This is a genomic window from Shewanella sp. SM55 (genome assembly GCF_025654025.1).
GTDB classification, from domain to species: domain Bacteria; phylum Pseudomonadota; class Gammaproteobacteria; order Enterobacterales; family Shewanellaceae; genus Shewanella; species Shewanella oncorhynchi.
Window position 1 is genome coordinate 403,699 of the sequence record NZ_JAKKRS010000001.1, and the last position, 230,686, is coordinate 634,384.

186 protein-coding genes and 3 pseudogenes (2 of these 189 running past the window's edge) are annotated in these 230,686 nt (G+C 46.2%); 85 read left to right on the forward strand and 104 right to left on the reverse strand.

Annotation, left to right across the window (positions count from 1 at the left end):
- The 12 genes from L5L91_RS01815 to L5L91_RS01870 all read left to right on the forward strand — a co-directional run.
- Window positions 1-1,683, forward strand: the 3' portion of a protein-coding gene (locus L5L91_RS01815; RefSeq protein ID WP_173245650.1) for an OmcA/MtrC family decaheme c-type cytochrome. The gene continues 849 nt to the left of window position 1, outside the view; only the last 1,683 of its 2,532 coding nucleotides appear in the window; the start codon falls outside the window, past its left edge; it ends in the stop codon at window positions 1,681-1,683.
- A 402-nt stretch (window positions 1,684-2,085) separates the two neighbouring features.
- Window positions 2,086-4,038, forward strand: coding sequence for an OmcA/MtrC family decaheme c-type cytochrome (locus L5L91_RS01820; protein ID WP_173245653.1), 1,953 nt, complete (start codon window positions 2,086-2,088; stop codon window positions 4,036-4,038).
- A 68-nt stretch (window positions 4,039-4,106) separates the two neighbouring features.
- Window positions 4,107-5,108 carry a decaheme c-type cytochrome MtrA gene (gene mtrA, locus L5L91_RS01825; protein ID WP_028760483.1) on the forward strand — a complete coding sequence of 334 codons (1,002 nt, stop codon included), beginning with the start codon at window positions 4,107-4,109 and terminating at the stop codon, window positions 5,106-5,108.
- A gap of 12 nt (window positions 5,109-5,120) precedes the next feature.
- Window positions 5,121-7,208 (forward strand): MtrB/PioB family decaheme-associated outer membrane protein, encoded by a 2,088-nt coding sequence (locus L5L91_RS01830; protein WP_263172157.1) that lies wholly within the window; start codon window positions 5,121-5,123, stop codon window positions 7,206-7,208.
- A gap of 215 nt (window positions 7,209-7,423) precedes the next feature.
- The gene (locus tag L5L91_RS01835) at window positions 7,424-8,029 is read left to right on the forward strand and encodes a hypothetical protein (RefSeq protein WP_263192833.1); all 606 of its coding nucleotides are present in this window, start codon (window positions 7,424-7,426) and stop codon (window positions 8,027-8,029) included.
- A gap of 110 nt (window positions 8,030-8,139) precedes the next feature.
- Complete coding sequence (locus L5L91_RS01840; protein ID WP_263235658.1) at window positions 8,140-8,838, forward strand: uracil-DNA glycosylase family protein; 699 nt, start codon at window positions 8,140-8,142, stop codon at window positions 8,836-8,838.
- A gap of 8 nt (window positions 8,839-8,846) precedes the next feature.
- On the forward strand, window positions 8,847-10,085 hold the full coding sequence (locus tag L5L91_RS01845) for a sugar diacid recognition domain-containing protein (protein WP_028760487.1): 1,239 nt from the start codon (window positions 8,847-8,849) through the stop codon (window positions 10,083-10,085).
- Window positions 10,086-10,293: 208 nt separating this feature from the next.
- A complete protein-coding gene (locus L5L91_RS01850; RefSeq protein ID WP_263235548.1) occupies window positions 10,294-11,301 on the forward strand; it encodes a catalase family peroxidase in 1,008 nt (335 codons plus the stop codon).
- Window positions 11,302-11,626: 325 nt separating this feature from the next.
- Window positions 11,627-12,985, forward strand: a complete 1,359-nt coding sequence (locus L5L91_RS01855; protein WP_263144375.1) for a GntP family permease — start codon at window positions 11,627-11,629, stop codon at window positions 12,983-12,985.
- A 232-nt stretch (window positions 12,986-13,217) separates the two neighbouring features.
- Window positions 13,218-14,438: a glycerate kinase gene (locus L5L91_RS01860; RefSeq protein WP_263144372.1), complete on the forward strand. Its 1,221-nt coding sequence runs from the start codon at window positions 13,218-13,220 to the stop codon at window positions 14,436-14,438.
- A 281-nt stretch (window positions 14,439-14,719) separates the two neighbouring features.
- Window positions 14,720-16,369, forward strand: a complete 1,650-nt coding sequence (panP, locus tag L5L91_RS01865; RefSeq protein WP_028760491.1) for a pyridoxal-dependent aspartate 1-decarboxylase PanP — start codon at window positions 14,720-14,722, stop codon at window positions 16,367-16,369.
- 637 nt (window positions 16,370-17,006) lie between these two features.
- Window positions 17,007-17,210, forward strand: coding sequence for a hypothetical protein (locus tag L5L91_RS01870; RefSeq protein WP_028760492.1), 204 nt, complete (start codon window positions 17,007-17,009; stop codon window positions 17,208-17,210).
- A 433-nt stretch (window positions 17,211-17,643) separates the two neighbouring features.
- Here L5L91_RS01870 and L5L91_RS01875 read toward each other — a convergent pair whose 3' ends face one another.
- On the reverse strand, window positions 17,644-17,967 hold the full coding sequence (locus L5L91_RS01875; protein WP_081729048.1) for a helix-turn-helix domain-containing protein: 324 nt from the start codon (window positions 17,965-17,967) through the stop codon (window positions 17,644-17,646).
- 90 nt (window positions 17,968-18,057) lie between these two features.
- On the opposite strand from L5L91_RS01875, the gene L5L91_RS01880 reads away from it, so the two are divergent.
- The 9 genes from L5L91_RS01880 (at window position 18,058) to L5L91_RS01920 (ending at window position 25,383) form a co-directional block, all read left to right on the forward strand.
- The gene (locus L5L91_RS01880; protein ID WP_249195589.1) at window positions 18,058-18,549 is read left to right on the forward strand and encodes a DUF2938 domain-containing protein; all 492 of its coding nucleotides are present in this window, start codon (window positions 18,058-18,060) and stop codon (window positions 18,547-18,549) included.
- 137 nt (window positions 18,550-18,686) lie between these two features.
- Window positions 18,687-19,139 (forward strand): hypothetical protein, encoded by a 453-nt coding sequence (locus L5L91_RS01885; RefSeq protein ID WP_263138165.1) that lies wholly within the window; start codon window positions 18,687-18,689, stop codon window positions 19,137-19,139.
- A 354-nt stretch (window positions 19,140-19,493) separates the two neighbouring features.
- A complete protein-coding gene (locus tag L5L91_RS01890; RefSeq protein WP_263235553.1) occupies window positions 19,494-19,802 on the forward strand; it encodes a hypothetical protein in 309 nt (102 codons plus the stop codon).
- 57 nt (window positions 19,803-19,859) lie between these two features.
- Window positions 19,860-20,375 (forward strand): ClbS/DfsB family four-helix bundle protein, encoded by a 516-nt coding sequence (locus L5L91_RS01895; RefSeq protein ID WP_263235554.1) that lies wholly within the window; start codon window positions 19,860-19,862, stop codon window positions 20,373-20,375.
- Window positions 20,376-20,405: 30 nt separating this feature from the next.
- Window positions 20,406-21,062, forward strand: a complete 657-nt coding sequence (locus L5L91_RS01900) for a Vat family streptogramin A O-acetyltransferase (protein ID WP_263235556.1) — start codon at window positions 20,406-20,408, stop codon at window positions 21,060-21,062.
- 189 nt (window positions 21,063-21,251) lie between these two features.
- On the forward strand, window positions 21,252-22,088 hold the full coding sequence (locus tag L5L91_RS01905) for an AraC family transcriptional regulator (protein ID WP_263235557.1): 837 nt from the start codon (window positions 21,252-21,254) through the stop codon (window positions 22,086-22,088).
- Between the two features lie 125 nt (window positions 22,089-22,213).
- On the forward strand, window positions 22,214-23,053 hold the full coding sequence (locus L5L91_RS01910; RefSeq protein ID WP_263138161.1) for an AzlC family ABC transporter permease: 840 nt from the start codon (window positions 22,214-22,216) through the stop codon (window positions 23,051-23,053).
- Complete coding sequence (locus L5L91_RS01915) at window positions 23,050-23,352, forward strand: AzlD domain-containing protein (protein ID WP_131525746.1); 303 nt, start codon at window positions 23,050-23,052, stop codon at window positions 23,350-23,352. The genes L5L91_RS01910 and L5L91_RS01915 overlap by 4 nt, the downstream gene beginning before the upstream one ends.
- Before the next feature lie 738 nt (window positions 23,353-24,090).
- Entirely contained in the window at window positions 24,091-25,383 is a 1,293-nt protein-coding gene (locus L5L91_RS01920; RefSeq protein ID WP_263235558.1) for an aerolysin family beta-barrel pore-forming toxin, read from the forward strand.
- A 105-nt stretch (window positions 25,384-25,488) separates the two neighbouring features.
- Here L5L91_RS01920 and L5L91_RS01925 read toward each other — a convergent pair whose 3' ends face one another.
- The 6 genes from L5L91_RS01925 to L5L91_RS01950 all read right to left on the reverse strand — a co-directional run bounded on the left by L5L91_RS01925 (window position 25,489) and on the right by L5L91_RS01950 (window position 32,035).
- Complete coding sequence (locus L5L91_RS01925; RefSeq protein WP_263204208.1) at window positions 25,489-26,202, reverse strand: helix-turn-helix transcriptional regulator; 714 nt, start codon at window positions 26,200-26,202, stop codon at window positions 25,489-25,491.
- Window positions 26,203-26,311: 109 nt separating this feature from the next.
- Window positions 26,312-26,761: a GyrI-like domain-containing protein gene (locus L5L91_RS01930; protein WP_131525748.1), complete on the reverse strand. Its 450-nt coding sequence runs from the start codon at window positions 26,759-26,761 to the stop codon at window positions 26,312-26,314.
- 88 nt (window positions 26,762-26,849) lie between these two features.
- A complete protein-coding gene (locus L5L91_RS01935; protein WP_212599862.1) occupies window positions 26,850-27,233 on the reverse strand; it encodes a VOC family protein in 384 nt (127 codons plus the stop codon).
- A gap of 173 nt (window positions 27,234-27,406) precedes the next feature.
- The gene (locus L5L91_RS01940; RefSeq protein WP_263163285.1) at window positions 27,407-29,128 is read right to left on the reverse strand and encodes a phospho-sugar mutase; all 1,722 of its coding nucleotides are present in this window, start codon (window positions 29,126-29,128) and stop codon (window positions 27,407-27,409) included.
- A 170-nt stretch (window positions 29,129-29,298) separates the two neighbouring features.
- Window positions 29,299-30,837, reverse strand: a complete 1,539-nt coding sequence (locus L5L91_RS01945) for a hypothetical protein (protein ID WP_263235559.1) — start codon at window positions 30,835-30,837, stop codon at window positions 29,299-29,301.
- A 211-nt stretch (window positions 30,838-31,048) separates the two neighbouring features.
- Entirely contained in the window at window positions 31,049-32,035 is a 987-nt protein-coding gene (locus tag L5L91_RS01950; protein ID WP_263235561.1) for a TerC family protein, read from the reverse strand.
- Between the two features lie 689 nt (window positions 32,036-32,724).
- Here L5L91_RS01950 and L5L91_RS01955 point away from each other — a divergent pair.
- Window positions 32,725-34,350 (forward strand): peptide MFS transporter, encoded by a 1,626-nt coding sequence (locus L5L91_RS01955; RefSeq protein WP_263163289.1) that lies wholly within the window; start codon window positions 32,725-32,727, stop codon window positions 34,348-34,350.
- Between the two features lie 25 nt (window positions 34,351-34,375).
- Here L5L91_RS01955 and L5L91_RS01960 read toward each other — a convergent pair whose 3' ends face one another.
- The 6 genes from L5L91_RS01960 to L5L91_RS01985 all read right to left on the reverse strand — a co-directional run bounded on the left by L5L91_RS01960 (window position 34,376) and on the right by L5L91_RS01985 (window position 41,517).
- Window positions 34,376-34,615: a DUF3624 domain-containing protein gene (locus L5L91_RS01960; protein ID WP_105249662.1), complete on the reverse strand. Its 240-nt coding sequence runs from the start codon at window positions 34,613-34,615 to the stop codon at window positions 34,376-34,378.
- A gap of 35 nt (window positions 34,616-34,650) precedes the next feature.
- Window positions 34,651-35,796 carry a 2-alkyl-3-oxoalkanoate reductase gene (gene oleD / locus L5L91_RS01965; protein ID WP_263163292.1) on the reverse strand — a complete coding sequence of 382 codons (1,146 nt, stop codon included), beginning with the start codon at window positions 35,794-35,796 and terminating at the stop codon, window positions 34,651-34,653.
- Between the two features lie 150 nt (window positions 35,797-35,946).
- The gene (gene oleC, locus L5L91_RS01970; protein WP_263163293.1) at window positions 35,947-37,785 is read right to left on the reverse strand and encodes an olefin beta-lactone synthetase; all 1,839 of its coding nucleotides are present in this window, start codon (window positions 37,783-37,785) and stop codon (window positions 35,947-35,949) included.
- The gene (locus L5L91_RS01975; RefSeq protein ID WP_263163295.1) at window positions 37,785-38,696 is read right to left on the reverse strand and encodes an alpha/beta fold hydrolase; all 912 of its coding nucleotides are present in this window, start codon (window positions 38,694-38,696) and stop codon (window positions 37,785-37,787) included. The genes oleC and L5L91_RS01975 overlap by 1 nt, the downstream gene beginning before the upstream one ends.
- 168 nt (window positions 38,697-38,864) lie before the next feature.
- Window positions 38,865-39,914, reverse strand: a complete 1,050-nt coding sequence (locus L5L91_RS01980; protein WP_028760522.1) for a 3-oxoacyl-ACP synthase III — start codon at window positions 39,912-39,914, stop codon at window positions 38,865-38,867.
- Between the two features lie 253 nt (window positions 39,915-40,167).
- The gene (locus L5L91_RS01985) at window positions 40,168-41,517 is read right to left on the reverse strand and encodes an SAM-dependent methyltransferase (RefSeq protein ID WP_263138149.1); all 1,350 of its coding nucleotides are present in this window, start codon (window positions 41,515-41,517) and stop codon (window positions 40,168-40,170) included.
- 177 nt (window positions 41,518-41,694) lie between these two features.
- Here L5L91_RS01985 and L5L91_RS01990 point away from each other — a divergent pair, with 177 nt between their 5' ends.
- Window positions 41,695-41,928, forward strand: coding sequence for a DUF1289 domain-containing protein (locus L5L91_RS01990; RefSeq protein ID WP_263138148.1), 234 nt, complete (start codon window positions 41,695-41,697; stop codon window positions 41,926-41,928).
- A gap of 44 nt (window positions 41,929-41,972) precedes the next feature.
- Here L5L91_RS01990 and L5L91_RS01995 read toward each other — a convergent pair whose 3' ends face one another.
- The 3 genes from L5L91_RS01995 to L5L91_RS02005 form a co-directional block, all read right to left on the reverse strand.
- Window positions 41,973-42,335: a YajD family HNH nuclease gene (locus L5L91_RS01995; protein ID WP_028760525.1), complete on the reverse strand. Its 363-nt coding sequence runs from the start codon at window positions 42,333-42,335 to the stop codon at window positions 41,973-41,975.
- Window positions 42,336-42,495: 160 nt separating this feature from the next.
- On the reverse strand, window positions 42,496-44,472 hold the full coding sequence (locus L5L91_RS02000) for a BCCT family transporter (protein ID WP_263235563.1): 1,977 nt from the start codon (window positions 44,470-44,472) through the stop codon (window positions 42,496-42,498).
- A gap of 398 nt (window positions 44,473-44,870) precedes the next feature.
- Window positions 44,871-45,452, reverse strand: coding sequence for a DUF502 domain-containing protein (locus L5L91_RS02005; RefSeq protein ID WP_028760527.1), 582 nt, complete (start codon window positions 45,450-45,452; stop codon window positions 44,871-44,873).
- Window positions 45,453-45,637: 185 nt separating this feature from the next.
- On the opposite strand from L5L91_RS02005, the gene L5L91_RS02010 reads away from it, so the two are divergent.
- From L5L91_RS02010 to L5L91_RS02020, 3 genes are all read left to right on the forward strand, one after another.
- A complete protein-coding gene (locus L5L91_RS02010; protein WP_006085321.1) occupies window positions 45,638-46,033 on the forward strand; it encodes a VOC family protein in 396 nt (131 codons plus the stop codon).
- 537 nt (window positions 46,034-46,570) lie between these two features.
- Window positions 46,571-46,897 carry a hypothetical protein gene (locus L5L91_RS02015; RefSeq protein WP_263209266.1) on the forward strand — a complete coding sequence of 109 codons (327 nt, stop codon included), beginning with the start codon at window positions 46,571-46,573 and terminating at the stop codon, window positions 46,895-46,897.
- Window positions 46,898-47,014: 117 nt separating this feature from the next.
- Window positions 47,015-47,455, forward strand: coding sequence for a hypothetical protein (locus tag L5L91_RS02020; RefSeq protein WP_263163301.1), 441 nt, complete (start codon window positions 47,015-47,017; stop codon window positions 47,453-47,455).
- 634 nt (window positions 47,456-48,089) lie between these two features.
- Here L5L91_RS02020 and phoU read toward each other — a convergent pair.
- From phoU to L5L91_RS02040, 4 genes are all read right to left on the reverse strand, one after another.
- Entirely contained in the window at window positions 48,090-48,800 is a 711-nt protein-coding gene (gene phoU, locus L5L91_RS02025; RefSeq protein WP_028760530.1) for a phosphate signaling complex protein PhoU, read from the reverse strand.
- Window positions 48,801-48,870: 70 nt separating this feature from the next.
- Window positions 48,871-49,689: a phosphate ABC transporter ATP-binding protein PstB gene (gene pstB, locus L5L91_RS02030; protein ID WP_028760531.1), complete on the reverse strand. Its 819-nt coding sequence runs from the start codon at window positions 49,687-49,689 to the stop codon at window positions 48,871-48,873.
- A 33-nt stretch (window positions 49,690-49,722) separates the two neighbouring features.
- Complete coding sequence (gene pstA / locus L5L91_RS02035; protein WP_028760532.1) at window positions 49,723-51,381, reverse strand: phosphate ABC transporter permease PstA; 1,659 nt, start codon at window positions 51,379-51,381, stop codon at window positions 49,723-49,725.
- A 59-nt stretch (window positions 51,382-51,440) separates the two neighbouring features.
- Complete coding sequence (locus L5L91_RS02040; protein ID WP_263235564.1) at window positions 51,441-53,699, reverse strand: ABC transporter permease subunit; 2,259 nt, start codon at window positions 53,697-53,699, stop codon at window positions 51,441-51,443.
- 200 nt (window positions 53,700-53,899) lie between these two features.
- Here L5L91_RS02040 and L5L91_RS02045 point away from each other — a divergent pair, with 200 nt between their 5' ends.
- The 3 genes from L5L91_RS02045 to L5L91_RS02055 all read left to right on the forward strand — a co-directional run bounded on the left by L5L91_RS02045 (window position 53,900) and on the right by L5L91_RS02055 (window position 56,509).
- The gene (locus L5L91_RS02045; protein WP_028760534.1) at window positions 53,900-54,400 is read left to right on the forward strand and encodes a glycine cleavage system protein R; all 501 of its coding nucleotides are present in this window, start codon (window positions 53,900-53,902) and stop codon (window positions 54,398-54,400) included.
- 460 nt (window positions 54,401-54,860) lie between these two features.
- Complete coding sequence (locus L5L91_RS02050) at window positions 54,861-55,514, forward strand: DedA family protein (protein WP_263235565.1); 654 nt, start codon at window positions 54,861-54,863, stop codon at window positions 55,512-55,514.
- Window positions 55,515-55,687: 173 nt separating this feature from the next.
- The gene (locus L5L91_RS02055) at window positions 55,688-56,509 is read left to right on the forward strand and encodes a DUF2797 domain-containing protein (protein ID WP_105249677.1); all 822 of its coding nucleotides are present in this window, start codon (window positions 55,688-55,690) and stop codon (window positions 56,507-56,509) included.
- Window positions 56,510-56,757: 248 nt separating this feature from the next.
- Here L5L91_RS02055 and L5L91_RS02060 read toward each other — a convergent pair whose 3' ends face one another.
- The gene (locus tag L5L91_RS02060) at window positions 56,758-57,441 is read right to left on the reverse strand and encodes a DUF4136 domain-containing protein (protein WP_131525695.1); all 684 of its coding nucleotides are present in this window, start codon (window positions 57,439-57,441) and stop codon (window positions 56,758-56,760) included.
- 401 nt (window positions 57,442-57,842) lie between these two features.
- Here L5L91_RS02060 and L5L91_RS02065 point away from each other — a divergent pair, with 401 nt between their 5' ends.
- Together L5L91_RS02065 and L5L91_RS02070 are read left to right on the forward strand one after the other, a co-directional pair.
- Window positions 57,843-58,436 carry a LysE family translocator gene (locus tag L5L91_RS02065; protein ID WP_173497129.1) on the forward strand — a complete coding sequence of 198 codons (594 nt, stop codon included), beginning with the start codon at window positions 57,843-57,845 and terminating at the stop codon, window positions 58,434-58,436.
- Window positions 58,437-58,462: 26 nt separating this feature from the next.
- Complete coding sequence (locus L5L91_RS02070) at window positions 58,463-59,017, forward strand: DUF1415 domain-containing protein (RefSeq protein WP_028760539.1); 555 nt, start codon at window positions 58,463-58,465, stop codon at window positions 59,015-59,017.
- Window positions 59,018-59,246: 229 nt separating this feature from the next.
- Here the strand turns inward: L5L91_RS02070 and L5L91_RS02075 are convergent, their stop codons facing one another.
- The 8 genes from L5L91_RS02075 to L5L91_RS02110 all read right to left on the reverse strand — a co-directional run bounded on the left by L5L91_RS02075 (window position 59,247) and on the right by L5L91_RS02110 (window position 66,335).
- On the reverse strand, window positions 59,247-59,774 hold the full coding sequence (locus tag L5L91_RS02075) for a DUF4303 domain-containing protein (RefSeq protein WP_263235567.1): 528 nt from the start codon (window positions 59,772-59,774) through the stop codon (window positions 59,247-59,249).
- A 122-nt stretch (window positions 59,775-59,896) separates the two neighbouring features.
- The gene (locus L5L91_RS02080; RefSeq protein WP_168823102.1) at window positions 59,897-60,370 is read right to left on the reverse strand and encodes an NTF2 fold immunity protein; all 474 of its coding nucleotides are present in this window, start codon (window positions 60,368-60,370) and stop codon (window positions 59,897-59,899) included.
- 185 nt (window positions 60,371-60,555) lie between these two features.
- Complete coding sequence (locus tag L5L91_RS02085) at window positions 60,556-61,842, reverse strand: acetyl-CoA hydrolase/transferase family protein (protein ID WP_263191415.1); 1,287 nt, start codon at window positions 61,840-61,842, stop codon at window positions 60,556-60,558.
- Window positions 61,843-62,011: 169 nt separating this feature from the next.
- Window positions 62,012-63,148 (reverse strand): ABC transporter permease, encoded by a 1,137-nt coding sequence (locus tag L5L91_RS02090; protein ID WP_263191413.1) that lies wholly within the window; start codon window positions 63,146-63,148, stop codon window positions 62,012-62,014.
- Window positions 63,138-64,094 (reverse strand): ATP-binding cassette domain-containing protein, encoded by a 957-nt coding sequence (locus tag L5L91_RS02095; protein ID WP_263191411.1) that lies wholly within the window; start codon window positions 64,092-64,094, stop codon window positions 63,138-63,140. The genes L5L91_RS02090 and L5L91_RS02095 overlap by 11 nt, the downstream gene beginning before the upstream one ends.
- The gene (locus tag L5L91_RS02100) at window positions 64,091-65,101 is read right to left on the reverse strand and encodes an HlyD family secretion protein (protein WP_263235569.1); all 1,011 of its coding nucleotides are present in this window, start codon (window positions 65,099-65,101) and stop codon (window positions 64,091-64,093) included. Before L5L91_RS02100 ends, L5L91_RS02095 begins: the two co-directional genes overlap by 4 nt.
- On the reverse strand, window positions 65,101-65,802 hold the full coding sequence (locus tag L5L91_RS02105) for a TetR/AcrR family transcriptional regulator (RefSeq protein ID WP_131525685.1): 702 nt from the start codon (window positions 65,800-65,802) through the stop codon (window positions 65,101-65,103). The genes L5L91_RS02100 and L5L91_RS02105 overlap by 1 nt, the downstream gene beginning before the upstream one ends.
- A gap of 185 nt (window positions 65,803-65,987) precedes the next feature.
- Window positions 65,988-66,335 (reverse strand): hypothetical protein, encoded by a 348-nt coding sequence (locus L5L91_RS02110; protein WP_113938914.1) that lies wholly within the window; start codon window positions 66,333-66,335, stop codon window positions 65,988-65,990.
- A gap of 795 nt (window positions 66,336-67,130) precedes the next feature.
- On the opposite strand from L5L91_RS02110, the gene L5L91_RS02115 reads away from it, so the two are divergent.
- The 9 genes and pseudogenes from L5L91_RS02115 to L5L91_RS02160 all read left to right on the forward strand — a co-directional run bounded on the left by L5L91_RS02115 (window position 67,131) and on the right by L5L91_RS02160 (window position 79,660).
- Window positions 67,131-67,988, forward strand: coding sequence for a hypothetical protein (locus L5L91_RS02115; protein WP_028760548.1), 858 nt, complete (start codon window positions 67,131-67,133; stop codon window positions 67,986-67,988).
- A gap of 11 nt (window positions 67,989-67,999) precedes the next feature.
- The gene (locus L5L91_RS02120) at window positions 68,000-69,328 is read left to right on the forward strand and encodes a DUF4785 domain-containing protein (RefSeq protein ID WP_263235570.1); all 1,329 of its coding nucleotides are present in this window, start codon (window positions 68,000-68,002) and stop codon (window positions 69,326-69,328) included.
- A 433-nt stretch (window positions 69,329-69,761) separates the two neighbouring features.
- The gene (locus tag L5L91_RS02125; protein ID WP_263144878.1) at window positions 69,762-72,989 is read left to right on the forward strand and encodes a winged helix-turn-helix domain-containing protein; all 3,228 of its coding nucleotides are present in this window, start codon (window positions 69,762-69,764) and stop codon (window positions 72,987-72,989) included.
- A gap of 20 nt (window positions 72,990-73,009) precedes the next feature.
- Window positions 73,010-73,387 carry a DP-EP family protein gene (locus tag L5L91_RS02130; protein WP_219250208.1) on the forward strand — a complete coding sequence of 126 codons (378 nt, stop codon included), beginning with the start codon at window positions 73,010-73,012 and terminating at the stop codon, window positions 73,385-73,387.
- Window positions 73,388-73,970: 583 nt separating this feature from the next.
- Window positions 73,971-74,999: a diguanylate cyclase gene (locus L5L91_RS02140; RefSeq protein ID WP_105249692.1), complete on the forward strand. Its 1,029-nt coding sequence runs from the start codon at window positions 73,971-73,973 to the stop codon at window positions 74,997-74,999.
- Between the two features lie 177 nt (window positions 75,000-75,176).
- Window positions 75,177-77,771 carry an FAD-binding protein gene (locus L5L91_RS02145; RefSeq protein WP_263235571.1) on the forward strand — a complete coding sequence of 865 codons (2,595 nt, stop codon included), beginning with the start codon at window positions 75,177-75,179 and terminating at the stop codon, window positions 77,769-77,771.
- 106 nt (window positions 77,772-77,877) lie between these two features.
- Window positions 77,878-78,084, forward strand: a pseudogene (locus tag L5L91_RS02150) (EamA family transporter); the annotation flags it as partial.
- Between the two features lie 264 nt (window positions 78,085-78,348).
- A pseudogene (locus L5L91_RS02155) lies at window positions 78,349-79,017 on the forward strand (DMT family transporter); the annotation flags it as partial.
- Window positions 79,018-79,135: 118 nt separating this feature from the next.
- Window positions 79,136-79,660, forward strand: coding sequence for a lipocalin family protein (locus tag L5L91_RS02160; protein ID WP_263235574.1), 525 nt, complete (start codon window positions 79,136-79,138; stop codon window positions 79,658-79,660).
- A gap of 174 nt (window positions 79,661-79,834) precedes the next feature.
- On the opposite strand, the gene L5L91_RS02165 is transcribed toward L5L91_RS02160, so the two are convergent.
- Together L5L91_RS02165 and L5L91_RS02170 are read right to left on the reverse strand one after the other, a co-directional pair.
- Window positions 79,835-81,427: an ABC-F family ATPase gene (locus L5L91_RS02165; protein ID WP_081729050.1), complete on the reverse strand. Its 1,593-nt coding sequence runs from the start codon at window positions 81,425-81,427 to the stop codon at window positions 79,835-79,837.
- A 412-nt stretch (window positions 81,428-81,839) separates the two neighbouring features.
- Window positions 81,840-84,074: a heavy metal translocating P-type ATPase gene (locus L5L91_RS02170; protein WP_263235576.1), complete on the reverse strand. Its 2,235-nt coding sequence runs from the start codon at window positions 84,072-84,074 to the stop codon at window positions 81,840-81,842.
- Between the two features lie 155 nt (window positions 84,075-84,229).
- Here L5L91_RS02170 and L5L91_RS02175 point away from each other — a divergent pair, with 155 nt between their 5' ends.
- Window positions 84,230-84,691 (forward strand): Cu(I)-responsive transcriptional regulator, encoded by a 462-nt coding sequence (locus tag L5L91_RS02175; protein ID WP_212600051.1) that lies wholly within the window; start codon window positions 84,230-84,232, stop codon window positions 84,689-84,691.
- 33 nt (window positions 84,692-84,724) lie between these two features.
- On the opposite strand, the gene L5L91_RS02180 is transcribed toward L5L91_RS02175, so the two are convergent.
- The 11 genes from L5L91_RS02180 to L5L91_RS02230 all read right to left on the reverse strand — a co-directional run bounded on the left by L5L91_RS02180 (window position 84,725) and on the right by L5L91_RS02230 (window position 96,928).
- Window positions 84,725-86,773: an alpha/beta hydrolase family protein gene (locus L5L91_RS02180; RefSeq protein ID WP_028760559.1), complete on the reverse strand. Its 2,049-nt coding sequence runs from the start codon at window positions 86,771-86,773 to the stop codon at window positions 84,725-84,727.
- A 78-nt stretch (window positions 86,774-86,851) separates the two neighbouring features.
- Window positions 86,852-87,094, reverse strand: coding sequence for a hypothetical protein (locus tag L5L91_RS02185; protein ID WP_263202141.1), 243 nt, complete (start codon window positions 87,092-87,094; stop codon window positions 86,852-86,854).
- A gap of 215 nt (window positions 87,095-87,309) precedes the next feature.
- Window positions 87,310-88,068, reverse strand: a complete 759-nt coding sequence (locus tag L5L91_RS02190) for an SDR family oxidoreductase (RefSeq protein WP_006081032.1) — start codon at window positions 88,066-88,068, stop codon at window positions 87,310-87,312.
- 24 nt (window positions 88,069-88,092) lie between these two features.
- A complete protein-coding gene (mmsB, locus tag L5L91_RS02195) occupies window positions 88,093-88,995 on the reverse strand; it encodes a 3-hydroxyisobutyrate dehydrogenase (protein WP_263235577.1) in 903 nt (300 codons plus the stop codon).
- Window positions 88,996-89,129: 134 nt separating this feature from the next.
- Entirely contained in the window at window positions 89,130-90,299 is a 1,170-nt protein-coding gene (locus tag L5L91_RS02200) for an enoyl-CoA hydratase/isomerase family protein (RefSeq protein ID WP_028760562.1), read from the reverse strand.
- A complete protein-coding gene (locus tag L5L91_RS02205; protein WP_011789976.1) occupies window positions 90,299-91,072 on the reverse strand; it encodes an enoyl-CoA hydratase in 774 nt (257 codons plus the stop codon). The genes L5L91_RS02200 and L5L91_RS02205 overlap by 1 nt, the downstream gene beginning before the upstream one ends.
- 59 nt (window positions 91,073-91,131) lie before the next feature.
- Window positions 91,132-92,289: an acyl-CoA dehydrogenase family protein gene (locus L5L91_RS02210; protein ID WP_113938930.1), complete on the reverse strand. Its 1,158-nt coding sequence runs from the start codon at window positions 92,287-92,289 to the stop codon at window positions 91,132-91,134.
- 88 nt (window positions 92,290-92,377) lie between these two features.
- A complete protein-coding gene (locus tag L5L91_RS02215) occupies window positions 92,378-93,877 on the reverse strand; it encodes a CoA-acylating methylmalonate-semialdehyde dehydrogenase (protein WP_105249702.1) in 1,500 nt (499 codons plus the stop codon).
- A gap of 138 nt (window positions 93,878-94,015) precedes the next feature.
- A complete protein-coding gene (locus tag L5L91_RS02220; protein ID WP_263235578.1) occupies window positions 94,016-95,206 on the reverse strand; it encodes a thiolase family protein in 1,191 nt (396 codons plus the stop codon).
- A 290-nt stretch (window positions 95,207-95,496) separates the two neighbouring features.
- The gene (gene metA / locus L5L91_RS02225; protein WP_028760567.1) at window positions 95,497-96,438 is read right to left on the reverse strand and encodes a homoserine O-acetyltransferase MetA; all 942 of its coding nucleotides are present in this window, start codon (window positions 96,436-96,438) and stop codon (window positions 95,497-95,499) included.
- Between the two features lie 70 nt (window positions 96,439-96,508).
- Window positions 96,509-96,928: a YbaY family lipoprotein gene (locus L5L91_RS02230; protein WP_173245790.1), complete on the reverse strand. Its 420-nt coding sequence runs from the start codon at window positions 96,926-96,928 to the stop codon at window positions 96,509-96,511.
- Window positions 96,929-97,045: 117 nt separating this feature from the next.
- Here L5L91_RS02230 and L5L91_RS02235 point away from each other — a divergent pair, with 117 nt between their 5' ends.
- Window positions 97,046-97,789: an SDR family NAD(P)-dependent oxidoreductase gene (locus L5L91_RS02235; RefSeq protein ID WP_028760569.1), complete on the forward strand. Its 744-nt coding sequence runs from the start codon at window positions 97,046-97,048 to the stop codon at window positions 97,787-97,789.
- Window positions 97,790-97,888: 99 nt separating this feature from the next.
- Here L5L91_RS02235 and ompW read toward each other — a convergent pair whose 3' ends face one another.
- From ompW to phhA, 8 genes are all read right to left on the reverse strand, one after another.
- Entirely contained in the window at window positions 97,889-98,536 is a 648-nt protein-coding gene (gene ompW / locus L5L91_RS02240; protein ID WP_028760570.1) for an outer membrane protein OmpW, read from the reverse strand.
- 756 nt (window positions 98,537-99,292) lie between these two features.
- On the reverse strand, window positions 99,293-99,949 hold the full coding sequence (locus L5L91_RS02245; protein ID WP_263235660.1) for a nucleotidyltransferase family protein: 657 nt from the start codon (window positions 99,947-99,949) through the stop codon (window positions 99,293-99,295).
- Between the two features lie 52 nt (window positions 99,950-100,001).
- Complete coding sequence (locus L5L91_RS02250) at window positions 100,002-100,292, reverse strand: hypothetical protein (protein ID WP_028760572.1); 291 nt, start codon at window positions 100,290-100,292, stop codon at window positions 100,002-100,004.
- 86 nt (window positions 100,293-100,378) lie between these two features.
- Entirely contained in the window at window positions 100,379-101,029 is a 651-nt protein-coding gene (gene maiA, locus L5L91_RS02255) for a maleylacetoacetate isomerase (RefSeq protein WP_028760573.1), read from the reverse strand.
- Window positions 101,030-101,116: 87 nt separating this feature from the next.
- The gene (locus L5L91_RS02260) at window positions 101,117-102,103 is read right to left on the reverse strand and encodes a fumarylacetoacetate hydrolase family protein (protein ID WP_263160641.1); all 987 of its coding nucleotides are present in this window, start codon (window positions 102,101-102,103) and stop codon (window positions 101,117-101,119) included.
- A gap of 384 nt (window positions 102,104-102,487) precedes the next feature.
- Entirely contained in the window at window positions 102,488-104,026 is a 1,539-nt protein-coding gene (gene tyrR, locus L5L91_RS02265) for a transcriptional regulator TyrR (RefSeq protein ID WP_113938940.1), read from the reverse strand.
- A 268-nt stretch (window positions 104,027-104,294) separates the two neighbouring features.
- Window positions 104,295-104,633 (reverse strand): 4a-hydroxytetrahydrobiopterin dehydratase, encoded by a 339-nt coding sequence (locus L5L91_RS02270; protein ID WP_263196492.1) that lies wholly within the window; start codon window positions 104,631-104,633, stop codon window positions 104,295-104,297.
- A gap of 133 nt (window positions 104,634-104,766) precedes the next feature.
- Window positions 104,767-105,567 carry a phenylalanine 4-monooxygenase gene (gene phhA / locus L5L91_RS02275; RefSeq protein ID WP_113938941.1) on the reverse strand — a complete coding sequence of 267 codons (801 nt, stop codon included), beginning with the start codon at window positions 105,565-105,567 and terminating at the stop codon, window positions 104,767-104,769.
- A 321-nt stretch (window positions 105,568-105,888) separates the two neighbouring features.
- Here phhA and galU point away from each other — a divergent pair, with 321 nt between their 5' ends.
- From galU to L5L91_RS02305, 6 genes are all read left to right on the forward strand, one after another.
- Entirely contained in the window at window positions 105,889-106,797 is a 909-nt protein-coding gene (galU, locus tag L5L91_RS02280; protein ID WP_263179498.1) for a UTP--glucose-1-phosphate uridylyltransferase GalU, read from the forward strand.
- Window positions 106,797-107,810: a UDP-glucose 4-epimerase GalE gene (gene galE, locus L5L91_RS02285; protein ID WP_263138117.1), complete on the forward strand. Its 1,014-nt coding sequence runs from the start codon at window positions 106,797-106,799 to the stop codon at window positions 107,808-107,810. The genes galU and galE overlap by 1 nt, the downstream gene beginning before the upstream one ends.
- Before the next feature lie 92 nt (window positions 107,811-107,902).
- Complete coding sequence (gene napF / locus L5L91_RS02290; RefSeq protein WP_263138116.1) at window positions 107,903-108,385, forward strand: ferredoxin-type protein NapF; 483 nt, start codon at window positions 107,903-107,905, stop codon at window positions 108,383-108,385.
- 112 nt (window positions 108,386-108,497) lie between these two features.
- Complete coding sequence (locus tag L5L91_RS02295; RefSeq protein WP_263160646.1) at window positions 108,498-108,947, forward strand: polymer-forming cytoskeletal protein; 450 nt, start codon at window positions 108,498-108,500, stop codon at window positions 108,945-108,947.
- A 318-nt stretch (window positions 108,948-109,265) separates the two neighbouring features.
- Window positions 109,266-110,240 (forward strand): LysR family transcriptional regulator, encoded by a 975-nt coding sequence (locus L5L91_RS02300; protein WP_113938944.1) that lies wholly within the window; start codon window positions 109,266-109,268, stop codon window positions 110,238-110,240.
- A gap of 486 nt (window positions 110,241-110,726) precedes the next feature.
- Complete coding sequence (locus L5L91_RS02305; protein ID WP_168823156.1) at window positions 110,727-113,024, forward strand: OmcA/MtrC family decaheme c-type cytochrome; 2,298 nt, start codon at window positions 110,727-110,729, stop codon at window positions 113,022-113,024.
- 106 nt (window positions 113,025-113,130) lie between these two features.
- Here L5L91_RS02305 and L5L91_RS02310 read toward each other — a convergent pair whose 3' ends face one another.
- The 8 genes from L5L91_RS02310 to L5L91_RS02345 form a co-directional block, all read right to left on the reverse strand.
- Window positions 113,131-113,814: a DUF2982 domain-containing protein gene (locus L5L91_RS02310; protein ID WP_263235581.1), complete on the reverse strand. Its 684-nt coding sequence runs from the start codon at window positions 113,812-113,814 to the stop codon at window positions 113,131-113,133.
- Between the two features lie 57 nt (window positions 113,815-113,871).
- Complete coding sequence (locus L5L91_RS02315; protein ID WP_263235662.1) at window positions 113,872-114,573, reverse strand: YdcF family protein; 702 nt, start codon at window positions 114,571-114,573, stop codon at window positions 113,872-113,874.
- Between the two features lie 218 nt (window positions 114,574-114,791).
- Window positions 114,792-115,709, reverse strand: a complete 918-nt coding sequence (mak, locus tag L5L91_RS02320; protein WP_212600040.1) for a fructokinase — start codon at window positions 115,707-115,709, stop codon at window positions 114,792-114,794.
- A 61-nt stretch (window positions 115,710-115,770) separates the two neighbouring features.
- The gene (cysQ, locus tag L5L91_RS02325) at window positions 115,771-116,577 is read right to left on the reverse strand and encodes a 3'(2'),5'-bisphosphate nucleotidase CysQ (protein WP_263160647.1); all 807 of its coding nucleotides are present in this window, start codon (window positions 116,575-116,577) and stop codon (window positions 115,771-115,773) included.
- A 357-nt stretch (window positions 116,578-116,934) separates the two neighbouring features.
- On the reverse strand, window positions 116,935-118,044 hold the full coding sequence (gene rfbD / locus L5L91_RS02330) for a dTDP-4-dehydrorhamnose reductase (RefSeq protein ID WP_263235583.1): 1,110 nt from the start codon (window positions 118,042-118,044) through the stop codon (window positions 116,935-116,937).
- Window positions 118,045-118,050: 6 nt separating this feature from the next.
- On the reverse strand, window positions 118,051-118,815 hold the full coding sequence (locus L5L91_RS02335; protein ID WP_028760589.1) for a phosphatase: 765 nt from the start codon (window positions 118,813-118,815) through the stop codon (window positions 118,051-118,053).
- A gap of 50 nt (window positions 118,816-118,865) precedes the next feature.
- On the reverse strand, window positions 118,866-122,087 hold the full coding sequence (locus L5L91_RS02340) for a DEAD/DEAH box helicase (RefSeq protein ID WP_263235584.1): 3,222 nt from the start codon (window positions 122,085-122,087) through the stop codon (window positions 118,866-118,868).
- A 263-nt stretch (window positions 122,088-122,350) separates the two neighbouring features.
- Window positions 122,351-124,225, reverse strand: coding sequence for a DUF885 domain-containing protein (locus L5L91_RS02345; RefSeq protein ID WP_263235586.1), 1,875 nt, complete (start codon window positions 124,223-124,225; stop codon window positions 122,351-122,353).
- Between the two features lie 567 nt (window positions 124,226-124,792).
- Here L5L91_RS02345 and L5L91_RS02350 point away from each other — a divergent pair.
- Window positions 124,793-125,002, forward strand: a complete 210-nt coding sequence (locus L5L91_RS02350) for a cold-shock protein (RefSeq protein ID WP_006080998.1) — start codon at window positions 124,793-124,795, stop codon at window positions 125,000-125,002.
- A 110-nt stretch (window positions 125,003-125,112) separates the two neighbouring features.
- Here L5L91_RS02350 and L5L91_RS02355 read toward each other — a convergent pair.
- Window positions 125,113-127,059: pseudogene (locus L5L91_RS02355) on the reverse strand (monovalent cation:proton antiporter-2 (CPA2) family protein).
- A 170-nt stretch (window positions 127,060-127,229) separates the two neighbouring features.
- Between L5L91_RS02355 and L5L91_RS02360 the strand changes: the two are divergent.
- Entirely contained in the window at window positions 127,230-128,120 is an 891-nt protein-coding gene (locus tag L5L91_RS02360; RefSeq protein ID WP_105249714.1) for a GGDEF domain-containing protein, read from the forward strand.
- 140 nt (window positions 128,121-128,260) lie between these two features.
- Here L5L91_RS02360 and tilS read toward each other — a convergent pair whose 3' ends face one another.
- The 17 genes from tilS to rpsB form a co-directional block, all read right to left on the reverse strand.
- Window positions 128,261-129,700 carry a tRNA lysidine(34) synthetase TilS gene (tilS, locus tag L5L91_RS02365; protein WP_263235587.1) on the reverse strand — a complete coding sequence of 480 codons (1,440 nt, stop codon included), beginning with the start codon at window positions 129,698-129,700 and terminating at the stop codon, window positions 128,261-128,263.
- Window positions 129,701-129,741: 41 nt separating this feature from the next.
- Complete coding sequence (gene dnaE / locus L5L91_RS02370; RefSeq protein WP_263144935.1) at window positions 129,742-133,215, reverse strand: DNA polymerase III subunit alpha; 3,474 nt, start codon at window positions 133,213-133,215, stop codon at window positions 129,742-129,744.
- A gap of 150 nt (window positions 133,216-133,365) precedes the next feature.
- Window positions 133,366-133,998: a ribonuclease HII gene (gene rnhB / locus L5L91_RS02375; protein WP_263180974.1), complete on the reverse strand. Its 633-nt coding sequence runs from the start codon at window positions 133,996-133,998 to the stop codon at window positions 133,366-133,368.
- Complete coding sequence (gene lpxB, locus L5L91_RS02380) at window positions 133,998-135,176, reverse strand: lipid-A-disaccharide synthase (RefSeq protein ID WP_113938987.1); 1,179 nt, start codon at window positions 135,174-135,176, stop codon at window positions 133,998-134,000. The genes rnhB and lpxB overlap by 1 nt, the downstream gene beginning before the upstream one ends.
- 241 nt (window positions 135,177-135,417) lie before the next feature.
- Window positions 135,418-136,188, reverse strand: coding sequence for an acyl-ACP--UDP-N-acetylglucosamine O-acyltransferase (gene lpxA, locus L5L91_RS02385; RefSeq protein ID WP_263160663.1), 771 nt, complete (start codon window positions 136,186-136,188; stop codon window positions 135,418-135,420).
- Window positions 136,185-136,649, reverse strand: coding sequence for a 3-hydroxyacyl-ACP dehydratase FabZ (gene fabZ, locus L5L91_RS02390; RefSeq protein ID WP_006080990.1), 465 nt, complete (start codon window positions 136,647-136,649; stop codon window positions 136,185-136,187). Before fabZ ends, lpxA begins: the two co-directional genes overlap by 4 nt.
- A gap of 31 nt (window positions 136,650-136,680) precedes the next feature.
- The gene (gene lpxD / locus L5L91_RS02395) at window positions 136,681-137,706 is read right to left on the reverse strand and encodes a UDP-3-O-(3-hydroxymyristoyl)glucosamine N-acyltransferase (RefSeq protein WP_105249717.1); all 1,026 of its coding nucleotides are present in this window, start codon (window positions 137,704-137,706) and stop codon (window positions 136,681-136,683) included.
- A 3-nt stretch (window positions 137,707-137,709) separates the two neighbouring features.
- The gene (locus L5L91_RS02400; protein WP_028760600.1) at window positions 137,710-138,207 is read right to left on the reverse strand and encodes an OmpH family outer membrane protein; all 498 of its coding nucleotides are present in this window, start codon (window positions 138,205-138,207) and stop codon (window positions 137,710-137,712) included.
- 64 nt (window positions 138,208-138,271) lie between these two features.
- On the reverse strand, window positions 138,272-140,752 hold the full coding sequence (gene bamA, locus L5L91_RS02405) for an outer membrane protein assembly factor BamA (RefSeq protein ID WP_028760601.1): 2,481 nt from the start codon (window positions 140,750-140,752) through the stop codon (window positions 138,272-138,274).
- Between the two features lie 31 nt (window positions 140,753-140,783).
- Window positions 140,784-142,154, reverse strand: a complete 1,371-nt coding sequence (rseP, locus tag L5L91_RS02410; protein WP_028760602.1) for a sigma E protease regulator RseP — start codon at window positions 142,152-142,154, stop codon at window positions 140,784-140,786.
- Window positions 142,155-142,193: 39 nt separating this feature from the next.
- Window positions 142,194-143,384 carry a 1-deoxy-D-xylulose-5-phosphate reductoisomerase gene (gene ispC / locus L5L91_RS02415; protein WP_263222035.1) on the reverse strand — a complete coding sequence of 397 codons (1,191 nt, stop codon included), beginning with the start codon at window positions 143,382-143,384 and terminating at the stop codon, window positions 142,194-142,196.
- Window positions 143,385-143,388: 4 nt separating this feature from the next.
- Window positions 143,389-144,246: a phosphatidate cytidylyltransferase gene (locus tag L5L91_RS02420; RefSeq protein WP_131523803.1), complete on the reverse strand. Its 858-nt coding sequence runs from the start codon at window positions 144,244-144,246 to the stop codon at window positions 143,389-143,391.
- A gap of 20 nt (window positions 144,247-144,266) precedes the next feature.
- Complete coding sequence (locus L5L91_RS02425; RefSeq protein ID WP_028760605.1) at window positions 144,267-145,094, reverse strand: isoprenyl transferase; 828 nt, start codon at window positions 145,092-145,094, stop codon at window positions 144,267-144,269.
- An 81-nt stretch (window positions 145,095-145,175) separates the two neighbouring features.
- On the reverse strand, window positions 145,176-145,733 hold the full coding sequence (frr, locus tag L5L91_RS02430) for a ribosome recycling factor (RefSeq protein WP_012088724.1): 558 nt from the start codon (window positions 145,731-145,733) through the stop codon (window positions 145,176-145,178).
- A 21-nt stretch (window positions 145,734-145,754) separates the two neighbouring features.
- Window positions 145,755-146,492 (reverse strand): UMP kinase, encoded by a 738-nt coding sequence (gene pyrH, locus L5L91_RS02435; protein ID WP_006080981.1) that lies wholly within the window; start codon window positions 146,490-146,492, stop codon window positions 145,755-145,757.
- Between the two features lie 68 nt (window positions 146,493-146,560).
- Window positions 146,561-147,412, reverse strand: coding sequence for a translation elongation factor Ts (gene tsf / locus L5L91_RS02440; RefSeq protein ID WP_028760606.1), 852 nt, complete (start codon window positions 147,410-147,412; stop codon window positions 146,561-146,563).
- Window positions 147,413-147,532: 120 nt separating this feature from the next.
- Window positions 147,533-148,261 (reverse strand): 30S ribosomal protein S2, encoded by a 729-nt coding sequence (gene rpsB / locus L5L91_RS02445; protein ID WP_028760607.1) that lies wholly within the window; start codon window positions 148,259-148,261, stop codon window positions 147,533-147,535.
- A 283-nt stretch (window positions 148,262-148,544) separates the two neighbouring features.
- Between rpsB and map the strand changes: the two genes are divergently transcribed.
- From map to dapD, 3 genes are read left to right on the forward strand one after another with little or no spacing between them, the layout of a single operon-like run.
- Complete coding sequence (gene map / locus L5L91_RS02450; RefSeq protein WP_226058787.1) at window positions 148,545-149,375, forward strand: type I methionyl aminopeptidase; 831 nt, start codon at window positions 148,545-148,547, stop codon at window positions 149,373-149,375.
- Window positions 149,376-149,408: 33 nt separating this feature from the next.
- Window positions 149,409-151,994 (forward strand): bifunctional uridylyltransferase/uridylyl-removing protein GlnD, encoded by a 2,586-nt coding sequence (gene glnD, locus L5L91_RS02455; protein WP_263235588.1) that lies wholly within the window; start codon window positions 149,409-149,411, stop codon window positions 151,992-151,994.
- 21 nt (window positions 151,995-152,015) lie between these two features.
- Entirely contained in the window at window positions 152,016-152,840 is an 825-nt protein-coding gene (gene dapD / locus L5L91_RS02460) for a 2,3,4,5-tetrahydropyridine-2,6-dicarboxylate N-succinyltransferase (RefSeq protein ID WP_028760609.1), read from the forward strand.
- Window positions 152,841-152,974: 134 nt separating this feature from the next.
- Here dapD and L5L91_RS02465 read toward each other — a convergent pair whose 3' ends face one another.
- The 4 genes from L5L91_RS02465 to L5L91_RS02480 all read right to left on the reverse strand — a co-directional run bounded on the left by L5L91_RS02465 (window position 152,975) and on the right by L5L91_RS02480 (window position 158,027).
- Window positions 152,975-154,906, reverse strand: coding sequence for an HD domain-containing phosphohydrolase (locus L5L91_RS02465; RefSeq protein WP_263235590.1), 1,932 nt, complete (start codon window positions 154,904-154,906; stop codon window positions 152,975-152,977).
- Window positions 154,907-155,097: 191 nt separating this feature from the next.
- Window positions 155,098-155,964, reverse strand: coding sequence for a formyltetrahydrofolate deformylase (gene purU / locus L5L91_RS02470; RefSeq protein WP_012088721.1), 867 nt, complete (start codon window positions 155,962-155,964; stop codon window positions 155,098-155,100).
- A gap of 165 nt (window positions 155,965-156,129) precedes the next feature.
- On the reverse strand, window positions 156,130-157,611 hold the full coding sequence (locus L5L91_RS02475; RefSeq protein WP_263235591.1) for a PTS transporter subunit EIIC: 1,482 nt from the start codon (window positions 157,609-157,611) through the stop codon (window positions 156,130-156,132).
- Window positions 157,563-158,027, reverse strand: a complete 465-nt coding sequence (locus tag L5L91_RS02480) for a flavodoxin (protein WP_113938961.1) — start codon at window positions 158,025-158,027, stop codon at window positions 157,563-157,565. Before L5L91_RS02480 ends, L5L91_RS02475 begins: the two co-directional genes overlap by 49 nt.
- 121 nt (window positions 158,028-158,148) lie before the next feature.
- On the opposite strand from L5L91_RS02480, the gene L5L91_RS02485 reads away from it, so the two are divergent.
- Entirely contained in the window at window positions 158,149-158,334 is a 186-nt protein-coding gene (locus L5L91_RS02485; RefSeq protein WP_263235592.1) for a hypothetical protein, read from the forward strand.
- A gap of 121 nt (window positions 158,335-158,455) precedes the next feature.
- On the opposite strand, the gene truC is transcribed toward L5L91_RS02485, so the two are convergent.
- Together truC and L5L91_RS02495 are read right to left on the reverse strand one after the other, a co-directional pair.
- Window positions 158,456-159,301, reverse strand: coding sequence for a tRNA pseudouridine(65) synthase TruC (gene truC / locus L5L91_RS02490; protein WP_263235593.1), 846 nt, complete (start codon window positions 159,299-159,301; stop codon window positions 158,456-158,458).
- Window positions 159,288-159,608 carry a YqcC family protein gene (locus L5L91_RS02495; RefSeq protein WP_028760615.1) on the reverse strand — a complete coding sequence of 107 codons (321 nt, stop codon included), beginning with the start codon at window positions 159,606-159,608 and terminating at the stop codon, window positions 159,288-159,290. Before L5L91_RS02495 ends, truC begins: the two co-directional genes overlap by 14 nt.
- A gap of 163 nt (window positions 159,609-159,771) precedes the next feature.
- Here L5L91_RS02495 and L5L91_RS02500 point away from each other — a divergent pair, with 163 nt between their 5' ends.
- Entirely contained in the window at window positions 159,772-160,785 is a 1,014-nt protein-coding gene (locus tag L5L91_RS02500) for a DUF3549 family protein (protein WP_263235594.1), read from the forward strand.
- Window positions 160,782-161,168 carry a DUF3301 domain-containing protein gene (locus tag L5L91_RS02505; protein ID WP_105249728.1) on the forward strand — a complete coding sequence of 129 codons (387 nt, stop codon included), beginning with the start codon at window positions 160,782-160,784 and terminating at the stop codon, window positions 161,166-161,168. Before L5L91_RS02500 ends, L5L91_RS02505 begins: the two co-directional genes overlap by 4 nt.
- Before the next feature lie 1,776 nt (window positions 161,169-162,944).
- On the opposite strand, the gene L5L91_RS02510 is transcribed toward L5L91_RS02505, so the two are convergent.
- Together L5L91_RS02510 and L5L91_RS02515 are read right to left on the reverse strand one after the other, a co-directional pair.
- Entirely contained in the window at window positions 162,945-163,250 is a 306-nt protein-coding gene (locus L5L91_RS02510) for a DUF962 domain-containing protein (RefSeq protein WP_105249730.1), read from the reverse strand.
- On the reverse strand, window positions 163,243-163,881 hold the full coding sequence (locus L5L91_RS02515) for a GNAT family N-acetyltransferase (protein WP_263160672.1): 639 nt from the start codon (window positions 163,879-163,881) through the stop codon (window positions 163,243-163,245). The genes L5L91_RS02510 and L5L91_RS02515 overlap by 8 nt, the downstream gene beginning before the upstream one ends.
- Before the next feature lie 150 nt (window positions 163,882-164,031).
- Between L5L91_RS02515 and L5L91_RS02520 the strand changes: the two genes are divergently transcribed.
- Complete coding sequence (locus L5L91_RS02520) at window positions 164,032-164,265, forward strand: DUF2789 domain-containing protein (protein ID WP_028760620.1); 234 nt, start codon at window positions 164,032-164,034, stop codon at window positions 164,263-164,265.
- A gap of 11 nt (window positions 164,266-164,276) precedes the next feature.
- Here the strand turns inward: L5L91_RS02520 and L5L91_RS02525 are convergent, their stop codons facing one another.
- The gene (locus L5L91_RS02525) at window positions 164,277-164,684 is read right to left on the reverse strand and encodes a DUF3192 domain-containing protein (protein ID WP_028760621.1); all 408 of its coding nucleotides are present in this window, start codon (window positions 164,682-164,684) and stop codon (window positions 164,277-164,279) included.
- A gap of 163 nt (window positions 164,685-164,847) precedes the next feature.
- Here L5L91_RS02525 and L5L91_RS02530 point away from each other — a divergent pair, with 163 nt between their 5' ends.
- Both L5L91_RS02530 and L5L91_RS02535 read left to right on the forward strand, forming a co-directional pair.
- Complete coding sequence (locus L5L91_RS02530; protein ID WP_263160673.1) at window positions 164,848-165,231, forward strand: ELKS/Rab6-interacting/CAST family protein; 384 nt, start codon at window positions 164,848-164,850, stop codon at window positions 165,229-165,231.
- Window positions 165,231-166,004, forward strand: coding sequence for a Zn-ribbon-containing protein (locus tag L5L91_RS02535; RefSeq protein ID WP_263160674.1), 774 nt, complete (start codon window positions 165,231-165,233; stop codon window positions 166,002-166,004). The genes L5L91_RS02530 and L5L91_RS02535 overlap by 1 nt, the downstream gene beginning before the upstream one ends.
- Window positions 166,005-166,099: 95 nt before the next feature.
- Here L5L91_RS02535 and syd read toward each other — a convergent pair whose 3' ends face one another.
- On the reverse strand, window positions 166,100-166,750 hold the full coding sequence (gene syd / locus L5L91_RS02540) for a SecY-interacting protein (RefSeq protein ID WP_263160676.1): 651 nt from the start codon (window positions 166,748-166,750) through the stop codon (window positions 166,100-166,102).
- A gap of 59 nt (window positions 166,751-166,809) precedes the next feature.
- On the opposite strand from syd, the gene queF reads away from it, so the two are divergent.
- Window positions 166,810-167,667, forward strand: a complete 858-nt coding sequence (gene queF, locus L5L91_RS02545; protein ID WP_105249734.1) for an NADPH-dependent 7-cyano-7-deazaguanine reductase QueF — start codon at window positions 166,810-166,812, stop codon at window positions 167,665-167,667.
- Window positions 167,668-167,749: 82 nt separating this feature from the next.
- Here queF and L5L91_RS02550 read toward each other — a convergent pair whose 3' ends face one another.
- Window positions 167,750-168,691 carry a LysR family transcriptional regulator gene (locus tag L5L91_RS02550; RefSeq protein ID WP_263235595.1) on the reverse strand — a complete coding sequence of 314 codons (942 nt, stop codon included), beginning with the start codon at window positions 168,689-168,691 and terminating at the stop codon, window positions 167,750-167,752.
- Window positions 168,692-168,814: 123 nt separating this feature from the next.
- Here L5L91_RS02550 and L5L91_RS02555 point away from each other — a divergent pair, with 123 nt between their 5' ends.
- Window positions 168,815-170,803 (forward strand): alkyl/aryl-sulfatase, encoded by a 1,989-nt coding sequence (locus L5L91_RS02555; protein ID WP_263235596.1) that lies wholly within the window; start codon window positions 168,815-168,817, stop codon window positions 170,801-170,803.
- A 138-nt stretch (window positions 170,804-170,941) separates the two neighbouring features.
- Here L5L91_RS02555 and L5L91_RS02560 read toward each other — a convergent pair whose 3' ends face one another.
- Together L5L91_RS02560 and L5L91_RS02565 are read right to left on the reverse strand one after the other, a co-directional pair.
- Window positions 170,942-171,487, reverse strand: coding sequence for a hypothetical protein (locus L5L91_RS02560; protein WP_263235598.1), 546 nt, complete (start codon window positions 171,485-171,487; stop codon window positions 170,942-170,944).
- A gap of 100 nt (window positions 171,488-171,587) precedes the next feature.
- Window positions 171,588-172,457, reverse strand: coding sequence for a 4'-phosphopantetheinyl transferase family protein (locus tag L5L91_RS02565; protein WP_317630157.1), 870 nt, complete (start codon window positions 172,455-172,457; stop codon window positions 171,588-171,590).
- A 663-nt stretch (window positions 172,458-173,120) separates the two neighbouring features.
- Here L5L91_RS02565 and L5L91_RS02570 point away from each other — a divergent pair.
- The 8 genes from L5L91_RS02570 to L5L91_RS02605 all read left to right on the forward strand — a co-directional run bounded on the left by L5L91_RS02570 (window position 173,121) and on the right by L5L91_RS02605 (window position 194,363).
- On the forward strand, window positions 173,121-173,990 hold the full coding sequence (locus L5L91_RS02570; RefSeq protein WP_263235600.1) for a transcriptional regulator: 870 nt from the start codon (window positions 173,121-173,123) through the stop codon (window positions 173,988-173,990).
- Complete coding sequence (locus tag L5L91_RS02575; RefSeq protein ID WP_263235601.1) at window positions 173,987-181,852, forward strand: type I polyketide synthase; 7,866 nt, start codon at window positions 173,987-173,989, stop codon at window positions 181,850-181,852. Before L5L91_RS02570 ends, L5L91_RS02575 begins: the two co-directional genes overlap by 4 nt.
- Window positions 181,849-184,050: a PfaB family protein gene (locus tag L5L91_RS02580; protein WP_263235602.1), complete on the forward strand. Its 2,202-nt coding sequence runs from the start codon at window positions 181,849-181,851 to the stop codon at window positions 184,048-184,050. Before L5L91_RS02575 ends, L5L91_RS02580 begins: the two co-directional genes overlap by 4 nt.
- Window positions 184,047-190,022 (forward strand): beta-ketoacyl synthase N-terminal-like domain-containing protein, encoded by a 5,976-nt coding sequence (locus tag L5L91_RS02585; protein WP_263235603.1) that lies wholly within the window; start codon window positions 184,047-184,049, stop codon window positions 190,020-190,022. The genes L5L91_RS02580 and L5L91_RS02585 overlap by 4 nt, the downstream gene beginning before the upstream one ends.
- Window positions 190,023-190,140: 118 nt before the next feature.
- Window positions 190,141-191,787 carry an eicosapentaenoate synthase subunit PfaD gene (gene pfaD, locus L5L91_RS02590; protein WP_263235604.1) on the forward strand — a complete coding sequence of 549 codons (1,647 nt, stop codon included), beginning with the start codon at window positions 190,141-190,143 and terminating at the stop codon, window positions 191,785-191,787.
- A gap of 355 nt (window positions 191,788-192,142) precedes the next feature.
- A complete protein-coding gene (locus tag L5L91_RS02595) occupies window positions 192,143-192,319 on the forward strand; it encodes a DUF1328 family protein (RefSeq protein ID WP_028760636.1) in 177 nt (58 codons plus the stop codon).
- Between the two features lie 25 nt (window positions 192,320-192,344).
- The gene (locus tag L5L91_RS02600; protein WP_028760637.1) at window positions 192,345-192,539 is read left to right on the forward strand and encodes a hypothetical protein; all 195 of its coding nucleotides are present in this window, start codon (window positions 192,345-192,347) and stop codon (window positions 192,537-192,539) included.
- A 144-nt stretch (window positions 192,540-192,683) separates the two neighbouring features.
- Window positions 192,684-194,363, forward strand: coding sequence for a diacylglycerol kinase family protein (locus L5L91_RS02605; protein ID WP_263235605.1), 1,680 nt, complete (start codon window positions 192,684-192,686; stop codon window positions 194,361-194,363).
- Between the two features lie 50 nt (window positions 194,364-194,413).
- Here L5L91_RS02605 and L5L91_RS02610 read toward each other — a convergent pair whose 3' ends face one another.
- The 3 genes from L5L91_RS02610 to L5L91_RS02620 all read right to left on the reverse strand — a co-directional run bounded on the left by L5L91_RS02610 (window position 194,414) and on the right by L5L91_RS02620 (window position 197,849).
- Window positions 194,414-195,073 (reverse strand): hypothetical protein, encoded by a 660-nt coding sequence (locus tag L5L91_RS02610; RefSeq protein ID WP_173245898.1) that lies wholly within the window; start codon window positions 195,071-195,073, stop codon window positions 194,414-194,416.
- Between the two features lie 219 nt (window positions 195,074-195,292).
- A complete protein-coding gene (locus L5L91_RS02615; protein WP_263160693.1) occupies window positions 195,293-196,369 on the reverse strand; it encodes a major royal jelly family protein in 1,077 nt (358 codons plus the stop codon).
- A 109-nt stretch (window positions 196,370-196,478) separates the two neighbouring features.
- Window positions 196,479-197,849 (reverse strand): sigma-54 interaction domain-containing protein, encoded by a 1,371-nt coding sequence (locus L5L91_RS02620; protein ID WP_263191362.1) that lies wholly within the window; start codon window positions 197,847-197,849, stop codon window positions 196,479-196,481.
- A 246-nt stretch (window positions 197,850-198,095) separates the two neighbouring features.
- Here L5L91_RS02620 and L5L91_RS02625 point away from each other — a divergent pair, with 246 nt between their 5' ends.
- Both L5L91_RS02625 and L5L91_RS02630 read left to right on the forward strand, forming a co-directional pair.
- The gene (locus L5L91_RS02625; protein ID WP_028760642.1) at window positions 198,096-198,551 is read left to right on the forward strand and encodes a hypothetical protein; all 456 of its coding nucleotides are present in this window, start codon (window positions 198,096-198,098) and stop codon (window positions 198,549-198,551) included.
- Between the two features lie 276 nt (window positions 198,552-198,827).
- Complete coding sequence (locus tag L5L91_RS02630; protein ID WP_105249747.1) at window positions 198,828-199,382, forward strand: BON domain-containing protein; 555 nt, start codon at window positions 198,828-198,830, stop codon at window positions 199,380-199,382.
- A 267-nt stretch (window positions 199,383-199,649) separates the two neighbouring features.
- Here L5L91_RS02630 and L5L91_RS02635 read toward each other — a convergent pair whose 3' ends face one another.
- The 3 genes from L5L91_RS02635 to L5L91_RS02645 all read right to left on the reverse strand — a co-directional run bounded on the left by L5L91_RS02635 (window position 199,650) and on the right by L5L91_RS02645 (window position 202,313).
- Window positions 199,650-200,054: a DUF3224 domain-containing protein gene (locus L5L91_RS02635; RefSeq protein ID WP_131525327.1), complete on the reverse strand. Its 405-nt coding sequence runs from the start codon at window positions 200,052-200,054 to the stop codon at window positions 199,650-199,652.
- A gap of 129 nt (window positions 200,055-200,183) precedes the next feature.
- Window positions 200,184-200,960, reverse strand: a complete 777-nt coding sequence (locus tag L5L91_RS02640; RefSeq protein WP_263235607.1) for a hypothetical protein — start codon at window positions 200,958-200,960, stop codon at window positions 200,184-200,186.
- Between the two features lie 213 nt (window positions 200,961-201,173).
- A complete protein-coding gene (locus L5L91_RS02645; protein WP_263235608.1) occupies window positions 201,174-202,313 on the reverse strand; it encodes a polysaccharide deacetylase family protein in 1,140 nt (379 codons plus the stop codon).
- 623 nt (window positions 202,314-202,936) lie between these two features.
- On the opposite strand from L5L91_RS02645, the gene L5L91_RS02650 reads away from it, so the two are divergent.
- Both L5L91_RS02650 and L5L91_RS02655 read left to right on the forward strand, forming a co-directional pair.
- A complete protein-coding gene (locus tag L5L91_RS02650) occupies window positions 202,937-205,573 on the forward strand; it encodes a TonB-dependent receptor (RefSeq protein WP_263235609.1) in 2,637 nt (878 codons plus the stop codon).
- Window positions 205,574-205,640: 67 nt separating this feature from the next.
- Window positions 205,641-207,203, forward strand: a complete 1,563-nt coding sequence (locus tag L5L91_RS02655) for a tryptophan halogenase family protein (RefSeq protein ID WP_263235610.1) — start codon at window positions 205,641-205,643, stop codon at window positions 207,201-207,203.
- Between the two features lie 9 nt (window positions 207,204-207,212).
- Here the strand turns inward: L5L91_RS02655 and L5L91_RS02660 are convergent, their stop codons facing one another.
- Entirely contained in the window at window positions 207,213-208,142 is a 930-nt protein-coding gene (locus L5L91_RS02660; RefSeq protein WP_263235611.1) for an AraC family transcriptional regulator, read from the reverse strand.
- A 522-nt stretch (window positions 208,143-208,664) separates the two neighbouring features.
- Between L5L91_RS02660 and L5L91_RS02665 the strand changes: the two genes are divergently transcribed.
- The 4 genes from L5L91_RS02665 (at window position 208,665) to L5L91_RS02680 (ending at window position 214,118) form a co-directional block, all read left to right on the forward strand.
- The gene (locus L5L91_RS02665) at window positions 208,665-209,957 is read left to right on the forward strand and encodes an MFS transporter (RefSeq protein ID WP_263235613.1); all 1,293 of its coding nucleotides are present in this window, start codon (window positions 208,665-208,667) and stop codon (window positions 209,955-209,957) included.
- On the forward strand, window positions 209,954-210,829 hold the full coding sequence (locus tag L5L91_RS02670; RefSeq protein WP_263235615.1) for an ROK family protein: 876 nt from the start codon (window positions 209,954-209,956) through the stop codon (window positions 210,827-210,829). The genes L5L91_RS02665 and L5L91_RS02670 overlap by 4 nt, the downstream gene beginning before the upstream one ends.
- Window positions 210,830-210,945: 116 nt before the next feature.
- Window positions 210,946-213,681, forward strand: a complete 2,736-nt coding sequence (locus tag L5L91_RS02675; protein WP_263235617.1) for a family 20 glycosylhydrolase — start codon at window positions 210,946-210,948, stop codon at window positions 213,679-213,681.
- A 194-nt stretch (window positions 213,682-213,875) separates the two neighbouring features.
- Window positions 213,876-214,118 carry a hypothetical protein gene (locus L5L91_RS02680; protein ID WP_219250154.1) on the forward strand — a complete coding sequence of 81 codons (243 nt, stop codon included), beginning with the start codon at window positions 213,876-213,878 and terminating at the stop codon, window positions 214,116-214,118.
- Between the two features lie 130 nt (window positions 214,119-214,248).
- Here the strand turns inward: L5L91_RS02680 and L5L91_RS02685 are convergent, their stop codons facing one another.
- The 3 genes from L5L91_RS02685 to L5L91_RS02695 form a co-directional block, all read right to left on the reverse strand.
- Complete coding sequence (locus tag L5L91_RS02685; RefSeq protein ID WP_028760654.1) at window positions 214,249-214,758, reverse strand: YgjV family protein; 510 nt, start codon at window positions 214,756-214,758, stop codon at window positions 214,249-214,251.
- Window positions 214,759-214,897: 139 nt separating this feature from the next.
- On the reverse strand, window positions 214,898-215,509 hold the full coding sequence (locus tag L5L91_RS02690; protein WP_219250153.1) for a Crp/Fnr family transcriptional regulator: 612 nt from the start codon (window positions 215,507-215,509) through the stop codon (window positions 214,898-214,900).
- Window positions 215,510-215,532: 23 nt separating this feature from the next.
- Window positions 215,533-216,159 (reverse strand): fumarylacetoacetate hydrolase family protein, encoded by a 627-nt coding sequence (locus L5L91_RS02695; RefSeq protein ID WP_263235618.1) that lies wholly within the window; start codon window positions 216,157-216,159, stop codon window positions 215,533-215,535.
- A gap of 207 nt (window positions 216,160-216,366) precedes the next feature.
- On the opposite strand from L5L91_RS02695, the gene L5L91_RS02700 reads away from it, so the two are divergent.
- Window positions 216,367-218,394 (forward strand): methyl-accepting chemotaxis protein, encoded by a 2,028-nt coding sequence (locus tag L5L91_RS02700; protein ID WP_263235619.1) that lies wholly within the window; start codon window positions 216,367-216,369, stop codon window positions 218,392-218,394.
- A gap of 33 nt (window positions 218,395-218,427) precedes the next feature.
- On the opposite strand, the gene L5L91_RS02705 is transcribed toward L5L91_RS02700, so the two are convergent.
- Window positions 218,428-219,441 (reverse strand): succinylglutamate desuccinylase/aspartoacylase family protein, encoded by a 1,014-nt coding sequence (locus L5L91_RS02705; protein ID WP_263235620.1) that lies wholly within the window; start codon window positions 219,439-219,441, stop codon window positions 218,428-218,430.
- 125 nt (window positions 219,442-219,566) lie between these two features.
- Entirely contained in the window at window positions 219,567-220,145 is a 579-nt protein-coding gene (locus L5L91_RS02710; RefSeq protein ID WP_263235622.1) for a MarR family winged helix-turn-helix transcriptional regulator, read from the reverse strand.
- A 230-nt stretch (window positions 220,146-220,375) separates the two neighbouring features.
- Between L5L91_RS02710 and L5L91_RS02715 the strand changes: the two genes are divergently transcribed.
- Window positions 220,376-221,581 carry an MFS transporter gene (locus L5L91_RS02715; protein WP_263235623.1) on the forward strand — a complete coding sequence of 402 codons (1,206 nt, stop codon included), beginning with the start codon at window positions 220,376-220,378 and terminating at the stop codon, window positions 221,579-221,581.
- 98 nt (window positions 221,582-221,679) lie between these two features.
- Here L5L91_RS02715 and L5L91_RS02720 read toward each other — a convergent pair whose 3' ends face one another.
- Complete coding sequence (locus tag L5L91_RS02720) at window positions 221,680-222,243, reverse strand: PhnA domain-containing protein (RefSeq protein ID WP_011790067.1); 564 nt, start codon at window positions 222,241-222,243, stop codon at window positions 221,680-221,682.
- Between the two features lie 134 nt (window positions 222,244-222,377).
- Window positions 222,378-224,597 (reverse strand): TonB-dependent receptor, encoded by a 2,220-nt coding sequence (locus tag L5L91_RS02725; RefSeq protein WP_263235624.1) that lies wholly within the window; start codon window positions 224,595-224,597, stop codon window positions 222,378-222,380.
- Between the two features lie 378 nt (window positions 224,598-224,975).
- On the opposite strand from L5L91_RS02725, the gene L5L91_RS02730 reads away from it, so the two are divergent.
- Entirely contained in the window at window positions 224,976-225,689 is a 714-nt protein-coding gene (locus L5L91_RS02730) for a DUF2461 domain-containing protein (protein WP_028760663.1), read from the forward strand.
- 92 nt (window positions 225,690-225,781) lie between these two features.
- Here L5L91_RS02730 and L5L91_RS02735 read toward each other — a convergent pair whose 3' ends face one another.
- A complete protein-coding gene (locus tag L5L91_RS02735) occupies window positions 225,782-226,378 on the reverse strand; it encodes a TetR/AcrR family transcriptional regulator (protein ID WP_263160715.1) in 597 nt (198 codons plus the stop codon).
- 196 nt (window positions 226,379-226,574) lie between these two features.
- Here L5L91_RS02735 and L5L91_RS02740 point away from each other — a divergent pair, with 196 nt between their 5' ends.
- The 5 genes from L5L91_RS02740 to L5L91_RS02760 all read left to right on the forward strand — a co-directional run.
- The gene (locus L5L91_RS02740; protein ID WP_263235625.1) at window positions 226,575-227,201 is read left to right on the forward strand and encodes a glutathione S-transferase family protein; all 627 of its coding nucleotides are present in this window, start codon (window positions 226,575-226,577) and stop codon (window positions 227,199-227,201) included.
- Window positions 227,202-227,279: 78 nt separating this feature from the next.
- Window positions 227,280-227,948 (forward strand): glutathione S-transferase family protein, encoded by a 669-nt coding sequence (locus tag L5L91_RS02745; RefSeq protein WP_173245951.1) that lies wholly within the window; start codon window positions 227,280-227,282, stop codon window positions 227,946-227,948.
- 235 nt (window positions 227,949-228,183) lie between these two features.
- Entirely contained in the window at window positions 228,184-229,575 is a 1,392-nt protein-coding gene (locus L5L91_RS02750; RefSeq protein ID WP_263235626.1) for an RsmB/NOP family class I SAM-dependent RNA methyltransferase, read from the forward strand.
- A 288-nt stretch (window positions 229,576-229,863) separates the two neighbouring features.
- Window positions 229,864-230,025: a hypothetical protein gene (locus L5L91_RS02755; protein ID WP_006080915.1), complete on the forward strand. Its 162-nt coding sequence runs from the start codon at window positions 229,864-229,866 to the stop codon at window positions 230,023-230,025.
- Between the two features lie 237 nt (window positions 230,026-230,262).
- A protein-coding gene (locus tag L5L91_RS02760) for an NAD(P)-binding protein (protein ID WP_263235627.1) crosses the window boundary here: on the forward strand, window positions 230,263-230,686 show its 5' portion. 2,699 nt of this gene lie beyond the right edge of the window; only the first 424 of its 3,123 coding nucleotides appear in the window; the start codon lies at window positions 230,263-230,265; the stop codon falls past the right edge of the window.

Sequence of the window (230,686 nt, forward strand, 5' to 3'; positions counted from 1 at the left end):
CAAGTTTGTCATACCAGCTACAGTAAAGATCCAGAAACAGGATCACCTTTGGATATGGGCGCCATGGTTCATGCCATTCACAAAGGTACTTACGCTATGGTGGGTTACAGCGGAACGGCTTATGACTTTAGCGGTACTATGGCTAAAGCTGCGGCTGAAAGTGGCTACCCACAATACCGTGAAGGTAAAGACGTTTCTGAACGAGTCACTCTGCCTGTCTCTATCGGGAACTGCCAGTCTTGCCATAGCACAGATGACAAAGGACCCGTTGATGCCGCGAGCTTTAAACATCACAAAGGTTTAGCCTGCGCATCTTGTCACATGTCAGGTTTTAATCCAGTAGATAACAGTGAATGGTTAACGCCACCTGAAGGTCAAAAAGACCGTGGTTTCGTTGGTAACTATTTCCATTACTATGCAACACCTGAAATTGACGGTATTCCAGGTGCAAACCTAGTCAATGTATTCCAAAATGGAGGCTGCGCTTCTTGTCACGCCGAACAAGGTGAAGAAGGCAGCGCTAAATATCACTTAGCAAAAGCTAATGCCACTAAGTTACTGCGAACTGAATATGCCTATAAGTTAGAAAATGGCACATTTGATGTGGCTAAAGGAGAGTTAACATTCACAGTCGATTGGCACAGTGATGTTGCTCCACATCAAGATCCTAAAGTGAAAGAGTTTTGGGTCAGCTTAACGGCATTCAATGGCACTGAATACACCATGGGCCCACGTCCATCTAATGGTACTTTAGGTCGTAGCGAAAACCGTATTTCTGTAAATTTGGCCAAAGTTGAGACTAACGCTAACTTAACAGCGGTACCAAATGGCTCAAAAGTAACATACACATTAACAGGCATTAAAGCTGTTATTGGCACAAGTTCTGTTCCATACAAACAAATTGTTAGTATTGGTAAAGGCTTCATGGACGGCAAATTGCTGATCTGTGCAAACTCTGCAGAACTCGATCCAACGATGGATGCTGCGATTGATTGTAGTAACACTGAAGCACCAATCTACGAAGTGATTGTTGGCAGTAATAAAGCTTCATTCTCTGCCGATGCAAGTAATGTTACCGCACGTAGCATAGTCATCTCTGAAGCAAAATGTGCTAACTGTCATGGTGAGAAAGCTGACTTTTCAGCCTCTCATGCGCTGACCCATGCGGCAGACAAGCCTGATAACAGCTGTGGTACTTGTCACTCTGCTGTACCTAATACCGCGGTAGCTTTAGCCGATGGTAGTTGTGTGGCTTGTCACAATGGCGCTCCTGCTCACAGTAAAAAGCCATTTGAACGTGGTTTTGACTTTAAAGTCATGATCCACCAAATTCACGCTGATACTCGCAGTGTTCGCCGTTTAACAACAGATGCAGCAACCTTCCCTGAAAACCCAGCGAACTGCGCGGCTTGTCATGATAAAGGTCAACTTAGCTTAGCTACACTAGGCGATAAACCTGCGTTCTTAGCAAGTACTGGTGAATACTCACCAACCGTTGCAGCTTGTGCATCTTGCCATGCAACGACCGCAACTGACAGCGCAGTGATAGGTCACTTCGAAACCAATGGTGGTGTATATAACGCTGCTGCTGGCACTTATACTCCTGGTAGCGAAACCTGTGCGACCTGCCATGGTGAAGGTAAATCATTTGGTGTGGATAAAGTTCACCCAGTGAAATACTAATATGGAACCGAGTAACGAATCGCAAATCAGTCGTTACTCACATTAAATTCAGCAAAATCCCTCGCACTGCGGGGGATTTTATTTACATAACAGCAATCCCATTCAAACCTTGCTTTTATAGTATAAAGTCAACGCACATTACCCAGATAAAATCCGCTGTTTTTTTGTTCTAGAATCATTTTTACCTCTCGCTTTAAATACCTCTTTAGAAATAGAAAGATCCAAGTCACACATTAGCAAAGGCCTTGGAGATTTTAAGGTCATGTTAGGTTAGCCTTTCCTTGGGGAATTCTATTTCCAGCATCCACTTAAGTCGCTTCTAGTGACCAAAAACACAGACATAGAATCTGTTGGCTCTAGAACATAGCGTTTAAGCAATGCCAAACCTATGCAGGGAAAAAAATGATGAACGCACAAACAACTAAAATCGCACTGCTGTTAGCAGCAAGTGCAGTCACTATGGCCTTAGCGGGCTGTGGTGGCAGCGATGGTAATGATGGTAATCCCGGTGAACCTGGTGGCGAACCTGCTCCAGCGATTCAAACCCTTAATTTCGCCTTTGACAAATCTGTCGTCACTAACGGTATTCCGAGTGTTGAGTTTACCGTCACTAACGAAAATGATTTACCCGTTGTTGGCCTACAAAAAATGCGTTTTGCCGCAGCACAATTAATCCCACAAGGCGCAACTGGTGCAGGTAATGCGTCACAATGGCAATACTTTGGTGATGAAACCTGTGATGTCGCTGCAACATGCCCAGGGACTTTCGTTGACAAGAAAAACGGTCACTACAGTTATACTTTTAGTATGAACCTGACCGCTAACACTAAAGTCACTTATAACGAACAGTTAGCTCAACGAGTATTAATCCGCGCTTATAACACTCCGCTTCCCGATGGTACTCAAGTACCAAACAGTAACGCCTTTGTCGACTTCACTGCCGATACTGGTGCACTGCCAACATACAGTCGCAAAATTGTCGCCACAGAAAGCTGTAATACTTGTCACCAAGATTTAGCCAATGTTAAACATGGCGGCGCGTATTCCGACGTTAATTACTGTGCAACTTGCCACACGGCCGGAAAAGTCGGTGTAGGTAAAGAGTTCAATGTTCTCGTTCACGCTAAACACAAAGACCTCACCTTAGGCTCATTAGAAAGCTGTCAAAGCTGTCACGCAGCAAATGAGGCTACGCCTGATTGGAGTAATTGGTCACGTATCCCAACTGCTGCCTCATGTGGAAGCTGCCATAGCGCAGTGGACTTTGCTGCTGGTAAAGGCCACTCACAACAACTAGATAACTCCAACTGTATCGCCTGTCATAACAGCGATTGGACTGCAGAACTGCACACAGGTAAGACTGCAGACAAAAAAGCCGTTATCGCTCAGTTAGGTATGTCAGCAGCACTTGCTGGTCAAGCTGATGATACTGCAGTATTAACCGTGTCTATCTTAGACAAAGATGGTAACGCAATTGATGCGGCAACCGTTCAAGATAAGATTAAACGTTTAGAGTCTGTTACCAACGTTGGCCCTAACTTCCCGATCATGGGCTACAATCCAAGTCCAGGTAGCGGTAAAGCGAAAATAGCGAAAGACTTAGTCAAAGATGGCGCACTGCAAGAAGGTGTAACCTTAGTTGACGGTAAATTGGTCTTTACAACACCCGCTCTACCTTTCGGTGCAGGCGATACTGATACCGCCTTTACCATTATCGGTTTAGAAGTGTGTAGCACTGGTACAAGCTTAACCGCATGTACCGCAGACAGCGCAACAACGAGCATGAAAGCTGAACTAGCTTTTGGCACTAAGTCTGGTAAAGCACCGAGCATGCGTCATGTTAACTCAGTTGAGTTTGGTACCTGTCAAGGTTGTCACGGTGATAGCTTCGAAATTCACAAAGGCCACCATGCGGGTTTTGTGATGACAGAACAGCTATCACATGCAAAAGATGCCAGCGGTAAGCCAATCGTCGGTGTGGATGCGTGTGTCGCTTGTCATACCCCTGATGGTACCTATGCAAGTGGTGCTAACAAAGGTGCGTTGGAGATGAAATTACACGTTGTTCATGGTAAACAAGGTGTCATCAAAGAATGTACCCAATGTCATAACGACTTCAACCTAGATGCATTCAAGGTCAAAGGCGCTCTGGCAACAACTGCGGGTAAATACACCACGCCAATCACTGCCACTTGTACTTCATGCCACGCGCCAGAATCTATTGGCCACGGCTTAGAAAATATGGGCGCGATTGTGAACGGTGATTATGTTCAAGCCAATCAAGCGGCGCAGTCAGAAACCTGTTTCTACTGTCACAAACCCACACCAACAGATCACACTCAGGTGAAGATGTAATTTGCCCAAGCAGGGGGAGTTCGCTCCCCCTTTCTTGAATTTTGTTGGGACAAATTGGGAAGCCTATTATGAAGAACAGCCTAAAAATGAAAAACCTACTGCCGGCACTTGTCATCTCCATGGCAATGTCTGCAGTGATGTCTTTATGCATCACACCGAGTGCACACGCCTCAAAGTGGGATGACAAAATGACTCCAGAACAAGTCGAAGCCACCTTAGATAAGAAGTTTGCCGAAGGCAGCTACTCCCCTAAAGGTGCCGATTCTTGTTTGATGTGCCACAAAAAATCTGAAAAAGTGATGGACCTCTTCAAAGGTGTTCATGGCGCCATTGATTCATCAAAGAGCCCAATGGCTGGCCTGCAATGTGAAGCCTGTCATGGTCCTATGGGTCAACACAATAAAGGCGGCAACGAGCCGATGATCACTTTTGGTAAGCAATCGACCTTAAGTGCAGAAAAACAAAACAGTGTCTGTATGAGCTGTCACCAAGATGATAAACGCGTATCTTGGAACGGTAGTCACCATGACAATGCCGATGTTGCTTGTGCCTCATGCCACCAAGTGCATGTCGCAAAAGATCCTGTGTTATCAAAAAACACCGAAATGGAAGTCTGTACTAGCTGCCACACTAAGCAAAAAGCAGATATGAATAAACGCTCGAGTCACCCACTAAAATGGGCTCAAATGACCTGTAGCGATTGTCATAATCCCCATGGGAGCATGACAGATTCCGATCTAAACAAGCCTAGCATTAACGAAACCTGTTACTCCTGCCACGCCGAGAAACGCGGCCCAAAACTGTGGGAACATGCACCCGTTACTGAGAACTGTGTGACTTGCCACAATCCTCACGGCAGTGTGAATGATGCCATGTTGAAAACCCGCGCACCGCAGCTGTGTCAGCAATGTCACGCCAGCGATGGACACGCCAGCAATGCTTACTTAGGTAACACTGGTTTAGGTTCAAACGTCGGCGACAATGCCTTTACGGGTGGAAGAAGCTGTTTAAATTGCCACAGTCAGGTCCATGGTTCAAACCATCCATCTGGCAAGCTATTACAGCGCTAAGGAGACGAGAAAATGAAATTTAAACTCAATTTGATCACTCTGGCGTTACTCGCAAACACAGGTTTTGCAATAGCGGCCGACGGGTATGGCTTAGCCAATGCCAATACAGAAAAAGTCAAAATGTCCGCTTGGAGCTGTAAAGGCTGCGTTGTTGAAACGGGTACGTCTGGCACTGTGGGTGTTGGCGTGGGTTACAACAGCGAAGAGGATATTCGCTCGGCGAATGCCTTTGGGACTTCAAACGAAGTTGCGGGTAAATTTGATGCCGATGTCACCTTCCGTGGTGAGAAAGGCTATCAAGCCAGCGTTGAAGCTTATCAACTGGGCATGGATGGTGGCCGTTTAGATGTCAATGCGGGTAAACAAGGTCAGTATAATGTCAATGTAAACTATCGCCAAATCGCCACTTACAACAGTAATAGCGCCTTAACGCCCTACTCTGGTGTCGGCAGCGATAATTTAACCTTGCCAGACAACTGGGTAACTGCGGGTTCAAGCAACCAGATGCCGTTACTGATGGACAACCTAAATGCCTTAGAACTGTCGCTCAAACGTGAGCGCACAGGGTTAGGTTTTGACTATCAAGGTGAATCGCTGTGGAGTACGCATGTGAGCTACATGCGTGAAGAAAAAACCGGCTTGAAAAAAACATCAGGTGGATTCTTTAACCAATCCATGATGTTAGCTGAGCCAGTTGATTACACCACTGACTCCATTGAAGCTGGCATTAAACTAAAAGGCGATCGTTGGTTCACTGCACTTAACTACAATGGCTCAATTTTTAAGAACGAGTACAACCAGTTAAACTTCGACAGTGCCTTCAATCCGACCTTTGGTGCTCAAACCTCTGGCACACTCGCCCTTGACCCTGACAACCAGTCACACACAGTGTCGCTCATGGGTCAATACAACGACAATACCAATGTGTTAACAGGTCGTGTGCTTGCGGGACAAATGAGTCAAGACCAAGCATTAGTCACTTCAGGCTATGGCTATCAAGTGCCGACAGAGGCCGTTGATGCCAAAGTTGACCTCACAGGGTTGAACTTAAAAGTCGTCAGTAAAGTGACTAACTCACTGCGCTTAAGTGGTAGCTACGACTATAGCGACCGTGATAACAATACTCAAATTGAAGAGTGGACCCAAGTCAGCATCAACAATGTCAATGGTAAGGTGGCCTATAACACCCCTTACGATAACACTAGCCAACGCTTCAAAGTGGCGGCGGATTATCGTATTACCCATGGACTGAAGCTTGATGGCGGCTATGACTTCAAACGTGATGACCGTAATTATCAAGACCGTGAAACCACGGATGAAAATACCGTTTGGGCACGTTTGCGCGTTAACAGCTTTGAAACTTGGGATATGTGGGTTAAGGGCAGTTACGGTCAGCGTGATGGCTCGCAATATCAAGCTTCTGAATGGACATCTTCTGAAACCAACAGCCTGTTACGTAAGTACAATCTGGCTAACCGCGACAGAACCCAGATTGAAGCTCGAGTCACCCACTCGCCAATCGACAGCTTGACCATAGATTTCGGTGCCCGTTACGCATTAGATGACTACTCTGACACAGTTATTGGCTTAACAGAGTCAAAAGACACCAGTTATGATGCCAACATCAGCTACATGATCACCGATGATTTACTGGCGACAGCATTCTACAACTACCAAATCATTGAGTCTGAACAAGCGGGAAGCAGTAATTACAGCACCCCAACATGGACAGGATTCATTGAAGACAATGTAGATGTGGTCGGGGCGGGCCTGAGCTACAACAACTTGCTTGAGAACAAGTTACGCATGGGATTGGATTACACTTATTCAAACTCCGACAGTAACACTCAAGTCAGACAAGGTATCACAGGCGACTATGGCGATTATTTTGCCAAAGTGCACAACATTAACTTATATGCTCAATATCAAGCCACCGAGAAAATGGCTCTGCGCTTGGATTATAAAATTGAGAATTATAAAGACAATGATGCCGCCAATGATATCGCCGTCGATGGGATCTGGAACGTCGTAGGCTTTGGCAGCAATAGCCATGACTACACAGCGCAAATGATCATGCTGAGCATGAGTTACAAACTCTAATCGATACTGTTCATAACACGAAAGCCCGCATGTTGCGGGCTTTTGTTTAAGCGCAGCAAGATCTTTTAAAGCGATTACATCATGGCAGATAACAGTAAAAATCTTGAATAAGATCAGACTCTGGCGCAAAAGTCCGCCCATAAAAAGCTTAATCCTTGAGTTTTGGCTCACTTTAGCGGATCTTAATTCAATCTTTTAGTTAATCCTCTGAGCCCATGCGTATTTATTCTTCACTCTCCCAATCTCAGTGGTTGTTATCAATTCCCGCACTAGTGGGGCTAAGCCTATTACCCTTACCCGCCATGGCGTTCGACCCATCGGGTGGCGCAGCGAGCCTATTTATCATTTTAGGCCTAGGTGGTTTTACCTTAATCAATCTGTTTCTACAGGGCTTATTCTTTTTTGCGGGTCAGTATCGCAGCGCCACTTTTGCTAGACGCCATGTATTAAGCGCACTAATAGTGCCATTAATTGCCATTGCGTTAGCCATTTATGATCATAGAGGTTGGAGTGATTTCGCCCTTAACTTAGGTATTATCTGTGTCGGTATTGGACTGATTTTATTGCCACTACAGCTTTGCCAAATCGATAAACCCACCAATCGCAATGCAGATTGGATCATCAGCCTAGGGGCATTATTCATCTTAGCTCTGAGCTATGTGATTGCCCCCTTAGCCTTCTTTACGATTGTACTGGCCCACATCTGTTTAGCTTCAAGCCCAAATCAAATTCCTAAGATATTAAGTTATATCGGTTTAATCCTTGGCTATTCTCTTTTTGGCTACTGGGTATATCAAACAGTGATGATGCTCCAATCCTGATTGAAAATGAATGAGCAACGATAAAATTAGCGATTAAATTGACTAAGACGAATCTCACTAAAGCGCCATCGCCACTTTGCGTAACTGTACCGCCATCATGCTCGGCATCAATGGCTAAACTGCTGGCAAAAATCAGCGCCTGTACTTTATGTCAGGCCCATTTACCCTTAGCGCCCAAACCAATATTGCAGGCCAGTACCCAAGCGCGGATTTTGATTGCAGGCCAAGCTCCGGGCGTAAAAACCCACCATAAAGGCAGACCTTTTGACGATGCCAGCGGTGAACGGCTGCGCACTTGGTTAAATGTCACGCGGGAGCAATTCTACGACCCCAATCTTTTTGCCATTATCCCTATGGGATTTTGTTTTCCGGGCAGTATCGAAAAAAACGGTAAAAAGCAGGGTGATAAACCACCGCGCCCCGAATGTGCTGCCACTTGGCATCAGGCCTTGCTCGCCCTAATGCCGCAAATAGAGCTAATTGTGATCCTCGGCCAATATGCCATCGACTATCATCTACCGCGCGAATCGTCCGAGGCCGTAAACCCCACTTCACCGATCACTGAGCCTCAAACAACCAGCAGTAAAATTTCGACCAGCGCTAAAGTAACAGTCATCCCCAAACTGAAACCAATAACAGTGACCCAAGCATGCGCGCAATGGCAGCAATATTGGCCTAAGTATCTTGTCTTGCCGCACCCAAGCCCGCGTAATAATCTTTGGCTTAAGCAGCATCCTGAGTTTGAACGCGATATGCTACCCAGATTAAGAATGCGTATTGCATCCCTGTTAAACCTTCAACCCCACTAGGCGCCTGTATGTATCTGCTTGATTCTGCCATTGCTAAGCAAATTGTGAGTCGTACAATGAAAATCATTGGCCACAATATCAATGTGATGAACGGCCAAGGGGTGATTTTAGGCTCAGGCGACCCTAAGCGCATTGGCTCAACCCACGAAGGCGCGCTGCTGGCGATTGCCCAAAATCGCAATGTTGAGATCAGTCAAGAAGTCGCATCAGGGCTGCATGGCGTTAAGCCAGGCATCAATTTACCCTTACATTATCAAGGACAAATTATCGGCGTCGTCGGTATTACCGGTGATCCACGTGAGCTCACCCATTATGGTGAGTTACTTAAAATGACCGCCGAAATGATTGTTGAACAAGCCAACTTGCAGGATAAATTGCAATGGGAGAATCGCCAGCGTGAAGAGTTTATTCTGCAACTGATCAAAGCTGAAACCGATGATGCACAGTTGCACCGCTGGGCAAAACAGCTAGACATTGATATCAGCCTGCCAAGAGTCGCGGCCATTATTGAGATCAGCGAGAAAAACATCCAGAAACACCATTTAAAAACCGACACCACCCCAGCGGCCTTGTACTTAGCTGAGGCATCCACTCAGCCCGCCGATGAACGCAGCCCCAGAGTCAGTGAAACCCTCAAGCAAGTGCTGCATCTATTGCAATATCCTGACCGTGGTAATTTGATTGCCATGACCTCAATGTCGCAGTTGGTGATCCTAAAGCCTGCTTTTTTAGATGGAAAACAATGGGATCCTGAGCTTGAAAATCAGCGTATCGATAAGCTGTTGCAGCGCTTACCCGCCCAAATGGATTTAAACTTTAAAATTGCCCTAGGCCATTTCTTCCCCGAAAAAGGCGGGATAGCGCGCTCCTATCACACGGCTCAAGAAACCTTAGCACTCGGTAAGCAGCTCAATGCAGAAGGGAATAAATACCTGTTTGAAGATTATTCCCTACAAGTGTTACTTGCAGGGCTAAAACATGACTGGCGCGGTCAGGCGCTGGCAACGCCCTACCAGCAACTCGCCAAGGCGGACAAAAACGGCCAATTACGCAAAACCTTAGCGGCATACATCACCCACTTTGGCGATGCACAGCAATGCGCGAATGCCCTGTTTATTCATCGCAATACACTCAGATATCGCCTTGATAAAATTCAGCAAATCACCCAAGCCGACATTCAATCCCTGCATGGATTATTAAGCCTGTATCTTGGGCAATTAATTGATACTTCGACTCGCTTAACTTAATACTCAAATAACTTAGCAACTCAACAGATTCGCCAGAAAAAGCCCGCAGATGACGGCGCAAACCTTATAACCAGATCAATTGAGTAAAACTTGGCCTGTACTAAAAAATTAATTGAAAGATTTATACCGTATCCCCTTTCCTATCCTTTCATATAGTATCGCGTCGATATTCTAGCGCTCTCTACTTAGTCCATTGAAAGGAATGATAATGACCTCAATCAAACTGACTTTACTCGCCAAAGCTTGCCTCATTAGCGGCTTAGCGCTGACTTCACCTTCGTTAATCGCGGCCGAGAAAACCATTCCCGAACTGGTCGATGCCGTCAACGGCACACCCGATGCGGCAAGTCGCGAGGCGGGTAAAAATGTCAAACTGCGTAATCACACTAAGGGATTTTGTACCTCAGGCAGTTTTAAACCGAATCCACAATTACAACAAACGTTGGCAATTCCATTTTTTAATCAAGATAGTATCAAGGTCACAGCCCGCTTTTCCCTCGGCGGTACAAATCCGCAGATCTCAGATAAAACCGCTGGGCGCTTTATGTCACTCAAAATTGACGGCGATAAAGAAAACCTTAACTTTGTCACCACTAACGTTCCCGTTTTCTTTGCCAAAAATCTCGAAGAATTTTTTAACTTTCAGACCAAAGTGAAACAAGGCCCTGAAGGTAAACAGTGGCTTATTGATAATCAACCCAGCGCTAAAGCTTTTTTCGACTACGTTAAACAGTTGCCTCCCAGCCCAAGTTTTGCCAACAGCCGCTACTTCGGTGTAAATAGTTTCCTGTTCAGCACGCAAAAAAACAGTGTTCAACAAGGTGAAACGGTCGCGGGTAAATGGATTTTTGAACCTGTCACTGGTACTGCCGGGCTGTCAGCCAGTGAACTTGCCAATCTCAGTGATGATTTTTTAAAGGCAGAATTACTCGAGCGCATTAAAACCCAGCCAGCACAATGGAACCTCTATATTCAACTCGCCGAAATGGGGGATGAGATTAATGACCCAACCGTGATCTGGCCTGAAACTCGCCAGCGTTTACTGGTAGGCCAAGTGAGGATTAACGGTGAACGAGACAGCGATCCCCAAGTGCAACAGTGTGATAAAGGCATATTTAACCCACTGTTATTGCCTAAGGGCATTACTGCATCTGCCGATCCGATACTCAATGCCCGCACCGCAGCCTATGTAGAATCCTTTATTCGTCGTCAATAAAGAGTCGAGTTAAGTCCCTCCTGTTTAGGATTGGCAAATAGCCCTATTTGCCAATCCTTATCGACAAGCGCCTCCCTTACCGACAAAACGCCTCCTCCTGCATTCGAATTCACCTAAGCATTTTTGTGCATGAGCACAAAAATGGCGAAACATAACGCGGTAATTCCGTGGATTTAGCCAAAGCTATTCAAACATACCTGCACAATAATAGGATGACCTTAAAGCAGCCCTCATTTGGACTCAGGCCCAAATAAGCACTGCGCCCTACACTATAAGTCAAAAAACTTACTCAAAAACTTCAGCCAAGAACTGAACGGGACAAACTATGAACTTAGTGCTTATTCTCATCGGCGTGATTGCATTTATTGTTATCGCGACCTCAAAATTTAAACTCCACCCCTTTTTAACCTTAATTCTGGCCGCCTTTATCGCAGCCTTCGCCTATGGCTTGCCGAGCGGGGAAATCGCTAAAACCATTACCACAGGGTTTGGCAATATTTTAGGCTATATCGGCTTAGTGATCGTCTTAGGCACTATCATAGGGATTATTCTGGAAAAAAGCGGCGCCGCCATCACCATGGCCGATGTGGTGATCAAGATATTAGGTAAACGCTTCCCGACACTCACTATGTCAATTATCGGTTATCTCGTGTCTATTCCGGTCTTTTGTGACTCGGGTTTTGTGATCTTAAACTCACTGAAACAATCGATGGCGAACCGCATGAAGGTCTCTAGTGTCTCCATGAGCGTTGCCTTAGCCACAGGTCTGTACGCCACTCACACCTTTGTACCGCCAACGCCTGGCCCTATCGCCGCCGCAGGCAACTTAGGCTTAGAGTCCAACTTAGGTTTAGTGATCGGTGTGGGTCTCTTTGTGGCCGCTGTTGCGGCACTCGCGGGTATGTTATGGGCAAACCGCTTTGCCGATGTTGAGCCCGATGGTGAAGGCGCAGAAGAACTTAAAGCGCAGGCCAGTGACTATGAAACGCTGAAAAAAAGCTATGGTACGTTACCAAGCCCATTAAAAGCTTTCGCACCAATTTTTGTGCCTATCGTATTAATTTGTTTAGGTTCTATCGCTAACTTCCCTTCTGCGCCTTTGGGTAAAGAAGGTGTGTTTGATGTGCTCGTGTTCCTTGGTCAGCCTGTTAATGCCCTGATGATTGGCCTGTTTTTATCCCTGCTGCTGTTAAAGGGTGAGAATAAGATCAGCGAATTTAGCGAACGCATCAGCCAAGGGCTCGTCACTGCCGCGCCGATTATTTTAATCACAGGTGCAGGTGGTGCCTTTGGTGCGGTATTAAAAGCCACGCCTATCGGTGACTTTTTGGGCACATCACTGTCGGCACTGGGTATCGGTATCTTTATGCCATTTATCGTCGCTGCCGCGCTTAAGTCAGCGCAGGGTTCATCGACAGTCGCATTAGTCGCAACCTCTGCACTGGTTGCGCCTATGCTTGGCGATATTGGTCTTGGTAGCGATATGGGCCGAGTGTTAACAGTAATGGCCATTGGCGCAGGTGCAATGACAGTTTCCCACGCCAATGACAGCTTCTTTTGGGTCGTCACCCAGTTTAGCCGCATGAGCGTCAAACAAGCCTATAAAGCCCAAACTATGGCGACCCTAATCCAAGGTGTAACATCCATGGTAACTGTGTATGTGCTAAGCCTAGTGTTGCTCTAATATTAATGAGTTCTTGATTCAATATTGTCCCTTGGGCACATGCCGTGCCCAAGATATATCTCTGTTATACGCCCTAATAATTGCAACAGATTAATGTGCCAGTGATGGATATAAATGCCTTTATATCACCTCAGTTTTAGCACAGGGATGTTGTTGCGCCCAACGTAAGTGGCCTTGGGTTTAGTGTTCAACATTGAGCCCTGTTTTATCCCATTTAGCTGTAGGATTTTTAATGAAAATAGTTATCGCCCCCGACTCATTTAAAGAAAGCTTAAGCGCGCTCGAAGTGGCCAACGCCATCGAACAAGGCTTAAAACAAGTGATACCCGACTGCGACATAATCAAAATACCCGTTGCCGATGGTGGCGAAGGCACAGTGCAATCTATGGTGGACGCCACGGGCGGCAGTATTGTCAGCTTAGAGGTCATGGGGCCACTGGGGCATAGAGTGCAAGCGCACTATGGCATCCTTGGGGAAGGCATTCTGGGCGCGGCTATGAATACAAGTTCTGCTTCAGTTTCACGTGCAGATCCAACGAGCAAATCGCCACATCAAGGCGCGATTGCCGTGATTGAAATGGCCTCAGCCTCAGGTTTGCACCATGTGCCGAGGGAGCAACGTAATCCGCTGCTTACCACAAGTTATGGCACGGGCGAGCTGATTTGTGATGCGCTTAATCGGGGGATAAAGCACATCATTTTGGGGCTGGGCGGCAGTGCCACCAACGATGGCGGCGCGGGTATGGCCCAAGCGCTGGATATTTTATTGCTCGATGGCCAAGGTAAAACCTTGCCTTCTGGCGGCGCAGCGCTGGCGAACCTTGCTCAAATCGATGTATCAAACGCTCATCCACTTTTACGTGAGTGCAGCTTCGAAGTTGCCTGCGATGTTGATAATCCACTGTGCGGTGAACGCGGTGCATCGGCAATTTTTGGTCCGCAAAAAGGTGCGACGCCTGAGATGGTTAAGCAGCTAGATGCCGCTCTTGCCCATTATGCCGATGTGATTGCCCGCAATGGCATTAGTGATCACCGCGATCATGCCGGGGCTGGCGCTGCTGGCGGTATGGGTCTTGGCGTGATGGCTTTTTTAAATGCCGAGCTTAAACCTGGGGTTGAGATTGTAATGCAAACCGTTGGCCTTGCGGACAAAATCCGTGGCGCCGATGTAGTGATCACAGGTGAAGGCCGTATCGATGGTCAAACCGTGTTTGGTAAAACCCCAATGGGCGTGTTAAAGCAAGCCAAACTGCAGGGCATTCCCACTATCGGTATCGCGGGCTGCCTCGGTGAAAACGCCAATGCCATATTGGATCACGGTATGGCGGCTATCTTCCCTATCATCCCGCACTTAAGTCCGCTTGATGATGTGCTGGCCAATGCCAAGCTAAACCTTTGCAATACCGCCCGAAATATCGGCGCGGTACTCATGTTGGGCCAACGCAAATTTTAGGGCTAACATGAATTTTAGGGCTAATGCTCAGGCTTGATGAGTGGCTCGTCGAGTTAAACATAAAGGCGCCATAACGGCGCCTTTGCTTATTTAGGCCGCAACGCTTTGGTAATACCAAATTTTAGTGCTTGATGCCTAAAAGGCCTTGCAGTAAAGTGAGCTCCCTTTTTGGTATTCCGCTGATTGAACATTTGAGAGTCACAGATCGCGCATCACTGGTCCGTTATACTCTTCGAGCCAATTTGCGGTTTCACTATAAAAATTAATAGACGGCAAGCCCCATGACCCAGAAACTCCCTCGCCAAGCCACCGCATCCGAAGCAAGTTTGCTCCGCATTTTTACTGCACCGGAAGATGCAAGCTCAACGCTGAGTATTATTGAGCAAAAGCTCTCCGAGGACTTAGCAGGCTTTTTGGGTGACAGTATCGCCGCGCTCGAAAAACCCTTGTCTGAAATCGAAACCGATTTTCAAGCTTTTGAGATCCCAACTCAGCCGCGTTTTGTCTCCGATTACACCGACGAAATTATGCAAAATTTGGTGGCGCATTCGGTACACACAGCGGCGCCAAGTTTTATCGGCCACATGACTTCGGCACTGCCCTACTTTGTGTTGCCGCTGTCAAAAATGATGGTGGGACTCAATCAAAATCTGGTCAAAATAGAAACCTCTAAGGCATTTACGCCGCTTGAACGCCAAGTGCTCGGCATGATGCACCATTTGATTTATGCCCAAGATACAGATTTTTATCAAAGCTGGATGCACAGCGCCAATCATTCCCTCGGGGCATTTTGCTCCGGCGGCACGGTTGCCAACATCACGGCGCTGTGGATTGCCCGTAACCAATTATTAAAAGCCGATGGCGAGTTTAAAGGCGTCAGCCGCGAAGGCTTACTCAAGGCGCTGCGCCACTATGGCTATGACGATTTAGCGATTTTGGTCTCGGAGCGCGGTCACTATTCGCTAGGCAAAGCCGTCGATCTGCTTGGTATCGGCCGCGACAATATCATCAGCATTCCCACTGGCAGCAATAACAAGGTCGATGTCGCGAAAATGCGTCAAGCCGCCCTTGAACTTGCTAGCAAGAACATCAAAGTATTAGCGATTGTTGGCGTGGCTGGCACCACAGAAACCGGTAATGTTGACCCGTTGACAGAATTAGCTGCGCTGGCAAAAGAGTTAAACTGCCATTTCCATGTGGATGCAGCGTGGGGCGGCGCAAGTTTATTATCCAATAAATACCGCCACTTACTCGCAGGTATCGAACTTGCGGACTCAGTCACTATCGATGCCCACAAACAAATGTACGTGCCTATGGGCGCAGGCATGGTGTTATTTAAAGACCCAGAGTTTGCCCACGCCATTGCCCACCACGCCGAATATATTCTGCGCCGTGGTTCAAAGGACTTAGGCAGCCAAACGCTAGAAGGTTCACGCCCCGGCATGGCGATGTTAGTGCACGCTTGCTTACAGATCATCGGCCGCGATGGTTATGAAATCTTAATCAATAACAGCCTTGAAAAAGCCCGCTATTTTGCCGAACAAATCAAAACCCATGAGGATTTTGAGCTAATCACTGAGCCAGAACTTTGTCTGCTGACTTACCGTTATGTGCCCGCCAGCATCCAAGCCGCCATGCAACTTGCCTGTGAGCAAGCAGACACAGTAAAACTCGCCCGCTTTAACGAGCTGCTCGATGGCCTCACCCAGTTTATTCAAAAGCACCAACGCGAACAGGGTAAATCCTTCGTCTCCCGTACCCGCATTCAGCCCGCCCGCTATTTTAGACAAGCAACCGTAGTGTTTCGCGTAGTACTCGCCAACCCCCTCACCAGCCATGACATTCTCAATCAAGTGCTGGTTGAGCAAAGCGAAATCGCCGCATTAGATAACGAGTTTTTACCCGCACTCATGGCGATGATTGCTGATTAGCAAGTTTGGGATGATGAGTTTCAAATAGCGGCTTTCAGATAAAAAGTTTCTAATAGCAAAACAGCCGCAAAGATTTTTGCGGCTGTTTTGCTATTAGACAATGAATTAGCTGCACGTTAAAGAGACAAAATTAAGCGCTTATTCATTGTCATTTATACGCCGAATTCAACTGCTTCCGTGACACGCCATGAAGCCATCCATGGCGGCTCTGCGATGACATCCATGTCATCGAAGGTCACGTCAACAGCTGAATTCGCCTTGGCTAATTTCTGCGTAATCTGCTGCATATGGAAAAATACATACCACTATCACATAGGCAGTCATGCTCCACACATAAGAGTGAAAACTAGCTTGAAAAACACCAAGGGTGTAGGTGTCTCACTCTTTAGTGAGATTAGCTTACGCGCCACTAAGGCTAAGTGTCTATGGTCTTTCCCTTTGAACAAATTAAACCAAAGTTTGTTAGTTTTATTTTATTTTTATATATGTTACGTTGCTCCAGTGCTGGTGTGCGGCTTGACGGGAAGTTCAGACTTTAGTTTAACTAATCCACAAAAAAAAACGAAGGCAGGCATTTGCACCGAGAATAGTAATGTCTATGTACCAGTAAATTTTTACCAAAAAAGGATTTTATAAAATGAACATAGGAACTAAGGTTGGTCTTTTACTTTCTGTAACTGGTTGTGTGATTGGGGGATACTTCGGTCTTTCACCTGTCTATTCACTGCTACAATCAGGTGCTATATATGGACAAGAAGCTGGCTTATTTTTTGGAATTACAGGTATTGTAATTGGGAGCATGATAGCTGTGATGACTTATCTTTCTTCGAGAAAGAATTAACAATCTAATACTATATATGATGGACTAAGGCTAAAATTAATTAGCTTAGACCTAATATGAAACTTATCCATTTATTGGGCAGTATCTGGTTGAATTTGGGTTAAATATTTTTCAGAATAAATTTGTTTTCCATCACACAAGGTAGGCATGGTGGGTGTTCGACGATAAGCACATCAGATCTTGTAGCACCCATTGTTTTAAAGCACCATCTATTTTAAATAAGTTTGATTAGCACAAAATAAGTTAAACGCTATTGCCAAGATTAAGTACTGATCATTCACTCCTTTGTGTGTCGAATTCAATTGCTAAATTTAAGTAACCACAATATTTCTTATACGCATAGCGAGTGATTGATTTCTATCACTGATTAAGATTCAAAAGACTTTACCGATTTCATTAGTTTTTGGAATGATGGACATTCTAAGTGATCTGATTATGGGCAACTTGCTACATGGTTAAGACTATCTCGTATTGCTTTTAGCCGCTTAATGTTGAGATCAATATCAGATGCTTTTTTCGCCAGTAAATTACGATCAATGGTCAATTGATTCGATTCATTAAACATCGTAGTGATTTCGTTTAATGATAAACCTGCAATACGTCCAAGTGAGATAATATTCAATTTATTAATGATTTTAGGGGCATATTGGCGTCTAAGTCCTTTTCTGCCAATGGACTGGATAAGTCCAATTTTTTCATAAAATCTCAATGTTGAAGGAGCTAATCCTGATTCGCGTGATACCTCTGCAATATCCATAACATTCACTCTTGACTTAAAGTTGACTTCAAGTTGTACCATGCCTGAACTATATCAATATCAGGAAAGAATACCAAGAGGGAAAACTGAATGGAGATTTCTATTTGGCTACAGTCAATATTAGTGGGTATTGGTGCCACATTAATAATGGATTCATGGTCATGGTGGCAAAAAAACGTACTTCATAATCCAACTCTTGACTATGCATTTGTGGGACGTTGGTTTATTTACAGAGGTCAGCTGGTTCATCGGCCTATTATGGCAACCCCATCTGTTAAAGGAGAAACCTTTCTGGGTTGGTTTCTGCATTATTTTATCGGTATTATTATTGCTTTAATTCATGTATTAATCTTTGGGGAGATGTGGTTATTTGAGCCAACGTTGATACCTGCACTAATGACTGGTTTTGTTACCATAGTGTTTCCTTTCTATGTCATTCAACCTTGTCTTGGATTTGGGATTGCAGCAAATAAAACACCTTCACCATGGAAAGCTCGGTGGCTAAGTTTACTGACACATAGCGTCTATGGCCTAGGGCTATTTTTTGCTGCTTTAAGCCTGAAATATTTAGTTCATGTTTAAACTTAGCTATCCATTAAAAACTTTTGTCACAATAATTTAGTTTAGCCAAAGCAATCGCCACTTGTAAAAAACAATGCTAATGTAATGATTCGTATAAAAAGTATAGCTTTCTAAGCAGAATCTGTCGGAGAAAAAGGATGTTTATCAGATATATTTTAATGCTCACTGCCGTGCTGCTATGCCTTTACCCTGTTTGGGGATTAGTGAGCCCAGCAAGCTACTTGCAGGAGATATTAGAGGTTTATCCCGATGCGGAACAAGCCAGTCATACTCAAGTACGAATTACGGCGGCTATTTTATGGATAAGCAATCTGACGCTATCATTTGCGTTACTATTTATTGCAAAATTCATTAAACAACCTCAAACGTACAAATTCGCGAAAATATCGTCTATCGCATTAATTAGCTATCCATTTATTCTGACGATAACAGAGGCAATTTCTCACAGTATTCTATACCGCCACCTAGAACATACTACGTTGACAATCGAGTTTTCAGCGCAAAAAATGTTCTATTTCGTATTTGGCCTGATCATTCTGGGAATTTATCAATCCCAACAAGAGTACAAACGCGCCAAAGAGAATGGTTAATTTATCAACATATTTTAGGGAAAAACCATTGAAGTTCTTTATCTCTTTTATCTTTGCTTTTATTGGCTCAAAATTATTATTCAAATACTTCGATTTTCACTACGATATTTTTAGCGATCCTTTTGATCCATTGAAATTTATTATTGATACGGGGGTGTTCGTTGTTATTTTTATATCAACACAGATACTGTATGAAAAATATTGGGAAAAACGAATAAACAAGAACAGCCATAATTCCCCCAACTAATGCACATAAGGATAATGCGCAGAGGGACTATGAATAATATATGCTGTTAACACGCTCACAAGCGCTAAGCGACCAATCGAAACCACATAGGAACTAGAAAGCTTTATATGCGAAAAATCATTCTCCCACTGATCATGCTAAGTCTTGGCGCATTGCCTCTATATGCTCCAGCACAGGACAGCAGCGCGTTATGGGGTAAAAAATACGCTGAGGTGAAATCGAGTTTATTGGCTGCTGGCTGGGTATTAGCGCCTGTAGCAGAAGATGAAACGCCAATAACAGCAGATTACCCCGAAATAACCTGTGGTAACGGCGCGATGGCAATTTGCTCTGTCGGCTTTAAGCGAGACAATAGTACGCTTGCCTTAGTAGTTGAATCTATTGAACAAGAGCTTATTGTGACAGGTGAATACTAAACAGCCCAATGGACGATGTGAAACTCAGCCTAAGCATCTAATGTAAACGAGGTAGTGATGTCATCTGTACCCCGATCAAAACAAGAACTTGAATTGGCTATTTACTCAGTTTTCCCCAAATTGATGGCAGACTATCGTTCAATCCCAGCCCAAATGTCCCGTGTGTGCAGCATAGAAGGAAACATCAAAGGTACACAAATTAGTGTAAGTGATACCGTCGCTTACCTTATTGGTTGGAGTAAATTAGTGCTCAAATGGTACGAGTTAACATCGCAAGCACTCCCCGTTGATTTTCCCGATACGGGTTATAAATGGAATCAACTGGGATTATTAGCAGAGCGATTTCATCATGAATATAGCCAATGGCAATATACTGATTTACTTGATGAATATGAAATGACAATGGAAAAATTGTCAACGCTGATTGCGAGTCTCAGTAATCAGCAACTGTACGGCATAACTTGGTACGATAAATGGACTCTGGGCCGTATGATCCAGTTCAATACTTACTCCCCGATGAAGAATATGCGTACCAAAGTACGACGATTCAAAAAAGACAATGCATTACCCTAGTAAACAACTCTTTTAAGCACGGAGGTATTCATGCCAAGTACCCGCACTCCCCCGCAATTAGGCCCAAATCCCAACGATAAAGCGCCGATGAAAGGCTTCCCTCAAGTTGGATTTCTTAAAAACTTTATTACCCGCGAGAACATTATCGTCGGTGATTACACTTATTATGACGATCCAGCTGGTCCTGAAAGGTTCGAGTCGAATGTGCTTTATCACTTTGACTTTATTGGCGATAAACTGAATATCGGTAAATTCTGCGCCATTGCGAAAGACGTGAAATTCATTATGAATGGCGCCAATCATCAAGTATCTGGCTTTTCAACTTATCCCTTTTATATCTTCGGCAATGGCTGGGAGAAAGCGGCGCCCAAGCCCGAAGATTTACCTTTTAAGGGCGACACCTGTATCGGTAACGACGTGTGGATTGGTTATAACGCCACTATCATGCCTGGAGTGAAGATTGGCCACGGCGCCATTGTTGCCAGTCAATCCGTAGTGACAAAAGATGTGCCACCCTACGCTGTGGTTGGCGGTAATCCTGCCACAGTGATCAAGCTGAGATTCGAGCAAACTGTGATAGATGAGCTTGTTGCCATCGCTTGGTGGGATTGGCCGATAGAGAAAATCACTCAACACCTTGAGGCTATCGCGGGGGCAGAACTCACAACATTACAGCAGGCAACCTAAATAACGCCTATCGCGAGCAAGACTGAACGAAAAATCTCAAGCGACAAGCATTAAGCAACAAACATTAAAAAAACGCCATTAAACGCAAACAAAATCCAATATGCGCAATTTTGTACAAAAGCACTGAGGGTTTCTGGGTTACTATCAGGCACAACCCGCCCATTCATACACTAAACACGGAGGCCTAGTGTGAACACAGAACATGCGGCCTACCAGATTGCCGATGAATTAGGTGGCCTCGAGTTACTCAATGCCCACTACCATAAACAAAACTTTAGTCGGCACACCCATGAAGGTTATACAGTCGGCGTGATTGAAACGGGGGCGCAGCGTTTTTATCGCACAGGTGGCAACCATGTGGCGCCAAAGCACAGCATCATTCTCGTTAACGCCGACGAAGTCCATAATGGCTGTAGCGCCACAGAGGGCGGTTGGTCCTATCGTGCCATGTATCCAGTACCCGCACAGTTTGCCAATATTAACAGTGAGCTAGCAACAAACAACGGTGCGCCCTATTTCCCTGAGCCCGTAGTGTACGATCCTGAATTAGCCGAACTGCTGCGCCTCACCTTTAATACCTTAGATACATCGGACAATCGCTTACTGCGCAAAAGCTTGGTCTATTCAAGCTTGACACAGTTGATGACACGCCATGGCAAGAATCACCCAAGCGATGACCTCGCTGTAATCGCTAAGCCTGCGTTAGCACTGGTGAAATCCTTTATCGACGATCATCCTGCGGCCGATATCTCCCTTGAAGAGCTGGCAACGCTTGCAGGATTAAGCTCCTATTATTTACTCAAACAATTTCAGCGTTATTACGGCTTACCGCCCCACGCTTACCAAATTCAGGCCAGAGTGAGACTCGCCAAAGGAAAAATCAAACAAGGCTCACGGCTGCTCGATGTCGCCCTCGATTGTGGTTTTCACGATCAAAGTCACTTGAATCGGCATTTTAAAAAGACCGTCGGCGTAACACCAGGGCAATTTGCCAAAGAAATAGGCTGCAATATTATCCAAGCCTAAACAACCACTTTAAGTTAATCTGCCATGCTCATTCTTGCTTTCTCCTCGATTGACTAAGCAAGCAACCTTATCCAAGCATTCATTGTTTAATAGCAACCCCATCACCGCTATTTTTAGGAGCCAAAGTGACCACCGACAAGCTTATAAAACCTGATGTTTATCCTGTGCATCCCACAAAATCCAAGGCATTTTTAAAAGGTACATTAGCCATGATGCCGTTGACGATAGCGGTTGTACCTTGGGGAATTTTAGCGGGCTCCTTCGCCATTGAGGTTGGGCTAACGCCCATTGAGAGCCAAGCTATGTCGGCGATTATCTTTGCGGGCGCGGCTCAATTAGTGGCACTCGGCATGGTGAAAGCTGGTATTGGTCTGTGGAGTATCTTAATTACGACGTTACTCATCACCTCACGCCATCTGTTATATGCAATGGCGATGCGCAGTCAAATCAGTCCGTTGCCGTTAAAGTGGCGCCTAACATTGGGCTTTTTGCTCACAGATGAACTGTTTGCCATCGCCAATCAAGGCAAGTTACATAAGTTCGACCCTTGGTACGCCCTTGGCGGCGGTTTGAGTTTCTATATCGGTTGGAACATAGCCACACTACTTGGCATAGTGGCGGGCAATGCGATCGAGAATTTAGATGAGATGGGATTAGATTTTGCCATCGCAGCCACCTTCATCGCTCTGGTCGTTCCTACCATAAAAAAACCATCGATTCTCGTCTGTGTATTAGTCTCGCTCACCCTAGCAGTGGTATGCGCCGTTTTTAAAATTCAAGCGGGACTGCTCATTGCCGCCATTGCGGGAATGACGGCAGGTGTACTTTACGCCAAAGCGACCAAGGAAGCGGAACGCGCAGAACAATCCGCCAGTCAGCTAGCAAGCGCACAGACCAAAACAGAAGTGGATACAGGAACAGGGACTGACATTAAGACAAAAACATTGTCAGGAGAAAAAGCATGATTTGGTTAATGATCTTTTCAATGGCGGCGGTTGTGTTTATCAGTCGTCATTTACTACTTGAGCCTAAACTACCGCTGCGATTAAGTAAGGGCACCCAAACCTTTTTAAGTTACTCGGCCCCTGCGGTACTCACTGCGATCTTTGCGCCCATAGTGTTTGTGCAGGAAGGTCAGCTCGATCTGAGCCTAGACAACAGCTATCTCATCTGCGCCGTAGTCGCTACTGTGTTGGCGCTCGTCACCCGTAATACCTTGCTAACCACAGTGCTGAGTATGGGACTGTTTTTCTTTATCCACTAAGTCAACAAAGAGTCAGTGCTCAGCAACGGCACTGACTCTTGCATCAATCACTGACACCGTTCCTACCACTCTTTTACACAGCCTAACCCCCCTCTGAGACATCGCCCCCTAGAAAATCACTTCCACGTTATCTTGATCTTCCACAATCTTCATGTATTTAGGCTCTTATGTCTGTGCAACTAATAGTATCGGCTTTAACGGTATTTCACACATCGACGATAATGGAAGAGTGATGATATTTATCAGCAATAACAAAGACTCAAACAATAAAAAAAATACTTAACCTAACCATATTCAAACTATTAGTCTCTAAAACGTCCATTCAGAAATGTTATTTACAGCATCTATTACGGCACTAATCTCAGTATAGTTATCGGTATAGTTATCGGTATAGTTCTCGGTATAGTTCTCGGTATAAAGAGTCCATTAAAAAAGTTTTACATAATAAAATGCCGCATAAATATTAATCCACACTCAAAAACCAACCCATTAAAAATTAAAGTAAATACACTATATTATAAAGTTTTAAATACCGTTTAAAAATAAATTAATTAACACTTTTAACCAAATTCAAACACGCCTTAAATTAATTCATTTTTATTTTGTTTAATAAAAATAAAAGTGCTAGTTTTTAGATGTGCCTAGCAGTAATGATTATTTATATGATTCAGGACTACATATAATTGCCATCGGCGCTCTCAATGAAAGGACGTATTTTATTAAAATAAAGGAACAATCATGAGAACAAAATCTAGCCTGGGTATATTAACGTTATCCTGTTTAACCGCACTTGGAACTGTTTCTTTGTTGGCCGAAGCTGCTATTCCGAATACTATTCCAAAACTGTCAATGGTAGAACACGCTGCCCCTGATCTTGATTCGCTTAAAAATGATGCGATTAACGATCCCTCGTTTATCAGCTCGTTATTCTCCTTAGGACACCATCTTGGATATGCATGGGCTGGCGGTACGGCATCCCAGTATGTTGGTGAAGACATCGAAGTCAGAAGGGAATCGAGCAACGAATACAGTCTTAAAGCCCGCTATAACGGCAATGATCCTTATGCAAACGGCTACAGAGCGAATGAACGTTTGAAGGTAAATTTACAAAATATTCATTTCGTCACTAATCCTCAAAGTCTAAAGTTAGGTTCACCTCAAGTTTATGATCGTGAGGCTATTTATACTGCTCCTGTGGTTATCTATAACTGGGGCGATACCGAAGATACCGGTGTGGCCACCCTAAACTATGATTACACCACTAGCTGGGCCAAAACCGATACTTTCTCCTTCTCCGAAAAAATTGGCGTAACCAATAAATATGAAGTGGGTATTCCAGGAATAGGTGGAGCAAGTTCTGAAATCAGCGCCGAATTTTCTGCCAGCCAAGGTTGGAGTGAAACCGACGGCAAAAGTACAACGATTTCGAGTCAGGCGCAGTACCGCGCAATTATGCCGCCTCGCAGCAAACGTTATATCTCAATCACCCTATTTAAACAAAAGGCGGATGTCCCATACACCTCAAGTTTATATATGATGTACGATATAAAATATGAGAACTTCTTAAAATGGGGAGGTAATGCGCATATTAATCACCCTACAAATAGACCTAACTTCCCTTACACCTTTGGCGGAGCGAATGCGAATAATCTGAATGGACCAGAAGCCTTAGTCGATCAATATCTTCATCAAGATATAAACGGTTATGGTGTATGGGATTGGCCTGCTGCGATTAATTCGGCACAGTCAAAAAGTGGGTTTGAGTGGCAATTGGCGAATATTGTTAGACAACATGGCGCACCTATCAGCGGTAAATTTACTGCAATAGATTCAAGTCAATTTAATATCGATGCCAGTGAATCCTATCCACTAACGGATGAAGACATTGCTAATCGTCCTAAAAGCGCTCAAAAATTAGGACTGAGTCGCAATATTCAGGTTGCCGTCGGCGAGATCCAAAACAATGATGAAGATGGTTTAATCAAAAAACTGAATATTTCGCAATCAAGCGAAGTCATGTTAAACAATTAAAAACGGTGAGCTTAGACTCTCAATAACAGCGATGACACTAGTATCAGAGAGATCTCGATACAACTAGCCCGTTACTAGCAAATTAAAAATGTAATACAAAGCCACTCATTCGAGTGGCTTTTCTTTCGCTTCTGCTCGCGCCTTCGATTGCTCATCCATCAGGCAAATATAATCTTCAAGCTCTTGCCCAAGAGTGAGATCAAAATGACGGTTTAACCGCACAAGACCTGTGATGCGATCGACCCTGAAATTACGAAAATCAGCACGTAGCTCACACCATGTCAGTAAGGTCCAAGTGCCACGCCAAAAATAGATGGCGAGCGGACGCACTTCACGCTCGGTGACATCAAGTTTGACGTCTTGATAGAAGAGTTTGACGTATTCGCGGTGCTGAGCCGCATTACGCAAGGGATCGAGGAATTGAAACTCATTGGAGTCGAGGTAAAAGTCCGGTGAAAACATCAAGGATTGATAGGCTTGTAGTCGTTTTGGTAGTACGGCTTCGACTTTGATCATCGCCTGCCTCGCTGCGCTACCAAGCTCCTTACCACCCCAAGTTTGCACCATACGCATGCCAACTTGAATCGCTTCGAGTTCGGCTTCGTTAAACATCAAGGGCGGAACATTAACCTCGTGGCGCAACAAATAGCCGACACCCGCTTCCCCTTCAATAGGAATGCCACTTAAACACAGGTCCTGCACATCACGGTAAATCGTGCGTGTGGAAACCTCTAACCGTTCAGCCAACTCTTGGGCTGTGGTCAGGCGTTTATGTTTAAGAATTTGCACTATTTGAAATAGGCGGTCAGCGCGGCGCATTGACTGTGATTCAATCCTTTAGTTGCCTATCCGTTGATTAAGAATTGTGAGTTTATATAAATCACTGACATATCCTGATACTCACTTGAGTGATAGTTTACGATTTGAATCATAAAATCCCGATATAAATCTCAACCTCAGTAGCACTAAGATAGACTTCAAAATCCGTTTGGTAGCGTCGCTGATGAGAGCAATCAGCCGCGCTAAAATAACCCCACACTTGCCCCCAAAGATCGATAACACACTGGGGCATATCACCCTGAGCGGTGAATTTAAGGTACTTGCCCGCGTTAAGCTCCAATGGCGTAAAATGACTTGCATCCACAGGGGCATCAATTGCCTTACCCACCAGTACAGAAAACTCGCCATTCATGTCTGACTCATAATCATAATACACGCCATACATGGGCGAATTGAGCATAGCGGTCAGCTGGGATGATTCAAAAAAGGCTTGCCATAAACTGCCAATTTTAGCGCTATCGACAGACATTTCTGCTCGATTATTCGTGCGGGTGCTTAGTCCAAGTAAGGGTCGAGCATCAATATAAACCACATCCATCTTTGTTTCTTCCATAGATATCTAAACCAATAGGTTAATGTTAGCGTCGTGCCTTAAGGGCACGACGCTAAAAATTTAACACTCGAGACTACTTATCCTTAGACCACAGACCGACTTTATTGCCTTCACTATCGGCAAATAACGCGATGTAACCACACTCTCCACCATTAATCGGCGTCACTGGCAGCAAAATATTCACATTGGCGGCAGCGAGTTTATCCACTAGCGGTTGTAAGTGGGTGCTGAAATGCAAATACACTGTGCTGCCCTGCATTGACGGCTGGCTCATACTGCACTTGACTAGCCCTATGCTCGCCGCACTCGCATCCTCTGTGACTATGCTCGCATATTCCATGTCTTCCATATCGTCACGTTTAAACTCGACCCCAAAATGCTGCTGATAAAAAGCAACGGCACGGTTCATGTCACTGACAGGAATTTCACCCCAAACTAACGGTGCAATAGATAACATTTTCACTTTCTCCTTGTTGAAAAATATCAATGATTCAAAACCTTATTAGTACAATTCAGGACTGAATCATTAACGGGCGACAACAAGAATAAAACAAGGCTACTGACAGCATGATGTCAGTAGCCTTTTAATAAAAGTGAATTTTGGCGTTTTAACTTAACCAGCAACCAAGATTACTTTGGCAAACTGGCTTGATGTGCCTGAATAAAATCATCCATGGCTTTGCTCGCCCTCGCTTGGGCGCTGGCTAAGGTATCTGTATCAACCATAGTTTCTACCACTTCGTAGTAGCACTTAATTTTAGGTTCAGTGCCAGATGGTCTGACAATCACCCGAGCCCCACCCGCTAAGCAGTAAGTCAATACATCGCTCGGTGGTAAGTCGATTTTCTCAATATTTCCATCGGCAAAACGACGCTCAAGCGCCTTTAAATCATCGGTTGAGAGCACATCTAACTCACCAATCTTCACCGGTGGATGCTCGCGCAAATAGGCGCCAATATTGGGCGTGTCAGGTTTTAGCGCAATGCTCACCTGCGCATTGAGATGGAAGCCATGCTCACGGTAAATTTGCTCGAGTCTGTCCCAAATCGTTTGCCCCTTCGCCACCAGCTCGGCAGTCAATTGTGCAAATGCCACCAGCGCCGACAGGCCGTCTTTGTCCCACACCATGCTGCCCACCGTATAGCCAAGGGCTTCTTCATAGGCAAACAGGAACTGATCCTCAGGGGACGTTTTCGCAATCCCCACATTCATCAGCCACTTAAAGCCAGTGAGCGTGGTAAAGCTTTGCGTGCCAAAACCCTGAGCAATCTTAGATAACAGACTCGATGACACTATCGTTGTGCCCGTAAGACGCTGATTATCTTTGGCGTGAGATAACAAGTAATGCCCAAAGAGCACACCAACTTGATCGCCCGTCAGCATCTGATACTCACCATCCTCTTTACGCACTGCGACCGCAAAACGGTCGGCATCGGGATCGTTAGCACAGGCGAGCATAGCGCCGTGTTTTTTCGCCTCGGCAATCACTAAATCCATCGCCCCTTTTTCTTCAGGGTTTGGGAAGTTAACCGTCGGGAAATCCCCATCGGGTTCACGCTGGGAGGCAACCGAATACACTTGGGTGAAACCAGCATCTTTCAATACCGTTTCAGCCATTTCAGCACCCACACCGTGCATGGCGGTATAGGCTAAACTGACCTTTTCAGGGGCGGTATGGTTTTGCAGCACCTCAGCTTGCTGCACGCCATGGCGATAGCTTTGGTAAAAATCGTCCTGCAGGATAATTAACTTACCTTGTTTTACCGCGTCATCATGCTCTAAAAACGGAATCGCTTGATTTGCTGCGCGTTCAATTTGCGCGGCAATGCCAGAGTCGTGGGGCGGAATAATCTGCGCACCATTCTCCCAATAGACTTTATAGCCATTGTATTGCGGCGGGTTATGACTCGCGGTCACCACAATGCCCGCTGCCGCATTAAAATGTTTTACCCCAAAAGCCACCAACGGCGTTGGCGCTACTTTGGACGTTAAGCGTACCTTAATCCCCATAGCGGTCAGTACGCTCGCCGCATCATGGGCAAAATTGAATGAGTCGTGGCGACCATCATAACCAATCACCACACCACGCTCGGCGGCATCTTTAATCTGATCAAGTAGATAAGCACCAAGGCCAGCAGAGGTTTGGCGGATCACCAAACGGTTCATCCCCATAGGCCCAGCACCGACGACACCGCGTAATCCTGCGGTGCCAAACTCCAAGCGCCCCGCAAATCGCGCTGCGAGTTCGGCATCATTGCCGCTATCAATTAGGGTTTGTAACTGGGCTTGAGTGCGAGGGTCTGGATCATTTTCAAGCCAATGGTTTACCTGTAACTGTAGATGGGTATTCATATCACGCCTCATTGAAAATCATTTGCAATCACCTTAGGAAAAAGCACGTAGAAGAACAAGCTAATTTGCATTAATTTCAAAATGAGCCAAGGGTATTGCCATAAAAAACGCACTATCTAACAGGTCATGCCAGATAGTGCGTTGGTGTTAACCTTAAACAAACTTCAACATTAACGAGAGGGTAAAGTGCCATCAAATACACGTACTTTGATATTCTTTTTCAGGTTATCTTGGTCTTGTTGCCATTCTTGCCACTGGGTGAGACTAATACTAAGCTGCAATGAAAAATCAGTAGAAATCCACTGTTTTTGCCCTTGAGTATATTTAGGTGCAGGGACTATGTTACTGGGTCCAACGAAGGACGCAGAACACATAAAGGTTTTGAAATACACTTGGTCAATCGATAAATCGAGGGCGCTGGGCGATGTTAAACATTGACCACTGCCCGGCTCTTGATACGAGGCAAATTGGTACAGGATTGCTGGTGTATTATTGGTACTATCGGGAACAGAAGCAGTTTGATGACAAGATAAACAGCTACTTAATGCATTATCCGCAGGGCCATTTAAACGCCCATTACACCCTAAGTGTCCCGCATTGGTGTGCTCATTCAAACGGCCAACGACCTCTTGAAATACGGCGCTATCCTTAAGCCCTGTGATTGGGTTTTGAGGGAATGCTGCCGCTCCCACTGTTGCTGGCGGCGTGTCATTCCCCCACATTAATCCCAGAGGTGAGATACGATCCCAAGGATTTTTCTCTTTCGCTTTAAACTGACCATCGGCGACAAAAGTGCCATAGGCCCAGCCCACGGGTGAACGGCTGTCGCGCACTGCAATATCAAACTGCAACAAGTACACATCGGCGACAGAGCGCGGGCATTGCTCTGTTTCCTGTTGGAAACTGCAAGCACTGCCATCGGCGTTTTTACATACACAGAAATCACTGGCACTGATATTGGCTTGCCAAACAGGTACATTTTCAAGGAAAGGATAGTTATTAGGCGTTGCAGTAGTAAACAGTAACTTGCCAATCACACTGCCTTCATTAAATGCAAAATTTTGCTGGGGCATCACAGGTGATGGTGCCCCCGTCCATACCTTGCCAATGCTGTTTGCCGCCTGAGGATTATAAAAACCCACCGCCCACATAGTGGTTTTAAGGGAGCCTTGGCCTTTTATCTCCATAGTAACGAGGGCTTCTCGGGTCAAGCCATGGATAAATTCCCGCCCACTCATGGGATCATAGGTCTGATAGGGAATATGGTACCAAGAGCGCACCTTGTTATTACACAGATCCCAGTCTTTACTGACATCGCCTTTGTCGATGTTTCCCTCTTGGATGTACTTCATCACAGCCCAGAGGTATTGCTCAGCTTGGGTATTTTTATCACTTTCACTCAGATTTTTATCGAAGGGATTGAATTTAAGCCAAGGTGCAGCGCTATCTGGTTTAGCACTCGAATAAGCATCACTGAGGCTAAAAATAGGCCCCTTCCAGCCCGAATAAGCTTGGTTGATAATGACTTGATTGTCCCACATGCCTGTTTTTGCAAAAGTAGGATCTTGGAAGTAACTTGGATAGGCTCCAGTACAGGTTGAGTTTGCATTAGATGTAATGTTCGTCGATTGTTTATCTGCAGCTTTTACGTTGACTGCTGTCAATGAACAAACGGTGAGCAGAAGTATGGCGGTAATGTTGAGTTTCATAATATCGTCCTTGAAGAGTATTAGTCCTAAAAACTCCCTTTGTGAGCCCAAAACTAACAACGGCTCGAATTAAGCATAGACTAATTTTTAATATCCTCATTTTTTAACATCCTCTGTAAAGCTTAACGATTCACATATTAAGGATATAAAAAAGGCCGTTTAGCATGACTAAACGGCCGAAACATATTGCTTATTGGACTAGCCGTCCAAGCTATTTCTCAACTTCTTGCCCGCGCGTCTTCCACAGCGAATACAAGACACCTAAGACTAACAGACCAAAAGTCACACCAAGGGACACTGCTGTTGGGATAGTAAAATCCACTAACCCTTCATGGTTGAAATACACTAAACCCACTTTCACCCCAATAAATACTAATACCACTGACAGCGCATATTTAAGGTATTCGAAACGGTGCACCATAGCAGCCAACGCAAAATACAAAGCACGTAGCCCCAGAATCGCGAAGATATTTGAGGTATAGACGATGAAAGGATCTTGGGTAATCGCAAAAATAGCTGGAATACTGTCGACTGCAAACACTAAATCCGCGGTTTCCACTAAGATCAACGCTAAAAATAACGGCGTCGCCCACCATCCTTTTGTTAACTGATGATCTTCGCCACGAACCCAGAATTTTTCTTTATGCAGCGTTGGCGTAAAACGCATCTTAGTGCGTAACCATTTATAAAACTTATTATCTTGGATATCACCGTGCTCATCGTTTGAGAAGAGCATTTTCACGCCAGTGAAAATCAAGAAGAGCCCAAATAACACAAGTACACCTTGATACTGGGCAACAAGCACGGCACCAAGACCGATCATAATGGCGCGCAACACTATTACGCCCATAATGCCCCAGAAGAGCACTCTATGTTGGTATAAACGTGGGATACCTAAGCTACTGAAGATTAACGCGATAACAAATACGTTATCCATAGACAGTGATTTTTCAATCAGATAGCCCGTTAGGTATTCCATACCGGCAGTTGAACCCTTGTACCACCAGAGCCAGGCCCCAAACAATAAGCCCATACAGATATAAAAGGCTGAAAGTTTTAAACTTTCAGCCACGGTAATTTCATGCTGCTCCTTGTGCAATACGCCAAGGTCAAAGGCTAATAACGCCAGCACAAAACCGAAAAACATTAACCAAACCCAAAGCGGGTAACCCACAAATAGGGTGGTAAAAAACTCCATAAGTCTCCTTAGTAACACATAACGACTGATCTCAATCAGTAAAGTTGAGCAGATAAACATTAACTCATTATAGAAATATAAACTGTGAAATCTTATATGAAAAATGCAACTATCAAGATTAAAATTCTTTTACAATCAATATGATTATGGTGCTTATTTATACTTATACTTCGAATAAGTTCACTTCTCAATCACAGCGCTTCCCTGAGAAAATCATCTAACCCACCCATTCGTGACATTCATTTAGATAGCAGCCTCGAACAAGCGCGTAGATGCTCTCCAATAATGCAAAATTGCTATCAATCATAAAACTTACACTATCCATTAAACGACGAACTACAGCTAATTCAAGGCTAAAGCCGCTAAGATAAAACTGCCACAGTTGAATTATGGCCACTATTTAGCACTCATTTCTTAACTGAAAATGAATTAATTTAACCGCTTAGTATTGCTATAGCGAGCCTTAAAGAACGGCTAAAAATGTTAGTTATACAAAATATTCATCACTTTCAAGACCCTTGGCTATTCCATATCATCTGAGTGTGATTAACTGCTGCAACAGCGCCGTCTTTTAGCGATCAAAAGCGCCGCGATAATCACAAATAATGAAAAATAATTAATAAAATTCATTACGATAAAATGAATCATTAGCTGCTCGGCGCATAAAGTGCCAGCAATGGGAGTCTTAAGTGTCAATAGAACAAAACCCGCCGCACGCAATGCAGGGCCCACAAGGCTCGCCCCCAACTGAAATGCTATTTGGGCATCCTAAGGGCTTATTTGTCTGCTTTTTTACCGAAATGTGGGAACGCTTCTCTTTCTACGGTATGAAAGCATTACTGTTTCTTTACCTGATTAAATATCATCTATTTACCGATGAATTTGGTTACAACGTGATTGGTGCTTACGGTGCCTTAGTGTATGCCATGCCCGTAGTGGGTGGCTTATTGGCCGACCGCTATATCGGCATGCGTAAAGCGGTGATCTTTGGTGGTGTTTTATTGGTGCTCGGCCACTTAGGTATGGCCTTTGAAGGCCATCAAGCGGTTATCGTTGCGGGTGAAATTCAACGGGATGAACAAGCGCTGCAAGTATTCTATTTATCCCTCGCCTTAATCATTGTCGGTGTGGGCTTTTTAAAACCCAATATTTCCACCATAGTCGGTCAGCTTTATCCTAAATCATCCGCTAAGCGAGATTCTGGTTTTACCATTTTCTACGCGGGCATCAACTTAGGCGCCACCTTAGCCCCGCTAATTTGCGCTTATTTAGGTGAAACCTATGGCTGGAAGTACGGTTTTGGTTTGGCAGGTTTAGGGATGTTAGCAGGTTTGTTGGTGTTTATTCGTGGCAAGAAACATCTGCAAGGCTTCGCTGAACCCAGAGATCCTGCGCGGATTTTAAAGAAAACCGCCGGCATAACGACAGAACAATGGATTTACTTAAGCGCAATTGGCAGCGTAATCATAGTCTGGGGGTTGATTCAAACCCACTCCCTCGTACTTTCGATTAGCAGTTTATTACCCGCAGTGAGCCCAGTGATTTGGTTCTTGCACTCAGTATCACTAGTGCTCGCCTTTGGTATTGGCTGGTTCATGGTGAAATATTGTAATCCGATTGAACGTCAACAGATGTCGGCTTTGCTGCTTTTCATCGTTGCGGGTTTGGTCTTCTTTGGCTTATATGAGCAGACCTATGGCTCTTGGGTAGCATTTTCGGACCGTGTGATGGACCGTAACATGCTCGGCCTCGAATGGAGTGCGGGACAGCTAACCTTCCTCGGTGCCTTCTTTGTGATCAGTTTGTCGCCTATCTTCGCTTGGCTGTGGCCTGCTCTCGCCCGTAAAAATTGCGACCTAAGCAAACCAGTTAAAACCGCACTCGGTATTTTGTTCGCGGGTTTATCCTTTATGGTGCTTGTGCTCGGGATCCAGATGCCGCTAAGCAGTGGCTTAGTGAGTATTTGGTTCTTAGTCGCGGCTTATTTTGTATTAGAAATCGGGGAGTTATTGCTGTCGCCCATAGGCTTATCAGCCGTGACTCAGCTTTCGGTAAAACGCGTAGTCAGCCTGATGATGGGTGCTTGGTTCCTCGGCACTTCATACTCTGAAATCTTAGCCGCCGAATTAAACAAGCTCGCCGCGATTGATACCCAAGGCGGCGTGATAAGTGACGTACCGAGTGCGATGGCGCTATACGAGCAACTGTTTATCTTCTCGGCGCAAATTGGCGTGGTGATGGCATTAGTCTTCTTTGCCCTTGCGCCATTAATGAAAAAAATGATGCACGAGAAAATGGCAACTAACTCAGTTTAAGCATACAAACAAAAAGTCAGTTGGCTTACTTTCGCCCTCTGAGGCGACGGTAAGCCAAGACGATAAGGTGCAAAGCAAGTAACCCCGTAAAAGCCGCGCAGAAAAACAGTAATGCAATCGAGTTTACATCCCTAGGCGCATCACGATAAAGCCACCACCACAGCGGCCAGCCGATGGCCGATAAAGCCGTAAGTTGCCACATACAGCGTTTGCAGCGACCAATCTTTTGCCTGAAAATTGACGTTTTACAATCACCGCAACTCATAAATCCCCAATACCATGATGGCAGTATATCTAAAACTAAAGCGACACTTTAAGCCTTGCCATCCCTTGATGAATAGAGACGAGCGCACGATAACCTAAATCTCGTTTAGCTGCGCTGATATCAAAATAATGGCTGCAGGATAACTGCCGTGCGACAAAACGCGTCATCATGGGCTCTTCTTGCTTCTTTAGGAGGTAATGTACACTTTCTAATACTGCGCCTACTACATAGGCCACAGATTGAGGCACACGCTTAGTCACTGACGGTAAAGCATCGCAGGCCAAAATCAAATTGATCATCTCGGCCATAGTGATGGGTTCATCATTACTCAGAAAATAAGCTTTCCCTTGACACTTAGGCTTTGCTTGGCAAAGTTCCAGTGCCGCCAGCACATGGGCATAGGCAGCGTTATCTATGTAGATGGTATCGACTAGCTTATCTTCGCGGCCAACCAGTTTAAGCTTACCTAAACGCCCGCGCGACAATACCCGAGGCACTAGATGGGGATCGCCAGGACCCCATATCAGATGCGGCCTGAGTGCGACGGTTTTTAACGCATAGGGTGCAGTGGCTTGAGTCGTCACTTGGCTAGATACTTGGGTCACATCAGGATTTTCAAGTGGCATGTCACCCACTTGATTGGCATCGAGCATCATCTTTTCAGCGATGGCTTTAGAGTGGGCATAATGATTCAGGAATCTTGTAGCATAGGGAGTAGACTCATCAATACCCGATTCATCCTGCCCTGCAAAGGTCACACTCGGGGTACTGGTGTAGACTAACTTATCTATTTTTAATGCCTTACAAGCGGCAATTACATTAGCAGCGCCCTTTACATTCGGACAAAAATAGCTGTCTCTGTCACCCCAAACACCCGCTTTAGACGCCACATGAAATACAATATCGCAGCCTTGCATCGCCTGTTGCAGCCGATCTTTATTGACTAAATCCCCTTGCAGCATGACTACGCCCAGTGCTTCAAGTTCGGGATAATGCCCACGCGCAAAACCTGTGACCTTAATGCCCGCGGCTAACAATCTCAGGCAAATCGCTTTACCTAAAAATCCCCCCGCCCCCGTGACAAAGGCGTGTTGCACCTTAAGCGCGAGCTGCGCGAGTGCCGTTTGTTCAGCCGCATCAAATTGGGCAAGCGTCGTGCTCTTGATTGGGTCTTTCGTCATTAAGGGTATCCATTTCAGCACATTTACATGAACTTAAAGTCGGTGTAATAAGTTTAAAATAAGCACAAGGGCTTAAAAATAAGCGAGTTTGTTCAAATGAACACAGAATATAACGTAAAAAATGCAGGAGAAAAGCCGTGGAGTTTCAAATCAACCTTTCGTTTGCGATTGCGCCCAAACGGCTAATTTTTCTCTAAAAATCTTGGCATTATGCCGCACATCCACAGGGAAATCAGGATGGATAAGAAACCGCCTTATGCCCTGAGTCTGCGTAAATTGCTCAGCGATGGCGATCAAATCTTGGTACAACTGCTGACTCTTATTGCACACCAATGACTGGTCGAGTTCGATACAAATTAACGGCTCTATCTCGTTCGCCACTTTCACTCCCACTAAAGCGGAGCGCTTCACATTGGGATGCGTATTAAAAATGCGCTCGCAGGGAATGGAATAATAACGTTTAACAAACAATCCAGTAGCGTCGACTCTGTGGGCCTTACGACCACACATCCACAGAAGACCTTGATCATCAAGATACCCCAAATCGCCCATGCGGTGTCTAACGGTATTGGTTGCTGAGTCCCAAATCTTGGCCGCCGCAGTCGCGCGTTTGCCTTGGCTTTCGTTTTGGCTATCATGCTGACTATTGTTTAGATAATAGGACTGACTCACCATAGGCCCCTGCACGACTATCTCGCCGATTTCACCGTTATTTAGCTGTAAGGCATCATCCCACTCGGGAATAACCTCTTCGCTGATAGCAATAATGCGAATCGTCACGCCATCGATAGCGCGACCGACACAGATACCACCGCCGTTATCTGTGGTGTCAGTCGTGGCAAATAACGCATCGCTGGCAATCATACTAATAGGCAAAGATTCGGTTGCGCCGTAGGAATTTAAAATCGGCACACCTTGGCTCAGCATCTTACTAAAACGGGCGATGGAGGCAATGGTGGCTGGCGCACCCGCGGAAATCACCCGCTGTACGCTGGGCAGTTTATGCTGTTTTTGTTCACCTGCGCGGCCTAAACGTTCGAGCAAAGCAGGATTAACAAAAATATTACTGCATTGATATTTCTCAATCGCGGCAAATAGAAATTCAGGATTAGCAGTAATAGGTTTGCTGGCATCCATTTCTGGAACGATAGACGCCATGCCAAGTGCGGGGCCAAAGAGTGAAAACAGCGGAAAAGTGGCTAAATCGCGCTCGCCATGGCAAATGCCATAATCGTTTTTTAGCGCTTGAATTTGTGCCTCAAACATACCATGGCTATACACCACCCCCTTAGGCGTGCCAGTGCTGCCACTGGTAAATAAAATCGCCGCTATCTCATCAGATTTGAGCATCACCATGGGATATTCAGACTTTGAAGCAGAAGATTGCACTGAGGTGCTTTGCAGCAGAGTCGATAAACTGATGGCGCCAGTAGCGATACGGATTAACTTTGCCGCTAAGCCTGTTTTGCCGTCATCAACATTGAGTAATGACTTAATACTGCCCTTACCCCAACCAAATAGACGTCTAGCAATATGAGCCTTGGGAATACCGATAAAGGCATCGGGCGCGGCTTCAGCAAAACACTGTTTAAGATTGCGGATCCCCATGCCGGGATCAACTAGGATAGGAATAACCCCCGCTTTAAACAGCGCAAAAGTAAGTGCAAAAAAATCCAAACTCGGCGTGACCATAAGCACAGCCTTCATGCCGCGCTCAATGCCATGGGCATTAAGCGCAAAGGCTATCGCATCGCTTTGTCTGTCTAGATTGAGAAAGTCCAACTCGCTGTAACGCAAATTCGCCACAGAAGCGCCCTGAGCGCTTTGTACTGCTACCGCAAGATGATGGGGAATGGCATGGGCGGCTTGCTTGAGATGGCGACAAATATTGGCATCATTAATTATTGCTGACGCAGAAGTGCCCGTTAAAAGCGGCGTTTCCAACGGCGTCACTAAAGGAGCCACTTCAGTCTCAAGCAAGGTCGACATTAACCTGCGGCCTGTTCGGACGGCGCCGCTTCTACGTGGTCGTCAGCCATAAAGCCTTTGATATGGGCAATCACTTCATCGCTGGCATCTTCCAAAATGTAGTGACCACAATCGGCAAATTCATGCACGGTCGCATGGGGCATGTGTTGGCGCCATTTCGCTAAAAAGTGCTTATCGAATACAAAGTCCTTGAGACCCCAGCAAATCAGGGTCGGCACTTTAGCAAATTTAGGTAAACTCGCAGCAATATCAGAGACTAATTGATAATTTCTATCGCCTTCACGCAGTGGAATATCCTGCACAAAACGCAGCGTCGAAATGCGATTGGCCCAAGAGTTAAACGGCGCGACATACGCCTCGCGAATGTATTTCGACATCGGCTGGCGCTTAACACCCACATAGGAAGCAATAGACGAAAAGGCATTGAAACCGCGTACCAACACTGTGCCTAACAGGGTATTACGACAGATCCACAGCGGCCAAGGGAATGGTTTAGTCTCGGGCAAATGGAAAGCGCCCGTGTTCAATATCACTAGGCGTTTAATGCGCTCAGGATAACGCGCCGCATAACCCATACCTATCATGCCGCCCCAATCGTGTACAACTAAGGTAATGTTTTCTTTCACATTCAGGCTATCGAGCAGGGCTTCGAGATCGTCGATACGATTCTTAAGGGTATAGTCATAACCGCTATCGTCTGGCTTATCCGACAGGCCACAGCCGATATGATCCGGCACTATGCATTGGTGAGTGTCTTTTAAGGCGCTAACAAGATTGCGGTAGTAAAACGACCAGCTAGGATTACCGTGAACCATCACCACAGGCTCGCCTTGACCCTCGTTGATATAATGTAGCTTGTTGCCATTACGGCTAAGAAAATGACGTTTAAAAGGCAACAGAGTGTCTAACATGACGCTTCCTATCTTGATTCTTTATGAGAGCGAATAACGGGTTATGTACAGCTGGCTTAGCTTATCGACAGAACTAAAGACTAAGCTATCAACTGAATCATGGACTTACTGGGTTGACTCGAATGTATGCCAGCCATCAAGCAAAGGTGTGAAAAGGTGCAATGCACCCTACCACTTAATACCTAACATCATGCAATTCAATCCACTGCCTATGCCTAAAAAGCTCACTTGATCGCCCGCTTGTAAAAAGCCTTGATCGTGCGCCATCGCAGCAGTCACAGGTAACGACACTGTGCCCATATTGCCCAGCAGCTGATACGTTGGAAATTCTTTTTCGGGGGGAATATTGAGCGCACTCAGTACTTGCTTACGATTTGAAGCGCCTACTTGATGGCAAATCACTTTGTCCACTTGCTCCACCAGCCAATTACGCTGCTCAAGGAAATGCTCCCAAGTGTGCTTCGCCAATTCAACGCCTTCTTTAAGCAAGGTAACGGCATCGGTACGCATAAACTCGCGGTACAGGTTATGCCCCACTTCCTGCAGACCCCATTGACACAACTGATGATGCTCAGGCGCCGATAAGTGCGATGCACCCAGCAATTGATGCTGGCGCACATTTGTCAGCGGCAAGCTGCCATCGGTAAGGATCACCGCCACGGCACCAGAGCCACCGGTTAAGGTCGCCAGTGACTGGGCAAAATTCTGCATGGTCGGATCGGCCAACATGTTATCGATAGTGACATCGACAATATCCCGCGCCGACTCACAGGACACCACCATACCCGCCTTGATTTGACCCAACTCAATACGGTTCGCGATATCTAAAATACCCGATAACACCCCAAGACAAGCATTACTGATATCGTAAATCGCAGTGTCTTTTGACACACCCAATTCGGCAGCAATACGACACGCGGTCGCGGGCTCATGTTGATCGCGGCACACGCCGGTATAGACAACCGCACCTAAATCGGCGACATCAATCCCAGTTTCAACCATGGCTTTACGGGCAGCTTTAATCGCACCGTCGGACAATTGATGTCCTTTTGGCCACCAGCGGCGTTCGGTAATCCCAGTCAATGCGGCAAGCTGTCCCATAGGAATACGGAACTTTTGATACAAAGGAGCAAGACGAGACTCTAGCTCACTACTGGAAACCACAACAGGCGCCAGTTCATAGGCCAGGCTATTAATAAATACGCGGGAATATTTCATGAAACTGTTTTATTCGCTCACTAGAATGACTGACCAGCAGGTCAGCTTTCAGTTGTTATTCGTCATTAATGCGACATTTGAACAAGAAAAGCCCGATGATTCAATAAAAAACCATCTTGAGTGTAAGACTTGTCTCACAGCGCAGGTTCCAAACACGACGGCCCTGAATTCACTATCACTAAACTTAAATGCGCTAATATAGAAATAATTCATAAAAAACATCACAGTACAGTATGTTTTTAGACGCGCAAAATTATACCGCCATTTTTTGCGCTAAAATCAGCGTATTTCTTGGTGTGACGCTGTTTGCACAAAATTCACCCACGCAAACACCATATCCTTGTTCCTGCAAAAAACAAGCGCGATCTAAGATTAACCACTGCTCCAGTGCGCTGCGGAATAAATGCGCGACTAAATCAATACGGCGAGTTAATTGTTGTCTTTGTCGCCCAACGTCAAGCCAAGCTTCAAAATCCCTGTTTTTCGCTAAATTAACAGCCTTCGTCTCGGCCGCCCACAGGCAAAAATCCGTAAAACTGCCGCTCAATTGACTCTGTTTTAACGAGGGTAAAGGCAAATATTCGTCGATTTGTCGACATTCACGTTGCAGTGCATCAAAGCCTAAGCGCCACGCAATTTCTTGATGGCGTAGCGCCTGCTGTTTTGGATTAGCTATCACACTCTGCTGTAGCGGTAACTGTAAATCATGGCGACTGAGCTTTAGGCTGCTCTGCTGAGCAAGAATGGATAACGGCTGATAATGGCTCGCTTGAATTAAATGATAGCAACAGGGAGAAATCGCCAATGCCTGCGTGCCCGCCTCGGCCGCCAGCGTTAACAACCGAACATGCAAATCTCCGCAGGCATGCAAAGCAACCGCTTGCTGCTGTGCGGTTAAGGGGTTAGTTGTTAACGGATTCGCTGCTGAGGGATGTTCAACTGGTGTTTCGACAGTGGCTATAGCCCTGTGCTCAGCGCCAATAGCAAAGGCATCGGCGCAAATAAAAGTCTGCGATAACTGCCACTTATCAGCAAAGGCCTGCCCTGCTTCACACAGCGGCGCTTGCCATTCTAAACTCACCACTTCGGCGCCGCGAGCTTTAGCGATCAAGCGGCCCAAATGCCCTTTACCCGCACACCATTCCAGCACAGGTAAATTAAGCTGCGGTAAATGCTGCACAAAGGCGGTAATTTGCTGCCATTTTCGGCCTTTAATGTGAGCACTAAAGTGCGCCTCATCATCAAAGGACAAGCCGCGGTCCTGCGCTGTATCTACCTTTGTGGTATCGGTAATCGCAATATCAGCAATGGCAGTGGTGAGCAATGACAAGTCCCAATCTTGGCCTAATGCCATAAGATCGTGACTTAATGCCGGTGACAGCGCCTTAACCAGTAAAGATTGCTCGGCATCGAGTCCATCAAGCTCATCATCAGCCAGCGCCCACACAGCTTCGGCCAACTGCGGAAAATCCTGTGCCCAAGGTAAAGCGTTCACTTCAAATGCACGCACTTGCCACAGGGCTGCACTCTTTTCAAGCAACTGATTAAGCTTGCTAAATGGCTGTGAGTAAGTGAATTGTTGCTGCAGATTATCTTGGTTCACGTCATGCCCAGTGTAAAAAATACTTGTCTCGTATTAGGCTGAGCGAATCAGCCCTACGGATGACTTTATGCGAAAAAATGTTAGTATCGCGCCCATTAAAAGCACTCAACCTGACTGTTAACTGCAAACTGACTGTTAACTGCAAACCGCGGTCAGCAATACCTAAAGAGGACACCTATGCTTTCACCTTGCGTCGCACGCTGCGGTTTAAATGACGAAGACTACTGCATGGGCTGCTTTCGACATATCGATGAAATCGTCAGTTGGCGCACGAGCAGCGAAACGCAACAGGCGGCCATTTGTCAGCAACTTCCCGCCCGTAAAGCTTTATTTGAAGGCAGTGAAAACCAGCATATTTTAAGTCGTGATAAATGGTTAGCTGCCGAAGCGCGTTTAACCGACAAAGACTAAACGCCGCCCTCTGCGCAAGCTCATCCTGCTAAAAACCTGCAAGACTATTTTTTCAGCATTGATTTCAAGTCAGCAAAGGGATTGTAGGTCGCCGCCGCTTGCTTGGTTTCTGTAGTGCTACCGTAACGGATCAATTCTTCAAAGCGAGAATGTTCGTTGTCATGGCAATAAAGACATAATAATTCCCAGTTTGAACCGTCTGACGGGTTGTTATCGTGGTTATGATCCCTATGATGCACAGTCAGTTCACTTAAGTTTTTTGGGGTAAATTCGCGGGTACAGCGACCACACACCCAAGGATAGAGTTTTAACGCTTGCTCACGGTAACCGCTCTCACGCTTAGCTTTGTACTCCCGCGCATCGGCTAATACTTTATCTAACTTACTCTGGCCTGGCACTGATGACATAGTGTAATCCCTAAAACAAACCCTAAAAAAATTGCCCCAAGGATAATCCGAGTTATCACTTGGGGCAATATCTCCCGCACTTTGCGGGTTAATCGTGCGCGATTTGTAGACGTAAATGGCTAAGCCGACCTAGGTTACTGGCTTAGTTTACTTACGTTACTTAACTTACGTGGGCATGATCAGCATTCGACAGATGCAAATAGTGTAAGTATTTTTCATACTGAGTCACCACATCCGCGAGGATTTGCTCTTCGGTATAACCCATCACATCGTAATGCTGACCACCTTGTTCAAGGTACACTTCGGCGCGGTAATACAAGGTATTGCCCTGCTCGATTTCAGTCCCTATCGGGTTAGTGATGTCAAAACAACGCGTTCGTACACCGTAAACAAAGGGCAAGTTCACCTCATTGCTGATCACTAATCGCACGCGGCCATCTAAATATTCAAGATCGGCCACTATGCCTTTAGCCATAAAGTGTTGGCACACTTTAGACAAAGCTGGCGTAGCCACATTATTCAAGAACACTTGCGCTTCTTCATGGGTAGGATGCGAGACTAAAACCCCAATACGCTCTTCCCAGCTCATATTAGTTTTGGCGTATTGCACACTAGTATTGTGTAACTGCACGCTATTAATCTTCAGCCAATCATTTTTCAGGGCTTTAAATAGGCCCAGACACATGAATAGCATCACCACTAAGAACGGCATAGCACTGGCGATTGCCGCCGTTTGCAGCGCCTGTAACCCACCCGCTAACAACAATACCGAAGCAACGACCCCTTGCAACAGTGCCCAAAAGATCCTCTGCCATACGGGGGCATTGTTATCGCCGCCCGAGGTTAGATTATCAATCACTAAGGATCCCGAATCCGACGAGGTCACAAAGAAAGTGACGACTAAACAAATCGCAATCCCAGAAAGTAACGTAGGAAACGGCATGTGCTCGAAAAACACAAACAAGGCCACTGACACATCGGTATTCACCGCCTCGGCAAGATAGGTCGCGCCGTGATTCATAATTGAATCAATCGCCGTATTACCAAATACCGTCATCCACAGAAAGGTCAGCGCCGATGGCACAAATAACACACCAATCAAAAACTCACGGATGGTACGGCCGCGACTCACACGCGCAATAAAGGTACCGACAAAAGGAGACCATGAAATCCACCAGCCCCAATAGAGCAAGGTCCAGCCTCCTAGCCAATCTTCCTTATGTTCATAAGCGTACAAATTAAAGGTTTTGCCCACTAAATCACTTAAGTAACTACCGGTATTCTGCACAAAAGCCTGCAACAGCATAACCGTAGGGCCAAGGATCAAGACGATAAGCAATAAAATAATCGCGAAACCCAGATTGAGTTCGCTTAAGCGTTTCACGCCTTTATCGAGACCAGAAAATACCGATAATGTCGCCAATAAAGTAATGCCGATAATCAAACACACCTGCACCACAGCATTATTAGGTAAGCCTTCGAATAAATAACTCAACCCAGAATTGACCTGCAACACCCCAAAGCCCAGTGATGTCGCCACCCCAAACATAGTGCCAAGCACAGCAAATGTATCCACTGTATGGCCAATAGGACCATAGATGCGTTCACCAATTAAGGGATAAAGCGCACTTCGCGGCAATAACGGTAACTTATGTCGATAAGAGAAATAGGCCAGACTCAATGCCACCACCGCGTAAATAGCCCAAGCATGCAGTCCCCAATGGAAGAAAGTGATCTTCATTGCCTCTTTTGCGGCAATAAGACTCTCTGGAGTTGCATCCGGCGGCGCCAGATAGTGCATCACAGGTTCGGCTACCCCAAAAAACATCAAACCTATGCCCATACCCGCCGAAAACAACATGGCGATCCAGCTTTTATAGCTGTAGTCAGGCACTGAATGATCTGGTCCTAGTTTGATATCGCCGAAGCGACTGACCATGACAAATATGATAAAAATCAGGAAAAACGCCACACTTAGAATGTAAAGCCAACCAGCTTTCATTTCTATCCATGACTGCATTGATCTAAAAAAGGTGTTTGCCTCTGTGGGCCATACTGCGCAAATCATCACCATCAAGATGATGAAAAAGACCGACGAATAAAATACCGGCGGATTAATACTAGACTTGATTGACATTGACTCTCCCTATTTCTAGCGGGTTCACACTCCAAATATCTCAACATACCAACGGCGAGATAGGACAAAACTTATACTTAAAATTTGGTTAATACTGCGTGGCTCATCTATGACCAGTATGGGGGAAATCCCAAAGATCATTGAAACGACTCGCTATGGCTAAACGCGACAGGATCTGAACAACGGGATTAACAACACTCGACTTTTTTAAGCCAATGATTGATGGATAAACAGAATTAACACCACTAAGGCAGCTAACACCCACCTTTAGCATAAAACAAATATATTACTAGAATATTCAGCATAAAAAATGGCGACCATATTGGTCGCCAAAAAATTATACCACAAAAATCATCAAATTTAATTTTAAACGCTAAAACGCACAAACCTTCATCTGATTACTTAGTCGGTGACTGCGAAATGCCAGCAGTTAAATTGAAGCGCATCGCCTCCTCAAACGACCAATCAACCATAATTAAATCATCCCGCTTAACTAAGCTCGTCACGCCCGCCATTTGATAGCTCAATTGGAACAACACAGGCACCCAATCGCCCTCAGGCAACGCATCTAACAAGGGCTGCGGCGGCGTATCCGTCATAATAAAGCCCACCACAAAACTGCCATTCGCCTGTTTCACTAACACTGTCTTTTGGCTTGTTGGCTTACCATCACGATTCATCAAAGAGGCGATATCACGGATACTGCCATAAACCGATTTAAACAATGGGAAACGCATCAACTGGCGCTCAAGCCAACCATAAAGCCACACAATCGGGCTGACCGAAAACAGCAGGCCCACCGCAAAAACTAATGCCACCACCAGCATAAATCCCGCGCCGACAAAGTGTTGGTTAATCCCTACCAACTCTAAAATTACAATTCCTAAACCATCTAACGATACAAACAACGACCAAAACAGCCACAAACTCAAGGCCATAGGTAATAGATTCATTAAGCCGCGGGCTAAGGTTTTTTTCATCACACTCTCATTCAGTCATAGGGATATAGAAGGCATAAAATATTTACGCAAAAAACGCCACAAATGCTACCACAGAGTCACTTTTGCACCAGCACATGATGTAAGGTATCTGGCAGTAATAGTCTCAAGCATAGAGACAGCGTTCAAATTCAGAGCCCACTCTGAGCCATTCTAAGGAAAGTAAAATGCGCGTAACCCGCTTAGATCATTTGGTCTTAACCGTAAAAGACATCGCCGTCAGTGTCGAATTTTATCAAACCGTGCTCGGGATGAAAAAAGTGGTATTTGGCAATCAGCGTATTGCGTTAAGTTTTGGCGACCAAAAGATTAACTTGCACCAAGCGGGGGCAGAATTTGAACCTAAAGCCGCAGCAGCCACACCCGGCAGTGCCGATCTGTGTTTTGTGGTCAGCCACAACATAGAAGAAGTGATCGCCCATTTAAACGCACTTCAGATTGAAATCATTGAAGGCCCAGTGCTACGAACCGGTGCCACAGGCCGGATAAACTCTGTCTATATCCGCGACCCAGATTGTAACCTGCTTGAGTTATCAGAATATCTGCCCGCCTGCACGGGATAAGCGAAGTTAAAAACTTCATTTGAATTTTTTAATCAAAGTCAAAGTCGTGGGGCTTCACCCCACACCCGACCAAGGAGGACTGCTCGTCATATCCTCCTTGGATGCTCCAAGACGCCCCTAACGGAGTTGAAAGCCCCTTGTGCTCATAGCCCAAATTGCTATCGCTTCCGAAGGATGCGTCCCTGCACCAGCTAAAGCTAGTCGGTCATCCATGACCGAACTCACGCACTCTTTATTAAATCAAGAGCTCTATTCGCCCTGCGGCAACTCCGAGGGGATGGCGTATTCCTTAGAATTTTGAGTCATTAGATCACAATTCATCAGCAAAAAATAAGCGAGAGAAATAATAAAGCTAAAACGATATCAAGTGATTACCCATCAAACTGTATAAAAAACTGCTACCGCAAAAAAGCAAATTCCTATAGCATCATTTTACCAATTGACTCGGATGTGGCAGCGGCCAAGTCCAACAAGCGATTTATGCCCTGCAAACAGCACAGCGCATAAATACTAAGACGTTATGAGCCATCAGTAAGCATGATTGAGCAAACTATTAGACATATCTACTCACTTCTATTAAGTGAAAATTATGATGAATTAGAGCGGTTTACCAACGGATCTCGTATGTCTTCAAATGAAATTTGTGAGGCGATTTTAGAATACGGTTATCAGCTGGTTTCGTATCCAGACAACCTGAAACTAGACATCGTAGAAGTAAAAAATAGTAGCCCAAGAGAATGGAGTGTAGTTGCACCAATCTACACCTCTGAGGAGGGTTTATCCGATTTGAGTATTGAGCTGTCACTAATAGAAAATGGCAAAGAACTTTATAAATCAGAGCTAGACAATATTCGTGTGCGTTAGTCAAGCTCATAACAAGTCAAAGCACTCGGACTTGGTAAAGCAGTCACCTTTTTTGTTCCCAAAAAGCCGCCAACTTCACCAAGCTAGTGTTTTAGGCGTTATAAGCCATAGGAAGGTATGGAGTTTTTAATTAAGCCTCATGATGGAATTGGGCCCATCAAACTTGGAATGTCTAGAAAACAAGTCAAAGTGCTATTCGCTGCTTTTTTTACTTTGTCCGATGGGGCTAGCGATTTCTATTTTGATAGTTGCCTTCAAATTGAATTTGAAAACGATTTAGTAGACTTTATCGGTGTATCTCAAAACGATAATTACCAACTTATGTTTGGTGGTATCGACGCATTTGATGTTGAAGGTATAACTTTGTTTAATGCAATTTCCGCTAATGAATCGGAGAGTCACTCGTTTAATGAGTCGGAGTATATTTTCCCTGAACAAATAGTTACTCTCTGGGACATGGACGAACAATACGATAACCTTGGCGATCACAAACGTAAAGTTTGGGCACAGGTTGGTATTGGTACTAAGTCCTACCTTAAAGTGGCAAATGGCTTATAACAAGTCGCTTAAAATGGACGCAAAACAGTTGGCTTGCGCTAATTTTAGCAAACAATTTAGCACCCGTTAGCGAGGCGTTATCCATAGAAATTTTAATCCGGAACTGACGAGTTCGAGTTAAGGCTTTAACTCAAAAATGTCCAAAAGTGTGTTGCGTATGTCTTTTAAATCTACAGATTACACGAATGCACAAAAGGTGAGCCATGGTGATTAGCGAGACGACCGTCCGCCCCATGGACGTGGCGGTCGAGCATCCAAGGACGGACTTGAACAACATCCCTATTTAACAGCCAGTTCGCCGTCCATGGCTCTCGTTCATAAGCTCAGAAACCCTAGGTTTCTATTCACCGTGTCGGTGAGTAAGTACCATGGCAAGCCTATATGTGTGGATACCAGCCAACGCCTAGCAACTAAAATGACAGTTCACTCAGCTATACTCGCCTGCAGAATTTTCCAATGCGTTTTTACCAAATCGAATTGACTCATCATTGCTATTAGTACTGTCAAATCAGTCTATAAAAGCAGTCGGCATTTATAAAGCCGCATTTAAAAGCCCTAAAAGCAAAACGCTCCACAGAGACTGCGGAGCGTTGTATTCAGCGAATGGCATTACAATAGCAGACTAATACTTGTGTTAGCCTTTCATGTCCTTTTCCATATCTTCGTAGGAAGTATGACGAACGTCTTTGCCTTTCACGTAGTAGATGATGTATTCACAGATATTTTTACAGCGGTCACCGACACGCTCAACTGCGCGTGCAGCCCATAATACGTCGAGTATGTCTGGGATTGAACGCGGATCTTCCATCATATAGGTCATTAACTGGCGAATAATGCCTTCATATTCACGGTCAAGCTTAGCATCTTCTTTATGCAGCTCTAACGCAGTATCGGCATCCATACGGGCCAAGGCATCTAAAGTCGCATGCAACATCCGAGTCGCATGACGCCCCATATTTTCAATGCTAACTAACAAAGGCTGCTGATTATTCAAACGTTTATCTAATGCAGCTTTTGCAATCCGCACACAGGCATCACCAATACGCTCAAGATCGGCGATGGTTTTTGAAATAGCGATAATCAAGCGTAAATCACTGGCCGCAGGTTGACGCTTGGCAATAATACGCGTGCATTCTTCGTCAATGGAGACTTCCATCGCATTGACCTTATGATCGCCTGCAATCACCCGCTGAGCTAACTCGGCATCGAGGGCACTTAAGGCATCAATCGCTTGCTCTAGCTGACGTTCAACCAAGCCACCCATGGCGAGCACTCGATTACGGATATCATCCAGCTCAGCGGTGAACTGACCCGAAATGTGCTTACTTAAATTCATGTTTTCCATTGCGTTCCAACCTGTTACTTAACTGTTGACCCATACCAAGCCGTGGTGGCCTTATCCGATACTCAAGCGATTAACCGTAACGTCCTGTGATGTAATCTTCAGTCTTACGTTTTTTCGGCGTAGTGAAAATTGTATTAGTATCAGCATATTCAACTAATTCACCCATATACATAAAGGCCGTTTGATCCGATACCCGCGCCGCCTGTTGCATGTTGTGAGTCACGATAACCACAGTGTATTTCGTCTTAAGCTCAGTGATTAACTCTTCAATCGTCAGCGTCGAAATCGGATCGAGTGCCGATGTGGGTTCGTCGAGTAATAGCACTTCTGGCTCAATTGCTATCGCACGGGCAATCACCAGACGTTGCTGTTGACCGCCAGACAAACCAAAGGCGTTATCGTGCAATCTGTCTTTCACTTCGTCCCAAATCGCCGCGCCGCGCAATGAACGCTCAGCCGCTTCGTCGAGTTCACGACGGTTATTCAGCCCTTGCAATCTCAAGCCATAAACAACGTTTTCGTAAATCGACTTAGGGAAAGGATTTGGGCGTTGGAACACCATACCGACATTACGGCGCAGAGCCGCGACGTCGATTTTCTTGTCGTAAATATTCTGGCCGTGCAGCAAGATCTCGCCGCCAATATGACAATTATCAACTAAGTCATTCATGCGGTTAATACAGCGCAATAGTGTCGATTTACCACAACCACTGGGGCCGATAAAGGCAGTGACTTGCTTCTTGGGGATCTTCATCGATACATTAAACAGCGCTTGCTTATCGCCATAGCGCAAATCTAAGTTACGGATCTCCAGCGCGGTGTCGTTCTGGCTTAAGTTAGCTAAATCAAAGTTATTGGTTTTCATTGCTGTCGAATCTATAGAAATCATATTTAGTCCTAATACTTTCAGGATAATCGCTGATTAGTGCTCAAGCGAACGATATTTTTCACGTAAGTGGTTACGCACGCTAATGGCCGTCAAGTTGAGTGCCACAATCACAGACACCAGCAAGAAAGAGGTCGCATACACCAGAGGACGTGCCGCTTCAACGTTAGGACTCTGGAAGCCCACATCATATATATGGAACCCTAAGTGCATGAACTTACGTTCTAAATGCACAAACGGGAAGTTAAAGTCCAGTGGTAATGTTGGCGCTAATTTAACGACACCTACCAACATCAGCGGTGCCACTTCACCGGCAGCACGAGCGACCGCTAAAATCAAACCCGTCATGATCGCTGGGCTCGCCATCGGGATCACAATCCGCCACAGGGTTTCAGCCTTAGTCGCGCCCAGTGCCAAACTACCTTGACGCACCGCGCTTGGAATACGACTTAACCCTTCTTCAGTCGACACAATAACCACTGGCAGCGTCAAAATCGCGAGGGTTAATGCAGACCAAATCACCCCTGGCGAACCAAAGGTAGGAGCAGGCAAAGCTTCAGCGTAAAACAATTGGTCGATGGAACCGCCCATCATGTACACGAAGAAACCTAAACCGAATACACCATACACAATCGAGGGCACACCCGCTAAGTTGATTACCGCAATACGGATCATCTTAGTAATAGGGCCTTTCTTAGCATATTCATGTAGATAAACCGCCGCGACCACGCCAAATGGCGTCACGATAACCGCCATCAACATCACCATAAATACAGTGCCGAAAATCGCGGGGAACACGCCCCCCTCAGTGTTGGCTTCACGCGGATCGTCACTCATAAAGCGTCCAATACCGACAAACCACTTACCAATTTTTCCTATGAGTCCTAAGTGATTCACATAGGTCACATCGAGAACGGTATCAAGCTTCAGTTCAACTTCTTCGCCACGCATATCTCGGACGATAACCGAGTCACGCGCCGCATCATCACGCAGGGCAAATAACGCTTTTTCAAGCACTAAGTAATCTTCTTGCAGTTGAGCTCTCTTGGCGACCAACTCAGCTTTAATACTGTCGGTCAGTTCCCCATCCAGCTCGAAACGACGCTCCTGCAAACGCAATTTTTCAATGGCGTAGTTAATCGAGCCAATATCTTGCTTCTGCAAATCAACCGCTTTATCCGATAAGGCAACAGCGCGTTCGATATGCTCCATTAAGGAAGATTCAATCGCATCATTCACTAAATCAAGACGCTTGCCATTTTCAATCACGGCTATCGGATAACCGTAGAAGTTACCGTTTTTAGCCCGCTCGATCAGTGCGACCTCGCTTGGCACAGAACGACTAACAATGTCCGTACCTAATATCCAGCGGAAATCCAAACCCACAAATTCACGGTTACCGGTTTTCACTAAGTAACGGGTCACAAACTCGCCCGGATGTTGCTTAAACACATGGCCAGCAGCAATCAAACGCTCAGTCGGTACTTCTTCCCTATCGTAAACCTCACCAATTAAGGTCGAACGTACACCCGTGTTATCTTCAAGCTCCCACTGGTAAACGGTTGCAGGCCAAAAGTAACTTAAGCCACGCCATGCGATTAACAATAATAAGCCTAAGACGGCAATCAAACTGATGCTCACAGCACCGCCCGTCATCCATATCCATGGCGAGCCTGATTTTACCCACTTACCCATTGCACAAACCTCTCAAGGTCACTGGCGAAATAGTATTTAATGTCATTGTCTTATCCCCGTTACAGCGAGCTATAGCGTTCACGTAGACGCTGTCTCACCACTTCTGCAATGGTGTTAAAGAAGAATGTAAAGATGAATAGTACGAACGCAGCAAGGAAGAGCACACGATAATGCGAGCTACCGATAGCCGATTCAGGCATTTCAACCGCAATGTTTGCCGCCAAGGTTCGCATCCCTTCGAACACGCTCCATTCCATGATGGCGGTGTTACCGGTGGCCATCAGTACGATCATGGTCTCGCCAACGGCGCGGCCAAGGCCCATCATAATGGCCGAGAAAATTCCCGGACTGGCGGTTAACAACACCACGCGTGTCAATGTCTGCCAAGGCGTCGCACCTAAGGCTAAGCTGCCGTTAGATAAATGACGTGGTACAGAGAAAATGGCATCTTCAGCGATGGAGAAAATCGTTGGGATCACCGCAAAGCCCATGGCAATACCGACCACCAGCGCGTTACGTTGGTCGAAGGTGATCCCCAGTTCGTTAGTGATGAATTGACGGGTATTACCATCAAACAGCGCCACTTCGATGATTGGGCTGACCGCAAAAGAGAACCACCCCACGAAACAGACCACAGGGATCAACATCAGCTCTTGGTACACTTCGGGTAAACGTTGTTTCCACTTACCCGGCAACCTGCTCCAGCCATAGGCAGACGTGAGTATCGAGGTCGGCAATAAGATCAGTAGAATTAAAATGCCGGGGAGATGCTCTTCAATCAGTGGCGCTAACCACAGACCCGCCAAGAAGCCTAAAATCACCGTTGGTAATGCTTCCATGATTTCAATGGTCGGTTTCACGAAACCGCGCACCTTAGGCGACATAAAGTAAGCCGTGTAAATCGCACCAGCAACGGATAAAGGCACGGCAAATAACATGGCATAAAATGCCGCTTTCATTGTGCCGTAGGCCAATGGCATTAAGCTCAACTTAGCTTCAAAATCATCAGAACCTGAGGTCGATTGCCATACATATTGTGGCTCTGGATAACCTTCATACCACACCTTGTCCCACATGGCGCTCCATGACACTTCTGGGTGGGAGTTTTCCACACTGAAGATATGCAGCTTTTTGTCCGCCTCAACGACTATGCCGTTTGAGCGTGGGGTAAAGCCCATTTTACCGGGATTTTTAAGGTCAAACTTTGCATCAAACAGTTCACGATGACTCGTGGTATAGAGTAGTGTTAGCTCACCCTCAGGGCTCACTGTCGCGAAACTCTTACGATAAAACTCAGAGGTAATCGAGCTGATGGGCGGTAAGTCATCAAACTGACGAATCTCTTGATATAAACGCCCTTTTTCACCATTAACTTGGAAGTACTGCGCCACAATACCTGTGTCATAACTGACCAGTAATGAACTCGCTCCCGCCAGCAAAGCCACGTTATTGACTTGTGCCTTAGCACGTTCAACATCAATCACCTGCAGCAGATCTAAGCTGTCAGTATCACGGATGTCGTACACGAAAATTTTATTGCCAGTTTGCAACATCAATTGACGTTGATCGGGCGTCATCAGCTCGTGGGAGACTTTCTTCGGCGCATCTTGAATTTGTGACGTCGTAGAAACCCACTCCACTTCTTCAGTCATCATGTTCTCTTGCCCTTCGAGACGAGTGAGGCGCCAAACACCACTTTCATCTTGATAAGCAAAACTCATTTTGTCTGAGCTATAAGTGAAGGTCAGCTTATGAATCGCGCTGCCCGTCTCATCGACTGTTATGGGGGTTTCACCTGCGGGATAACGCAGTTTAGGTGTGATTAAACGTTTGTTATTGGGGTACGTTAAACCAAACTCTAGGCCCGCCACTAAGACCTGACCATTACTTAATCCCAGCGCAAAACGTTGTTCGCTCGGTACAGCAACGGCGGCGCTGGTGACTGTAACACCCGCTGGTAACGTCGGGGTAAAGCTAGAAAGTAAGCTACCGTCGGCAACAGTATAGAAGTCCACTTGACCATGAACGCTCACACGGTACATCACCTCATTTTGCTCTTCAGCACCCACCATTAAGGTCGGCACATCCGCGTGTTGATAACTCACACTCTTAACGGGTATGACATCAGCACTGTCGAAAATGGGTTTAATCACATACAACAGATAAAAGAAGATCAACAATAAGGCGACAAATACCATAGTGCCGCCGATAGTGACGCTGATTTGCGCCGCTTTATCCTTAAATGCCCTGCGATTCGAGCGTCCGCCTTTAAGCATACTGTGCGATGCAGAACCAGGTTGAGTGACCTGACTTTCCATTAAGAACCTCTATTATTAATAGCTAGCGAGTTTTTTCGCTAGGATTTGCCGAGTGCTATGCTTACACTGTTTGAACGTAAACTGAGCAATAACAACATCCTTTATTCTAAGTGCGTTGGATTATATGACGCAAAGATGACAGTTGTGTTACACCCCATTTTAAAACAGGTGCCTTTTACAAAAAATAGGAGTCAGTCACTATGCTACGATACTTAATCACACTACAAGCACCTGATAGAAAAGGATTAGTAGAACAAATCGCCCATGCTGTGAGTCGTCATGGCGGCAACTGGCTCGACTCAGAATTACGCCATATTGACGGTGTCTTTGCCGCGATATTGTTACTCGAAGTGCCGTCACTGCGCATGGATGAGCTCATTGAGGCCCTAGAATGCATCGATAGCCTGTCCCTCACCTACTCCAAAACCTCGGTCGCCCTTAAGCCCATCAAACGCTTAAGTTACAACCTAGTGGCCTATGACAGACCCGGACTTGTGCTCGATATATCCAATAAAATCAATGCAATTGGCATCAATATCGAGCAGTTTAGTAGTCAATATGAAACCGCAGGCCACACAGGTATAGCTTTGTTTCGGGCAACCATTGGCCTTGGACTCACAGATCTAGCCCAAGAAGATCAATTAGTTGAATCCCTCTATGCTCTTGGGGATGATCTCGTGCTCGATAGATTAAGCCGTTAATGCCATTAACTTTTACGGCAAGCTAACACTTAGCACACCAATACATTTAGAGAGTGCACTCGCAATGGCACTTTCAAACAGCACTTTAAGAGCGCTTAAAAGAATGTTTAAAAACCGATATTCGCGGCAAGGTGTTCAAATTAAGTTAAGCCAGTGCAATCAATACTGGATAGTTGGAATGCGCATAGGAATCTGGCAAGTGGGTTTGTAAGTTGATGCCATCATTCGAAATTTATTAACCCTATAATAATGCTTAATATTTTTACTATAAAAAGCCCACAAAACCCGATTACTGAATCATAAACACACTAACACCAACAAAATTTAATGTTGTAACTGCCTTTCGATTCATGCTCCCTTGGTAGAATAACCCACGAAACACCATAGCTCAGGTTCAAAATTGCCGCTTTCGAGCTTTTCCATCTTTATGTTTTATCAATTATTTTAGGGAGTAGTACGTATGGAGCAGTTATACGAACTGGCCCAAGCCATGATACACAATGATCTGGCGGTTTTAGCCAATCCTAAAATCGCCCTCATGGTCAGCGCATTAATTTGTGGCTTTTTAGTGTTAGAAAATGGCTTTATTCCCACCGCATTTTTACCCGGAGATAGCCTACTCTTTCTCACTGGAGTGCTGATTTATCAAGATATTCTTCATATCGGTATTATGCCGTTATTGGTTCTAGCAACCTTTACAGGTACAGCTATAGGTTATTTACAGGGTCGATTTTTAGGGCATACCCAAATTTACCAAAAACTGCTGTCGAATATTGATATCAAACATCAGGAAAAAGCGACCCACCTAATTGATAACTATGGAGTGATAACCCTGCTACTCGCACGTTATATTCCTTTTGTTCGTACCGTTTACCCCTATATTTTAGGTGCAACGGGTATTTCTTCCCGTCGTTTTTTACTCATTAACTTCATCAGCTCAATGGTGTGGATTTTTTCCGTTGTTGGTTTTGGGTATCTCATTAGCCATACCCAATTAGCAACAAAATACCAAACACAATTTATGAGCGTAATCATTTACTTACCAGTAGTCTTGCTTACTTTCGGTATTATTGCCTTAGTGTACAAATGGTTAAATAAAACAAAAGAGGTTTAGGTGCACTCAGTCAATCGACTCACTTATCGACTTACTTATCGAAAAATCCTATCTAAACTGGCTTGGATAATCTTGTATACTGACGGTCACGCAATGACGATATAACGAAAGCGTGCACTAGAACGCATGATGAGCGACTAAGCTGCACCAGAACGCAACACATTAGGATGACCATGTTAGGAACGCTAAAAAAGATGCGCGTGCAGTTAGATGACGCGCAACAAGTGCAATATCAACTCGTTGTTGGTGATGAGTTACTCCCGCTCAATCCATTGATAGGCAAGCAATTAACTTTGACCCACACGGGCAATATCTTCTGCTGCAACTGCGGTAAAAAGAGCAAGAAGAGTTACTCGCAGGGCCATTGTTTTGTCTGTATGCAAAAGCTGGCGAGTTGCGATATGTGCATCATGAAGCCGGAAACTTGTCATTACGACCAAGGCACTTGCCGCGAACCAGAGTGGGCCCAGAGCCACTGTTTTGTGCCGCATTATGTATATCTGTCGAATACTTCGGGCGTTAAAGTCGGCATTACCCGCCACACTCAACTGCCCACCCGTTGGATTGACCAAGGTGCTACCCAAGGTTTACCGATTTTTAAAGTCTCAACAAGACAGCTCTCAGGCTTAGTCGAAGTAGAATTGGCAAAACTGGTTAATGATAAAACCCATTGGCAAGCCATGTTAAAAGGCCATGCCGACGATATTGATTTAAATGCTAAGGCTGCGGAACTGATCCCACAAATTGAGGCTAAGTTGCACGAAATCGGCATGCAAAAAGGCGATTACAGTATCGAGCGTTTGCACGAAACGATTCAGCCAATTCATTATCCAATTGACACCTTTCCGAAGAAGATCACTTCGCACAATTTCGATAAAGATGTAGTCGTCAGCGGAATTTTGCAGGGGATCAAGGGGCAGTATTTGATGTTTGATACGGGCGTGATTAACATTCGTAAGTTTTCATCCTACGAGATCACAGTCGAGCACGACTGAAACAATCTGAAATCAAAATGGAACTTCCCTCCATTAAAATGAAAAAGCGCGGCAGTTTTCACTGTCGCGCCCTTTATTGAGATGGCTGTCACTAAAGTACCATGTCCCACAGTTCAAAAATGGGAGCTAGCACTACAAACATGGGACCAAGACACCTCAATTAAGCACTAATCCCGTTTATCTGGCGAATGCTCCAACCAAAATACTGACTCAATTCACTTAGAACTGAACTAAAGCTCAAACACTGACTAAAGAGCCACATTAACCGACGGCATATTGGCCAACATACTGGCAATGAGACTGTCGAAATTTTCGGTTAGCTCATCCATCTTTTTAATGTTACCAAAACCTTGGGCAAGCACTCGCCAAATTGGCTCATCAACGCCCTGTATTTTAGTGGGTTTAAAGAGCGCTATCACCACGGTACCTTTGTCATACTTTTGGGTATTCACACCGTCGGTTGACAGCCCAGCGACTAACCCTGTCACTGCCAAAATTTGTTCATCGCTCATTTCAGTTCCCATAGCGACGCCAAAGCCAACCTGAAAATCCGCCAGTAGTGGATCTTCGACCCAGCGATATCCCTTACTCTGCAAAGTTTGCTTTAATACGGCTTGCATGTGTTGCAACACTGGCTGCGGATCTAAGCGTTTATCTGTGATGATTTTTTGAAATTTAGGATGCCAAGTGAATGTCATTGCCGTTGACGGTAATTCACTGAGATCGCCAGACATTACGATTGTGGTTCGCAAAGGCTGCGCCGCGTTATCCGTCACAGTTACGCACCCAGTAAGACCTAAAACGCTGCTAAAAAGCAGTATTAACACTCTCAAATACCGACTTAACACTCGGTCGGGAACCCAGCAAGGAACTCGACTGAACTGTCGATTTAGCACTCCACTTAGCTCACTATGTAATGATGGATTCATCATGCCCTGTTACCTCAATCTATAAAATGCTGTCTAAGGATAGTTGCTATTACTAAAACTGAAAGCTGATATCCATCATAGTGTTAAATCAGCATATTCCAATATATCTTGATATTCGTACTAACACAGAAAACCATCAAACTGCGCTAGCCCTATTCTCACCGTCATTAATCCCATCGAGGCATGTACATATTTTGTTATTCTTTTTAGTTTATAAACTCGCTATGTCGTATAGGCGCGGCAACATTTAATCGCTAGAATGCCTCGCCTGCGTTGCAATCAAATGTCGCAATTATAAATAATAGCAACACAGTATTGCGTACCGTCCGATGAGTAAATCGCAGGCTCAATGCGGCAAATAATCACAATGCCATAAAACTAAAATAAAAGGTGTGGATCTATCTATGGAGTTAATACTCGCTATCGCGTTGTTTGCCTTTTCATCTGGGATCACCCCAGGGCCTAACAATATTATGCTGATGACCTCAGGGGTAAACTTTGGCGTAAAACGCAGTATTCCGCATCTTATGGGAATAAGCCTTGGCTTCCCGACCATGATCCTCGCGATAGGTTTGGGCTTAAGCGCCCTATTCCAAAGCTATCCTATCATCCATCAAGTGATTAAAGTCGTCGGCATAGGTTACCTTTTGTATCTGTCTTGGTTGATTGCCAACAGCAGTAGCAAGATGGAAGGTAAAGCCATTGCTAAACCCTTCAGTTTTATCCAAGCCGCGGCCTTTCAATGGGTCAACCCTAAGGGCTGGATCATGGCCGTGGGCGCGATTGCGACGTTCACGTCAGTACAGCAGGATTTGACCCCGCAGGTCATCACTATTGCAACGGTATTTTTGTGCATCGCATTTCCCTGCGCTATCGTCTGGCTAGGCTTTGGCGTAGCCCTTAAACGCATTTTGAAAAATGAGCGCCAACAGAAGATTTTTAATATCAGCATGGCGCTCTTGCTTGTGGCGTCTATCATCCCTATGATCGCCCCCTAATTTTTAAGCACGAGCAAACGACCGCCATGAACGAAATTGACATGATCACTCAACAAACCGACGACTGGGTGAAAAAAGTGATCATGAAATACAATATTTGCCCCTTTGCCAGACAAGAAGTCGAGCGCGGCAGTATTCGGTATCTGGTGGTGGAACAAACTAAAGTCAAACTCGTACTCAAGGCATTGATCGAAGAATGCCAATACCTCGACGCCCACCCCGAAGCCGAAACCACACTGTTTATTCTACCCCGTGGTTTTGAGGGGTTTTATGCTTATCTCGACCTCATCGACATGGCAACCGATACGCTTATCGAACACGAGTACGAAGGCACTTACCAACTCGCCACCTTTCACCCAGACTATTGTTTCGATGGTGAACCACAGGACGGGGCAGCCAACTTCACCAACCGCGCGCCCTACCCAACCCTGCACATCATCCGCGAAGCCAGCATGGAGTTAGCCCTTGCTAACTACAACGATCCCGAAACCATCCCAGAACGTAACATCGCTTTTTGCGAACGCAAAGGCAGCGACTTTTTCGTCAAACTGTTAGCAGAGTGCATGGGGAAATCCTCATAACAGCCCAAATACGGCAGCTTTAATGAAATTGCGGCCCTTATCACTGAAGCGGATGAAGCCCTTTTCGATGATAACGTCAATATCCAGCCAACCTATGTTGAGCTAATTAAAGCGATGATTGTTAACCATGTAGGGCTTGAGCAAGGCAACAAGATAATCGAGCAATTGGAAATCAGGGCCTACTAATTAACGTGGATGTTAATGATTTTAAAGTGTTTAAAATCAATTTTTATAAAAATCTATCAGCCAGCATATCAGCAACATCTTCATCATGGTCGATACTAAAGGCCATAAAACCATCGGTTTTAGGAATCGCTTGATAGACTTCAGTTTGGGTAAACTGCACTAGGCATTCGTTAAACACTGCGCGTATTTGCCGCACTATCTCCTCCCACTCACTAAAGTCATCCTCGGGTAAGCTCTGTTGAATCGTCTGCAACTCATCCTCTGAAAGCACATAACATGTACTAAAACATTGATACTCCCAGTCACCTGTATTGAATTTAAGTTCTTGGATGGCCTCAGGGCTTTGGTATGACGCAGCCCATTCCCCAGACTGGTAATAGGTCAATCGCTGCTGAAAATCTGCCTCGGTATTAAAACAAAGATTTAATTCTGCGTATTCGGCATGGGTGTCAAAAGCAAAGGCATAAAAGGTTTTATCTGGATGAGCTAATAAAAATTGCTCAACCTCAACCGTTGTAAACCGCAATATCTCGGCTTTGATTCGAGCAATAAGAGCATTATCTAATGGCATAAAAATGTTCCATTTACACAATATTTTTTGTGCCTCAGTGCGTCACTTAAATTAAACCGACGTTACTAAACTCAATGCTTTAGTCATTTTTTACTGACGTCAAGCATTGAGATTAAGCTGAATTAAAGGATTTGTACGCTCCATTTCTCATTGCCATAGCGACGATTTTTATAGCTATCGATACGCCATTCATCGGCTTTTTTAAGAGCAATAAACAAATACTCATCTTCGAAGTTAGTGTTGGTTTTAATATAGATTTCGGCTCTGCTTTTATTTTTTAAAGTAATTTGCACTTCAAGAGGATGATCGCAACCATTAAATTTTGAAGGAAACCCGAAGGAATTACGCACTTTTCCGCCGTAAACACGGGGCTTATCGGTGCAAAAATCGTCAAATAACGGCGCTATTTGCTCATTCAGTAAAGCAAACCAATCGGTTTGCTTCGCATAATGGAATTCAGCCACTGGCAATTCCTGCCGTAGCTTATCTTCTTCGGCAGTTCTTTCGGTATAGAGGGTATTTTCGATACTGTTCCAGCGTGTACAAAAAGATAACACCCTCTCTGTTAAATATGCTTTTAATTCAATCTCATCCATTTAAATCATTGACTCCTTTCTTTATAAGTCTGTCGGTCAAAACCGCCAAGAGTTTATACCATATCGGGACAGACGAATGACTCTTTACCGCTATTAAACGACGTATTAAAACCAACCCTTTACGCTTAAACGAGCTTGCACCACTGCAAACTCAGCAGCAAGCCATAACACCATGATTTACAAGTCTATAGATTTAATCCCCACACATCAAAGGCATCACGACTTAATTGTTCCCTAAAATCTGGGTGAGCGATGGCGATCAGCGCTTGTGCCCGTTCGCGCAGTGAACGGCCGCGTAGATTAGCTGCGCCATATTCGGTCACAATATAATGCACATGGGCCCGAGTGGTAACAACCCCTGCGCCAGGTGATAACACGCTTGCAATGCGAGAAAGCGTTCCCCCCGCGGCAGTGCTGGGCAGCGCAATCACAGAACGACCACCTTCGGATAACCCTGCGCCGCGGATAAAATCCATCTGGCCACCGACGCCGGAATAGATTTTAGTGCCAATCGAATCGGCGCACACTTGGCCAGAAAGGTCGACCTGCAGCGCCGAGTTAATCGCCATCACATTAGGGTTTTTACGGATAATGGACGTGTCGTTGACTTGCTCTATATCCATAAAAATAACCGCAGGATTATCATCAACATAGTCGTATAACTTTTGACTCCCCAGGGCAAAACCTGTGACGAGTTTCCCCGGATAAAAACGCTTCTTGCTGTTGTTAATCACGCCCTTTTCAACCAGTTGCAATATACCATCAGAAAATAGCTCAGTGTGGACGCCTAAGTCTTTATGTTCGGTTAAGCAAGACAGCACGGCATCGGGGATCGCTCCTATACCCATTTGTAAACAATCGCCATTACGCACCAATTGGGCAACATTTTTACCGATCGCCAAACTCACCGCATCCCCCGTCGCGAAGGAATGAATGGGCAACGCCGCGCTCTGCTCATACACAGCGGCAAAACGGTCGATATGGATAAAGCTGTCACCATGGGTGCGCGGCATTTGTGGATTAATATGAGCGATGATCTTACCCGCGACTTGGCAAGCTGCGAGCGTTGCTTCAACCGAAATGCCTAAGGAACACATGCCATGCTTATCGGGTGGCGACACTTGGATAATTGCGGTATCAATTTTTTGCTCGCCGGAACGAAATAACTTAGGCACTTCAGACAGGAAAATCGGCACATAATCCGCGTCACCACTTTGCAGTAATGCCCGCGTTGGCAGCCCACCGAAAAAACATCGATGGCGTAAATGCCCCTGTAAACTGGGATGGCTTAAGGATTCGGCGCCTTCAGTATGTAACTGTAACAGGGTGAGATTTTCTTTGGTGAGTGCATGCTGCGCCAACGCATCTAATAAAATGCGCGGAGTGGCGCCCATGGAATGAGTCCACAGCGTCTCGCCGCTTTGAATAAAAGCAACCGCATCGAGCGCGCTATGACAAATGATTGGAGGCATAATGAATTCCCTTCGCTAAGCATGATGGCGGCAATCGCCCTAGCGGCAGTGTAAGGGATATCCTAATTAAGCAACATCGATTTCAATGGCTTAGCGCGACTGTTTACTGATAATTTGCGCTATATCAAAACTCGGCACTTTGCCCTTGATGATGAAACTCAGTACAGGGTTAATCCAAGCGCTTCGAAAATCTCATACTGGCAATCAATAACCCAATACAAGTAAAACCTATCATCCACAGGGCATCAAATTGCAGATCCATCACTTGGGCATCGCGCAGCACTATGGCCCGTGACATGCGCATAAAATGGGTTGCGGGTAAGGCTTCGGCAATCCACTGCGCCGCGATGGGCATGGCTTCGTAGGGGAACATAAATCCCGACAAGAGAATCGATGGCAGGAGGATAAATACCGTCATCTGCATCGATTGCAACTGGGTTTTCGCTATGGTCGAAATCACTAATCCTAAGGTTAAACTGGCGCAAATGAACAACATAGCGGCAAGGGCGATAGAATCAAGCCCGCCGCGAATGGGCACATCGAACAACAGATGCCCTGCGCTCAGGATAATGGTCACTTGCACAAAGCCAACCATCACATAGGGCACGATTTTACCCAGCATCAACTCCAGTGGCCGCACAGGCGTAGTGATCAAAAACTCCATATTGCCCTGCTCGCGCTCACGCACTATGGCGGCGGAAGTAAACATCACCATGGTCATAGTCAAAATCACCCCCAACAGGCCGGGCACGATATTGACCACAGAACGTTGTTCTGGGTTGAAATATTGCACCACTTCAAAACTCGGCATCGCCGTTTTTAGTGCTCTTCCTGCGACTTCATCCAGTGGCATTTGCCTTAGGCTACGAATAGTTGAAGCGACAACCGTATCCGAACCATCCACCAGCCATTGGCCAGCGGGTTGTGCGATATAGGACTGGGCTAAATATTGCTGACCCACAAAGCTTGGGTGACGCACTAAGCGCTCATCGAGATCAGCGGGCAAATACAGCACGGCTTTGACTTCGCCGCGAGTGATCGCCGCCTCAGCCTCGGCGGCACTTAAATATCGCTGCTTAAAATCTACTACCTGCGTTGCTTCCACCGCCTTAACCAGTGCGCGACTGTAGGCAGAATCACTCAAATTAACTAACCCAGCAGGCAGATGGCGAGCATCGGTATTGATCGCATAACCAAACAACATCAGTTGCACTAACGGGATCATGATTATCATGCCAAAGGTCATACGATCCCGCGACAACTGCCGCAGCTCTTTGACCACAATCGCAAAAATCCTACGCCACATGGTCAGTCTCTCCCTTGGAAACCCCAGCCAAGCGCTCGCCGGTGCAAGTGACAAACACATCCTCAAGGCTAGCGCGCACTTCTTCCATCGTCCGGCTGGCAACTCTTGGTTTAAGCCAAGCGAGCGGATCTTCAATATCGCTGCGCACTAACACCCGTAAACGACTGCCGATTTGCGCCGCCGACAATACCGCAGACTCGCTGATCAGTGATTGTTTTAAAGTGCGTAAGTCATCCCCTGAGATCTCAACCACCCGAGCCCCCATCGCCGCCATCAGTTGCTGGGGCGAACCGTCGGCGCGTTTCATCCCCCGCTCTAAAATCGCAAGACCATGGCAACGCTCGGCCTCATCCATATAGTGAGTCGACACAAGTATCGTAGTGCCTTGGGCACAGAGATCGAATAAGCGCTCCCAAAACTCGCGTCGATTTTCAGGATCGACCGCCGATGTCGGCTCATCGAGAAACAACAATTCGGGGTGATGTAAGGTTGCTGCCGCTAAGGCCAAACGCTGTTTCTGGCCGCCACTCATGGAGCCCGCCATTTGTTTCTCGCGGCCGACTAAATCGTATAGCGTGACTAACTCGGCTATTCGCAGCTTTGATGCTCGGCGGTTAAGGCCATAAATTTGCGCGACAAACTCTAAGTTTTCCCGCACCGAAAGATTGTCGTACAGGGAGAATTTTTGCGTCATGTAGCCAATGCGACGGCGCAGTTTTTCCTCGGCGCCGGGTAAGGTTTCACCCAATACGCGGATATTCCCCGATGTGGGACTCAGTAACCCAGTCAACATACGAATTGAAGTCGATTTTCCGCAGCCATTGGGGCCGAGAAACCCATAAATTGTGCCCTTGGGAATGGCGAGGTCGAGGTTTTCCACCGCATTAACACCACCAAAGGCGCGGGTCATCCCTTGGGTCTCGATAGCAAAATCAGCGCTTTTCATGGCTGCTCCACTTTTTGCTGCACTCCTTGCAGCACATCGAGTTGCAGCACATCGAGTTCAACTTCTAATGCCATGCCAGTAGGTAGGTCCTGATCTGTGGCGGAAATCGTGATATCGGTCAAATACATCAGCCGCGCTCGATCACGTTCATTTAGCGCATAAAATGGCGTGTAAGCAGGTTGACTGCGAATATTGCGCACAGTGCCAGCAATCGGTATCTCGCGGCCATCCACAAGAATATTGACGCTATCGCCCGCCTTCACTCTGTCTAACCAAGTCGCGGGCAGGTAAACCCGTACATAGGGATCCTCGCTCGCCAGTAAACCAATCAACTGAGTGCCTGCGGCAATGCGATCGCCGACTCGCCAAGGCAACGTATCGACAACGGCATCACGCGCCGCTACCAAGCTCAAGTCTGCTAAGGCTTTTTGTTCGATGGCTACACTGGCGCGAGCTGCAGCCACCGCGGCTTTGGCTTGTTCAAGCTGCTCACTACGGGTGCCATTTTCTAGTAGTCGCAGGCTTTGCTGCGCCTCAGCTTGCTTGGCTAAACTGGTATCCCGCGCCGCACGGGCCGTATCTAAATCCGCTTGGCTAAGTACTTTAGTGACAAATAAACGGTTTGTTCGTTCAAAGGCTCGCTGAGCCTCTTTCACACTGGCATTCGCCCCGTCGAGCACGGCCTTGGCGCGTTCTATATCCTCTAAACGCGCACCTGTGACCGCCTCAGAAAGTTTAGCTTTAGCCTGTTCAAGCTCGGCTTGGCGCAGGGCGAGGCGCGCATTAGCAGAGGTTGTATCGAGCTGAATTAACACCTCACCCGCCTTAACCTGTTGACCTTCAACCACATTCACTTGAGTAATCAACTCACCTACGGGCGCAGTAAGCGTCAGCCTGTCCCGCTCAACAGTGCCAAGCACTCTAGGCGGCGCTTCAGTGCAACCGACTAATAGCAAGATCACACAACCCACACTCACGTGCGTCAGAATCTTAAAATTCACACTCATTACGACTTCCTCGGTTCACGCAGTACACCTTGGGTAAAAACCTGCATATTGTGCAGCGCTAAACGCTGTAAACCATCAGCATCGGCGCTAAAAAAGCCGAACTGACGCATTAACACCGGAGGCGCAATAAGCGGAAAAACCATCAGACTCACGAAACTGAGGCGTACTAAATCGGGATCTAATCCCTCCTTCAATAGCCCCGCATTGACTAATGTGGATTCGAGCCATTGCCGCGAGAGGGATAAAATTTGCTCAAAAACAGACAACATAATGCGATAGGGTTCTGAGCCATCGCCTTCCTGTAACACCCGTATAATCAACCGTGGCAATCCCAGGTTGGGTGCCATAACGCGATAATATGTCTGCATAAGTTCACCCAAGTTATTAGGGGCATCCGCGGCGGATATTTCGCGAAAACGCGCTAATACGGGTTCAAGGGTTTCCCGCACCATTTGTTCGAACAGGCCCGCTTTTGAACCAAAATAATAACGAATAAGCGCGGCATCAACCTCGGCTTCGCGGGCAATTTCACGGGTAGAAACGCTGGGATAACTGCGATGACTGAAGAGACTTAGGGCTGCGATAATTAAGCGTTGGCGGGCATCGGAATCCCCTTTCGGACGACCAGGAGTCTGCGGCTGTGATTCAGTTTGGGCGGTAAATGGCACAACCCCCTTTGGGCGACCGGGAATAAGCGACATGGCAAGCTCCAGCAAAATTCATCTATTGATGAATATACTGAAAAGCCGCGTAAAAAGGCAGCAGTTAAATTCCTCATTTTCATTGATATTGAGGAATTTAACCCTAGCACTGCAAGGCTAAAATTTGAGTACCGTTCAATCGAAAAATTAAGCGGCCTTCTATTAAAGATTTATACAGTAAAAGCTTATGCGCCTTTCACTATCGCACTCAAACGGGTAATGAATTGCTGTACGGCTTCAACCGTGTCAAAACTAAAGGCAAGGCCATAGTGGGTTTCGGTCAAACTCTTATGTAAACGTTTGGGGAAACGTGTCATCTCAGCATTGTGGAAATAGTCGTATTTGGCATGCACGCCTGCAATAGTGGCAAGTTCGCCGGAAAAGACTTCGAATGCGGGACGAATAATCAAGTTTGGTGATTTACCGTCGAGGTGTAAATAGAAAGCCTCTTTGGTTTCTGGGAGCATGTATTCTGTAATGTTTTTTATGGTGAAATTAGTGCGACATTGCAGTCCACTTAAGCAACTCACCATCTTATTATGTTCTATCGCCAAACTTATTCTCCCGTGTTTGTTGTCTATTTAGATTAAACCTGCCCATATCGCGCTACTTTTTCTACTCCCAGTCAATCCATGGCTCAGATGACTGATTAAGATAAGAAGAATATCATCTCGGCAATGTTGGTTCTTATCCCGTTTATCCCACTTTACCTCAGCTCAGCCTAATCGGTTTAGTCTTTAAATGCACTAAAGTGATACCCATATCCCAGAGTAAATGGGCGAGTTTGAATTATTTGTCACAAAAAACCTTTATATACAGAATGATAAACTGATTAACTCAAACACTACGCGGGTGTCACAGAAAATTCTTTTGTGTAAGCAAATCGATATTTCAAACACGATAAAGCACAATTTAGTTTATTAGGTATTGCTTATCATCAGGTTACCAACCTTTAGTTTGACATTAAAACGAACCGTTCAAAATGCGACCCTGCGATTGCATTTTATAATGATTGTTTTACTTGCCAGCTTAAAATGTTGCGTCTAGGTTAATAAGCTTGAGTTAAGTCCTGTTGATAATGGCTAAGTTACGGCAATCACATTTGATGCCAACGTAAACTAGCGCATTCACGCTATCCCGTCGTATTCAGGCCTTAAGTCATGTTTTACCCAAAGTGAGTAACCCGCGCTTAAGCGCCTATAAACCGAGCCATGCCAGCCGATTTCAAGCTTATTTACGGCAAATCCTTAGCATTAACCGATTTGCCCTAAACTGTCGCAACGGACTGGCGGCCACAATCAACAAGACCAACAACACGAGATATAGCCATGAAGATCAAAAAAGCCCTCATGCTCTTGGGTCTGTTCGCTGTCAGCCCAGTCACGTTAGCCGCAACCGGAGTCGCCTTTATCCATGGTACGGGTCACCAGACCAATGCCTTAGCCGATTACTGGACGCCCGAATTTGTTAACTCAGTGCGCCAAGGCATCCCAGTGCCAAACAATTACACAGTGATCAACTGCGACTTTGACCAATATATGTGGGAAGAAAGCGCCGCAGGTTGTCTGGCCACGCAGCTCAATAGCTTTATCCAAGCCAAAAATATCGACGACTTAATTCTGCTGACCCACTCCAATGGTGGCAACGTAGTGCGGTGGATTTTATCTAACCCTACGTGGGATAGCCGTTATCCTGCAGTGATCAACGCCACCTCAAAGGTTATCGCCATCGCGCCTTCCAGTGCTGGTACGCCGCTGGCCGATGCGGTGAACCAAGGTAATGTGTTCGAAACCAGCTTAGGCTGGCTCTTAGGCTATGGCAGCAATGCGGTGAAACAACAGCAAGTCGGTTGGATGGCAAACTACAACAACGCTTGGCTTAATGGCACAGCGGGTCGCCCATCGCTGGGTAAACCCTTCGAAGTCGTGGTGGGCTCAGATGTTGATTCCGCCATTTGGGACAGCGACAGTTACTGCGCGGGTTATCAATACCAAGTCGCGCTCGAAACCACCCAAAACTGGCTCGATAGCTGCTCCGACGGCTTCTTAAATTGCAGCTCACAAAAGGCGGCTGGCACTGTCTGGTTTACTGATAAACAAAAGACCCGTGGCCAAGAGCCCTTAAGCCATCAGCAGAGTCGTCGTACGTGTTTCAATTTAGACACGCTGATCCGCAACCACATTTAAGGAGCACTAAGATGCACACACTCAGCAAACTTGCCAGTGTCTTGGCGCTAAGCGGACTGCTTGCAGCCTGCCAAGATGAAGCCACACCCATAGATCCCAAAACCAATGCCAGCCCAATGTACGCCAAAGGGTTAACCTTAGCCGCGCCGAGCGATACTGATCTCGTCGATAGCAATATTGCCAGCCCAACACTCACGCCCATCAACACCAGTACGGATTACATTAGCTTTATCACCCCGCTGTACGGTGAGTATCAAGCGAGTATGCTTAAGCTGGAGCAAGCCAACCAAAGTGACGAGTATTGGGTCAATGTAACAGGCGCACAGCTTAATGCGGGCGTGGGCCTCACCATGAGCCAAGCGTCTAGCTTAGTGCGCATTGCACCTCGGGGCGATACCCGCTCTGGCGCCTTAATGCATGCAGAGGCTATTGCCCCTGAGCGCGTACAAATTCAGCGCGTTACCCCTAATCAGTCACCCCAAGGCAAAGCAGCCAACAGCAGTGGGATAAACACCAATGAGTCACTGGTCAAATCGATGGTCAACGCCGATGCTTTGGCTAGCGCAGGGTTAACCGATGATTCCAGTGCTCTGCAAATGTCGGCGAAGGCCACACCGGGCGAATATCGCCTGCAGGTCAGCCAGCCGTTAACACCGAGCGCCAGCTACTTAGTCAATGTGAAGGAAAAAGGCTCGCCCTATCAACTGAGCGTCAAAGCCCCCATAGCCATCGCGGCGGATGCGCAAACCCTTGGGCTTGAACTCGCACTCAGCCAAAGTGATAACACCTTTCTGCCACAGGCAACACTCAAGCAAGCCGATGGCAATATGCAACCGCTGGCGATGGTAAAACAAGGGGAGACATGGCAAGCGGTGATCCCCGCAGGCGTGGCACTTTCGAGCAGCAATGCAGGTTTCAGTGAAATTGAAATCACAGTGCAAACCCAAGTCGATGGCCGTCCTGTGCAGCGCACGGTCAAATCTGTTTTTAAGTCTTTTGTCAATTCGGCGAGCATCAAGCCCGAAGTGCTCACGGTTTGGGATAAAGGCTTGCCTAACCAAATCAACTTTGAGTTAACTGTCGCCGAGGCGGGACGTTTTGGCTTAAGTGGCACGTTAACGGGCACCAATGCCGAAGGTCAAAAGGTGGCGATTCTACGCACCCAAGCGGCCAATTGGCTGACCCCAGAGTCGCCGAAGTTAAAGCTGATGTTAGATCCTAAGCTCATCCAAGCCTCGGGTTTACAGCCGCCCTTCGAACTCAATGAGTTAGAACTGCAAGATCAAGGTCAAATGGCCAGATTAAGCTATCAAGCCAAGGCACTAACCTTAACGCGCTAATTCAAAGGGACCAATGTTAAGGGGATAACGTTAAGATACTTAGCTTAAGGTGCTGATAAGTCAGGCTTGTTAGCCTTAAGTTCCTCTCTAATACAAAGTGCCCAATCACGGGCACTTTTTTATTGTTTATTTTTGTGATTTACACCTAAAAGCCATCACCTTATTTAACATCTAGTGCAAAGCACAAACTGTTGACAGAAAAATGACAAGCTAAAGACTATTTACCACACCTCACCCTGATAAAATTTACATTGATCATCAAGGGTTATTCCTTTTAAATAACAATCATCAACGGCATAATGTCAAGGTCTTGACGCCCAACCTTTGAATGACAAGCACACGGATCTTTATAACAATACGTATAACAATAAGAGTGACTCACAGCGCAATTTTTTACCGTGCCATGGTCAATACTCAATAAATGGACATCGTTATGAGTGACAGCACATTTTTCTTTGGTGAATGGCAAATCAATCCCAGCGCCAATAGTCTGCTCCTTGGCAAACAAGTCAAACAACTTGAGCCCAAGGCGATGGATGTGCTGCTATTTCTCTGTCAACGGGCGGGCGAAGTCGTCAGCAGTGATGAAATAGTCAGCCACTGCTGGCCAGGTGTAGATACCGGCGACAATCCACTACACAAGATTATCAATCAGTTACGTCGAGCATTAGGCGACAGCGCCACAGAACCCACCTATATAGAAACCATACGCAAACGCGGCTATCGCACCTTAGCCGAAGTGCGTTTTCCTATCGGACACCAAGCCACCGCCAGCCCACAGAGTTGGCAAGGCGGCTCGCCCTTTCCGGGGCTGCAAGCCTATAGCGCTAACTATGCCGAGGTGTTTTTTGGCCGCAGTGAACAAATCAGCACTTTGCTTAACCGGATAAGTCAACAAATCCTGTTTGGCCGTGCCTTCTGCCTGATCTTAGGTCCAAGTGGCAGCGGTAAATCTTCCCTGATTAATGCGGGTGTTGTGCCCAATTTAATGAAGGGCGACGGCTATAACGGCATTGGTGTCGCGTCATTCAGCAGCTTAGATTTTGCCGATGTGAGTAAAGGACAACTACTCACCGATCTTGCCAGTGCTATGCTCGACTGGGAAATCAACGACATCCCAGTATTCGAAGGCATGAGCGCTGAGACTCTGGCGATTCAACTCATCGAAGATATCCAAAGCGTAATCGACCAGTGCACCCAAGCGCTCAAGGCTAAACCCTTTTCTAATCCGTTTTTTGCCTTGTTTATCGACCGATTAGAAGTGTTGCTCTCATCACCGCTATTTAGCGATACCGAACGAACTCAGTTCATAGAATTATTGGAACAACTCGCCACCTCAAAAGCCGTGATTATCATCAGTGCCTGTCGCAACGATTTTTATCCTTTATTGGTCAATTACCCAAGCTTAATGGCGGGTAAAGCCCGCGGCGCCCACTTTGACTTAGCACCGCCAACACGCACTGAGCTATTACAAATGATCCGCCTGCCCGCAGTGGCTGCCAACTTAAGCTGGGAAGTTGACAGCGACACCGCGATGCCGCTCGATGAAATGCTCTGCAGCGATGCCGCCAGTAACCCAGATGCGTTGCCCATGTTGCAATACACTCTGCAGGCCTTGTATTTACAACGCAGCGCCGACGATAAGTTGTTAGTCTCTGTTTATCATGCACTTGGCGGTATTGAAGGGGCGATTGGCAAAAATGCCGAGCAGGCGATTTCACACTTAAGTGATGCCGAAAAAGCCAGTCTGCCGCGGATTTTATCCCTATTAGTCACCCTGCGCGAAGATGAAAAGTCCATCACCAGCCGCACCGCTCGCTGGTCACAACTGCAAAGCACGGCCGAAACCGCCCTAGTGCAAGCCATGGTCGATAGCCGCTTATTCGTGTCACATCTGCAAAATGGAGAACCCTGTTTTAGCATCGCCCACGAAGCACTTTTACGCCGTTGGCCGCGGGCGACGGCTTGGATTAGCGAACATAGCGACAGTTTGAGTATTAAGAGTCGCCTACAGCATTTATCTAAGCGTTGGCTCAGCGAAGCCAAACACAGCGCTTATCTGCTCGCCGAAGGCAAGCCGTTAAAAGAGGCCCAAAGCCTCAGCCAAAATCCGTTATTCGATTTAGACGATCCCGAAACCGCCTTTATCGCAGCCTCCAGCAAACGCGCCAATATGCTGCGCTGGACGAGGCGCCTAACCGTCGCCCTACTGTGCGTCCTCACCTTAACCTCCGTCATTATGAGCGTGCGCAGCATAGAAGCCGAAAAACTTGCCCTGCAAAAACGCCTTGCCGCCGAAGATTTGCTCGGCTTTATGGTGGGTGACTTCGCCGACAAGATGCGCGGCATCGGCCGTATGGACTTACTCGACGGGATCAGCAATAAGGCACTGGAATATTTCACTGATTTTTCCAATAAAGAGGATGATGCACACTTAAGCTTCGATGCCCGCTTCCAACACGGCCAAACCTTAGAGGCCATGGGTGAAGTGGCCTATTCGCGCAATAAAATCGATGAAGCTCGCAGCGCATTACTCGCGGCACAGGAAAAAATGCTGCCACTGCTCGAATTGCAGCCGGAAAACTTAGCCCTACTGAAAACCTTAGGTGCCAATGCCTTTTGGTTAGGACAGCTTAAGTATGATGTGAGTGATTGGGCGGCATCGCGCCCCTTCTTCGAGCAGTACTTAGCCTATAGCCAAACTATGTACGCCCTTGCGCCCGAAGATAAAGATGCGCTCATGGAACTTTCTTACGCCCATAACACTTTGGGCTCAGTTTCGATGAAGCAACAGGAATTTGCCAAAGCACAACAAGATTTTGAAGAGTCGCTAAGGCTTAAATTGCTCGCCTTGGCAAAAGCGCCTGAGGATAGTCAGCTAATTGCGGATGTGGCCAATGCACGTTCTTGGTTAGCGAGTGCGGCAGTGTCACAAGGTGATGTACTTTCAGCCATACAGATCCACACTCAACTCCAACAAGAACTAAGCAATAACATTAAACAGCCATATATATTAGATAGACTAGCAGCCAGCCATCAAATTCTTGCTAAGTTATACGATTATCAAGATCTACCAGAACAAGCCCTAAGACAAACCCGACTTGGTTTGGAAGCAATATCAAAAGCGCTAGAACAAGATCCTAAAAACGATATTTGGACAAGACAAAATTACTATTTACACTTCAATCTTCTAGCATTTGCACGCACTGATTCTAATGAGATTACAAGATTAAAATCTTTACTAGATTCAGATATTGATTTGAATTCTTCATCGAAGAGAGACGAAGTGTATGCAAGCTATTTTCTTGCATCAGCACAACACTTACAACGACAAGGTAAGTTTGATAAAAGTATAGAATATGCTGTGCTAGCAAAAAATGAATTTCTTAAGTTATCAAAAAAATTCAATCAAAATATTAACTTCATTTCAAACTTATCGGAAAGTATTCTATTTGAAGCTAAAACGGTCAAAAATTATAAAGCCAAGCATGAATTATGCAACACTTCAAAATATTTACTATTACCTATAGTAGAAAAAGATAAATCACCAAATTTCACCATTCATTATGTTAAAGCCCTTGACTGCCTTGGCGAAATTATAAGCGATGACAATCTTAAACATTTACTATTAAAATCTCATATAACCAATACCAAATTTTAACCAAAAGAAAGGAAGTTAATATGTTCGCACCACAAGGCTCGGCTCAATTTATTAAAGTCAATGTTAATCTAGAAAATGGCGAACCTGTATTTATTTATACAGATGCTAATGGTGAACAATGCCAAGGGGATGTGACTATCACCCAAGCTGGTACTGTTACCTACTTGCTAAATGATCAAACAGGAAAAGGTTTAAAATTTGTTGGGGTCGGCTTTGTTACCCCATTCGATGACATTGTCGATGCGGTAACCATCAGCAGCGATGGTATGTTAGTACAACTCGTCGATCTAGATAGAACGTCGGGAACTACTAAGTTCCAATTTGTATTGAGCAATACTACTAATACCTTACTGATATTAAGTCCTGATCCAGAAATTATCAATCGTCCTCAAAACTAATCGAAATGCCCAACCTTTAATCGGGCTGGGCAGTTTCTACACCCGAAGAAAAGGGGAAAAGCGGGGACAGCCATGTCTTTTTGTGCTTTGTCCCCTCTTATACTAGCCTTTACATTATCTTGATTGCGTCTGTTTGGAGCAGATGATGACCCCGGCCAGAAGAATGCTTATCGATGCTAATACAACGCCCTTCTATCATGTGATAAATCGCTGTGTCAGAAGGGCTTTTCTGTGCGGTGAGGATAAACTCACAGGCCGCAGTTATGAGCATAGACATGACTGGATTGTCGATAAAATCAAAGCATTATCCACCATCTTTAGACACTAAAATCCTTTGCGCTTGACGCTTAATACCCAAAAATCCACTCATGGGTGCCACTTTTTTAACTTAGCCATGCCCCAAAACCTCGCACGTTTCAGCTAAGCCTGAGAATTTACCGTGAGAAGATTAAATTTAAAACCTTTATAAACAATAGATTAAATCGGAAGGTAAGCAGAAGGTATCTTTTCTTTGCGAAGAATAAAGTCATCATCAGAAAAGCGCTTAGCGCAGATGGCATTAGGTTCACGGAGAATGATAACAATGACAAGCTCACCTAAACTGACACGTTCACAACATCCATTATCACTTGTGGGTGAAGGCAATGGTTCACAGTGTACTGCGCAGCAAGGCTTGGTCGAGCCCGCATTGCCGTTAACCTTCTTCGAACATGCCTCGATTGAAACGATTCAACAGTTTATTCAGCATCTGACTGAACCGGTGATTATCGTCAATGCCCAAGGTTACATTTACTTTAGCAATAGCAAAGGTGCTGACTTACTGACATGCCCGCAGGCCAGTTTGAAGGGACAAGATTGGCGCAACTTTTTGACAGAACACCACCAAGCTCGCTATGACAATTTGCTGAGCAATGATATTAAATTAGGCAAAAATTGCGGCATTCCAGTGCAGCACTCCGCCGAAGAAATCACCCTCATTACCGCCTCAGGCAAAGCAAAAGATGTCGAGCTTTCCATTTCCTACATCCCCAGCCATGAACCTCTGTTTGTGATGATGATGCACGATTTAACGCAGCACAAAGCAGAAAATCAAAAGCTACGTAAATTGGCCGCCACAGATTCACTGACAGGACTGGCGAACCGCCGATATTTTGATGAAATGCTGCATCACTATTGGGAAGAATGCACAGGTAAGCTGCGCCCGATCAGCGTGGTGATTATCGATGTGGATTACTTCAAAGTGTTCAACGACCAATTCGGCCATATCCAAGGGGACGAATGCCTACGTAAGATTGCCAAAGTGATTGCTGACATAGTACCGATAGAAATTGGACTAGCAGCGCGTTACGGCGGCGAAGAATTCGCGCTAATTCTACCAAGCCACAATGCCAAAATGGCACTAACGATTGCCCAAAAAGTGCAGCAAGGGATTAATGACCTGCGCTTTACCGAGCAAGGGCTGCGCGATTATGTCTCTGTGAGTGCGAGCCAAGGGATTGCGAGCGAAATCAATGGCCAGTTCCGTACCTCACTCGCCATGCTGTGCGCCGCCGATACCGCATTGTACCGCGCCAAAGCCGATGGCCGTGACAGGATCAATACATCGCTTTAATCCCCATTAATTGGCGACTTGTTTGCCCGCAACTGATTGACCCAAAACTGATTGACCCAAAACATAGTTACCCGCGGCTTAGTTATCCGCGATGGATCAACAACGGGATTAATGACCTCAGTAGGCGCTTTAGCGCATTGAGGAAAACACGCAAAGCACACGAAAGGACTCATGAATATGGACAAGCTTGAGGCATCAAGAAATATACGGGCAGTGATTGAAAAAAGCTTACCCGTGAGCACGTCACCCCTTGCCATATTCACTTACCAGTGTTGGTTGAAAACCAGCGCAGGTGGGCGTGTGTTCCATTATAAAACCGATCGAGAAGATACCTATTTCGCGGTGGATATTAATTCACTTGGGCATATTGAATGCGTGATTAATACCACCTTACTGCGGGTTGAAGCAATATCAACCTTAGGTGGACTCAACGATGGTCAGTGGCACTTATTGTCTATCTGCCATGAATACCATGAAATCAGTTGTTATGTGGATGGTGAAATTACCCATACACAACTCAATAACCTGTCACTGGTTGCCGACAATGAGTTTTTAATTGAAAACGTGTCTTTACCGAATCATCGCGATACACATTTCGATGGTGAAATATTTGGCATCACCTTGCTTAATCGATTATTAACCCGAACTGAAATCGTTGACTATTACCGTAATCCAGCGCAACAAAGATCGATTAGCGAAAATAACCTTTACATTTACCAGCATCAAGATGCACATAATATTCGTGGTGAAAACTTTATCCCACTTAAAAGACAAAAAGTGCTGCTGGTCATATTTAATGACACTGAATATCAATTCATAAAAACCACTACGGATAGCAACACTTATAATCAACAACTGCCTAAGATTATTCCCCCCCACGAACGCCGAGCCTATATTATTGAATGTAACTATAACACTTGGCCTAATTTTAGTTATTTAGTTAATTACACGGCGAGTAATCAAGCGGATATTACACTCAATGTTGAAGTGTTTAAATCGCTGACAGCCTATCGCTCTAATATTAAAGTCACCGTTGCAAATGAACTCGAACGGGATTGTCTGATTATTCAATCGACCGAAGAAGAATTAAGTGCTGAAGTGCGTATTAGTGAAAACTTAGTGATCACTCAAGCCAAAAACTTTGTTAATTTCATCAATGAAGTTAGCGCACACATTCCGGCCGATAATATTATTACCGGTGGCCATTATTATAGTGAGCAGCAACTCTCGGTCAGCACAGGTAAGCAAATGATTGCCTATCAACAGGCTTGCCAACTGTTCAACCGCAGGTTACAAAAAAAGCCACTGGCGATCATCAAATGCACGTCAACTGAAGAAGTCAAAATCGCCTATAAAGCGGCCATTGATTATAACTTGCCGATCAGCGTGCGCTCGGGTGGGAATGATCACGAAGGTGAAAGCACTGAAACGAATACCGTAGTGTTAGATCTGCTGAAGATGGATAGCCTCACTTTAGATCCCATCACAGGTATTGCGGCCATAGGCCCAGGCAATCGCTTTATCAATCTCACCACAGCGCTTGCCAAACAAGGCGTGATGATCCCCCATAGCACCTGTGGCAGTGTTGCCATAGCGGGATTTATTATGGGCGGCGGCTCAGGACCTTGGACCCGCAAACACGGCATGTGCTGCGAATCCCTATTACAGGCAGAAATCGTCCTCGGCATTGGTGAAACTCAAGTCGTCTCTGTTGCCAATAAACCTGAGTTACTCTGGGCGCTTAAGGGTGGTGGTGGGTTAAGTTATGGCATTGTGACCCGCTTTTTTGTGCAAACCTTTCCACTACCGCCTTGCCTTATCAAGTTTGAATTAGAATGGAATTGCTACGATAAACAAACCCATGAACTTATTGAGCACACCCCAACTAAAGACATTTTACAGCGCTGGGAAGCCATCATAAATGCCGACAGCACTGGCTGTTTGATTGGCACTAATCTCAAGATTAATGCCAAACATTTACCCGTAGAACAACACAAAACACTCGACATAGACACTGACTCAATTACGCATAACTGCTTGATGTATGGTTTTTGGGAGGGCAATTCCGCCAGCCTAAACCACTTTATCCAGACACAATTTAATGAATTTGGCCTAGTCCCCAATGATATTCGCATCGAGGGTATGGGCGGACTCACCAAAGCCTACGGTGAAAACCTAATGCCCAGTTGGGAAAGGGAATCTTTTCATCATCTGCAAGCTGACTTACAAGGCATAAGCCGCTCACCTAATCCAGCGGATGTAGATGAACCCGCGCCCCATAAAGTCACCTCGCGCTTAGTGAATCAAACGGGCCTGAGGGACGGTTATAAGCCACTGCTTGAAAGCTTAACCTCTCGCTATGTGCTTGAAGGCAATCGTCAATTGGGGCTATTTACCTATGTTACCCTTGGCGCCATTGCAGGTGATTATTATCGCACTATGGGCGAAGAGCAAAAGAGTCGCAGCGCCTTCCCCTACAAGGACAGACAATACACGATTCAATATCAAACTTGGTGGAATAACGCCCTGCAAGAGAAACAACAATTGCAGGATAGCCAAGTGGTTACCCGCATTAATCGTGCACTCGATTGGATTGATGCCAGCCGAAATAATGACATCCCCAACACCTCGGGCGCTTTTATCAGTTTCAAAGATAAGGCCATCCCTACAGATGTGTACTTTGACCACAATTACGCTGCGTTAAAACGGATTAAGGCGGCCTACAGCCAAGATAGCTTTAACCATTTCCGCTCACGTAAAAGCATTATCTAAGTTAATACATCGGCATAGCCTAGGGTGAGTTTTTAAGGCAAAATCGACGCCGTCCACAGGACGGTGTCGCCCCTTAACTCTCTGTTCACTCTGTTGTAGGTTATCTATGCCAAGCTCAACTTTAGCTATCATTTTTGCCCTATTGGCGGCCATTCTTATGGGTACAATCGGTGTATTAGCGCGCTTTGCCGCCCTGCCCGCCGAACACATTACCTTCTACCGCTTACTGCTCGGTACCCTATTTCTATTGGCTTATATGCTGCTCACAGGTAAAGGCCATCAGATTCGCCATAAACCCAGCAAACGCAACTTATACCCAAACAACCTCAAGATGCAGGATTCAGCGGAAATTTAACGCACTTTAGGCAAGGCGGTTATTTGCGGACCTAGTGGACTAAGTTAAAAATAACCAACACAGCATAAAGTGCGTTAAAAACCGCCGGGACGGAGCGCCTAGGGCACTCCACTTCCGTGTTGCATCAATTCAAAAGGTAGCCGACATTCTGTCATTGATGCGCCTTGAATTGAAGCACCCTAGGCGCTCTGAAACTCGTATCTTGAGGTAGCTTGGGTATATAACGGCGCTATGCTCGCGGGTTTTATGGCGTTTTACATTGAAGCCATTCAGTACACCCAAATGGCCAATGTGATCATGATTATTTACTTAGCCCCTGTGGTGTCGGCTATTTTCGCCCATTATTTCTTTGCCGAGAAACTCACCCGCTTAAGCATGGCAAGCGTGGTAGTCGCGCTGATGGGCTTTATGTTAATGATCCCAACAGGGCCGCAGCAAGCGAGCAATCACACTGAATTATTAGGCTATTTTTATTCCCTACTCGCCTTATTAACCTACAGTGGGTTTATGTTAATCAACCGAAAACTGAGCCTGAGTTCGCCCTATCAAAGCACTTTAGTGCAGCTTTGTGTCGGCGCTTTGTGCCTACTGCCCTTAGTGATAAATGCACCGCTGACGCCAAGTTTGCCGCAAATGGGCTGGTTAATTGCGATTGGATTCTTCCCCGGATTTTTAGCTATTTTGCTGGCGGTAAAAGCCCTACGCCAATTGCCAGCAGTCACCTTTGGCACCCTCGCCTATGCGGAACCGGTTATCGTAGTGACGCTAGCATGGTGGATATTTGGTGAAACCTTGAGTCCCATGCAATTAAGCGGTGTCGGCTTGATTATTCTGGCCGGCATTAGCCAAGGCTTTATCAGTCAGCGCAAAGTATTGATTACGAGCGAGTAACCAACAACCTTTGCCAAGTAGCTGAAATAATGTGAAGAAAATAGTGTAAGCTCGATAGCGGATTGATTGAACATTGCACTTAAGACGTGCGACTAAGACTTAAGATCAGGAGGTCAAATTGAGAAAGCTACTGTTAGTCATCAGTATATTTTTGCTCAGCGGTTGTTTAGGCATGCCTAAATTGGTTCAACCCGTTAATGATTTTGAGCTGAATAAATACTTAGGTAAATGGTACGAAATTGCACGATTAGATCATTCATTCGAAAGAGGCTTAAGCCAAGTTAGCGCAGAATACAGCCTGAAAGAGGATGGTGGTGTTATGGTCATTAACCGTGGATTTTCCGCGGCTAAAAATGAATGGAAAGAAGCCGAAGGTAAGGCCTATTTTGTGAATGGGGACTCAGAAGGCTATTTGAAAGTCTCCTTCTTTGGGCCATTTTATGGATCGTATGTGGTCTTCGAATTAGATCATGAAAACTATCAATACGCTTTTATATCGGGACCCGACACAGGTTATTTGTGGCTATTGGCTAAAACCCCGACTGTGCCACCCGAGGTGTTGCAAAAGTTTGTTGAAATGTCTAAAGCACGCGGCTTTGATACCGACAATTTGATTTATGTGCAGCAAGAGTCAGCGCCCTAACGAGTGCCGCCAATCCGCTAAAATCGAGTGCGCGAAAAGCTAATCGCTAGAGAAAACGACAGCCAATGGATACAAAAACGCCGCAATGAATCGCGGCGTTTTTATTGATGCTGCATTTAGCTGCACTGTATTTAAATGCATGTATTTACACATGCAGCGAAATAACAAATAGCGTTAGACTTCAATGCCTTTGCTGGCAAGGAACTCATCGTAAGTGCCTCTGAAATCATTCACGCCTGAGTGAGTGACTTCAAGGATACGGTTTGCCAGAGACGATACGAATGCACGGTCATGACTCACGAAAATCAAGGTCCCTTCGTACATTTCCAGCGCGTTGTTCAGTGATTCAATCGATTCCATATCCATGTGGTTGGTCGGTTCGTCGAGCACTAAAATGTTGGCTTTTTGCATGATGAGCTTGCCGAATAACATGCGACCTTTCTCACCACCAGACAGCACTTTGACTGACTTTTTAATGTCGTCAGAGCCAAATAACATACGGCCTAAGATGCCACGTACCGATTGGTCGTCATCTTCTGGCTTGCGCCATTGGCTCATCCACTCGAACAAGGTCATTTCGTTAGCGAAATCAGACTCATGGTCCTGTGCATAATAACCAATGTTAGCGTTTTCAGACCATTGGATAGTACCTGCATCCTGCGGGATGTCATGGATCAGGGTACGTAACAGGGTTGTTTTACCGACGCCGTTTTCACCCAATACCGCAATGCGCTCGCCCACTTCAACAATTAAGTTTAAGTCTTTGAATAACGGAGTGTCGTAGCCTTTCGTTAGGTTTTCAATCACTAAGGCATTACGGAACAATTTCTTCTCTTGCTCGAAACGAATGAAGGGGTTCACACGGCTAGAGGCTTTTACTTCATCTAACTTAATCTTGTCGATTTGACGGGCACGAGATGTGGCTTGTTTCGCCTTAGAGGCGTTAGCCGAGAAGCGTGCTACGAAGGTTTGCAGCTCAGAGATCTGAGCTTTTTTCTTCGCATTATCAGACAATAAACGCTCGCGAGCTTGAGTCGCTGCTTGCATGTATTCGTCGTAGTTACCTGGGTAAACGCGCAATTCGCCGTAGTCTAAGTCAGCCATGTGAGTACAGACTGAGTTTAAGAAATATCTATCATGGGAAATGATAACCATAGTACTGCTACGTTGGTTCAACATGTCTTGTAACCAACGGATTGTGTCGATGTCCAAGTTGTTGGTAGGTTCGTCAAGCAGCAGCACGTCTGGATCAGAGAACAGGGCTTGCGCTAACAATACACGCAGTTTTAAACCCGGTGCGATTTCAGACATCAAACCAAAATGGCTTTCAATACCGATACCTACACCTAACAGTAATTCGCCAGCACGAGATTCGGCGGTATAACCGTCCATCTCAGCAAAATCCATCTCTAGGTTGGCGACGGTAATGCCATCTTCTTCACTCATTTCGGGTAAAGAATAAATACGGTCACGTTCTTGCTTTACCTTCCACAGTTCGCGGTGGCCCATGATCACGGTATCGATCAGGTTGAATTCCTCATAACCGAACTGGTTCTGGCTTAATTTACCCAGACGCTCATTCACATCTAACGAGACGTTACCGCTGCTAGGGTCTAGATCACCACACAGGATCTTCATGAAGGTCGATTTACCACAGCCATTCGCGCCGATAAGACCGTAACGGTTACCACCGCCAAATTTAACTGAGATGTTTTCAAACAGTGGCTTAGCGCCGAACTGCATGGTGATATTTGCTGTTGTGATCAAAATGAACTTCCAAATCGAGTAATGTTGGCCGAGCCCGCTGGCGCCGCTTTAAATAAGCATAAACCAAATAACGCTATGCCGAAGGGGTAAAAATAAACGTGGCACTATAGCAGTTTGGGCTAAATTATCAACTAAAAAGGCGGCTAGAAAGCCAGAGGGAATGCCGAAATCGCCGCACTATGCCTGTATGAGAAGCGTAATTAATTTTACCCTATTGGCTTAGCTTTCAATGTATTCGAGCAGAATGACAATCTGATAACCCTTAGCGTCGTAAAGCTTGGCGATGCTAAGGGACTATCTGTTTAGGGACTATCTGCTAAGGACTTATGTGGTAAGTGTTAATGTGGACATAGCCCAGAGTTAGCTCAAGATACCCGTTTCAACATTTTAAGTTAGCTTAGGTATCGACAACTTATAACTTCTGTCGTCTTAAGCGGTTGGCGTTCGTGACGACAGTCAGTGAAGACAAAGCCATGGCTGCACCCGCAATCACAGGGCTTAATAACATGCCCGTAAGTGGATAAAGCACGCCCGCCGCAACAGGAATACCCAAACTGTTATACACAAAGGCGCCGAACAGATTCTGCTTAATATTGGTAATCGTCGCCCGCGACAATGCCAATAAGTTAGCAATCACTATCAATTGCTGCGACAGCAAGGTGATATCCGCACTTTCAATCGCCACCTCAGTGCCCGATCCCATCGCGATCCCAACATCGGCGCTCATCAGAGCTGGCGCATCATTAATGCCATCCCCAACCATAGCCACCACATGCCCTAGCTTTTGCAAATCCAGCACATGCTGTTGTTTTTGCTCGGGCAGTACGCCGGCAATCACTTCGGTGATGCCAACTTGGTCGGCCACCGCCTGCGCCGTTTGTGGGTTATCCCCCGTTAACAACACCACGCGAATACCCCTTTGCAGCATGGCCGCGATGGCTTCTTTGGCATCGGGTTTAATCGGATCAGCCAGCGCGATAGTGGCCACTAACTTGCCCGCTTTAGCGATATAAATTGGGGTTTTACCTTGGTTCGCAAAACTTAATGTCGCGTTAGGATCTAAGGCACTGCCATCGGAATTGACAATATTCAATGCCGTCATCAAGGCGAGATTACCTATCGCCAGCGATACGCCATCGACCTTGCCCTCAATCCCCTTACCTTGATGGTTCGTAAACGCCTGTGTATCGGGCAATTGAGTCAGTGATTCCTTGGCATAACTGACAATCGCCCCCGCTAACGGATGCTCAGAGTGCTGCTCAAGGCTTGCAATTTCGCCCAGCAAGGTTTCTTTGTCGGCATCACTCAGTGTTTGTACTAATACAAAGTCAGTGACTTGCGGCTTACCTAAGGTGACAGTGCCGGTTTTATCCAGCACCACACAATCAACTTTACTGGCGGTTTGCAACGCTTCGCCATTTTTGACTAACACGCCCATTTGGGCGGCGCGGCCCACAGCCACCATGATAGACATAGGCGTAGCCAGCCCCAACGCACAGGGACAAGCTATGATGAGCACACTCGTCAGCACCACTAACGCATGGCTTAAGGCGGGCGCTGGACCTGCAAAATACCAAATAGCCGCCGCCAGTAGTGCTATCGCCACCACAGTAGGGACAAATACCGCGGAGATCTTATCGGCCAATCGACCTATGGGTAATTTTGACGTTTGTGCCTGTTGCACCAATGCAATGATTTTGGCGAGCTTAGTATCTTGTTGTCCCGCCGTCACTCGGTAAACTAGGCTGCCATTGCCGTTGACTGTGCCCGCACTCACACTGTCGCCGCGATTTTTAAGCACGGGAATAGGCTCACCTGTGAGCATGGCTTCATCAAGTAGGGATTGTCCTGTTTCGACCTCACCATCAAGGGCAACTCGGTCACCGGGGCGCAAACGCAGCTTATCGCCCAGTTTCAACTGACTTATCTCAACCTTTTCATCACCCTTATCCGTAATACGAATCGCAGTAGTGGATTGCAACCCGAGCAGTCGCTGCACCGCTTCGCTGGTTTTGCCCCGCGCTTTGAGTTCGAGTCCATGACCTAAGTTAATCAAACCTAGAATCATCACACTCGCCTCAAAGTACACATGGCGGGTATCCATAGGGAATGCGCTGGGCATAATGACCACCAGCATGGAATAGGCCCATGCGGTACTGGTGCCCAGCACAATCAGCGTATCCATGTTAGTGGTTTTGGCTTTTAGCGCCCGCCACATGCCTTGATAGAAATGTCTGCCTGTGGTGATGAGTAAAGCCAAAGTGACCAGTCCCATGATGCCCCAGCCTAACTGCAGGTTTGGGCTGTTGATCATCATTTCACCGCCCAGTAATCCCCACAGCATCATGGGAACACCCACAACGAGCGCAGCTATAGCTTGGCGCATCCGCAGTCGATACTCGGCGGCATCTTCAAGGCGTTTTTCTTCGGCGGCGACTTTAGCATCAATAACGACCTGCGCCGGATAACCCGCATTTGCCATCACAGCCAAGGCGGTATCAGCGCTCATCTTGCCTTCTACCGTCACTTGCTTATCGGCGAGATTCACACGCGCTTCAACGCCATCTTGGGCAGCAAACGCCTTTTCAATTTTTGCGACGCAGCCAGCGCAATTCATATTGGCGACATAGAGTCTGGTCATAGACATGGGAGATCCCTCACTTGATGTTTCACACTATAGGTCTAAGATAAAGTCTCCCATCACTGGAGAGTCAAGGATGAATTTGCTCAATGTGATCACATCGACAATTAATTGTTAGGCGAAATGGGTGATACCATTCAGTTGGAAAAATAGAGGTCAAAATGAAGATAGGGGAAGTGGCGAAACAAACGGGCTTAAGTGTTAAGAGTATCCGTTATTACCATGATATTGGTTTAGTGTGCGGCGAGCGCAATGAGGCGGGTTATCGAGTTTATCGCCATCAAGATATTGAAGCACTTAAGTTTGTGCATCAATGTCGCGACTTAGGTTTTAGCCTAGAGGATTGCAAATCCTTGCTTGGTCTTAAGGGCAATGAAAGCCGTAATGCCGAGGACGTTAAGCAGCTTACCCAAACGCACCTTGCCTATGTCGAGCAACAAATCAATAAGTTACAGCAGCTTAGGTCGCAATTGCAGCACATGGTGACCCAATGCCAAGGCGGCGATCAGCCCCACTGTGCCATTATCGACAGCCTAAGTCACGAGACTCATGGCAGCCATGAAAATCACAAGAGCCAGCAAAATGCTGGCTCTGAGTGTTGCAGTAAAAGCCAATCGCAATAATGATGGCCAAGTTCAATAACGGTAAATACTGCGTTATTGGCTTCTCACTATGGTTGGCTTTAGCGCCGCGGCGTTATCCAGTACCAGTGTTGCAAGCTTACCCGCAGGGGTAAAGTTAAACACTTGCCCATAAAATGCCAGCTCAGTTTCTAATCCTGCGGCCTTGTGCTCAGGTTTCCAACCGCCGTGGGGTTCATCCTGATAGGCGATATAAGCCGTGGGTACGCCTCTCACTTTTAACGCCTCATAAATCTGCCGCGACTGCTGTGGTGGCACGATTTGGTCACGTAATCCTTGAAAAATTAATAAAGGCTCATTCAATCCTTCAAGGTGATGCAGGGGCGACAGTTCCCTATAGCGGGCTTGATTTTCACCATAGGGGCCGATAAGCAGATCTAAGTAGCCAGTCTCGAATTTATGGGTACTCTTGGCGAGCTGTTCAAAGTCACTGATCCCCGCATAGCTCACCCCCGCTTGAAATACATCATAAAATGCCAAGGACGACATCACAGTTAACCCACCAGCGCTAACACCTCGAATGGCCAGCTTTTGTCCATCAACCCAACCTTTATCAACTAAATACCGGGCCGCATTGACCGCATCTTCCACATCAACTTGGCCCCATTTTCCGTAGATACTTTGACGGTAAGCACGGCCAAAACCACTGCTGCCACGGAAATTAACATCGAGAACCGCAAAACCTCGGCTGGTCCAAAATTGAATATCACTGCGATAAGCCAGACTCGCCCGCGCCGTAGGACCGCCGTGTAACATTACAATCAAGGGCGGACGGGTATCATTAGGCGCAGTATAGTTGGGGTTAACCGGACCATAAAAATAACCGTAAGCTTGCTGGTTAGCACCTGTTTTAAAAGTAATATTTTTAGCACGGGAGATATAATTGGGATTAAGTTTTGGTAAGTTAGGGGTATACACCAACTCAGTACCACGACCGATCACTTTATAAATGCCCTTCTCTGGCGTCGCCTTAGCGCCGACAAAATAAACAGCATCTTCCCCTCGGATCACTTGGGTGATTTCACCAAAGTCGACGGCCAAAGATTCGGTCAGGCCTGAATCTAGATGCAATCGAATTAAAACGGCCTGACTACCAAGCATATAACTGGCAATAATCGTTTTTTCGGATTCAAAGGCATAGTTATGATTGCCTAAATACCAATCAGCCACCGCAAACTCGGCCTTTTTCTTTAGCACTGGGTCTAAGGTATTTTGTGCCGTGACTCTATAGATATTCCACCAATTACTGATATCCGATACGACATACAATTGTCCATCAGGACTAAATAATGGCTGCGACACCGAAGAGTCTGCGGGCGTGTTTACCTTACGAATATTGTGTAATTGCCCTTTACGGTCTAGATCCCCAAGCCAGAGCACGCTATTATCCCATGGCATATAGGGATGTTCCCACGTGATCCACGCCAGTTGGCTGTTATCGGGCGAGATGGCTGGCGAAGAAATAAAGTCATGGCCCGAAACAAAGGTATCGCCTTCACCGGCAAAATTAAGATTAATGGTAACAAGACTCGCCTTAGGCTCACCCGCTTGGCGATGATCTTCGCGCACACAGATAATCCTCGACCCTTTGGGGTAAGCAATACAATCTGCATGACGAGTACCATTTGGCGTTAAAGGCAAAGGGGGTTGATTAGGGGCAAAACGATAAAACAGTTGGTCCTGTGCCTTAGTGGCAAACAGACTCTGACCAATCCCCAAAAAGGCGGCACCACCGTATTCATGAACGGCGGATTTAACATTAAACGCAGGCGGCACTATGTCGGTAATTTTTCCCCGTTGATCGAGGCGTTTAATGCCGACTTGGCCTTGTTTTTCACCATCAGATTCAGAGAAATAAATAGCACCATCAACGCTTTGCAACTCAGCCACATTATCGGCCTGCTCAAAAACTTCAGTCGCCGATAGCGGAGACTGCCAACTACCATAGGGCGCAACTATGCGCGCGCCATTATCACTAAGATGCGGCGTCTCTTTGTTCGAGCGCTCGCAAGCACCTAAACAAAATAAGCCCCCCAGCATCCATAAATATCCATGTAGCTTCATTGTTTCTCCCCAATGTTTGCCAACTGCACAAACCGAAACAAAATATGAACTTGCAGAAATGAGTTATGTGTAAATTAGTTATTTTTTAAATTTTTTTAAGAACCAATTTACCACTTGCACTTGTTGTACTTGCGTTAAACCAAAATAAATACACACCCAAGGTGAGATAAGAAAAAACCATGGGATCACGGCCACAGAGCGGCCACTAAAGAGCAGAAAAAAGAAACCGCAATAAATCACAACCACCCCTAAGATACCCACGATCAACATCATGCGCTTAGTGATTTTCTCAAGCCAGTGGGCTTTTTCCTGCCAAGACATCCGGATTTCAAGCTCCATTACATGTGATCAACATGTTTGTAAAGTTATGTAAAAAAACGGGAGAGCGATTGTTGAAGGTTAACAACTAAATGTCAACTCCAACAGTGAAATCTAAATAAATCCGAAAGCTAGGGCATAAGAACCATTATCTTTATTTACCCTATAAAAAAACCGAGCCTAAGCTCGGTTTTTATGCAAATCAATAAGATATCGCTCTAAAGACGGATACCACCATCGATTTCAAACACACGACCGTTAACATAATCGTTTTCAATAATAAAACGTACGGTAGAAGCTATCTCGTCGGCATGACCAAGGCGTCCTACTGGCACTAGCTTCTCTAAACGCTCCAGCGCCTCAGGTTTCATTGCTGCCGTCATCTCGGTCGCGATCACGCCTGGTGCTACGGCTGCACTACGGATATTGTAACGTGCTAACTCCTTTGCCCAGCCGACAGACATAGCTGCAACACCCGCTTTTGAGGCCGCGTAATTTGATTGACCCATATTACCCGCCTTAGCAAGGCTAGAGATGTTAACAATCACTCCCGCTTGACCGGATTCAATCATGGCCGCTGCCGCTTCACGACCGCAGAGGAAGCTGCCCGTCAAGTTCACATTGATCACAGATTGGAATTGCTCATAAGACATACGGTCGGTGACTTTGCCGTCTTTGGCTTTGACTAACAGGCCATCACGCAGAATGCCGGCGTTGTTCACTAACACGTTCACTTGGCCAAAATCTTCGAGAATATAGGCAAAACCTGCTACGACGTCTTCTTCGTCGGTAATGTCTAAGGCATAACCTTGGACTTCAGTGTCCGATCCAAGCTCAGCACAGGCTCGCTCGAGTTTTTCTTGGTCCACGTCGATAAGCGCTATCTTAGCACCCGCCTGCGCAAAATTTTGCGCCATTGCCAGACCTAAGCCACCCGCGCCGCCAGTAATGACGACAACCTTATCTTTTAAATCCATCTGGTTATCCCTTGTTAACTATGTCTATTTTTTAAGTTGTGCAAATTGTTCAAAAATACTGGAAAAATCTCGGCGGCCATTGCCTTGTCTTGCATGATTCACATACAAGCTGCGGGCTAAAGCGCCCATTGGCGTGCTAGAGTTGCTCAATAATGCGGCTTCTTGGGACAGACCGAGATCTTTGACCATCAAATCTACCATAAAGCCACCCTGATAGCCCTTAGAAGAAGGCACTGTTTCCATCACGCCTGGGCAGGGATTGTACTTCTCTAGCGTCCAGTTTCCACCACTGCTGACCTTCATAATGTCGGATAACACTTTGGGATCGAGACCATGATCGACGCCCATTTGCAGGGCTTCGGAAGTACCGACCATCAACACAGATAACAGCATGTTATTGCAGATTTTTGCGACTTGCCCCGCACCTGGACCGCCTGCGTGGAAGATATTCACACCCATAGCCTTAAGTACGGGCTGCGCACGTTCAAAAGCGTTATCCGAGCCACCACAAATAAAAGTTAAAGTACCCGCTGCCGCGCCTGCCGTGCCGCCAGAAACTGGTGCATCCATAAATTCGATGCCGCTTTTAGCCGCTTCGGCCGCCACTAATTGTGCGCTTTGCGCATCGATGGTTGAACAATCGATGAGCAAGGTATCACCCGCAACCACTTCAAGTAGGCCTTTGTCTGTTCCATTGCCTAAATATAAGTTTTTTACATGCTTGCCCGCAGGCAGCATAGTAATCACCACAGTTGCGCCCGCCGCAGCGCCGCAGGCGGTACTTGATACTAAGGCGCCTTTTTCGGCCAATTGCTGCATAGCCTCGGGGACTAAATCAAAGACGCGAACCGTCATGCCTGCTTTTAATAAATTGGCCGCCATTGGGCCGCCCATATTACCTAAACCGATAAAGGCTACTGTACTCATGCCATCACTCCTGTGTTGTTCTTTTTAGTGTTGTGATAATGCTATCAAATTGATTATGTTGTCATTATCACAGAGTAAAGCGAGCTTAGCTAAGCCGATAAATACAGCGCTTAGCCAACTCGGCCCTTAAACGCTTAACTCAGTTGGTTAAAGGGATGCGCCTCGCCCCATGGGGAAGCCAATATTTGCTCAAGTACCGCTGTGGGTACTGAGTTAACATCCTTAAAACGCCATTGCGGTTTCTTGTCTTTATCAATCAAGAGTGCACGAACGCCTTCGCAGAAATCACCGTGGGCACACACGTTAACACTTGCGGTTAACTCCCATTTGAAACATTGAGCTAAGCTAAGCTTAGTCCCTAACTGCCCTTGGATATAGACCAAGTGCCAGCTGATAGGGCTACCCGCAAGGAAGGTGTCCCGCGCTTTCATTAACCACTTTTCTTCCGATACCAGAGTTGACATGCGTGCTGCAATATCCTGCAGACTGCCCGCCATAAGCCTGTCGATTATGTCTTGGCTTTCGGCTAATACACTGTCGCCCTTAGGAATATCCACTTGATTAGACAGCTCGTTGATCATGCTATCTAAACGTTGATGATTAAGAGCTGGCGTATCACTCCAATCTAAGGTTGCCATGGCATCAAACATCAGCTCTTTGTCGTCGCGGTTCAGGTAATGATCCGCAAGGCCCACATAACAGGCATCGGCGGCATTGAGTTGATAGGCGGTCAATCCCAAAAACAATCCCATCTTGCCCTGCATACGATTAAGGAAATAACTGCCGCCCACATCGGGATACAGGCCGATAGTCACCTCAGGCATAGCGATACGCGAGGTTTCGGTAACGACTCTGTGGCTCGCGCCCGCCATCAAACCGAGGCCACCGCCCATGACAATGCCATCGCCCCACACCAACACAGGTTTGCCAAAGGTATGCAGTAGATAATCGAGGCGATATTCCTCTTCGAAGAAAACCTTTGCTTCCTCAGTCACTTGCCCATTAGCGGCAATGGAAGCATGGTATAAAGCGCGCACATCACCACCAGCACAAAATGCCTTCTCACCGCTGCCATCTAATACGATGCAAGCGATAAGGGGATCTTTCTTCCACAGATTAAGCTGCGCCGTCATAGCGCGCACCATGCCTAAATCTAAGGCATTGAGGGCTTTTTCCACATTGAGTGTGACCACACCAACCAATTTGCCAGAAGCAGTGGCTAAGGTTTGAAAAACCACATTTTGTGTGGTCGTGACCTGATTTGCGACATGCTCGACCACGTCATTATCTACTACATTCGTCATTAGCGGTTTCTCCACTCAGCTTTACGTTTCCCTAAAAACGCATTCACGCCTTCGGCCTGATCTTCAGTATCAAATAATCCGACAAATAACTCACGCTCAATCGGTAGCGCTTGGCTACGCGCCATAGTGCGCCCCGCTTGAATAAGCGTCTTACACGCAGTCACGCTGCTTGGGCTTTGATTCGCCACTTTGACGGCTAAGGCAATTGCCGCATTAAGCGCTTCGCCAGTATCGACCACTTCTTCCACTAAACGTAGATTCAATGCCTGAGTCGCATCGATACGCTCGCCGCATAAAATCATCCGCTTAGCCCAACCTTCACCGACGAGTGCGGTCAGATTTTGAGTGCCACCCGCACAGGGTAATAAACCGACCGTCGCTTCGGGTAATGCCATTACAGCTTGAATTTCGGCGATACGAATATCGCAGGCCAACGCGACTTCTAAGCCGCCGCCCATGGCATAGCCGTTAATCGCGGCAATCGACACACCGCGGAATTGGCTTAAGGTTTCAAAGGCTTCACCAAAATGCTTGGCCATCGTTGCCGCATTACCTTTGTCACCATCACTAAACAGTTTTAAATCGGCGCCAGCGGAGAAGAACTTTTGCCCTTGGCCCGTTAACACTAAGGCGTAAATCTCTTTATTGGCATTCAGCTCAAGCACTTTGGCTTTAAGCGCCTGTAAACTCTCGGCAGTCCAAGTGTTGGCTGGCGGATTGTTCATGGTCAGAATCGCCGTGTGGCCTTCGATACGTTCAACTAAATATTCCATCTTTATAGACTCCTTTTCAGTTATCGCCGACCTGTAAGTCATGCATATTGCGAGTTGAATTACAGGATTTGTCCTGCATTTTCATCGAGTAAACGACGGGCGATAATTAAGCGCATAATTTCGTTAGTGCCTTCTAAAATCTGGTGTACACGCACATCACGGAAATGACGTTCCAGCGGGTACTCCCTTATATAACCATATCCACCATGAATTTGCAGCGCCGCATCGCAGACTTGAAAACCCACATCAGTGGCAAAGCGTTTCGCCATAGCGCAATAAGCCGTGGCCTCAGGATCGCCACTATCGAGTTTAAATGCCGCAAGACGCACCATTTGGCGGGCTGCGACTAATTCTGTCGCCATATCGGCAAGTTTAAATTGCAGCGCTTGGAAAGCCGCTAACGGTTTACCAAATTGCTGACGCTCATTCATATATTGAGTTGCGCGCTCTAAAGCCGACTGCGCCGTACCCACAGAACAGGTAGCGATATTGATGCGACCGCCGTCTAAGCCTTTCATCGCGAAAGCAAAACCTTGGCCTTCTTCACCGAGCAAGTTCGCTACTGGCACGCGCACGTTTTCAAAGGTGATTTGACGGGTCGGCTGGGCATTCCAACCCATTTTATCTTCAGCTTTACCATAAATAACGCCAGCGGCATCCGCCGGAATCGCAATGGCCGAAATCCCCTTAGGCCCAGCTTGACCCGTACGGCACATCACGACTAAAAGCTCAGTGGCGCCCGCGCCTGAGATAAACATTTTCGAGCCTGAAATCACATATTCATCACCGTCGCGCACCGCTTTGGTTTGCAAAGATGCGGCGTCCGAACCCGCACCCGGCTCAGTTAAACAATATGACGCTAACATCTGCCCTGTGGTTAACGGCTCGGACCAAGTCTGACGCAGGGTTTCAGTGCCCCAAGTCGTCACCATCCAAGTCGCCATATTGTGAATGGTCAGCATGGCTGTGGTTGCAGTGCAGCCCTTGGCAAGTTCTTCAAAAATAATCGAGGCATCGAGGCGCGATAAACCCATGCCACCTTCGGATTCTGGCGAATACAGAGAGCAAAAACCTAGCTCACCGGCTTTTTGGATCACGTCTTTGGGGAAATGATGTTCTTCATCCCACTTGGCGGCGAACGGGGTTAATTCTTCCGCGGCAAACTGGCGCGCAAGATCGGCAAACTGACGTTGGTCATCGTTGAAATTAAAATCCATTTGGCTCTCCTATGACTCTGTGGTCACTTTTTTATTGAATAAATTGGGCGCCGTAATGACGCCGAGGTTTATCGATTAATCACCGAGCTTAGCGTAAGTTAATGCTCATATTTGGCGTTGAAGCTACGGCGATATCGGACTCAAACCAGCGGGAAGTGATGGTCTTGGTCTCGGTATAGAAACGCACCGCTTGCTTACCGTAGGCATGTTGATCGCCATAGAAACTGCCCTTCCAACCGGTAAATGAGAAGAAAGGTAATGGCACAGGAATAGGCACGTTAATCCCCACTTGGCCGACTTCGATTTCATGTTGATATTTACGGGCAGCGGCACCGCTAGCGGTAAAGATAGACGTGCCGTTGCCATAAGGGCTGGCGTTAACTAATTCGATGGCGGCTTCTAAGGAGTCTGATTCCATACAACACAGTACAGGGCCAAAGATTTCTTCCTTGTAAATGCTCATCTCAGTGGTGACTTTATCGAACATGGTTGGGCCAATCCAATTACCGGATTCATAACCTTCCACGGTAAAATCGCTGCCATCGAGTAAACACTCGGCGCCTTCGGCTTTACCTTGGGCGATAAGTTTAAGCACCCGCGCCTTAGCTGCAGGGCTGATAACTGGACCATAACCCGCTTCTTTATCGTCCCATAAACCTGGGCGAACTTTGGCTAACGCTTCTTTTAATTCTGGGATCCACTCTTTAGCGGCACCAACAAACACGGCAACCGAAATCGCCATACAACGCTGACCCGCCGCGCCAACAGAAGCGCCGACTAAGTTGTTGATCACTTGCTGTTTGTTTGCATCAGGCATAATCACGCAGTGGTTTTTCGCGCCCGCAAAGGCTTGCACGCGTTTTAAGTTATCGGTACCTGTTTTATAAATATATTGACCCACAGCCACAGAACCGACAAAGGAAATGGCTTTAATCGCAGGGTCTGCCAGCAGAATATCTACGGCAGTTTTGTCGCCATGCACTAATTGCAATACGCCCTTAGGTGCACCCGCCTCAACAAACAGCTCAACCAGGCGCTGCGGCGTCATAGGGTCTTGTTCAGAAGGCTTTAAAATGAAAGTGTTACCGCAGGCAATCGACAATGGAAACATCCATAACGGGATCATCGCAGGAAAGTTAAATGGCGTAATACCCGCACACACACCGAGTGGTTGAGTGTAACTGTAAGTATCAATTGAACGCGCGACGTTCTCGACAGTTTCACCCATCAATAATGACGCTACGTTACAAGCATGTTCAGCGACTTCGATACCGCGCCATACATCGCCCTTGGCATCTTCAAAGGTTTTACCGGTTTCCTTTGCAAGAATGGTCGCCAGTTCGTCGTGATGTTCTTTTAGCAGATGTTGATAACGCAACATGACGCGCGCGCGTTCAGACACTGGCACTTCTTTCCAGGTTTTAAAGGCCGCTTTGGCGCTAGCAATCGCAGCGTGAACTTCTTCGCTAGTGGCAGCATTAATCACAGCAATCGGCGAGTTATTCGCGGGATTGGTGACAATAATCTGTGATGTGCCCGTACCTTGGATAAACTCGCCGTCAATGTAATGCTTTACTTGTGTGGTCATGTTGCAATCCTTTCCTTGTAGAGTGATGGGCTGGCGGTGCGATATTATGATTATCCTCAAGGGAAGTGATTGTGATTGCCCTTGCCAGCCCCGTCTTGTTGATTTAACTAAAACCTGATTTGACAAAAACCTTTGCGATTAGACCTCAATGGCCATCGCTGTTGCTTCACCACCGCCGATACACAGCGAGGCGACACCGCGTTTAAGGCCGCGGGCTTTTAAAGCATGGATTAAGGTCACTAGTAAACGTGAACCCGAGCAACCAATAGGATGACCTAAGGCGCAGGCGCCGCCATTGACGTTAACTTTAGCCACATCTAAACCCAGTTCAGACACGGCAAGCATAGTCACCATGGCGAAGGCTTCGTTGATTTCAAATAAATCGACGTCATCCGTTGACCAACCCACATTAGCCAGCAATTTCGCCATAGCGCCAACCGGTGCAGTGGTAAAGAGTGAAGGCTCTTGGGCGTGGGTCGTGTGGCCTTTAATGGTGGCTAATACTGTTAAGCCTAAACGCTCAGCTTCGCCGCGAGAGGTCAGCATCAATGCCGCTGCGCCATCGGAAATAGAGCTAGAGTTAGCCGCAGTGATAGTGCCATCTTTGGTAAAAGCTGGGCGCAGCGTCGGAATTTTTTCAGGGCGGGCATTACCGGGTTGCTCGTCGGTATCGATAGTCACATCACCACGACGATCGCTGACAGTAACTGGGGTAATTTCGGCTTTAAAGGCACCCGAGTTAATCGCGGCATTGGCTTTTTCGAGCGAACTTAGCGCAAAGGCGTCCATCTGCTCACGAGTGATCCCAAATTCATCGGCGGTTTTCTGGGCAAACGTTCCCATGGCGCCGCCAGTATAAGCATCCTCAAGACCATCTAAAAACATATGATCGAGCACTTTGCCGTGGCCCATGCGCATGCCGCCGCGGGCTTTATCCAAAAGATACGGCGCTTGGCTCATGCTTTCCATACCGCCAGCGATCACCACTTTTGCACTGCCCGCTTTAATCAAATCGTGGGCTAACATTACCGTCTTCATGCCTGAGCCACAGACTTTGTTCACTGTGGTCGCACCAACGGATAAGGGTAATCCCGCACCCAAAGTTGCCTGACGCGCAGGCGCTTGACCTAAACCAGCGGGTAATACGCAGCCCATCAAGACTTCATCAACATGCTCACCCGCTAATTGAGTCTCCGCCAACAAGCCCTTAATGGCTGTCGCGGCTAAAGTCGGTGATGCAACAGATGACAAACTGCCTTGAAAACCACCCATAGGGGTGCGTTTAGCGGCAACAATAACAATATCTTGATTTAACGCTTCAGTACTCATGCAGGCTCCAACCCAAATTGACCACAAGGCCTAGTGCTAGCCTTGGGACGTTTAATAAAATCGACAATAAACCACTCTGACGTTTACGCGAACGTAAAGCAAGTATTCCTTGGTCTAATGTGTCGATTTTATCGGGTGAAAATTGTCAGTAAGGATTTACAGCGAGGCAGGGATTAAGCGCAGTCAAGCGTGGACAACAGAATCTAAGGGAGAGATAAATTAAGAGCTTTTGGGTATCAGCTTAGGTCACATCCATGTGACCACATCACTATAAAAGGCTAAAAAAAACCTTAGCGCGATTCCCACGGCGTCATCGCCGTCATATCACTTAAGTCATAAGGCGTTAACTGGTAAACGTAATAATTGAGCCAATTACTGACCAACAAACTACCGTGGCTGTGCCAGCGGGCAATGGCTTCGGCTTCTGGATTATTATTTCGATAATAGTTTTGTGGCACATTTGGCGTTAAGCCTTGGGCTAAATCCCTATGGTATTCATCGTTTAAGGTCGATTTTTGATATTCAGGGTGCCCCATTACAAACAAGTTACGGTTATTGCGACTTAATACCAAATAGGCCCCGGCTTCATCGGACTGCGCTAACACTTGCAGCTGCGGGTGTTGCCTAATTTCTTCCACATCCATCTCAGCAAAACGCGAATGGGGTGCAAAGAACTCATCATCAAAACCACGTAACAGTGGGAAATGCTGACAAGTGCGCCTATGTACAAATACGCCAGAACGCTTCTGTTGCAATATTTTTCGATTTAAACCATAGAGATGATACAAGCCCGCATGAGCTGCCCAGCATAAAAACAACACTGAGGTGACATGCTCTTGGGACCAGTCGATGATTTCACGGATATGATCCCAATAAACCACATCTTCGAAATCGATTTGCCCAAGCGGCGCGCCCGTGATGATAAGACCGTCGTAATTTTTATGGCGCACGGCTTCAAAATCACGGTAAAAAGTATTCATGTGGTCGATGGAAGTATGCTTGGACTCTTTGTCGTGAATGCGCAGTAAATCCACATCGACTTGTAAAGGCGTGTTGCCCAGTAAGCGCAATAACTGGGTTTCAGTCTCGATTTTGTTCGGCATCAAGTTCAAAATCAGCACCTTCATCGGCCTGATATCTTGATTCGCCGCCCGCGTCTCGGACATAACGAAAATATTTTCTGACTCTAACACCCCTGCTGCGGGCAGATGATCTGGAATTCTAACCGGCATACCGCGCCTCTTCTGTTCGTAAATACTAACGGATTCGGCGCGTATGTCAGCTCACTTCTGAGCGAGCTAACTAGCCACCGACTTTCTCTAGCAGTATCGTCATTGGCTCAGTGGAATTGAGATCAATGTGATAGGCTTGAGTATTAATAAACAATAACTTATCACCCAACATAATCCGGGCACCTATGGCATAAGTGTGACCGGGTTGGAACTGATCGCTACCAATCGCAAAACTGAATGGCGCGGGTGTCGCAGCACCTTGTTGCACGCGCTCCGCCATCACTATGGCTGGCACATCCATTTTTGAGACATCAAGCAGTTGCACTATGACCTTAGCATCGGCAGGTAAGGCTATCCGTTCGCGATATAAGGTCTCGCCTTTTATCTCAACGATAGCATTGGGTGTCGCACAACCCGATAACACCCCCATTACGGCCATTAATGCTAAGGCTGTTAATCTCAACGCGCTTAAACGCAACCATTTGTTCATTTTGTTTCTCCTAATCATACATAAAGACTTCTAGATGTCCATACGCCCAAGCTATAAATCTTGTCTTGGTGAACATAACTTTCTATCATAAGCCACCATTTCGTTGCCGAAAAATCTATGACCCAAGCAACTGCAATCATTGTGGGAGCTAGCTCACAATTAAGTCGTGAACTTGCAAAGCAATTGGCAGATCAACAGGTTGAATTAGTCTTATTCGCCCAAGATCCAGAATCACTGCGCGATTTTGCCTTATCCTTGCCAACAAAAGTACAAGTTTTTGCACTTCAAATTGAACAACCTCAAGCCATCATCAACCAACTTGAATCAGTCTGGCAAACTCTTGGCGGCGCGCACTTAGTCTTAGTTAATACAGGCCTCAATAGCTATGACCCCGAGTTGCCTTGGCTACCGGAGCAAGACATTATCGATGTCAATGTGCGAGGTTTTGCTGCCATCTGCAATACGGCATTTAGACTATTTCGCGAGCAAGGTTATGGACAACTGGCGGCAATCAACTCGATTGCGGGCCTGCGCGGCGGGCCGAGTGTGGCCTATCACGCCTCAAAAGCCTTTGGCCAGAATTACCTTGAGGGCTTAAGTATGCATGCTCAGCGCCTTAAGTTACCGATTACGATTACCGATATCCAACTTGGTTTGCTCGATAAAGCCGCTATGCAGCAAAGTGCAATGTGGCTTGCACCATTGCCACAAGTCGCAGCGCAAATCATCAAGGCAATGAAACAAGGCAAACGCCGCGTCTATGTGACCAAACGCTGGCGCCTCGTCGCTTGGCTTACTGTGTTATTACCCGAATTTATCTATAACACTCGCCACTGGAAAGCTAAAAAGCCAAAGCGCTAAATCGGCTTAGCCTAAGTGGAACAGAACATGGCGCGATAAAAAGTGCAGAAACGAAAAAGGAGCCTAAGGCTCCTTTTTTACGCTTATCTAATCAGTGGATTAGAAAGTGTAACCCACGCTGACCATATAAACCCATGGGTTGATATCAGTGTCGATAACCACAGTGTCGCCCGCTAATTTAAACTTCACGTCACTGCTAATTTGTGCGTACCACACTGAAGCGTTCACTAACCAGTTTTTGTTAACCTGATAGTCAACACCTGCTTGTGCCGCTAAGCCCCACGAAGTGCTCATGCTCAAGTCAGTTAACGCACCATTTAAATCGTTGGTGAACTCATTGTCGAAGAAATTAGTATAGTTAACACCGACACCCACGTATGGACGTAATTTAGATTGCGCATCACCAAAGTAGTACTGCGCCACTAAAGTGGGTGGTAAATGTTTAGTTTCAGCAATCTTACCTACGCCAGCCAAAGAAACATCGTGGCTAAAAGGTGTGGCAGCTAATAACTCAACCCCAAAGTTATCTGTCAGCATGTAGCCAAAGTTTAAACCCACTTGAGTGTTATTGCTGATTTGGAACTCGCCGTTACCCGCAACATCATCACTTGATTCATTTGGCGCAACAACTACAGCACCCGCACGAACGATAATGTCACCCGCTTGGTGAGCCGATACAGAGGCAGAAAAACCAGCGGCTAAAAGGGTGGCAGCGACCAGTGTAGAAACAGTGTTTTTATTCATCATCATACTCCATATGTACAACATAGGTTTTTGTTTTGTATTACATCCTTAACAATTGACGCCTACACTGCCAGAGATATGCGGCTGATTTATTGATCCAAATCAAAGTGAGTGAGCAATACTCACTTATAGGTACTGCACATGGGAGCTGAGTCACGAAATTCAAACATTTATTGATAATACCCCTTTGTTTTCTGTGAGCTAAGTATTGTATTAGCCATCACTAATGACTTCCGCAAGTGGTAGTGACCAATAACACCATAAACATTTTAGTAACAATGAAAAGCACTTAACTAAGAGGTTATTTGAACATTAAGTTCAAATTATTGAGACGAGTTAAATGATACCAATCACATTAAATATCTAATCAGTTCAGAGCCTCACAGGCATCTCAATCCAAGGCGCATTGACGCAAAAATGGTTATTCCCTTTTAAGTCAATGCAACACCGGAGTGGGATGCCTGTGTGGCTCCCGAAGGGCGGCTGATGTTAACGGCATGGCAACGCGCTTTATACTGCGTTTAAGGCTTTCGACAGAGCACCACTATGTCTTCAAGCCTTCGCCTTGTCTAAAGCGCGTTGAACTCCCGCTGAATGAACAGATATTTAATACGATTGGTATTAGGATAAAAACAAAAAATGGACAAATAAAAACGGCTTGAGGATGATACCTATCATGTTAGATAACTAGATTGCATGGAATGATAGTGTGAGGCGGTTAAGTCAGTTTTAGACTGAACGAATAAGAAAGTGAGAAGATTAGCTTGAGTAGCAACACGTAAGCAAAGGATAGCGAGTTAGCCAGCCCTTAGTCGCGACTCTGTGATGAAACACTGGTAATGATCGCTTTGGATTGGCGCTCAATTTGAGGGCAAACAGAGAGTTCAGCCCAAAGGGAACCACCAGCTCAATACCGTAATGCGTGCAATGATGATCAGTCTCTGCATCTACCTGAGTATCTGTCTCAACATGAGATTTTAAACCCACCCCAACCGCGGTTTCTAACTCTGGCCAATGAGCCATAGCATCAATACAAGATGTGTAAGCCATGTCTTGATTGCGACTATGCATGCGCGCCTGATTCTTAACCGACCAAGGTAACTCAGGGGCAAGCTGATGAAGATAGGTTTCAATCGCCAGATCCCGCTCAGGGCTAATATCTAAAGGGCAAAAATAGATCAGATCGATATCGTTCAGTGGACTCAACTCAAATTCGTGCAAGCGATCCCAGACTAAATTACGGACAAATCCCGCTGCCAGACACCACTGCGGCATTGAGTGTACTTTGGCACATTGAAGCGCGAGTTCAAGCGCCCTCACTCGCTCGCAGTCTTGAGCTATCCATTCGAGTAATTGATGCTCTAGCGCTGCTTCACTCATTGCATCATTCATAACATTATTCGTAGCAACACTCATAACAGTATCGCCCGCTTCAATATCAGATAAAAACACGGAAAAGACATTAGGCTTACTCCACTTCGCCATCGGTTTCTGAGCACTTTACGACCTCATGACAGAGTAAATAAACGAGACTATAAATCGGTGCCATTACCGCAAAACAAATCCAAAACCCATAGACATCTTTGTCTAGCAGATTAACGCTAACAGTAAAGATGGGCATGAACAGTAGCATCCATTTTATTACATTGAGTTTGTACAGTATCGGCTTATCACAATGGCAGCAGCGTCCTTCCTTAATCGGCACATCCTTAGCGCCGAGTTTACCTTTGCAATACGGACATTTTTTACTGAAAAGCATTTAAACTCCATCGCTGAGATTAGACTCGCAAAGCAAGCCTCATCATCCATTCTTTCTATTCGTAAAAACCGTATCCGCGCAATTCGTTACACCGCATCCGCTTGGCGCTCTGGCGCAGCATTGGCAAAGGCTTCTAGCTGATTACACTCGGCCCACACGCGCATGATATTGGGATAAAGCGTTAAATCCACATTAAAACGCTGGGCGTTATACACCTGCGGCACTAAACATAAGTCGGCTAATGTCACGCCATTCCCAAAGCAATAACGACCGCTATGCCGTGTTAACAAGGTTTCTAAGGCCGTAAAACCACTTGCGACCCAATGGTGATACCAAGTATTTTTAGCGGTGTCATCAACACCTAAGGTTTGCGTTAAATACTGCAATACCCGCAAGTTGTTTAATGGATGGATCTCACAGGCGACCGTAAGTGCCATAGCGCGCACGTGGGCACGTTCAAGAGCCGATGCAGGCAGTAATGGCGACTGTGGATGTATCTCATCAAGATATTCGATAATCGCTAAAGATTGCGACAAGGCATCCACATCCAGCTCATCATCCACCACTAAGGTTGGCACTAACTCTAAAGGATTAAGCGCAATGTAGGCCGCTTTATGTTGCTCGCCGCCATCACGTACGAGATGCACTGAAAACTGTTCGGCTGAAATCCCCTTGAGATTAAGGGCAATACGAACCCGATAGGCTGCACTGGAACGCCAATAACCGTAAAGTTTCATATTTTCATGTCCTTATAAAAGTCAGTATAAAAACGGGGCAATTAAGCCCCGTTAGTTTAAGTCGGTGTCGCCCTTTAAGGGAAAGCCTTAGGCTTTGTATTCAACCACTTTTTGATCGATAGAACCAAAAATGGTTACATCATTATCATCGAGCATTTCGATGCGCACTGTGTCACCAAAACGCATAAATGGCGTAGTGGCTTTGCCTTCGGCAATCACTTCTAACATACGTTTTTCCGCTAAACAGCTCGAACCTGCGCTACGGTCATAGTTAGAAATAGTACCAGAGCCAATAATCGCGCCTGCGCCCAATGGACGGGTTTTTGCAACATGCGAAACTAACTGACTGAAATTGAAGGTCATATCAACGCCTGCATTCGGACGACCAAATAATTCACCATTTAAATAGGTGATCAGCGGTAAATGCACTTTCGAATCCTCCCAACGGACACCCAATTCATCCGGTGTCACAGCCACAGGCGAAAAACTGCTCGATGGTTTAGATTGGAAAAAACCAAAGCCTTTCGCCAACTCACCAGGGATCAAGTTACGCAATGACACATCGTTAACTAGCATCAACAATTTAATGTGCTTAGCTGCATTGTCAGTGCTCACGCCCATAGGCACATCATCGGTAATAACCGCAATTTCAGATTCGAAATCGATACCCCAGTCTTCATTCGCCAATGGGATATCCGCTTTAGGGGCAATAAAGCTGTCTGAGCCACCTTGATAAAACAACGGATCTGTCCAAAAGGTTTCTGGCATTTCTGCGCCACGGGCTTTACGGACTAACTCAACGTGATTCACATAAGCGCTACCATCGGCCCATTGGTAAGCACGCGGTAATGGCGACAAGCACTTAGCTTCGTCGAACGCTTGCGCGTTATCTAACATGCCTTCATTTAACGCATCGTACAATTCTTGCAATTGCGGTCTCAGTAAATCCCAACCATCGAGTAATTGCTGCATAGTGTGGGCAATGGCAGGAACGGCAACCGTTTTAGTGAGATCGCGGCTGACTAACATCAACTGACCATCACGACGACCATTGTTATAACTTGCAAGTTTCATATTGGCTCCAGTGCTCTTCGGCTAGGTGTACAATTTTATTGTGCTGGAAAACGCGCGTCGTCACCCAGCTTATATTCGGCGATTTAAATCGGACTTTTTGACTCATTAAGGGCATACACGTTACGCAGTCCGCGCCAACGAGGCGTGCTCTGTTACTTGCTTTAACGTATTTGTTGCGCGTAGAAATACCCGATGCAGCTCAAGATTCCTATAGCGTGACCAAAATCACATTTAGGTTAATTATTTCACATTTTGTAAACTAATCATTACGTTTATAACCTAGTTACCGCTTATCAATATCTCGGTAAGCAATATGCCTGAAAAGTCGGCAACTAAGTGGAACGATACTGTTACATTGACTGTGTCAACCCAACGAGACTCTGACTAACGGCGCTTGGCTATCTTGTATTCACGCAGTTTATTAGCAATAGCTGTGTGTGATACACCTAGCTTTTTCGCCAACTGGCGAGTGCTCGGGTAGGCCGGATATAATCGACGCAACAAACTCGCTTCAAACTGCTTCATTGCATCGTCCAGATTGCCCTCAAACTCATTATCAAAGTAACCAAAACCTTCAGCATATGACGGCAATTTCAGCTGTTCTACCGTCAACTCGGCCGAGCCATCCCACATAGACACGGCTCTAAATACCGCGTTCTTTAATTGGCGTACGTTACCTGGCCAAGCGTAGGTGAGCAAATGATCGCGGCACTGGGCCGAAATCCGCCGAACAGGGCTAGACAACTGTTGACTGTAATGTTCGAGGAACATTTCCGTCAGTGGAATAATATCGACTTTACGCTCGCGTAAGGACGGAATGTGATAACTCAGCACATGGATGCGATAGTACAAATCTTCCCTAAACTCGCCGGTTTGGCATAGTTCAGCTAAATTTTTCTGGGTCGAGCAAATAATTCGTACATCAGCACGCACTTCTTCATCGCCCCCTATGCGTCTAAAAGTGCCATCTTGCAATAGCCGTAGCAGCTTAACTTGAGCCGCCCTAGACATTTCTGCCACTTCATCGAGAAATACAGTGCCCCCCTTAGCTTCTTCAAAAAAACCTCGTTTGACGACTTTGCCCTGACTGACGTAACCGAATAATTCTTCTTCGGCAGCGCTGTCGGGTAGAGCGGCGCAGTTGATGGCGATAAAAGGTTTTTCACGGCGCATCCCCGCATCATGGCTAGCTCTGGCCATTAATTCTTTGCCAGTACCCGTTTCACCCGTGATCAACAAAGGTGCATCGAGCTGGGCCATACGCCGCGCTTGCTTAAGCACTTCCTTCATCTTGTCACTGCTGGCTAATACATTTTCAAAGCCAGTGGTTTGGTTCTGCAGCGCGTTAAACTGTTTTCCAACGCGCGCAGGGGATTTCAGCGACACCACAGCACCAACCAAGATAGTTTTTTCATCCTCATCGGGTAGGTAAATCGGCAGCATTTCCGCTAAATATTCGTTTGGACCGATTTGAACTCGCGCCGCTTGTGGCAATACTTGTGCTTCACTCAACCAACGGCTGAAGTTAAAACCTTGCACCCAATGATTAAGCGACTCTTCGAGCACTTCGTGCTCACCCATGCCGATATTGAGCAATGCGGACTCATTAACGATACGGATACGAGCCTTGGCATCGATAGAAAAAACGGAGTCGGGTAAGGTTTTGAGCAGGGTTTTAAGGGCGTAATGTTCTTGCTCTGAGGGCATAAATGACACCGTACGCACATCGTGGACACTTTCCACTTTGCGGATCTGCGGCATCAAGGCACTCAAGGTTTCAAAACTGATTTCGGCAAATTGTAAGTACAGGAATCCTTGGTTACTGGCATCAATGGCAATTAAATTAATACCATAACGCTCTAACACGACTAAGATATCTTTGGCTAAACCAACACGATCCTGACAGCTGACTTCCAAGCGCATAATGACTGATATTCCCTTTTTTGATTTGAATTTTGGGGATAAACCGTGCAGAGCTATTTTTCGCCTTAGGCTTTACAACAAAAATAACGCTTGCTAGGCAAATCGTTACCTTTGACGAAAACGTCAGCGATGAGGGGAAATAGCAGAGCCCGTATACGTTAGAAGGTTAAACTGAAAGTGGCAAGCCTAGTTTACAGTTGAATTGTAACAGGAAGAAAAAATCAGCATCATAAAACACATTAAGATGCTGATTAAATTGATTAAATAATTAACCTAGTAACTGGTCTGTCTTGGCGGCCATGATGAAGTCATTCTTATGTAGCCCCTTAATGGAGTGCGACCACCAAGAGACAGTCACTTTGCCCCATTCAGTGAAAATGCCTGGATGGTGGAATTCTTCTTCCGCTAAATCCGCCAGCTTATTCGTGAATGCCATCGCCAGTTTAAAGTTTTTAAACTTGTAGACGCGCTCAAGCTGCATTACGCCGTCACGCACTTGCACGCCCCAGTCAGGGATCATACGAATAAGTTCTGCCAATTCTTCATCGGTCACTTTTGGTGCATCGGCTTGGCACGCTTCACATTTCATATTCGATAACGCAGTCATACATACTCCTGTTGGCAACATTAATAGGGATATTTAGTTGCACTTTACTCATTACTTATTAATTACTTAAATCACATGACTAAATTAGATGGCGACTCAAATGACACATCAAAAACCATCCATCGAATCGAGACTAGCTCGCCTTGGCTTTGGGAGGATATTTAGGAGCAAATAAACCTAACTGACGTGCCTTAGTGACATAACTCATGATGTCCATTTTGGCAATTTCATCAAGCATATCAATGTGCTCAATCACATAATAAATCGGCTGCATAATATCAATGCGATATGGGGTTCGTAGCACATTCAATAAATCAAAGGGCTGACGTTCTGGCACGTCACTTTCCATTGCATATAAAGTTTCACCAGGTGAGCTTAAAATACCGCCACCATAGATACACAAGGGGCCATCTTTAGGCTGTAGCAAGCCAAACTCAACCGTAAACCAGTATAAACGCGCTAAAAACACCCTTTCTTCTTTGCTGGCATTTAAACCTAATTGGCCATACATATGTGAAAAATTAGCAAATGAAGGGTTGGTGAGCAAAGGGCAATGACCAAAGATTTCATGAAAAATATCAGGCTCTTGCAGGTAATCAAACTCTTCCTTACGGCGTATGAATGTCGCCACAGGAAACTCTTTATTGGCCAGTAGTTCAAAGAAACGGCCGAAGGAAATAAGCGCAGGTACGGCTGCCGTTTTCCAGCCGGTGGTCGCTTGCAATACAGTATCAATTTCAGTAAGTTGCGGAATACGATTCTTTGGCATAGCCAAGGCATCTAGCCCTTGCAAATACTCCTTACAGGCACGGCCAGGCAGGTTTATCGCTTGACGGGCATAAAGCTGGCTCCAAATCTCATGTTCTTCTTGCGGGTAGTTGATAAACCCTGTGTCATCAGCTCTATGAGCGATGTACTCTGTTCCTTTCGTCATAGTCTTCACTTAGTGGCTAGCGCTCATGGAACCATAGTGATCTAAGCCTTTAAATTTGTTAACTCCCTCACACTTTATTCTTGCACCACTACTGTGACGTAAACGTAAAGCAAATATTACAAGGGTATTAAAAACGCCATGCAAGTGCACATCACCCATGCTGGATTAGATGCACTGTGCTACCTTTGCTAAAACTTACGTCGACTTCGCTGTAAAAATACTTAAATATCCTAAGTTTTCAGCGTTTCTAAATAGCTTTTCTGTGCAGGTCATTTACAATATTGGCCATTAACCGCATCTCCTTGACCTAAAAGGTTCGCAATGAAACAACATCAAATTCGTAAAGCCGTTATTCCTGTCGCAGGCCTAGGCACTCGTATGCTTCCAGCGACCAAAGCAATTCCAAAGGAAATGTTACCTGTTGTCGATAAGCCATTGATTCAATACGTAGTCAGTGAAGCTATCGCGGCTGGGATCAAAGAAATTGTACTCGTGACCCACGCCAGTAAAAACTCTATCGAAAACCATTTCGATACCAGTTTCGAATTAGAAGCCCAATTAGAACGCCGCGTTAAACGTCAGTTACTTGAAGCCGTACAATCCATTTGTCCTAAAGATGTAACAGTGATCAGCGTGCGCCAATCTCAAGCTAAAGGCTTAGGTCATGCGATTTTGTGTGCTAAATCTGTCGTCGGCGATGCACCATTTGCCGTATTGCTACCGGATGTGATCATAGATGAAGCCAGCTGTGACCTTCGTACCGATAACTTAGCCGCTATGGTTGCCCTGTTTGATGAAACCCAAGTCGGTCAAATCATGGTGGAAGGCGTGCCACATAACGTCGTCAACCAATACGGTATTGCCGATGTGAATGGTCATGATTTACAACCGGGTGAATCTGAGCCATTAGTCGAACTGGTTGAAAAACCCTCTGTAGATGAAGCGCCATCTAACTTAGCCGTTGTAGGCCGTTATGTTTTACCAGCCAGCATTTGGCCGCTACTGGCTAAAACCCCTGCGGGCGCAGGCGATGAAATTCAATTAACTGATGCGATTGCGATGTTAATGAAGCAAGAAACCGTAAATGCTTACTACATGGAAGGTAAGAGCCATGACTGTGGTAACAAGCAAGGTTATATGCGTGCTAACGTTGAATATGCCCTGCGCCACAGCGAAATCGGTGAAGATTTTGCGCACTATTTAAAAACCGTAGTAAAAGGAATTAAGTAATGACGATTTTAGTGACCGGTGGTGCTGGCTATATTGGCACCCACACAGTAGTAGAACTGCTCAATGCTGGTAATGATTTGATTGTATTGGACAACTTGTCTAATTCAAGCATAGAAGCCTTAAACCGAGTCGAGCGGATCACTGGTAAATCGGTTACTTTCTATCAAGGCGATATTCTCAATAAAGCGTTATTGCAGAAAGTGTTTAACGATCATGCTATTAATTCAGTTATCCACTTTGCAGGATTAAAAGCGGTGGGAGAATCCGTCGCAAAACCCCTGAAGTATTATGAGAATAACGTTACGGGTACGCTTATCCTTTGCCAAGTCATGGCAGAATTTAAGGTAAAAAATCTCGTGTTCAGCTCATCGGCAACAGTGTATGGCGATCCCGCAAGTTTACCGATCACCGAAGACTTTCCCACAGGGGCAACAAACCCTTATGGTCAGTCTAAGTTGATGGTTGAACATATACTGGCAGATGTACACAATGCCGATCCGAGCTGGAATATCGCCCGTCTGCGCTATTTTAATCCGGTTGGCGCCCATGCCAGTGGTTTAATCGGCGAAGATCCTAACGATATCCCTAACAACTTGATGCCCTTTATTGCGCAGGTTGCCGTGGGTAAACGCACCGCCTTGAGCGTGTTTGGTAATGATTATCCGACTCACGACGGTACCGGCGTGCGTGACTATATCCATGTCGTGGATTTAGCCAATGGCCATTTAAAAGCGCTTGCAAAATTGGCCACTAAACCTGGTCTAGTGACCTATAACTTAGGCACAGGCCAAGGATATAGTGTATTAGACATGGTTAAGGCCTTTGAAAAAGCCTGTGGTAACACCATTGCCTACCAAATTGCGCCACGTCGCCCAGGGGATATTGCCGCCTGCTACGCCGATCCAACCCACGCAAGGGAAGATCTTGGCTGGCAAGCGACTCATACCCTAGAAGATATGGCCAACAGTAGCTGGCATTGGCAATCAACCAATCCCAATGGTTATAACGGCTAATAACTTGAATGGCTTGTGGAAATCTCCCAAGCCATTTTTCTTTATCCCTCTAAATACCGTCGCTTTACATCATTAACCACCCGAGGAGCAACATGACTCAAAGTATTAATCACAGCCGTCGCAGCCTCTTTCGCCGGCGTAAAGATAATGCGATAAGGCCGCCTTGGGTACGTGATGATATCGAGTTCACCGATGTGTGTACCCGTTGTTCCGCCTGTCTTGAGGTTTGTGAAACTCACATTATCATCAAAGGTGATGGCGGATTTCCTGAAGTCTCCTTTAAGGACAATGAGTGCACATTTTGTACCCTGTGTGCTAAGGCTTGCCCTGAAAATATTTTCGATTTGACTCAAGCACCTTGGCAATACCAAGCCCATGTTCAAGAAAGCTGCTTAACCTTTCAAGGGATCTGGTGCCAAAGTTGTAAGGATGCCTGCGAACCAAGAGCCATCAGCTTTGTGCTCAGTATTGGTCAGGCTCCGAGCCCCAAAATAGACCTTGATCTTTGTACTGGATGCGGTGCCTGCGTAGCTCCTTGCCCTAGCAAAGCCATTGAGATAAAACGACCAACTTGATAGAAACACTGTAATTGCATTAACACATGCCGAGCTGTGCTTCTCCTGGATTTTAAGCTAGTATCGCGCCTCTGTTGAACTCAGTTAATCCCTTCTCGAATTAAGTTAATTTATGATGATGTTTGTAAAAAAACTGTTTTTCCCGCCTAAAAAAAGTACCTCTTTTAGCTTTATTGCTCGAGGCACTAAACTCACGGGAAATATCGAATTAACAGGCGACGTGCTTGTTGGCGGTGATATCCAAGGTCAGTTGCTTTCTGAGGCCAATATCACCATAGAACAAGGCGGTATAATTCAAGGTGAAGTAAAGTGCCATGAATTTATCGTCGATGGGCACTTCAAAGGCAGACTCATTTGTGAGCGTTTAGTGATCCAACGTAATGGTGTTGTCGACGGCGAAGTGGCAAGTACCTCAATGCAAATCCTTGAGGGTGGCCAATTTATCGGGATGCGGATTAAAGAAGATGCACCAACCATTTATTCCCATGCAATAGGCCATACCCCAACAGCAGATCCACTCAACTTACCGTCCGTGCAAAACGACGTCATAGAATCTCATTAATCCGAAATGCATCACTATCGTTTGCTCGCCGCCTTAGGTGAGCAGACTTTGACTCACTCTTTTAGCTCAATCATTCCTTATCGCTCGACGCTAAACATAGCGCCTACTCATCTAACTCTCCCCAACTCTCCCCTTTACAATGGTTAAATAATTGTTATTTTGCCGAGAGGGATCACAGTTAATCCGCATGCTGAATGTTAATCTTGGCAGTTAGTATCCATGATATTTGATCGCGGTGGTTCGGGTAATCGCAAGGACACAGAACTCCCCTAATAGCGCCGCAAAAACATTTAAGACTCATACAGGGCAAAATACAAAATGAGCAACTTATTACTAAAACAGATCTGTGAACTCGATGTTTTTACCTTGCTTGTATTTAAAAGTATTTTCGACACTGGGCACGCAAATAGCGCGGCCAAAGCGCTAGATGTTTCTGCACCCAAAATAAGCCGCTGCCTCAATGCATTACGCCTAACCTTTAACGATGAACTATTTTATCGTCGTCAACAGGGGCTTAAACCGACGCCTTTAGCAGAAAGTCTCTACGTTGCTATTTGCCAGTTTACTGAATCGGTTTATCACCTCGAACAATCTGCGATCCAGATACAAAATGCGGCCATCAATACCGACTTACCGCTGCATATCGCTGCTTGTAATGGCCTGCTAAGCTTTTTAGCGCCTCAGTTAAGTACTCCTGAACTTGCCCAAAAGCTAGGACAAATACGCTTACATAAATGGCAGGAAAATAGCGCTGAGTTGATCCACGCAGGTGCGCTTGATTTTGGGATTACGTTTGAAAGTGCTGAAAATAAAGAATTAAGTTACACCAAACTTGGCTCAATCAATGGCATTTATATCGTTGCAGCCAAGCAACACCCACTTTGGGACGTTGAGACGAATATTACCTTAGAGCAAATTTGTCGCCATCCGTTTCTATTTCAAGAACTCAAGGGCTTTAACAGTAAAATCGATCCCTTAGAATTATTTTGCCAGCGCCAAGGTATCTTACTGCCTACAGTAGAGAAAGTGATAGACAGGGAGGAATGGTATGCCCATCTATTAACCATGAAGAGTGTGGCTTTTTGTTCTAGCATTGATATGCACACAGTTAAACATATGCCCGGATTACATCTCGAGCGCCTTAGCGACACAGAGCTTAATAGACTCCACGAAACTATGATGGCGCCACATTATTATCTGATTGAGAAACCTGCAGTTCATCGGCGTTACAGCCAAAGCCAGTGTGATCTCGTCGTGCGCTCCTTACTTGCCGCACTCGAACCAGCACACTAATACAAAAATAGATTACACACTAAGTTCATCAACCTAGCTTACATCATGGATGTTAAGTGGGTTAAGTGGGTTAAGTGGGTTTACTGGGCTATACTTCTATTTATCCAAGGCACAATTCAATCACTTGAAAATGCCATATCGTCCCCCCTATCCTCGCTCTCTTATCCCATTGCTTTTGTGCTCAAAACCTTAAGATAACGACTTAAGACTCAGGCTCTCTTAACATCGTTCATTTTGCTTAACCGAAAATGAATTCATCATTTCGACCTAAGTTTAAAGATTGAAATTGTGATACACATCATAGGCTAGCGGCTTAATTTCACTATTTAAAATATCAAAATGCAAAGTTTAGAATTACCATTCACAGGTGTTAAATCATCGTTCACATATCAGATACAAATTTGCAAATACCACTTTATAAGTAGATGAATCCTCCTATATTAGAGGCACTGCACACGCAGTCTTATAGATAGAAAAAGGGACGCGATGATGAAAAACTACAATAAATCTCTACTGGCACTGGCTCTCGTCAGTACCTTAAGTCTTACCGCCTGCGGGGACGGAAGCGATGGTCAAGATGGGGCACCTGGCACACCAGGTACACCCGGAACACCAGGCACTCCCGGAACACCAGGTACACCCGGAGCCCCTGCGGGTTCCTTCGCAACGACAGCTCAATCCATTACAGATCTGGCATTCACGTTAAGTCCTGCCGACATTAAAGTGACCAGCAGTGAAGGCTTCAGTGTTAAATTTACTGTTACGGGTAAAAATGCAGGTAAAGTAGTCCCTTTCAAAGGACTGGATAAAATTGCAATTTATTCTTTAACAGCAAATGAAAACACCTCAGGTACTGGCGCGCCGATTGAGTGGCAAAATAATGCCACGGCAAATGCCGCTGGCACTTCGTTAACTTGTACTCTAAACGGCCTGAACGGAACTAAAAACGCTTGTACTTTAACCGAAGATACAGCGACGCCAGGCACTTACACAGCAACTTGGACTTATGGTGGCGCAGCGCCAATCATTAATCCAAATGATAATCCAAACGCAGTACACAGAGTCTTTTTACGTGCTTACAACATCGCCGATAGTACTGGTGTTGTCCTATCTGACAAGATTTTGTCTGTACCCGTTGATTTTATCCCTGCAACAGATGAATTAGGTGTATCGGGTAAAGACACAGTATCTAGTGCGGCATGTAAAAACTGTCACGGTGAAGTAGACGGCCATATCGCGAAGATTGAAGCCCACCATAACTACCAAGATGTTAAAAACTGCGTAACTTGCCATAACCCTGATCTCGTTCCAAGTGACGCACAACTGGCCGAAGGTTGGGTATTTGATTTTGCTCCCATGATCCACAGGATCCACGCAGGTCATCACATCAGTGACAGCTTAAGTGGCGAAGCAAAAGAATATTTCGGTGAAGTTGGTTTCCCATCTGATTTGAAAGAATGTAAATCTTGTCATGATGGTGCACCAAGTTATAACACCAATATTTACGCGCAAGCTTGTGTGGGTTGTCATATCAATGTGAACTTCACAACTGGCGAAAACCATTCAGAATTTGGTTTAGCCCAAGCTGATGATACTCAATGTAAATCTTGCCATGGCAGCGGTAGCTTAACACCTGAAGCTGTACACAGTGTCGGTAAACGCGCTGAGTATGCAAGCCTATTCAAAGTTGACTTTACCAGTGCAGCAGTAGTGACTTCAGCAGCACCTGGAATGAAAACATTGACATTAAAAGCCAATGTGACCATGAATGGCGCTGCAATTCCTAACGGAACCGATTTAAAAGTGTATAACGCGACAACTAACCCTACAGGTATGTTTGTGGCTAACGGCTTATTACTGGGTAACGTAACCACTGATGGTACTGTTTACGCTTGGAGAGATGTCAAACCAACAGCAATCGCTCTTAAGCTTGAAAATGGTACGCTGGCAGATGGTGTATTAACCTTCGTAAAAGATATTCCCGATGCCCAAGCTGTTGGTACTATCTACGTCAGTTCAGAAGCCAACGTCTGTATCAAAGCAGGTAAAGTGAGTAGCTGTAATGCCACAGGACTTGAATTTGGCCCAACAAATCCAATTGGTAACACTGCTCCTGTTAAATTCTATAGCTTAGATGCTTCTGCAGTAGTTAAAGCTCGAATGACAGATCCTGCTCGAATTACCGTAGAAGAAGCAAAATGTAACGCCTGTCACGGCACCTTAGATTATATCAAGGGCACCAGACACGGAACTTACACTTTTGATCAATGTATGAACTGTCACAACGATACAACTGGTGCATCAGGCCATAAAACAGTGGTTTCTAAAGGTGAAGACGGTAGCAAAGTCATTAATCCAGAAGTCACTTTCAATAACAAAGACTTATTCACCGTCGCCCACCGCTTCCACAGTGGTAACTTTGATGTTATCGCAGGGATCTTCCGCGATGCCAATGGTGAATTAGTCGGTTATCCATCACCAGAAACTGCATGTTCTGCATGTCACAAAGATGATGCAAAACTGTTTGCGACTGACGGTGGTTTAGCCTCTGAGAAACGTTCAATCAAAGTGGGTAGCAACTACATTAGCCCAGTAGCTGAATCATGCCGTAGCTGTCACGCTCACTCTGATGCAGCGGCTGTCGCTCACTTTAGAAGCAACGGTGCTGTGGTTGAAGCTGACGCAATGACAGATCCTAACTTACCAGTAGAATCTTGCGCAACTTGTCATGCTGAAGGTAAAACCTACGGTGTAGATAAGGTACACGCAGAGGTAGCACACTAGTTCCTTTGGGTTGCCCCTGCACAACCCAAACTTTATCTCTGCAACTCATTGGGGACCCTAGGGTCCCCTTTTTTATTGCTGATGATCTTCAATTGAGATTGTAGATTTAACCAGCTGAGCGGCTACATTGTGCAATACGTTGTCTAAGTAACTTAATAAAGTCCTTAGGTTCCCTATCTAAACTGTCATGGGGAATATACAAGTGATACCCTAAACGCGTATCTAACATCATGCAGCGATGCCCAAACATAGCCAATACGCCACGATAACGATCCCCTTCTATCACTAAAGGGCCAAACTCAGCGCCGAGATAAGTTTCTAAAGTCGCTAAGTCTGCATCTTGAGAGGCAGCCGTCACCAGCAAAGGTCGCTGTTCAGTTAATAATCCTGTTGCTAGACGCAGGGAAATATTATCGAGAATGGGATTTAAATGTTTCAGTTTAATGCCTAAATAAGATAACTCTATAGTATCTAAACCATTAGTCACCCGCGGAATATCGACCCGCTGAATATTATCCCAATCGATAGCCACTTTGCCGCGGCGATGAAAATAGGTCAGCCCCTTGTCATCTAATGCTAGAGTCGTTTCCGGCTCATACACCTTGGCTAAACCGAGAATGAGTGAAATCGCGCCCAAACTAAAAAACATCAAACCAACAGCAAACAAGGCCGGCCACGTCAGAAACAGTCCCAAACCCAGCACCAGACTTAAGCCTCCCAGCCAAGTTAAGGTTAACCCATTTCGTTTCGATAAAGGACGCACAGATACTATTTCTGACTCAATTGTCATTGTTCATCTTCCTGTTAAAACTCGCTATCTTTAGACTGAACTTGGCAAACCACACCTTTAACTTACGGCCTTTATCCATAACCACAAACGGCCAATGTATTCGTGAATCGCCCGCTGAGAAGCCACTAAATTATCGGCGGTTAACCGCCACCCAAAATCATCTCGGCCAATAAAATCCGTTGGGGCAGCATCTGGGTGTAAGCCTTTAGCGTCGAAAATAGCCATCGCTCTTGGCATATGAGTGGCCGATGTGACTAAGCGAAAGGGCTCCTCCCCTAACTCCCACTTTAAGTATTGCGCTTCTTCTATCGTATCGCGCGCCAGTGGAAATTGAATAATTCGGCTTTTATCAACACCTAACTCTACCGCGGCTTTAGCCATCATTTCAGCATGGGAAAATTGAGTGAGTTCACCGCCCCAGCCGCTGACGATCAACATACACTCTTGACCCAACTTAAGTTGCCGAATTCCTTCAGTTAACCTTGTAAGGGCGACGTCCGATAAGGATTGCACCGCCGTCGCTCCCGCTATATCAGCATGCCCTGAACCTAATACCATCACAAAACAAGCGCCTGTGATGGGCGTGGAATTAATCGGATAAGCTGATTCTAACGGCCGCACTAAGGTATTTACACTCAGTTGACTGCTTAAAAACAGTAAGAGAAAAAAAGCGCAGGATACTAAGTATTTCGCCATACTGCGACGGCGCCATACTAAAAAAGAAATCAGTAATAACAATAGGATAAAGGGAATCGGCATCATCCCCTGTGAAACAACTTTCTTAACCCAAAACATGATGTCCATGCCAAGCAATCCAAAGGAGCGCAATCATAGCATCAAAATACGGGGGTAATACATCGCACATAAAGCTAGCCCAGCGTTTTACTGGGCTATTGTTTACAAGACTCTGATATCACTAGACGTTGATTTCATAGCGTAATGAGTTCACTGGTTGAGTTTATATCCTCAATAATGGATCACTTTTCCCACAACCAAGCGGCACCGCGCACTCCCGATGAACAACCGTATAGATTCTGCACCACAGGCGTATGACACTCACGCCCCACCACATAATGGGCCAGCAATGCCGGTAATCTTGGGTAAATCGCCGCGACATTCGACATTCCGCCGCCCAGCACTATGGCATCGGGATCGAGCATATTGATCACATGTGCGAGTGAACGAGCGAGTCTATCCATATAACGATCAAATGCAGCAACCGCAATGGCGTCACCTTCATCGACTAACAACATAATATCGGCACCTGATTTTGCAGCGGCGCGTACTGTACCCGCTGCCGTCAAAGCCGCATTATAATCACGTACAAAGCCAGTGCCAGAGATAAAGGTCTCGATACAATCGGGATTGCCACAGAAGCAACGGGTGGTATTGAACTCTTCCTTAGTCATCCAAGGCAAAGGATTATGACCCCATTCACCGCCGATACCATTACCACCACCGTGAACTTTGCCGTTAATTGCCACACCCGCGCCGCAGCCAGTACCAATAATCACGCCAAACACCACAGAAGCGCCAGCGGCTGCCCCATCGACCGCCTCTGATACCGCAAAACAGTTTGCATCATTGGCAACCCGCACTTCACGCTGCAACAATTCCCCTAAATGTACATCGAGGGGCTGACCATTGATCCACGTCGAGTTAGCATTTTTGACTAAACCTGAATAGGGCGATACCACACCTGGAATACCCACGCCGACAGTGCCTTTCTCGCCAAGAGTCGCTTCCGCTTCCTTAACTAAATCAACCACCGCAGCAAGCGTGCCCTGATAGTCACGTGGCGTCGTCACACGTTTGCGAAATAACTCATTGCCCTCATCACTCAGTGCGACTAATTCTATTTTTGTTCCGCCTAAATCGACGCCCATGCGCATCATGAATTACCACTCCAGTGTTTAGCTTGCCCTTTCATCAAGTGAGATTGATGCAAGGCAATCGTTATTTTACCCAGCCAGGAGCTGTGGCAATAAAGTAAGGGTTTAAAATGTCAGGTTTTTGATTATAAGTTAATGGTTCACCTGAGTCATAACAGACAACTGTGCCGCCTGCACTTTCGAGTACAGCTTGCGCCGCTGCGGTATCCCACTCGCTGGTTGGGCCAAGTCTGGGGTACAGATCGGCACTGCCTTCAGCCAACATACAAAACTTAAGCGAGCTACCCACGCTTAAGATGTCATGCTCACCAAACTGTTGTAAATATTGCGCTAAGCCAGGGCTCAAGTGCGAGCGACTGCCGACAATCATCGGCATTTCGCGTGGCGTATTGGCGCCCAATAAGGGGCTCTCTTGACCCGCTTGTTGGCGCCATGCACCTAAATGTTTAGCGCCGTAATAATAGGTATCGAGCACAGGCGCATATACTACACCTGCGATAGCAACCCCTTGATGGATAAGTGCAATATTGACGGTAAACTCGCCATTGCGCTTAATAAATTCCTTAGTGCCATCTAAAGGATCAATCAACCAATAGGTTTGCCATTGACGACGCACGTCCCACGCGATATCCGCCGCTTCCTCAGACATAATAGGAATACCGACAAACTGCTTTGCCAATGCCGCCACTATCACGTGGTGCGCGGCTAAATCGGCGGCCGTCACAGGGCTATCGTCCCCCTTATGGCTCACCGAAAAGTCATCTTGACCATAAACTGTCATAATGGCATTGCCTGCGGCTTTGGCAATCGCGACCACTTGCAGTAGATCTTGTTTGGTCAATGTCTGCGCTATTGTCGTCTTGTCTGTCACTGAAACTTCCTTAATGCATTAAATATCTTGGCATTATGCCATTGTCATCCAAGGGGAATTTAGAACAAATTCATCATACATCAAGCAAAATAGACTAAGACTCGCAGCTTAAACCGCGGCGCACAAAACCACAGATAAACAAAGTGATTACGATACTAAGGCAAGCCATTGGCGCTGAGAAGAGGCTTAAGTCCAGCTGCATTCGTATTCACAGCCTATGTTTTCATATTGATAGTCTAAAGCCGTCGCTTAAATCTGATTATTGGCGGGCTTTTTGTTTTCGAAAGCGTTAATCACTGCGATGACGTAAACGCTTAACGCCTGATTAAAACTGCCTAAACCCAAATGTGAGTCACGTTAATTGTCGTCATAATAGCGTCGCAACATGCAATTCAGTTGCTGACGCCAATCTTGCCATACGACGTTATCAGGCATAGACAGTGCGGTATTGACAGCCAAAGCGGACTGCACTTTGGCACTATTCAACACGCTATAACTCGGTCTTTTTGCCAAACTCACGCCGCGATTTAATGCTTGTTTAGCATAGTGAGCACTGGTAATCGGCTGGATAACCACAGGTTGACTTAACAGATTGAGCGCTAGGGCTTGTCGCTGGATTTCACAGGCAAACTCATACCAACTGCATTGGCCTTGAGCGCTGTAATGAAATACGCCCGAGCACTGTTGCATGACTAATTGCCAAATCACCTTAGCGAGTGCATCACTCCACGTCGGACAGCCGATTTGATCGACTATCACCTGCAATCTTGGTTGAGTGCGCATCAAGTTCAGCATGGTTTGGACAAAATTATGCCCATCTTGACCGTAGAGCCATGAGGTACGCACAATCGTTGCGCGCTCCCCCAAGATGGCCACTACCTTCTGCTCGCCGAGCAACTTACTCTTACCGTATACAGACAACGGCTTGGGAGCATCGAGTTCAACAAATGGCCTTGGTAAATGATTTGGAGCTGAGTCTAGATTTTGATACTGCTCAACGCCAGTTTCTCTAACATCACGGACAGCATGACCACCAAACACATAATCGCTCGACACATGCAGCAAGCGGGCGCCCGACTGCCAACATTGCTGCGCCAGTAACTCAGGGCCGAGTGCATTCACGCCATTCGCTTCGATTGCATCATGCTCAGCAGCATCCACTGCATTATAGGCCGCACAATTGATCACCCAGCTTGGTCGATATTGAGTAAACACTGCGGCAATATTGGCGGCATCGGTAATGTCTAACTGACTACGACTTAGCGCATAAAGCTTAATTGGTGCGACTGAGTTTGTACTTGTGCTGGTATTTGGGGCTAGCTCGCCAATATCGGCAGCGACTCTCAGCAAGGCCTGAGCGAGCTGACTCTTCGCGCCAGTGATTAACACCACTTGAGGAGTGTTAGCGACTGTGGCACTCGCCGCCCCGCATTGAAGTGGCGTCACTTTAGTTGCCACTATTTTCATCACTAATCAACAGCATGGCTCATCGTCACTGAATAAGGGGATCAAATCAGCAACGGTTTCATGGCCACGGGCGGCTAAAAAGGCTAAGAGTGCTGAAGGACTACGATTGAGTAATCGTGATGGCGGATAAGCCACTTCATCGATAATCGCTTGCGCCCGCGCAAAACCGCCTAAGCTAAAAGCCACGTGGGAATCAGAGCCCATAACTAAAATAGTGCCAAATTCCTTGGCCGCTTTGGCAATCGCAGTGCAATTGGCTTCGCTGCCCTTACGGGAAACTTCAAAGGAGGAATTGTTAATTTCAAGCGCCACACCGTATTCGGCAGCGGCACGGGCAACGGCTTCAATATCAATCGGATAGGCGGGGTTACCCGGATGAGTAATGATATCAACCTTGCCGCTCTTAATCGCATTAATCATGGCCTCTGTGTGAGTCGCTTTATCTGACGGAGGATAGACGGGCTCATGAAATCCTGCGAGCACAATATCGAGCTGCTTTAAATAATCGCCAAAGAAATCAATCTCGCCGTCGATATTTTTGATATTGGCTTCGATACCCCGCAAAATCCCGACGCCATCAACCATACGTGGCAAAACTCTTAAATTCACAAAGTGCCAAAAATGCGGCGCATCGGCCATCGCAGGCCCATGATCTGTGGTGGCAAATAGGCGAATCCCCTTCTGCTTTGCCACCGCTAAGTAGTCATGAATTGTGCTATAAGCATGGCTCGAAGCCACAGTATGGGTATGAGTGTCGACTTGGTACTGCATGGTTCACCTCAGTCAAATGATTCAATCAATTTAGAAAAACTAGCCACTATTTAGCTAAAAAGCGATAACAGTTCATCGGCGCTTCCTTGCCATGTGCCCTTGCCTTTACCTTCGAGAATACTGTCCGCCAGACTTTGCTTATGCTGCTGCATTTCTTGGATTTTTTCTTCTACTGTACCTTCTGCGATCAGCTTATAGACAAACACGGGCTTATCTTGACCGATACGATGGGCTCTATCCGTAGCCTGTTTTTCCGCCGCCGGATTCCACCAGGGATCATAGTGGATCACAGTATCCGCCGCGGTGAGATTAAGCCCAGTGCCGCCCGCTTTTAAGCTGATTAAGAACACAGGCGTATCGCCCTCTTGAAACTTATCTATCTGCGCTTGACGCAGGCGAGTTTGTCCTGTGAGCTTACTGTAATCGAGCCCCAAGTCCACCAGCTCAGCTTCAATCAAGCTGAGCATGCTAGTGAACTGGCTGAAAATCAATATCTTACGTCCCTCTTGCACCATCTCGGGCAAGTTTTGTTTTAGCCAGTCTAACTTAGCATTATTCTTCACTTTCTGCGCTTGCTCTAACTTCACCAAGCGCGGATCACAGCAGGCTTGGCGTAGCTTAAGTAAGGCATCGAGAAACTCGATATGACTGCTACCAACGCCTTGAGTGGCAAATAAATCCCGCAGTTTTTTCTCCATCACCAGTCGAATACTCTCGTAGAGATTTCGCTGATCTTTTTCTAACTCTAAGCTCTGGGATATTTCGGTTTTAGGGGGTAATTCACCGACCACTTCATCTTTGGTTCGGCGCAGCACAAAAGGCGCAATCCGTTGACTCAAGATTTGCGCTTGCTCCATATCGCCATAACGTTCGATTTTGTGCCTAAAGGATTTGTTAAAGAAGGCATTCGTGCCGAGTAATCCTGGCAAACTAAAATCCATCAAGGACTTAAGTTCGCCTAAGTGATTTTCAAGCGGCGTACCCGACAGGCACAATCTAAACGGCGCTTTAAGATCTTTAATCACTTGAGTCACTTTCGCCTGCGCATTTTTTATCTGCTGCGCTTCATCCAGCACGATATGTTCAAACACCTGCCGTTGATAATAGTCACAGTCGCGCACGATCAGCGGATAGGTCGTCACCACAATATCAAACTCATTTAAGCGTTCGAGCAAAGGCTTGCGTAAAGCACCATGAATAACGACTAGCTTTAACGATGGCGCAAATTTCACGGCTTCTTTCGCCCAATTGCCCACTAAGCTCGTTGGGCAAATAATTAAACTCGGTGAACAACTTGCCACCGTGGATTTTAGTTCTTGCTGCTTAAGTAAAAAAGCCAAGGTTTGAATGGTTTTACCCAGCCCCATATCATCGGCCAAAATACCGCCAAGCTGATATTCCTTTAAGAAACAGAGCCAATTTAAGCCTTGCTGTTGATACTGGCGTAACTCAGCATTTAAGTTGTCTGGGACTGTGACCTCTAACACACCGTTAAAATTTTCGAGCTTAGTCGCTAAACTGCGCACTCGTTCACCATTAAGCAAACGAATATCACTGTCGGCAAAATCATTTAATAGGTGGGCACGGTATTTAGGCAAAGACACGCTGTTGCCTTTGTGGCTATCGAACAGTTCTAAAATAATGCTGATCAGCGGCTTAATCACGCTGGCTTTGACTTTTAACCAATCACCATTTGGGCTTGGTAACAGCAGTTCTGCATCATCGGCGGGCTCACCGTACTGCTTAAGCCAAGTGGCAATTAAAGGCAACATAGGCACTATTTGACCATCAATGTCAGCATTCAGTGACAGAGAAAACCAGCCCTCTTGCGTATCATCCAGCTCAATCGCCAGCGGAGTATCAATAACATTTAAGCTGAAATTGTCGGCAAAATGCACTTGGTAACCTAAAGCCTCTAGCGCCGGGATTTCCTGTTGAATAAAGTGCAACCAAGCATCAATCGTTTCAGGCAGTGAACCTAACCCCCAAATACTGACATAGCTGCCACTGTTAGGGATAAAAGAAGGCGCAAGCTCGATCAGTTCCAATGCCATCAAACGATTAATCGCATCCATTTCCGCATCGAGTTGACGCGCGACTTGATAGGTTTTGCCTTGATGGGTGACTAAGGACAAGGGCTCGTCGGGATACTGACCGCCGAGCACCACATCTTGATAGACAAATTCCAACAGCACTAATGGCTGCGCCATAGCAAACTCAGGTAACTCCTGCGAGGTTAAGGTCAACCTAACTTGAAGCGGCACTTGCAGCTCGACAAAATCAATCAAAGCAGGCGTAGGTACAGTTTTCGCCGAAAAATGCTTAATCAGTTTGTGGCTCACCAGTTCAATCTGTGAGCTAGGCACTGGCGGCATCTGACTGAGTAATAACAGCTTTTCAACACTGATCTCGGTATCCAATGCGCCCACTTTAAAATAATCTAAATCAATATAAGTCGGTGGCTCACAGGGGATAAGCTCCCAATTGTCTTTATTGGGCAGCGTTAACTGCATCTGTTTATGTTCGGCATCCTTATCTAGCCAAATGAATTCAGGCTTGCTCGCTTCACCTCGGGTGAGCGGTAAACGACTCTCCTCCCAAAAACACCGCCCAGTGACGAGCATTTTTTCCAGTGCCATGGCACCTAACTGAGCTTTAAGATACAGGCGAGAGGCACCATGGCGACGAGTTGACATGATGAGATTGATGATGAGCACGTCTTCAGCGCCAATCCAAGCGGGCATGTAATATTGCACGTCGGATAAAGCGATTTTCGAGCCTTTGTTATAGCCACCATTCTTCGCCAACTTGCCTTTTCTTAGCTCAAGAAAGACACCGTTATCATCTTTAGATAACACGTACAGCACACGATCGTCGTAGAGTAAATCAACATTTGAAACCGTGAGATCATCACTTTCGTCTAGCAGATGTAACCACTGAGCAATACGTTGATCTTCAACGGTTCTATCACTCAGTAAACTGTAAAGTACGGCAGCAATATGTTTGCAATGCCCAGTGGCGGGACATGAACAGAAGCCATTCATGATCAACTTATGGTTCATGCTGACAAGGCGAATATCCTGCCGATAGGGCTGGGATTCCGTCCCCATGACACGACCTTCAATATGACGAAAATCGGCGTTCGCTTTGGCGCTCAACACCCGTCCTTTCATCACATAATCACGGGCGCGCATTAAGGTTGGCGGCGTGAATAATGACTCAATCGTGGTTCGAGTCAATTGGATAGGATCTTGGGGGGACAAGCGATTCATGTAAAAACCTTGAAACTAAAAATATCAACTCCGAGCAATAGCAAGCCATTGCCGCGCGACATTTATCAATAAGTTGTGTGGGATTGTATTGAAAGCCTTGGCCGAAAGCCAGAATGATAGCCACGATAGACTGCCCCACCATGCCCGCAGGATAAAAATAACAAACTTATCCGCAGACAGGGAACGGGTCTCATCCAGAGCAAAGTCATTGATAAATAATACTTTATTATCAATTGCTGAGCGTTAACTGTTACAACCAAATGCTAAACTTTCGCTTTAGCGTCAGTGGCTTTGGCCTCAGCATTTTTTGTATCAGCACTTTTTTTATCAGCAATGTAGCGATCGACTAATATTTCTAAGATATCCAAAGGAACTGCACCATTCTTCAGAACTACATCGTGGAAATCCCTGAGATCGAACTTATCACCTAAGGCCAACTTGGCTTTTTCGCGCAGTTCGAGAATTTTCATCATACCAACTTTATAAGCCGTCGCTTGACCTGGCATAACGATATAACGCTCAATCTCAGCCGTGACATCACGATCGGACATGCCAGTATTTTTCTTCATATAGTCAATCGCTTGCTCGCGAGTCCAACGGCTATGATGAATACCTGTATCTACCACTAGACGCACAGCGCGGAACAACTCTGCCTGCAAACGACCGATATTATCAAAGGGATCCTGTTGAAAACCAAGCTCCCAAGCCAAACGTTCGCTATATAAAGCCCAACCTTCAATGTATGCCGTAAAAGGCGCCATCTTACGAATAAGTGGCATACCTTCTAACTCCATCGCCACTGCAATTTGGAAATGATGCCCAGGGATCCCCTCGTGGTAGGCTAAAGTGCGCATACCGTATTTAGGCGTGGCCTTGATGTCATATAAATTGGCATAGAAACGCCCTGGACGACTACCGTCAATCGCGGGCTGCTGATAATAGGCACCCGGTGCCGTTTTCTCTTTAAACTCAGGAATACGCACCACTTCCATGCCCGCTTCGGGTCGAATACGAAAGGCATCACCGAGTCCCGCATTCACTTCATCAAGAATCGCTTGATAATCGACGAGGATTTGCGCCCTACCCGCATCGCTATCCTCGTAGTAAAACTTAGGATCGGCGGCTAATGCTTCAATCGCGACCGAGAAACCTTGGCCCACATCGTAACCTTCAGCGGCTAATATAGTCATGATTTCATTTTGAATGCGATCTACCTCAGCCAGCCCTTTGGCATGGATTTCATCCGCAGTGTAATTGGTGGTCGTGAAGAACTTCAGCAGTTGCTCATAGGCAAGGTTGCCATTAGGCAGCGCCCAATAACCATCATCCGTCCCAGCTTTGGCTTGTAGCTGGGTAAGGTAGTCGATAAATAATTGATACGCTGGATGCACATAACCTTTAATGTCCGCTTCCGCCGCTGCCAATAACCGTGCTTGCTCATCGGCACTGATATCCGTGTCAGCCAATTTAGTTTTGAAGGAACTGTAGAGAATATTGTCTTGCACTGGCGTCGCGACAAAATCATTCATCTCGGTGAGCACCCGCTCAATCACGAACTTAGGCGGAATAATCCCCTTAGCCTCACGAATTTTTAAACCTTCGAGAGTTTGCGCAAACTTAAGTTTCACTTTTTGTAAACGCGACAGATAGTTTTCAGCATCGCCCACAGAATGCACTTGGTGCTGCGCTTGCATAAAGCTTGGATAACCATTTTGCACACCAAACAACTGATTCAGCGGATAGTTATGGTAACGATACGGCTCAGAGATCAGCGCGAAATCGGCAAGATATAGGGCAATATCCTTGGAGATACGTTGATTTTCATCTAAATCCGCATCGGAATAGCTCAATAAGGTTTCACGCAGATCTCGCACTTGCGCGAAAGTCTTATCCATCGCCTCTGGACTATCATCATCCAAATCGGCGTTATGGCCTGTAATCCCTACCGATTCTAAGAAACCCAATGAGGTTAAGGTCTCAGGGCTTTCGAAAGCCATCTTGACCACACTTCGATCTAGAAATGCGCGAAAGAAAAACGGTTTTTTCGCAAACCATTCATGGGCTGCCAGCGCCACTAATAACAGCACTAAGACTAAGCTGCCGAGTCCAATCCGTTTTAGTACTGTTTTCAACGTCATTCTCCATTCTTATTATATTCAATCTAAAGTTATCGCCCTGAATCCATAGCTCAAGCACGTTTTTATTGGATGACGAGAATACCATTAACCACAAATAAGCAACAATTCAATAACGTAACGAATCATGACAGAATCCTTACCTAAGCATATAAGCCGTATTTAAACCTAATGGAACGGATTGAAAGGTTAATCGCAGGTCAGTCATGGCAAACATAAAAAAACTTTCACACTAGATAACAATCAAAAATAAAATCTAAATAGTTGAATATTAATAGTTATATCTAATTTGCGCACTCAATGAGTCGCAAAAAAGCAGTTTCAATATGAGAGGCATTTAAAAATAAAACTATACAAACCCCTAGAGTATGTTAATCTGCACTCCGGCCTGTGATTCAGACCTATTTATAAGCAATATTATGTATTTGAAAACCTTCGCTACGCCTGTAATATTTTTTTTGCTGTCATGAAGCTTTCCACTCATAACTTATCATCAATGTAAATAATTCTATTTCTGGCTAACATACCGCATAATTGCGAATTATTTGTTTGAAAATTTTGGAGACATTCATGTCTAAAACTACTGGTGTAGTTAAATGGTTTAACGAAGATAAAGGTTTTGGTTTTATTTCTCCTGACAATGGTGGCGCTGACGCATTCGTTCATTTCCGCGCAATCGTTTCAGAAGGCTTTAAAACTCTTGCTGAAGGTCAAAAGGTTTCTTTTGACATCGAACAAGGCCAAAAAGGTCCTCAAGCTGCGAACGTAGTTATTCTGTAATTAGACTTTGTCTAATTTAAGTTAACAAGTTCCAGACAAAAATGCCGACACTATGTCGGCATTTTTATATCTGCATTTTCATCCATCTCAAAAGAGTGACCCTCAGGCCTTTAGCCATGTAGGAGCTTAGCCTCAGCTTTCTCAAGTCGCCGTGGTTTACCCACTATCAGTAAGATATCCCCTGCACGAAAAACCCAGTCCTGCTCAGGATGTTCCACTTCAGCGCCATTGCGACGAATCGCCCTTAACTCTACTTTCAATGTTTCCCACATGATATCGGCAACAGTTTTACCAATCGCATCAGCCCCACGCGGTAATGCCACCGCATGCAATGACTCTAAAGTAAAATCAGTTTCTGTACCGGAAAAGAAGCCGTGTAAAAATTGATAATGATTGCGCCGCTCAGATTCTAGCCGTTTTAGGATCCGTGCCAATGGCACACCACATTGGTGTAGTACCTGCGATACTAACATCAAGCTCCCCTCTAAAGACTCAGGGATCACTTGATTAGCTCCCGCCTTTTTAAGCAAGTCTAGATCGCTGTCGTCTTTAGTTCTAACTAAAATTTTAGCCTCTGGTGCCAATAACTTACATAAAGGTAAGACTTCTTCTAAACTACGTGACTCACAAAAAGTGATAACGATCATCTTGGCCTGTTTAACACCCATTTGTTTTAAAATTGCCCGTTTACACACATCACCGAAATAAATAGGTTCGCCAGCACGACGCGCTTCAGTGACGCGCGTTGGATCGAGATCCAATACCAGATAGGGTACAGCTTCAGTTTTTAAAAAACGGGCAATGGTTTATCCTACTCGGCCGTAACCAAAAATCATCACCAGCTCATGATCATCCATCATCAATGGCACAGCTTCATCCACATGCTTTGCCTGACGGATCCCCAGCGCCCACTTAGCAATATCCACACTATGACGAACTAACCAAGGAGCTATTGCCATGGAAAGCACGGCGACCATGACTAATATGGTACTGATCTCATTATTTAAAAGTTGATAGTTGACCGCTAAAGCCAATACCACAAAACTGAACTCCCCCACTTGAGCTAAGCTCATAGCCGTACTCATCGCAATTCGAAAAGGCTCACCTACTAATCTTAAAATGCCATGAATGATCAGCGCCTTACCTAGCACAACCGCCACTAAGATCAGCAGTATCTGCCACCAGAAACGTATCACTAAGGTAAAGTCCAGCATCATGCCAATGGAGATGAAAAACAGTCCCATCAATAGATCGCGAAACGGTCGTATATCCGCCTCAAGTTGGCGGCGGTACTGGCTTTCTCCCAGCAGCATACCCGCCATAAATGCCCCCAGCGCCATAGATAATCCTAGCCACTGAGTAAAAGCCCCTGTGACAAGCGCAACGACTAAGGTCGATAATACAAACAGCTCATTGGAGCGAGAACGCGCAACCTCATCAAATATCCGCGGCAACGCCCACTTACCAAACGCCATTAAGAGGAAAAAAGCCAATATGCCTTTAAGCAAGGCAAAGGCGATGTCCGCGACCATCAAAGGTTCGCCGCCATTGGCCAGTAATGGCAATAGGATCAACAACGGCACAACCGCTAAATCTTGGAACAAAAGCACGCTGACGGAGAGTTCGCCGTGGCGGCGCCTCAGCCATCCCTGTTCATTGAGTAATTTAAGGACAATAGCAGTAGATGACAACGCGATGGCAGCACCGATAACCAAGGCTTCAACCCAATTCAAGCCGCACAATAGGGCCACGCCCATGGTCAACAAGGTTGTGATCACCATCTGCGCACTGCCTAAGCCAAATACAGTCCGGCGCATGGCCCACAGCCGCGGCACAGAGAACTCTAAGCCTAAGGTAAACATCAGCAGCACAACGCCAAGCTCGGCGACAGATTGCATTTGATGCTGGGTAAACCAATGAAAACCACTCGGGCCACTCACAACCCCTGTGAGTAAATAAGCCAGAATTGCGGGTAGGCCCAAACGACGCAGCGCAGCAATGGCCACAATGGCAATCACGAGCATAAGTAATACTTGGATTAAAAAGCTATGTTCCATTGGGGCTATGACTCCTGTCAAAATGCTGACATGTCAAAAAATCTAACGCTGAGTTTTAAGCTTAACTGAATGACTAACAAAGACAAATTTTATTAACAAATATTGCGGCACGGTATTTGCTTAGACTAGGTTAGAGATGTATCGCACTAACATTTGCTGGAGTGATGATTATGGACTTTGGCCTAGCGACCGAGCTGTATCCCGACGAATATCGCTATCAAACAGAACATTATAGTCCCAATGATAATCCATTGGACTTGATACAAGTGATCCAACAACTGCATGCCAGTTTAGATCCTAGGACAGTCTTTGCCTGCTATGGCAAAGTGCTGGGACAACACTTGCCGATCCAAGGCGTGCGCTTAACCTATGGCGAGCACAAATTCAGCTGGGGCAAACGTTATGGTATCAGCGTCAAACGACAGCTCATGTGTGCAGGAATGCCATTAACGATTCAGTACCAACTGGTGACGCCATTTACGCCATCACAAACCTCAAACTTACAGGATATTGAACCGCTGTTATTGCAACCTTTATTAAATGCGTTGCAATATCAAGAAATGTCAATGCAAGCTATGTTTGACTCGCTCACTGGCTTAGGCAATCGCCATTATTACAGTCAGAGTCTCAGTAATGCGACCGCCAGAGCCCATCGAAAACAAGGAGCAGTCGCTCTCATAGTGCTCGATCTTGATAACTTTAAACAACTTAATGATAAATTCGGCCATAAATGTGGTGACTATATTCTGAAGGAGTTTGGTGACATCATTCGTGCAACCATACGCAATACAGATCAAGCCTTCCGGATTGGTGGTGATGAATTCGTCATTATTGTCCAAGGCAATATTCATGCGGCTGGCTTGTTATGTGAACGGATTGTCTCGGTAATTAATCAGCACAGTAGTTTCAATCAATTTGGGGTGAGCTGTAGTTTAGGGGCGGCAGAATCACACGATACCATTGAAGCCGAACAACTTTATGAACTTGCCGATAAGGCACTTTATCAAGCCAAAGCCGCCGGACGTAACTGCTATAAACTCAGCCAAAATCAATTAGTTTAACACGCGCAGGGATGCCAAATGAAATGCGATAACTCACTCGCAGCGCGTACCCCATAAAGGTCTAAATCAAACTGACGCGCTGCGTTCCACTCTCCTCTCGCTTTCCTAGAACACACCAATATTCCAAGATTAACTCTCGACTAGAATTCCTTTGCTTCCTCAACAAACACCTGTAAACCAAGTCCATTCGACTCAACAATAAAGCCCTTTTCAACCCACAGTCCAATTGCCATCACCAGTTGCTCGCCATAAAACACAAACCCCACCTTTTCGCGTACCCAAGGCGGAATAGCAAACTCTTGCCACAGTTTCTTTAATTCTCGCCCCTTGCCACGGGAATGAGGATGACAGCGATATTGCCCCGCAAGTTGATATCGTACACTGACCACTTCATCAGGCCAAGGTAAGCGGACTCTGGGACCTTGTTCTGTCACTATCAGCCTAATCTGCTCACCATTCGCTAAGCCCGCAGGCGACACGACTAATTCGGTACTATCTCCCTGTAATAAAGAAATAAAGTCATGCTGTGGTAACGTCCAACTCACAGGCTGAGTGTGACGTTTGTGAGTTTGATACTTGAATAAATAGACTTGATTAGCAAAGCGACGGATTTCACACTCACCCACTCGAATATGCACTTTAGCATCGTCTTTCGCGTTAAGAAGCTGAGTGATGATTTGCTTAAGCTGCACCTTTGAGGGCAAAGCAAAACCTTGGGATTCAATAAAGCCACGTAAGAGTAACGCTTGCCAGTCGGCTGACTGTTCGGCAAAACCATCGAGCTTGAATACACTTTGAGTATGGTAAGGCGCTTGGGTTAACCATAAAGATAAACGTTCACTCACCTGTAAATCCAGCGTCGCCTGTTGTTCGGCGCACAATGCCGCACTGCGACTCGCAGTTGTCGCAATACTCGGCCAACGCGCTTTTAAGCGGGGAATGATTTCTAAACGTAAAAAATTTCGATCGTACTTATCGTCTTGATTACTTTCATCTTCGATATGCACTAAGCCTTGATGTTTCGCGTAGGCTTCAATTTGCTCACGGCTGATATCCAATAACGGCCGCAGTTGTTTGCCTTGTGCTAATGCTTGAACTTGTCCCATGGCCGCCAGCCCTTTCGGCCCCTGACCACGTTTCAGCGCCAGTAAAATAGTCTCAAGCTGATCGTCTTCATGGTGAGCTGTCAACAACACATCATTTTCGCTTAAATGCCGTTCAATCGCTTGATAACGGACTTTTCGTGCTTCGGCTTCAAGGCTCAATCTTGGCCCACGATTAACCGCGACTCGCTCAACCGTCACGGGCAGATCGTAATACAGGCCCCGCTCAAGGCAATGCTGTGCCCAAGCCTCAGCGTTATCGCTTAGGCCATGGTGTACATACACTAGCTGATAATTAAACTCCGGATGTTGCCGTGCAAACTGGCTTAAACCAAAGGCCAAGACTTCGGAATCAACCCCACCACTGTAAGCCAGCACTAACTTGCTGTCAGGCGCTAAGGATTGCGCAGCCAAAAAATCACAGATATGCGCGCTGAGATCGCCAGCAGTCAATGCTTCGTCAAACTTAGCCGACATAAGTTAACTTCATCTGTTTACACCTAAGACATTCGCCAACATTAGAATAAAATTCTCACCTTGTTTGGCCCGAGGAGCGATTCGAGCGAGAGCATTAAATCATCGGTCGGATTCACTCGCCAAGCATCGGCTAACCTAAACTGACCTTTGGCTTGAGCTTGAGTGTAATTGATCACCACAGGCACAGCGCCGTTACGCCACGGGCTTAGGGCTTGCTCGAAAGTGTCTAACGCCGATGGCGTTAACTCGCTGCCATCCATATCAATTTCCAGCGCTTTGGCAAAGTGGCTGCGCGCCTCACTGATATCTATGATGTTACGCGCCGTCATACGGTTGCCGCCGGCAAAATCATCGTAACTCACCTCACCTTCACAAATGAGGATGCGGTCTTTCTCCAGCAGATGATTAAACTTTTCAAAGGCTTCGGTAAACAACATGATTTCAAGACGTGCGCTCTTATCATCGAGCGTCAACAGGCCCATTTTCGAGCCGCGTTTGGTCAGCATCACTCGCGTTGCCACCACTAAACCCGCAGCCTTAGCGGTTTTACCCCGTTCGGTGGGATGCACATCTTTCAAACGACCGGACGTGTAATGCTTAAGCTCTTTTAAATATTGATTGATCGGATGACCAGTCAAATACAAGCCTAAGGTTTCGCGCTCGCCTTCGAGCCAAATTTTATCTGGCCATGGGGTACATTCGACAAACTGCTGCTTACTGTCTTCGGGTTCACTGTTGAGCAAACCAAACATATCGTGTTGGCCAATCGCCTCGGCTTTGGCGTGTTGATCGGCGGCGCGAATCGCTTCAGGCAAGGTTGCCATCATAGACGCACGATGCGGCCCAAGCGTATCGAGTGCGCCCGCGCAGATCAGCTTTTCAATCACGCGCTTATTGAGCTTTTTCAAATCGATGCGGGCACAGAAATCGAATAAATCCACGAAGGGGCCATCTTTACGCGCCTCTAAAATCGATTCAACTGGACCTTCACCCACGCCTTTAATGGCGCCAATGCCATAAACAATGCGCAAATCATCATCGACGGTAAATTTGAACAAGCCTTTGTTCACATCCGGAGGAATGAGCGGTAATCCCATACGCTCGCATTCATCGACCAAAGTCACAATTTTATCTGTGTTGTCCATATCGGCCGACATTACCGCCGCCATAAACTGCGAAGGATAATGGGTTTTTAGCCATAAGGTCTGATAAGACACAAGCGCATAGGCGGCTGAGTGAGATTTGTTAAAACCGTAGCCGGCGAACTTTTCCACTAAGTCGAAGATCTTCATCGACAAGTCGCCGTCGACGCCGTTATTGATTGCGCCCTCTTTAAAGATACTGCGCTGCTTGGCCATCTCTTCGGGCTTTTTCTTACCCATAGCACGGCGCAACATGTCGGCGCCGCCAAGGGTGTAACCCGATAACACCTGTGCAATCTGCATCACTTGCTCTTGATACAGAATAATACCGTAGGTCGGCGATAGCAGTTCTTTTAGTGATTCATGCTGGTACTGTGAATCGGGATAAGACACTTCTTCGCGCCCATGCTTACGCTCGATGAAGTTATCTACCATGCCCGATTGCAAAGGCCCAGGGCGGAACAATGCCACCAGTGCGATCATGTCTTCAAAACAGTCGGGCTGCAGACGTTTAATCAAATCCTTCATACCGCGGGATTCCAACTGGAATACCGCTGTGGTTTCATATTTTTGCAACAAGCGGAAAGATGCAGCATCCGTTAACGGAATCGCTTCGATACGCACAGGTGGGCGACCGTTTTTGACCTCGACCTTGTTCACCATCTCCAGTGCCCAGTCGATGATTGTCAAAGTACGTAAACCCAAAAAGTCGAATTTAACTAAACCTGCGGTTTCAACGTCGTTTTTATCGAATTGTGTTACTGGGTTTTTACCTTCAGCATCGCAATAGAGCGGCGCAAAATCGGTAATTTTTGTCGGTGCAATCACCACACCACCCGCGTGTTTACCCGCGTTACGTGTCACACCTTCGAGCTTGCGACACATGTCGATCAGATCTTTTACGTCTTCATCGGCATCATAGGATTCTTGCAGGGCTGGCTCGACCTCAAACGCTTTTGCCAGCGTCATCCCAGGTTCTGGTGGAATGAGTTTAGAAATTCGGTCAACGAAGCCATAGGGATGACCCAGCACGCGGCCAACATCGCGAATAACCGCTTTTGCCGCCATAGTTCCGAAGGTGATGATTTGCGATACCGCTTCGCGGCCGTACAATTCGGCCACGTGGTCGATCACTTCATCACGTCTATCCATGCAAAAGTCGACGTCAAAGTCGGGCATAGAAACCCGCTCAGGGTTGAGGAATCGCTCGAACAGTAAGTCAAATTCTAATGGGTCTAAGTCGGTAATCTTAAGCGCATAGGCCACGAGTGAACCCGCGCCCGAACCCCGACCAGGTCCTACTGGGATACCGTTATCTTTACCCCATTGGATGAACTCCATCACGATCAAGAAGTAACCGGGGAAACCCATCTGGTTGATCACTTTAAGTTCAATGTCGAGGCGCTCATCGTATTCGCCGCGTTTCTCGGCGCGCACCTCAGGATCAGGGAACAAAAACTCGAGCCGCTCTTCAAGGCCTTTCTTCGAACAATCGACCAGAAAGTCTTCGATGGACATATCGCCCGTCGGGAAGTTGGGCAGGAAATATTCGTATAAACGGATCGTTACATTACAGCGTTTAGCGATTTCGACACTGTTCGCCAACGCCGCAGGAATGTCGGCGAATAGTTCACACATTTCCTCTTCGCTACGCAAATACTGCTGTTCACTGTATTTTTTAGGTCGACGAGGATCGGCAAGGGTAAAGCCATCGTGAATTGCCACCCGAATTTCGTGGGCATCAAAATCTTCGGGTTTAAGAAACACCACCTGATTAGTAGCCACCACAGGGATGCCCTTCTCCTGCGCTAAGGCCACTGCCATATGCAGATAACGCTCTTCATCGGGTCGACCTGTGCGGATAAGTTCGAGGAAATAACGGTCAGTGAAATGGGTCTGATAAAAGTCGCATAAAGATTCGACTTGTGTGCCATTGCCCTTGAGCAGTGCCTTACCCAGATCGCCTTCTTTGGCGCCCGATAACAGCAAAATGCCTTCGTTATAAGTGAGTAACCACTCTTGGTCTATCACTACACGGCCGGCCACTTGGCCACGCAAATAGGCTTGGCTGATGATTTGGGTCAGATTCTGATAACCGACATTGTTCATCGCAATGATGGTTAAGGCACATAATTCACCGTCAAATCCAGGCACTTGCATCCAAAAATCAGCACCAATAATCGGCTTGATCCCCGCACCATGGCAACCACTGTAAAACTTCACCAAACCACAAAAGTTATTTTGGTCAGTCAAGGCGACCGCGGCCATTCCCTGCGCTTCCACCTGCGCCAAAATAGGCTTGACCTTGGCCACGCCATCGGTCATAGAGAAGTCACTGTGGACACGAAGATGCACAAAACGAGGATCGGACATAATTAGGATTATCTTTGAATAGCAGGTTAACAATAACTAGAAAGCAGACTAACAAAGTCACGCAGCCAGAGCCAGTGACTTTGCTGGATAACGGGAACTTATACCCAAACAACCTGAAACTCGTATCTTCAGGTAGCTTGGGAGCACAGCTTACAGCCCCAGTAATGCCTTGACGGGTTTAAAACTTTTACGATATTGGTCAAACACCCCATGTTCGGCGATGGCCTCAAAATGCGCCTTAGTCGGATAGCCCTTATGCTTAGCAAAACCGTATTGCGGATAAGCAGCATCGAGCACATCCATCTCACGATCCCGCGTCACTTTGGCGATAATCGATGCGGCACTAATACTGGCAATTAAACCATCACCTTTAATGATGCTGTGACTGGTAAGCGAGACGCCATTATGGGCAACAAATGCCGGACTGCGATTGCCATCGACTAACACCAACGCAGGCGCAATCTTAAGCCCTGCAACCGCGCGCTGCATTGCCAACATAGTGGCATGCAAGATATTAAGCGTATCGATTTCAGCAGGACTTGCGCGGCCCACGTGATAACACAGGGCTTTTTCACAAATCTCATCAAACAAAGCTTCGCGACGCTTCTCACTGAGTTTCTTGGAATCATTCAGACCACTGATGGGCTTGTTTGGATCTAAAATCACAGCCGCAGTCACCACATCACCAACTAAAGGCCCGCGGCCGACTTCATCCACACCAGCAATTAATCCCGTCGAAAAGGCCAGAAAATCGGCGTCGGTTAAACTTTTAAAAGTTGCCACTAGTTAGCCTCCAGCGATTTAGCATGACTTGGTTTAGGCTCAACCAGTGCCATTACCGCTTCAGCGGCTTTTAAGCTCGCATCACGGCGTAACACTTGGTGCAGGGCATCAAACTCAGCTTTGAGCGGCGTAAAATCTCGATTTAACTCTACTGTGACCGCCGCAGCTATTTTCTCTGGCGTGCAATCTTCTTGAATGAGCTCAGGGACGAGATCTTTTCCAGCCAGTAGATTCGGTAACGAGAAACGCTCGACCTGCATCATGCGCTTAGCAATCCAATAGGTCATAGGGCTAACACGATAAGCCACCACCATTGGACGCTTGACCAACATGGCTTCTAACGTCGCGGTGCCAGATGCTAATAAAATGCCATCGGCAGCCGCCATGACTTCGCGCGACTGGCCTTCGACCATATGAATTTCGAGATCCGGTGCAAAATCCTTCAGCGCTTGCTCAAATTGCTCACGGCGTTTTTGATTGACCAGCGGCGTCACAAAACGTATATCAGGGAAGTTCTGCTTAATCAGTAAAGCCGCCTTCACGAAAGGCTCGGCCAATTGCTTTAACTCGCCACCACGGGATCCCGGTAGAATCGCTAAATATTCGGCATCGGCATCGAGTTCAAGTAACTGGCGCGCAGCAGCTTTATCGCTTCGCAACGGAATATCATCCGCTAAGGTATGACCCACAAAGGTACAAGGTACTTGATGCTTGTCATAAAAAGCTTTCTCAAATGGCAATAACGACAACACCATATGGGTCGCCTTCGCGATTTTGAATATACGTTTTGGGCGCCATGCCCACACGGATGGGCTCACATAATGAACGGTTTTAATACCGCGCGCTTTGAGTTTAAGCTCGAGGCCTATATTAAAATCCGGTGCATCTATTCCAATAAAACAATCGGGCTTAAGCGCGGTGATCTCTTTAATCAAGGATGACCGCACTTTTAATAAGCGAGGTAGACGGGATAACACTTCAACGATTCCCATCACTGCGAGTTCTTCCATCGCAAACAGGGATTTGAAGCCTAGGGCTTCCATGCGGGGTCCACCGATACCGACAAAGCGCGCATCGGGATGGGTCTTTTGCAGCGCAGCCATTAAACCTGCACCTAAAATATCGCCTGAGAGTTCTCCGGCAACCATGGCAAACACTAATGGAGTTTTATTGCTCATAAACCAATCACGTCTCATGAATTAATGGCATTGGATGAAGAGGTAAACCGCACCTAAAATGCATCGTTCCAAGCCTACACTTATGTTAAGTTAATGATTCAATTAATGACTAAGCTCATTTATGGTCGAATGCATTGATGAATAAACGCATTTTTAACGGCTACGTCTACCACAAAAAAGGCTTAAACCAATAATACAAAAGGGCATATAAATGCCCTTTTGTTGTCATGTGGTCATCAAGTTAGCGAATAATGCCGCGACTCGATGACTTTACAAACTCAAGCAGTAATTTGACTTGCTCATCGTTCTGCGCATCTTCAGCTAATGCTTCAATCGCTTCTTCTACCGTTAAGCTGCTACGATATAACGTTTTATAAGCACGACGCACGGCTAACTGGCTTTCTTTAGAAAAACCGCGACGCTTCATACCTTCGCTGTTTAAGCCGCGAGGCACTGTCGGTTGACCCGCTGCCATCACAAAAGGAGGCACATCCTGCAAAACTAAAGAACAACCGGCAGTAAACGCATGGGCACCAATATGCACAAACTGATGTACGCCTGTCATACCGCCTAAAATCGCCCAGTCACCGACGTGCACGTGACCTGCAATAGATGCGTTATTCGCCATGATGACATTATCGCCGACCACACAGTCATGGGCGATATGCACATAGTTCATAAACAGGTTATTCGACCCAATACGGGTTTCACTGTTATCTTGAACTGTACCGCGGTGAATGGTCACGTTTTCACGGATGACGTTATTGTCGCCAATGATCAGTCGTGTCAGCTCGCCAGCGTACTTTTTGTCTTGGCATTCTTCACCAACGGAGGCGAATTGAAAAATACGATTCCCTTTGCCGATAATCGTTGGACCTTTGACCACCACATGGGAACTCAACCAACAATCATCACCAATTTCGACGCCCGCACCGATATAGGTCCAAGGGCCAATAGTGACGTTATTGCCAATTTTTGCATCGGGATGCACAAACGCTAATGTATCTATCACTGACTAATCTCTCTGCGGGCACACATGATTTCAGCGGAACAAACCACTTCACCATCCACTTTGGCCTCACCGTAGAAAACGCCAATCCCGCGGCGCTCTTTAATCATTTTGACATCAAAATGAATTTGATCTCCTGGCTCAACCACACGTCTAAAACGCGCATTATCGATACCAGCAAAGTAATACAACACACCTGGTGGTGGTACATCACTACTCATCGTTTTAAAGGCTAACAGGCCAGTTGCCTGCGCCATCGCTTCTAAAATAAGCACACCTGGCATCACAGGTTGTATCGGGAAATGTCCCTGAAAAAATGGCTCATTTATTGAAACGTTTTTGATCGCCTGCAGACTAACACCAGGAGTGTAATCAAGCACACGATCGATCAATAGGAATGGATATCTATGGGGTAGATATTTAAGTATTTCTTTAATATCCATAGTGTTCATTTGATTAGACACGAACCGAGTTCCTCAAATTGCCTTGGGGCAATTAATCTGGTGTTTTTAAATTTTTTTCCAACGTTTTAACACGCTGGAACAGTTCATCTAACTGACGGAAACGAACTGTATTTTTACGCCAAAGTTTATTGTCCATTGCCACGGTGGCAGAAGAGTATAAGCCAGGCTCACGCATATTAGTGGTGATATTGGTAGCACCAGACACATGCACACCATCGGCTATGCTCAAATGACCTGCGATGGCACAGCTACCACCAATAATACAATATTTACCAATAGTGACACTGCCAGCAACAGTAGTACTGCCTGCAATAGCAGTATTTTCGCCGATTATATCGTTATGGGCAATTTGCACTTGGTTATCAATAATCACACCGTCGTGGATCTCTGTATGGCCTAATGCCCCACGATCTACCGTTGAATTAGCACCAATCTCAACCCGATCGCCAATACGCACGCCACCTGTCTGCGGAATTTTAATCCACTGACCACGTTCGTTAGCATAACCAAAACCATCTGAGCCTAATACGGCACCCGAATGGATAATACAATCCTGCCCTAAATGCACATCGTGATAGACGGTGACATTAGCCCACAAACGTGTTTTTGAGCCAATAACCACATCTTGTCCCAGCACAACACCGGCACCAATCTGCACATTTTCACCTAAAATGACGTTCGCACCAATCACAGCATTCGCGCCAATAGCGACACCTTCCCCTAAATGGGCTGAAGGATCAATTTGAGCCGAAGGATGGATGCCCACCGCCGCTTTGGGTGTCGTGTCCAAATACTGAGCAACACGGGCAAAACCGACATATGGATCTTTTACAATTAACGCAGTACCTTGATAATCCTGCGCATCTTTAGCTGACAATAACACCGCACTCGCTTGAGTTGCCTCAAGCTGAGAGCGGTATTTACTGTTGGCTAAAAAAGAGATCTGACCCGCCTTGGCATTTTCTAAGGTCGCCACACTATTAATAATTAGCGTTTCGTCGCCTTGGATATCACCGTCTAATAACAGGCATAGCTCTTTTAAAGTCACACTATTCATCTATTACTTGCCTTTGCTTAAGGCTTCAACCACTTTGCCACTGATGTCAGCGTTAGGCTTAACATAAATGACAGCACCACGTTGTAATACCAAATCATATTGGTCTTTTTCAGCGATAGTGTTGATGGCTTTTTGCACTTTAACTAACAGTTTATTTTGCTCTTCACCTTGGCGACGACGTAGGTCTTCATCCAATGCTTTGCCTTTTAACTGATATTCAGATTTTAGCGATTCCATTTTACGAACCAGCTCAGTTTTTTGTGCATCGTTCATTAACGCACCATCACGTTGCTGCTTCTCCATCAGAGAACGCATTTCTTCTTGCATTTTTTGGACATCAGCTACGCGATCACCAAACTCTTTCTTCAGAGATTGAGAGATCTGTTCACGTTGTGGGAGCTGTTCAAACACAGCGCCCATATCCACTACGGCAATTTTCTCAGCATGTGCCACTAACGGCGCGCCTAACAAAACTAACGTCATCAGCGCGCAATTTACCATCTTGTTCAAAATAAACTCCTTGTTACCTTGTTATTGTCAGCAAAACTTGCCGAGTGTATGCCTTTTAAAAAGTTTTGCCAATATTGAAAGAGAAGATCTCCGTTTGGTCACCTTCATATTCTTTAAGCGGCCACGCCAAGCTGAACACCATAGGTCCCATAGGTGATAACCATTGCACACTCAAGCCCCAAGAGGCGCGCAGGCGAGCTGGATCACTATAGTCTTGTAACTTAGCAAACTCGTCCGCCGGAAGTGTTTGATATGACTCGTAATCAAACTCAGTATCCCAGACGTTACCCGCATCGACGAAGAAGCTAGTACGAACTGAGTTAGTGTAAGCCTCATCCAAAAATGGGGTTGGTACAATCAACTCCATACTTGCCGTTGCAAGGGCATTACCACCGATAGAGCGGCCAGAACTGACTTGGATACTATTAGGATCGCCAGGCAAGCTACAGCCATCGCCCGATGGATCCGGTGCACACGGTTCACTACCTCGATAGAGATAGAATGAACGAGGGCCTACAGAGTTAGACTTAAAGCCACGTAGCGAGCTACTACCACCTGAGTAATAGTTTTCCCAGAAAGGCAGAATTTGGTCATTATCATTAAATTGACCATAACCGTTACCATAACCTAATCGACCACGGGCCAAGAGCACAACGCTCTGACTGCGGTTAACAGGGAAATAGTAGTTAGTGTCAAAGTCTGTCTTAAAATACTGTAAATCAGACCCTGGCGAAGTCATTTTGCCGTTCAGACGCTGAGAAGAGCCGTCTGTTGGGAAAGTGCCACGGTTCAAGGTGCTACGATACCAGCCCAGGCTGAGTTCGAAGTTATCGAAACTTAAGTCCGCGTTTGGATCGTCATCACGATAGATGTTATAGAAACGCAGTGCCTGCTCATAAGCTGAGATCTCAGAGATCGTGTTGTGACGATAGCCAATACCACCATTGATACGGTTGTATTCGTTAATCGGGAAACCCGAGTTAAGTGCCACACCATACGAACTGTTTTTATAGCGTTCTAAGTTAGCTTCATTGGCGTCAAACTCACTCCAATAAACGCTCCCGCCTAAACTCACACCGTCTTTTGTCCAGTACGGATCGGTATAGGATAAGTTAACGTTTTTAGAGTACTTGTTGGTGCTCAAGCTGATACCCGCTTGGTTACCTGTGCCTAAGAAGTTATTTTGCTGCACACCAAACTGCAAGCTCAGGCCTGATTCAGTACCATAACCGACACCCGCGTTGAATGAGCCCGACGGCTGCTCTTTCACTTTAACCGCAACATCGACTAAATCATCGGTACCAGGCACTTGAATGGTTTCAGTGTCAACGGTTTCGAAGAAGCCCAAACGGTTAAGACGCGCTTTAGATTGCTCCACTTGCGCTGAGTTTAACCAAGCTCCTTCCATCTGACGCAGCTCACGGCGCATCACTTCATCTTTCGTCACTGTGTTACCAGTGAAGTTAATCGCCCGTACGTAAACACGTTTACCCGGTTTAACATTGATGTTTAAGGTGACTTCTTTAGTCTTATCATCAATTTCAGGGTAGGTTTTCACTTCAGGGTAAGCATAACCGAAGCGGCCTAAATATTTGCTGTACATTTCTTCGGTGAAAGTTACATCACCGCCGTTGTACATATCACCCGCTTTGATTGGCAGAATTGATTTCATCAACTCTTCACGGCCCATCAAATCACCCGTCAGGTTTACTTCTTTAACTTTATATTTCTCACCTTCATCTACGTTGATGGTGATATATAAACCTTTACGGTCAGGCGTCATAGCCACTTGAGTCGAGGTGACTTCGAAGCGGATATAACCTTTATTGTGATAATAGGTTTTGATGGTCTCGAGATCGGCCTGCAGCTTTTGCTTCTGATAACGGCGTTCGCCGAACAGATCCCACCAAGCTACATAATCTTTAAGTTCCAGCATGCCAATCAACTCAGCATCGGTGAACTCATGATTACCGACCACGTTAATTTGGCGGATTTCGGCCGCTAAACCTTCGGTAAACTTAAATTTCAGCTCAACCCGATTACGGGGTAAGTTAATCACTTGGGCTTCCACTTTCGCGCCGTATTTACCCACGCCGTAGTAGAAATCCTGCAGACCCTTTTCAATACCGGTCAACATAGTGCGATCGAGCGACTCACCGACTTTAACGCCAGAACCGTCCAGACTTTCCTGTAACTGTTCGTCTTTAATGTCTTTGTTGCCATCGAATGTCACGGCACTAATAGTCGGACGCTCAGTGACTTTCACCACTAATACGCCGCCATCTCGGCTCACGGAGACATTTTCAAAGTTAGTCGATGCATACAAGCTTTTAATCGCTTGCTGGATTCTTAACTGGTCAACAGTGTCACCTACTTTTACTGGTAAGCTTAACAAGGCAGCACCGAGTGCAACTCGTTGCAAACCTTCAACTTGGATGTCGGTCACTTCAAACGGTTGGAAAGTATCAGCCAACACAGTCCCTGAAAACGACGCACCGACGAATAACATCGAGGCAAAAAGTTTATTCAATCTCATAGAGCACTTCTAATTATTAGTCTGTCCTTGCTCAGAGTCGGGCAAAATCATTGAAAAGCGCAACGCTCATCAACATCAGCAGTATTGCTGCCCCAAATCTGAATCCTATTTCCTGCACCTTTTCAGGTACAGGTTTACCAGTTATTACTTCAATAAAGTAATACAGCAGGTGTCCCCCATCGAGCACAGGTAAAGGCAGCAAGTTAATGATGCCTAAATTGACGCTGATGAGCGCGAGGAACCCGAGAAAATAGACCAAGCCATAGTTTGCACTACTGCCCGCACCCTGTGCGATCGAAATGGGTCCACTCAGGTTTTTCACCGACACATCGCCGGTAAATAATTTGCCAATCATCTTAAAGCTCACAGCAACAAGTTGCCATGTTTTATCCGCTGCTATGCCGAAAGAATCGATTGGTCCATATTCAAGTTGTAAACGCATATTGTCTGGCCATTGTGCTTGGGTTGGGCTCACCCCGAGCATACCTATCTCTTGACCATCGGCATTTTTACTGCTTAAGGGTGTCACTGCCACATTAAACTGTTCGCCATTGCGGCGCACAGTTAAACTCACAGGCACATTGGCAGAATGTTGAATAATGTCAACAAAAGCCTGCCAATCGGTATAATTTTTACCATTTATTGCGACTAAGGTGTCACCGACTTTTAGCTCACTATTCGCAGCGGCACTGTCAGGACTAATCGCAGCAATGGTGGGGACGATTTCGGGACGATAAATCCCTAACCCTAATGCCGTAATCGGGGATTCTTTTTCAGGATCAAAACGCCAATTACGCGTATCTAAGGTATAAGACCGCGCACTAGAGTCTAAACCTTGCAAACCATTCAATGGCGTTAGCGATACACTCAGACTTTCATCACCTATGTGGCCGACTAAAGCTAAATTCACTTCTTCCCAGTTACGCACAGCCTGACCGGAAATGGCCGTTATTTGCATTGGCTCTGTGATTTGAATTTGCGCAGCAGCAGTCCCGGGTGTCGTCGAGGTGATCACAGGCTTAAGTGATGGCACACCAATCAGATACATAAAATACAGGGCAACGATGGCAAAAATAAAGTTAGCAATTGGACCTGCGGCCACAATCGCAATACGTTGCCATACGGTTTTACGATTGAACGCTTGATCTTTTAATTCATCGGGAACGTCTTCAACACGCTCATCGAGCATTTTGACATAGCCGCCAAGGGGGATCATGGCTAACACATATTCAGTGCCGTCTTTACCAACACGGCGCCAAATAGCCTTACCAAAACCAATGGAGAAACGTTCGACTTTCACGCCACAACGTCGCGCGATATAGAAATGGCCGTATTCGTGGGCAGTAATTAACAGACCCAGTGCAACGATGAAAGAACCTAAGTTCCATAAAAAATCTAACATCCCACTCCTTACGTTATAAATTTAATCACTCAGCTATTGCTAAGCGATGCTTGCTAATGTCTCACGCGCATAGACGCGGGTTTGCGCATCTAAGGCTAAAATATCTTCTATGCTGCCCATAGGACGTTTAGGCACAGTGACTAAACAAGCTTCATTCACTTTTGCAATTTGCGTAAAACCAATTTGCCCCTGTAAAAACGCTTCAACAGCTACCTCATTGGCAGCATTTAATACGGTTGTTGCCTCTTGGCCTTGGGCACACGCCTCCATAGCCAAAGCCAAACAGGGGAAACGTTCAAAATCAGGTTCATAAAAGCTTAACTGTCCGACTTTGAAAAAATCTAAAGGTTCAACGCCCGAATGAATTCTTTGCGGATAAGCCATGCAATGGGCAATCGGTGTGCGCATATCAGGGTTACCCATTTGGGCGATAACCGAACCATCACGGTACTGCACCATAGAGTGGATCACGCTTTGCGGATGAATAACCACCTTAAGTTGCTCAGCCTGAGTGTTAAACAACCACCGCGCCTCAATGAACTCTAAACCCTTATTCATCATAGTGGCGGAGTCAACAGAGATTTTAGGTCCCATGGACCAATTAGGATGTTTACAGGCTTGGGCAGGCGTCATGGCCGCAAGTGTCGCAAGATCCGACCGCAGGAAAGGTCCGCCAGAACCGGTTAACAAAATATGGGATATACCCGACGCAGCTAAATCGCAACGGCCGAGGTTAGCCTGCACTTCTAGGGGTAAACATTGAAAGATAGCATTATGCTCACTGTCCACGGGCAAAAGCACAGCACCAGAGCGCTTAGTCGCCTCAATAAACAACTCACCCGACATGACTAAAGCTTCTTTATTGGCCAGTAATACTCGCTTTCCCGCCTTCACGGCTTCAAGGGTTGGTACTAGCCCTGCCGCCCCGACAATCGCTGCCATTACGGTATCCACTTCGGCAGTCGTCACTAAACCGAGTAAATCGTTTATGCCAGTAGTGACTTGGATATTGAGCGCAGCGGGTAAAACGGCGCGTAACTGTTTCGCAGCCTCTTCATCCACCATATGCGCGACTTTCGGTTTATGGGCTACACACAAAGCCAGCATCTTATCAACGCTCGCATTGGCCACCAATCCATAAATACTATAAGCCAATGGATTAGCCGAAATCACGCTTAAGGTACTAGCACCAATTGAACCGGTAGCACCCAAAATCACCATATTTTGCATAGCGTTACATCCAGAATGCAATGTAGATCAGGGTAAACACCGGCAAGGCTGCAGTCAGGCTGTCGATGCGGTCGAGCACACCGCCGTGACCGGGCAAAATAGTGCCAGAATCTTTAATACAGGCCGCACGCTTAAACATACTCTCAGATAAATCGCCCAGCGCCGACACTAAAGCAACAAATAAGGTCACTGCCACAACTAAACCCAGTTCTTGCTCTGGTGAATAATACATAACACCTGCAACCACGAGCATAGTCGTCACTAAACCACCAAGTAGGCCTTCCAAGGTTTTAGCAGGGCTCACTGCAGGCATCAGTTTCGTTTTACCTATCGCTTTACCGACGAAGTAAGCCCCAGAATCAGCGGCCCACACAATCAACATCACTAACAGTACTAATACTGGGCCGTAATAGGGTGAAGTTTGTGAGCTAATGGATTTGAGTGCGATAAGAGCAACAAAGCAAGGCACTAAGGTTAACTGTCCAAACATGGACTTAAACATAGGATTCTTTTGCCAGAACTTAGCGCTTTTAGGATAAGTTACCACTAATAATAGTGATGCTAACCACCAGAATGCACCAATATAGAGAATGGCCAAATAGATAGGATGTAACTGATGGCTTAACCAAACTGCATCGATTGGCACAATCAGATTAATTGCCACCAATAAGATACCCACTGTGAAGGTAAAGCTCCACTGGGTGACATCACACTGATTATCGATAATTCTTCCCCATTCCTTTGCTGCAATAAGGAAGACGGCAACTAAGGCCCAGGCGAAGTAGCTGGCAGGGAGCAAAAATATCGCCCCTAAAACTAATGGAACTAACCAAGTTGCTGTTATTATTCGTTGTTTTAGCAAAAAAAATCCCTCATGAGGTTTTACAATGCACGCATCTCATCAATCTGACTTCCAGTCAGACCAAAACGGCGCTGGCGACTTGCAAAAATGGCTATCGCTTCATGAAAAGCCTGTTCATCGAAATCAGGCCAAAGGGTGTCGGTAAACACCAATTCTGCATAGGCCGCCTGCCACAGCACAAAATTGCTGATGCGACAGTCCCCGCCCGTGCGGATCATTAAATCAACTTCACTCTGATTTTGCATGCACAAATGTGCACTTAAGGCTTCTTCGGTGAACTGACTGCTGGTCATTTCGCCAGTTTCGACCTTTTCCGCTAATTTTTGTGCTGCTTGAAGTATGTCCCAACGGCCACCATAGTTAGCCGCAACATTCAGAACCAAGCCAGTATTGCGAGATGTCTTCTCTTGAGCAGCAGCAATTTGCTTCTGTAATCGCGCCGAAAAGCGGCTGATATCGCCAATAATGTTGAGCTTAACCTGATTCTTATCCAGCAATTTAATTTCGCGCTGTAATACGGTAAAAAACAACTCCATCAGCAAGCTGACTTCTTTATCGGGTCTACGCCAATTCTCGCTAGAAAATGCAAATAAGGTTAGCGATTCAATGCCTAATTGGCTTGCCGTGCTTACGGCTCTTCTAACGGCCTTAACACCAGCCTTATGTCCCATCACTCGTGGTTTACCTTGGGTTTGTGCCCAACGCCCATTGCCATCCATGATAATAGCAACATGCTTAGGTAACGACTGTTTCACGAGTTCGGGCAATTGTCCCGGCAAGGTCGTTTGAGTGTATAAATCACTCTCACTCGTCCTAGGGTGCGGATCAAGTTCCACTGTGGATGACATCTAATACAGCCCTTTAAAATAGACAAACGCCGTGTAGTATACCCCTACACGGCGCATCAACTCTAGCTTATCGAACTGAGATTAGACTTCCATCAACTCAATTTCTTTGGCCGCTAAAATCTCATCGACCTTTTTAATGTGAGCATCGGTGAACTTTTGCACTTCTTCTTCACTGCGACGCACATCATCTTCAGTACAAGCTTTAGCTTTTTCAAGCTTTTTCACTTCAGAAATAGCATCACGACGCACGTTACGGATAGCAATACGACCGTTTTCAGCTTCGTTACGCACCACTTTGATGAAGTCTTTACGACGTTCTTCAGTCAGCGCGGGTAATGGAATACGTAATGTCGCGCCAGCTGACATAGGGTTCAGACCTAAATCAGAGCTCATAATAGCCTTTTCAACGGCTTGGATAGCACTACGGTCAAACACAGTCACAGACAGAGTGCGTGAATCTTCAACGCCCACGTTAGCCACTTGGTTTAGTGGCGTCATAGTGCCGTAGTAAGAGACTTGAATGGAATCCAGCAGGCTTGGGTGGGCACGACCGGTACGCACTTTTGCCATTTGGTTTTTAGTCGCGTCAACGCATTTACCCATACGCTCTTGCGCATCTTTCTTAATGTTCTCAATCACGTTAAATGTCCTTCTTGGTCATTAAATAACTTTTTTCGCTCTGATCAGCGTGCCTTCTTCTTCACCCATGATAACGCGGCGTAGAGCGCCAGGTTTATTCATGTTGAAGACTAAAATAGGCATGTCGTGATCACGCGCCATAGTAAAGGCGGCTAAGTCCATTACTTTTAATTCTTTTTCCAGAATTTCCGCATAAGTCACTTCATCATACTTAACGGCATCAGGGTTCTTCATTGGGTCTTCGGAGTATACACCGTCGACTTTAGTGCCTTTCAATACGACTTCAGCTTCGATTTCAATGCCGCGTAAACAGGCCGCAGAATCGGTCGTGCAGAAAGGATTACCTGTACCGGCAGCAAAAATAACCACTCGGCCAGATTTTAGCAAGCTGATCGCTTCAGCCCAATTGTAATCATCACACACACCCTTTAACGGGATAGCTGACATCAGACGAGCATTAACATAGGCACGGTGCAGGGCGTCTCGCATTGCCAAGCCGTTCATAACCGTTGCCAGCATACCCATGTGATCGCCCACCACACGGTTCATGCCTGCTTTTGCTAGGCCTTCACCGCGAAACAGATTACCACCACCAATAACCACACCCACCTGAATACCCAGCTCAACCAGCTCTTTCACTTCCTGAGCCATGCGATCTAATACTTTAGGGTCGATGCCGAAGCCTTCGTCGCCCATCAGTGCTTCGCCACTTAATTTAAGAAGAATGCGTCTAAATGCGGGTTTTGGATTGGTGCTCATAATTTTTATCCTGGTCATAACAAGACCGCAGCTATTGCCGCGGTCTTGGGGGTATTTAGCGTTGGCGATTAAGCCTTTTTAGAAGCAGCGATTTGAGCAGCAACTTCAGCCGCGAAATCTTCTTCTTTCTTCTCAATACCTTCACCCACTTCTAAACGAATGAAGTTAGTGACTTTAGCGCCTTTCTCTTTCAGAATTTCGCCAACAGTTTTCTTTGGTTCCATGATGTAAGCTTGACCAGTCAGAGAGATCTCACCGGTGAACTTCTTCATACGACCAAGAACCATCTTCTCAGCGATCTCTGCCGATTTGCCTTCGTTCATTGACATTTCGATTTGCAGAGCTTGTTCTCTTGCAACGATTTCTGCAGGAACATCTTCTGGGTTCACGTATTCAGGCTTAGAAGCAGCAACGTGCATTGCGATGTGCTTTAAGGTTTCTTCGTCAGCTTCACCGGCAACAACAACGCCAATGCGCTCACCGTGACGGTATGAAGATAGGTTTGCACCATCGATGTACTCAACACGACGAATGTTGATGTTTTCACCGATTTTAGTTACCAATGCAACGCGTGCATCTTCGAACTGTGCTTTTAAATCTTCAAGAGTCACTTTAGATGCTGCAGCAGCATCTAATACTGCGTTCGCGAATGCTAAGAAGTTTGAATCTTTAGCAACGAAGTCAGTTTGACAGTTAACTTCTAATAGCGCAGCGAAACCTTCGCCATTCTTGATCAGAATTGTACCGTCAGCAGCGATGTTACCCGCTTTTTTAGCCGCTTTAGCAGCGCCAGACTTACGCATGTTGTCAATTGCTAACTCCATGTCGCCGTTAGCTTCTGTCAGAGCGTTTTTACAATCCATCATGCCTGCGCCAGTACGGTCGCGCAGTTCTTTAACTTGGGCAGCAGTAATTGCCATTGTTAAATCCTCTATAAAAAATCGACTAATTTGCAGATATAAAACAGGGGCCGAATGGCCCCTGTTAACCAATCAAAAATCTTGGTTAATAAGGGTGATGATAATCATCCCGCCTTATTATTATTCGGCTTCTACGAAACCGTCTTGCTCAGCTTGAACAGCCAAATCTTGACCACGGCCAGCTTTTGCAGCAGCAGCAACAGAAGAAGTGTACAGGCGGATAGCACGCATAGCGTCGTCGTTACCAGGAACGATGTAGTTAACACCATCTGGCGCAGAGTTAGTATCAACAACTGCAACAACAGGGATACCCAGGTTGTTAGCTTCTTTAATAGCGATATGCTCATGGTCAGCACCAATGACGAATAATACGTCTGGCAGGCCGCCCATGTTTTTAATACCACCTAAAGATTTTTCCAGCTTTTCAAGCTCACGAGTACGCATCAGCGCTTCTTTCTTGGTCAGCTTGTCGAAAGTACCGTCTACTGATTGGCTTTCCAGTTCTTTCAGACGTTTGATTGACTGACGAACGGTTTTCCAGTTAGTCAGCATACCGCCTAACCAGCGGTGATCAACATAGTACTGGTCACAAGACAGAGCAGCTTCTTTGATCGCTTCGCCAGCAGCACGTTTAGTACCAACGAATAATACTTTACCTTTCTTTGAAGCTACGTTGCTGATGAAAGCTAGCGCTTCATTGAACATTGGCACAGTATGCTCAAGGTTGATGATGTGAACACCGTTGCGAGCACCGAAAATGAATGGCTTCATTTTTGGGTTCCAGTAACGGGTTTGGTGACCGAAGTGGACACCGGCCTGAAGCATATCGCGCATTGAAACTGTAGTCATTTCTATTACCTTAAAATTTAGGGGGTTAGACCTCCACGTATCCCATGCCTTCGACCCCTTATATAACAACTGAGGGCACCCCGAAGAATGTGTCGACACGTGTGTGATTTAGTATTTAGACAAATAGCCATGTATAATGGCCGCCATCTTTAGTCTTGCAAGTATCAAAGCAGCGCAAAAGCTGGCTTGGACAATTCATCAAGACTTAAACATAACGGCGCGCTTTATACCATAAATAGCCCTAAAGCACAAATTTTTGCATTAGGTTGCGTGGCCAACAGACATTAAAGACACAAGAGAAAACGCAATGAGTATAGTCATCAAGACCGCTGAAGAAATTGAAAAAATGCGTGCTGCGGGCAAACTAGCCGCACAGGTATTAGAAATGATCGCGCCGCATGTTAAACCGGGCGTGACCACCAATGAGCTCAATGACCTCTGCGCCAAATATACCGAAGAGCAAGGTGCGATTTCGGCGCCGCTTAACTACCATGGTTTTCCCAAATCCATTTGTACTTCTGTAAACCATGTGATTTGCCACGGCATTCCAAACGACAACCCACCATTGAAAGAAGGCGATATCCTCAATATCGACATAACAGTGATTAAAGACGGTTATCACGGCGATACCTCAATGATGTTTTTAATCGGTGAAGTGAGCGCGAAGGACAAACGTCTGTGCCGCATCGCGCAAGAAAGCCTGTATTTAGCTATTCGTAAGGTTCGTCCAGGTTTAAAACTGGGTGAAATCGGCAATACTATCGAAAAATTCATCAAAGCAAGTAAAACAGGCCTTGAGAAATATTCCATCGTGCAAGATTATTGTGGCCACGGTATTGGATCGGGTTTCCATGAAGAACCTCAGGTCATGCACTACCGTAACGGCGATAACACAGTATTACGCCCAGGCATGTGTTTCACCATTGAACCTATGATCAATGCCGGTCGCCACACGACCATACTCGATCGCGATGATAAGTGGACGGTAACGACCTCTGATGGTAAAAATTCAGCCCAGTGGGAACACACCTTACTGGTGACTGAAAAAGGGGTTGAAGTACTTACCCTGCGTGAGGATGAGGATTTCCCACGTATCATCAATCACGAGCGATAGGCCATACTAACAAGCATAAAAACAAGGGACTCGATGAATATAGCTCTGCTCGCTAAACAATCATTAATCGAACAGAATCAGATTCTTTTGGCCAGTTTTAAGGCTAAAACCCCGATTGAAGAGCTCGTCACGCAGCGCTGTCAATTTGTCGATGCCCTTGTCAAGCAAGCTTGGGAACAGCACGGTCTAAGGGAATATGATATTGCCTTGATTGCCGTGGGCGGCTATGGCCGTGGGGAGCTGCATCCCCACTCAGATGTCGACTTGCTGTTCCTGTTTAATGATATCTTGTCACCCGCCGCCGAAGCGGCACTCAGTCAGTTTATTGCCTTTCTGTGGGATGCCAATCTGGAAATCGGCCACAGTGTCCGTACGTTAAACGACACGATTATCCTCGGCCGTGAAGACATCACCATAGCCACCAATCTGTTAGAGGCACGATTGCTCGAAGGGCCCGAATTTTTATTCGATCAACTTTATGATGCGATTCGTCAGAGTGACTTTTGGACTTCAAGCAATTTTTTTATCGCAAAACGGGATGAGCAAAATGCCCGCCATGCCAGAGCCAGTGCCTTCGATTTAGAACCCAATATCAAGAGTTGTCCCGGTGGTCTTAGGGATATTCAAACCATTGCTTGGGTAGCCATGCGTCACTTTGGCGCCGCTCGCCTCGAAGAATTAGTCCAATACGACTTTTTAGAGCCCGGTGAATTAGAAGAGCTGCTCGAATGTCAGCACTTTTTGTGGAAGTTACGCTTTGCTCTGCATATGGTGGTCGGTCGCGATGAAAATCGCTTACTCTTTGATGTACAACGCCAAGTTGCCGAGCTTATGGGGTATGAAGACGCCACCCAGCTTGCTGTTGAGCAAATGATGAAACGTTACTATCGCACGGTACGCCGAGTGATGGAGCTAAACGAAATGTTGCTGCAGCTGTTTAAACGGGCAACACTGGGGCACACAAAAGCTTTAGAAATTCAATCGATAGATAAACACTACCAGCGCCGCGGCACTTTTATCGAAGCGCTAAGCGATGATCTTTTCGATAGCGGCGAAGAAATTGTCCGGCTGTTTTTGTTAGTCGCTAAAAACTCGAACATCAAAGGTATTTACGCACCAACGCTGCGTTCGCTGCGCCGTGCAAGACGCGCACAATCTCAAGCCTTACAAGAAAACCCGCTTTGTCGCCAAGCCTTTATGGAAATTCTGCGCCACCCTCGCGGCATTGTTGCTTTGTCTTTAATGCATAAACACGGCGTGTTATCGGCCTATTTACCGGCATGGCGAAATATTGAAGGCCAAATGCAGTTCGACCTGTTCCACGCCTATACGGTCGATGAACACACCCACAGATTACTGCTCAATATCGAGCGTTTTTCCCAAGCCGAACAAAAAGAAGAATTTCCCTTAGGCTCGATTCTCATTAACCAACTGCCTAAAAAAGGTTTACTCGTATTAGGCGCTATCTTCCACGATATCGCCAAAGGTCGCGGTGGCGATCACAGTAAACTAGGCTCAAGCGATGCCCTCGCCTTTTGTAAGCTGCACGGGTTAAACGATCACGATGGCCGTCTAGTCGCTTGGCTGGTTGAGAATCATCTGGTGATGTCTGTCACCGCCCAGCGCCGTGATATTTCCGATCCCGATGTGGTGGCCGACTTTGCCAATAAAGTCCGCGATGCCGTGCATTTAAGCTATCTGTACTGCTTAACCGTCGCCGATATCTGCGCCACCAACGAAAAAACCTGGAACAACTGGAAAGGCTCACTGCTGCGCGACTTGTACTTTTCGACCCAAAGGGTGCTCGCCCGTGGTAAAGAAAAACCCGTCGATATTCGTGCCAGAGTGCGTGAATACCAAGCCAAGGCAAAAAAAGAGCTGCTGCGCCGCGGATTGAAAGAGAAAGATCTCGATGCCCTGTGGCAACGTTTTAAGGCAGATTACTTTTTACGCCACCAGCCAAATCAAGTCGCGTGGCACGCCGAAGCGATTTTAAAGCACAAACAACAGGATGAGCCTTTAGTCTTAGTGTCCAAACACACCACCCGTGGTGGTACTGAGCTATTTGTCTATTGCCAAGACAGACCTAAATTGTTCGCAACTGTGATGGCGGTACTCGACAATAAAAATATCAACGTCCATGATGCCAACATCATGACGTCAAAAGATAATTATGCCCTCGATACCTTTGTGATCTTAGAGCAGGATGGTGAGCCCGTTAGCCAGCTTTCACGCATCCAAAGTATCCGTAAGGCGCTTGAGAAAGCCCTGTCGAGCGACAGTCCAAAACTGCCGCGCTTTAGAAAACTATCGCGCAAGATGAAACCTTTTAATGTGCCGACACAAGTGAGTTTCCTCGAAAGCAGTCGTCATGGTACAAGTATGATGGAGCTTATCGCCTTAGATTCGCCAGGATTACTGGCAAAAGTCGGGGATATCTTTTACCGTTGCAACACAACATTACTCGCGGCCAAAATCACCACCATTGGTGAGCGAGCCGAAGACTTTTTTATGCTGCAGACCAATGATGGCTTGCAACTTAACGAAACCCAAGAGAATACCCTCAGGGACGCTTTAATCAGTGCCCTGAGTGCAAAGAATATCGAATCAGTTAATTAACGAGACCAGTGGGAGAAGTAAATGGAGGCTTTACGCCAACGTATTGAGGCGGCTTTTGAAGCGCGCGCCGACATCACACCAAGCACAGTTGACGCCGGTGTGCGCAGCGATGTGCAAAATGTCATCAATATGCTCGATAAAGGTGAAGTCCGTGTCGCCGAGAAAATCGACGGACAATGGCATGTGCACCAATGGCTGAAAAAGGCGGTATTACTGTCCTTCCGTATTTTCGATAACGTGGTTATCGATGGCGCCGAAACCAAATACTTCGACAAAGTGCCGTTAAAATTTGCCGAATATGATGAAGCCCGCTTTAAAGCGGAAGCCATTCGTGTAGTGCCTTCGGCGACAGTACGTAAAGGCTCATTCATAGGTAAAAATACCGTGTTGATGCCATCCTATGTGAACTTAGGTGCCTATGTTGATGAAGGCACTATGGTTGACACTTGGGCAACGGTTGGCTCATGCGCACAAATCGGTAAAAACGTGCATTTATCTGGCGGCGTAGGTATTGGTGGCGTACTTGAGCCATTGCAAGCGGGCCCAACCATCATCGAAGATAACTGCTTTATCGGTGCACGTTCTGAGATTGTTGAAGGCGTTGTGGTTGAAGAAGGCTCAGTGATTTCTATGGGCGTGTATATCGGCCAAAGCACTCGAATTTACGATCGCGAAACTGGCGAAGTGCATTACGGTCGTGTACCAGCAGGCTCTGTTGTTGTTTCTGGCAACTTACCATCAGCCTGCGGCAAGTACAGCCTCTATGCCGCTATTATCGTTAAGAAAGTGGATGCAAAAACCCGTAGTAAAGTGGGTATCAACGAATTACTGCGTATTGTTGATTAACAGTCACAGCATTTGTTCGATAACATGAGTTCCATAAAAAGATGCCTAAGGGCATCTTTTTTATTGTCGGTAAAATTTAGCCTACGGTTGCGCTGTCATTATCAGGCTTAAAAATAAAGTGTTTAATAAGACACTTAAATCAAACGCTCAACTTCACGAAATGCATTTCTCGTCATGGCAATAGCCCGCCAGCCGATAATCCCCAATGGCTGCTGCGCTTTGTTCACCACCACAAGATATTCTGAGTCCAAAAGATTCAACTGCAATAAGGCATCTTCCGATGTAGCCACCTCACTGATAATAGGCACCGAATGCTGCATGATCTGATGGGCTTTTTTATGCAGTGATGCCCTATCCTGCTCACGCTCAGCCGCTGTGCCAAGTAATGGGCTAAACCAATGTTCCAGTAAGCGGCTGGTGATCACCCCAAGTATCTTATGTTGCTCATCCAATACCACTGCCACCTTAGCATGGGCAGTCGTAAGTAAACGTTTAATATCAACTAACTCATGGTCGAGTGAAATCGTGACTAAAGGTTCAAGCGGCGCAGCACCAATATGATCGCTAATACTCAACTCTCGATTAATCAAAATCGCTAAACAGGTTTCGACTATCTCAGGGTCAAAAAGTGTTCCTTTACCCGCACGCAGCACTTCTGTCATTTTCTCCAGCCCTAACGATGGGCGATAAGGCCTGTGGGACAATATCGAATCGGCAACATCGGCGACGGCAATAATTTTCGCCTCATATAAAATCGCCTTATCCTTTAAGCCCGCAGGATAACCTGAGCCATCGAGCCGCTCATGATGCTGTAAAATCATCTCTTTAATGGGCCAAGGAAACTCCACATCTTCAATAATTTCAGCACCATGGAGCGGATGGGTCTGTATTAATGCGTATTCTTCTTTTGAAAGTTTTGACGGTTTTGTCAAAATCTGTGATGGAATCGCTAACTTACCAATATCATGAACTAAGGCACCAATCTTCAGCCCTTCTAAACGCAGCGGGTCTAAACCTAATTTCTCACCAATCAAATAACTTAATTGCGCCACCGACTTTTGATGCCCTGCGGTATAGGCATCTTTCAGTTCTAATGCCTCAGAAATAGCACTAATAAGCTGGGTTAACGATTGAGATAATTGTTCTTTTTGCGCTTTAATGATTTTGGACTGGCGGGATACCGCGCGCAATGTGCGTGGTAGTTCAATGCTGTGCCATAAAATGCTGGCAAAAGTCAGTAATGATCTCGCATCATTACGACTATAAGGCTCATTACGGTCGACCACGCACAGCATGCCCACTAAGCGACTGCGAAATAAAATCGGCACCGCCAAGTAACGCCCTCCAAGTAGCAGTTTATCTAAGGGCAAATCCCCTAAGCGCCTTTGGGAGTCGGTTTGGTTTTGGATGATCGGCTTATAATCTCGCACACATTCGAGCCATACGCGGCTTTCAAGTTCTGACACTTGGGTATTATCTTCAACAAAATCGGCTTGATTAGCCTCTGCGTGGGGATACTCAGAACGCGCGGCGAGTGTGAGTGTTTTTAACTTTTCGTTATGCAACAGAATAAAGCCATATCGACTGCCAGTGAGCGACATCGCCTTGGAGACGGCAACTTTAAACACTTCTTCTTGGGAGGATTTAATCACATCTTCAATGTGTTGCAGCCAAGCATCGCTGGCTTGAATCGCTCGGCGATAATCCGAATGCAATTCCTTCATCTGCGGATCTTCAAAATTGATGTCGGATAGAATCAAATACCATCCCATTTCAGGCAAAGAATGCAGCGCAAGATGCACACGTATGCCTCTATGATCTTGTAATTGAAAACCTATTTCTTGCCCACGTCGCCTCACGATATCGGCGCACAACTCGGCATTAAAGGCACTAAACAGTTGGCTAATGGGTTGATTAATGATTTGCGCCGCCGAGCGTTTGCAACGGCTGTAAAAGGCTTGGCTCATCCGTAGCACGCGAAATTGCTCATCAAGCTGTGCCCAAGACAAATTCAAACTATCGGGCAAGTCTTTCATTCCAACGATAAGGCTTTGACGAGTTGACATCCAGCACTCCAGTCTTTGATTAGAGCATGGGCGAAACGCTTTAGCGTGATATTCGCCCGAATGTGAGCACTATAAAATCTCCAATAAACATAATGATAGCTGATCCCATGACATATGCGGGCTAAAATAGGCTGAGCTGAATGTCATGTTATCGCTACGCTTGTCATTACCTTAGCGCGACTGCCTACGCTTTAGAAGACGATCGTTTTATTGCCGTACACGACCACTTGCTCGTTAAGCACTAACTGCAGAGCTTTGCTCAGCACACTCTTTTCAACATCGCGCCCTGCACGCGCCATTTCTAAGGCGCTATAACTGTGATCGACGGGAATTACGTCCTGCTTGATGATCGGCCCTTCATCGAGGCAATTATTCACAAAATGCGCCGTCGCACCGATAATTTTCACCCCGCGCTCCCAAGCCTGGCGATAGGGTGCTGCGCCGATAAAGGCTGGTAAGAAAGAATGGTGAATGTTGATGATGCGATTAGGATATTGCGCCACAAAATCAGGCGTTAATACCCGCATGTACTTAGCCAAGACTAAATAATCGGGTTCGTATTGAGATACCGCAGCCAACAGTGCTTGCTCGTGTTGAATTCGGTCTAAGCCTTCGTGACTCACCAGATGAAAGGGAATGTTAAATTTTTCGGCCAGTTCGCGCAGCGCATCATGGTTGCCCACCACAGCGGCAATCTCGACACTTAAACCACCGTAATAGGCTTTCATCAACAGATCGCCTAAGCAGTGCGCTTCTTTTGTCACTAACACCACAATACGTTTCTTGCCGGCGCTGACCAAGGTCATGTGATTCTTAGCAGGCAGCACGTCGCGCAGATCCTGCAATAACTGTTCGCTGTTAAAAATGCCCTCTAACTCAGTTCGCATAAAGAAACGCCCTTGGGCATTATCCACAAACTCACTGTTTTTGATGATATTCAGTTTATGGGTAAAACAAACACTGGTGATTTTGGCGATGAGGCCTTGGGCATCGGCGCAATCCGTCAGTAAGATTTTACGTTCTATGGATGGCGAAGTATTACCGCGAGTTTCAGTCATTTGTTGCAAAGTTGGCTCTCCTATATTGTCCCTACATCGAGTTTGCCATAGCAAATCATGCTGAACAGTATGAAAACCCTATAATGCGAAAATAAAAATGATATTTCAGAGGCTTGAATCAATAAAATGTAAAAATTAAGCAGTTAATTTTGTAAAAACACAATCCTAGCGGCGAGTATCTAAGTAACGCTGCAATACTTTACGCAGGGTTTCGGCCTTAGTGCCGTAAACCACCTGCACACCTTTGCCCATAACAATCACGCCCTTAGCACCCAACTGACTCAAACGCACCTTATTGACTAACTCGGGCTTGTGCACGCTCAAGCGTAACCGTGTCAAACAAGCATTAAGTTCAACAATATTGTCACGCCCGCCGAGCGCCGCAATAATCGCCCGTAAACTTTCTTTAGGTCCTTTACTGTCGTTATGCTCAAGCCTACCGGGAGTTTTCAAATTAAAGGCTAAAATACTCAGTCTAAACAACAGGTAATATATTATGGCGGTTAAAGGCCCAAGGAAAATAAACCAGCTGGCATTACGGGACAATGGAAATAGCAGCGTAAAGTCCACCAGCCCTTGGGAGAATACTATGCTGTGGTGAATATCCAGCATAATACAGACAAAATAAGCGAGCCCAGTGAGTAAGGCGTGAATAATAAATAGAATCGGCGCCACAAACATAAAAGCAAATTCGATAGGTTCAGTCACCCCAGTTAACCAACTTGCCGCCCCCGCCGAGAGCATAATACCCGCCACGCGATTCCGCTCTGAGGGATCAGCACAGCGCCACATTGCCAGTGCAGCCGCCGGTAATCCCCACATTTTAATCAGATAACCACCGGCAAGGTTTCCCGCCTGCGGATCGCCCGCTAAATAACGCGCTACCTCACCACGAATGACTTCGTGCCCTAATAACTGATATTGGCCCACCTCTAGGTAAAAAGGCGCATTCCAAATATGGTGTAGACCAAGGGGTATAAGTAACCGCTCTAATGCGCCATAAACACCAAAGGCGATGGCCGGTTTTTGATAAACCGCCCAGTCGGATACGCGCTCAATCAATAAAGCTAAGGGTGGCCACACATGGGCGAGTACATAACCTAGGCTCATCGCTAGGGGAATAATAAGTAAAGATGCACTGCGACGTCCCTCGAAGAAAGAGAAAATCGCAGGCAAGCGAATATATTGACTCCAACGGACTGCGAGGCAAGTGATACCACCGAGCATCATGCCACCTGCAATTCCAGTATCTAAGGTATCCATTCCTAATAAAGGTTGGGTTGGAAGTCGATACAAATCGGCCAGTGCGGCTAACGTCGCCGTCATCACCCCATAACCAAACACTGCCGAAAAGGCGGCAATGCCTTGATCGCGACAAAAACCAATAGCGACAGCCACGGCAAATAACATCGGCATAATGGCGAAAATGAGTTTGCCCACCGCCAGCATCAGCACTGTCAGCTCTTCGGGCATAAAAGGAATTGGACTAACGGTTAAGCCGAGCATAACCCCAGCGGCGGGTAAAATGGCAATAGGAATAAGCAGCGCTTGGCTTAAGCGCTGGGCAAATTTAAACCACTGTAGATTGACGAAACTACCTAAGCGACGAGCTCGGTTTTGACGACTTGATTCCAGCGTTCTAGCCATTTTATCGCTTCAACCTCAGGTTCCATGGTTTCACAGGCATCAATTTCGAGTAATTCCACTAGCGGCTTAGCGCCAAGTTCACTCAAGAGTGCATCTACAGACTTACCTGCACCGCAGAAAGTCTCATAACTTGAATCACCTAGAGCTATCACACTGTATCTAAGCTCAGGTAAGTAGGGTGCTAAATGTTTAAGATTATGGTACCAAGACTGAATATCATCGGGTAAGTCCCCTTGCCCGGTCGTCGAAGTCACCACCACTAACAATTCATCCTGAGGAGGAATAAAGCTTGCTACCTCATTAGGTTGCCACAATGTGACATCATAACCTAAAACTTGCATTTCTTTCTCTAGGGTTTCAGCGGCAAATTGTGCACTACCATATACAGTGCCAAACACCAGATTCACCTTTTTCATGATACACTCCACATCGCGTTGCAAACCTTATTAGGCTGACCTTACTTTATTGTTCAGCGTATGAGCAAGCTAAGGCGCAAATTTTTTATAAATCAAGCCATTGAGCGTGAGAAAATATCTAATGCGACAGTCCACCCGCCAAAAACACCTCAAGCAGCACCACAAAACAACCCATATTCGGCGTAAAAACTACTTCCACTCCGCCCAGCAAAATCTCATATCGCCACTTGCACTCACGTCTGGATTCTCAACCTTAGCCGTCATGATGCAAGAGCTGCGGCCACAAACGCCACAACTCCACGATTAAGCAATCCACCTCGTTTTAAATTCGATGACTTTAGTTTCAACAACAAAGCAAAGTAAATGCACTTAATTTTATTCACGCGGCTAAGTTGATATCACCATATCAAGCATTGGCCGCTTGCTGTTCACGCCTCTTGGGCGATGAATAACTCAGCTTGTTGACTCAAGGTCGCCTCGTCCCAACCTAACTCGGCAAACACAGTTTCCCACTCGGACTCGAGCTCGGTTTCTATGCTGAGCCGAGTTTGAGTTATAGGGTGTGTAAAGGTGAGTTTTTTTGCGATAAGCCACAGGCGATTAATACCGAAATGCTCACGAAAAAATGCATTTTGCTTACCATCGCCATGAGTGGTATCACCGACGATGGGGTGGCGTAAATGCGCCATATGTCTTCTGAGCTGATGCTTACGCCCCGTTTTAGGGCTCAAGCGTACCAGTGCGAAACGGCTAGTGGAATATCGACCCGAAGGATACGGAATTTCAGTATTGAGTAATGGCTCATAAGCCGTCACAGCTTCCTGCGCGGCTTTGTTAGGATCGGCATTCTTATCGCCTAATTCATCCAACTCAACCTTAAGCGCATAATCTAAAATACCGCTCTCATGCATATTACCGCGCACTAAAGCCAAATATTGTTTTTCAATCGTATGGGAGGCAAATTGCTCACACAGAGCATTGGCCACTTCACTACTCTTGGCAAACAAGAGCACGCCGGATGTCGGCCTGTCGAGACGATGTACAGGAAACACATGGCAGCCCACTAAGTCACGGGTCAGCTGCATGGCAAAAAATCGCTCCCGACGCGCTAAATAACTGCGGTGGACCAATAAGCCTGCGGGTTTATGAATTGCCACTAAGTGCTCATCTTCATAAAGAATTTCAATCTCAGGCGCCTGCTCTTCTGAATCATCCTCTTGGGATACATTCACTGCATTTTCAGGCGTTTCAAGCCAGGTATCATCTTGATTCATTTAACAACATATCCAATTCATTCAATAGGCTAATTAAAGTTTGGCGCGGGGGCATATCCAGCCAAACATGTTCAGCCATAGGGGCAATCGCAATTTGAGTCGGCAATGGCGCCCCCGTTTCGATTAAAGTCTGCATTCTAGGCAGCAAAATAAACTGCAGCCACTGCTCAAGGGGCATAAGATCACAGGCAAAAGGTGCTGTGCTTGCCATTGCAGCGGCAGAAGGCGCTTGCTCAGACCACAACTCGGCCGCTTGCAGCGCGTGGGTAATCTGAGCCAATTTAGCTTGGGTTTGACTGTATAACATAGCTTTCAGATCCATTCTCATATTAGCCCTGTGTGATTCGAAAACTTCCCACAATTCACTGGCCGAATAGGTCGATTAAAGTGCCGCAATCATACCATCCAGACGCACTTCCCCCTATAATGGCGCCAATTTATTGAGCCTCTTTGATTGATATGGCAGCCAAATGACTGAAATTACAACTTTAAGCCAGTTTTTAACCACAGCCAAAACCCAGTTCCAAGTGTATGATCTTGGCCGTAGGGTGCAACATATTGATATGCTCGCATTTCACCAAATCGAATCTCTGTCAGCCCCTTATCCTTATCCCATTCAAGGGCATGCACAATTTGCTATTGTCTTTTGGGATGCGAGCCAACAACACTTTATTTGGTTTCTAAAACTGGCGTTAGATGAGCAAGGATTACTGTCGCCTGCACCGCGCTCACAATTTATCGAAATGATATTAGCGGCATTAGGGCAAGATCCCACTCAGCCACTCAGTGATGAGCAGCAAGAACGACTCGCGAATAATCCGTTTAATTTCAAGCCAAGCCAGGAAAAACTTGCCGTATTTAACGCACTCGTTCGTAAACAACTTGGCCAGCGCGCTTCATCACAATACGAGTTTGCCGTGCAATATCTGTCAGGCCAAATTGCCCCATCACAATGGCAACATATTGGAATGCAAGGCATAGCTGATGTGTGTGTACGCGCAAAAGAATTTGATCATGAGCAGCACTTGGTATCGAGTTTTGATACAGCCGCCATTGAAGTGCAAATCGCCCTATGCCAATGTCTTGAACACTTACTGATTAGCGACACACTCGCCGATAAGATTCTCGCGAAACTTCAAGACACAGCGCCAGAACACCAAGCCTATTTCCTTCGCGCTCTGGCTTCTAGCGCTAAACACAGCCAAAAAGCGTTTGCGCATCTACACGGCCAATCCTCTTTAGATACCAATGCCCTCATCAGCATTGCCGGACGTAACTGGTCGGTATTAAAACAAGATTCAAGTCGCAGTCTTTACTTAGAAGCTTTAGCACTGCAGCCCCAAGCCTTTTTTAATCAGGTCTTTGCTGATATTGTGGCTATTCCTAGTTTGCGCAATCAACTACTAGGCGAATTAAGAAATCCCAATCGAAGTGTTCAACTATCACAAGCCATAGGTGGTTTGTTTAAGGCAGCTAGCAAATGATGTCAGATTTACTGTTAATTATTGGCCTCGTCGTGATTGCCGCATTCTTTTGGCAACTACGCCAAATGGCAGAGTTGAGCCGTATTTTTGCCGAAAAAGAATGTTGGCGACAAAAAGTTCAACTGTTAGCCATTGCCATGGAAACTGCCCGCCCAAGTATTGGCGGCACCACGGGAATTTGTTGGAAGGCGAAATATTTATTTGAATTCAGCACCGACGGCATTAACCAATACCGTGGCCATATTTGGATGCAAGGCAAGAAAATTCAAAAGATTGAATGGCCTATCTTCCCTGAGCCTGAATGGCATGAAGCCCCAACGTCACAGGGTAAGTTTGGCGGGTGTGGTACGCAAAGTGGTTGTAACTCAGGCAAATGCCATTAAGCTTTTATCGACAATGTTGGCTCAAATAAAATGTGAGCCAACATAGAGAGCAAGACATCATTCTTTTTTATCGTAAATACGGCTAAAAAATAGCTCACTGAAAAAGCTAAAAAAGAAAGGGCGCGGCCCTAAAGCCACGCCCTCCTATTCTCTGTTAAGCTATCCCGCTATTTTTGTGCTCCCTGCACCATCCATGCGTCAATCTGCGTCCTGCTTCATCCCTGCTCAATCCTTGAGGTCCTTGTACTCATGTACTTCCCTATCTCTTGGTCATCCAGTCCCAAGCTTGCTCTTTCCTGAGCGGTTCCATCATCATCCATGAAACGGGTATTGCATCCATTCAATTGCACTCCCTGTGCCATTGCCATCCTATGCAATGAGTCTATCAATCCTTGATAGTCTCCCTTCCTTGGTATTGGCTCTCTTTCATCCTGAAAGGCCTATATCCCTATCTTTCCTTAAGTCACATTCCTTAGTCACTGTTCGATCATCCTGATCGCAAACATCCTGTTGCCCGTAACTCCTTCTACAAGATGAATTCTACGCCAACCAACAAAAGTACTCATTGTGGATTATTTAAAATGTTAACGAAGATGGTGAGTTCAACTGATAAGAAACAGACTAACTTACTGATGTAAATAAAAATAATAACCAGCCACAAGACGTAACCACCCTTTTGACTTACAAATTACTTACATACTTGTGAGAGATCTCTTACACGGAGGATGGCAATTCGAATCAAAAGTAAGCAAAGCGCTAGATGTTCTCCCCTGAAGGACTTATGCATAAACCGCTATCGCTCGAAATTCGACAAGCATTCGGCGCATGACCAAAACACAGTCAACACAGAGTAAATCATTGGGCAATAAGAGAAGTAAGACTGGTAAACATGTTTTACGGCAAGATGTCTTTAAGCAGCGTTAAGATAAAGTCTGTGTGAATAGCGTTATAGCGTGAATAGTGTTATAGCTTGGCAAAGCCAGATTAATGCGGAAAATGAACCAAAGAAAAGGGCGCAACTAAAGTGCGCCCCATTTATCCTTTGTAAGCCGTCCTGCTCGATTTGTGCTCCCTGCACCATCCATGCGTCTACTTGCGTCCTGCGTCGTCCCTGTAATTCCTTTTCGTCCCTGTGTATCAAACTTACGTGAGATAACACTCAGTCCCTTGACCTGTAAATCCTTTTTACAGAGCCTGTCACTTCCTATGACGTATTCCTATTGCATCCTGCAAAATTTATTTTCCATAGATTAGTACAAGCTGTTCACCCTTATACTTTATCCTTATCTCGATACATCCTGTTTCGAGTTCATGCTTAATCCTTAAGCGTGTCCTGTATTCTTCCTGAAATTCATCATCCTGACGATACAACTCACTGTCCCTAATCATCCTTGAAAAGCAATCCTGCTTTTCCTTAGCCTATCCGAGGCGAATGACAGTTTTCCTACCGTCAGCGATTTCAACCTTGAAATCTTAATTCGTTGCTTCTTGCGTCCCTTTGGCCTGTTTCGCTTTCCTTGCTATCCATTTGCTTTGGCCATGAGTGAATTTTACGTTAACCCTAATTTTACGTTAACCCTAACTTTTTTGTTCGGCTCAAAGAACGGACTACAAAATTAATTACGGACCAACCAAAGGAAAATAAATACAACCCAATGATTCTATTTAAAATTAAATACTGCAGGACAAAAAACAATCAAAAAGAAAACATTATGTCCTACAACGTTTGTAAGCGATCTCTCACACGGGCATGGGCATCTCACTCGGGCAATTTTTTTAACGTTTAAAAAAGCGGCGGATCATCTGAGCAAACATCACCCAATCTGCCATCAAACTGTAAAAGGGATACTGAAATGTCGCGGGTCGATTCTTCTCAAATACGAAGTGTCCCACCCATGCAAAACCGTAGCCAACAATAGGAATAAACCAACATAGCCACCAGGCTTGTGAAACCAAGGCAATGCCAATCAGCAGCAGAACTAAACAACTGCCAACAAAGTGTAATTGCCGACAAGTCGGGTGCTGGTGTTGGGATAAATAGAAAGGATAAAAATCGGCGAAACGTTTATAAGAGTTAGTCATCTTGTTGAACCGAATAGAATAAAAGCTGGCCATGGACACTGCCAATACTCAGCTCGCCTATGGATACAAAGTCATGCTGAGTAAACAGTTGCAAGTGGTTCTCCTGAGCGACAAACACACCAATGCCATCCAAATCAGGCTGCTCATCACACCAACTCACCACAGCTTGCACCAACTTATGTCCAAGTCCTTTGTGCTGTTCATTTGGTGCAAGAGCAATAAACTGCAAAATACCGCAGTGCTTACTGGGTAAAAGTTCAATAATACTGGACTCTTTGTTCATTAGTGCTTGAGTCGATTGCCAACCTGTACCTAACAACATCTTTAAGCGCCAATGCCAATAACGCCCTTCCCCTAAAGGCACTTCTTGAGTAACGACACAGGCTAACCCAAAGAGTCTTTCATGGTCGAATAAACCAATGAGGGCTTGTTTTTGTTGCCATAACGTATTGAGTTCTTCCCTGATTGCGGCGCGCAATTTTTGCTCATAAGCGGCTTTGTCTGAGGTAAAGAGTGAATCGACAAAAAAAGGATCATCATGGTAAGCGTTATAGAGAATAGAAGCGGCAATGCGTAAGTCTTCCGCGGTCAAATAGACTGCGCGGCAGTCCTCCAGAATTTCATTGTCCATCGTTAGCATTCCTTGACTTAGCTCACACTTTTTTATGCGTAACTGTTAATCTACCAAGGAAACTAAAAAGTGCAAATTTTAATCATAGATTGCATTTTTCAATCAGGCGCTTACTCTAAACGAAGGCACTATACTGAAAAGGAAATAATGATGGATACAACTCCAGTAGACTTAAGCCACTTGTTTGAGCAACTCGGTTTAGACAGTAGCGACGAGGCCATAGCGCAGTTTATTGCAACCCATGATATCGACCATCACATCCATTTAAGCCAAGCGCCCTTTTGGACCCCAGCCCAAAAGAGCTTTATCATTGAAGGTTTAGAAGCCGATGCCCTCTGGACTGAGCCCATTGAGCAATTAGACACTCAGCTACGTAAACGATAAGACTCGTTGGTTCAGATTTTACCGTAAGCCGTTTCACCCCAACCCACTAAGGCATTGTTGCTCAGCACGATAGGCGTGCATTCATCCTTAGTGGTTTTTCCATCGCCATTATTACGCTGGGTACGATAAAACAACACTAAGACTTCTTTATTGGCTTCACCTTGTTGAGCACTTTGTTGAATATAGGCTTCACTAAAATCAGCGGTGCCCATTAAGATCATCACTTGGTCTTTAGGCATGCCTAAGCTCAGTTTGGTTAAGTTAGTGCGATTTTTATCCTGCACTTTCTCCCAAGATTCGCTGCTATCCCAGCCCGATTCTCCATCACCGACATTGACCACGCAGCCGCTAAGACCTAAGCTTGCGAGCCCTAAAAAAGTGATGGCGATAAGTTTGTTATTCAATTTATGGTTCATCATGTGACATCCTGTGTAATTATTATTGAAGCTTAAAAATGGTATTTCGGCTGGACAATAAGCAAAATAAATGCCACAAGACAACATACTGTTTTTAAATGAAAAAATTAATTATTATTTTAAAATTGGTTTAAACAATTCAACAAATTAAGGAATTTTGCTAATTATGAGTCCCCTTGACCAAGTATTAGCGGCCGCACGTTCGCTCGAAGCCTGCGGTAAAGTACCGAGCCTTGCCTTAATTAAAACCCGTTTAGGTAGTAGCCTACCTTTACCTATATTGATCCAAGGCTTACAGCAATTTAAATCTATGCCTAAGGCGGATCGCGAGCGTTTAGCTGAGTTGCAAACTATCAGCCCTACAACTGACACTCCCGCAACTAACGATACCTTAACCCTTGCAGTGCTCGCCGAGCGCATGCAGATGCAACAGGCGTATTTTGAACGTCATGCTGAGCAGCAAAAAACAGAAATAATGCAATTAAAAAACGAACTGCTTGAACTTAAACAACGCATCAACTTATTAGAAATCCAAGGAAAAACAGCTTAATGTTTGTCACTGAACTGCGCTTCGAATGCTTCGCCGACACCACGATATCTGCCGCCGAGAAGGCCATTAATCAGCTCCTTGAAGCCTATCGAGCTAATGGCCAAATCTTAGGACGAGAATTTGCGGTCGCCTTTAATGACGGTGAGTTTAGAGTGCGTTTATTGATGCCAGAGAAAAGCAGTTTAGCGCACAAATATCACAGCCCTTGGGTCAAAAAAGCCTTAGTAGAATTAACCGACGCTAAACTACTCGCGCCGCGGGAAAAGTTTATTGGTCAGGATATCAATTCTGAAGTAAGTAATACCGAAACACCCAGCTGGCAACTGCTATACACCAGTTTTGTGCATATGTGCTCGCCCCTACGCAGCGGCGACAATTTATTGCCCATTCCCCTGTACCGTATACCCGCAACCTTTAATGGCGATCATAAGCGTATTATCCGTTGGCAGAGCGAATGGCAAGCCTGCGACGAGCTGCAAATGGCGGCGGCCACTAAGGCAGAATTTGCCGCGCTAGAGGAATTATCGAGTCCTGACAGTGATTTATTTCGCAGAGGTTGGGATTTGCGCGGTCGTATCGAATATCTCACTCAGATCCCGACCTATTACTACTTATATCGCGTTGGCGGCCAAGATTTGGCCTCAGAAAAAACGCGACCTTGCCCACGTTGTGGCAGTCATGATTGGAAACTCGATGAACCTTTATTAGATATGTTCCATTTTCGCTGCGAGCCTTGCCGCATAGTGTCGAATCTGTCTTGGGATCATCAATAACACCTGTTTATCCCCTTGCAGAACTCAACCTAAGATAAGCCACGCTTAGGTTGAGTTAATACTTAGGTTGATAATAAAAATTTCGCTCACAGAAGTTAACGCTTACCGAAAAGGTTTTGCCACATACGTTTAAAACTGGCGAAAATACCAGGATGTTCTAATGCGGACATAGGTAGTTCTTCATGTTTAACGGGTGGTGCTATCCGTGGCGATAATGCTTCAATAAACGCAGTCAAACTCGAGGACAATTGCTCAGATTGCACTTCACCAGGGATTTCAATCCATACGCTACCATCACTGTTATTGATGGTGAGCATTTTATCTCCCTCATCTAACAGACCGATAAACCAAGTCGGTGACTGCTTCAGTTTCTTCTTCATCATCAGATGACCAATCAGGTTTTGTTGCAGGCAGTTAAAATCGTCATCATTCCAGACTTGCAGTAACTCCCCCGTGCCCCACTTAGAGTCAAATAATACTGGTGCGGAGAAATAATGACCGTAAAAATCATTGATCTCTGGCCATAAAGTTAACTCCAGTGCATGCTCTACATTGGCGAAACTGCCTTCAACTTTGCGTTTCACTGGCTGCCAAGAAACGGCCTGTTCAAGATCCGGTTGAAATTCGCCTTGAATACACACAGAAGGCTCACCCTGTGGGTAATAACGCGGTAGTTCACCTAAACTCGTTAAGTAAGCTTGATGATAGTTTTGCAAAAATTTATCGAGTGCGGGCAGACAAGACACTTAAGCACAATCCAATTTCAGGTATAATGTGCGCCTATTTTGACATGGAAACAGTATTGATGACACAGAATCACGATCCCTATAGTGATGCGCAAGCGCTTGTTGGCCTGACTTTAGGTAAAGCCACCGACTACCAAGCCGAGTATGATGCGTCGCTGCTGCAAGGGGTTCCACGCTCACTAAACCGTAATGCTATTGCACTCACTGGGACGTTACCGTTTCATGGTGCCGATATCTGGACGGGTTATGAGCTGTCTTGGTTAAATGCCAAAGGTAAGCCTATGGTGGCCATAGCTGAATTTCATTTAAGCTATGAAAGCCTGAATCTGATTGAGTCGAAATCGTTCAAACTGTATCTCAATAGCTTTAATCAAACCAAGTTTGATAGCCTAGATTCACTGCAAAAAACCTTAGTGCAAGACTTAAGTCAGTGTGCTCAAGGTGATGTTAGCGTTAAGATTATCGAGCCCAAAAGCTTTGGTATTCAGCGTATTATTGAGTTACCTGGCACTTGTATTGACGATCTCGATATTGAAGTCAGCGATTATAGTTTTAATCCTGATTACTTAGTTAACAGTACAGACGATAAGCAAACGGTCGCGGAAACGCTTAATTCAAACCTGCTGAAATCCAACTGTTTGATCACTTCGCAACCCGATTGGGGCAGCGTGATGATCCGTTATCAAGGCCCTAAAATCGATCGCGAGAAACTGCTGCGCTATTTGATTTCTTTCCGCCAACATAACGAATTCCACGAGCAATGTGTCGAGCGAATTTTCGTCGATTTAAAACGTTTTTGCCATTGCACTAAATTGACAGTTTACGCCCGCTACACGCGTCGCGGTGGTTTAGATATCAACCCTTATCGCAGTGACTTCGAGCAACCTGGTGAAAGCCACAGACTCGCAAGACAGTAATGACCTTCCTAGGCTATTAGATTAACAATCTGAGATAGAAAATAAGGTTTAAAAACTGCAACAAAGCTCTGAATTGCTAGCCCTAGCTGCTCGCTAGATTCAGAGCTTTTTTATTCACAGTGTTTGCACTCGCATTGAGCAATAAACGCCGTAGCCATTGGTGGCTCGGGTTTTGGGTATATTTACTGCTCCACACCATATACAAATCAATTGGCCGAGTTTTCAGGGGCATAGGTAAAATCTGTAAGCCGAACATCTCAGCGTACTGACTGGCGTACCGCAAAGGCGCTATGCCTATCGCCTCACTTTTGCCGACAGTTGCAAACATACTCAATAGAGATGATTGCTCACTGTACATTTTGCGCCTTGGTAACACGCCTTCGGTAAACAAATCCCCTGCAGTCAAATTAAAGCGCCGCATATTTAAAAAGACGTGTTTCTCCTCAAAATACTGCCCATGGGTGATAGCACCTTGAATACGAGGATGCTGCAAACTGACGATACAAACGAGGGTTTCGGTGAAGAGTAATTTGCTCGAGAGCAAACTTTGCTGCGCGGGCTTAATGTCTATCGCAACGGCGACCCGCTCAAGCAAAATATCGCGATATAGCTCATCCTCCTGCGGCGGCGACTCGCGGAAAATGACTTCAATATCCGCATTCTGTAATAAAGCCTGCACGCCTGATTGCAGCGCTTCGATAACCGACTCATTAGCATATACATAAAAGCGCCGCTGGCTCGAGGTGGGATCAAAATGCTCAAACCCCAACAATACGGTTTCAATATCCGCCATGGGCTGCTCAAATTTACGGTACATCTCCCGTGCCACCGATGTAGGCTCAATTCCCCGTCCAACTCGATTAAACAGCGACTCCCCGACCCAAGCCCTGAACCGGCTTATCGCATTACTCACGGAAGACTGAGTTAAATCTAACTCCTGTGCCGCTTGGGTGAATGAACGAGTACGGTAAACCACCATAAACACGCGTAATAAATTTAAATCTAATGGCTTTCGTGTCGGCATAAGGGAGTGCACTCATTCACTATATGAATATTACAATCCAAGCTAACTCGAGTTATCTAAATACACAAGCTGGCTATACTCAAACCATCAACGACACTATCCCACTTTTTGGTAGGTAAAATAATGCAAAAATCTTTGATGACAATGAGTATTATCGCCAGCTTCTCTTTAAGCGCCGTGGCTGCTGAACACGAGCATGAACATATTAGCCTGCACTATCAGGGAAAGCCTGCCACCGAGCAAACCATTGCGGTAAACAAAGCCTCAGCAGCAAGCCTTAATTTTGCCGATAAAAAAGCCTTTGAAGAGTTTTCTAAAAATCTTATTGCTGAACTAGATGAGCCAACAGCAGCCATTTTACGTGCCGATTTCAGCTTTATTGGCGACAAAACCCCAGACACAGTAAACCCTTCACTTTATCGCCAAGCCCAGTTGAATATGGTGTCTAACGGCTTATACAAGGTCACAGATGGCATTTATCAAGTGCGTGGCACAGACTTATCGAACTTAACCCTTATCCGCGGTAAAACGGGCTGGATCCTTTATGACGTACTGCTGACCAAAGAGTCAGCAAAGCAATCCCTTGAGTTTGCGCTTAAACACTTGCCCGAGGGCAATGACTTACCCGTAGTCGCGATGATTTATTCCCACAGTCATGGAGATCATTTTGGCGGCTCCCGCGCAATCAAAGACATGTTCCCAAACGTCAAAGTCTATGGTTCCAATAACATCACCAAAGAAATTGTCGACGAAAACGTCCTCGCTGGTAATGCCATGAGCCGCCGCGCCGCCTATCAATACGGCGCAACATTAGAGCGAAACGATCAAGGCATTGTCGATGCCGCACTTGCTAAGGGACTATCCAAAGGCGAAGTGACCTACGTTAAACCCGATGTCACCTTAAATGCCAAAGACAAGTGGGAAACACTCACCATTGATGGTATCGACATGGTGTTTATGGATGCCTCAGGCACAGAAGCCGCCTCAGAAATGGCCACCTATATTCCCTCAATGAAAGCATTGTGGACCGCAGAGCTCACCTACCACGGCATGCACAACATTTATACCTTACGCGGGGCAAAAGTCCGAGATGCGATAAAATGGTCTAAGGATATCAATGAATTACTGACCCATTTTGGTAATGATGCACAGGTTATATTCACTGCCCACTCAGCCCCCGTATTTGGCAATACTGATATAAACCAATACTTAAGAATGCAAAGGGATAACTATGGCCTAGTGCATAATCAAACCCTGCGTTTAGCCAATAATGGCGTGGGTATTCAAGATATTGGCGATGCTATTCAAACCACTATCCCTAAGGCTGTGCGCGATACTTGGTACACCAATGGTTACCATGGCACCTACAGCCATAATGCCAAAGCCGTGTACAACATGTACCTTGGCTATTTCGATATGAATCCCGCCAACTTAAACCCACTACCGACAAAAGATGAAGCGACGAAATTTGTGGAGTATATGGGCGGAGCTAAAGCCGTCGTGAAACACGCCAAAGCCGACTATACCCAAGGCGAGTACCGTTTTGTGGCCACCGCACTCAATAAAGTCGTGATGGCAGAACCTAATAACAAAGAGGCAAGACAATTACTTGCCGATACCTATGAGCAACTGGGTTATCAAGCCGAAGGGGCTGGCTGGCGCAACATTTACCTCACTGGCGCCCAAGAGTTACGCGTAGGCATTCAACCTGGCGCGCCTAAATCGGCCTCAGCAGATATTTTAGGAGAAATGGAAATATCGACCCTATTTGACTTCCTCGCCGTAAAAGTCGATAGCCTCAAAGCTGCTGAACTTGGGCTAATCCGGCTTAATGTGATTAACCCTGACACCCAAGAAACGCTCTATGTTGAACTAAGTAACGGTAATTTAAGCAATATTAAGGTTGATAAACCGATGGAGGCCGATGCCAATCTTTATATTGATAAACGCTATATTACGGGGATTTTACTCGGAAAAGTCACACTTAAAGAGTTACTGGCTAAGGGTACTGCCAAGTTAGAGGGTGATAAAGATGCCTTCGGTAAGATAGCGTCGACCTTAGTAAAGTTCGATGAAAGCTTTGAAATCGTCCCACTACCAAGCACGAAATAACCAAATTAATGCCCTGAATCTTCAGGGCTTTTTTATGGATAAAAGACTGACTAGCGTATATTCGCCTTGAACGGCTCTAGCACTGGAGGGCATCATCCCAAGTGATTCAGGATATATTGTCAGATTAACAAAGCAGAATTAATTCGCAGACTCTGGCGTTGGGACTGAAGTTTTGCACTCAAGCAATAACTGCTGAAAATGCGCACCTAAGTCTTGTTGGGCAAATTGCTCGCTCGCAGTCGCCATTTGCTTAAGGCTTTGTAAGGCTTGATCTAAACCTTGTTGCTCGATAAGGCTTTTAGCATAGGCCGCCGCATCGGCGCCCTTTTGCAGCAAGCTCGCGACCTGATCAAAACTGATGTCTTGCTCCATTACTTTCTGTAAGTCCCCCAGCAGCTCTGCCACCTTAGCAGACTCCACCAGCGAGCCTTCAACATTGACTAACTTACCCAGCGGATCTTGGCTGAGTTTTTCAGCCACACAGGCCGAAACTGTGCCAGCTGCCGCGCTTTGCGCCACAACATCTAAGCCATTGGCACGAATTTGCTCAACCACTTGCTGCAACTGTGGATCTTGGGCTAACCAAGCCTGCTCCAATTGCTGCTTTTCATCTCCACCAAAATAACCACAACCAGATAGCAACACCATCATAGTGGTAGGTATTAGGCACTTAATCCGTTTCATTGTTAAACCTCATTTATTTCATTCAAATTCAAATTCAAATTCAAAATATTATGGGCGTGACTATACCCAGCAATGTTTAACCGAAGATGAATAAGACAAGTTAACCATAATCTGCAAGTAAGGCTTCTATGCTGCTCAGTTGCGCCGTTAGCATTATGGAAATCTCGGTGTTGCCAGCATACCCTAAGCTCACGGCAAAACGGTATTCCTCGGTCAAACGCCCAAAATAGGTTTGCCAATACAATGAACTTGCATCAATGGTTTGCAGCGGGATATTAGGATAGACACTCAGCAAAGGCGCCACACCATAGAACGGCATCAACGCTGCATCTTGGCATCTAAGCTCAACCGATCCGGCTACCAATTGCTCGAATGGCTTAAGATCAAAGCCGAAGGATTTAAGCGACTGCGCTAAACCTAGGCCAGTCGCCTTAATATAGGATTCCTTTAACGCCCATAAATCGAAAAAGCGCTGCCGCTGACTCGCTTCATCGGCGAGAGCTAATAAAGCCGCAGTTTCTTGGGGAGAAAAATAGTGATTTAGGATTGGATAGATATCCGTCTTCGGCCGTGACCTTTCTATATCGACTCCAAATAAACCAGACTCAACACCATGAAACTGAGTCACACCAATCAATAACCAATCGCCGCTATGGCTTAAGTTAAACTCAAGCCCCGTTTGCTGTTGCAATTTTGCCGTTAAACTCGGCTTACCCTTAACGCCATATTCAAAACACCACTCGTGTGGCGATAAATCAGCATAGCGAGATAACACGGCCCGCAACGCTGCCCTGACCTGTAATCCCTTCATTTGCGCCTTGGGATCGCGATAACGCGCGACCTTAGCGAGTTCATTATCACTTAACCAAGACTGAGCGAGTGATGTTTGCGGCAATGAAATATCGCTCAGTGGAATAAAAAATAGATCCACATTCACGCCGTTTTTGCTAGATGTTCTGGAGTCGGTCATTTGAGAGCCTTGCAGGACAAAGCCTTGCGGCTGATGGTTATCATTGTCTGGCTTTTGGGAGAGCACTTAGCAACATTCTTATCTGGGTTCATCATTATTTGAGTTCATTATGCATCTTAAATAGTTTCAACTAAGCCCTATTTCAATTCTTAGCCACACTCTAATAAGAGCAATTCTTAGCAACTCTCTAATTAGAGCAATTCTTAGAACGACCCTGAACGCCATCCTAAGCGCCAATTTTTGCTGCAATTGCACCAAGGTTTTGCGCCCAAATTAACAGGTTTAGCCGCACAGTCTCATTCATGACGAAAGGGACGTAAGCCAATATTGGGCTATTTTACCCCGCTAACCCAAAAAAGCGGCCTTTATCGATCCTAAAAATTTAATTCTTCCACTATCAAAGTATTAAAAAAACCAAGCGGTCAGCGAAAACCCAACATAACGCACAGAAAATACCATTACTCAACGAAAGCCAATAAATTCCAGTCCCAGATGATTGTATCGACCCGAAACCTCAGGTAATCTGCATCCCCATTAAGTGACACAGATGATAAGCACAGGTTTTACGATGAGTGTCACTATGTTCTTCAAGAGTGCCACAGCTGACTCAGCCAAAATGGCTTCTCAGTCCCAATAGATTATGTCGGATGATAATTATTATTAATGGCAGCTCGCGACTCTCAATCTAAAGCGCCGTCTTACGCCCCCAAGAGCACGACTCAAGCGGCGAAAAAAGACAGCGCACCTCGGCATCGCAACGCCACCACCACGCCTGAAATGCGACTCTTTATCCAGCAATCGGATCTGAGCGTCAGCCAGCTGGCAAAAATTTTAAATATTACTGAGGCAACAGTCCGCAAATGGCGGAAGCGTGAGTCCATTAGTAACAGTTCGAACACGCCCCATCACCTCAATACCACGCTCACGCCGATGGAAGAATATGTGGTGGTGGGATTACGCTATCAACTCAAACTCACCTTAGATAGATTGCTCAACGTCACCCAAACCTTTATTAATCCCAATGTGTCGCGCTCCGGCCTTGCCCGTTGCTTAAAGCGCTATGGCATATCGCGGCTCGATGAATTTGAAGCACCGCAAGTTCCCGAACGCTATTTTAATCAATTGCCTGTGACTCAAGGCAGCGATATCCAAACCTATACGGTTAATCCAGAAACCTTGGCCAAAGCCCTCGCATTGCCGAGTACCGACGGCAATACTGTGGTGCAAGTGGTGTCACTCACCATACCGCCGCAGCTCACTGAGCAAGCGCCAAGTTCAGTACTATTAGGCGTAGACACAGCAAGTGATTGGATTTACCTCGATATTTATCAAGACAGTAATACCCAAGCGACCAATAGATATATCGCCTATGTCCTCAGACATGGGCCGTTTCATTTACGAAAGTTGCTCGTTCGCAACTATCACACCTTCTTAGCCCGTTTTCCCGGTGCCCATGGCACGCCAAAGACAAACGCGGCTGAATCCCAAAACAAGGTCACCGTATCCAGGTCGACCCGTGGAGACTCTTTATGAGCCATACCCCTTCTGTACCTAATTCTGCGACTGAGTCAAAAAAAGATAAACGACTCAACAAACGTTTAAAAGATATGCCCGTTGCCATCGTCGGCATGGCCAGCATCTTCGCTAACTCGCGTTATTTAAATAAATTTTGGGATTTGATCAGCGAAAAAATCGATGCCATTACTGACATCCCAGACACCCATTGGCGCGCCGAAGATTACTACGATGCCGACAAAAGCAAAGCCGATAAAAGCTACTGTAAACGCGGTGGTTTTTTACCAGAAGTCGACTTCAATCCAATGGAATTCGGTCTGCCGCCCAATATTCTTGAGCTGACAGATACCTCGCAACTGCTGTCGCTGATTGTCGCCAAAGAAGTGCTTGCCGACGCCAATCTGCCCACCGATTACGATCGTGATCGTATCGGCATTACCCTAGGGGTTGGCGGTGGTCAAAAAATCAGTCAGAGCTTGAACTCGCGCCTGCAATATCCAGTGCTTAAAAAAGTATTCAAAAGCAGCGGCCTGAGCGATGAAGACAGCGAAATGCTGATCAAAAAGTTCCAAGACCAATATATCCACTGGGAAGAGAACTCTTTCCCTGGGTCCTTAGGCAACGTGATTGCAGGCCGTATCGCCAACCGTTTTGATTTTGGCGGCATGAACTGTGTGGTCGATGCTGCCTGTGCGGGCTCGCTCGCTGCTATGCGTATGGCGCTAACTGAACTGACCGAAGGTCGCAGCGACATGATGATCACTGGCGGTGTCTGTACCGATAACTCGCCGTCCATGTACATGAGCTTCTCAAAAACGCCAGCCTTCACCACCAATGAAACCATTCAACCCTTTGATATCGATTCAAAAGGCATGATGATCGGCGAAGGTATCGGCATGGTCGCGCTTAAACGCCTTGAAGATGCCGAGCGCGATGGCGACCGGATTTATGCCGTCATCAAAGGCGTTGGCGCCTCATCTGACGGTAAGTTTAAGAGTATTTATGCGCCGCGCCCCGAAGGCCAAGCTAAAGCTCTCGAACGCGCTTACGACGATGCAGGTTTTGCCCCGCACAGCATTGGCTTAGTTGAAGCCCATGGCACGGGCACTGCCGCAGGTGATGTGGCTGAATTTAATGGCTTAAAATCAGTATTTGCCCAAGGCAACGACACAAATCAACATATCGCGTTAGGTTCAGTAAAATCCCAAGTGGGCCACACTAAGTCCACCGCAGGTACTGCGGGGGTGATCAAAGCCGCGCTAGCGCTGCACCACAAGGTATTGCCTGCGACCATTAACGTTAGCAAGCCTAATCCAAAACTGAATATCGAAAGCTCACCATTCTATTTAAATACCGAAACTCGCCCATGGTTCCAGCGCGCCGATGCAACGCCGCGCCGTGCTGGTGTAAGCTCCTTTGGTTTTGGCGGCACGAACTTCCATCTTGTATTAGAAGAATACAAACCTGAGCATAGCCGTGACGAGCAATATCGTCAGCGCAGTGTGCCGCAGACGCTATTGTTTGCCGCAGCCAATAAAGCCGCGCTGCTTAGCGAGTTAAAAGCTGCGCTGAGCCAAAGCGTGAACACGAGCGCAAACGCGAATAAGAGCAGTGCTGCGAGCCTGAACGCTATCGCTCAGCAATATCCGCTGCGCCCGCTGGCAGACACAGATGCCCGTTTAGGTTTTGTGGCTAAGGATATCGCTCAGCTGCAAGCTCAGTTAAATCAATCAATTGCGCATTTAGAAAGCGGGCACCTAGAAACCAGTGCAAGCGAGGCGTGGCAATTACCTTCTGGCATCAGCTACCGCGCAAAAGCTTTAGTCACTGAAACCAATAGCAAGAATGACTCCAATAAAGTGGCTGCCCTGTTTGCTGGTCAAGGTTCACAGTACCTGAACATGGGCCGCGAACTCGCCTGCCATTTCCCGGAAATGCGCCAACAAGTGACGGCCAGCGATAAGGTATTTGCTCACCACGGCCAAACGCCGTTATCAAACATCCTTTACCCTATTCCGGCATTCGATGCCGATGCGGTTAAAGCCCAAGAAGCGGCGCTGACCAATACCCTGTTCGCCCAAAGCGCCATAGGCGCGGTTTCAATGGCGCAATATTCGCTATTAACGCAAGCGGGGTTTGCACCCGATATGGTGGCAGGTCACAGCTTTGGTGAATTGTCAGCCCTTTGCGCGGCAGGTGTGATTTCCAATGAAGATTACGTCGAACTGGCCTTCGCCCGTGGGCATGCCATGGCGCAAGTGCCGAGCGATACTGGGACTCAAGTTGATTTAGGAACCATGTTCGCGATTATTCTTAAGCAAAAGAATGATATCGATGCGATCAATAGCTGTTTAGCCCAGTTTGATGGCGTTAAAATTGCCAACTACAACGCGCCGACGCAATTAGTCATCGCAGGTGGCACAGAGCAAACTCAGCTGGCCGCGAAAGCCATTAGTGAACTGGGCTTTAAAGCGATTGCCCTGCCTGTCTCAGGCGCGTTCCATACCCCATTGGTTGGACACGCACAAAAGCCATTTGCCAAAGCCATTGATAAAGCTAAATTCAGCGCGCCTTCAGTCGCACTTTATGCCAACGGTACGGGTCAATTGCACCCAAGCGATGGCAAAGCCATTAAAGCAGAATTCAAACAACACATGCTGCAATCGGTTCGCTTTAGCGAACAACTGCAGGCCATGTATGACGCTGGCGCCCGTGTGTTTGTTGAGTTTGGCCCTAAGAACATACTGCAAAAGTTAGTTGAAAATACCTTAGGTGAACACTTAAATGAGCTTTGCCTTGTCAGCATGAACCCGAATCCTAAGGGCGACAGTGACAGTCAATTACGCTTAGCCGCAGTGCAATTAGCCGTAGCCGGCGTGGCGTTAACTGAGGTTGACCCCTATCAAGCCGTCACGTCACAAGAAATTGCCGAACGTGAAGCGCCATCAGCGATGAACATCAAACTCACTGCCACTAACCATATTAGTGCTGCAACCAAAGCTAAGATGGCTAAATCCCTCGCCACAGGCAGCGTGACTAGCCAAGTGCAATATGTGGATCGCATCGTTGAAACGGTTGTCGAAAGAGAAGTCGAAAAAATCGTTGAGAAAGAAGTCATCGTCGAAAAAGTGGTTGAAAAAATAATAGAAGTGGAAGCGAATCAAGTGGCAACTGTTGAAATGAAACAAAAATCCTCAAGCGTGACGCAAGGCTTAAACAATCACCAGCAACAAGCGACGGCGCAATTGAATCCAAGTACAGCAAGCGTCAGCAGCGATGCGTTAACGGCATTTTTCAGCGCACAATCTCAAGCGGCTCAGTTACATCAACAGTTTTTAGCTATCCCGCAGCAATACGGCGATACTTTCACGACACTGATGACAGAACAAGCCAAGATGGCAAGCCTTGGCATTGCAATCCCTGAAAGCCTGCAACGCTCGATGGAAATGTTCCACCAGCATCAAGCGCAAACCCTGCAAAGCCACGCCGAATTTATGCAACTGCAAAGCAGTAGCAGCCAAGCGGCCTTGGCCATGCTAAACAATGCGCCGATTAACTTTACTCCAGCAGTTGCAAGTCAGCCACGAGCAACTGCGTCGGCTCCTGCACCTGTTGCTGCAACGACAATGCCACATAATGCTGCACCAGTAGCGGCTCAAGCTGTTGCGACGAGACCCGCAGTTAGCACACCTGTTGCGCCTGTTGTGCAAACCGCTCCCGTTGCTTATGCACCAGCTGTGACTGTACAAGTTGCGCCAGCAGCTCCTGCCGCTCCAGCATTAGTCATGCCTGCTGTAGTGATGCCAGAAGTGACACCTGCGGCACCAGCAACGAGCGGCTTAAGTGCAGCGTTAGTGCAACAAACCATGATGGCTGTGGTGGCCGATAAAACAGGCTATCCCACTGAAATGCTAGAGCTTGGCATGGATATGGAAGCCGATTTAGGTATCGATTCGATTAAGCGCGTTGAAATCTTAGGCACAGTGCAAGACGAACTGCCGGGCTTACCTGAGCTCAGCCCAGAAGATCTGGCCGAATGTCGTACCTTAGGTGAAATCGTTGACTACATGCAAAGTAAGCTTACACAAAATGACAAGCTTCCAGCAGTGGGTTCAATTATCGTAGCGCCTATTACTGCTGCAAATGTGGCAACTCAAGTGGCAACAGCCGCACCTGCCGTTAACGGTTTAAGCGCTGCGTTAGTACAACAAACCATGATGGCTGTGGTTGCCGACAAGACAGGCTACCCCACTGAAATGCTGGAACTCAGCATGGACATGGAAGCTGATCTAGGTATCGATTCCATCAAGCGCGTTGAAATCTTAGGTACAGTGCAAGACGAACTGCCCGGCTTACCTGAACTCAGCCCAGAAGATCTGGCCGAGTGTCGTACCTTAGGCGAAATCGTTAACTACATGCAAAGTAAGCTTACACAAAATGACAAGCTGCCAGCTGCGGGATCAGTTATCGTAGCAACTCATGTGACAACTGCCGCGCCTGCCGCCAGCGGTTTAAGCGCTGCGTTAGTACAACAAACCATGATGGCTGTGGTGGCTGACAAGACAGGCTATCCGACTGAAATGCTGGAACTCAGCATGGATATGGAAGCCGATCTTGGTATCGATTCCATCAAGCGCGTTGAAATCTTAGGTACAGTGCAAGATGAACTGCCGGGTTTACCTGAGCTGAATCCTGAAGATCTGGCCGAGTGTCGCACCTTAGGTGAAATCGTTGACTACATGAACAGCAAACTACCTGCGGTTGGCTCGACTTCAACTACAACAGCAGCACAGGTCACTGTTACCGCTACAATAAATAACGGCTTAAGTGCTGAAAAAATCCAACAAACCATGATGTCAGTAGTGGCCGACAAGACGGGCTATCCCACTGAAATGCTGGAACTCAGCATGGATATGGAAGCCGATCTAGGTATCGATTCCATCAAGCGCGTTGAAATCTTAGGCACAGTGCAAGACGAGCTACCGGGTTTGCCTGAACTCAATCCTGAAGATCTGGCCGAGTGTCGCACCTTAGGTGAAATCGTTGCACTCTTTTCGAAAGAAATAGGGCAAAGCAAGCTAGGCCAAAACGCGGTAAGCCAGAATGCCGCGCCAGTTAGCGCTGTCGTTCAGCCTGAACCTACTATCGATTTACCGCCACACAGTGAGGTGGTGCTAAAAAAGTTGCCAGCGGCGGCTGAGCTAGCGCAACTATCGCCACAGCAATCGTCAAAGCAATCAGCGCAATCAGCGCAACAAGCTCTAACACGCGTTTTTGCTAAAGATGCCTGCATTATCATTAGCGATGATGGTCACAATGCTGGCGTACTTGCCGAAAAATTGCATGCTCAAGGTCTAACTGTTGCGGTTGTACGCTCGCCAGAAAGCCTTGTGGCCAGTGCATCACCGCTCAATAGCCACATTACCAGCTTCACATTGGCGGCGATTGACGATGCCAGCATCAGCGCAGTGATTAATGAGATCAAAAACTTAGGTACGATTGCAGGCTTTATTCATCTGCAACCACAACATAAAACCTCAGCCGATGCGAAAGGTTTAGTGCTGTCGAATGCCGCCAAGGCATCCGTCGAGCAAGCGTTCTTGTTCGCCAAGCACTTACAACCGTTTTTAACAACAGCAGCAGCAACCGCCAATACTGGCAGCAGCTTTATCAGCGTCAGTCGTATCGACGGTGGCTTTGGTTATCTTAACCACAGCCAAATTGCCCGCAGCGAGTTAAACCAAGCGGCATTGGCAGGTCTGACTAAAACCTTGAGCCACGAGTGGCCAAGCGTGCATTGCCGCGCCTTAGATATCGCGCCAGCACTTGATGCCAAGCAACTGGCCAATGCAGTGATCGCTGAGCTCTTTGCAACCGATAACGTATTGGAAGTCGGTGTTAGCCAAGACGCAGCCCAAGCACTTGAGCGCGTAACCTTAGTTGCTGGCAAGGCTGATACCCGCCACAGCGCGGCAAACTTGACGAGTGCAGATAAAATACTGGTGACCGGTGGCGCAAAAGGCGTGACCTTTGAATGTGCGCTAAGTTTAGCCAAACACAGCAAGGCGCACTTTATCCTTGCTGGCAGAAGCAGCCAACAAGCCATTCCCGCTTGGGCACAAGGTAAAAATAACAGCGAACTTAAAGCCGCAGCTATTGCCCACATTCAAAGCTTGGGCGAGAAACCCACGCCAAAACAAGTGGATGCCTTAGTATGGCCAGTTCAAAGCAGCCTAGAAATTGCAGCAGCACTGCAAGCCTTTACCGCTGTGGGCGCGAGCGCCGAGTACTTAAGTCTCGATGTTAACAATCCAGATGCGATCGCCAGCACTATAGTGCCGATCACTGAGTTGTCGCCTATTACTGGCATCATCCATGGTGCGGGCGTACTCGCCGATAAACACATCCAAGACAAAACCTTAGATGAGTTGGCACGGGTGTATGGCACTAAGGTCACAGGTATAAACAATCTACTTGCCGCACTGGATTTAGATAAATTAAAACTGATTGCCCTATTCTCTTCGGCGGCGGGTTTTTACGGCAATACTGGCCAAAGCGATTACGCCATGTCCAACGACATACTCAACAAAGCCGCACTGCAACTGGCGCAGCAACTGCCAAATGCCAAAGTGATGAGCTTCGATTGGGGTCCGTGGGACGGCGGAATGGTGAATCCAGCGCTGAAAAAGATGTTTATGGACCGCGGGGTTTATGTGATCCCGTTAAAGGCGGGTGCAGAGTTATTTGCGAGCCAATTACTGAGCAACACAGGCGCACAATTGCTGGTCGGTACTGATATGCAAGGCACAGTTCCAAGTGACGAGCAAGCAACTCAAGGTAGCAATCTAAAAAAGCCTGAAGCGGATCTGACCACTGACGCGTCGGATCCGCATGCTTTGGCATCAACACTTGCTGCAATCGCTTTCACGCGACCGCTAACACTGCAGCGCATACTGGACCCTAAGGCAATGATCTTTATTGAAGATCACTGCATTAACGGTAGTCCCGTATTACCGACTGTGTGCGCAATTCAGTGGATGCGTGAAGCCGCCTTTGATGTGCTCAAGCAGCCTGTCAAAGTGCAAAGCTACAAGCTGTTGAAGGGCATTATTTTCGACACTGCCGTGTTACAAAATGGAGTGTTAGGAAGTGCAGCCCCCATCACGCTGGAACTTGAACTAACACCCTTAGTCAATGCACAAGCTAGTGTACAAATTAATGCCTTAATCAGCTTTGAAGGTCGTCCGCAATATCAAGCCATCCTAGTCGTTGATGATGCTGTTGATGACGCGGCGAGAGATAACTTAGCCACTAACAGCAAAGCAACTGCTTTTGACGCGCACAGTTTGGCAGGACTTTCTGCCATCACAACCGCGAGCCGCCTTTACAGCGACGGCACGCTTTTCCACGGCCCAAGACTGCAAGGTATTGAGTCGGTGGTGAAGTTTGACGATGCGAGCTTAGTCGCTAAGGTGAGTCTTCCCCATGTTGCGTTAGCGGACTGCGGGAGTTTTGTGCCCAATCTCACGCCTAAAGGCTCACAAGTTTTTGCAGAAGATTTGTTGCTGCAGGCGATGCTAGTGTGGGCGAGACTCAAATATGGCGCGGCGAGCTTGCCATCAAGCATTGATGAGTTTATCTCCCATGCGCCGTTTGCCTTTGGCGATACAGGTTATCTAGTGCTCGAGGTAGTGAAACACTCTGGCCGTGCCCTTGAAGCCAATATCACGCTGTATCATCAAGATGGTCGTTTAAGCTGCGAGATGAACAACGCCAAAGTCACCATCAGCAAAAACCTCAACGGTGCATTCTTAGCCAATAAAGTTGCCAATAAAGTTGCGAATAAAAGCATTGAAAGCGTGGAGGCAAAAGTCGAGTGAACTTAGCCTCTCCTTTAGCAACGACAAATAGCGCCAAGCCACTGCGTATTGCAGTGTTGCTTGGCGATGCGCTCAATCTTGACTCTCACTCAGCCCAAGTATTAGGGACGTTTGCGGAACGTGAAAGAGTTCAGATTTGCGCTGCCGATGCCAACCAATCGACAGATCATGAACCGTCAGTGCATGAGCAAAGGTCGCTCACTGCGTTATTAAGCCAAGCAACAACAGCCATTGAGCAAAGCAAGCTCGTTGAACTTAAATTCAATAATGGCAATCTACCCCAGTCTCTGTATTTGCTCGATGGTTTACGCGCCGCCAAACTACGCCTACACGCCCACGCGTTTATCGCTGGTTTTGCCGCTGGTAATGAGGCAAGAGGTGATGCTAATGCGGCTGTTGCTAATGCGGCATTAGCGGCGGCAAAGCGCAATCCAGCACAAACCGTTCAGCATAAGCTCGTCGCCAACACACTCAACGAGGCATTTGTTGCGCTGCGCCAAGGCGTAACCGCCCTCGCTGCGCGAACACAAGCGCCGCTTCATGGCGCAACTGATATTAAAGAGGCAAACGGCACAAATCATCAAGCAGGCTATTGGTTTAGCGACCAACATCAAGCGCGGGTTTTGTGTCTAAATCTTGTAGCAAAAACGTCAAATCAAACGGGTGAGTCTCGAAATCTAAGCCAAAGTATTGTGCTGACCCAAGGCACACAAGTTATCGCGCCCAAAGCTCTTGTTGATGAAAACCGGCTGTTTGTGCCGATAAGTGGTGACAGTATTAATGAGCTAAAAGCAAAACTGTTTCAGTTGCTTAGTTCACTAGAGATTGGCGCACTAAACACGTCATTTGCATCACATCAACTCGCATTCTTGTTTGAACGCTATGATGTCAACGCAACACTGGCATTAGTCTTAATGGCGGCATCAATTGATGACCTCAAACTTGAAGCCAAAGCTATGCTTTCGGCGCTTGAAAATGATTCAGTGCGTCATCATGGTCACCCCTTTAAGACACCAGCGGGTAGCTATTTCACCGCTAAGCCGCTAGGGGATGCGGGGCTGACCTTTGTATATCCCGGCGTTGGCACTGTTTACGCCAATATGTTCAATAACTTGCATGAGTATTTCCCCGCGCTGTATCACCAGCTAGAACGTGAAGGCGATTTAAGCGCCATGCTGCAATCATCGCAGATTTATGCCGCAGATGTAAAAACTGCAGCGGGCATGAGCTTAAGCCAGCAAGCGATTAGTGGCGTGGGCGCCAGTTATCTATTCACTAAACTGTTGACCCAAGTCTTTAATATTAAGCCAAAAATGGCGCTCGGTTACTCAATGGGCGAAGCAGCCATGTGGGCCAGCCTAGATGTGTGGCAAACGCCCCATGCTATGATCAAGGCCACAGAAAATAGCGATATTTTCAACCATGCCATTTCTGGCGAGCTAACCGCAGTACGCCGAGCGTGGCAGCTTAAGGATAATGAATCCATAGTGTGGAACAGCTTTGTGGTGCGCGCTGACAGCAATGAAATCAAAGCATTATTGCCAGAGTTCCCTCGCGCTTACTTAGCCATCATTCAAGGTGATACCTGCGTCATTGCAGGTTGCGAAACAAGCTGCAAAGCCCTGCTTGCCACGTTAGGCAAACGCGGGATTGCCGCCAATCGAGTCACGGCAATGCATACCGCGCCTGCCATGCTAGTCCACGGGCAAGTACAAGATTTCTATACTCAAGCACTAAAGCCTGAGGCGCTGAAACCTAAGGCGCTGGAAGCGGCGGCGCAAGATCTGCCTATTCGCTTTATTAGCGCAGCACAAACTGCGCCAGTAACCGTGGATAGCCACAGCATTGGCCGCGCGATTGCCGATACCTTTTGTTCGCCACTCGACTTTAGTGCGCTCATTCAAAATGCCACTGAGCAAGGTGCAAGACTGTTTGTCGAAGTGGGCGCCGATAGGCAAACCAGCACACTTATCGATAAAATCAGCCATGCCCATGCAGGCCAAAGCACGGTGCACGAGGCAACAGTCGCCATTGCTTGCAATGCCAAGGGTGCCGATGCGATTACCAGCTTACTCAAGTGCTTAGCTCAGCTGATAAGCCACAGAGTGCCACTGTCGCTCGCGCCGCTCATTAAGCCATTAAGTGCTAATGCAGCCCCTTTATCATCAGCTGTATCACCAAAAGGAGAACCCCTGTGAGTTCTCAGCATTCCCCTACGATTGATAAAACTAACGTGCCTACCATTGCGTCAAACCGCGCATCAAAAAGTGCGTCAAAAATTGCGATTGTCGGTCTCGCGACTCAGTATCCTGACGCCGATAATCCACAAACCTTCTGGCAAAATCTGTTGGATAAAAAAGACTCTCGCACCCAAATCAGTCGCGAAAAGCTCAATGCCAATCCCGCCGATTACCAAGGTGTTCAGGGGCAATCTGACCGTTTTTACTGTGATAAAGGCGGCTATATCCAACACTTTGAGTTTGATGCCAAGGGTTATCAACTGCCTGAGTCCGCCTTTGACGGATTAGATGAAAGCTTTTTATGGGCACTCGATTGCAGTCGCAAAGCCCTTCAAGACGCAGGGATTGCACCAAGCGATGCCGTACTGGCGCGCACAGGTATTGTAATGGGAACCTTGTCGTTCCCCACCGCCCGCTCCAACGAACTGTTTTTGCCTCTGTATCATCAAACTGTTGAAAAGGCGCTGCAAAACAAACTTAACCAAAGCGCATTTCAGCTGACTGACTTTGGCAACTCAGTTAACGATCTCAATGCCAATAGCCAAGCCTTAAACGTCGCCAATGGCGCCGTTGCTCACACAGCCTCAAAGCTAGTCAGCGATGCACTCGGTTTGGGTGGCACCCAGTTGAGTCTGGACGCCGCCTGCGCCAGCTCGGTTTATGCACTCAAACTCGCCTGCGATTACCTAACAACTGGCAAGGCCGACATGATGCTTGCGGGCGCAGTATCGGGCGCCGATCCCTTTTTTATCAACATGGGATTCTCAATTTTCCACGCCTACCCAGATCACGGTATTTCAGCGCCCTTTGATAGCAATAGCAAGGGCTTATTCGCTGGAGAAGGCGCTGGGGTGTTAGTCTTAAAACGCTTAGAAGATGCCGAGCGCGATGGCGACAACATCTATGCCGTCGTCAGCGGCATTGGTTTGTCGAACGACGGTAAAGGCCAGTTTGTATTAAGCCCCAACAGCAAGGGCCAAGTGCAAGCCTTCGAGCGCGCCTATAGTGCGGCAAACACACTGCCCGCCAATATCGAAGTGATTGAATGCCATGCCACAGGCACGCCGCTTGGGGATAAGGTCGAACTCGCTTCGATGGAACGCTTTTTTGAGGACAAACTCGCGGGCTCTGCGGTGCCGCTGATCGGTTCGGCAAAATCCAACTTAGGCCATTTACTCACAGCCGCGGGCATGCCGGGGATCATGAAGATGATTTTTGCCATGCGCTCGGGTCGACTGCCGCCAAGTATTAACTTATCAGCGCCGATATCTTCGCCTAAGGGCTTGTTTAGCGCTAAAAATCTGCCAACAGAGTTGCATGCTTGGCCAGATAAAGCCGGCAATGACCGCCGCCACGCGGGTGTTTCTGTGTTTGGTTTTGGCGGCTGTAACGCGCATTTATTGCTGGAATCCTATGCTGCCAATACAAACAAAAAGAGTGAACAACCGGCTGCTACTGTAAGTTATCAGCACACACCATTAAATATCATTGGCTTAGCATCACACTTCGGGCCTTTATCCTCCATAAATGCACTGGATAAAACGATAAGCGCGAAGCAAGATACTTTTATCCCGCTACCCGCTAAACGTTGGAAAGGCTTAGATAAACATCCTGAGATCTTAGCTAACTTTGGCTTGCCTTCTGTCCCGCAAGGCGCCTATATCGACCAGTTCGATTTTGACTTCCTGCGCTTTAAAGTGCCGCCCAATGAGGATGATCGCCTGATCTCCCAGCAACTGCTGCTGATCAAAGTGGCCGATGAAGCGATCCGTGATGCCAACTTAAAACCCGGTGGCAAGGTTGCTGTATTAGTAGCGATGGAAACCGAACTGGAATTACACCAGTTCCGTGGCCGCGTAAATCTGCACACTCAACTGGCAGACAGTCTTAAAAAACAAGGGATAACACTCACACAAGCCGAGTATCTCGCCCTTGAAAAGATCGCCATGGACAGTGTGCTCGATGCCGCCAAACTGAACCAATACACCAGTTTTATTGGCAACATCATGGCGTCACGTATCGCATCCCTTTGGGACTTTAACGGCCCTGCCTTTACCATTTCGGCGGCGGAGCAATCGGTCGCCCGCTGTATCGATGTGGCCGAAAATCTGTTGTCCCAAGAATCCTTAGATGCCGTAGTGATCGCCGCCGTCGATTTAAGTGGCAGTTTAGAGCAAGTGATCCTTAAAAACGCCGTATCGCCAGTGGCATTTACTGCCACTGACACAGGCTGGAAAGTCGGTGAAGGTGCTGGCGCGTTAGTGCTCACAACAGCGCAATCAAGTGCAGCCCAGCCAAGTAATGCCGCTGACAATGCTAATGCCAATAGCAGCTATGGCGACAGTTATGGTCACATCAGCGGCCAAGTATTTGGCGCGATTTGTGACATACAAGGTAATAGCAACACTGCGCGTATTTGCGATGACTTGCTAACCCAAGCCAAGGTGAATAGCAGCCAGATTAACTTGATTGAAACCAGTATTGCGGTTGAGCAACTTGCCGATTCAGAGCTGGTACTCAATACCCTGTTGCCGAGTGTGAACCAGCGCAGCCAAGCTGCTGATACCCTAGGCCACAACTTTGCCGCTGCGGGTATGGCGAGTATTTTGAGCGCGCTGCTTCAGCTTAAAAATCATGGGCAATTAAAAAACCAAGTACAGCAACAAGCTAATCAAGTGCAGCACGCGCTCGTAGCGACGTTTAGCCAAGGTAAATGCTCGCAGTTACTGCTCAGCCAAAGTGCCACGCAAGCGCACAGTTTGCAGCAAAGGCTTGAACAAGACTTAACGCTTTCAGAGCAAAAACACTTAATAAAACAAGTAACGCTCGGTGGCCGCGATATCTATCAGCATATTCTGGATACGCCGTTGGCGGACCTTGATGCTATACAACAAAAAGCCCGAGCCATGACAGCACTGCCAGCGCGCAGCCAACGCAAACATTTGGCCCAAATAGCTAGCAAAGACACGAATAGCTTTGCAACAAGCAGCCCAACCACGGCTCAACAAAAAGAGACATTAAGCAGCATGCCAATTAATGCCCTAAGCACGCCCAATAAAAACGCCGCTCAAGCAGAGCTAAAAGACACGGCATTTTTAAGCAATCAGCAACTCGCCCGTGAAGCCCATTTAGCCTTTTTACAAAGCCGTGCTGAAGGCTTGAAACTGGCCGATGCCTTGATGAAAGCCCAGCTTGCCAGCGAGTTAGCCGTCAATGGCCAAGCTGCGCCAGTACAACAGCAAGCCATTGTTCAGGCATCTGCGACAGCGGTTCTTCCACATCCTGCGCTTTATCCAAACCATGCAAAAGTGCCTCTGTACACGCCGCCAACACCGATAAGCAAGCCTTGTATTTGGGATTATGCGGATTTAGTCGAGTACGCCGAAGGCGATATCGCTAACGTCTTTGGCCAAGATTACGCCATTATCGACAGCTATTCGCGCCGTGTACGTCTGCCAACCACAGACTATTTACTGGTATCTCGGGTAACGAAATTAAACGCCCAGATGAACCAATATCAGCCTTGCACTATGACCACAGAATACGACATTCCTGTGGACGCGCCGTATTTGGTCGATGGTCAAATTCCGTGGGCCGTGGCCGTTGAATCGGGTCAATGCGACTTAATGCTGATCAGCTACTTAGGTATCGACTTTGAAAATAAAGGCGAGCGCGTTTATCGTCTGCTCGATTGCACCCTGACCTTCCTTGGCGACTTACCGCGCGGTGGCGACACCCTGCGCTACGACATTTCCATCAATCACTTTGCCCGCAATGGCGATACCTTGTTGTTCTTCTTCTCCTACGAATGTTTCGTGGGCGACAAGCTGATCCTGAAAATGGATGGCGGCTGTGCCGGCTTCTTCACCGATAAAGAACTGGCCGACGGCAAAGGCGTTATTCACACCGAAGCCGAAATCAAAGCGCGCAACCTTGCCTTGAACAATCCGAATAAGCCGCGCTTTAATCCGTTACTGAACTGCGCGCAAAACCAATTTGATTACAGCCAAATCCATAAACTGCTCGGCGCGGATATCGGTGGCTGTTTTGGCGGTGCACACGCGGCGCATCAAGCCCAATATGGGTTGCAGCCCTCTTTATGTTTTGCATCTGAAAAATTCCTGATGATTGAACAGGTCAGCAATCTTGAGGTGCATGGCGGCGCGTGGGGCTTAGGTTCAGTTCAAGGCCATAAGCAGCTCGAAGCCGATCATTGGTATTTCCCGTGTCATTTCAAGGGCGACCAAGTGATGGCGGGATCATTAATGGCCGAAGGCTGTGGTCAATTACTACAATTCTTTATGCTGCATATTGGGATGCATGCCAGTACAGAAGAAGGGGGCGTCAAAAACGGTCGTTTCCAACCGCTAGAAAACGCGTCACAAAAAGTGCGCTGTCGCGGTCAAGTCTTGCCGCAATCTGGCCTGCTCACCTATCGCATGGAAATCACCGAAATCGGTATGAGCCCGCGCCCGTATGCTAAGGCGAATATCGATATTTTGCTCAATGGCAAAGTGGTCGTGGATTTCCAAAACCTTGGGGTGATGATCAAAGAAGAAGCCGAATGCACCCGCTACCTCGCGGATAACGATGCCAGCACAGTTAACCATGTAGCTAGCCATGCTGCCAAGAATGCTGCTTCAGCGGCGCCGCTTACCTCTGCATCCTTAGCTGCGCCACTGATGGCACAGTTGCCTGATTTAACTGCGCCAACCAATAAAGGCGTAGTGCCGCTTAAGCATGTGAGCGCGCCGATTGCGCCAGCGGATTCAAAGTACGCCAACCGCGTGCCCGATACCCTGCCGTTCACGCCGTATCACATGTTCGAATTTGCCACGGGCGATATCGAAAACTGCTTCGGCCCCGATTTCAGCATCTATCGCGGCCTTATTCCACCGCGCACGCCTTGCGGAGATTTGCAGCTCACGACTCGCGTCATTGCGATTGACGGCAAACGCGGCGAGCTGAAAAAGCCCTCTTCATGTATCGCTGAATACGAAGTGCCCGCAAACGCTTGGTATTACGATAAAAACAGCCATCACGCCGTGATGCCCTATTCTGTGCTGATGGAGATATCACTGCAGCCAAACGGTTTTATCTCAGGTTATATGGGCACCACCTTGGGCTTCCCCGGCCAAGAGCTGTTTTTCCGTAACTTAGACGGCAGCGGTAAGCTGCTGCGCCATGTGGATTTACGTGGCAAAACCATAGTGAACGACTCACGTTTGTTATCGACTGTAATTGCTGGCAGCAACATCATCCAGAATTTCAGTTTTGAATTAAGCTGCGATGGCGAGCCTTTCTACCAAGGTAAAGCGGTATTTGGTTACTTCAAGGGCGATGCGCTGAAAAACCAGTTAGGCATAGACAACGGCAAGACAACTCAGCCTTGGCATGTGCAAAATGGCATAGCCGCCGATAGCCAAATCAATCTGTTAGATAAACAACATCGCAGCTTTAATGCACCAAAAGGTCAACCACATTACCGTTTAGCGGGCGGTCAGCTTAACTTTATCGACAAAGCCGATATAGTGAAAACCGGCGGTAAAGCGGGCCTTGGCTATTTATACGCCGAGCGCACCATTGACCCGAGTGATTGGTTCTTCCAATTCCACTTCCATCAAGATCCTGTGATGCCAGGCTCATTAGGGGTTGAAGCCATTATCGAGCTGATGCAAACCTATGCGATTGACCAAGACCTTGGCGCTGGCTTTAAAAATCCAAAATTTGGGCAGATTTTATCGGATATCAAATGGAAATATCGCGGCCAAATTAACCCATTAAACAAGCAGATGTCGCTGGATGTGCACATTACCAGCGTGACAGACGACAATGGCAAACGCATCATTATGGGCGATGCCAACTTGAGTAAAGATGGCCTGCGAATTTATGAAGTTAAAGATATCGCCATCTGTATTGAAGAAGCTTAATACGCTAAATTCTGTTTATTGAATAACTTAAAAATAATCCTGCCGCTGCGTTGGCTTTTACACCCGAACTTTTTACCCAGGTAATAGCAACGCAGCAGCAATAAAAACGAGACCCAAGATGACTAGCCATACTCTAGATCAATTCAATAGCAATAACGAAAAACTCAGCCCTTGGCCGTGGCAAGTCAACGATGCCGCGCTGAGCTTTGATATCGACGCATTAGGCAAAAAACTCAAAGATTTAAGCCAAGCCTGTTACTTAGTGAATCACAGTGAAAAAGGCTTAGGCATAGCGCAAACGGCCGAAGTCACCACAAGCGACAGCCAAGCGCCACTGGGCTCACACCCCGTCAGCGCCTTTGCGCCCGCCCTTGGCACCCAAAGTTTAGGCGACAGTAATTTTCGCCGCGTACACGGGGTTAAATACGCTTACTACGCTGGCGCTATGGCCAACGGTATTGCCTCGGAAGAACTGGTTATCGCGCTGGGCCAAGCGGGCATTTTGTGTTCGTTTGGCGCGGCGGGGTTAATCCCATCCCGCGTTGAAGCGGCCATTACTCGCATTCAAGCGGCGCTACCCAATGGTCCTTACGCCTTTAATTTAATTCACAGCCCAAGTGAGCCCGCATTAGAGCGCGGCAGTGTTGAGTTATTCTTAAAACATAAAGTGCGCACGGTCGAAGCCTCGGCATTTTTAGGTTTAACGCCGCAAATCGTTTATTACCGCGCAGCAGGTTTGAGCCGCGACGAACATGGCGAAATAGTCATTGGCAACAAAGTCATCGCAAAAATCAGCCGCACCGAAGTCGCGACTAAGTTTATGGAGCCAGCGCCGGCCAAAATCCTCCAGCAATTAGTGAGTGACGGCCTTATCAGCCAAGACCAAATGGTGATGGCGCAACTCGTGCCCATGGCGGATGACATCACGGCCGAAGCCGACTCAGGCGGCCATACCGACAATCGTCCATTAGTCACGCTATTACCGACGATTTTGGCGCTCAAAGATGAAATCCAAGCTAAGTATCAATACAAGACGCCCATCCGTGTGGGCGCTGGCGGTGGCGTCGGTACTCCCGATGCTGCATTAGCCACCTTCAACATGGGCGCGGCCTTTATCGTCACAGGTTCAATCAACCAAGCCTGCGTCGAAGCGGGCGCGAGTGAACACACACGTAAGTTGCTCGCCACCACAGAAATGGCCGATGTGACTATGGCGCCTGCCGCCGATATGTTCGAAATGGGCGTGAAATTACAAGTGGTTAAGCGCGGCACTCTGTTCCCGATGCGCGCCAATAAGCTGTATGAGATCTACACCCGTTACGATTCGATTGATGCCATCCCTGTGGACGAGCGTAAAAAGCTCGAAGAGCAAGTGTTCCGCTCATCACTCGATGATATTTGGGCGGGCACTGTCGCCCACTTTAACGAGCGCGATCCTAAGCAAATCGAGCGTGCATTGGATAACCCCAAACGTAAGATGGCGCTGATTTTCCGCTGGTATTTGGGTCTTTCGAGCCGCTGGTCAAACACAGGTGAAGTCGGCCGCGAAATGGATTACCAAATTTGGGCAGGCCCAGCGCTCGGCGCATTTAATGCGTGGGCGAAAGGCAGTTATTTAGATGACTATAAGGCCCGTAATGCGGTGGATTTAGCCAAACATTTAATGGTGGGCGCGGCGTATCAATCCCGCATTAACTTGCTGTTATCCCAAGGCGCGAGCATTCCGGTTAGCCTGCAACGCTGGAAACCATTAAATCGTTTTTAAACGTATTTAGCTCCTATCATCTTGTATTATAAGATCATAATATCTTCAAGCCGACACAAACTCACAGTGTCGGCTTTTATTTATCTTTACTTATGAACGACATCAGCTCACAGTCTTTGATTCAACGTATTAGGCTGAAACTCTTACCGAAGCTTAGGTAAAAATTGCCTACCCCTCTTTTAATTCACTCACACCATTTTAAATAAAATGATTTAAATTATATTTAAAATCAATTAACTACTTAAAATTTTTAAAGTTGGCATTAAGATCGCAATCAAGTAAGAGCCATTAGCCGTTACCTTACAAGTGACACAAACGGTCATGCGAAGGATTAATACAAGGGCAGGAGGTTATTATGCTAGGTTGGACATTAGTATTTCTAGTTGTTGCCGTGATTGCCGGGTTGTTAGGATTTGCTGGGATTGCTGGCGCAGCGGCGGGAATAGCGAAAATCATTTTCTTCATATTTATTGTGTTATTAGTGATTTCTCTGCTGATCAATGCCCTTAAGGGTAAATCACCGCGACTATAATTTTTTTTTAGAAAAGGAGATAGATATGAAACCATTTACCCTGATGACAAGTGCTGCATTCGCATTATTACTCGCCCTAGGTTTAACGGCCTGTAGTGATAACAAAGCCGAAGACGCGGGCGAAAAAATCGATGAAGTGATGACTGATACAGGTAACGCTATCGAAGATGCCTGTGAAGAAGTCAAAGAAGGTGTTAAAGCTAAAGATACTAAGTGCTAAACAAACCTGACTTTAGGGTGGCAATAGACTCGTCTATTGCCACTCTTTTGGTTTAGACTCGCTCATTTCTGCATCTCTCATCTCGACATCTATCCATTCAAGTGCAACGATTTTAACCAAGAACAATGGCATTGGAGGACTTGCATGCTAACGAAGATCCACATCAAATATTTGTACACTGCAGGTGCAGTATTGTTAGCCTATTTTGCAGTAACAGACACTTCTCCCCTGCTCACTTTCATTTGTGCATGGACAAGTCTGTCACTGTTTTTAGTCGGTTCAGCCTATTGGTTTAATCTCGCCAGTATTTTTAGAAAACGCCAAGATGGCACTATTCCTTGGTATATTCGTTGGGGTTTTATTCCCTTTTTATTAGGTAGTCGACTCTATAACCACTGGGCCAGAAAATACGATTCAGTACCGCCCATGCAAAGGATTGATGAACATCTGTATCTCGGCTGTAGACTCTTTTCCGCAGATCTGGAAAAGATTAAAGCCAATAAGATCACTGCCATTCTGGATGTCACCGCTGAATTTGATGGCTTAGATTGGTCGCAATTTGAAGATCATATCGAGTATTTAAATATTCCCATCCTCGACCATAGCGTACCGACCAGCGCCCAACTCAATCAAGCCGTTAACTGGCTGCACCGCCAAGTGCGCGCCAATAAACAGGTACTCATCCACTGTGCTATGGGTCGTGGCCGCTCAGTGCTGGTACTCGCCGCTTATTTGGTTTGTAAAGATAAACAACAGCACTTCGCCGAAGTACTGCAGCAGATAAAGCAAATTCGCAAAACCGCTGGCTTAAACAAATGGCAATTACGCGCGCTCGATCGCATGCTAAGTCAAGGGAAAATTAACATCCACAAAGTGGCGTGGATTATCGCCAACCCAGTCTCTGGTGGCGGGAAATGGCAAGAATACAGCGAGCAAATCCAAGATGAACTTAAAGCCTATTTTGACCTGACTTTAAAACTCACAACAGCAGACGAAACCGCAAATGTCTTCGCCGAGCAAGCCCGTAATGCAGGCGCAGATATCATTATCGCCTGTGGTGGCGATGGTACTGTGACTGAAGTGGCCTCTCAAATCGTTGATACGGATATCGTCTTAGGCATCATTCCTCTTGGCACAACTAATGCCCTCAGTCATGCCCTCTTTGGTTTAGGCAGTAAGCTTATTCCTATCTCTCAGGCGCTGGATAATATTATTCAAGGGCATTGCCAAGCCATTGATACCGCGCGTTGTAATGAGGCGTTAGTGTTGTTGCTTGTGGGCATAGGGTTTGAGCAACAAATGATTGAATCCGCAAACCGTGAGCGTAAAAATGCCCTCGGCCAGTTTGCCTACCTCGATGGCTTATGGCGCGCAGTGAATGCCGATATCACTTTAACCATCCAGCTCAGCTTAGATGATGCAAAACCCACAACATTGACGACCCATAGCCTAATCGTTGCCAATGCCGCACCGTTTACCAGCGTGTTGGCGCAGGGCGATGGCGAACCAAACATGACCGACGGTTTGCTCGACATTACTTGGTTGGATGCTGGCGATGAACCCAAAGAGCAGTTGCTTAGCCTCGCTGAATTAGCGATTGCAGGATGGGTAAAAGAAGGCAATAAAAATGTGCGAGATCAACAAGCGAGTGCAAGTAAAGTCCATCATGCACATGCTAAAAAGGTCACCATCAGCAGCCAGCCTAAGTGTAAATATGTGATTGATGGTGAAGTATTTGAGCCAGCGGATCTCACTATTGAAGTCCAGCCAGCATCTCTTAAAGTGTTTGTTCCTTATCAGGAAACCACAGAGCAAGATGAGTGATCGTTGTGGAGGACATCCAGCCTAACTTTTTAGGCTGGATGACTGGGCATTTATAGAACGAACAAAAAATATAAAATATTCAACAAAATAAATATAACCAGCAGAACCAGTACCCGCATGAAATTAAATTCACTACCTTTGGGAAGTGATTTTTGAGTGGTGTTACTAAAATCCTGAAATTTACAGTCTATTGCCTGCGCACATTGCTGTAGAACTTGTTGTAATTCCTTTCTATCAGTACTGTCACCCAATATCAATTGAGCACCGTTGGGCTGGTGCAATTCTAAATAAGCCAGATAATGTTGGACAGTATCTTCCGCTTGGCGATTGCGGCTGATCTGATGCCAGCGGGTGATTTGCAGCTGATAAAGTTGCACTGCTTTGATGTCCGAAAAGGCATAGGAACGCCACCGCCACAATCCCATATACCTCCCATTGAATAAACCTTTACCGAGCCACAATTGCTGTTGCTCAGCATCTAACCAACACTGTTGCTGAACAAACGCAGTCGGTAACACGGGTAACAATAGAAACAGTGTTACCCAGCCGAGAACGAGCTGTAGTATCGGATCGGGTTGTAAATAGGTTGCTCTGGCGCAGAGTAAACCAAGCAGTAATAACCCAGCAGCAAACAGCCATAATAGAGGTCGGTACTGAGTACTCAGAGTTTGAATATAAAATGCATTTTTAGAAGGTTGATTGAGTTTCACTGAACTTGTTCCTTGTTCCTTGTTCCAAAAATTATCTCACCATTCAATATTGACCTGTGCCAGTAACAATAAGAGGCATTGATAGTTTGCACAATCAACACCTAACTCATTTCTAGACGCTTTCGAGTTAAACCAAAGACTCACATCAACGTAAATACCAGTTGCGATATAACTCATACTGCAAATATAAGCTGCAACTTTGCAGTTGCAGCTAAGGTGTTATTGACCCGCAGCAGTATCCTCACCGGTCCAGAGTCGCATGATGCGATAAGGCGGTTTGGCTGTTTCGGCTTTTCCATTAAAGGCTTTTGCTTTATGCAATTGATTCACTGAAATATATAACCAGCCTGTTTCACCAAATTGCACACTATCTGGAAAATCCAGTAGTGGAGAACTGACCGCTGTTGTTAGTGTGCCTTTGTTATCTAGCATGGAAATGGCATTGTGGTTCAAATTGGTAAAGTAATGATTACCTTGTTTGGACGTTGCTGCGCCATCTGATACAGGCTTGGCTCCGACTAATTTTACCGTGGCGATAATTTTATCATTATTGCCTGTTTGTAAAGCTGCAGTCGATAACTGATACCAGTGAGTGCCATTCATTGCACCATAATAGAGTGTACTTCCGTCGGCAGATAAACTGATTGGATTGACCGCTACACTGGCGACTTTGCCATTAAACAATGTTGTTTTGTTATCTATGTTCATTACTGCATCCGTTTCGGCCTGCAGCGAGCTATGACCTGAAAAACGTATTGTATGACCATCGTCGATACGCACCGCTAAGAGGCCAGGGTTGGCGATATCAGCTAAATAAATCCAGCCTTTTTGAGAGTCGACAACCAAATCCTGCATAAAGCTGCCTTTAGGCGCGAGAGCTTGTGGTAGGACGATTTGTTTATATAGACTGCCGTCCTTAATGTTGAATCCCCAAATCCTTGTTTGGCCTAATTCTAACCCCATATCTGCGGTCCAGAGGTGTCCAGCCTTGTCCTGAGCAATACCTAATAAGGTATCAAATTGAGCAGTATTGGCTGTCGATGTTTTTTGCAAATCCATTGAAGGCCAAGCTTTATAAGCGTTGGTCTCACGATTAACTTCAATCAATTGCAAACCTGATGGTGTATCAAATGGATGTACTGTGGCAAAAATCCGACCTTGTGCAGTGACGCTGACATTGCCAGGTCGTATTGGCAATTCAGCGACTGTTTCAAGACTTCCTACTGCTGGGGTGGCGTTTACAAAACTACTGGCTGTCAAAGAAAGCCATAATGCTGTTGTTAATAAGTGTTTCATATTCTATCTCCGCTTTTTCTGTTTAAGGGCTGTAGAATAGGAGTTATTATTTACAAAAAAAAGAGTATAAAACTTAGCTCTGTTTCAATATTAATTTGATAATTAATGTTTATTCAGCAGTCGTTTCACCGGTCTCGACTTGCTGCTCGTACTTGCTAAGCTTGTTGTAGAGGGTTTTAACGCTGATCCCCAGTTGTTCGGCGGTATCCGTTTTATTACCTTGAGTGGTTTCTAGTGCTTGATAAATAGCGATTCTCTCTAAATCATCTAAGCGCATGCCTTGGGGGATAACAACTTGTTCACCACCACATAAACCCACTTCATTCGTCTGAGGTAGCTGTAAATGGCTGGGTAAAATATCCTGATCGGCCAGAATATAGGCTCGCTCAATTGCATGTTTTAATTCGCGCACATTACCAGACCAAGGGTACTTAGCAATCATCTGAATACAGTCTTCAGCTAAGCTCTTATTCTGCTTTTCGGCCACGTTACGATAGGCAAGAAAATGCTGCGCAAGCCCAATAATATCCTCGCCACGTTCCCGTAAGGGCGGAACGCGAATGGGAAACTGGGCCAAACGAAAGTACAAATCTTCTCGAAATAGCCCTGCCTCTATCGCCACTATGGGATCACGGTTAGTCGCTGCCACAATACGTACGTTTGCACGTTGCACTTTGTCGCCACCCACAGGACGATACTCGCTATTTTCCAACACTCTGAGTAACTTCACTTGATGATCAATCGGCATTTCGGTGACTTCATCGAGAAACAAGGTCCCGCCTTCAGCCTGTTCAAATACGCCTTTGTGATCCCGATTCGCCCCCGTAAATGCGCCTTTGACATGACCAAACAGCTCACTGTCGACCAATTCTGGGCTTAATGCACCACAGTTAATCGCAATAAAAGGCTCGTTCACCCTAGGGCTGGCAAGATGTATGGTATTAGCAACCAGTTCTTTCCCGACCCCACTTTCCCCAATAATCAGCACATTACTGCCTGTCGCAGAGACGCGACGAATTGTGCGATATAGCTTGTGCATAGGAGCTGATGAACCAACAAGCAAACCGTATTGGTCTAGCTCGCTAGCAAAAGGATGCTGTCGATTAGGCGATGATGCTAAATACTGTGCAAAATCAGCAAAAATTTCGCTGATTAGCGGCATATCGTAAGGTTTGCGAAAGTGGTAACCAGCAAAATGAGACATTAACTGATCAAGATTGGGGTTTGGCTGACCGTCGGAGAGAAAAATAAACTCAATATTTGACATGGCCGCATTATCCAGCAGCACAAGGTAATCTTCACGACTAAGACTGGATAACTCAATAATGGCAACATCGACGTGATTTGCCCCTAGCTGCTCTATCCAAGGCAAGTCATCGACACTGCGTAGCTTATTAAAGTCAGCAGCACCAGCAAGTTCGATGATTGCTTGCTCGGCGCTAACATCCTGCAAGTGATAAAAAAGTGTCAGTCGAGCCATGCGTATCTACTCCCTGTATGAAAAACTACTGTATGTCAGCCATGAAATTTTAACAACAGCAACGGTAATAGTTGCCGATGTTCTAAGATGATATCTCGATGAACTGAGAATATCAGTCTAAAAATCAGCCTGTTAAAATATCATTAAAAACGAGAACAGAATATGCATGGTAGCTGAACGAAACAAAATCAGTTTACCCAAGCAGTTAAACAATCTATGTCGAACACTGGCATTAGGAGGCCCATAATGAAGTCTAATGTTGTGCAACATCAGACTGATATCCGCGCCGATATCATGTTGATCGATGAAATCATCAAGCTGAATCAGGAAGGACTCACATTTTACAACCAAGCGAGGAGGTATGTCGAAGACTATAATCTTAAGCGTGTTTTTTCCGCCAAAGCTAACATCCATCAACGAATGTTAACTCGGTTTGAACAGCTGAGACGTTTGGCTGACGAGCCAATTAATGGCCTAAGTCACACCGTGCCCGTCACTTATACTCAAGCAACAGAATTGCTGCAACAGTGCCAAATTTCGCAGGCTATGACCGCCCTTGTCGATATAGAGCAGCAAGTGCTAATCCAAATAAAACAAGCAGTAAGGCAAGCGCATCAGCCACAACTTGCAAACCAACTTGCAGAGGGTGCCGCTTGGCTGCAAATGAGTTACGACGGTACGGGATCGCTCAATCACCATTAATTCCCTGTCGCTAAGTGAGCCATATTTAACCGACTCCCCTCCACTTTTACTACAGACATAATACCGCACTGATGAGTGCGGTTTTTTATGCTCGAATGATGGCTCAGCATGCCAGAAAAAATTACATTTTGTCGGTAAAAAAGACCGACCTAAAGGAAAATGCTAAGGTATAAAAACGCCAGATAAAACAATTAAAACATTAAAAATCATTAACTTAAAAACATTGGCACGATTGGCGCATTATCTAGCTTCGAGAAAACAACGGAGGATATGATTATGAAAACTACAACAGCATCAGTACTAGTGGCTTTACTTGTCGGTTCAATCAGTTTAAATGTGGCCGCCGCCCAAGATTGGAAAGGCGGAACCAAGGATGCGTGGATCGATGGTAAAGCAGAAACCACTTTACTGCTCAACACGAATCTCAATTCCTTCGACATCATTACAGATGTCAAAGATGGTAAAGTGACATTAACAGGTAAAGTGGAAAGCAGTGTGGATAAAGCCCTCGCCACAGAGCTCATCAAAAGCTTAGATGGAGTGAAAGATGTCGATAACCAACTCACTGTGATGAATGAAAAAGAAGGCACCAGTGAAGTTGTTGCCACCTTAACTGACTCTAAAGTTGCCACAGTCATCAAAACGCGTTTACTGTTTTCAACTGACGTATCCGGCACCCAAATTAATGTGGATGTTGCCAATGGCATAGTCACATTGAAAGGTGAAGTTGCCAGCGATGCAGAACGTCAACTAGCACTGAAAATTGCCGAAAATACCGACGATGTGAAAAAGGTCGTTGATAAAATTAAAGTTGTTAAAAAAGTGTCTTAACTCTCGCGACAACGGCATTTTTTAAATTAAACGTATTTTAAGTAACAGCACACAGATCTAGACTCAAGGTTCGATAGTGCTTTATGAAAAAAGAATCAAAAAAACCAGCCTCAGCTGGTTTTTTTATGCCCATTTTCAGACCCAATCGAAAAGACTTACTCGCTTAAATTAAGAAGGGTGAATTCAGATGACTCGAATGATCATAAAGGAGAAGAGTTACAGAAAACTGAGCTAAAACGCAGGTGTTATTCAAGCTTCAAAGTCAAACTAAGCTTCAAAGCCAAACTGGAATGCATAAAAATGTTGGCCATTCTCAATATTGATGGTCATAGTGCCAGTTAACCCCTGCAACTCCCCCGCCCCAGAATGGGGTACCACTTCTAAGATCAGACGATTTTGTCCATCGGTCATAATGCCAAAATGTTGTAATACAAAACTGCCCTGCTTACCGCACAAATTACCAACCACTTGTTCAATGGCCACATAGCCAGCTGAGCCCTTGACTGACGTCATAGCACTGAGCATTTCCCCTTTGCTGCGCCCCTCAAGCTCACCATAAAAGGTTTTATCTAAGCCCATACGTCCTAACGTCACACCACCAATGCCAGTAGCATAGGGGCTATCAGGAGTGAGCTTAACATCAAATTTCCCAGTGATTTTGCTAACTTGCATGACACTCTCCTTGTCGAAATCTTATGCTGACCTATTACCTGCTAACGCTTGCTACTGAAGCAAACATCACCCACTTACCGAAAAACAACTTAGCATAAGCCTGCGCAGATCCATAATGGCATTTACACGCTACTTATGTAGGCTGGTCTCACTCACTATCATCTCTATGGTTTTGACTATTTCAGGGCTTTCAGACATGGGTTGGTCAGACGCTCTATCGCGATAAGTCACAGCAATTTTGAATGGGGCTTCGAAAGGATAAACAGGTTCAATACTATCCACCTCGATTCGATCGCCAAGCATGACACTGCCTAAGTGTTTCAAGCTATTGTGTTTAAAATCCAGATTAAACAATCCAAGATACCAAAATATGCCTGAACCTTGAGTCGTCACAATAAAGGGCGCCACAAAGGGCATAGTTTGCATTTTAGGATCATCTTGAATCGGTGCGTCACTTTGGGTGTCCGGCTCTAGAGCGGGATCGAAATTTAACGGTGTAATGCGTAAGTAATCAAGTAATGCTCGACCTTTTACCTCACCATCTTGGTAGTCGCCCATAGCAAACTCTGTTTGTTTGATCTTAATAAAATGAGTCAGTGCAACGGACTTGCCGCCCTCAGGCAGCGTTATTTCAACAGGATTGGCGGTATTTAAGCTAAAGAGTTTGAGCATCACTTCCGATGCATTCGCCACAGGCTTTACCTCAAAAGGTGTCACAGTTTCGATCTCATTCGCCTGAGCCTGAGTTTTTTCATGCGCCATGGCTTCATCGTATTGCATGACCTTACCATCTTCCATCACCATATAAATATCATCATTGGTCATGTTGAAACGGTAAATACCCGCAGCAAGTAAGGCTAATACCACTAAGGTTGCCGCTATGGTTAATTTTACAAACGTACTCATCTTCTCTCCCCAATCGCGCTCGTTATGCGCTACTTTTCTAACACCGATAAACTTCAAATCAATGTCGGAGCAGTATTACAGATACTGAGTTAAAGCGAAGTGGGTAAAGTGTAAAAAATGCCGCTATTTTGAATTTTGTCAGGCTAAGTTCAGCAACATGCCTTTTACTCGACCAATATGATGGGCTGAGTAAATACTCAGCCCAATACATCACTACTTTTCGTTTTTCCACAAGGCTGGGGTTTGGCTTGGTTGCCAATTGCTTTGGGAGAAATGCGCTTGCACTAAGGAATAGATTTTATCTTGATAGGACACAAACTCAGGTAGTTGATAATTATGCTGTTCCTGCCAAGCAGGGGCATAGTTATCTAGCGTATCAAAACGATATCCTTGACGTTGAGCTTCTTCAACAAAACGCTTAATTTTAGGCAAGTTGATGGTTGCACCTTGTCCTCGGTGAGCATTCTCAAACAGGAAGTCGTGGGTCAAGATAACCACTTTCCCGTTATGTAAACCATCACTACAATCTAAGTTCTGCGTGCGACTGTTAAGAGGGTTCATTGTGGTGCCCGCACAGGTGTTGATCACTTGATTGACTTTTGCCACCAGCTCAACCCCATCGGTCATGGATTCAGCAGGAAAGGCAACGCCCCAATCCTCAGGTCCCCAGTCTAGATCCCAGCCAAATATTTTATAGTCACTCTCGGCGAGCATGTTTTGAATTTGCACCGCAACTTGCGAACTGTTGGTCGAGGTTTCTGCGGTACAAGCAAAAGCGGGGTCCCAAGGCGGCACAGTATCGGATGTCGCACACAAGCCGTCGCCTTTGAGTTTACTGGTCACTCGCCAACCATTGGTGTAAGGCAAACGTGCCAACTTAGTCATCTTGTTATTGGGATAACTGGCGGCATTAGGAATAAGCTCAACCACTTTGGCCGTGTTCGTCACAAAATAGGTGAAATCGGTGGCCGCATCTTGATAGGATTTTACAGGCCAGAGTCCAACTTGATTACAATATGCCGCCCCAGATTGCACGCCATCAGTGCAGTTATGCAGCATATGATCGTAACTGTGGTTTGCCAGAATATGACCATCGTCTAGCAAACGTTGTAGGGCGACAGCCGCTAACGCCTCGTTTTCATCCCCTTCGCCATACATATGAAACGCATTTATAAAGAACGTCGCCTTGATATTGGCATCCTTTAACGCATCTAACAGCCCTAAAGTCGCGTCAATTGGACCATCATCAAAGGTAAGGTAAATGGTTTTATCACTGGCGTAGGCCGCACTTAAGCCAGTACTCAAGCTTGCAACACAAAGCCCAACTGCAACGGCTATCGATTTCAGTTTCATGATTTCATCCTATAAATAATGTTTAAAGATGAATAAGTTAGTTCTCTTTACGCACTGGTTAATTCATAACCTGTAGACAGCGAGTTCACTCATCCGTTTAGCTTATCTATAGTGAGTAATCCCGCTGGCATTAGTTATACCATCCTAGCAACAAGCCATACTTTTCTACGCTAAGTCGATAAATCCTGCCTTTGCACCCAGTTATACCAATCACATTAAATATCTAATCAGTTCAGAACCTCACAGGCATTTCAATCCAAGGCGCATTGACGCAGAAATGGTCATTCCCTTTTAAGTCAATGCAACACCGGAGTGGGATGCCTGTGTGGCTCCCAAAGGGCGGCTGATGTTCACTACATGGCAAAGCGCTTTATACTGCGTTTAAGGCTTTCGACAGAGCACCACTATGCCTTCAAGCCTTCGCCTTGTCTAAAGCGCGTTGAATTCCCGCTGAATGAACAGATATTTAATACGATTGGTATTAACTATCCCCCTTACCCAAGGCTTCAAAGACAATAGAAAAATACCAATCCTAGTGTGAAAAGTACCGCATCAACAATTCGATAACAGGTAAGTTAACTGGAGAAAAAAACAACACAAAAGCACTACAGGGATGCAATAACATGTCAGAAGGTCAACTATTTAAGAGCTCTTTGCTCGCATTATGTATCGCTAACGCCTTGTTCGGGATGAGCTCAACCGTAGTCGCGGCGGAGCAACAAGAGGCAACTGCAGAAAATATTGAGGTAATCCAAGTACGCGGCATACGTCGCTCGATTGAAGCCTCTATGAATACCAAACGCTTCGCCGACTCCACGGTCGATGCTATCACCTCGGAAGACATAGGTAAGTTTCCCGATAAAAACATCGGTGATGCGCTGCAGCGAATTTCTGGGGTGACGGTCGATAGACAATACGGTGAAGTGAGCGGGGTCACCATTCGTGGTACAGCGCCAGAACAGAGTCGTATTTTGCTGAACGGTCAAACCGTTGCCAGCACCTCTTGGTATGACCTAGGTCCTGCCACTCGTACCTTCAACATGGAATTATTGTCAGCCGAGCAAGTCAGTGCGGTTGAAGTCCACAAAACGCCAACCGCTAGCCTTGAAGAAGGTGCGCTGGGCGGCACTGTCGATCTCAAAACCCGTAAGCCCTTAGATCTCGATGCTCACACATATCAAGTGGCAGGTGAGTTGAGCCAAAGCAGCCTGTACGATGAAACAGATCCAAGTGGATCTTTCGTCGGAAGCTGGAAAAATGACGATGAAAAATTTGGTATTTTAGGCGCTTACTCAGTAGAAAAACTCACCAGTGGTCGTCATGTATTAGAATCGCTCAGCGGTTATTATGAATACTTCGCTGCCGATCCTGCACAAGACCAAGAATCAACTGTCGGGGCGTGGGGGATTGGCTCACAGGCATTTAGGGCAGAGCGTGAACGGACCAGTGCCCAAGTCACACTGCAATTTGCACCGACAGAAAAAACAGAGTTCACCTTAGATTACTTTAATTTCGAACTCGATATCCCCCACGTAAACCACAACTTCCTTACCGTTGGCGCGCGCGGTTCAGGCTCCACCAACGTAGTGAACAACGCCCAAGGCGGCACAGCATCGGCAACGATTCTACCGGCGTATGCGTCGATTATTTATAACCCTGTGGTACGCCACGCGGTTAATATGAAGTCTGACGTACTCAACTTAACCGGAAAATACGTCGGGGACAGTTTCACCCTTAGCGGCGTCATTGGCCAATCGACCTCAGATGGCGGCACCCAAGGCGGCTCATCTTCTTGGTGGATCCCTGCGACGGATCAAGGCGGCAAAATTGGCGATCCCGCCTTCCCTAATGGCCAAGGCAGTGTCGATGGTGGCTTTAGTTACGATGCCACAGGTCCCTATCAAGTGGTGCTGACAAGCCTAGATGCCAACGATGCTAGCCAGTTCAAGCATGCGCAGGAAGCCAACTACGAAACCACAGTGCAAGATCATAAAGTCACCTACGCGCAGTCTGACTTCGAATATCAACTCGATCATGATTTTATTAATAAAATTGCGGTCGGGATTAAGTACAACACCAGTGATTTCGAGCGTAATGCCTTCAACCGTAACCCCGCAGAAATCCTAGGTTTCGTGCCTAATGGCAACCTAGCCAACTGGAGCGATGGCGTACTGTCTGGCCTGCATTCCCAGAGCGGTGGCAATGTGCTCGACTCCTATGCCAAGTTAGATGAAGACAAATGGTGGGCGTTTATCAGTGAGAAATACGCCAATGGCGAGTTAGTGGAAGTCGCCGATCTCGGTAACACCTTCACTGTCGAAGAGGATATGTTGGCCCTGTACGCCCAAGCGGATTTCAGCGGCGAATTCTATCGTGGTAACTTTGGTTTGCGTTACGTTAACACAGACCAAACCTCAACCGGTTTTGCCGATGGCAAACCCTACAATGAATCCGTTAATTACGATAATTGGTTACCGAGTATCAACGTCGCCTTCGATCTACAAAAAGATCTAATCCTACGTGCCTCGGCCTCTGCCGTGATGGCGCGTAACAACTACAGCGACCTCAAACCAGGTTTAGCCATAGCGAAAAACTTTGGTACTGCGACCGGCGGTAATCCAAATTTAAAACCCTATAAGGCAAACCAAGCCGACCTTGGCATCGAATGGTACTTCACTGAATCTTCTATGCTGTCGGCAGCATTGTTCTACAAAGATATTGATAACGTAGTATTTGTCACTGAGTCGACTCAGTACATTGAAGGTTGCGGCGCGTCAGAATCCGAGTGGAATAAATGCCGTGTCACAGCCCCAGCCAACGGCGGTAGCGGCTCTGTTACTGGGCTTGAAATCCAGCTACAACATAACTTTGAAAGCGGTTTTGGCTTCTTAACCAACTACACCTATGTTGACAGTAAAAGCACTCGCCCTGATGGCACCGAGCAGATGATTGAAGGCGTATCAGAAAACTCCTTCAACGGTTCACTCTTCTACGAAGATGATCTGTTCAGCGCCCGTATCGCCTATAACTGGCGTTCAGAATACTTAGGCGTAGGTAATATTCAAAACGTGTTAAACGACAGCTATCAACAAGTGGATGCCTCGATTATTTGGCATGCAATGGAGAACTTAGATATCTCACTCGAAGGGGTTAACTTAACCAATGAAGTGGTGCAATCCTATGATGTTAAATATGGATTGACGCAAAATACCATCGAATTTGGTTCACGTTATTTCGTCGGTGCCAGTTACAAATTTTAATTTTGAATCACACCATAGCCGACCTTAGGGTCGGCTTTTTGCGTTGATAATGCAGCGGGGATAAACCATGAAAGTGAAGCAAGCAATCAGAAAAATCATTATCTTAGGGGGTGGAACCGCAGGTTGGATGGCAGCGGCAGCCCTCGCGAATAACCCCGTATTTGCCGCCATTGAGCTCTGTTTAGTGGAATCGGACAACATAGGCACCATAGGCGTTGGTGAAGGTTCAACGCCACACCTAAAACGCTTTATGGACAACTTAGGCATTAGCGAAAAAGATTGGATGGAACGATGCCACGCCAGCTATAAAACCGGCATCGACTTTATCAATTGGAATGGTGACGGGCAGCAATATTTCCACCCCTTCTATTTTCAAATGGATGTAAAACCCGCCGAAGTCTTTTTTATCAACGCCAATGCGAGGCGCCGAGGGCATGGCAGTGCCGTTAAACCCGATGCGTTTTTCTCCAGCGGTGTGTTGGCCAAACGTAATCTCAGTCCTATGGCACAAAAAACTCTGCCAAGTGCTAACGAATACGGCTATCACTTCGATGCGACTGAGCTGGCCAACTACTTAAAAGATTATGCCTGCCAACGCGGCGTACGGCAGATCATTGCTGATGTGGTCGAGGTGTCAACCTCTCAAAACCAGCAGATTGAGACGCTGATCCTGGCGAATGGCGAACGGCTGAGCGCCGACTTTTTCATCGATGCCAGCGGTTTTAGCGCCAAGTTAATTCATAAAGCCCTAGGCGTGCCCTTTCAATCCTTCGCCGATGAGTTGCTCAACGACAGCGCCGTTACTGTTCCTGTACCTGTTCCTGTACCAGCATTAATGGACTCAACTCAAACACAGCAAACCCATGATCTACAAAACCATGCATTGCAAACCCAAGCACAGCAAGCCAAGTACCATACCCGCGCAACGGCGCTCAGTGCGGGCTGGCTATGGCAAATTCCCCTCACCCACAGGCTTGGCAATGGCTATGTTTATAGCAGTCGCCACCTCAGTGCCAATGCCGCGGCCAAGGAATTGTTGCACAGTGTTAATCTGCCTGAATCAACCCAAGTACGGTTTCTCAAAATGCGGGTCGGAGTCAGTGACAAGGCTTGGCACAACAATGTGCTGGCGATAGGACTTGCGCAAAGTTTTATCGAACCGCTCGAAGCCACGTCGATCATGATGACCCAATTCACCCTTGAAAAATTTATGTCGTTATTCGAGCGCTATCAATTGAATAAGCAGGCAGAGACCTTAAGTCGACAAACACTCAATCAGGCGGTCATGCAGTTAGTGCTCGGCATAAAGGATTATATTCAGGCCCATTATGTCACCAGCCAGCGCAGCGAACCCTATTGGTTGGCGGCGAGAAAAGTCACCATTTCCCAAAGGCTGACGCAACTATTGCAAGCTTGGTATCAAGGGGAAGACTTTGATCTGCTGCTTTACCAATACGATCAGCAACTCGCCTACTTTCGCCCTTCTTGGTATGCGCTGTTAGCGGGAATGGATTACCGCGACCCAAAACTGAAACGCCCATTTGAGCCGATTTCAGCGGAGATCACGGCGCAAGCAATACGCTACAGCCAAACCTTAGTGGAGCAGTATTTTCAGCCTAAGCATCCGTGATAAGAATGGTTAAATTGCCCTTTGTTTACTGCTAAAGCACTGACGAAAACGACTCGGCGTGACACCTTTAAATTGAATAAAACGCCGATTAAAATTGGATAAGTTGTTGAAACCACACTGATCACTGATGGTTGATATCGGACTTTGATTTGAAAGTAGTAACTTGCACGCCTTAGCTATCCTGAGTTGATTGATAAACTCAGTTAAGGTTTTCTCGGTGCGTTTTTTAAAGAATCGATGGAAATGATTGGTGCTCATGTGCGCTAACTTTGCCAAATCCTGTGCCGACAAGGCCTGAGTGTAATTGTCATAAATATGCTCAATCACTTTATCGAGCTTTTTCACGGTAAAGTCGAGTTTACTACCGTGGGTAAACAAGGTGCTCGACAAGAGTTCTTGCTGACTATCCTGTTGTAATAACGCTAATAATTCCAATAACAAAATATAGCGTCTAAAAGGATTGGCCGTCTCCATTTCGATAAACACACTATGGGCCTTACGCGCCGTTTCCTCACTAAACAACACACCTCGTTTGGCATGGGTCAAAAGTGAATGCAAAGACGCTAACTCACGTTGCTCATTCACAATTTGGTGTAGCCAGACCGCTGGAATTTGTGCCACATAAACAACTTCCTGCACTCTTGCATTCGAAGTGTCGTCTTTTAGCGCGTTGCCATTTGATATCTCGTCAATTGAAACACCAAGGTTAGCCTCGGATTGCCAGCCGTGGGGCATGTCGGGACCTATGATCACTAAATCATAATCGCCATAGCGGGCAATATGGTCGCCCACATAACGCATACCATAACTGTTGAGGGTTAAGCAGATTTCGTACTCGGGGTGATAATGCCAATTGAGATCCATGTGGTCCCATTCATAACGAAAGTAACGCCAAGAGCTGTTTTCATCGGGGATCACTTTTTCACACAGAGGTTTCATCCATTAAACTCCAATTGCTCATTCCTTTACCTAAGCTTCAATCAGCTCTTATAGTTCAACACCATTCACTCAAGCTAGCCGTTATGCCATCCTGTTAAATTATTCAATTACTTAGACCTTATTTTTAATGCCAGCCTTGGACTATTAGCGCAGACAAATCGCTGTGCCTCGCGTACTATTGTCTATAGCAAGTCAGCCCTACAGTGATACTCAACTCCGTTACTCTAATACTATTCTATCCAATGTTAATTAAAGGTAACTATTTTACAAGTAAACACCTTATCAGCAGATACAAAAACACAGTTTTACCTATGCCCATCCGTAGCAGCTGCAACTCATATCTATAGCCAGTATCTATAAGTATCTACAGCCCGTATTAACTGCACCTGATGTAAATCAGCCCAATCAGCGCGAACACGATTTGACTATGTGAGAAAAGTATCGACAGAGGCACCATTCGTATCACCACCAAGGCGAGCGTCAAGCCACAATGAATTTCACTTAATTCAATTGGCTAAGCACATGAAACACAAACTCATCATTCTGTTTGTCCTCTGTACTTTCTTTGTGATTTCCTTGATGACCAACAGCATGGGGCCGATTTTCCCTGCATTAATTGACAGTTATGCTATCGGCCTGACGTTGGCGGGGTTGTTTCCCTTTGCATTTTTTATCGCCTACGGAGTGACATCGATTCCTGCGGGGATTTTAGTAGACAAGTACGGTGAAAAGCGGGTGATCATCTTAGCCTTTAGCCTCGCGTTTATCGGCGCCGTCACTTTTGTGTGTTTCCCTACCTTTAGCATCGCTATGTTTAGCCTATTTTGTATTGGCACTGGCATGAGCTTATTGCAGGTGGCAGTCAATCCCTTATTGCGACAAGCTGCGGGGCCAGAGCATTTTGCCTTTTTCTCCGTACTGGCCCAACTTGCCTTTGGCGGCGCCGCGACCTTAGCGCCGCTGGTGTATCAGCATTTTGTCGCCTTAGATCAAGCCAGTGCAGCATCAGCCAACTATGTGCAACAGCTATTGCCCGAGAACATGAGTTGGCTCGCCATGTACTGGTTATTTGCCGTGGTCGCACTCGCCATGGTGCTCTTTGCCAGCCTAGTGAAGATGCCCAAAGTGGATAAATTGGCAGATGAGTCGGCAGGTGCCCTCGAGACCCATTTACGCCTTTTCAAAGATAAAACCGTTTTGAAATTCTTCTTCGCTATCGCCGCCTACGTTGCGCTTGAGCAAGGACTTGCTAACAGTATCTCAGTATTTTTGTCACAATATCATGGTCTTGACACCTTAAGTGTCGGCGCCAATGTGGTTAGCGATTTTTGGTTTTACATGACGCTCGGCTGCCTACTCGGTTTACTGCTACTTAAACTTATCGACAGTCAGATCTTGCTGCTCAGTTTTTCCCTTAGTTCACTGGTTTGTTTTCTAGTGGCGATTTGGGGACCGAGCCAACTAGCATTAATTTGTTTCCCATTGGTTGGCTTTTTCATTTCTATCATGTGGTCGGTGATCTTCTCGTTGGCGCTCAATTCGCGCACTCAAGATCATGGATCATTCGCCGGCATTCTCTGTACTGGCATTATCGGCGGCGCGTTTATCTCGCCGATCATTGGTTTTATCAGCGAGCTATCCGGCGAGTTACGGCTCGGGATGTTAGTGCTGTTAATCCCTATGGCTTACATAGGTTATGTGGCCCTAACGGCTCGTCCCTTGATTAAAAACACTACCCTGTTCTCAGCGAAAGCGGCATCAAAGGATGCCGTTCCTATGGCAACAAACAACACGAGAGGCAACAAGCTATTATGAGCGTCCTATGTTTAGATCTTGGGGGAACTAAACTGATGTTGGCACAGGTGGAAGGTAAAACCTTACTCGACACTTGGCGGTATCCTGTTCCCGCCGATGGCAATTTTGAACAATTATTAGATTTCCTCGTGACCTGTATCCACAGCCACCTCACGCCTGAAACCTATGGTATTTCCATCGGGGTGCCCGGCATGGTGGATATGCACAGCGGCACTTTACTCGAAGTGCTCAACATCCCTGCATTAACGGCAACGCAGTTGGCTCAGCAGCTTAAAAATACCTTTGAAATGGATGTTGTTGTGAATAACGACGCTAACCTCTTTGCCCTCGGCGAAGCTGTACTCAATCACAATCAAGACATGCTCGGGATTACCTTAGGCACTGGCGTAGGCGCTGGGGTGATTTTTAATGGTCAGCTGTATTCGGGTAAACATTGCGCCGCAGGTGAAATAGGTAGTTTGAGTTATCGTGATGGCATTATTGAGCACTACTGCTCGGGGCAATACTTCACCACTCATCATCACATGAGTGGCGAGCATTTGTACCAAAAAGCCTGTGAAGGTGACAGCCAAGCGCTACAAGCCTTCGCCCATTTTGGCGAACACTTGGCGCACATGATCGCCCAAACCTTACTGGTATACGATCCCAAAGATATCATCCTTGGCGGCTCAGTCAGCCAAAGCTTTCCCTTTTTTATTGAAGCGCTTAAACAGAAATTGCAAAGCTTAGTCTATGGCCCGCAACTGACAGACTTGACGATTTCAGCCAGCCAACATCACAATGCAGCACTGATCGGAGCGGCACAATGGTTTTTACAACAACAGAAAATCAAGCAAGTTCAACCAACATCACAATGCTCCAGCAATTCATAGGCGCGGCGCAGTGGTTTTTACAACAACAGAAATCAAGCGATTTTAACTAACATCACAATGCTCCAGCAATTAATTGGCGCGGCGCAATGGTTTTTACAACAAAAGGACTTAGCTAAGTGAAAGGACTAACGAAAGGGAAAATAAAGTGGCAGAGGATTAAGACGGCCTTAATCAGCGGCGTAATGGCCGTGCTTCCCGCGATGCCTGTGCTTTCAATACTTGTTATGCCATCAGTACAGGCCGCCAATGCCGTGCAGGAGGCAAATCATGTCGCGCTGAATCAATTGGCCGATAAGCTCCAATTAAATTATCAGTTAACCGCTAGTTATCTTGAAACCTGTCCCGCTAAAGAAGCCCAATGCTATCGCTCCGCCATTGAGCTAACCCTGCCCACTCAGTTATCCAACGACAAGTTATCCAGCGAAGAGTTAAATCACGGCGACTGGCAAATTTATTTCAGCCAATTATCGCCCGTTTATTTCGTCGATGCGGGTGACTTTAGCATTGAGCATATCAATGGCGATTTACATAAAATCACTCCTAAAGCCAGCTTTAAGGGCTTCGTCGCCAATCAAGTTTATCGTATTGAGTTTTATAGCCAAGGTAGCCAAATCACCCGTTCCGAGTTTATGCCAAACTTCTTTGTCGCTATGGGTGATAAAGCGCAGGTCATAAAGAGCACTCAAACAAGGCGCGATAAAGAAACAGGTTTAGCCGATCAAGACTACCTGGCGCCCTTTAATGCAGAGAAACAATTCTTACTAGCAAAAAACGATGCAACCCCCTTTGCCGATGGCCAGTATTTAGCCGAGCAATATCAAGCCTTAGCCGCAGACAAGGCACCTGACATTAGCGGCAAACTCATCCCCACGCCACTTCATAGCCAAAGCCTAAACTCAGCGCCTTTATCCCTTGCTAAAGGTTATCGACTCACGGCTGCAACTGTCGATTTTAAGGGACGGCAGGCGGCATTTGATTACCTCGATTCTTTAGGCTTTTCGGCCAAGGACAAAGGCACGCCGCTATTATTGCAACTCGATACTCAAGCACCTAAAGTCGCAAGCACTGAAGCCCATGATAGTGAAATTAAAAGCAGCGAAGCCTATCGGTTAACCATAACGACTGAACAAATCAGTATTCGAGCGGGCACTGAGGCGGGACTCTTCTATGGCCTACAGAGCCTAGCTGGGTTGATCAGTTTAAGTGACGATCAACTGGTCGCCATCGATATTCAAGACCAGCCTCGCTACGCCTTTCGCGGCCTACATATCGATTTAGCCCGTAACTTTCACTCGCTCGATTTTATTAAACGCATTATCCCACAGCTCGCCGCCTATAAAATCAATAAGCTGCACTTGCACTTAGCCGACGATGAAGGCTGGCGTTTAGCCATCCCCGGCTTACCCGAACTGACCGATGTGGGTGCAAAACGCTGTTTCGATTTAACCGAGCAAACCTGTTTATTGCCACAACTGGGCAGTAGCATAGCGGACGTTAACCCCGTCGATGGCTACTTAACCGTGGTGCAATACCAAGAAATATTACAACTGGCTGATGCTCACCATATCGAAGTGATCCCTTCACTGGACATGCCGGGGCATTCACGCGCCGCAATAAAATCCATGGAGGCGCGTTATCACCATTACCTCACCAAGGGAGACAAAGCTAAGGCGGAGGAGTTTTTACTGACTGAATTTACAGATAAAACCCAATATTCGTCGATTCAGTATTACCACGACAACACACTCAATGTGTGTCTGCCGAGCACCTATCACTTTATCGATACTGTGATTGATGAAGTTAAAAAGATGCACCAAGCCGTAGGCATTCCTTTAGTGCATTACCACATAGGCGCCGATGAAACCGCAGGCGCATGGGTCGACTCTCCCTCGTGTATCGCAATGAAAAAACAAAAAGTCGATGAGTTAGCCGGACTGCATTCGCTCAATGGTTACTTTATCGAGCGCGTTGCTAACATGCTGGCGGAGAAAGGGATTATTGCCGCTGGTTGGAATGATGGTATGGGTGAAGTGCGTCCCGAAAACATGCCCGCCCAAGTGCAATCTAACGCTTGGTCGCAGATTTCAGACAACGGCCATCAAATCGCCCATAAGCAAGCAAATCTTGGCTGGAAGGTCGTTATCTCAACGCCAGAAGTCACCTATTTCGATTTCCCCTACGCTAGCCATCCAGATGAGCGCGGCAATCATTGGGCCTCGAGGGCAATAGACAGTTTTAAGGTGTTTAGCTTTATGCCCGATAATCTGCCAGCCCATGCTGAGCGCTGGCACAATAGCTTAAATCAGCCATTTGTGTCGGACGATAGCCGCAGCCAGCTCAAACCGGGACACGGTTTTTACGGCTTGCAGGGGCATCTTTGGAGCGAAATGGTGCAATCGGACGAGCAAGCAGAATACATGTTATTCCCGCGCATGGTCGCCCTCGCCGAACGGGCATGGCATAAGGCACCATGGGAATTGGCCTATGATTATCAAGGTAAAATCTATAGCCAGCAAACTCAACATTTTGCCCGCCAACTCAATGGCCAAGCCGAGCAAGTGCTCAAACAGGATTGGCAAATTTTCGCCGCGGTTTATGCCAATAAGGTACAACCTAAGTTAGCTAAAGCGGGAATTTTCTATCGCATATCACCGCCTGGGATACGTGTTGAACATCAGCAGTTAGTGCTCAATAGCTTATATCCCAATGCCGAGCTGGAATACCAACTCGACTCAGGACCTTGGCTAAGTTACCGCCAAGCTTTCAAGCTTAATGATGTCAAACACATCCGCGCCAGAGTCAAAGATGGCGCGCGTTACTCTCGCCCATCGACTTGGCAAAACACCCTCTAGTCGTTTCTCGCATAATGTCGGCCATCGTATGTGATGGTCGATACGTTAATTGACTATTAATACCACTGGTCGATGGGTTAGGCACAAGCTTACATTGAGGCTTTTCAATAACCGCGCAACTCAGGCTATAATCTCGCTATTCGCGATGACACTCTCGTGATAACACTTTATCAAGCCTAAGGATCTGCCAACCGATGACAACTGCTTCTACTAGCCCCTTTGCCGTGTTAAATCAAACCACAGCGACCTCGTTCAATGAGCAGAAAAATCTGATTAAACGGGTATTTAAAGGTAAGCCAGTGCAATGTCCTAGCTGTAAACAGACACTTAAAGTGATATTGCCAGAGCAGGCAAAAGCAGAACTAGCGGCAGGGATCTACTGTGCTAAAGGCTGCACAGATATCGAACTCGATATGGAAGCCGTCGCGGGACTCTAATCATTCCAGAGCCAACCCACACTGGCATTAGCTTCACATCGGCGGCCAAGCGACGATTACAACAGTCCCCTGTGATTAGCCGTTATAAAATAAATATCTCTCTAATTATCAATGAGATTATTTAAACTGATCACGGCAGTTGCTTAAGCTGCCCACGAAAATAGTGTCGATAATAGCCCACCAAATTACTGCCAATAAAGAGTACCTCCATTAACACTGCCACAGGCGATCCCACTAAGGCATTGTGAACGAGCCAAAAACTGGTTCCGACTATCATAAGCAGTCTGAGATCTTTATCCCTTTGACAGAATGCGGCGCGGGTTTGAAACAAGGTGCCTATACAACTGATCACAGTCGTTACCCCATTAAAGGTCACAATGCTCATCACAAGTGCAGCAATAGAGAAACACCATAGGGCTACTTTTGAGGTGGTAAAAATACTGGTCAGATAACGCACTGTGGCTATGCCCATTAAGCCTGCGGCAGTCCATTGCTCCAGCAAACAAAAATGAATTGAAATCAAGATGCCAGACACAAAAAGACAAGCGACTATCCGCTCCCGCGCCTTAAATTGAAACGAAATCAGATCGAAGATAATTGCTATCGCCACCAAAATTTGAGACAAAGTAAACGCAGTCAACTTATTAAGCTCCTTCGCTTTAAGTAATAATGCGCACTCTGATTGAAAGCCTTACAGACTTGAGAGCGCAACTTAAGGCGCAGCATCATGGGAATCGCGCTTTAGCGCATTAACTTAAGTTAACTGGGAGCAAAAACCGTTAAAGAGAGTCTTGAAGTCGTCTACGCATACGCGACAAACTGATTGCCGTAATGCCAATATAATTAGCTAGCTGACCTTGGCTTAACCGCTCAAGCCAAAGTGGTGAATGTTCGCGTAAATACAGATAACGTTGCTCAGGTGTGTGCAGCAGTAAAAAGGCTTCCTTTTGTTCTTTATACAATAATTGCTGTTTAAGTAACCCAAGTTGCACTGACTGCAGCGAAGTATCATCCAACACAGATAACGGCATTTGGATAAGTTTACAGGCGCTTAAGGCCTCTAATTGGTAACGAGCGGGAATTTGCTTAAGCCAACTGACATACAAAAAACACAGTTCACCCTCGAAATAAAACTCCTTACAGCGCTCTATGCCCTCCTGAGTATAATGGCAAGCGCGCACGATACCATCCACAACAAAATATGCCTGTGACTGCTCATCTCCTTGGCCAAGAAGCACCTCTCCTGCCGGCACGTTCAACGCTTTAAACTGTGGTAAGTAACGTTCAACAGCAGCTTGACTCGCCCCTAACGCAATCAAATATTGTTGCAGTGGCTGGCAAGTTGGCACCTGCAATACAGCAGTCTTTTTTACGTCATCAGGTTCAATCATGCGAGCAACTCAGCGATTTATCACTAAACACTTAACCACTGCCATTCGAGTAAGGGTTCAGCACTCGCTTGCAGGCCACGGCTCAGCGTGACGTTAAATACACTTTTAGCGGGAATGCTTCCCACGCCCTTGGGCGTGCCTGTCATTACAATATCACCCTCATCGAGACTGATAAATGCCTGTAGCTCGGACAATATGGTCTGAGGTTTGTAAATCATTAAATCGATATGCCCCTCTTGCATCAAGTTATCGTTGATACTCAAGGTGAAATACAGCTGTGCCTCTGCATCATCAATCGCTACAAACGGACTGAATAACGCAGCACCATCGAAGGCTTTTGCTCGCTCCCAAGGTAATCCCTTAGCTTTTAACTTAGTTTGCAAATCACGTTTTGTGAGATCTAAACCGACGGCGACGCTACTGAAACGGCCATTTTGAAACATAAAACACAGCTCGGTTTCATAATGCAAGGTTTCCCCTTGATGCTCAGAATGAAGCACAGTCGAAATGGCCGAGTTGGGCTTTAAAAATACCACCATATCCTCGGGGATTTCGTTACCTAATTCATGGATATGCTCAACATAGTTACGCCCAATGCAGAGAATTTTTGTCGGTACGATAAGGTTTTCACCTAACACGACTGATTTCATCTTTAATCCTTTTCAAGATAGGGTTGAAATAATTTTAAATAATAAAACCAACTAGTTAACCTAAATTAAATCTAAACGTTCAATTGAACTAATCACTGTACTTATGACGAACTCTGCTACACTTAAATCAATATTTCAACGAAAACAGCGATCTAACCATTAATAAACCCATTTTACAGGGACAGTCATAGAAGAGGTTTTCGCACTATGTTAACGCTTACCATAAAACAAAAAATCATCTTTAGTTTTAGTGCAATTGGCGCGCTGCTCATCGCTGGTAGTAGCTTTTTCTACTATTCACTCTCCCAAGTACAAACCGCCTATCAAAATATTGAAACCTTAGCCGTACCCGTGCAAAAGCAGAGTAATAGCTTACAACTAGTGCTATTAAAAATGTCACGCCTTGCCACCTTAGCCCATAGTCAGCAAGACACTGCCGCCTTAACCAAAAGTCAGCAAGCATTTACCGCGCTGCAGAAGAAATATCAAAGTATCGAAAATGAGTTAATTGAGCGAGTTGCAGATCAACCTAAGATGCAAACATCCCTAAACGAAGCGCAGGCAAGATACCAAGCCTATTTGCAGCAAAGCCAAGCCATGTTTAGCGCTAAACTCGCCAATGAACAAGCAAAACGGCAGTACCTGCAACTCTTTGAGCGCTTTAACCATGCCAAGACCAACGCCAGTAATGCGATGATTGATCTCGAAACTCTTTCCATCCCCGATAATCCGACTTTACTCGAAGAAATTGTCGGCACAGGTACTCGCATTGACGACATGCTCTATACACTAGCCAACACTATGGGGGAACTGATCCACACTCAAAGTTTGGATGTTATTCAATCGCACCAACAGGATGTCGGTATTTTACTGGGAAATCTCACCACTAACTTTACCTTTTTAAAACAACAAACTGATGGGCTTGATACCTTAGGATTACTGCAAATATTCGAGCAAGAATATGCGATTATCAATACTTTACTCGCAGCGCCTGCCGAACTTTATAAAGTGCAGGAAGCCGTAGTTGAGGCACAACGACAAGCAGAGCAACATTACCTCGATGCCGATAAAGAGTTTAATGCGAATAATCTCGCCTTAGATAAGTTAATCAACTTAGCCGACCGCCGATTTACCAGCCTGCAAACCATCGCCAGTAATGATATTCAACAGGGTCAAACCTTAGCGATTGTACTAGCACTGGTATTTATCATCATGGTGAGCTTTATCTCTTTCTTCACCTCCAAGGCCATGCTCAATCCCTTGGCCTTAGTGAACGGCGCACTCGCCAGTATCGCCCGAGGGGATTTATCTAAACGCATTCATAAACGTCATAACGATGAATTTGGTGCCTTAATCGATAACATGAATACCTTGAGTGACGATCTTGCCAAGCTGTTAACCAATATCAGCCAAAATGCCCATTCATTGGACAGCTCTGCCACGCAAACCAATGAGCAAGGCCAGCGCATCGCCAATGCCGCAACGGCGCAAATCAGTCGAGTCGATGAAACGAAAGCCTTGGCAGAACAGATGTTTACTAGCTCAAATCTAGTGACAGAACAGGCCAGTGAGTCGGCGAGACAAATCAGTCAAGCCTCGAAATACGGTAATCAAGTGAAGCAAATTGCCGATGATAATCGCAATAAAATTGCCGAACTGAGCGCCCGTTTAAGTAGCTCAGTTGAAGTCATGTCTCGCTTGAGCATTCAAAGCGATAATATTGGCAGCATTTTAACCACCATTAGCAGCATTGCCGAACAAACCAATTTGCTGGCACTGAACGCCGCCATTGAAGCCGCCAGAGCGGGGGAACATGGTCGTGGTTTTGCCGTCGTGGCCGATGAAGTGCGATCACTTGCCTCACGCACCCAAGCCGCCACCGCCGAAATTCAAACCATGATCACGGCCCTGCAAAAAGAAACGTCCACGGCAGCCGATGCAATTACTACGGGGCAAAATCAAGCAAATGAGTGTGTCGGACAAAGCCAAATCCTGCAGGATGCTATCGCTCACATAGAAAGCACCTTACATACCCTCAATAAAATGAGTCTAGAGATCACCCACGCCGCCCACGAGCAGTTAGATTACAGCCAACGGATTGAGTCGAGCATGAGTGAGGCGGCACAATCTGCAGACCAAAATGCCAATGAAGCCATGGACATGGCCAAACGCAGCAACGAAGTCACTCTGCTTGCCCATTCACTCACCAGCTCAGTGGAGCGGTTTAAACTGTAGAGGTGATGGGACCTAGATTCTAGATTCTAGATTCTAGGCATATTCCATCAGGAATTCATCGAGTTGTTCGTTGGCAATTTCAATTTCGTCACCTTCGAACTGGGCGATATGAAACATACCCTCACCTTCGTTAGTCACAGGGATATTACTTATTCCTATGATAATACCGTCGGTTGGCGCGCGAATGGCCACACTGTCACCGCCGTGGGGGCTGACGATATGGGCAATGATATAACCCTTAGTCACCCGCTGGCCGAGTTTAAGCTTCATATTCACTAAACCATCGGATTCACTGCGCACCCAATAACTGCGAATAGCACTGACACTCGCGCCTTTGTTACTCACTCGCCCTTTAAGCATATCTAAACTGCGCATCACATTGAGCACACCTTTGAGGCCAGATTTTATCGACAACTCGCTAAAACGTAACGCCTCTCCAGCCTCATATAAAATGCAAGGAATGCCCTGTTGATTAGCATAACCTCGCATAGAAACACTGCGCGCTTTAGAATGCATAATAAGCGGCGCACCAAAGGCATTCGCCATGGCCAGCATAGTCTCATCATTAGTATCACAGCGAATTTGCGGCAAATTATCCCTATGGACGGCCCCTGTATGTAAATCAATCACATGGGTTGCATGAACTAATAACTGAGTGGCAAACAGATTAGCTAAACGGCTTGCGAGCGCCCCTTTGCTAGAACCAGGAAAGCAACGATTTAAATCGCGACGATCGGGTAAATAACGGGATTGCTGAATAAAACCAAACACATTCACTATTGGCACCACAATTAACGTGCCCGTCAGATTCTTGGGATTCACTCTGGCTAATAAACGCCGACAAATTTCGATACCATTGAGTTCATCCCCATGAATAGCGGCACAAACCAGTAAAGTCGGGCCAAGTTTGGCTCCGTGAAACACTTCCACATGAATATCGAGTTGCGTATCGGTATACAACTTAGCGGCTGGCAGCTTGATCCCTAATTGCGTCCCAGCTGTGACTCGTTTTCCCGCTAATTCAAATGCTTCACGTCTTTTTACCATGGCAACTCCCTTGTTCTATCAAATGTTATCCCGCGCGGTTGGCTCATGTTTACCGCATTTTTGCCAAAATGATCCGCTATTGCATATCAGCCTACTTTAAAGACTAAAGTGGGATTTTAAACGAATTATTGCGGCTCAAATTGGTTCAGCCAAGATTTTAAAATCTGCAGTAATACAGGCCTATCTTCAACGCTCACGCCCGCGAACAACGCATTTTGACATTGAATATGCTGAGGTAATGCCTTATCAATGAGCGACTTACCCTCAGCAGTTAACGAGACATGGACGGCGCGGCGATCTTCCTTACTGTGCTCCCGCTCAATCAGCCCCTTATTTTCGAGTCTGTCTAAACGACTGGTCATAGCGCCAGAACTTAGCATCATGCTCTGATAAAGTTGCGAAGGCGAGAGTGTGAACGGCTCTCCCGAGCGCCTTAACGTCGCGAGCACATCAAACTCCCCCTGACCTAAGCCAAATTCGGCGTGGCATTGCAGCAGTACCACTTCGATATATTTCGTTAAACGAGCGATTCGCCCGAGCACAGCCATAGGGATCAAATCCTCAGTCACCCCTTGCTGTTGCCACTGTTCAACAATTCTATCGAGGCCATCTTCTTTGGTATTCGAATCCGCTTTCTTTGTATCCGTAGAACTCGCGTTAGTATCCGCAGGACTGGCATTAGTTAGCGTCATTTTAGCTGTCATAGATTTATCTCAATATAAAGATTCTTTACATCATTCTTTACATCTTAGTCATTTTCTCGCAGAATTAAAATATCTTTATATCAAGATACATCTGAAAGAGATTCTTTTTGAATTGTAGTGATGTAGTTTCAACCTACTGTTGTTGAAAGGAAATCATCATGAGTATGCTAAATGCTGCTACAAATCACTTTTTCAGCAAATCAAACTCAGCTTATTTTTGGAGACAATCCATGCGATCCCCCCAGACAGAGAAAGCGAATTTATTGCTGCTCGGACTCGCGTTCATCCTTATTGGTCTAAATCTACGACCCATTCTCGCCTCCGTTGGGCCTTTACTGCCCAGCATACAAAAGGATATCAGCTTAAGCTTTACCTTAGCGTCTATGCTGACATTGCTGCCCGTGCTCGCCATGGGACTGGGTTGTTTTGCAGGCTTTAGTATCGCTAAACGCTTAGGATTCAATACCGTAATGACAGGATCATTGCTACTACTGATCGCCGCTACTGCAATGCGCTTCTGGGCGATAGATGCCAATTGGCTTATCTGCTCGGCATTACTGGCTGGAGTCGCAATCACCCTCATTCAAACCATAATGCCCGCCATGATTAAGCTTAATTTCGGTGAACGGGTGCCCTTAATGATGGGGCTTTACGTCACCGCCATTATGGGCGGCGCCGCATTAGCGGCGAGTAGCGCGCCTTTTATCGGGATGAACTTAGGTTGGCGCGCGGGTCTAGGTCATTGGACTTGGCTAGGCATATTCGCACTCGTGCTGTGGCTCCTGATTAAACATAAAGCCGCATTACCGAGTCAAGCAAAAGAGCAAGCTTTGCAGCTTAACTTTTGGCGTTTTCGTCGCAGTTGGCTATTGGCGATATTTTTTGCATTAGGCACAAGTTGTTATGTCTGCGTACTTGCATGGTTAGCCCCCTACGCGGTCGAGCTAGGTTATAGCCAAACTCAATCGGGATTAGTGTTAGGTTTCTTAACCAGCATGGAAGTGATCGCGGGCTTAGTGTTTCCTTGGCTTGCCAGCAAGTCGACGGACAGACGCGCCATCATAGCCCTACTCTGTTTGCTACAACTCATTGGCTTTATGGGACTGGCACTCGCCCCTCAAGTATCGCTATTTTTATGGGCGGGACTTGCAGGATTAGGTATTGGCGGGATTTTTCCACTCGGGCTGATTGTCACTATGGATCATCAACAGAATCCCATGTTAGCAGGTAAATTAACCGCCTTCGTGCAGGGTATGGGATATACCATAGCGGCTATCTCGCCTTGGATTGCCGGATTAATTCGCGATAATTTCAACAGCTTTAACAGTGCTTGGTTATTACTCGGTGGCTTAAGTGTGATCGCGTGGATATTATCTTGGCAATTTAATCCGCAGGGCTATGCACGCCAATATCAAATCACCCGCTGTGTATCTTAACTACCTAACTCAACATAAAAAAACCGCCATGTCGGCTAACGATCATGGCGGTTTTTATTGTGTTGAGCTAAATAAATCGCGCTCACACTAAGCGAAACTTAAGACTTTTTAACGAAGCACGTCAGAATCACAATACGAGTCCCGTTAACACGGCCTTCGATATGCTCTGGGTTGTTGGTCAAAGCAATGTTACGCACAGCTGTGCCACGCTTAGCCACAAAGCTAGTGCCTTTCACGTTTAAGTCTTTGATGATGACCACAGTATCGCCAGCATTGAGCACTGCACCATTACTGTCTAACGTTGGCGTCGCATCGTCACCTGCTGCGGCAACTTCGGCATCACCCCACGCTTTTAAATCGTCTTCAAGATAAAGCATATCCAGCAAATCTTGCGCCCAGCTTTCGCCATTTAAGCGCTTAAGCATACGATATGACATCACTTGAACTGCCGGTACAGGACTCCACATGCTGTCATTCAGACAACGCCAGTGGTTCATGTCCATGGTATCCGGTGCCGCAATTTGGCCACTGCAGGTTTCACAAATCATGATCTCATTGTCACGGCCATCGGAGGCTGGCAGATCATAAATAGAGAGTTCAAGCTCGCTGCCACACAGTTCACACTTGCCGCCACAGCGACTTAGCAATTCATTTTCAGTCATTTTTCTGTTCTATATGCATAGTAAAACGCGGATTATGCCATAAACTGGCATTTTTCGGCAGGGGGCTGAGGCAATATAACCCTATTTTTTATGAGCTATATATGCCTAGTCCACACAGCCTTGGTGATTAGTCTTTAAAATTCATAGGCTAAACTCAAACGAACATCACGCCCTGCGGCGGGTATCCCATCGGAGAGAAACGGCACCACTTGCAGATCCGTAAGATTTTTTACCATCAAACGCACACTTAATCCCTTTAAGATGGCTTGAGGTTCATAGGCGAGATACACATTCTGTAGGAAATAATTCTCGCTTGGCGACTCGGCATTAAAGATATCACCGTGGGGAACATTGGTTTGCGCATCATACCAAGCGCCCTGCCAAGCGATAGAAATGTCATCTGTGATATACATGCCTAAACGCAAACGAATATCGAGCGGGGCTATGTTAGCTAAATATTCATCGTCATCTTGGCTGTCTCTGAGTGACCCATTGTGCTGTCCTTGCAGCCATGAAACCGCAAGATCACTGAACACATCTTGATAGCGATATTGGGCTTCAAAATCAGCACCGTAAATATGGTAACCATCAAGATTGGTGTAACCGCTTTGAATTAACTGGGTTTTATCAGACTTAGCCCCACGGCGCTGGGCAATATCATCACGACCTAAATTGGCAAACAGGGTGATTTGCGTCGACAAAGCATCCTCATTGGCAAGTACATGCTGATGCTGCGTCATTAGGCCTAATTTGAAGGCATGTAAGCGTTCGACATCAATGTCGCGACTCGTACCAGTAATGCTGGCTTTAGCGTATTGCACGGCATAAATCTCATCCACCACAGGGGCTTGCAAGCTATAAGCGTAATCAAAGTTTAACCGAGCGTGATTTGTCAGTTGATAATCTATGCCTAATCTTGGTGAGAACCCCGAATGATGGGTTGAGCTATAATCATGGCCAGCAGCAATATCATTGTAATCCGGTGCAATATTGGGTCGACCTATGCTGTAGATAAAGTCATATCGCAGCGAGGGAGTCACAGTTAAGTCATTAGTAAGATGAATTGCATCGCGAATATAGGCAGCATAGGTATCTTGACGGCCTTCAGGTTGGTAGTAAGGTGTGTACCAGCCAAAGTTTTTCTCGGGATTTGTTTCATAACTTTTGTTAAACACTAACGAAGTGCGGTCAAGACTACGGTACTGTAATCCTGTGGTGATCTCATGATCGCCAATCAAGCTCAAGTTGTTGATATCAATGTAGTCACGTTTATAGTCTAGCCAAGATTCGTGACCGAAGTTGCCTACGGAAACCGTCATTTTCTCCCACGCGATATCGGGTCTTACCCAGTGGCGTGCATTCGCCGAATGGGAAATCACCACTTGGGTATCGATCAGGGGATTACTCGGCGAATAGCGATAATTAGCCGACCAAGTGTTATCTTCATAGGTGTTGTAGGCGGTTGTGGCATACAAAGCCTGCTCGTAGGAACCGTACTTTTTGATGTTGTAGTCCGAAATTGCAGGCATAGGGCCACGGCGATTAGCCCAAGGTTTGCGGCCCTCATCAAGATAATGGGTCACGCTCAAGGCTAATTGGTGATCGCCCTGCGCGTAATCCATCTTACCTAGGTAGTTATTTTGCTCATAACCTGAATATTCAAACTCTTCACCATTGGCTAAAGTGACATCCCCCGCATCGCGACGCGTAAGATGCAGCAAGCCAGATAGATGTGAATTCACGCGGCCATAAACTGTCCCCGTATAACCCATAGCGTCATTATTGCTGGCGTAGCTGGTTTTGGCCCGCGCGCCAAGTGATTGATCATATTTAAGAAAATCATCGGCCGATTTAGTGACCACATACATGGCACCACCAAAACCCCCATTGCCCGAGCGCACATCATGGGCCCCCTTAATCACTTCCACTCGCTTGATGAGGTCAGGATCGAGGAAAAATGAGCCGTAGCGATACTGCTCAAATCCCACCGGAGCATTATCCACATAAACGTTAAAATCTTCAGTCTCGCCAAAGCCCCAAATATTAATCCGCTCACCTCCACTGCGGGTACCGCCATCGATATGCGCCCCAGCCATATCATCGATCACTTCGGCGAAAGTTGTCGCCTGCATCTCCTCGATTTGATCCATGGAAATAATCGCTTCACCGGGTTTAGCGACTGTGATGGCCCTGCGATATTGCTGCCCATGAACCTGCAGGATCTCAATCGGCTCAACCTTAGGCTCGCCCAATACCTCTGCGGCGTACAACGGCATTGAGGACAATATACATAATCCCATGAGCGACAGATTTCTATTCGCTTTCCACTTATCACATTTAGGCAGGCAACCCATTCAACGTCATCCTATTAACAAACCAATCTAAAAATAGGGCGGCATTATAGGCACTAACGAACAAGATAAGAATAGTTCTCACTTAGCTTTACGTGTAAATAACCGACTTATTGAAAACAAGGTAGAAGCGGCACAATGCAAAAATTTAAGTGAAGATCTTGCCGAAGGATGGCAGTATTGGCACCCAACTTGGCAGTCTTAACTATCGTGTTTTAACTATCGTGTTTTAACTATCGTGTTTTAACTATCGTGTTTTAACTATCGTGAGTAAGAACGGACGGGCGATACGGGAGGATATGTCAGCAACTCACCTTGCTCCTCAATCGGCATTAATACTGCTTGTGCTCGGTTTATCTGCATTAATAAGGTTCCCTGATAATGGCCACTCTAACAACTAAAATCCCCATCGCGACTGGTGCAACATTCAGCACGGCAAGCCTGCAATTTTTAAATCAACTGGCACAAAACAACTCCCGCGACTGGTTTAAAGCCCATCAGGCGGAATACGAAGAAACAGTGCGAACGCCTGCGCTGCAATTTATCGAGCAAATGCAGCCCAGTATTCTCGCCCTCTCGCCTAGGCTCACTGCCGTACCAAAAAAAGTCGGCGGCAGCTTGATGCGTCCCCAGCGAGACAGCCGTTTTAGCAAAGATAAAACGCCCTATAAAACCAATGTTGGCATTCAATTTCGCCATTTTCAGGGCAAAGACGTGCATGCGCCGGGACTATATTTACACATTGCCGAAGATGGCTGTTTTATTGCCGCAGGGATTTGGCACCCAGAATCGAAAGCCTTAAATGCCATTCGCACTTGTATCGATGAGAATCCCAACGGCTATAAAAAGGCGCTACAAACCTTACAAAGTCATGGATTTAATATGGATGGCGATAGCTTAACTCGACCACCAAAGGGATTTGATAAAAACCACCCTATGCTGATAGAGCTAAAACGAAAAGATTTTATCGCAGTTAAAAATATCGCCTTTGAGGAACTCTGCCGCCCAGATGCAGCCAGTTTTTGTGCCGAGCAATTTGCACACTGTACTCAACTGATGGCCTATCTGTGTTTTGCGCTGGACTTGGACTTTTAGAAATAGGCTTTTAGAAATAAACTTTTAAAAATAGATTTCTAAAAACATGGCCTAGGCAAAAACCTAGGCCAATCAAACTATGTCATTTGCAGTTATGCAGTCTGATTAGCACTCAAACTACGTAAATAGTCTTGCAATACAACAAACGCATTGTCTAACAACTCATATTCGCCCGCCTTGCCTAACACTCTAATCCCTTGTAATTGCAGCACTAAAAAAGCAGCAACTTGATGTGGTTGCACATGGGCTAATAGCTCTCCACGCGCTTGGCAAACTTGTAACACTTGGGTGAATGAGGTCTGTAATCGACAAAATAATCGCTGACATTCCTGCAGCACACTTTCATCGTTAAGGCTCTTTTCGAGCACAGCATTTTGCATAAAACAGCCATACTTTTGCTCCCGCTGCAAAGCAACAAAGCGCGCTAAATAAGCTTCTATTTCAGCTAAGCCCGCTTTTTCATGCAGCAAAGTATCTGAAGCGCCAAAGGAGTAGTGATCGAGGTAGAAACTGAGGCACTCGCGATAAAGATTCTGCTTGTCGCCGAAGCTGTTATAGAGACTAAATCGATTAATGCCTAAATGGCCGACGAGATCGGAAATCGAGGTTTCGGCAAAGCCCTTTTGCCAAAAAAGCTCCATCGCCAATATGAGTTTTTCTTGCCGATCAAAATTACAACTCCGTGCCATAGCCTGCGACCTAATCTCTTGAATACGCGTTCACGATCAGCTTCACCATTCCTCTTTACTACAGAAAGTTGAGGGGTAAATCATTCTTGACTGATCGTTTAGATATGACGTAAATTCTAACCTAACCGATCGTTCCGTTAAAGCCTTATATGCTCAAATCGAGCATAAAGCACTGATAAAAACTACAGGACTTTAGATGAAACTCTACGAATTAGCTCCGACTCCCAGCGCACGCCGCGTCAGTATTTTTCTTGCAGAAAAAGGCATAGAAGTGCCAAGAGTGAACGTCGATATCCGTGGAGGCGAGAATTTAAGCGCTGAGTTTAAAGCCAAAAGTGTAAATGGCCGCATTCCACTGCTCGAACTCGATGATGGCAGTTACCTGTGTGAATCTGTTGCCATTTGCCGCTATTTAGACGAAATCCACCCGAGTGAGCGTTCACTGTTTGGTAATACACCGCTTGAGCGCGCCAAAGTAGAAATGTGGCAACGCATCATAGAGTTACAAGGATTAATGGTCGGGTTTCAAGCCTTTCGTAATTTAAGCTGTGTCTATAAAGACAGGGAAAATTGTGTCGAGTCTTGGGGCGCAGAATCACGCCAAAGGGTCATTGACTTCCTACCAACCTTAGACCAACAATTGAACACGTCAGCCTTTGTGGCAGGCGATGCATTCAGTATTGCCGATATTTCGGCTTACGTTTTTATCAGTTTTATTAAAAATTTAGACATCGAAGTGGCTGATAACTTGCCGCATCTCAAGGCTTGGTTCAACACTATGACGCAGCGTCCTGCCATAGTATCGTTAACCCCTAAAAAATAGCGGCGCTAATGCCTGATGATGAATATTCATGGGTACTAAAGTGAGTAGCTATAAGCGTTATAACCTTAAGGAATCATCATGATAGATTTATACACAGCCGCGACCCCTAACGGTTTTAAAATTTCCATCGCACTGGAAGAAATGGGACTTGAATATCGCGTCCATAAATTAGATTTCAGTACCAGTGAGCAAAAACAGCCCGAGTTTATTGCCATTAATCCCAATGGTCGCATTCCCGCCATTATCGACCGCGATAACGAGGATTTTGTGGTATTCGAATCAGGTGCGATTCTGCTGTATCTAGCCGAAAAAACAGGTAAATTCCTGCCAGCCGATCCTAAAAAGCGCTCACAGGTGATCCAATGGTTAATGTTCCAAATGAGCGGCGTCGGCCCCATGATGGGACAAGCCAACGTATTCTTTAGGTACTTCCCTGAAAAAATCCCTGCAGCAATAGAACGTTATCAAAAAGAAGGTCGACGTTTATTCGAGGTTATGAATACTCAACTAGCTACAAATCAATACCTTGCTGGTGACGAATACACGATTGCCGACATCGCAACTTGGCCTTGGGTGCGGATCCACGAGTGGAGCGGCATCAATATGGAAGGTCTGACACATTTGCAACGTTGGTTAGATGAATTAGCACTCAGACCCGCGTGCCAAAAAGGCATAGTCACGCCACCACCGGTGGAAATGAGTGATGAAGAACGGGCTAAGCAAATCCAAAAGATGGTGACGAAATAATCACCTTCCAAGCGGTAATTGAGCGATAGCCTGCAAATAACCCTTTGGTACTGAATGCACTATGAGTCTCAGTGACCCAACCACAAAAAGCCCTGCAAGTTGATACTACTTTGGGGCTTTTTTTCTGCCTGTTATCGGGCAAAACTGCTACACTCTGCGCCACTTATTTTTCCCCTCTGTTCGCTACACCTCTTACATAAGGCGCAGTCACAGAAGCATGATCTAGGCTAAATTTATGGGTAATCCAAGCAGCTTCTCTTCCGGTAAAGCATCCAACTCAAACACATCGTCAGCGTTAGATGCAGAGGCGAGCACTCCAGCGCAAAAACGTGCACTCAGTTACGCCAGTACAATTAAGCAATTATTCGATGAAATTCAAAGCAGTAAAATGCCCGCCGACCGTATTCTGGCCAACTACTTTAGAGAACATAAAAAACACGGCTCGAAGGATCGTAAAGTCATCCGTGAATCTTTGTTTAGTCTATTTCGCTGGTGGGGTTGGTTTCAGCGATTAGGCGATCAACAAGAATCAGCGACTTATTTTGCCAGCCTAAGTGCCAGTGCGTTATTGGAAGCCCATGCTTGGCAAGATATCGCCACTGCTTGGCATGAGTTATCGCAGTCGCCTATCGATTATCAACAGGCTCAAGCACTTGCCGTTGACAGTCTCGACGACAAACTCACGCTAATGCAGCATTTATTTCCCGCGGCTAAGCTTAAATCACAGGATTTATTACCCGACTGGTTCTGGCAAGTGTGCCCTGTTGATGCGGCTCAGCAAACGCAATTAATTGAAGCTATGTCCAGTCGCCCGCCGATTTGGGGACGCGCGCAAGGGATCACGAGCCAAGATGCGGCGGCGCAGCTGAAAACGATAGGTATCGATGCTAGTTATGGTCATTACTTTAACGATGCCATTAACCTTAGCAGCAAGAGTATGAATCTTAATGAAATCGCCCTGTATAAAGACGGCAACATTGAGATCCAAGATTTGGCTTCACAGGTCATAGGGCAAATTTGCGCGCCAGAACCCGATGCCCATTGGTGGGACGCCTGCAGTGGCGCCGGCGGTAAAACCCTGCAGCTGCGGTCTTTGATGCTGACCAAGGCTGCTGATACTCAAACACCCTCTACGGGCAGCATTATATCGTCAGATATTCGCTCCAATGCCCTAGAAGAACTGACTAAACGCGCCCAAAGAGCTCACTTTAACGGTATTAGCGTTGCCCGTTGGAAGAGCGATGCCCTCCCCGTGCCAGCGGATCATTTCGACGGTGTGTTAGTCGATGCCCCGTGCAGTTGTACTGGCACTTGGCGACGTAATCCTGATATGCGTTGGTTGGATGGTGTTGAAGCCGTGGCCGATAAAGCCGCGTTACAGCTCGATATTTTAAGCCGTAGTAGCCGCGCAGTTAAAGTGGGCGGCATCCTCGTTTACGCCACGTGTTCCTTGTCGCCGCTCGAGAACCAAGACGTGGTGACAGCATTTTTACAGCAACATCCAGAGTTCACGCTCACGCCGATACGCCATCCTTTTACGGGTGAACAAACAGAAATGTTGACCGTATGGCCCTTTGAAGCGAATAGTGATGGTATGTTTGTCGCGCGTATGCTGCGCGTCAAGTAACACTAACTCATTATTTTGTATCAAAACTTGGCGCCTTTCATTCTGGGCGCCAGTTTCAATCATATAATATAATTTCCGACGATAATTACACTTATCCTTTAATTATCATAATGATAATCCACATATTCCCCATTGAAATCTCAGATACGGCCATTTCAGTGGCAAGATATAGCCTTTGGACAAAACTTTTCACCATCAGTGATGAAATATTTCGCTTTAGCTTCATCTCACCTTTGGGTAAAAAGATCGGGTGCTGCGAATGGCACAGGTATTTTTGGAATTTTGACCATGTCACACTCCTATGAATTTGACGACGATGATGCGCCATGGGGCGATAACGTCAAAGGTAAGCAAAAGAATAAACGCGTGAAACAGCGCCGCAGAGATACTAAGCGACGTTACTCGGACGATAATACAGAGGTGGATTTCTACCAAAATAAATCGAAGTAACTAAATCTAAGTACCCTTGCTATCACGGGTTTGTTTTACAAATTCGTTCTGTGCTAAACCTGCCAAATCTGAGCAAGTTGGATAATATCCAACTTGCTACTCAACTCCGTTATCCCCTCTCAAATACTTAATCATTCCAGTGTAAAATCAATGGGCTTAATTGCTTATTTGCCCTATGCTTTTTGGGCTATAACTCCCAAATCATTGGACTTACACTGAAATTTAAGGATGAACGCCATGGAAAAACAGCGCCCCGACTTTATTTATCCCCAAGGCAGTATGTTGATGCACTCGCCCTTAGTGCTAAATAAAGCCGATATGTACGGTTTTTTTCTTAAGGGGAAACGGGAAAACCTGCAACGCTCTATCGATAAAACCCTGAATCAAGTTGCCGGCAGCGCAATGTATTTTAAGGTGCTGTCTCCCTACGTACTGACAACCTTCACTCAAATTGAAAAAGCGTATTCCGCTTATCCAGAGGACAGAGCTAAGGGCTGGATCCAAGAAACGGACATCATCACTTGGGTCATGATCGGGCGCCAAGATAGCAGCGACAGTAAACAAATCAGCCAAGTGTATTTTCAGCCGCTACACATTTGGGTGAACGATGCCATGGCCTTAATTAATGGCAGAGAACTCTTTGGTTATCCTAAGTATTTAT

What these genes read in the sequence shown, in the direction of transcription:
- L5L91_RS01820 (WP_173245653.1), top strand. Translation starts at nt 2,086, where the DNA reads ATGATGAACGCACAAACAACTAAAATCGCACTGCTGTTAGCAGCAAGT.
- mtrA (WP_028760483.1), top strand. Translation starts at nt 4,107, where the DNA reads ATGAAGAACAGCCTAAAAATGAAAAACCTACTGCCGGCACTTGTCATC.
- L5L91_RS01830 (WP_263172157.1), top strand. Translation starts at nt 5,121, where the DNA reads ATGAAATTTAAACTCAATTTGATCACTCTGGCGTTACTCGCAAACACA.
- L5L91_RS01835 (WP_263192833.1), top strand. Translation starts at nt 7,424, where the DNA reads ATGCGTATTTATTCTTCACTCTCCCAATCTCAGTGGTTGTTATCAATT.
- L5L91_RS01840 (WP_263235658.1), top strand. Translation starts at nt 8,140, where the DNA reads ATGGCTAAACTGCTGGCAAAAATCAGCGCCTGTACTTTATGTCAGGCC.
- L5L91_RS01845 (WP_028760487.1), top strand. Translation starts at nt 8,847, where the DNA reads ATGTATCTGCTTGATTCTGCCATTGCTAAGCAAATTGTGAGTCGTACA.
- L5L91_RS01850 (WP_263235548.1), top strand. Translation starts at nt 10,294, where the DNA reads ATGACCTCAATCAAACTGACTTTACTCGCCAAAGCTTGCCTCATTAGC.
- L5L91_RS01855 (WP_263144375.1), top strand. Translation starts at nt 11,627, where the DNA reads ATGAACTTAGTGCTTATTCTCATCGGCGTGATTGCATTTATTGTTATC.
- L5L91_RS01860 (WP_263144372.1), top strand. Translation starts at nt 13,218, where the DNA reads ATGAAAATAGTTATCGCCCCCGACTCATTTAAAGAAAGCTTAAGCGCG.
- panP (WP_028760491.1), top strand. Translation starts at nt 14,720, where the DNA reads ATGACCCAGAAACTCCCTCGCCAAGCCACCGCATCCGAAGCAAGTTTG.
- L5L91_RS01870 (WP_028760492.1), top strand. Translation starts at nt 17,007, where the DNA reads ATGAACATAGGAACTAAGGTTGGTCTTTTACTTTCTGTAACTGGTTGT.
- L5L91_RS01875 (WP_081729048.1), bottom strand. Translation starts at nt 17,967, where the DNA reads ATGGATATTGCAGAGGTATCACGCGAATCAGGATTAGCTCCTTCAACA.
- L5L91_RS01880 (WP_249195589.1), top strand. Translation starts at nt 18,058, where the DNA reads ATGGAGATTTCTATTTGGCTACAGTCAATATTAGTGGGTATTGGTGCC.
- L5L91_RS01885 (WP_263138165.1), top strand. Translation starts at nt 18,687, where the DNA reads ATGTTTATCAGATATATTTTAATGCTCACTGCCGTGCTGCTATGCCTT.
- L5L91_RS01890 (WP_263235553.1), top strand. Translation starts at nt 19,494, where the DNA reads ATGCGAAAAATCATTCTCCCACTGATCATGCTAAGTCTTGGCGCATTG.
- L5L91_RS01895 (WP_263235554.1), top strand. Translation starts at nt 19,860, where the DNA reads ATGTCATCTGTACCCCGATCAAAACAAGAACTTGAATTGGCTATTTAC.
- L5L91_RS01900 (WP_263235556.1), top strand. Translation starts at nt 20,406, where the DNA reads ATGCCAAGTACCCGCACTCCCCCGCAATTAGGCCCAAATCCCAACGAT.
- L5L91_RS01915 (WP_131525746.1), top strand. Translation starts at nt 23,050, where the DNA reads ATGATTTGGTTAATGATCTTTTCAATGGCGGCGGTTGTGTTTATCAGT.
- L5L91_RS01920 (WP_263235558.1), top strand. Translation starts at nt 24,091, where the DNA reads ATGAGAACAAAATCTAGCCTGGGTATATTAACGTTATCCTGTTTAACC.
- L5L91_RS01925 (WP_263204208.1), bottom strand. Translation starts at nt 26,202, where the DNA reads ATGCGCCGCGCTGACCGCCTATTTCAAATAGTGCAAATTCTTAAACAT.
- L5L91_RS01930 (WP_131525748.1), bottom strand. Translation starts at nt 26,761, where the DNA reads ATGGATGTGGTTTATATTGATGCTCGACCCTTACTTGGACTAAGCACC.
- L5L91_RS01935 (WP_212599862.1), bottom strand. Translation starts at nt 27,233, where the DNA reads ATGTTATCTATTGCACCGTTAGTTTGGGGTGAAATTCCTGTCAGTGAC.
- L5L91_RS01940 (WP_263163285.1), bottom strand. Translation starts at nt 29,128, where the DNA reads ATGAATACCCATCTACAGTTACAGGTAAACCATTGGCTTGAAAATGAT.
- L5L91_RS01945 (WP_263235559.1), bottom strand. Translation starts at nt 30,837, where the DNA reads ATGAAACTCAACATTACCGCCATACTTCTGCTCACCGTTTGTTCATTG.
- L5L91_RS01950 (WP_263235561.1), bottom strand. Translation starts at nt 32,035, where the DNA reads ATGGAGTTTTTTACCACCCTATTTGTGGGTTACCCGCTTTGGGTTTGG.
- L5L91_RS01960 (WP_105249662.1), bottom strand. Translation starts at nt 34,615, where the DNA reads ATGAGTTGCGGTGATTGTAAAACGTCAATTTTCAGGCAAAAGATTGGT.
- oleD (WP_263163292.1), bottom strand. Translation starts at nt 35,796, where the DNA reads ATGACGAAAGACCCAATCAAGAGCACGACGCTTGCCCAATTTGATGCG.
- oleC (WP_263163293.1), bottom strand. Translation starts at nt 37,785, where the DNA reads ATGTCGACCTTGCTTGAGACTGAAGTGGCTCCTTTAGTGACGCCGTTG.
- L5L91_RS01975 (WP_263163295.1), bottom strand. Translation starts at nt 38,696, where the DNA reads ATGTTAGACACTCTGTTGCCTTTTAAACGTCATTTTCTTAGCCGTAAT.
- L5L91_RS01980 (WP_028760522.1), bottom strand. Translation starts at nt 39,914, where the DNA reads ATGAAATATTCCCGCGTATTTATTAATAGCCTGGCCTATGAACTGGCG.
- L5L91_RS01990 (WP_263138148.1), top strand. Translation starts at nt 41,695, where the DNA reads ATGCTTTCACCTTGCGTCGCACGCTGCGGTTTAAATGACGAAGACTAC.
- L5L91_RS01995 (WP_028760525.1), bottom strand. Translation starts at nt 42,335, where the DNA reads ATGTCATCAGTGCCAGGCCAGAGTAAGTTAGATAAAGTATTAGCCGAT.
- L5L91_RS02000 (WP_263235563.1), bottom strand. Translation starts at nt 44,472, where the DNA reads ATGTCAATCAAGTCTAGTATTAATCCGCCGGTATTTTATTCGTCGGTC.
- L5L91_RS02005 (WP_028760527.1), bottom strand. Translation starts at nt 45,452, where the DNA reads ATGAAAAAAACCTTAGCCCGCGGCTTAATGAATCTATTACCTATGGCC.
- L5L91_RS02010 (WP_006085321.1), top strand. Translation starts at nt 45,638, where the DNA reads ATGCGCGTAACCCGCTTAGATCATTTGGTCTTAACCGTAAAAGACATC.
- L5L91_RS02015 (WP_263209266.1), top strand. Translation starts at nt 46,571, where the DNA reads ATGATTGAGCAAACTATTAGACATATCTACTCACTTCTATTAAGTGAA.
- L5L91_RS02020 (WP_263163301.1), top strand. Translation starts at nt 47,015, where the DNA reads ATGGAGTTTTTAATTAAGCCTCATGATGGAATTGGGCCCATCAAACTT.
- phoU (WP_028760530.1), bottom strand. Translation starts at nt 48,800, where the DNA reads ATGGAAAACATGAATTTAAGTAAGCACATTTCGGGTCAGTTCACCGCT.
- pstB (WP_028760531.1), bottom strand. Translation starts at nt 49,689, where the DNA reads ATGATTTCTATAGATTCGACAGCAATGAAAACCAATAACTTTGATTTA.
- pstA (WP_028760532.1), bottom strand. Translation starts at nt 51,381, where the DNA reads ATGGGTAAGTGGGTAAAATCAGGCTCGCCATGGATATGGATGACGGGC.
- L5L91_RS02040 (WP_263235564.1), bottom strand. Translation starts at nt 53,699, where the DNA reads ATGGAAAGTCAGGTCACTCAACCTGGTTCTGCATCGCACAGTATGCTT.
- L5L91_RS02045 (WP_028760534.1), top strand. Translation starts at nt 53,900, where the DNA reads ATGCTACGATACTTAATCACACTACAAGCACCTGATAGAAAAGGATTA.
- L5L91_RS02050 (WP_263235565.1), top strand. Translation starts at nt 54,861, where the DNA reads ATGGAGCAGTTATACGAACTGGCCCAAGCCATGATACACAATGATCTG.
- L5L91_RS02055 (WP_105249677.1), top strand. Translation starts at nt 55,688, where the DNA reads ATGTTAGGAACGCTAAAAAAGATGCGCGTGCAGTTAGATGACGCGCAA.
- L5L91_RS02060 (WP_131525695.1), bottom strand. Translation starts at nt 57,441, where the DNA reads ATGATGAATCCATCATTACATAGTGAGCTAAGTGGAGTGCTAAATCGA.
- L5L91_RS02065 (WP_173497129.1), top strand. Translation starts at nt 57,843, where the DNA reads ATGGAGTTAATACTCGCTATCGCGTTGTTTGCCTTTTCATCTGGGATC.
- L5L91_RS02070 (WP_028760539.1), top strand. Translation starts at nt 58,463, where the DNA reads ATGAACGAAATTGACATGATCACTCAACAAACCGACGACTGGGTGAAA.
- L5L91_RS02075 (WP_263235567.1), bottom strand. Translation starts at nt 59,774, where the DNA reads ATGCCATTAGATAATGCTCTTATTGCTCGAATCAAAGCCGAGATATTG.
- L5L91_RS02080 (WP_168823102.1), bottom strand. Translation starts at nt 60,370, where the DNA reads ATGGATGAGATTGAATTAAAAGCATATTTAACAGAGAGGGTGTTATCT.
- L5L91_RS02085 (WP_263191415.1), bottom strand. Translation starts at nt 61,842, where the DNA reads ATGCCTCCAATCATTTGTCATAGCGCGCTCGATGCGGTTGCTTTTATT.
- L5L91_RS02090 (WP_263191413.1), bottom strand. Translation starts at nt 63,148, where the DNA reads ATGTGGCGTAGGATTTTTGCGATTGTGGTCAAAGAGCTGCGGCAGTTG.
- L5L91_RS02095 (WP_263191411.1), bottom strand. Translation starts at nt 64,094, where the DNA reads ATGAAAAGCGCTGATTTTGCTATCGAGACCCAAGGGATGACCCGCGCC.
- L5L91_RS02100 (WP_263235569.1), bottom strand. Translation starts at nt 65,101, where the DNA reads ATGAGTGTGAATTTTAAGATTCTGACGCACGTGAGTGTGGGTTGTGTG.
- L5L91_RS02105 (WP_131525685.1), bottom strand. Translation starts at nt 65,802, where the DNA reads ATGTCGCTTATTCCCGGTCGCCCAAAGGGGGTTGTGCCATTTACCGCC.
- L5L91_RS02110 (WP_113938914.1), bottom strand. Translation starts at nt 66,335, where the DNA reads ATGGTGAGTTGCTTAAGTGGACTGCAATGTCGCACTAATTTCACCATA.
- L5L91_RS02115 (WP_028760548.1), top strand. Translation starts at nt 67,131, where the DNA reads ATGAAGATCAAAAAAGCCCTCATGCTCTTGGGTCTGTTCGCTGTCAGC.
- L5L91_RS02120 (WP_263235570.1), top strand. Translation starts at nt 68,000, where the DNA reads ATGCACACACTCAGCAAACTTGCCAGTGTCTTGGCGCTAAGCGGACTG.
- L5L91_RS02125 (WP_263144878.1), top strand. Translation starts at nt 69,762, where the DNA reads ATGAGTGACAGCACATTTTTCTTTGGTGAATGGCAAATCAATCCCAGC.
- L5L91_RS02130 (WP_219250208.1), top strand. Translation starts at nt 73,010, where the DNA reads ATGTTCGCACCACAAGGCTCGGCTCAATTTATTAAAGTCAATGTTAAT.
- L5L91_RS02140 (WP_105249692.1), top strand. Translation starts at nt 73,971, where the DNA reads ATGACAAGCTCACCTAAACTGACACGTTCACAACATCCATTATCACTT.
- L5L91_RS02145 (WP_263235571.1), top strand. Translation starts at nt 75,177, where the DNA reads ATGGACAAGCTTGAGGCATCAAGAAATATACGGGCAGTGATTGAAAAA.
- L5L91_RS02170 (WP_263235576.1), bottom strand. Translation starts at nt 84,074, where the DNA reads ATGTCTATGACCAGACTCTATGTCGCCAATATGAATTGCGCTGGCTGC.
- L5L91_RS02175 (WP_212600051.1), top strand. Translation starts at nt 84,230, where the DNA reads ATGAAGATAGGGGAAGTGGCGAAACAAACGGGCTTAAGTGTTAAGAGT.
- L5L91_RS02180 (WP_028760559.1), bottom strand. Translation starts at nt 86,773, where the DNA reads ATGAAGCTACATGGATATTTATGGATGCTGGGGGGCTTATTTTGTTTA.
- L5L91_RS02185 (WP_263202141.1), bottom strand. Translation starts at nt 87,094, where the DNA reads ATGTCTTGGCAGGAAAAAGCCCACTGGCTTGAGAAAATCACTAAGCGC.
- L5L91_RS02190 (WP_006081032.1), bottom strand. Translation starts at nt 88,068, where the DNA reads ATGGATTTAAAAGATAAGGTTGTCGTCATTACTGGCGGCGCGGGTGGC.
- mmsB (WP_263235577.1), bottom strand. Translation starts at nt 88,995, where the DNA reads ATGAGTACAGTAGCCTTTATCGGTTTAGGTAATATGGGCGGCCCAATG.
- L5L91_RS02200 (WP_028760562.1), bottom strand. Translation starts at nt 90,299, where the DNA reads ATGACGAATGTAGTAGATAATGACGTGGTCGAGCATGTCGCAAATCAG.
- L5L91_RS02205 (WP_011789976.1), bottom strand. Translation starts at nt 91,072, where the DNA reads ATGGAATATTTAGTTGAACGTATCGAAGGCCACACGGCGATTCTGACC.
- L5L91_RS02210 (WP_113938930.1), bottom strand. Translation starts at nt 92,289, where the DNA reads ATGGATTTTAATTTCAACGATGACCAACGTCAGTTTGCCGATCTTGCG.
- L5L91_RS02215 (WP_105249702.1), bottom strand. Translation starts at nt 93,877, where the DNA reads ATGACCACACAAGTAAAGCATTACATTGACGGCGAGTTTATCCAAGGT.
- L5L91_RS02220 (WP_263235578.1), bottom strand. Translation starts at nt 95,206, where the DNA reads ATGAGTACTGAAGCGTTAAATCAAGATATTGTTATTGTTGCCGCTAAA.
- metA (WP_028760567.1), bottom strand. Translation starts at nt 96,438, where the DNA reads ATGCCGGTTAGAATTCCAGATCATCTGCCCGCAGCAGGGGTGTTAGAG.
- L5L91_RS02230 (WP_173245790.1), bottom strand. Translation starts at nt 96,928, where the DNA reads ATGAACAAATGGTTGCGTTTAAGCGCGTTGAGATTAACAGCCTTAGCA.
- L5L91_RS02235 (WP_028760569.1), top strand. Translation starts at nt 97,046, where the DNA reads ATGACCCAAGCAACTGCAATCATTGTGGGAGCTAGCTCACAATTAAGT.
- ompW (WP_028760570.1), bottom strand. Translation starts at nt 98,536, where the DNA reads ATGATGAATAAAAACACTGTTTCTACACTGGTCGCTGCCACCCTTTTA.
- L5L91_RS02245 (WP_263235660.1), bottom strand. Translation starts at nt 99,949, where the DNA reads ATGAGTGTTGCTACGAATAATGTTATGAATGATGCAATGAGTGAAGCA.
- L5L91_RS02250 (WP_028760572.1), bottom strand. Translation starts at nt 100,292, where the DNA reads ATGCTTTTCAGTAAAAAATGTCCGTATTGCAAAGGTAAACTCGGCGCT.
- maiA (WP_028760573.1), bottom strand. Translation starts at nt 101,029, where the DNA reads ATGAAACTTTACGGTTATTGGCGTTCCAGTGCAGCCTATCGGGTTCGT.
- L5L91_RS02260 (WP_263160641.1), bottom strand. Translation starts at nt 102,103, where the DNA reads ATGAAACTTGCAAGTTATAACAATGGTCGTCGTGATGGTCAGTTGATG.
- tyrR (WP_113938940.1), bottom strand. Translation starts at nt 104,026, where the DNA reads ATGCGCTTGGAAGTCAGCTGTCAGGATCGTGTTGGTTTAGCCAAAGAT.
- L5L91_RS02270 (WP_263196492.1), bottom strand. Translation starts at nt 104,633, where the DNA reads ATGACTGCGTTATCGAATATGAAATGTGAAGCGTGCCAAGCCGATGCA.
- phhA (WP_113938941.1), bottom strand. Translation starts at nt 105,567, where the DNA reads ATGACGAAAGGAACAGAGTACATCGCTCATAGAGCTGATGACACAGGG.
- galU (WP_263179498.1), top strand. Translation starts at nt 105,889, where the DNA reads ATGAAACAACATCAAATTCGTAAAGCCGTTATTCCTGTCGCAGGCCTA.
- galE (WP_263138117.1), top strand. Translation starts at nt 106,797, where the DNA reads ATGACGATTTTAGTGACCGGTGGTGCTGGCTATATTGGCACCCACACA.
- napF (WP_263138116.1), top strand. Translation starts at nt 107,903, where the DNA reads ATGACTCAAAGTATTAATCACAGCCGTCGCAGCCTCTTTCGCCGGCGT.
- L5L91_RS02295 (WP_263160646.1), top strand. Translation starts at nt 108,498, where the DNA reads ATGATGATGTTTGTAAAAAAACTGTTTTTCCCGCCTAAAAAAAGTACC.
- L5L91_RS02300 (WP_113938944.1), top strand. Translation starts at nt 109,266, where the DNA reads ATGAGCAACTTATTACTAAAACAGATCTGTGAACTCGATGTTTTTACC.
- L5L91_RS02305 (WP_168823156.1), top strand. Translation starts at nt 110,727, where the DNA reads ATGATGAAAAACTACAATAAATCTCTACTGGCACTGGCTCTCGTCAGT.
- L5L91_RS02310 (WP_263235581.1), bottom strand. Translation starts at nt 113,814, where the DNA reads ATGACAATTGAGTCAGAAATAGTATCTGTGCGTCCTTTATCGAAACGA.
- L5L91_RS02315 (WP_263235662.1), bottom strand. Translation starts at nt 114,573, where the DNA reads ATGCCGATTCCCTTTATCCTATTGTTATTACTGATTTCTTTTTTAGTA.
- mak (WP_212600040.1), bottom strand. Translation starts at nt 115,709, where the DNA reads ATGATGCGCATGGGCGTCGATTTAGGCGGAACAAAAATAGAATTAGTC.
- rfbD (WP_263235583.1), bottom strand. Translation starts at nt 118,044, where the DNA reads ATGAAAATAGTGGCAACTAAAGTGACGCCACTTCAATGCGGGGCGGCG.
- L5L91_RS02335 (WP_028760589.1), bottom strand. Translation starts at nt 118,815, where the DNA reads ATGCAGTACCAAGTCGACACTCATACCCATACTGTGGCTTCGAGCCAT.
- L5L91_RS02340 (WP_263235584.1), bottom strand. Translation starts at nt 122,087, where the DNA reads ATGAATCGCTTGTCCCCCCAAGATCCTATCCAATTGACTCGAACCACG.
- L5L91_RS02345 (WP_263235586.1), bottom strand. Translation starts at nt 124,225, where the DNA reads ATGACGTTGAAAACAGTACTAAAACGGATTGGACTCGGCAGCTTAGTC.
- L5L91_RS02350 (WP_006080998.1), top strand. Translation starts at nt 124,793, where the DNA reads ATGTCTAAAACTACTGGTGTAGTTAAATGGTTTAACGAAGATAAAGGT.
- L5L91_RS02360 (WP_105249714.1), top strand. Translation starts at nt 127,230, where the DNA reads ATGGACTTTGGCCTAGCGACCGAGCTGTATCCCGACGAATATCGCTAT.
- tilS (WP_263235587.1), bottom strand. Translation starts at nt 129,700, where the DNA reads ATGTCGGCTAAGTTTGACGAAGCATTGACTGCTGGCGATCTCAGCGCG.
- dnaE (WP_263144935.1), bottom strand. Translation starts at nt 133,215, where the DNA reads ATGTCCGATCCTCGTTTTGTGCATCTTCGTGTCCACAGTGACTTCTCT.
- lpxB (WP_113938987.1), bottom strand. Translation starts at nt 135,176, where the DNA reads ATGAGCAATAAAACTCCATTAGTGTTTGCCATGGTTGCCGGAGAACTC.
- lpxD (WP_105249717.1), bottom strand. Translation starts at nt 137,706, where the DNA reads ATGAATAGTGTGACTTTAAAAGAGCTATGCCTGTTATTAGACGGTGAT.
- L5L91_RS02400 (WP_028760600.1), bottom strand. Translation starts at nt 138,207, where the DNA reads ATGGTAAATTGCGCGCTGATGACGTTAGTTTTGTTAGGCGCGCCGTTA.
- bamA (WP_028760601.1), bottom strand. Translation starts at nt 140,752, where the DNA reads ATGAGATTGAATAAACTTTTTGCCTCGATGTTATTCGTCGGTGCGTCG.
- rseP (WP_028760602.1), bottom strand. Translation starts at nt 142,154, where the DNA reads ATGTTAGATTTTTTATGGAACTTAGGTTCTTTCATCGTTGCACTGGGT.
- ispC (WP_263222035.1), bottom strand. Translation starts at nt 143,384, where the DNA reads ATGCAAAATATGGTGATTTTGGGTGCTACCGGTTCAATTGGTGCTAGT.
- L5L91_RS02425 (WP_028760605.1), bottom strand. Translation starts at nt 145,094, where the DNA reads ATGTCATCCACAGTGGAACTTGATCCGCACCCTAGGACGAGTGAGAGT.
- pyrH (WP_006080981.1), bottom strand. Translation starts at nt 146,492, where the DNA reads ATGAGCACCAATCCAAAACCCGCATTTAGACGCATTCTTCTTAAATTA.
- tsf (WP_028760606.1), bottom strand. Translation starts at nt 147,412, where the DNA reads ATGGCAATTACTGCTGCCCAAGTTAAAGAACTGCGCGACCGTACTGGC.
- rpsB (WP_028760607.1), bottom strand. Translation starts at nt 148,261, where the DNA reads ATGACTACAGTTTCAATGCGCGATATGCTTCAGGCCGGTGTCCACTTC.
- glnD (WP_263235588.1), top strand. Translation starts at nt 149,409, where the DNA reads ATGAATATAGCTCTGCTCGCTAAACAATCATTAATCGAACAGAATCAG.
- dapD (WP_028760609.1), top strand. Translation starts at nt 152,016, where the DNA reads ATGGAGGCTTTACGCCAACGTATTGAGGCGGCTTTTGAAGCGCGCGCC.
- L5L91_RS02465 (WP_263235590.1), bottom strand. Translation starts at nt 154,906, where the DNA reads ATGTCAACTCGTCAAAGCCTTATCGTTGGAATGAAAGACTTGCCCGAT.
- purU (WP_012088721.1), bottom strand. Translation starts at nt 155,964, where the DNA reads ATGACTGAAACTCGCGGTAATACTTCGCCATCCATAGAACGTAAAATC.
- L5L91_RS02475 (WP_263235591.1), bottom strand. Translation starts at nt 157,611, where the DNA reads ATGGCTAGAACGCTGGAATCAAGTCGTCAAAACCGAGCTCGTCGCTTA.
- L5L91_RS02480 (WP_113938961.1), bottom strand. Translation starts at nt 158,027, where the DNA reads ATGAAAAAGGTGAATCTGGTGTTTGGCACTGTATATGGTAGTGCACAA.
- L5L91_RS02485 (WP_263235592.1), top strand. Translation starts at nt 158,149, where the DNA reads ATGCGACAGTCCACCCGCCAAAAACACCTCAAGCAGCACCACAAAACA.
- truC (WP_263235593.1), bottom strand. Translation starts at nt 159,301, where the DNA reads ATGAATCAAGATGATACCTGGCTTGAAACGCCTGAAAATGCAGTGAAT.
- L5L91_RS02495 (WP_028760615.1), bottom strand. Translation starts at nt 159,608, where the DNA reads ATGTTATACAGTCAAACCCAAGCTAAATTGGCTCAGATTACCCACGCG.
- L5L91_RS02500 (WP_263235594.1), top strand. Translation starts at nt 159,772, where the DNA reads ATGACTGAAATTACAACTTTAAGCCAGTTTTTAACCACAGCCAAAACC.
- L5L91_RS02505 (WP_105249728.1), top strand. Translation starts at nt 160,782, where the DNA reads ATGATGTCAGATTTACTGTTAATTATTGGCCTCGTCGTGATTGCCGCA.
- L5L91_RS02510 (WP_105249730.1), bottom strand. Translation starts at nt 163,250, where the DNA reads ATGACTAACTCTTATAAACGTTTCGCCGATTTTTATCCTTTCTATTTA.
- L5L91_RS02515 (WP_263160672.1), bottom strand. Translation starts at nt 163,881, where the DNA reads ATGGACAATGAAATTCTGGAGGACTGCCGCGCAGTCTATTTGACCGCG.
- L5L91_RS02520 (WP_028760620.1), top strand. Translation starts at nt 164,032, where the DNA reads ATGGATACAACTCCAGTAGACTTAAGCCACTTGTTTGAGCAACTCGGT.
- L5L91_RS02525 (WP_028760621.1), bottom strand. Translation starts at nt 164,684, where the DNA reads ATGATGAACCATAAATTGAATAACAAACTTATCGCCATCACTTTTTTA.
- L5L91_RS02530 (WP_263160673.1), top strand. Translation starts at nt 164,848, where the DNA reads ATGAGTCCCCTTGACCAAGTATTAGCGGCCGCACGTTCGCTCGAAGCC.
- L5L91_RS02535 (WP_263160674.1), top strand. Translation starts at nt 165,231, where the DNA reads ATGTTTGTCACTGAACTGCGCTTCGAATGCTTCGCCGACACCACGATA.
- queF (WP_105249734.1), top strand. Translation starts at nt 166,810, where the DNA reads ATGACACAGAATCACGATCCCTATAGTGATGCGCAAGCGCTTGTTGGC.
- L5L91_RS02550 (WP_263235595.1), bottom strand. Translation starts at nt 168,691, where the DNA reads ATGCCGACACGAAAGCCATTAGATTTAAATTTATTACGCGTGTTTATG.
- L5L91_RS02555 (WP_263235596.1), top strand. Translation starts at nt 168,815, where the DNA reads ATGCAAAAATCTTTGATGACAATGAGTATTATCGCCAGCTTCTCTTTA.
- L5L91_RS02560 (WP_263235598.1), bottom strand. Translation starts at nt 171,487, where the DNA reads ATGAAACGGATTAAGTGCCTAATACCTACCACTATGATGGTGTTGCTA.
- L5L91_RS02565 (WP_317630157.1), bottom strand. Translation starts at nt 172,457, where the DNA reads ATGACCGACTCCAGAACATCTAGCAAAAACGGCGTGAATGTGGATCTA.
- L5L91_RS02570 (WP_263235600.1), top strand. Translation starts at nt 173,121, where the DNA reads ATGGCAGCTCGCGACTCTCAATCTAAAGCGCCGTCTTACGCCCCCAAG.
- L5L91_RS02575 (WP_263235601.1), top strand. Translation starts at nt 173,987, where the DNA reads ATGAGCCATACCCCTTCTGTACCTAATTCTGCGACTGAGTCAAAAAAA.
- pfaD (WP_263235604.1), top strand. Translation starts at nt 190,141, where the DNA reads ATGACTAGCCATACTCTAGATCAATTCAATAGCAATAACGAAAAACTC.
- L5L91_RS02595 (WP_028760636.1), top strand. Translation starts at nt 192,143, where the DNA reads ATGCTAGGTTGGACATTAGTATTTCTAGTTGTTGCCGTGATTGCCGGG.
- L5L91_RS02600 (WP_028760637.1), top strand. Translation starts at nt 192,345, where the DNA reads ATGAAACCATTTACCCTGATGACAAGTGCTGCATTCGCATTATTACTC.
- L5L91_RS02605 (WP_263235605.1), top strand. Translation starts at nt 192,684, where the DNA reads ATGCTAACGAAGATCCACATCAAATATTTGTACACTGCAGGTGCAGTA.
- L5L91_RS02615 (WP_263160693.1), bottom strand. Translation starts at nt 196,369, where the DNA reads ATGAAACACTTATTAACAACAGCATTATGGCTTTCTTTGACAGCCAGT.
- L5L91_RS02620 (WP_263191362.1), bottom strand. Translation starts at nt 197,849, where the DNA reads ATGGCTCGACTGACACTTTTTTATCACTTGCAGGATGTTAGCGCCGAG.
- L5L91_RS02625 (WP_028760642.1), top strand. Translation starts at nt 198,096, where the DNA reads ATGAAGTCTAATGTTGTGCAACATCAGACTGATATCCGCGCCGATATC.
- L5L91_RS02630 (WP_105249747.1), top strand. Translation starts at nt 198,828, where the DNA reads ATGAAAACTACAACAGCATCAGTACTAGTGGCTTTACTTGTCGGTTCA.
- L5L91_RS02635 (WP_131525327.1), bottom strand. Translation starts at nt 200,054, where the DNA reads ATGCAAGTTAGCAAAATCACTGGGAAATTTGATGTTAAGCTCACTCCT.
- L5L91_RS02640 (WP_263235607.1), bottom strand. Translation starts at nt 200,960, where the DNA reads ATGAGTACGTTTGTAAAATTAACCATAGCGGCAACCTTAGTGGTATTA.
- L5L91_RS02645 (WP_263235608.1), bottom strand. Translation starts at nt 202,313, where the DNA reads ATGAAACTGAAATCGATAGCCGTTGCAGTTGGGCTTTGTGTTGCAAGC.
- L5L91_RS02650 (WP_263235609.1), top strand. Translation starts at nt 202,937, where the DNA reads ATGTCAGAAGGTCAACTATTTAAGAGCTCTTTGCTCGCATTATGTATC.
- L5L91_RS02655 (WP_263235610.1), top strand. Translation starts at nt 205,641, where the DNA reads ATGAAAGTGAAGCAAGCAATCAGAAAAATCATTATCTTAGGGGGTGGA.
- L5L91_RS02660 (WP_263235611.1), bottom strand. Translation starts at nt 208,142, where the DNA reads ATGAAACCTCTGTGTGAAAAAGTGATCCCCGATGAAAACAGCTCTTGG.
- L5L91_RS02665 (WP_263235613.1), top strand. Translation starts at nt 208,665, where the DNA reads ATGAAACACAAACTCATCATTCTGTTTGTCCTCTGTACTTTCTTTGTG.
- L5L91_RS02670 (WP_263235615.1), top strand. Translation starts at nt 209,954, where the DNA reads ATGAGCGTCCTATGTTTAGATCTTGGGGGAACTAAACTGATGTTGGCA.
- L5L91_RS02680 (WP_219250154.1), top strand. Translation starts at nt 213,876, where the DNA reads ATGACAACTGCTTCTACTAGCCCCTTTGCCGTGTTAAATCAAACCACA.
- L5L91_RS02690 (WP_219250153.1), bottom strand. Translation starts at nt 215,509, where the DNA reads ATGATTGAACCTGATGACGTAAAAAAGACTGCTGTATTGCAGGTGCCA.
- L5L91_RS02695 (WP_263235618.1), bottom strand. Translation starts at nt 216,159, where the DNA reads ATGAAATCAGTCGTGTTAGGTGAAAACCTTATCGTACCGACAAAAATT.
- L5L91_RS02700 (WP_263235619.1), top strand. Translation starts at nt 216,367, where the DNA reads ATGTTAACGCTTACCATAAAACAAAAAATCATCTTTAGTTTTAGTGCA.
- L5L91_RS02705 (WP_263235620.1), bottom strand. Translation starts at nt 219,441, where the DNA reads ATGGTAAAAAGACGTGAAGCATTTGAATTAGCGGGAAAACGAGTCACA.
- L5L91_RS02710 (WP_263235622.1), bottom strand. Translation starts at nt 220,145, where the DNA reads ATGACAGCTAAAATGACGCTAACTAATGCCAGTCCTGCGGATACTAAC.
- L5L91_RS02715 (WP_263235623.1), top strand. Translation starts at nt 220,376, where the DNA reads ATGCGATCCCCCCAGACAGAGAAAGCGAATTTATTGCTGCTCGGACTC.
- L5L91_RS02720 (WP_011790067.1), bottom strand. Translation starts at nt 222,243, where the DNA reads ATGACTGAAAATGAATTGCTAAGTCGCTGTGGCGGCAAGTGTGAACTG.
- L5L91_RS02725 (WP_263235624.1), bottom strand. Translation starts at nt 224,597, where the DNA reads ATGGGTTGCCTGCCTAAATGTGATAAGTGGAAAGCGAATAGAAATCTG.
- L5L91_RS02730 (WP_028760663.1), top strand. Translation starts at nt 224,976, where the DNA reads ATGGCCACTCTAACAACTAAAATCCCCATCGCGACTGGTGCAACATTC.
- L5L91_RS02735 (WP_263160715.1), bottom strand. Translation starts at nt 226,378, where the DNA reads ATGGCACGGAGTTGTAATTTTGATCGGCAAGAAAAACTCATATTGGCG.
- L5L91_RS02740 (WP_263235625.1), top strand. Translation starts at nt 226,575, where the DNA reads ATGAAACTCTACGAATTAGCTCCGACTCCCAGCGCACGCCGCGTCAGT.
- L5L91_RS02745 (WP_173245951.1), top strand. Translation starts at nt 227,280, where the DNA reads ATGATAGATTTATACACAGCCGCGACCCCTAACGGTTTTAAAATTTCC.
- L5L91_RS02750 (WP_263235626.1), top strand. Translation starts at nt 228,184, where the DNA reads ATGGGTAATCCAAGCAGCTTCTCTTCCGGTAAAGCATCCAACTCAAAC.
- L5L91_RS02755 (WP_006080915.1), top strand. Translation starts at nt 229,864, where the DNA reads ATGTCACACTCCTATGAATTTGACGACGATGATGCGCCATGGGGCGAT.